We start from the raw sequence: 227,186 nt of genomic DNA on the forward strand, positions 1-227,186 counted from the left end.
TTCGGGACCGTCGACGACCGGATCACGGTGGCCGCCAAGGTTTCCGCCGACCCGATGCTCGACCGGCTGCCCGCCCTGGTCCGGGCGCTGCCGCCGGACGGGTCGATGCGCTTCGGCCACGGCACCCTCACGCTCACCGGCACGGCCCGCGACGAGACCACCCGTGCCGCGCTCACCACGGTCGCCCGCGACACCGGCGCGATCGTCCTGGACCGGCTCACCGTCGCCGACCCGCAGGACCGGCTCGACGTCCTGCCGGCACTCACCTTCCGCACCGGCGGCTCCGAACTGAGCGGCGGATCCCGGGCGGTGCTGAGCCGGGTGGCCACGGTGCTGGCGGCCAACCCGAGCGCCCGGCTGCGCATCGAGGGCCACACCGACGCGGCCGGCGCCCGGGACACCAACGTGGCCCTCAGCCTGGAACGGGCCGGCGTGGTCCGCGATGTTCTGTGCGGCTACGGGATCGCCGCCTTCCGGCTGAGTGTCGTCGGGTACGGCGAGGCCCGCCCCGCCGTACCCGACGACACCCCGGCCCACCGCGCCGAGAACCGGCGGGTGGAACTCAGAGTTGAATCGCCTTGGTCTGGGTGAACTCGAGGATCCCGTACGGGCCCAGCTCCCGGCCGTGGCCCGACTGCTTGTAGCCGCCGAACGGGGCGAGCGGGTTGAACGCCGCCCCGTTGATCTCGACCTGCCCGGTCCGCAGCCGCCGGGCCACCCGGACCGCCCGGTCCCGGTCGGCCGACCAGACGCCGCCGGCCAGGCCGTAGTCGCTGTCGTTGGCGATCCGCACGGCGTCGGCCTCGTCGTCGTACGGCACGATCGCGAGCACCGGACCGAAGATCTCCTCCCGGGCGATCGTCATGTCCGGGCGCACGTCGCTGAACACGGTCGGCCGGACGAAGAAGCCGTGCGGCCGGTCGTCCGGCTGCTCGGCGCCGCCGCACACCAGCTTCGCGCCCTCGGCGACGCCCCGCGCGATGTAGTCACGGACCCGGTCCCGCTGGGTGGCCGAGACCAGCGGCCCGAGCACGGTGCCGGGCGCGCCGGGATCACCGACGGTCACCTGGCCGGCCACGGTGGCGGCGATCTCCTCGGCCACCGGCAGCATCGCCCGGGGCACCAGCATGCGGGTCAGGGCCGTACAGGTCTGACCGGAATTGATATAGCACTTGCTGATCCCGTCGATGATCGCCTGCTTCAGGTCGGCGTCGTCGAGGATGACGTTCGCCGACTTGCCGCCCAGTTCCAGCGCGACCCGTTTCACCGTTCCGGCGGCCACCTCACCGACGCGCCGGCCGGCCCGGGTCGACCCGGTGAACGACACCATGTCCACGCCCGGATGCCCGGCCAGCGCCTCGCCGACAACCGGCCCGTAGCCGGTGACCAGGTTGAACACCCCGGCCGGCAGGCCCACGCGATCGAGGATCTCGGCGAGCACGAAGGCGCTCAGCGGCGCCACCTCGCTCGGCTTCACGACGATCGTGCAGCCGGCCACCAGCGCGGCCGCCACCTTCGCGGCGACCTGGTGCAGCGGGTAGTTCCACGGCGTGATGGCCGCGACCACACCGACCGGCTCGCGCACCACCATCGAGTTCCCGATCCGCTGCTGCCAGGGCAGATCCTCGGCGAGATGCCGCATCGACGTGAACGTGGCGATCGGCAGCCCGGTCTGCACCATGACCGAGAACGGCAGCGGCGATCCCATCTCCCGCGAGATCAGCGCGGCCAGCTCGTTCTGTCGCTCCTGCAACCGCAGCGACACCTCGTCACAGACGGCGATCCGGTCGGCGAGCGGTGTCTCGGCCCAGCCGTCGAAGGCCGCGCGCGCCGCGCTGACCGCGGCGTCGGCGTCTGCCGCGCCTGCGGCCGGGACGGTGGCGAAAACCTCCTCGGTGTACGGGTCGACGACCTCGATCGTCTCGCCGGTGCTCGGCGCGACCCACCGTCCGCCGATGTAGAACCTGTCGGTGTTCATCGCGCCACCTCCGCTGCGCTCCGGCGTCGCCATGAGTTCATGACTGAGCCTGATGATTCGCTCGCAAGCTCGCTCATTGCGCCACCTCCTCGATGTTGCCGGCGGTCCGCGAGGCCAGGGCCATGATGGTGATCATCGGGTTGGTGCCGGACGGGGTCGGGAAGGCCGACGCGTCGCCGATCCACACCCCCTTGGTGTCGTGCAGTTCGCCGCGCGGGTCGGCCACACTGGTCGCCGGGTCGGCGCCCATCCGGCAGCTGCCCATCTGGTGTGCGGAGAAGAGCGTCGCCCCGCCGGCCCGCAACGGCAGCCGCCGCGCCCGGTCGATGTAGGCCTCCAGGTCGTCGCCGAACCGCCAGCCCGGCATACCCCGGCCCAGCACCCGGATGCCGCGCGCCCCGGCCGCGTGGTGCAGCCGGATCTCCGCCTCCACCGCCCGCCGCATGTTGCGTACGTCGAGGTCGTCGGTGAGCGAGTACCAGGCCACCGTGTTCCCGGCCGGATCGAGGGTGACCCGGCCGTGCCCGCGGTCCCGGATCAGCCCGATGAACGACCCGTTGTTGCGGTAGTCGGCCATCGCCTGCTTGTGCTCGGCGGCCGTGGTGAACGGCAGCGCCGACGCCCCCAGCCCGGTGGTGTACTGCACGCTCTCCATCAGGAAGCCGTAGCCGTCCTCGACGTTCGCGAACTCGTTGACCAGCCCGGCCTGCGGCGCGCCCCACCACGCCTGCATGTCCGTGCCGTAGTCGCCCATGGTGACCGTGCACGGGTGCAGCCGCAGGTGGTCACCGGCCGCCGGGCCGCCGATCCCGGACCGCAGCAGCACACCGGGCGTCTCCAGGGCTCCGGCCGCCACCACGACGACCGGCGCGCGGACCGTGACGGTCGCCGTGCCGGTGCCGTCCTCACCGGTCCAGCGGCCGACCACGCCGGCCGCCCGGCCCTGCTCGACCAGCACCCGCTCGGCGCGGCAGCCGTCCACCACCCGGGCTCCGTGCTCGGTGACGGCCGGTTCCAGGTAGACCTTCACCGTGGACCGTTTGGCACCGGACGGGTCGCCGAAACCGAGGTGGCCGGCGATCGCGGCGTCGTGGCGCTTCTCGTCCCAGTTGCGGCGGATGGTGGCGAACGACCAGCCCAGCGCCTCGGCGCCGCGGTGCATGGCCTCGTGTACCCGGTTCAGTTCGGAGCACTGATCGGTGACCGAGAGCTCCCGCCACACCCGGTCCAGGTGCCGGTCGAAGGCGTCGGTCGCCACGTCGGTCAGGCCGTGCTCGTCGGCCCACTGACGCCGTACCCAATCCTTGGTCTTGAGGCAGTTGGTCCAGTTGATCACCGTGCCGCCACCCAGGCCGGCCCCGGCCATCAGGGTGACGTTGAGGTCGCCGGTCGGCTGCGGGCCGCCGCGCCAGTACGAGTTCTGGTAGGCGGCGAGTTCCAGCTGGTGGAAGTCGGCCTCGGTGCGGTAGCGGCCGGCCTCCAGCACGACCACGCGGCGCCCGGTGGCGGCGAGCCGGCCGGCGATCAGGCCGCCGCCCGCGCCGGAGCCGACCACCACGACATCGGCCTCGAGCTCCAGGTCGCCGCCGTCCGGCCGGACCGGGGTGATGGCCGGCCCGTCGGCCGGCGCCGCGGTGACCGGGCCGGGATAGCCGAGGCGGGTCCAGTTCGGATTGCGGCCGTCCGGGCCGACCGCGCCGTAGGTGATCAGCAGAATGAGGCTGGTCAGCGAGCCGATGCCGGCCGCCGCCGGGGCGGAGGCCAGCGAGAGTGTGGTGAGGATCTGCTCGCGGGACTCCGGTGAGGCGGTGCCGAAGCCCTGCAACGCGAGGATGCCGAGCAGGCCGCCGATCGCCGCCTGCTGCTCGTCGGGCATGGTCGCGAGCATCGCGAGCACGCCCTGGTCGGCGCCGACGTCGGTGGCGCTGCGCGCCCAGAACCCGTCGGTGTCGCCGGGATGCGGAAGGGAGGGGACGATGGTGTCGCAGAGCAGCCGCAACACCTGAGTCTGTGCGGATGAGAGCATGCCGGTCCTCCTTGACCTGAGCCCTCAATCTAGGTCAGTTGATGTCGACGTGTGATTTCCGGTTTACTTTCTGCCGTGCCTCGTCGCGTTTGCGACGAAGCGGGCGGTCACCACGACCGGCCGCGACCCCGGATCTCAGCGCCGTGCGACCATGAGGGCTCGTTAAGGTTCCGCACCGGGAGGCACGTGGTGAGCACCGATCTGTCCGTCACCGTCGACGACGGGATCGCCCTGATCGAGATGCGCCGCCCACCGGCCAACCACTTCGACGAGGCGCTCATCGGGCGGATCGTCGAGACGGCACTCGAACTCGACCACACCCCCGGCTGCCGGGTCATCGTGCTGGCCTCCGAGGGCCGCCACTTCTGCGCCGGAGCGGACTTCGGCGGCGGCGAGTTCGCCCGGGACCACGTGGACGCGGCGGAACGCCTCTACCGGCGTGCGGTGGAACTGTTCGACGTCCGTACCCCCATCGTCGCGGCCGTGCAGGGCACCGCGGTGGGCGGAGGTCTCGGCCTGGCGTGCGCCGCCGATTTCCGCGTAGCGGAAGCCGGCACCCGGTTCGTCGCCAACTTCGCCCGCCTCGGCTTCCACCAGGGCTTCGGCGTCAGCGTCACACTGCCCGAGCTGATCGGCCGGCAGGCCGCCACCGACATGCTGCTCACCGGCCGTCGCGTCGGCGGCGAGGAGGCCTTCCGCCTCGGGCTCGCCGACCGGCTCGCCGCACCCGGCCGGCTGCGCGAGACCGCGCACCGGCTCGCCGCCGAGATCGCCGCGTCGGCGCCCCTCGCGGTCCGCTCGATCCGCGCCACCCTCCGCGGCGACCTGGCCGAACGCGTCCGCAAGGCGCTCGACCACGAACTCGCCGAACAGAAGATCCACTGGGCGACCCGGGACAGCGCCGAGGGTATCCTGGCCAGCCTCCAGCGGCGGACCCCCGTCTTCACCGGCGAATGATCAGGAGTTTCCTCGTTGAACACGCCGTCGCTCGAAGATCTCGACCGGGAGATCGCCCGCCTCGCCACCCTGCTCACCGAACGTGACCAGCTCATGCCGCGGCGGACCACCCTCCAGGCCGCCATCACCAAGGCCGACGCCGAACTGGCGAGCCTGACCCGGCTGGCCGGCCGTGCCACCGCCACCGGTCCGGCCCGCCTGCTCGCGTCGCTGCGCGGCGGGCGGGCCGATGCCGCCGCCGCGGGCGTTCGGCTTCCGGCGGCCCGGGAGGAACTCGCCGCGTTGCGCGCGCAGCTCGACGACCTCGGCGCGCGCCTCGATGAGGCACGATCGACCCCTTCGGCGTACGCCGCCGCGCTCGCCGCCAAGGAGAAGCACCTGCGCGACACCGGCCACCCCACCGGTGAACGCCTCTCCGAACTGGCCGGGCTCCGCGGCGACCTGGTCGCCGAACTGGCCCGGCTCCAGCGCGCCGAGATCGCCGCGGGCAAGGCCGCCGAAGGCTTCCGGCGCGCCGACGAACTGCTCGGATCGGCCGGGAAGTGGTCGGCCTACGACACGTTCATGGGCGGCGGCGCGTTCAGCAGCCACGTCAAGCACCAGCGCGTCGAGAGCGCCGACGACTACGTGGCCGCCGCCCAGCACCAGGTCGACGTCATGCGCCACGAACTCGGCGACGACCGGGAGGCGGCGCCGATCTCGCTGGAGATCAACGGGACCACGAAGTTCCTCGACGTCATGTTCGACAACATCTTCACCGACCTGGCGGTCCGCAGCCGGATCAACCGTGGCCAGAAGGAGATCGTCGAGGCGTTCCTGCGGGTCCGGGAGGTCCGGGCCGCGCTGACCGCCCGTACCGCCGAGGTCCGCACCCGCCTCCGCGAGATCGAGACCGAGCGGGACGGCCTGCTGGTCAACCCCTCAGGCCCGTGACGGCGTGAAGAAGTGCCGCAGCACCTGGCCGCGGAACAGGTTGACCCCGATCCACCCGGTGCCGGCCAGGACTATCAGCAGCGGCACCCCGATGACCAGGCCCATCTGCCACAGGGACCAGACCGCCACCAGCACCAGCGCCTGCGCGAACAGCGCCAGCACCCAGCTGAACGCCCAGCCGCGGGCGAACATCTTCGCGGCGGTGGCCGACAGCAGCCCGCCGAAGAACAGCCCGCCCAGGGCCAGGTAGGCGAACAACCCGTCGTCGCTCTCCAGTGGCGGCTGGAGCACCACGATCAGAGCCACGAACAGCAGGATCCCGACCATGTTCAGCATCAGCTGGATCCACAGCAGGGCCCGCGTCTGATCGACGTATCGCGGCATCGGCGTGACGGACATGGATGGGAACTCTATAGAACCTCTGTGGTCAAGGTCCGCGTTTCGCTTCCGCTTCTTTTCCGGTACGCGCGACCCCGTCCCGCCTCATCAGGGCCGTCCCGTCCGGTCGGCGCTCGCTTGCTGCCCGCTCCGTCCTTTGCCGCGCCCGCCGGGCGTAGATCGGTTGGATGGTCCCGCATGTGCTGCCACTCGCTGCGGGTGGGCGGTTGCGGTGGTGTTTGCCAGACATGCGGTGTGCTGCTCCCGGCCGTTGCGCCGGTCACGCCAGGCGGGCGGTGGCGCTTGATACCGGTCGCGCCACGGGAACCCGACGGGAGTCACTCACCGTGACCGTGATGGTGAGCGCATGAAGGCGCGTGGTACATCGATGCTGTTCCGACGACCTCTATCTACCACAAGAGCCGGTGACCGGGGTCCCTCGCTCACACGGAGTTCCGGCCGGCGGGCAGCGAGATCGCGCCGACCGGACGGGACGGCCCTGACAAGGCGGGGACGAGGACACGCGTACCGGGCAAGGAGGCCGGAAGCGAAACGCGGACCTTGACCACGAATGCTTTCCGGCCTCCACCCATGGACGTCAGTCACGCCGGTAGTAGTGGCCGTTGCTGTCGTCGAAGCGCCCGCTCCGGCGGCAGCAGCGACGGAAACCGCCGCCCGGTGCCGCACGGGCAGGGGTCGTTGCCACCGAGCTTCTCGATCAGCTCGGTGTCCTCCCCGACGACTCGCAGCCCCCGTTTGACCTGCGACTCGCTAGAGGGAACCCCCGGCGGCGCTTGCTGGTCGGCTCAAAAGGAGAAGTCGGTCTCGTCGTCGCGGTACATGATGGCCTCCCTCGTCGGCGGATCAATCGGTCAGACCGTAGTGGGCGCCGAACGGGCCCGCGACGCATTTACCGCGGTGGCCAGTTGCTCGGCCTGACGGCGGATCTCCGGGATCGCGGTGGTCTCCCAGAGGTGCCCGCGGCTCAGCGGGCCGATCACCCACAGGCCGGGCCCGGCTCGGCCGTCCGGGTCGGTGTCGAGGCCGAGCCGGTGCGGGCCGGGACGCAGCAGCCCTTCGTCGAGCAGGGCGCCGAGCAGGGGCCCGGGCGTGACGGGCGCCGGGGCGGGGCCGGTGCAGGCGACCACCGTCGCGTACCACTGTGGGGTCTCGTCGTTGATCGTGACGGTGAGGCCGCCGCCGGGACGGGGTTCGACGGAGCTGATCCGGCCGGCGCGGACGCGCAGGTCGCCGTCGCGGCGCAGCCGGTCGACGCGGGCGGCGATCGCGGGCGCCATGCGATGCCGGTGGATCTCCCAGAGGCGCTGGCAGTGGCGCAGGAAGCGGTCCTGGGCGGCGTGGTCGAGGCCGGCCCAGAGGTCGTCGGCGCGGCAGCGGACGGCGTCGACGACGGCGGTCCAGTCGGCGCCCGCGGTGACGGCGGCGCGCACGGCGCGCAGCAGCGGGGCCAGGTCGCGCGAGGCGGGCAGGTCCAGGTCGATCGGCGCGGGCGGCCGGTCCGGGTGGGCGAGCGGCAGCAGGCCGCGGCGGGAGATCAGATCCAGCGGGGTACGCCGTCCGCGCTCGCGCTCGGATCCGCGCTCACGCTCGGTGAGTGTGAGGGTGAGTGCGACGTCGATCGCCGTGAGGCCAGCGCCGATCAGCAGAACGGGCTGGTCGCGGGGTACGGCGTCGAGCGCCCCGGGCGCCCAGGGGTCGCCGATGTAGGCGCCGCTGTCGTACGCGGCGTCGCTGATGCCGAAAGGCCGGTGCGGCGGCGGGTTGCCGAGGGCGAGCACGACGTGGTCGGCGTAGGTGGCGGTACCGGTGTCGTCGAGGACGAGGTGCCCGTCGCCGTAGGGGCGTACCGCGGTGGCGGTGGCTCGCCGGTGGTCGAGCCGGCCGCTGCCGAGGGCGTGGGTGAACCGGTCGGCGAGGTAGGCGCCGTAGTGGGCGCGGGGCAGGAAGTCCGCCGGGTCCAGCGGCAGGCCGCGGGCGTGGCTCCAGCGGAGCAGGTGCTGGGGGTCGCCGGGGTCGGCGCTCATCGCGGCGGCACGGGAGTTGAGCAGGTGCCAGGGCCGGGCGGTGCCGTAGGCGACGCCGGGCCCCGGCGTCGTCCCTGGCTCGATCAGGATGATGCGGTGGTCGGGACATCGAATCAGGGCGCAGGCGGCGAGTACGCCGCTGGCGCCGCCGCCGATGATCACGACGGTGCCGGCGTGGGTGGCCGGATCGTTCGCCGCGCCCGTTCGGCGGATGACGGTGCTGGTCATGTACACGTCCTCCCGGTGGGGTCTGACCTGCTCCCAGCTAACCACATCTCCCATTGACTTAGTAGGCTTTGCCCCGGCGCGCCGCCCGGCGATTATTGACAATTGAATCAACGCTTTGTCGTTCGTTAATAGATGAGTCGTTATGCAAATAGGTGTTAACCGATGAGGTCTTTTGCCGACGGTCCTACGTGGATATCGTGATCAACGCTTTGAATTACGGGGGGTAATCAAAACACGACACATCGAAGCCCCCCTGCCATCATTCTGGAAGGACACCAGACGTTGTCTGAGACCCCGTTGTGGCTGCAGGGCCGCACCGCCGTGATCGAGGCCGCCGACCAGGCCGAGTGGCGCCACGGCACCCCCGACTACCACCTGTCGCACACCGTGATGCCCGGCCAGCGGACCACCGAGCACGCCCCCGGTTCCCTGGAGGCGATCGTCGAGTCCATCGTGCAGGTCTTCGAGATGGAGGTCTCGCACAAGAAGGACCCGTCCACCTGGGTCTCGATGGTGACCGAGCACTTCCGCACCAACGTGAACGGCGGCCCGTGGGCGTCCGCGCAGGACATCGCCGACACCGGCAGCTACAACGTGCTGGTCGGTGACAGCCCGTTCTACAAGCCGGAGTCGTTCGACGGCCAGCACGACGTCTTCCACGGCGCGTTCCCGAACGGCTTCTACTGGGAGGTCCTCGAGGTCCTCAGCCCGCCGCCGGTGGTCACCTTCAAGTGGCGGCACTGGGGCTCGTTCGACGGCGAGTACCACGGCCACCAGCCCAACGGCAAGACCATCGAGATGTACGGCCTGAGCGTCGCCAAGGTCGACGACGACCTCAAGCTGCTGGAGGTCGAGCACTACTACGACCCCAACCAGTTCCTCAGCAAGCTGACCGGCGGTTGCCCGGTCGCCCACTGACCCGGCGGGCCGGTGCCGTTTGCCGGCGGCACCGGCTACGTCGCGTTCAGCACCTCGATCAGTGGCAGCGGATTGATGTAGTCCCGGTACGACTCGATCAGCCCGTCCCGCACCCGGAAGACGGCGATGACCGTCTGCCGGAACGGCGCCCCGCTCGCCACCACGGTCCCCTCGACGTCGTACTCGGCGATGACCACTTCGGGATCGGTGGTCTCGTGGATCACCACGTTCCGGTACTCGTCGAACCTGATCAGGCCGTTCGCCCCGGCCAGGAACTCCCTGATCCGCGCCCGCCCCGTCATCCGCGCGGGCGCGCCCGGCGGCCGGAACGGCCACTCGATCCACCCGTCCGGCGCCATCAGCGCGGCGAGCGCCTCCCCGTCCTGTTCGCGCCCCGCCCGCAGCGCCTTCTCGACGATCCCGGTAGCGTTCATTCGACAACCGTAGGCGGCCGGGCTCAGTGGAAGTAGTGGCCGGCGGTGAGATCGTCGAGCAGGGTGGGGTGGGTGGGCTTCCATCCGCGCAGGGTGCGGGTGGCCTCACTGGACGCCGGGGCGTCGGCGGCGAAGAAGCGGCCGATCCAGCCGAAGTGCTCGTCCAGGTCGGTGGCCGGAATCGGGGCGACCGGCAGGTTCAGGCCATTACCGATGGCCTCGGCGATGCGGCGGGCCGGGATGCCCTCCTCGGCGGCGGCGTGCAGGACCGAGCCGGCCGGGGCGTCCTCGACGGCCAGGCGGATCAGCGTGGCGGCGTCCCGCACGTGGACGGCCGGCCAGCGGTTGGCGCCGTCCCCGGCGTACCCGGAAAGGTTCTTGGTCTTGGCGACCTGGACCAGCGTCGAGATGAAGCCGTGGTCGCCGGCGCCGTGGACGGTCGGCGCGAAGCGCACGACGATCGGGCGCACACCGGTGTCGGCGAGGGACAGCGCGACGGTGGCGTTGGCCGTCCGCGGGTGCAGGGTGGCGTCCGGGATGTCGCTCTCGGTGATGACCCGGCCGAACGCGACCCCGAGGGTTCCGGCGGCGATGAGCAGCGGATGACCGGTTCCGGCCAGGCCGGCGCCGAGCGCCTCGATGGCGGCCCGGTCGGTCGCGGCGGCTTCCGCCATGCGGGAGAAGTCGTGGTTGTAGCCGAGGTGGACGACGCCTTCGGAGTCGGCGGCGGCAGCGCGCAGGCCGTCGGTGTCGTCGATGTCGCCGCGGCGGACGTCTGCGCCGAGCGCGGCGATGCGGGCGGCCGAGGCGTCCGAGCGGGCCAGACCGACGACCTGGTGGCCGGCGGCGAGCAGTTCGGTGACGGCGGCGGAGCCGATCCAGCCGCTGGCGCCGGTGACGAGGATACGCATGTCGATCTCCAGGGGGTGTGATGTCACTTGATGACATCACGATAGCGCATGTGATGTCACTTGGTGACATGACTAGGATCACCGGCGTGGCACGTTGGGAGCCGGGCGCCGGCGGCCGTCTCGCGGAGGCGGCCATGCAGCTGTACGTGGAACGCGGCTACGACGAGACCACGGTGGCCGATATCGCCCAGCGGGCCGGGGTCACCGCGCGCACCTTCTTCCGTCACTTCGCCGACAAGCGCGAGGTGCTGTTCGCCGGTTCCGAGCCGCTGCGGGACGCCCTCGTACGAGCGGTGGCCGACGCCCCGGCCGCAGCGGCGCCGTTGACCGCGGTCGCCGCCGCCCTGGACGCGTCCACCGCCTTCCTGGGCCGCGACCACGCCCATTCCCGGCGCCGCCAGTCGATCATCGACGCCCACCCCGAACTCCAGGAACGCGAGCTGATCAAGATGGCCCGGCTGGGCGCGGCCGTGGCCGGCGGGCTGCGCGACCGTGGCGTGACCGATCCGGAGGCCACGCTCGCCGCCGAGGCCGGGATGGTGGTGCTGCGGGTGGCGTTCGAGCGGTGGGTCGCCGACGTCGAGCCGGGCGACCTGCGGGCGCTGATGCGCGAGACGATGGCCGCGCTGCGGGCTACCGCCGGAACTGCTGCGGCGTAGAACCGCGCTCCCGCTTGAACGCGACGGTGAAAGCGAACGCGTTGGCGTACCCCACCTGCCGGGCGATCGAGGCGATCGTCGCGTCGGTGTCCCGCAGGGCCCCGGCCGCCAGATCCAGCCGCCACTGCGTCAGATAGGTCATCGGCGGCTGCCCGACCAGCGTGGTGAACCGCCGCGCGAACGCCGCCCGGGACGCGCCGGTGGCGGCCGCCAGCGACGCGACCGTCCATGACCGGGCCGGATCGTCGTGCATGATCCGCAGCGCCGCGCCGACCAGCGGGTCGCCGTGCGCGCGGTACCAGCCGGGCGGGTCGGCGGCCGGGCGCGCGAACCAGCCCCGCAGCGCGGCGACCAGCGCCAGGTCCAGCAGCCGGTCGAGCACCACCTGTTGACCCGGTTCGTCCCGTTCCACCTCGGCGGAGAGCAGATCCATGATCGACGACTGGACGTGCTCGCGCTCCACGTGCACGACCCGCGGGAGCGCGGCCAGCAGGCGGCCGCTGACCGAACCGGAGACCTGGTAGGTGCCGCTGGCCAGCAGCGTCGCGCCGTCGCCGGGGCCGCCGAGCCGGGCCGCCAAGGTACGCGTCTTGGTGTCTGCGGTGATGTCGAAGCCGTCGGCGGTCATCAGGCGATTTTCCGGGTGCACGAAGACATCCGGACACGTGCCGGGATCGTCGGCCACCGTGTAGGGCTGCGGGCCCTGCACGATCGCCACGTCCCCGGTGCGCAGGAGCGTCGGTTCACCCTCGTCGGGCACGACCCACGCCTGTCCGCGCAGCGGGGCGGCCAGGGCCAGCGGCGCCCGGTCGACGATCCGCAGCCCCCACGGCGGGTCGAGGGTGGCCTGACAGAAGGCGGCGGTGTGCGCGCGTACCCCGCCTAAAAGGTCTCCCAGCGGATCCATGAGGCCGAAGCGTAGACGCTCAGACATGCGAACGATCCCAGCGGACATGGATCGTCTCACCCCTCGCCGAAAGACTGTAATCACCAATCGAGGGAGGCACACATGTTCGCTGTCACCGGGATCACCGGCCGCGTCGGCGGCGCGGCCGCGCAGGCGCTTCTCGCCGCGGGCGCGCCGGTCCGGGCCGTCGTCCGCAACCCCGCGTCGGCCCACCCCGGCGGAGACGTCGCGGTTTCCGACCTTTCTGATCGTACGGGTCTGAGCACCGCGTTCTCCGGTTGCCGCGGCGCGTTCGTGATGCTGCCGTTCACCGGCGGAGCCGAGCCCACCATGATCGAGGCGATCGCCGGCGCGGTGGCCGACAGTGGCGTGCCGCACGTGGTGATGCTGTCGTCGATCGGCGCCGACCTGCCCGACGGCACCGGCCCGATCCGCTGGCTGCACCGCCTGGAGCAGGCGCTGCACGCGACCGGCGCCCGGGTCACCGCGATCCGGTCGCCGCACTTCCAGGAGAAGGCCCTGGAGACCGGGGCCGTCGAGTCCGGCGTCTACCCGGTCTTCGCCGACTCGGCCGACGTGCCGCTGCCGATGGCCGCGACCGTCGACGTGGGCGCGGCCGCCGCACGGGCGCTGCTCACCCCGCCCGCCGCGAGCGAGGCCGTCGACCTGGAGGCGCCCGCCTACACCGAGCGGCAGGTCGCCGAGATCCTGGGCAAACTGCTCGGCCGGGAGCTCGCCGTGGTCACCGTCCCGCAGCCCGCCTGGCTCGGCGCGCTGACCGGCGCCGGGCTGCCCCCGGAACTCGCCTCCGAGCTGGCCGCCCTGTACGACGCCGACAACCGGGGCATTCTGCGGCCGTGCGGCGATCGCCGGGTGCGCTGCGTCACCGAACTGGAACAGACACTGCGGGGTCTGCTCGCACGATGAGTTCCCCCACCCTCAACTCTCGCCGGTGCGCGCCGATCGTGCGAATACGTCGGACATGGCAGAGGTGAGGGGAGGTCATGTGGCTGGGCCGTGGTGGTTGACGAGGTTCGCCGTACTGATGGCCGTCGCCGAGGTCGTGCTCATCGTGGCCGGGACCCGGGCCGCGTACCCGGTGCTGCTGGTCTGGGTCCCGGCCGTGGCCGGGCTCGCGGCCGCGGTCACCGCTTTCCGTGGCGCCGCGGTCCGTACCGGCGGCGACCTGCGCGCCTTCTGGCGGCGGGTGGCCGTGGCCATGGGCTTCGTGCTGCTGGCCGGGATCAGCCAGGCCATCGACGTCCTCACTCTGCCCTGGTCCGGGATGCCGCCGATCGGCACGCGCACCCTCTGCCTGTACGTGGTGGGCACCGTCCTGGCGATCACGGCGCTGCTGCGGTTGCCGGACGGCGGGCGCACCTGGCGTCAACTGCTCACGGCGGTGCTCGACGTCGCCGTGGTCGCGGTGACCGGCGGCATCGCCACGTCGCAGTACATCGGCTGGTTCATGAACCGCTTCGGGGTCAGCGAGTCGGCCTGGTGGCTGAACATCGCGATGATCGCGATCGCGGTGGCCGGCGCCGTGGTCGTCGTCAAGATCATGACCCTGCGGCGCAGCCCGATCCCCCGGGCCTCGCTCTGGTGGCTGGCCCCGATCGGGCTCGCCGGACCGCTGTCCACCCTGCTGATGACCGCGCTGCGGCCCTGGCCGCACCTCAACGGCAGCGCCGCCGTACTGCCGTTCGTCGGTCTGTTCGGCGCGCTCGCCGCCCACGCGCAGCACCGCCGGCTGGCCGCCGGCGGTGGCGGTTCCCCCTGGATCGCACACCCGTCGGCCGGCCGGCGCGGCAGCGCCGTGCCACTGGTCGCCACCGGCCTGATCAGCCTCCTGGTCGCCGTCGTCTTCCTGCGCACCGGGCACCTGAGCACGGTCCAGGTGGCCGGCACCACCATGCTGCTGCTGCTCGTGGTGGCCCGGCAGGCGATCGCGCTCGCCGAGAACAACAGCCTGCTCGACACGGTCGCCCGGCAGGCCATGCAGGACGAGCTGACCGGCCTGTTCAGCCGCCGCTACTTCACCGAGGCCGTCGCGTCCACCACCGGACCGCACACCGTGGTGCTGATCGACCTCAAAGAATTCCGGGCGATCAACGACGGCCTCGGACCGGCCGCCGGCGACGCGCTGCTCACCGCGTACGCCGAACGTCTCACCACCCTGGCCGGCCGCCACGCCGTGGTCGCCCGGCTCGGCGGCGACGAGTTCGGCCTCCTGCTGACCGCCGCACCCGACACCGTGGACCGGCTGCTCACGTCCGGCGCCGAGCCGCTGTCCGCCGCCGGTCACGAACTGCTGGTCGAGGTCTCCATCGGCGTCACGGACGGCGACGCCACCGACGCGGCCGACTCGTACCGGCGCGCCGAACTCGCGCTGCGCGAGGCGATGGCCGGCGCCGGCGGCCAGGTCGTCCGCTACGACGCCACCCTGGAACGGCAGCTCAGCCGCCGGGCGACCGTCGCCGCCGACCTGCGCCGGGGCCTGGCCGCGGGCGAATTCCACCTGCTCTACCAGCCGATCGTGAACCTGCCCGACGGCCGCCTGGTCGGCGTGGAATCGCTGGTCCGGTGGGGGGACATCTCGCCGGCCGGATTCATCCCCGTCGCCGAGGACACCGGCCTCATCGTCGAACTCGGTGCCTGGATCCTGGACACCGCGTGCGCACAGGCCGCCGAATGGCGACACCGGCACGGACCGGACGCGCTGCGCTCGGTCGCCGTCAACGTGTCGGCCCGGCAGCTGCTCGACCCGGCACTGCCCGAGATCGTGGCCGCCGCCCTGGCCCGGCACGACCTGCCGGCGCGACAGCTCACCATCGAGATCACCGAGACCGCCGTATTCGGTGGCGGCCGCGCCCTGGCCAGCGTCACCGCGCTCTCCGAGCTGGGCGTCAACATCGCCCTGGACGACTTCGGCACCGGCCACTCGTCGCTGGGCCTGCTGCGCACCTGCCCGGTCGACGCCATCAAGGTCGACAAGTCGTTCGTCGACGGCCTGGGCGGCAGCCCCCAGCAGGAGGCGATCGCGATCGCGCTGACCGGCATCGCCGAGACGATGGGCCTGCGCACCGTGGCCGAGGGCGTCGAAACCGCCGAACAGGCCCAGCGGCTGTACGAGCTGGGCTACCGCCAGGCGCAGGGCTTCCACTTCGCCCGCCCGCTGCCCGCCGAGGCCATCGACGAGATGCTGGGCGCCCAGCAGAACCGGATAGCCGCCTGAGACTCGCACGGTGCTCGGCATCCAGCGGGACCGGGCGGCCGCCTGAGACTCTCACGATGCTCGGCACGAAGCCGGACCGGGCGGCCGCCTGAGACTTTCGCCGGTGTGATTGCGTGGGCGCATGCTGCTCGATGATCAGGCCCTGCACGTGTCGTCGGTGGTCGCGAACAACGCGATGAACCGGGAACGGCAACTGTCCGGGGTGAACAGTTACGCCAAGGTGCTCGGGTTCGATCCGGTGGAACTGCTGGCCGGAACAGACCGTTCCTGGCTGGACCTGTGCTGCGGCAGCGGCCGGGCGCTGATCCAGGCCGCTGCCCGCCTCGACGAGGCCACGATCGTCGGGGTCGACCTGGTCGACGCGTTCGCGCCCGGCACCGGACCGGAACTGATCGCCGCGCCGGTCGAAACGTGGACCCCGGACCGAACGTTCGACCTGATCACCTGCGTGCACGGGCTGCACTACGTCGGGGACAAGCTCGGGATGCTCGTACGAATCCTGAAATGGCTGAAACCCGGCGGAAGGTTCGTCGCGGACCTGGACCTGACGAGCATCCGGATGACCGGCGGCCGCCCCGCCGGCCGGCGCCTGACCACACTGCTACGGGCAGCCGGGATCGAGTACGACGCCCGCCGTCACCGCATCAGCCGCACCGGCCCGCGCGAACTCGCCCTGCCGTACGTCTATCTCGGCGCGGACGACCGCGCCGGACCGAACTACACCGGCCAGCCAGCCGTCCACTCCTACTACCGATGACCGATACAGATCATGCGGATCACCCGCGCGACCCGGCGGAGTCGTAGGCGGCCCGCGCCGCGTCCACCGCTGGCAAATTGTCGGAGGCCCACGTCGACAGGTGCGCGAAGAGCGGCCCCAGACTGCGGCCCAGGTCACTGATCTCGTACTCCACCCGGGGCGGCACCTCCGGATAGTACGTCCGGGTGATCAGGCCGTCGCGTTCCAGCTGCCGCAGCCGCTGGGTCAGCACCTTGGGCGTGATCGACGGGATGCGGCGTTCCAGCATGACGAAACGCTGACGGCCGAACTCCTGCAACGCCCACAGAATCGGCGTCGTCCAGCGACTGAACACGATGTCGACCACCGGAGCGATCGGGCAGGCCTGTTCGGGATCTGTCCCATGCATCCTCACAGGATAGCCACTCTCCTCTAGGTACCTACTATTACCAGGAATGTAGCGTTCGGTCCGGCGTTGATCCATCGACGACAGGGAGCCGAACATGTACGCCATCACCGGAGCCACCGGCAACGTCGGGCGGCCGCTCACCCAAACCCTCGCCGCTGCCGGAGCCAAGGTTCGCGCAATCTCCCGGCACGCCCCGGAAACACCATCCATCGGGCCAACCCCTCCTGGGCCGCTCGCCACCAGGCCACTCGCCCCCGATGCGCTCCCCACCGGGGCGCTCACCACCGATGCGCTCCCCGCCGGGACGCTCGCCACCGGGGCGCTCGCCACCCAGATCGAACATCATCGCGCCGACCTCGCGGATCCGGAGAGCCTGCGGGAGGCGGTGTCCGGAGCGGAGGCGTTCTTTCTGCTGGTCTCCGGTGCCGGCGCGCACCTCGACATCCCGGCGATCGTCGACGTGGTCCGGGCGGGAGGCGTCCGCCGGATCGTGGCCCTCTCCTCGCAGGCAGCCGGAACCAGGCCCAACTCGGCATCGCACGCCCCACTGCGCGCGCTCGAGGACACCGTTCGCGGCTCCGGTCTGGAGTGGGTGCTGCTGCGGCCGGGAGGCTTCGTCTCCAACACCTTCGCCTGGGCCGAACAGGTACGCACGTCACGCACCGTCTCATCGCCTTTCGGCGATGTCGGCCTGCCGCTGGTCCATCTGGGCGACATCGCCGAGGTAGCCGCTGCGGCACTCCAGGATCAAAGACACGACAAGCAGGTGTACGCCCTGACCGGCCCGAAACTGATCAGCCCCCGACAGCGGGCAGCAGATCTCGCGGCCGCTCTGGGCGAGCCGGTCCGGTTCATCGACCAGCCGGTCGAGGAAGCCCGCGAACAAATGCTGACCTTCATGCCCCCACCAGTGGTCGACGGCACCTTGGACATCATCGGCGCCCCCACCCCCGAGGAACAGCAGATCAGCCAGGCCGTGGAACAGGTGTTAGGCCGCCCACCCCGCACCTTCGCCGACTGGCTGTCCACCAACATCGACGCCTTCCGCTGAACGGCGCCTCTCTCCCCTCAACAACGCCTGCCTACCACCCGACGAGGCTCATCGACCAACCGAACCCCCTCCCGGCGAAACCCGTCCCCCTCCCGGCGAAACCCGTCCCCACCCGACCGAAACCACCACCCCCGACGAAACTCATCCCCCGCCCAAGCAATCCACCACCCACCCGACGACACCCGTCCTCACAGGGCGGCAGGCACCGCCCGCCCGCTGCGATTGACCGGTTACCCGGCCGGGTCGGCGAACTCCTGCACACCGACGACCATCAGCAGAGCGAGCCGCTCGCGGGTCTCGTCGTCGGCCGGCGTGAACACGAGCAGCATCTGCCCCTGGTCGGGAGTCATCAGCGTCTCGCAGTCCATCCGCATCCAGCCCATCCGTGGATGGAGCAGCGTCTTGCGATCCGCCCGGCGCACCGCCACCTCGTGCTCGGCCCACCGGTAACGGAACTCGTCGGAGGCCGCCATCAACCGCTCGATCAGCCCGGTCACCTCCTCGTCCCCGGACCGCCGCCCGGCCGTCGCACGCAGGTCGGCCACCAACTGCCGGGCCTGCTGATCGTGCTCCTCGGGCGGATGGGCAGCGCGCGTCGCGGGCTCGGTGAACCAGCGATAGACCAGATAGCGGCGGTCACCGGTGCGACCACGCTGGTCACCCGCGAACAGCAGAGCCGCCCGATTCTGCGCGAGCACCTCCCCCAGGTCGGACATCACCAGCGCCGGGGTGTCACCGAGCAGGTCGAGCACGCGCAGCAGCCCGGCCCGCGCCAGGCGGGCCACCCCGGTGGCCGGTGGTGGCTGGTGCCCGGCCAGGTGGAACAGGTGGTCGCGCTCGTCGTCGGACAGGCGCAGCGCCCGGGCCAGCGCGACCAGCAGTTGCGTCGACGGCTGGCTGCTGCGGCCCTGCTCCAGGCGCACCACGTAGTCGACGGACATCCCGGCGAGCATCGCCACCTCCTCGCGGCGCAGCCCGACGGTCCGGCGGATGCCGCTGTCGGACAGGCCCACCTCGGTGGGACGGATCGCCGCGCGGCGGCGGCGCAGGAAGTCGGCGAGTTGCTCACGTTGCATGACGTCCATGCTGCTCCCCGCCTTTGCACGTAGCCAGGGAGCGCTTATCCCAGGCTCAACGCTCCGCTTTTCGTACACCGACCCGCCCCGCACTGTGGAGAGCACACCGACGAGCGAGAGGCACCACGATGCGGAAACCGAAACTGGGGCTGGGCGCGATGGGCATGTCGGAGGTCTACGGGCCGGCCGACCGCGGCGAGTCCATCGCCACGGTGCACGCGGCGCTGGACGCCGGGGTGACCGTGATCGACACCGGCGACTTCTACGGCATGGGCCACAACGAGTTGCTGCTGGCCGAGGCGCTGCGCGGCCGTCCACGGGAGAGCTATCAGCTCAGCGTCAAGTTCGGTCATCTGCGCGGGCCGGGGCCGGTGTTCGGCGGGATGGACGGGCGACCGGAGGCGGTGCGCAACTTCCTGGCCTATTCGCTGACCCGGCTGGGCGTCGACCACATCGACATCTACCGTCCGGCCCGGCTCGACCCGGCGGTGCCGATCGAGGAGACGGTCGGCGCGATCAAGGAGATGGTCGACGCCGGCTACGTCCGCGAGATCGGGCTCTCCGAGGTGACCGCGGAGACAGTCCGGCGGGCGCACGCCGTGCACCCGATCGCCGACCTGCAGATCGAGTTCTCGCTGCTGTCCCGGGCCGTGGAGGCGGAGATCCTGCCGACGTTGCGGGAGCTGGGCATCGCGATGACGGCGTATGGAGTGCTCGGCCGCGGCCTGCTCTCCGGCCGCTGGCGTGCCGGGCAGCCGACGGCGCCCGACGACATGCGCGGCACGAGTCCCCGGTTCGCCGACGGCAACGTGCAGCACAACCTGGCTCTCGTCGAGGACCTGCGACGGGTCGCCGACGCCAAGGGCTGCACCGTGGCGCAGCTGGCCATCGCCTGGGTGGCCGGGCAGGGCGCCGACATCCTCCCGTTGGTCGGCGCCCGCAGCCGGGAGCGGTTGTCCGAGGCTCTGGCAGCACTGGAGGTGAGGCTGGACGCCACGGATCTCGCCGAGATCGAGAAGTCGGTGCCGGTGGGCGCGGCCCGCGGCGACCGCTACCCGACGGCGTTCATGTCCAACCTGGGCACCGACAGCTGACAGCCGTCAGTCCAGCAGATCGGAGAGGGTCAGATGGGCCACCTGACGGGCGTTCGGCAGGCCGCGTTCGGCGACCATCCGGCCGATGGACGTGATGGTGCCGCGGGCGGAGACGCCGCGGCTCACCTCCTCCAGTTCCTCTTTGAGCCGGGCGGCGACCCGTTTCTGGTCAGTGTGCGTGAGGTCGGCGCAGGTGTAGACGAGAGCGAGCAGCTCCCGGCGGAGGCGGTCCAGCCGTTCGGTCTCCCCACGGGCGGCCGCCTCCCTGGCCGCCTGGAACAGCTCGTCCAGCTGCGGGAAGATCCAGTCGTCCCGGTTCCGGGTCGCCTGGATCTCGATCAGCAGATAGTCGAGGCCGTCGAGCGGGGCGCCGTGGTGAGTCAGCCGCCCGTCGGCGTAGGCCAGGCCGTTGACGTCGAAGGCGGCGGCCGGCGTGTTGATCACGACGATGTGCCCGGGGCGGAGCGCGCCAGTCGCACTGTCGGCGGCGTAGTCCTTGTCGAGGACCAGCACCGGCCCGGAGCCGGCGTCCTCGATCGCCGCCTCGACCCGGTCGATGCCCTTGGCGAGTTGCTCGCCCAGACCCGCCACCGAGGCCAGCGCGGGCGCGGCTGCCGAGGTAAGGGCACCGATCACCTCCATCGCCAGGCGCAACGAGTCGTTCGCCTTGATCGCGTAGAGGCAGGCCTGCACCGACACGGTCCCGCCGGAATAGGGAAACCAGCCGGTCAGCGCACCGGAGCGGACGCCCTGCGCCTCCTGGCCGGGTTCCGCCTGCCACACCGTGGACCGAACACCCCGCAGCCCGTCCGGCCGCGTCATGGCAACCGAGGCGCGCAGCGCGGGCAGTACGTCGGCGCCCTGGCGGCGGGCCTCCGCGATGAACAGGTCGCCGATCCACAACCGAAGGTAGCTGTCCCGCGGCACCGGTTCGGCGCTGGCTGTCGGCAGAAAGTGGTAGACCATGTGCTCGGCATCGCGGCTCCACCAGTGCCGAACGCGGTCACGAAGGTTATCCAGTGCCGTCATCGGGTTCTCCTCTCAGAAATAGGACGACTTGTCCTCTGCTCGGTTCGGTGCTGTCCCGGGCGCTGTCGGCCAGCGCCATCAGGTCCATGGCGCGGGGGCGGCCGGGCCGGTCGTTCAAGTCGGCGGCCCGGTCGGCGATCCGGTCGGCGACCTCCGGCGACGGCTGGGGCAGCAGCAGCAGGTTGCGGACACCGGCGGCCATGCATCGCACGGCCAGGCGCAGCGCGTCGATGTCCCGCACGTTGGCCGGTTCCTCACCCACCGGCGTAGTGGTACGCAGCACGATGGCGCAGGCGTTCAGCCGGGCCATATCGGCGGGGGTCATGATCTGCCGAGTGACCTGGTCGACGAAGCGGACCTCAGAGTGGTTCCGCCCGACCCCACCTTCCAGAACCCGTACCGGCGGGCCATCGGGGCGGCCTTCGGACGGCGCCGCCGGGACGGCCGCCACGCCCAGCGGCCACGCCCGGTACCAGCGCGGCATCACGGCATCGTCGGGCAGGCCGAGCCGCTCGGTGATCTCGGCCTCCCAGAAGCGCACCTGGTCGCCGAGTTGCAGGACCAGCCGCCACAGCCGGGGCGGATTCTCCCCGGCCATGGCCCGCATCGAGGCCGACAGGTCCGGCACCGCGTCGCCGGCCCCCATCCGGACGGCCCCGAACGGGCCCATTCCGGCGGCGCCACGCCAGCGTTCCCGGCCGGTGCTGAGCACCAGCTTGCGGGGCCGCGGCAGCACCTGCACGGTCAGCCGTGGGATCCGGCGGAACCGGGCCTGCATGGCGACCAGCGACAGCCGCAGACGGTCCGAGCCGTCCAGCCGGGGCACGACGAACTTCGCGCCGCCCCGGTCCGCGACGGTCTCGGCCACGGCACCGAACCTGGTGGGGTACAGCTCGACCGACCGGACGGCGGGGGCGGTCGGTGGCCCGTGGCCGGAGCGCCCGGCCAGCGCGGTGATCGCCACCCGTAGCCGGATCAGCCACCCGAACCACGGATGGTCCGGGTCCGGCGGGGCGCCGGTCAGCGCCGCCCATTCCGGCAACTCGCCACCGAGATGCTCCCGCATCCGGGTGTAGGCGATGTTCAGCCCGAGTACCAGCGAGCGAGTGGTGAGGTCGCTGTGGTCGGCGCCCCCGTGCACGTGGGCCAGCGCCGCCAGGGTCGCGGCCTGGAAGGCGAGCACCGGGCTGCGCGACTCGCTGAGCCCGGCGGCCAGGTTGAGCAGCGGCTTCGCGCCCACCGGGTCGCGCAGGGCCCGCTGCTCGCCGAGTTCCAGCGCCGCGACGGCCACGAAGAGCGGCGGATGAGCCGGATTGGCCTCACGGAACCGGTCCAGCTTCGCCGGGGTGGCCACGGCCAGCTCCAGGTGCATGGCGTCCAGCGGGGCAGCCGCCACCGGATCATCCGGTTCGGCGGTGGGCAGCACCCGTACCCGCGCCAGCGTCTGCTCGGCGTCGGCGCCCGCACCGCCCGCGGCGGCCTCCCGCAGATCGGCGACGAGCAGTTCCCGCAGGCCGGGGCCGACAGGGCCGGGCTGCTCGGGCAGCGGTGGGAGGGTGACCGTCGCGGTCCGCGGGTCGACGCTGAGCGCCTGCCAATGGTGGTGCCAGCGAACGATCGATTCGCGCGCCGACCCGGGTGGCGGTGGCGTCCCGTCGGTCAGCGCCCGGGCCGCCCACTCCCTGCCGGCCAGGTCGGGTGCGGCCTGCTCGGGCAGGCCGGCCGGCAGGGTGCGGCGCATCCGGCGGCTCAGCCACAGCAGCCCGGCGGCGGCCGACCGGGTGGCCTCCTCGTCACCCTGTTCGTGCGCCCGTCCGAGGGCGCTGTCCAGCATCCGCTGCGCGCTGCCGATGTCGCCGAGCACCAGGTAGGCGTAGCCCAGGCTCTGGAACAGCGGCGGAATGAGCCGGTGCACCCGCAGCCGGGGAACGGCCCGATCGGTGGGGCCGGCCAGCGGACGCAGACGGTCGAGGTGGTCGCGGGCCACCGTCCCGTGACCGAGCCGCAGATGCAGGCAGACCGACAGCAGCCGGTCGCTGTCCACCGTCGCCGATCGAGCCTCAGCGTCGCGTTCCCACTGCTGCAAGGGCAGTTCCCGCAACGGCGCCCCGCTCAGGTAGGCACGTGCGGCCAGGTGCAGGTTGAGCCGGATCAGGACGCTCGGCGGGGCGATCCAGTCCGGCCACGGGTCGACACCCACCGGCGCCTCGCGTGCCGCCCGGTCCAGGTCGCGGACGTCCAGCGGATGCTCGGGCCCGCCCTGGGTGAGGCGGTACACGGCGAGCCGTGCGCAGATGGTGGTCACCGGGTCGGTGTCGACGGGCAGCCAGTCGTGCACGGCGGCGGCGATCGGCTCCAGACGGGGTCCGGCCTCCGTGACCTCGGCGATCGCTTCGATGACCGCGACCACCCCACCGGTCAGACGGCGCTCGTGCTCGAGGGTGTCGCGGATCAGCGTGGTGGTTTCCGCGACCGCGTCCGGGGCGGCCATGGCTTCCCGAGCGGTGGCCGCCAGGACGCCCAGCCGGGCACGCAGCCGCAGCCGTTCGGCGGCCCACCCGGTACGGTCGCCGACGAGACGCAGCACGGCCCGCCATTCCCCGGCCCGGTCGAATGCGGCGCCGGAGCGTGCCGCCACCGCGACGGCGGTGGCCCGGACGGCCGCGAGGAGCAGATCGTCGGGCGGCTCGGTGCCCTCCGGCTCGCCGTCCCGGCGCCGCCCCTCGGGGATCTTCGCCTCGGCCAGGGCGCCCAGCACCCGCGGACAGAGCCGGCTCATCCAGGCCCAGTCACCCGCTGTGCCCATCCGTGCCTCCAGTCGCTCCCACAGCCGGACGGCGACGACCGGTGCGGCGAGCCGGATCGCGGAGACCACGTTGGCGACGCTGAGCTGCTCCAGCGGCCGGGTCTCCAGTTGCGCGCCCAGCGCCACGGCGAGGTTGCGGCGGACCGTGGCGAGCTTCTCCTCGGCCAGCCCGTGCGCCCAGACCCGCAGCAGCGGCAGCATCGAGGCGTGCACCTCGAGGACCTGGCCCTCACCCGCCGGGTCGGGGCGCGCGTCGATCCAGTCCTGTCGGGCGAACTCCGCGATCACCGCCTCGACATCGCTCTGGTCGCGGATCACCGACTCCAGCGTCCGGCCATCGAAGGTCCCGAGCAGGGCGACCGCCGGCAGCGCGCCGACCGACCAGCGCTGGGTCAGCCGTCCCACGATGCGCTCCTGGACGTACGCCGACCGCCCCGACAACCGCAACTGCTCGTCGGTGATGTCCTTCTCGGAGGCCCACCACTGGCGGTAGAGGCGTACGTCGAACGGGCTGAACCGTCGGCCGGAGCGGTCCGGTGGCTCGGCGTGCTCGGGCGAGAGGGTCAGGATCGCCTCGACCAGCGACGCCGGCATGACCACCCCGTCGTCGGGGCGGGTCAGGTAGCGGGTCGCCTCTTCCTCGTTGAACCCGCGTGCCCGGACGGTACGCATGCTCACCCCGGAGCCGGGCTCCATCGGGCGGCGGCCGCACAGAAGCACCCGCACGCTGGGCAGCCCTCGGTGCACCGCTGCCAGCACCTCGAAGGTCGCCGCCACGGCCGCATCCGGGGCGCCGGCCGGGTCGGCGCGGGACAGTTCCTCACAGGTGTCGAGGATCAGCAGGACCCGGCCGGACAGCTCGGTCAGGAACCGGACGAAGGCCCGCAACGCGTCAGCGGTGGCCACGACACCGGCCGGTCCGGTCGCCTCATCGGCGACGTACGCCAGCCGGTAGAACTCGGCCCGGGCCTCCTCTGCGGCGCCGGTTCGCACCTCGGACGCCAGCTCGTGGGCGAACTCGGTCAGCAGGTGGGCCGGCCGCCGTGCCGGGTACTCCGGGCTGAGCAGGTCGAAGTCCACCCGCCCCACGGTGATCTGGGGCAGGCCGGTGTGCTCGGCGAAGTCACCGGACGCGACGTACCGGACGAACGAGGTCTTGCCGGTCCCGCCCGTACCGATCAGATGCATCGCCCACTCCCGGCCGTCGCCGTTGAGCAACGTGCGCAGCTCGGCGGTCCACGCGGAGCGTGGTTGATACTCGCGAAGCGAGTGCCGGTCGTGTGCCCGCCGGTTGGCCAGGCGCACCAGCCGCCGTGCCGCCTCCACCGCCTCACCGAAGGCGGGCCGCGCCACCGGTTCGAAGATCTCCGCAGCGGTGATGTGCGCTTGCGCCTCGGACACGTGGTAGGAACGGCACAGCTCACGGACCCGGTCGAGGAACCGCCGCTCCGGATGCCCGGCACCGTCCGTGATCGCCAGGTCGATCCAGTTGCGCATCACCGGATCCAGCGGGACGTCCAGGTCGAGGGCCTGGAGCCGGCCGGCGATCAGGCGTGCCTCGGCGGCCAGGGCCGGCCCGCCCAGCATGCTCACCGCCGCCTCCAGCACGGCCCGCCGCTGCGCCGTGGTGTGCCAGAACTCGGTGAGCCAGAGCTGGTCCGGCTTCAACGTCCCGTTGCGCTGCGCCACACCCCGCTGCTCCCAGTGGTGGACGAGTTCACCGAGTCGGTCGAAGTAGTCCTGCTCGTCGCCGGGGTCGGCCGCCGGGAAGCCGGTGGCCAGCGCCGACTCGCCGGTCCAGGACGGGGCCAGCGCCAGCCACAGTGCCGGGTCGTGGGCCGCGGCGGTCACACCGGGCTCCCCGACGCCGGATAGTGCTCCAGGACGGCGTCGTCGTTGTCTTCCTCGAGGACCTTCTGCGACATCCCGGCGCGGGTGATCGAGGCCATCAGCTTCGCCGAATAGATCTCGCTGGTTCCACTGGTCTGCTCCCGTACCAGCTCCGCCCACTCGCCCTCCCGGTCGGCAACCACCGTGAGCGGCCGGGTGTGCCGGCCGTCGAGGGTCGGCAGTCGATGCATGAGCAGCCATCGCCAGGCGGCCGCCACGAAGTCCGGGTGCCCCTCCGGGGTCATCTGCTGGAACAGCATGACCGCCGCGGTACGCGCCCAGGCCTGATCCCGCAACGCCCTTGTCAGGCGCGACTCCCCACCGGCCGACCGGGTCCGCGGGTCCTTGGTGAAGACGACCACCGGGATCTTGTCACGGGACTCGCGGTCGATGTTCTCGGCGGACACCCCGCGAGAGGACAGCAGGCTCCCCAGCTGCACGAACAGGTGCGGCACCTCCTGCGGGTCGTCGAGCAGCAGAATCGGTCGGCCGGACGCCGGGAACAGACCCGGGTACGCCTTCTGCGCCGCGGTCGCCATGGCCAGCAGGTCCTCCCGGATCCACGCGGCCAGCTCGTCGACGAAACCCTCCGGGTCCTCGGCCCCGAGCGCCGGGCGGAGCCGTTTCGCGCGCACCGCCGTGCACTGGCGGCGCGGCGGCAGCATCGCGTCGACCTTCTCCCGGCCGGCCTCGTCCTCGATGCCGGTCAGGATGGCGCTGGTGAAGTCGACGTCGAGGTCGAGCTCGGCCCGGGTGGCGCAGATCGCGCAGAGCACGTCGATGGCGAGCTGGGCGGCGTTGCGCGGTTCCCGTCCCGGGGAGAAGGTGACGTTGCACGGGATGTGGCCGGCCCGCAGCGAGGCTCCGGCCAGCTCCCGCAGCAGCCGGGTGCCACCCGGACGGGCGTCCGCGCCGGGCCCCTCGGCGACCAGCACGGCAAGCTGGTCACGCGGGTCGAGCAGATGGTCCAACAGGTCGAAGAACTCGTCGCGGGCGTGGAAGACGGGCGCGCACACCGGGCCCAGCCGAAGCAGGAACTCCCGCAGTTCCCGGGTCTCCCGGTCGTCGATGACCCGGAAGTCGGCCGGTACGTCGGTGGCCATGAAGACGGCCGGCAGCGCCCAGTCGATCTCGCCGCCGTGCAGCCGGGAGAAGGCCAGCCGCCGGGCCTCGGCCGTCGCGAGGTGGAGCGGCTTGCCCTTGACCACGGCGGCCGCGAACGCGCGGGCGAACGTACGGCACGCGGTGTTGGAGATCCGGCCGGTCATGGAGACGACGATCGGCACCCCGGCGTCGACCAGCTCGGCGGCGATCGCGGCGCTGCCCGGCCGGGTGCTGCCACTCTCGCAGGCGCTGAGGATCACCATGAGGGGCAGCGTGCCGGCCGCCCGCATCGCACCCGCGAGCGCCCGGGCATTGACGTGGTCGACGTCGTCGGTGTGCGCCGTGCCGGGTTCCGCCCGCAGCTGCACGGTGTTCTCGGCCAGTTCCGGGTGCCACGAGCCGTGCGCGATCAGGTGCAGGACGTGCGGCCGGACGTCACCGCAGGCACGTTCCAGCCCGTCCAGCGTGATCTGCGCCCGTACCCGGAAGTCGATCAGCGAGCAGGTCCGGTCGTACCCCCGGATGATGGTCATCACCTCGGTGCCGGCCCGCACCTGCGGATCGTGCAGCTCGCTGCCGACCGCGAAGAGCATTCGCGCGGTCCCGGTCACCGGGCGGACCTCCCGGTCCTCCTCGCCGGGACGGGTGGCGATCCCGCGGACGATCATGACGGGGTGCGACGGGTCCTGTGCGAGGAACTCGCCGTCGTCGTCCGGGTCGTGCAGCAGCTCCCAGGTCAGTCGATGCAGGTCGGCGTCGTCCGGCGGAAACCGCAGTTCCAGTTCCTCCGGGTGTGTTCCCGCGCCGGACAGCAGCTCCCATCCCTGCTGGCCGAGCAGGGTCTGGAACAGGAAGCGACCGTACGCCCGGGTGGTGGCCAGAGTGGGCGTGTCCTCGGCCAGGCTCCCGGTGAGCCGCAGCAGGATGTCCAGCTCGTCGTCGGTGGCGGACGGCCACCATCGGCCCGTCTCGTCCGGGCGCGCCGGCATCCTCCTGGTCAGCTCGGCGCCGTCCACCGCGGTCACACGCACCGGCCAGTGCGGGACGCCGGTGCCGGCCCGGCGTTCCACGGTCACGATCGCCCTCACCAGGCGTCGCTCCGCAGATCGTCCAGCACCTGCCTCGTCACCGCCGCGGCCTGCCGCTGCGGCCGGACGCCGACGTGACGGACGCTCTTCGGCCGGCTCTGCGGCAGGACCCGCAGCAGCCGCCGACGCAGCCGTTCGCGATCTTCGGCCCCGCCCGGCCCGGCCGTGGTGCGCCGCCATGCCATGGTGCCGCCCGCGACACAGAGCCGGGCCGACTCCGGCGCCGTCCCGGCCGCCGGCTCGGTCGCACCCAGCAGCGCATCACGCCACCGCCGGGCGGTCCGCTCCCAGTCACGGCTACGGACACCGATCTCGCGCAGCGTCGTGCCGCCGAACCGGATGCCGAGCAGCGCGCCGGCAATCGTCTCGGCGCGGGCCGCGTGCCCGGCGAACGGCGACCCGGCCAGCAGCGCCCGGTCGGCGGCCGGCACCACACCGGCCAGGCCGATCCCGGCGACCACCGCGTCGGCGACGCACCACCGCAACGCCGGCGGCGGGTAGCGGATGTCCGGCCTCAGCAGGGTGTCGGGCGTGCCCCGCTCCAGCTCCATCACCGACCACATGGGCGCGGTCCCCTTGGTGACCGCCGCGGTGGCGTCGGCGAACAGTTCCATCGCCCAGTTCCGCCACTCCCGCTGTTCGGCGTCGCCCGCGCCGGCCCGGGCCGCCGCCGCACCGAGGACCTCCGGCGGTGACCCGGAGCCGTCGTCGTCCTCGCCCACCTCGGCCGCGACCTGGTGCCCGCACTCGTGGGCGAGGACGACCAGCCACCATGGGCGGCGGGTGACGGTCGACGGCAGCGCGATCGTGGACAGCGGCATCATCGTCGTCCACCTGGCCAGCACCGGCTCGGCCGGGACGCACAGGTCCAGCGGTACCTCGTAACGGGCGGTGGACACGGCCGTGTCGATCGGGGCCACATGCGGCAGCGGGGTCGGCGGCCGGGTCGCGGCGTCCGGGAACAGGGCCTGCCAGGTGCTGTGGACGATCTCGTCCGCGGCGGCCAGCGTCGGCCGGTAGTCGTCGTGGTGCCGCTGGTCGAGGCGGTCGCCGTACCAGCGCCAGAACCGCCGCAGCAAGGCGGTCCGGTGGTCGGCGCGGCGGCACTGTTCGTAGAGCTCGCCGCCCGTCGCTCCGGTCGTCTGTTCGAGCAGATCGTGGCGCACCTGTGCGATCCCGGTTTCGGCTATCTCCGCCAGCAACGACATCTGGTCGAGATATTGACCCTGCGGGCCGAGCTGCCGGGCGGAAACCGCCCATTCGGCAACGTCGTCGCGGAACTCGTCGAGATCTGAAATCGATTCCTCAAGCCGGAACCGGATGGCTGCCTGCTGCACGCCGGCCACGATAAGGCCCTGTACGTGTGATGTTGACGGCCTGTTTGTCCGTCGTTCCGGGGCTTGCCGAACGTTCCCCTCTATGGGTTAGACATTCCGGCCGGAAAGGTTGTCCTGCAGGTCAGAAGCTGAGGTCGGAACCGGTCCAAGAATGATCATCCCAAACGGTGACATTGCAATGTGCCCGCCCGGGAGCGAACTATGGCCTGGTGCCACCCGTATACGTCATCATGAAATTCCGCGGGACCTTAGCCGTCGCTTCAGCTATGTCGGCCACGTGAGCTGGAGGAAATTCATGAGTCCAACGTGGCGCGAGAATTTCTCGCGAAATGCCGATCGGGTCGTCGCCGCCATTCTCCGGGCCCGGTGGGCCCCCCACATTCTTGCGGGCGGCGCGCTCCTGACAATTCTGGTCCGCGTCCGCGTCTCCCCCAGCCCGATCCATTGGTTCTCCTTCGGCATGCTGGTGGTCGCTGTCTCCCTGCTCGTCCTGCTGACCTGGCTCTACCGGCGACGGCCCCCGGCCCGCGACTATCTCGTACCGTCGGCGCTCGCCGCCATGCCCCCGGTCTTCGTCGGGCGCACCACCGAGATGAACCAACTCGACGCCTGCCTCAGCGACCCCCGCGGCCTCCGCGTCGCGGTGATAGCCGGCCCCAACGGCATCGGAAAGACCGCCCTCGCCGCGGTCGCCGCCACCCGGCTCGCCGCCCGCTACCCGGGCGGTACCCTCTTCGGCGACCTGAGCCGGGAGCCACACGTCGCCAGCGGCAGGCGCAACGACGACGACATCGTCCGCGACGTTCTCGGCGCCTTCGTGACCGGGCTCGGAAGACCGGATCTCCCCGTCCACACCGCCCTCGACGAACAGTTCAGGGACCTTGCGGCGCGATACCGCCCGGTCGTGGTCCTCGACGACGCCGACGACCCGGAACTCGTCCGGCGGCTGCTGCCGTCCGGCGCCGACTGTGCCGTGCTGGTCACCACCGCGAACGGCGCCGCGTTCGACGGCCACGGCTGGCCCGTCCTGGAGCTGCAGCCGCTCGCCGAGGAACAGTCCATGGACCTGATCCGGGCCATGGTGTCGGCGACCTGGGTCGATGACGACGAGACCTGCCGCCGCATCGTCCGGGCGATGCACGGGCACCCCAACGCCCTCCGCCTGACGGCCACCCAGCTGGCCAGCCGGAGCGGTTCGCACGCGGACGCCATCCGGCGCATCTACAGCGACCCGGTCACCACCCTGTCCGCCCTGCGCCACGGCGGCGCCGTCACCGTCGCGCTCCAGGTCAGCTACAACCTGCTCGGCGACGACGAACGACGGGGGCTGCGCCTGATCGGCTGCCTGGACCGCGTCTCCTTCCCGCTGTCAGCGCTGGCTCCCCTGATCGGCGCCGACGAGGCCGAGACGCTACGCGTGGTCGACCGGCTGCTGGTCGCCGGCTTCCTGTCCCGCAACAGCACCGACCCGCTCGGCGTGCCGGTCTACCGGGTCAGCGAGGACGTGCTGCTGTTCGCTCGGCAGAAGTTCCAGGAGGAGAGCAAACCGGCCGACCGCAGGCGGCTGGAGCGCCGCCGCGGCGAACCGGCCGCCGACATCGCCGGGCCGATCGCCGAGGCGCGGACCCTGCTGGAGGCCGGCCAGCTGCGGCGGGCGCTGGTCACCGCGCGGCGTGCCGTGGAACTGGCCCGCGCCACCGTCGGCCGGCCCGTCGACCTCGCCCTGGCCACCCTGGCAGAGGTGCGGGTGGAGTCCGGGGTGGCCGGCCCGTTGCGCGACTTCGTGCCGGCCGGCCTGATCGACCGCTCGCTGCCCCAGGTCGCCACGTACCGGGCTCGCCGATGCGCCGCCGTGCTGGCGATGCGCTGCCGTGACGAGGACGCCGCCCGGCGGCTCCTGGCGTCGATCGTCGACCAGTGCGACCCCTCCAAACCCGGCGAGGACGAGGAACTCGTCCTCGCGCTGCTCGAGACGGCCCGGCTGGAGAGCCGCCGCGACGTGGATCTGGGTCTCGCCTCCGTCGAACGGGCGGCACGGATCTGCGACGACCTTCCGGACGATGGCATCGACCTGCGGGCCCGCCTGCATCGCGCCTACGGGCGGGTGTACGGCCGGGCCGCCCAGCCCGTCAAGGCGCGCTGGGCGGTCCAGGAGGCCGAACGGTGGGCTCTGCGCCGCGGCCAGCACCTGCGGCTCGCATGGATCGCCTATGACCGTGCCAAACTGGCCCAACCGGACGCGACCTCCGAGGAGGCGTTCCGCTACGCCCGCGACGCGCTCTACGCGTTCTCCGACATGGAGCACCGGTACGGCCGTGGCCGCGCCGCCCTGCTGCTGGCCGAACTGCACCGGGCCGCCGCCGACCGGCAGGCCGCGCACGCCGACGGCCACCGCCGCCGGGCGCACATGCACTGGCAGGAGGCCCGCGACGAACTGTCCGAATGCGGCGATGACGCGGCCGAGCGCGCCCGGGAGCGGCTCGCCACACCCCCGTTCGCCGAAATGCGATGAAGAGAGCCTGGTCCCGGCGCCTGCGTCGCCGCTCGACGGCGGTGTTCCCCCTGCTCCTGGCGCTGGTCGCGGTCACCGGGGCGTGGCAGGGGACCTGGCGGTCGGTGCTGCTCGCGGGCATCCAGGTTCTGCTCGCCGCGGCCGTCACGACGGTCCTGCTCTGGCCGGACCGGCCGCCCCGACCGGCGCGGCGCCCCGCCGAGGACCGGCTCGTCGGCCGGGAGTCCGACCTGTTCCAGGTGGTCAGACTCCTCGACGAACCACGGGAGACCGGCGCGCCGGCGGCGCCCAAGGCGGTCCTGATCCACGGGATGCCGGGCGTCGGCAAGACCACCCTCGCCCGGCGGGCCGCCGAGGACGTGGCCCGGCACTACCCGGATGGGCTGGTACGGGTCAGCCTCACCGACGCCGGCGAGCCGGTGGCCAGCGGCGACCTGCTCACCATGGTGTTGCAGAAGTTGGCGTGGGCGTACGAGATCCCGGCGACCACCGGCGAGCGGGTCAGCCTGTTCCGGGCTCTGGTCTCCGGCCGCAGCATCCTGTTCGTCTTCGATGACGCCCGTGAACCGTCGCAGCTGACCGAGCTGCTGCCGAACGCGCCCGGCTCGCTGATCATCATCACCAGCCGCCGGAACCTGTCACCGCAGCTCAACGTGCATGGTTTCGCTCTCGAACCACTATCCCCGTGGGCGGCGCTCGACCTGCTGTGCACGGTCACCGACCTGGACGGGTTCACCGCGGTCGAGTCGAGCGTACGGCTCGTCGAGGCGTGCGGCCGACTACCCGCCGCGTTGCGGGCCCTCGGCGCGCGGGTCGTCGACGAGGACGCCGACCTGGCCACGCTGAGCCCGGAGTCGATCGCCGCCGACCTGGGTCGTGCCAGCCGGCCACGCTGGGCGACCGCGGCGGTGGCCGGCATCGCCGCCGAGTTCGGCCGTCTGAGCCGCCTGGAGCGCGACGCGCTCTGCCTGCTCACCCAGGTACGGTCGTCGTCATTCGCCTCCTGGGTACTGGGACCGCTGCTGCGGCTCAGCGCCGCCAAGAGCGATGTGATCGCCACGACGCTGGCCGGGGCGCGGCTGCTCGAACCGGCCGGGCGGGACGACCGGTTCGAGTTGGCCCGCTACCGGTTCCACCCGCTGGTCCGGACGTTCGCCGAGGCCCACCTCAATCAGGACGCGGATCTCGCGTCGACCTGCCGGGACGCCGTCGACCGGCTGCGCGCCGTCTACCTCGAACTGGCCCGGTCGGCGCTGGACGGCAGCGCCCAGCACCCGCTGCCCGGCCTGGAGACGGCCCACCACTGGATCCCGGAGACGTCGCCGCGGGCCGGGGACGCCGACTGTCTCAGCTGGATCCGCTTCGAGCAGGAGAGCCTGTGGGAGGAGGTGCCGGCGCTGCTCGACAAGGACCGCGATTTCGCGTTGCGGCTGGTGGCCGGCTTCACCCGTCCGCACCCGGCGGCCGAGGTGGTCGCCGCCCGCACCGGGTGGGCCGAGATCGCCCCGTCACCGGATCTCACGTTCGACTATCTGCTGGCCCACGTACGGATCGGCCTGATCGCCGGGCGCTACGAACAGTGCGAGACGGTGATCGAGAACGCCCGGACACGGAACCGTCCGGAGCCGCCGCAACGGCGGGCCCAGATGCACCTGGCAGCCGCTGAGGTCTACGGCGAGCTCGGCTGGGCACACCGGGCGAAACGGCACGTGGACGCATGCGAGACGCTGGCCGGGGCGGACGGCGATCCCGCTCTGCTGGCCCGGCTGGAGACCGCCCGGCAACTCGCCGACCTGTATTCGGACGGGCCGCTTCCGGACGATTCCTACTGGGCGGCGACCGTGTCGGCGGCCCGTCATCACGCTCATCAGCGGTACCGCAACGTCATCGACGACCTGGATCCGGAGGCCACCCGCGAGGACGCCCACGACACCGGCGACGATCACCGCCGGACGATGCTGCACAGGCGGCTCGCCCAGGCGAACTGGGAGCTGCACGACCAGCCCCGGGCCGACGTGCGCGCCGCCCTGCTCGCCGCGGCCCGGCACGCGATGCTGGCGGTGCTCGCCGCGGAGAGCACCGGCAACCGCTGGGAGCAGGCACGCGGCCGGCTGCTGCTGGCCCGGGCGCTGACCGCGCACGGCCGTGACGAGGACGCCTGCGCCCAGAAGCACCTGGCCGAGAAGCTGATCGCGGACGGAGGACGGCCACCGCCGTACCTGACGGTCGACGATCCGCTGTGGGCGGTGCCGGGGCTTGTCGGCTGACCTACGGCGCCTCGCGCAGCACGACACGCCCGGGACGGACCAGCAGGATGCGGCCGTCCTCGGCAACGGTGAGCAGCTCACGCTGCGGATCGCCGTCGTACCGGTCCATCGGCACGCTGTCGCAGGTCGCGCCGGTGCACCGCCACACGGTCTGCTGCCAGTGCCGGGCCGGCTCGCCGATGGTCAGGTGGAAGCCCCGGTCCGGCGGTCCGGGCAGGGCGGCGGCCACGTAGACCGACAGTCCGGCGACGGCCAGGCCGCCGGTGCCGTTCGCGCTGTCGGTGGCGACCTGCGTCAGATCCGTGCCGCGGAACAGCCGTTGGTCGAAGTAGGCCACGATCTGGTCGCCGGCGGTGGTCCAGATACCCCGGGGTGCGACGCCGTCGTTGGCGGTCTGGCGCGGATTCGCGCAGGTCACCGGGTCACAGCTGAACCGCAGGACGCTCATGCCGGTCCAGAACGCCGCGTCCGGGCGCCCGTCGGCGCCGATCGTCAGGCGGGCGCGTGTGCCGTTGCGGTAGCCGTCCTCCGGGCTCCGGTCGGTGACGCCGATCTCGTGCCGCTGCGGCTCGGCGCACTCCATGTCCGCGCACCGGATCAGTAGGAACCGGTAGCGTCCCAGCTCCCCGCCCTCGGCCGGCGCGGCCACGAAAAACCACAGCGAGCCGTCCGGCGCCGGCGCACCGGCGGCCTCCACCGACGCCATCGGGTCGAGCTTCTCCTTGGCGCTCGCCCTCACCGGCAGCCACGCTTCCCGACACCCCTCCGGTACGCAGCGCCCATAGTCCAGGAACGGCCCGCCCTTGTCCGGTCCCCCGGTGACGGCCGTCTTGACGACCGTCCCGTCGGCGCCGATCCCGACCGTGGCCCACCCGTCGATCGCCGGCGGGCCGCCGTTGACGTCGGTGAACTCCTCGCACAGGTCGTCGTCGCAGTACCAGACCCCGGCGTCGGTCACGATCACCGGATGCCGCCCGGCCGGCCAGGTCACCGCGACCGGCCCGCTCGGTCCCCCGTCGTTGGTGCGGACCGGCCCACCGAACCGCCCGGCCACCGCCGGGCCGCCCGCCACCAGCACGGCGACCGCGAACATGGCGACCCCCGGCCAGACCCGGACCCTCCGGCCCGCCACGGCCGCCGCTGCCGGATCCCCCTGATCGGCCGAAAGAGCCGCCTCCACCGCGTCGGCCGGGTTCCGCGGCATGTGCAGGCAAGCGCTCAGGCCCACCTGCGCGACCAGCAGGAGAGGCAGCAGAACGAAGTCCGCCACGAAATCCGGAAGGAGGTAGGCCGCAAGCGCCGGCACCACCACCCCACCCAGCAGGAACGTCCCCGCCTCACGCCAGGACGCCGGCCGGTCCCGCTCCCCGATCGCCCAGGCGACCCCGGCCAGCACCAGCCGGGAGGCGACCAGCCCGCCCGCCGCGAGCACGGCCGGCACCAACGGCACCGAGCCGCTGCCGGCGACCATCAGCAGGCCGAGGTGGACCGCCCCGCCGACGGCGACGAGCCCCACCGCGAAGACCGGCAGGAACGCAACCGCCCGCCGGACGGCGCCCACCACACCGTGGCCGCGTGCGACGGCGCCGACCCCGGCGAGCAGCCCGACGATCCAGGCCGCCACCAGCACGCCGGGCATCGCCAAGGCGACCGTCGGCCGGTCCCCTGCGAACCGGTCCAGCACCGCCGTCACCAGCAGCGCGACCGCCACCACCGGCAGCAGGACGGCCGCCAGCACTCGCCGGAACTCCCACGCGAGCCGGTAACCCTCGGTAAGCATCGCGCCAGGATAGGGCCCTGATGATCTCGACGCGAGCCGGTGTCAGGCGAGCATGCGCGCGAACTCCTCCGGCTCGATCACCGGGATGCCGAGCTGGGCCGCCTTCTTGGCCTTGGCGGTGGTGGTCTCGGCGGTGACCAGCGCGGTGGTCTTCGCCGAGACGCTGCTGCTGGCCGACCCGCCCAGCGCCTCGATCCGCTCGCTCACCGTCGTACGCGTGTAGCCGGGCACCGAGCCGGACACCACATACGTCTTTCCGGCCAGCGGCTTCGCCCCGCCGTCGTCGATCACCTCCATGGTCAGCCCGTACGCCGCCAGGCGGTCGATGACGTCGCTCATCGCCACCAGGCCGTCCACCACGTGCTGGGCCTTGATGAGGCCCATCTTGTCGATCTCGGCGATCTCCTCGACGGTGGCGGCCCGCAGCGCCGTCATCGATTTGAACCGCGCCGCCAGCCAGCGGCCGACGCTGCGGCCGGTCATCCGGATGCCGAGCCCGGTGACCACCCGGTTGAACGGCTGCGCCTTGCTGGCCGCCAGCCCCGCGACGACCCGCTCCGCGTTGGCCCGGCCGAGCATGACCGTCCCGCCGGCGACGGTTTTGCCGACCGGCAGTTCGGCGATGTCGTCGACGGAGAGTCCGTACAGGTCGGCGACGTCGCGGGCCAGCCCCGCCTCGATGACGGCGTCGCAGAACGAGTCGCCGGCCCCGTCGACGTCGAGGGCCTCCCGGCTGCACCAGTAGGCCAGCGCGTTCGCCGCCGCGCAGGAGGCGGTGTGGCAGCGCCAGAGCAGGCTGCTCTTGTCCCACGCCTCGCCGCACTGTGGGCACACCTCGGGCGCCACCCACGGGGTCAGGCCGTGCGGTTGCTCGCCGATCGGCGAGGTGACCCGGGGGATGACGTCACCGGCCCGCCAGACGGCGACGGTCTGCCCGAGGGCGAGGCCCTGCTCGGCGACCCACTGCGGGTTGTGCAGGGTGGCCTTGGTGACGGTGGTGCCGCCGACCTGCACCGGGTCGATGATCGCGCGCAGGCTGATCCGCCCGGTCCGGCCGACCCGCACCTCGATCTCCCGCAGCACGGTGGAGGCGGTGTCCGGTGGGTACTTGAACGCGGTCGCCCAGTACGGCGTACGGGAGGCGAGACCGAGCCGCCGCCGGGTGCTCTCGGCATCGGCCTTGATGACCGCGCCGTCGATCGGGAAGACCAGCTCGGATCGCCGGGCCCCGATCGCCTCGATGGCCCCGATCACCTCCTCGGCGGTGAACAGCTCGCCGCCGACCCCGTCGATGAGCCGGCAGGCGGCCGGGAAGCCGAGCTCCTCGGCCCGCGCCATCCGCCCGAGGTGGCTGCCGGAGGGGTCGACCCCCTCGCCGGTGATCTCGTAGGTCGCGAAGGTCATGGGGGCTTCGTAGGCCCGGTCGATGCTGCGGATCGCCCCGGCGACCGCGCCCCGCGAGTTGACGAAGGCCTTGCCGCCGGCGGCCACCCGGTTGGCGCCGGCCGCCTCGAAGTCGGCCACGGTCATGTAGACCTCGCCGCGCACCTCGCCGGTCCAGGGGGTGGCCAGCTCGGAGGGCAGCCCGGCCACGCCGCGCCGGACCTGGGCGGTGACCTCCTCGCCGGTGGCGCCGTCACCGCGCAGCGCGGCCAGCACGAGGCGACCCGCCACATACTCCGCGCGGAGGGCGAGGCCGTCGAGCTTGACCTCGACCAGGCACCCGTCGCCGCCGAGGGTGGCGACGAACGCGGCCACCTCCTCCGGCGTCTTGATCTTGTCGAGGGAGAGCATCGCGGTGGGGTGCCGGACGTCGCCGCCCGCCGAGGCCCCCGCGGCCACGGCGGTCGTGATGCCCTTGTCGTCCCAGTCCGGATGCCCGGCGAGGGCGGCGGCTATCCGGTCGGCGAGCACGTCGTACTCGGCGTCGGTCATCACCGCGTCGCCGGTGTCGTAATACGCCTGAGCCGCGTGCCGCGCCGACTCGACGGCCTGGTCGAACTCGGCTCGGGAGGCGAACGCGGCGATGCCGGGGGCAGGTGAACGATTGACCATGCCAGGAGGGTACGGCCGGGGTCCGACAAAATTTGTCAGCCGGGTTTCAACCCAGCAGTGACCGCACTCCGGACACGTAACCGGACGGGTCGGTCAGCGGGACGAGCAGGCGCTGGAGCACGTACCCCTGAAGGAGGCTGAGCATCGCCGCGCCGATCTGGTCCGGATCGGTGCCGGCCGGCAGGTTGCCGGCGGCCTGCCAGCGGCGGGCCACCTCGGCGCAGTGGCCACGCAGTCGCAGCACCACCCACTGGGCCCGGTCGTACACCTCGGGGTTGCGCAGCGCCTCGGCCCACACCTGTACGCCGAGCCGGGTGATGTCCACGCTCGGTAGCGGCCCGTCGACGAGCCGCTCGTGGATCGCCGTGATCATCGCGGCCACCGCGTCGGCCGGGGACGGCACGGCCCCGTCGGCGAGCAGCGCGCCGAAGACGTCGTCGGCGGTGGCGTGCGCGAGGTCGGCGACCGCCGCGATCAGCTCCTCCTTGCTGCGGAAATAGCTGTAGACGGCGCCGGCGGAGAGCCCTGACTCGGTGATCAGGTCGGCCATCGAGGCGCCGTGGAACCCCTTGACGGCGAAGACCCGGGCGGCCGCGGCGAGGATCTCGGCGCGGCGCCCGGCCCGGTGTTCGTCGGTGACGCGTGGCATACGTCCCACGCTAAAACGAACGACCGTTCTTGACAAACACCCGGCACTCGGCCCATCGTTTAAAACGAACAACCGTTCACTTTATCGAAGGAGCCACCATGAAGCAGGTCACCGCCACGGTCGGGCTGCTCACGGTCATCATCAGCGTGCTGCTCACCGCCTTCGCCTGGCCGGCGGTCCGGTCCTCGGTCCACGACGTCCCGATCGCCGTCGCCGGCCCGGCCCCCGCCGTCGCGCAGGTCACCGCCGCGCTGGAGCAGCGCCTGCCGGGAGCGTTCGACGTCACCGCCGTCACCGACACGGCCGCCGCCGAGCGGCTGATCAAGGACCGGGAGGCGTACGGCGCGATCGATCTCACCTCCGGCACGCCCCAGGTGATCACCGCCTCGGCCGCCAGCACCGCGGTCGCCCAGACGCTCCAGGCCCTCGGCACGGCGCTCGCCCAGCAGGGCCAGGCGCCCACCACCGCCGTACGCGATCTGGCCGCCCTGCCCGCCGACGACCCGCGCGGCGCCGGCCTGGCCGCCGGGGCCCTGCCGCTGGTGATGGGCGGCATCCTGGCCGCCGTCCTGCTCACCGCCCGGGTCCGCGGCACCGGCCGCCGGATGGCCGGCGCGCTCGCGTTCGCCGTGACCGGCGGCCTGGCGATGGCCGCGATCCTCCAGTTCTGGCTGGGTTCGCTGAGTGGCCACTACCTCGCCAACGCGGGCGCCGTCGGGCTCGCTGTCGCGGCCACCGCGCTCACCGTGCTCGGTCTGGAGTCCCTGCTCGGGATGGCCGGCGTCGGTATCGGGGCGGCGACCATGATGCTGATCGGCAACCCGCTGTCCGGCGCCGCGACCGCCCCGCAGATGCTGCCCGGCTGGTCCGGCGCGCTGGGCCAGCTGCTGCCGCCCGGCGCCGGCGGTTCGCTGCTGCGCTCGACCGCCTTCTTCGACGGCGCCGCCGCCACCCGGCCGGTCGTCGTCCTGCTCTCCTGGCTCGCCGTCGGCGCACTGCTCTGCACGGCCGGCGCGATGCGTGCCCGCCGCCGCCCGGCGACGGCACCCATCGAGCAGGCCCGGGAGGTCGCGACTACGGCGGCCTGAAAGTCCGGCCTGTCGCCTTCCGGCGTCCCGTCGGCTTATATTGGCGGGACGCCAATAAGGAAGGCCGGTCATGGACGCCGAAGCTGCCCGCCTCCGCCTCGCCGAGATCCGCGCGGCCGGCGGCGCGACCACCATCGACGAGCTCGACGACCTGTGGGCGGCCCTGCCACCGGTGCGCCCCGAGGACATCCTCGGCGCCTGGTGCGGGAGCGAGTTCGCCAGCGGCCACCGTTTCGAGGGCTACCTGCCGAAGATCCGCTGGCACGGCAAGCGGTTCGACTCCCTCACCGAGGTGGCGCCGCTGGTCTGCCGCACCGACGGCGGCGAGCTCTTCGACGACGTCGAACGGGCCAAGGGCGGCGCCAGCCTGTGGCCGGTCGAGTTCCGCGGCGAGACCACGGCCACCATGGTCTACGACGGCCAACCGGTGCTCGACCACTTCAAACAGGCCGGCGCGAGCACCCTGCTCGGCGTGATGAACGGCAAGGGCGTCCTGGACGAGGGCCGCCACTACTACTTCGTCCTCGAACGGGAGTGATCGGTGCGCATCCAGGCGGCCCTCGTCGAGCGGGCCGGAGCGGCCTTCACCATCCGTGACGTCGATCTGGAGCCACCCCGCGACGACGAGGTGCTGGTCCGGATGACCGCGGCCGGCATCTGCCACACCGACCTGGCGATGCGCGGCCGCTGGCCGGAAAAGATCTCCCCGATGGTCTTCGGCCACGAGGGCGCGGGCGTCGTGGAGGCGGTCGGCGCCGCGGTCGGCTCGGTCCGGGTGGGCGACACGGTGGCGCTCAGTTACCGCAGCTGCGGCGGCTGCGACCAGTGCACCGGCGGCCATCCGGCCTATTGCCTGCGCAGCGATCTCAACATGCGCGGCACGCGGGCCGACGGGAGCAGCCCGCTCAGCCTCGACGGCTCCGCCGTCTTCGGCAACTTCTTCGGCCAGTCCAGCTTCGCGACACACGCCCTGGCATACCAAACCAATGTGGTACGGGTACCCGCCGCGCTCTCCCCACTGATCGCCGCACCGCTGGGTTGCAGTGTGCAGACCGGCGCCGGCACCGTCCTCAATGTGCTGCGCCCCTCCCCCGGCGACACGGTGGCCGTCTTCGGCTGCGGCGGTGTGGGCCTGAGCGCCGTGATGGCGGCCGTCTCCCTGGGCTGCACGGTCGTCGCCGTCGACCCGAACCCGGCCCGCCTGGAGCTGGCGCTCTCGCTCGGCGCGACCGACGCGGACGTGACCGGCGCGCACCACGCGATCGACACCACCGGCCGCCCCGACGTGATCACCCGGGCGATCGGCGCGCTGCGGCGGCGCGGCACGCTGGCCCTGGTCGGCCTGGGTGGGAAGGCCGAGTTCGACATCATGACGGTGATGTACAACGGGATCCGGATCCGTGGCGTGATCGAGGGCGACGCCGCCCCGGCCACCTTCCTGCCGCAGCTCATCGACCTGCACCGGCTCGGCCGTCTGCCGGTGGAGCGGCTGGTCACCGAGTACCCGTTCACCGAGATCGAGGCCGCCGCACACGACGCCGCCACCGGCAAGGTGGTCAAACCGGTGCTCACTTTCGGGTAGACATGGGTCTATGACATATCCGCCTCCGAAATACCACGGTGAGACCGGGGAGAAGAGCGCGTGGCACCGGCCCGCCGACACGAAACCGGAGCTCGTCTACCCGAACGGCACACGCGTCCACTACCTCTCCACCGGAGAGTCCACGGGTGGCCTCTTCGGCCTCTACCGGTGGGAGTGCGGGCCCGAGGTGACCGGGCCGAATCCGCATTTCCACCGTTCGATCAGCGAGTCGTTCTACATCCTGTCCGGGGTCATGAGCATCTACAACGGGGACCGGTGGATCGAGGCGGAGCCGGGTGACTGGGTGCATGTGCCGATCGGCGGCGTGCACGGCTTCAAGAACCGGTCGGGCGCGCCGGTCTCGATGCTGCTGCACTTCTCACCGGGCGCGCCGCGGGAGGGCTACTTCGAGGGGCTGGCCCACCTGGACGAGATGACCGACGACGAGAAGGCCGCGTTCTACCGGGAACACGACAACGTCTGGATCGACCAGGGCTGATGCCGGAAGCGCCGCGGGGCCGGACCGGCTTGCCGGAGATGGCACGATGCGGCGCTTTCCGCGACCCCCGTGGGCAACCCATTTCGGATATCCTTCGGTTCGAACTCCATCCGCGCCTTCGGAAATGAGAAGCCGTGTCGGACCTGGCCTTTTCCCGTGAAAAGCTCCTCGAGACCCTTCTTCAAGTGCAAGGCCTGGCCGATCGCTCCGCGCGGGACGCACGCGTCGAGGAACTGAACGGCATGCTCGCTGCTCCCCTGCGCATTCGCCGCTCGGACGACGCGGCCGAGGATCTCGCCGCCATCGTGGAGGCGGCCTCCACCGCGCCCAACGGTCTGCGCCTGTTCGCCGAGACCGTGATCCGCTGGCATCCCGGTGACGCGTCCGCCCGGTTCGGGGCGCTCGCGGCGGGCAGCCGCCCGTCCCGGCCCCGGGTCTACCGGCCGGAGGAGCGGATCGTCGGCGACATCCCGATCCGGAACAGGAATTTCACCGGCCGGGTGGAGCTGCTGGAGCGGCTGGGCGCCACGCTGTCGAAGGAGTCGACCACCTCGGTCCTCCCGCCGACGCTCAAGGGCCTCGGCGGTGTCGGCAAGACCCAGCTCGTCATCGAGTACGTGCACAGGAATCTCGACCGCTACGACCTGATCTGGTGGATCCCGGCGGAGCAGTCGTCCACCGTGCTCGCCGCGCTGACCCAGCTGGCGCAGCGGATCGACCTGCCGATCGCCGACGACCAGCAGGAGACCGCCCGGACCGTGCTGAACTGGCTGGCCGCCGGTGGTGACGACCGGGACTGGCTGCTCGTCTACGACAACGCCGACGAGCCGTCCGACCTGACGCCGCTGCTCCCGTCGACCGGCGGTCACGTGATCGTGACGACCCGGATCGAGGAGTGGAGCCACATCGGCATCCCGATCGAGGTCGACGTGTTCCGGCGGGACGAGAGCGTGCAGATGCTCACCCGGCGTACCCAGGACTCCAGCTCGCTGGCGCCGATCTCGGACGACGAGGCGGACGAGCTGGCCGAGGCGCTCGGTGACCTGCCGCTGGCCCTGGAGCAGGCGGCGGCCTGGTATCTGGCGACCGGCATGCCGGTCCCGGAGTACATCGAGTTGCTCGGTGAGCGCAGCGAGCTGCTGAACGAGGGCAAGCCCGCCGACTACCCGCTGACCGTCGCCGCGTTCGTGTCGGTCGCACTGGAGAAACTGGACAACAACGACCGGGCCGCGGCCCAGTTCTTCGCCCTGTTCGCGTTCCTCGGCGGTGAGCCGGTCCGGCAGTCGCTGCTGGTGCGCGGCGCCAACGCGGCGCTCACCGCGGAGCTGCGGGCCGCGCTCAACGACTCGATCTCGACCGGCCGGATGGTTCGCGAGCTGCGTAAGTACGGTCTGGCCAAACAGGTCGGCCGGTCCACGTCGGCGATGGCGGCCGGCGACCGGACACCGCGGCTCCAGGTTCACCGGCTGGTGCAGCGGGTGCTGCGCGACACGCTCAACCCGGAGGTGCGCCAGGAGACCCTGCGCAACGTGCAGCGGCTGCTGGCGGTGGCCAAGCCGGGCGACCCGGACGAGGTCGGCGAGCTGGCCCTGCAGAGCGAGATGGGCCCGCACCTGACGCCTGCGGACATGGTGCACTCGGGCACCCCGGAGGGCCGGCAGACGGTCCTCGACCACGCCCGCTACCTCTACATCGTCGGCGACTACGAGAACAGCCGGGCCCTGGCGAGCCGGGCCTCCGAGGAGTGGTCGAAGGACGAGACGGATCCGCTGCTCGGGCCAGACGGGCAGTCCACCCTGCTGGCCCGGGCGCAGATCGCCAACGCGATCCGGGCGCTGGGTGACAGCAGCACGGCGTCCGAGCTGCTGCTGGACACGTACAACCGGTTCCTGGGCAGTCCGTTGCTGGGGCCCGAGCATCCGTACACATTGATCACCGGTAACCAGCGCGGGCACGACATGCGCATCGCCGGCCAGTACCGCGAGGCGATGGCGTTCGACGAGGACAGCTACCGGCTGCACCGGGAGGTCTTCGGCGACGAGGAGACGTACACGCTGCGGGTGAAGGGCAACCTGGCGGTCGACTACCGGCTGTTCGGTGACTTCGCGCAGGCGCTGAAACTGGACGAGGAGATCGTCTCGCACTGGGCCGACCAGGGCATCGTCGACGCCAACGTGATCCGCACGCACATGAACGTGGCCCGTGACTTCTACGGTCTCGGCCACTACAACGCCGCGCTGGAGCGGCTGCGGGAGTGGCTGCCGGAGCAGGAGCGGCTGCTCGGCGCCCGGCACGGCTTCGTGCTGATGTCCGAGCGGACCCACGCCATCACCCTGCGGAAACTGGGCCGGCTCGCCGAGGCGCTCGAAGTGATGCGGACCAACCACGAACGCACCGCCAACCGCTTCAACTCCCCGTTCAACCGCAGCCACGAGTTCTCGGTGGCGGCCACGGTGAGTCTGTCCAACGTGCTGCGGCAGGCCGGCGAGTTGCAGGAGGCGGCGGAGCTGGCCGACGACGCGCTGACCCGCTACCGCGACGACTTCGGCGACGACCACCCGCTGACCCTGGCCGCCGAGGTGAACCGGGCGATCATCCTGCGGGCCGCCGGGCTGTTCGAGGAGGCGTTCGGACTGGACCAGCACGCGTACCCGCGGTTGCAGGTGAAACTGGGTTCGGACCACCCGTACACGATCTGCGCCGGCACGTCCCTGGCCAACGACCACGCGCTGGCCGGCCGGCACCGGGCGGCGCTGGAGCTGTCCGAGGAGATGCTGCGCCTGAGCCGGGAGGCCGACGCCAAGGGCACGGAGGCACGCGGCGGTCAGGAACATCCGTACGTACTGATGCGGGCCCTCAACCTGTCCCAGGATCTGCGGGCCACCGGCGCCGAGACGCGTGGCGCGAAACTCTTCCGGGACTCGCTGGATCAGTTGACCGGCCTGCTGGGCGCCAACCATCCCGAGGTGGTGGCGGCCGCGGCCGGGCAGCGGCTCGAGGGCGACATCGAGGCGCCGCCGACCTGATCGGCCGGGCCGGGGGCTACCGGCCGTTGCGATCCTGCCAGGCGCCGTGGATCCGGGCGAGCGTGTCGTGCGCGTCGCGGGCCACGGCGTCCGGGACCGGTTCGGCCAGCAGCCGGTCGGCGGTGCGGCGCAGTTCGGCCGCGAAACGCAGACCGTCGGCGGTCAGCGACCCGGACTCCTCGACGGCGGTGAGCCCGCGGTCCACCTGCAACCGGGTCTCGGCGAAACGGGCCTCGGCCACCGCGACGGTGCCACGCAGCGCCCGCCACGTGTCGGCGACCCCGGCGAAGGCGTAGACGCCCTGCAAGAGTCCGGGCAGCGGCCGCGGGTCGGTACGCCACGGCGCGAAGTACCGCCGGTCGTCGGCCGGATCGGTCAACTGGACCAGGTCGAGGATCGCGCTCAGCTTGGAGTGCTGGAACTCGTGCACGAGGGTGACCGCGAAGTCGCCGGGCGTGCCGGGGCGGGTCAGGCCGAAGACGCCGAAGGCGTGCCGGATGGTGGCGCTGCGGGCCGATCGCGGGTCGGTCTGCAGCAGCGGGACCAGCGTCTCCAGGCCGGCGGCCAGTTCGGCGGCCCGTTCCGGCAGGCAGGTGGCGAGTATCGTCCACGCGTCGGTGAAGGTCTCCTGCCAGCGCGACACCTCCGCGTCGTCGAGCCGGTTCGCGGGCGGCACGTGGTGCCCGTGCCGGTACGGGTGCAGGTCGTCCAGGGCCAGGTCGATCGACTGTCCACAGGCGTCGGCGGTGAGCCGCCGCACCGGCAGCCAGCCGTGCCCGCCGGGAAGCGCGACCACGCCGTCCCCGCTGAGCCGGAACAGCCGCCCCCCGGTGGTGCTCACCTCGACCGTGGCGGCGTCCCCGGCCTCGATGGCGCCGACGCCGGGCAGCACGGCCAGCCCGTGGTGCACCGGGACGGCCACCGAGCCGTCGATGCCGGCGCGCGCGGCCGCGACCACGGCGATCGCCGACAGGTACCCGAGGTCCCCGGCCGACGCCTCGCCCGCCAGGACGGCCCGGCCGGCGATCGCCGCCCAGCCGCCGGTGAGCGGGTCCCCCACCACCCGGCGGAACGCGGCCGGGTCGGCCTGGCGGGCGCGTTCCAGAAGACCGGCCGGCCCGCCGTGGTCCAGCAGGTACCGGATGAGCAGCAGGTGCTTGCTGAGCTGGGTGCGGCGCAACTCGTGGATCGCCTCGGCGCCGCCGAGCCCGCCGGCCAGCGCGGTGAGGGCGTCCGGGGCCAGCTGGTGGACGGCGACGGTCATGATTTTCTCCCGAGGGAAACGGCGACACGGTCGTAGACGTGGCCGACGAGGGCCAGCAGGTCGGCACAGTAGACGGACGGCGACCGGAATCCGGTGCCGCGCCGGTAGCGGTGGGCGTAGTGGCCGCCGCCGCAGAAGGCGACGGCCGGACAGGACAGGCATTCGTCGGCGAGTGCCGCGCGGCCGATCTGCCGGGCCACGATGCCGGGGTGGTCGAGCGCCTCGTCGAGGTCGTGACGCAACACGTCCAGCCCGGTGGCGCAGGCCCCCTCGTAGGCGCTCTTCAGCGCGTCGACCTGCTCGATCGCGCCGTCCGACTCGACCACGACGACACCGGACGGGCTGAGGCCGAGCTGTTCGCCGCGACTCGCGCCGCCGAGGACCAGGTTGAGCGCGTCCTCGAAGATCCGGATCCGGGGCGGCGCCTCCTCGGCGTACCAGCGGTCGAAGACGGCGATCAGCCAGTCGGCGTACGGCGTGGCGCGCCCCTCGACCGGCGGTGGCGGGGACTCCCAGTTGGCGTGCGGCAGCAGCAGGTCGATGGCCGGCGGGTCGAACGCGCGCAGCTGCTCGTAGCAGGCCAGCGGGTTGGTTCCGGCGGCCACGGTACAGAGCAGTCCGGCGTACGCGGGCCGGTTGTCGGGTTTCTGGAGCAGGGTGAGGGCGCGCTCGACGGCGGCGAAGCTGCCCCGGCCGTCGGGTGTCCGCCGGTGCCGGTCGTGGTCGGCGGCCACCCCGTCGACGCTGACGCCGGCCTGGATGCCGTTCTCCAGCAGCATGGCGACGATCCGCTCGTCGAGCAGGACGCCGTTGGTCTGCATACCGATGTCGACCCGGCAGCCGTCCGGGAACGCGGCGCGCGCCGACCGCGCGAGTTCGGCGAGACGCTCCCGCCCGTACAGCAGAGGCTCTCCGCCGTGCAGGACGATCCGCACGCGGGTGAGTCCGTGTCGGCGCGCGTGCGCGGCGAAGCGCGTGAGCGCCGCGTCGCGCACCTCGTCGGGCATGGTTCTCGGCCGCTCACGCCAGGTCTGGTCCGGATGTTCGTACACATAGCAGTACGAACACGCCAGGTTGCACCTCTGGTGCACTTTCAGGACCATCTCGCGGAACGGGACCGGCCGGTGCCCGGCCGCGCGCACGGCGGCCACGTCCAGTTCGGCGTACGGCCAGGGAGCCGCGGCGTGCGGCGCCGGGGCCACGGCCGTCAGTCCTCGGCGACGAACGAACCGAACGCGCTGATCACGCCGTCGGTGTCGGCGAGACCGTCGAGCACCTGCCGCAGTGACCGGCCGAGCACTCCGGAGGTCTCGGCCGCCAGCGACGCGATCGGGAGGTCGGAAACATCGGCTAACGGGATCCACCGATCCTCGCTGGGCGCCTCCGCCGATGCAGCATTCATCGTGACCTGACCTCCTCCGGCGCTCCCGGCTCCGGCGCCGGAAGCCCCTGTCAAACCCTGTCAATATATGGTTGACCTGGCAATTCGCGGTTTATGTCGCCCCCACGGGGAAACGAGGGCGACCGTCCCAGGCTACGGTTTTCGCCGGTCCACAGATCGGATGTCGGACGCCTTCTGACAAGAGTTGACAGACGTTCTCAGGCTGAGGGCGGTTCGATGTGGGCGATCGCGCGGACGCCCCGCGCCACCTCCAGGACGGCCGGATGGTCCGGTCCGAGACTGCGCCGCAGACCGCCGAGCACCGCGTCCAGTGACGGGGAATCCCCGCCGTCGGCCGCGAAGTTGGCGGCCGCCAGCAGTGTGTCCGGGTGCGACTCGCCGTAGACGTCGCGGGCGCTGCGGTAGGCCTCCTCGGAGATGCCGCGCGCCGACGCCGGATCCTCCAGGGCCATCGCCGACGCCAGGTTGGTCACGGCCGCGACCGTGAACGGGTGCTCGGCGCCGAGACGGCCGCGCAACGCCACGTACGCCTCGGATCCGATCTGCCGGGCCTGCTCGGCGCGGCCCATCGCCAGCAGGGTCGCCACCACGTTGACCCGGGCGACCTGGGCCAGCGGATTGTCGGCTCCGAGCGCCTGCTCGTACTGCTGTTCGGCGCGTTCCGCGACGTCCAGCGCCTCGCGCAGCCGGCCGAACTCGCGCAGCGCACCGCTCCAGCTCATCGCCACCGCGAGGGTCAGCTCGCGGGCCACGCCGACCCGCACGAGGCAGGCCTGATGGCAGGCGGCCAGCTCCTCCGCCGCGCCGCCCGGATCACCGAGCCGCCGCGCCGCCACCCCGCTCATCCGGCGGGCCCGCAGCAGCTCCCGGCCGCTGCCGTGGGTGAGCACCGCGGTCAGCCGCCGTCCGATCTCCCGGTAGCGGCCCAACCCGTACAGGTCCTCGGCTATGGCATTCAAAAGACGATGAAAAGCCCCATCCGGTACGCCGACGCGCGCCTGCAACCGCACATAGGCGTCCTGGTCGTCCACGTACGCGTCGCTGAACCGGCCCAGCAGCCGCATGCTCACGCCGCGGTTGTACCGGCTGGCCGAGGTCCGGTAGTCGTCCTCCGGAAAGAACCGCAGATGCCCCCGCAGGGTCTCCTCGTCCAGCTCGAACGCCCGCTGGTAGTGGCCCGCGATCCGCAGATCGTGCCCCCGCCCCCGGGCCAGGTCCAGCGCCACCGGATGATCCGTGTACGCCGGATCGGCCGCGAGCCGGGCCGTCATCTCCGCGGTCAGGGCCTCCGCCTCGGTGTACCGCCCGGCCGCCCGCAGCGCGTTCGCGTGGTACCGCCGGATCTGGAGCACCGCCTCGTCGGTCCGGGCCGAGGCCGACCGCACCGACAGGGCCGTCTCCACCCGCTCGCCGAGCCGCCGCGCCCCGGCGATGTCGTCGTCCAGGAACCGGAACCGGATCTGGTGCCGCACCGTCCGGTACGCCGCCGGATGGTGCCAGTCGACCAGCTCGGCCGGCCCGACGTGCGCCGCGATGGCCCGGTGGGTCGGCCAGGTCCGCCGGTCCTCCGGATGCCCCGGATCGGCCGCCACCAGGATCTCCCGCACGTGGTCACGGATGCGCTCCCCGGCCGCCTCCGGCAGCAGGTCACGCACCGCGAGACGGATCAGCGCCGGGATCTCGACGCCGTCCTCCGGGCTACGCCGGGCCAGCCCCGCCTGCACCAGCTCGGCCAGCCGGCGGCGCAGCGCGATCTGGTCCTTGAGCAGCGCCCGCAGCTCGGCCGGCACCTCCCGGCGGGCGGCCGTCGCCAGCAGCGGCACCTGGACCGGGCCGGCCCCGAACCCGGCCAGCAGCGTCAACAGCCGCACCGTCCCCGGATCGCGGCCGAGCCGGGCCAGCGCCGACCGCACCTCGGCCAGCACCGGTGGGCCGGCCGACAGTGTGGACGGGTGCCGGCAGAACTCGGCGAGCGCCAGCGGCATCCGCCCGAACGCATCGGCCGCGGCCGCGTCCCGTCCACGTTTACGCAGGTACTGGGCGACCTCGCCGGGGTCGAAGTCGGGCACCTCGACATCGCGGTAGGCGCTGTCGCGCGCCCACGTCGCGTCCCGGGTCGTCACGATGACGCTGCCGCTGATGGTGCGGATCAGGGCCCGGATGTCGCTGCCGCGCAGCCCGTCGAAGATCAGCAGGTAGTTGCGGGCCCGGCCGAACGCGGCGAACAACCGGTCGAGAGTCTGCCGCCGGTCCGGCGACGGCGTGATGCCCAGCCGTTTCGCCAGCTCGACCAGCGAGGTGGTGGCCCGGTCGAGATCCCGCGCGTCCACCCACCAGACGATCGGGTACTCCGGGGAGTACAGCCGGGCGTACTCCGCGATCAGCTGCGTCTTGCCGACACCGAGCGGGCCGTGAACCACCACCGGCACGTGCGGATCCCGGGTCAGATGCTCGTGGATCAGGTCGAGCTGGGGTTCCCGCCCGGTGAAGAACGGGTCCCGCTCCGGAAGCCGGCCGTGCACGATGACCTCGGCCACCGGCTCGGGCGGCCGGATCTCCACCGGCGGGTGGGGCTCCGGTTCCGGTTCCGGCCCGGGTTCCGGCCGGGGCGCCGGGTTCCGGGAGGCCGATGAGCACAGTTCGACACCGACGGACAGTTCCTCGTCCACATCGACCGGCTGATCCGCCGCCCGGCACAACACGATGATGATCGACCGGATCTTGCTCCACGCGGGCAGCGGATCACCGCGGAACAGGGCGCTCACGGTCTCGTGCGACACCGGCTCCAGGCGCGGGTTCTTGCGGGTCATCTGGCTGATCGCCCGGGTGGCGGGCCGGCCCGCCACGTTGTACAGCCGGTGCAGCCGGATCAGGAGCCTGCGATGATTGCCTTCCGGCACTCGGTCGACGCCTGGCAGATCGATGGGCACTCCGCACGCTCCGAGGCACGTCGCATGGCTGTGGAGATGGCACGCCGGTTCAGCGGTGAGACCACCAAGAATGGCATGCCTGGTCGCCTGTCAACAACCCGGCCGCGCCAGGCTAGCGTGGGCGGGCATGACCTACTGGGACACCGTCGGCGCCACCAAGACCTTCACCCATCCGCTGCACCACCCGTGGCTGGCCGGCATCGACCCGGCGGCGCGAATTCTCGACTACGGCTGCGGCTACGGACGGACCATGGCCGAACTCGTCACCCTCGGCTTCCCGGACGTGTCCGGAGTGGACGTCTCCCCTGCCGTGATCGCCCGCGGCCGCCGGGAACACCCGGATCTCGACCTCGGCGTCATCGCGTCACCGCCGACCGTGGATCGTCCCGCGTCCGGCGCGGACGTCGTCGTGCTCTTCGCGGTCCTCACCTGCGTACCCGAGGACGAGGCCCAGACCGCGCTGGCCGCCGAAGTCACCCGGCTGCTGGCGCCGGGCGGCCTCCTCTACGTCAGCGACCTGCTGCTGCGACCCGGCCGCCCAGCGGTCTTCACCACCTCGGACGGTGCCGTGTGCCGCCATCACGAACGCGACCACCTGCTCCGCCTCTTCGCCGGCTTCGACCTGGTCGCCGAGCGCCACCTGGACGTGACCACGATGAACGGCAACCCGGCCAGCGGGATTCAACTACTGCTGCGGCGCGGCGAGGACGACGCCGGGGTCGTGGGCGGTGCGGATCCGCTGTAGGTGAAGTCCAGCTCCCGCTCCGCGCCGGGGCGACGGTCGGCGAGCGCGGCCGCCACCTCGTCAGCGGTCACGCACGGGCGCGTCACGGCAGGTCGGAAACCGGTTCACTGCAGAAGCGGGCTGCGCATGAGGATGTCCCGTCGCTCCGGGCCTGCCGGCCTTCTGCGGCACAGGAAGCACGCTGGCGCTCCGCTATGGCATTCTGCAATACTGCAAACTGCCATATGGGGGGGTGGGACGTGCGTAAGACCGACCGGGATCTGGCATCGCTGACGGTGCTCGCCCTGCTGATGACGGGGCCGCGGCACGCGTACGAAATGCATCTCTTGATCGAGAAGACCCACAAGACGTTCGTCACCGGGTTGCCGCGCAGCCTCTACCACGCGGTGAACCGGCTGGTCGGCGGCGGCGAGATCCGGGTCAGCGACGTGGTGCGCGAGCCCGGGCGGCCGGAGCGGACCGTCTACGCGCTCACCGATCAGGGACGGGCGCGCCTGCGGGAGTGGATCGGGGTGCTGCTGCGCGAGCCGGATCCGGACTCGTCGCTGCTCACCGCGGCCCTGAGCTTCGCCGGCTGCCTGCCACCGGAGACGGTCGCCGGTCTGCTGCGCGAGCGCCAGGCCGGGCTGGAGGACCGCCTGGCCGCCGCCGGCGCCGTGCCGGAACTGCCGCGCATCCTGCTGATCGAGACAGAGTACGAGGTGAGCAGGCTGACCGCCGAGCGCGACTGGGTGTCCGAGATCGCCGCGGACATCGAGACCGGCCGGCTCACCTGGCCCGCCGACATGGCCGAGGTGGCCGACGTGACGCCGCTCCTGCAGGAGGACGGCTGACGAGAAGCGTCCCGGGGAGACCGCGCCAACGATCCCCCCGGGCCGGAATCACAGGAAGCAGCGCCTCCACGGGACCCGGTTTCCAGCGCTCCGAGTCTAGTGGGGGCGGCTGCGCGACCCGGAGAGGATCAATATGACCAGAACTGGTACGGCAGTCGTGAAGCTTCTGTTCGAGGCTTCGGCGCCGGTCAGCGCGCGGATCGAGCGGGTGCGGGCGCTCATCGACGACGGCTGGGTACTGGACGCGTTCCTCGGCAGCGAGGAGGCCCGCTCCTACGTGGACGTCGACCATCGGCCGGGGATCGTCGGCTTCCAGGGCCACTGGTGGTACCGCGGCGAGATCAGCGCGGCCCCGTCCACCGACGGGACGACCGTGACGTACCGCGTCTACAACATCGCCGGCCGCACCGCATGGGCGGTCCCCCTGGCGAACCGCCTGTTCATCGGCTACCGCCGAACGGTCCGTGAGGGCGTCACCACCCTGGCCCAAAAGATCGAGTCCCACCTGGCCCCCTGATCCCCTCACCGCAGGCGGCACGGCCACCCTCGGCGACCGTGCCGCCCCAACCCCACACCACCCTTCTCCCGCCCCTCCCCGCTCCCCCTTTCTCCCGCTCCCCCCGTTCCCGCCCCCTCCCCGCTCCCCTTCTTCCGCTCCCCTCCCCGCTGCCTCCTTCCCCCGCTCCCCCGCTGCCCCCTTCTCCCGCTCTCGCTCCCCCTTCTCCAGCTCTCGCTCCCCCGCTGCCCCTTTCTCCCGCCCCCTCCCCGCTGCCTCCTTCTCCCGCTCCCGCTCCCGCTCCCGCTCCCGCTCCCGCTCCCGCTGCCCCCGCTCCCCCGCTCCCCCGCTCCCCCGCTCCCCCGCTCCCCCGCTGGCACGCTGCCCCTTCCCCTGCCCCGCGTCCCTTCCGCCCTCGCTTCCCCGAGCACTCGCCGATCTTGGACGTCCTCCCACCGCCACGGGTGACGGAAGACCCAAGATCCACAGCCCTGGGGCGACAGCGCGCGTGAGCAACCGAGCGAGCCGAAGGCCATCCGGAATCTTGGACGTTCGGCCACCCGTCGCGGTGGGCAAAGGTCCAAGATCCCCGAGCCTCGGGCAGCGCCGACGGCGCCGGCCGGGAGGTCAGGCCGAGAACGAGGGAGGCAAGCAGGCAAGCCACACAGCCAGAGATGGAGATCTTGGACGATCGGCCACCGGAAACGGTGGGGAAACGTCCAAGATCGCCGTGCCTCGGGCGGCGTCGGCAACGCCGGCCGGGACACCAGGGGCCACGAGGGAGGCGACTTAGCGAGCCACACGAACGAGGGTGGAGATCTTGGACGATCGGCCACCGAAAACGGTGGGAAAACGTCCAAGATCTCGGCGCGGATGGGCTGCGCGAGGCGCGGAGCGCGGATGGGCTGCGCGGCGCGGGGCGGATGGACGGCGCGGCGCGCGGATGGATGGGCGGCGCGGGGCGGAGGGACGGGGCGGGGCGGAGGGACGGGGCGGGGCGGGATGAGGTGGAGTCGCGGGTGGGTGCGGCTCTGGGCGTACGAGATTAGGGGGTTTTGTGGGGGTTTACCAGGATTTTTGCGTGCTTGTCGGCTTTGGCTAGCTGGTCGAAGGCTTCGGGGACGCCGTCCAGGTCGACGACCCCGGTGATCAGGGGGCGCGGGTTGATGCGGCGGCGGGCGACCATGTGCAGGGTCTCGCGGAACTCGGCCGGGTCGTAGCAGAACGAGAACCGCAGGTCGACCTCCTTGTTGCTGGCCATGGTGGGCCGGAAGGTGTCCGGTTGCATGCAGACGCCGACCACGACGACGCGGGACCGGAACGGCGCGTGGGTGACGATGTCCTCGATGACCCCGGGCACGCCGACGCACTCGAAGACGGCGGCGCCCCGCGGACCGGCGCCGAACCGCTGACCCAGCCGCATGACCGTCCACCACGGGACGCCGGGGATCCGCTGGAGGGCATCCATCGCGCCGATGCCCGCCCCGTAGAGGGCCGTCGCGTTGGTGACCAGGCGTTTGTCGTCGCCGAGCACGTCCCACGGTGACTGGACGGCCGGATCGACGACGATGTCGGCGCCGCAGGTGCGGGCCAGCTCGCGGCGCGGCCCGGAGAAGTCGCTGGCGACGACCCGGCGGACGCCGGCAGCCTTGAGCATGAGGATGACGGCGAGGCCGATCGGTCCGCATCCGATCACCACGGCGGTGTCGTCCTTGGCCACGTCGCCGCGGCGGACCGCGTGGTGGGCGACGGCGAGCGGTTCGGTGAGGGCGGCCAGACCGGGGTCGAGGCCGTTCGGGACCGGCATGGTGGCGGCCTCGGAGACCAGCAGGTATTCGGCGTAGCCGCCGGGCGCGTGTTGCGACATGCCGGTCATGTGGATGTCGTCGCCGTGCTTGATCAGCGGGAGGGAGACCACCGCCTGGCCGGGTTTCCAGCGGCGGCGGCAGCCGGGACCGTACTCGTCGACGATGCCGGTGAACTCGTGCCCCATCACCACGTGATGCGAAGAGCGGATGAAGTCGGGGTAGCCGACCTCGGCGGCCACGTCGGCACTGGGCTCGGCGTCGAGACGGACATGAAGATCAGAACCACAGATCCCGGTACGGGTGACCTTCAGGCGAATCTGACCGTGCCCCGGTTCCGGCAGGGGCACCTCACCGACCGACAGCTTCCCGTCGTGGAGGATGACCGCTCTCACGCGTCCACCTCCGCACGCACCCGGCCGAAAACCAGGCCCTCGTCGAGTTTGGCCCGGTTGGTGGCCCACGAGTCCAGCAGCACGTTCTGCCGGAACGCCCACGGGTAGCGGCGCGTCACCCGGGGCATCAGGTCAGCGGCGCGGGCCAGATAGCCGGACTGCATGTCCATGAACGGCCCGGTCGGCCCCAGGTCGGCGGGCGGGCTGGGCACCACGCTGTCGGCGCCGGTGTCGAGCAGTTTGCGCAGCAGCCGGGCCACGAACCGGGCGGTCAGGTCGGCACGGACGGTCCAGGACAGGTTGATGTAGCCGATGCAGACGGCCAGGTTGGGCAGCCCGCTGAGCAGCGTCCCGTGGTAGGCGTGCGACTGCGACAGGTCGGCGGCCACCCCGTCGACGCTGATCGCGATGCCGCCGAGCAACCGCAGCCGAAGCCCGGTGGCGGTGACGATGATGTCGGCTTCCACAGTCGAGCCGTTCTCCAGGCGGACACCGGAGGGCACGAACCGTTCGATGCGCCCGGTGACCACCGACGCGTCGCCGGAGCGGATGGCTTTGAACAGGTCGCCGTCGGGGGCGATGCACAGCCGCTGTTCCCACGGGTCGTACGGCGGCCGGAAGTGCTCGTCCACGATGTCCGCCGAGCCGACCTGCGCCACCGCCCCCTTGCGCAGCAGCGCCCGCATCCGGTCCGGCCAGCGGCGGCAGGCCTGGAACAGCGCCCACTGCATGACGGTGTTCTTGGCGCGGGTGATGCGGTGCGCGGCGCCGGCCGGCAGCACCTTGGCGAGCCCTCGCCCGATGATGTCGATGCTGGGCTGGGCCAGCACGTAGGTGGGTGTGCGCTGCACCATCGTGACGTGGGCGGCGTCGCGGGCCATCGCCGGGACGACGGTGACCGCGGTGGCGCCGGAGCCGATGACGACGACCCGTTTGCCGGTGTGGTCGAGATCCGGCGGCCAGAACTGCGGGTGGACGACCTGGCCCGCGAAGTCGCCGGTGAACTCGGGGTCGTACGGGTCCTCGTAGTCGTAGTAGCCGGTGCAGAAGGCCACGAACCGCACCACGTAGCCGAACCGTTCGCCACCCCGGGTGGCGGTCACCCGCCAGCGGGCGGCGGCGCTGTCCCAGTCGGCGGAGACGATCCGGGTGCCGTACTCGATGTGCTCGCCGACGCCGGTCGCCCGCGCCGTCTCCTCGATGTAGGTGAGCAGCGAACCGCCGTCGACGATGGATTTCTCGCCGGTCCACGGCCGGAACGGGAAGGACAGCGTGTAGACGTCGGAGTCGGACCGCACGCCCGGATAGCGGAACAGGTCCCAGGTGCCGCCGAGCCGGTCGCGGCCCTCGGCGATGGTGTAGGTCAGCTCCGGGCACCGCTCGCTGATCCGGTGGGCCATGTCGATCCCGGAGATCCCGGCCCCGATGATGAGCACGTCGACGTGCGAGTCCGTCATTCCGCGATCGTGCTCCCGTTACCCGCCGGAAACTTGACTCAGCCCGACAATACGGCTTCCGGGTGCGCGGACCCGGCGTGGCGGCACGCCCCACCAGCGGTGGCAGGCCCGGCTGAAGGTGGCCTGTTCGGCGAATCCGAGCCGGGCCGACACGTGGTGGAACGGCAGGCGCGTCCCGGTCAGGTAGAGCCGGGCCCGGTCGCGCCGCACGTCGTCGACGATCCCGGCATATGTGGTCCCGAGCTGGGCGAGGCGTCGCTGCAGCGTCCGGGGGTGCAGGGCGAGACGGTTCGACAGGATCTCGATGGGTACGGGGCCGAAGTCCAGTGACTCCCCCACGACCGCCCGGATCCGCCCGATCATGTCGTCCGCCCCGGGCAGGATGATCCGCAGGTAGGACTCGGCCCGGTCGCGCAGTTCCTCGCGGGCGCCGTCGACCGGCCGGGTGAGCAGTTCGTCGGGCACCCGCAGCAGTGACTCCGGCGCGCCGAACCGGACCGGCGCCCCGAAGAACCGCAGGTACGCGCCGGGGTCCGCGGTCGGCCGATAGTCCAGCCGGACGTCGATGAGCCCGTAGTCGCCGCCGAACAGCCGCCGCATCGCCCGGTGCAGGAACCCGATCCCCGCGTCGGTGGCCTGCACCGGCCGCAGCCCGGCCCGGGTCTGCCGGTAGCGCAGCGCGGTGACGCCGGGCCGCCCGTCCGGGTCGGGGATCCGGTCGACGCGCAGGGCGTCACTGTGCACGGCCAGGTAGCGCTCGGTGGCGGCGAGGGCGTCGGCGCCGGTGCGGCAGTTGGCCAGCAGGGCGGCGAGCGGCCCGAGGGTGTCGAGGTCGTGCCGGGCGGCCATCCGCAGGCCCAGGTCGGGGCAGTCGAGCCGTTCGGCCGAGTGTTGCAGGAGGGCGGCCAGCCGCCAGTCGGCGATCGGTACGTCGTCGTGGTCGAGGACGGCGGTGTCCAGGCCGGCGGCGCGCACCAGTGGCGCGGGGTCGGCGCCGAGACCGCGCACGACCCCGGCGAAGCCCCGGATCCCGGCTGCGCGGACGGTCGCCATGTGCAGCAGTCTCGGGACCCGGGCGAGGCCCGTCAACACTTTCCGGCCACCGTTAGGCTGCGTGCGTGCCGCCCGATGCACGCCGCCCCGCCGGCGCCCTGGAGTCCGAGATCCTGCGTGTCCTGGTCGCCGCGAGCGAGCCGTTGACGCCGCGGGACGTGCAGAAGCGGCTGGCCGCCCCGTTGTCGTACAGCACCGTGGTGACGATCCTGACCCGGATGCACGAGAAGGGCCGGGCGGCCCGCTACCGCGAGGGGCGGTCGTTCCGGTACGCGCCGCTCACCGACGAGGCGTCGGTCGCGGCGGAGCGGATGAGCGCGGCGCTGGGCGCCGGCACCGACCGGGCGACCGTGCTGCGCCGGTTCGTGGCCGGTCTGGCGCCGGGCGACGAGGAGCTGCTGCGCCGGTTGCTAGAGCCGGGCGGCGATCAGTAGCTCGCCCAGGTCGACGACGCACTCGACGGTCCAGGCCAGGGAGAAGACGGCTATCGCCGCCGGCACGGCGAGGGCCGGGAGCGGACGGTTGCGGCGCGGGGTGATCAGCGAGGCGACCCGCCGGGGTACGGCGCCCGCGCGGCTCAGGTCGGGTGAGGGCGGCGCCATCCGGAGACTGCCGACGCGATGGGTGCTGTCGCTGACCAGGGCGGCCGTGGCGATGGCCCGGGCCACCCCGCGGCGGTCGCCCAGTTCGGTGGCGGCGCGCTCGTCGGCGGCCCGTTCCACCAGGTGGTCGATGTGCCGGGTGAGCAGCCGGAACACCGGGTGGACGGCGGCCGACAGGTGGGCGAGCAGGACCAGCCGGTGGTGCCGGGAGCGCAGGTGGGCGCGTTCGTGGGCGAGCAGGGCGGCGTACTGGATGTCGTCGAGGGCGTCGCGCATGCCGGTGGTGACGACGATCCGGCCGTCGCCGCCGGGGACCGCGAACGCCTCGGCACGGTCGTCGTCGAGGACCACCACCTGGCCGTCCACGGTGGGCAGGCCGGTGTAGCGGCGGGCGTAGGCGGTGTCGCGGCGGTGGGTGCGCCAGACCCGGGCGACGCCGGTGAGCGCGGCCGCCAGCAGCGCCAGGGAGAGCCAGGACACCCAGGGTTCGCTGTCGGTGTCGGCACGGACGTACGCGTCGGAAACGTGCAGCAGGGACGCGGTGAGCGGAAGCTCGGCGACGGCCTTGAGGGCGAAGGCGCCCAGGGTGACCAGGCAGCCGGCCGCGGCCGCCGTCAGTGAGGTGACGAGCAGTAACGCGGCGGCCTCGGGGCGCAGCCGGTCGGCCAGGTAGCGGATCGCAACCACCACCAGAACCGGGCAGATCAGGATCTCCCAGACGAAATGATCGAACACCGCGACTCCCTCACCGATTCGATTCGGAGTGTCGCACGTGGTGGCGGTGACCCTGGACAGTGAGGGCAGGCAACCCTAATCTACAGTCTGTAGAACCAAGGTAAGGCAATCCTTATCGGAGAAGAGGAACATGCTCGCCACCTACCTCATCGGCCTGCGCGAAGGGCTCGAGGCCACCCTGGTGGTCAGCATCCTGATCGCGTTCCTGGTCAAGTCCGGCCGCACCGACCGGCTCCCCCAGGTGTGGGGCGGCGTCGCCGCCGCCGTGACGCTGTCCATCGGGTTCGGAGCGCTGCTCAGCTACACCTCCACCACCCTGCTGCGCGACTACGACCAGCGGGAGCTGTTCGAGGCGGTCACGTCGATCCTGGCGGTCTGCTTCGTCACCTGGATGATCTTCTGGATGCGCCGGGCCGCCCGGTCGATCAGCGGTGAGCTGCGCGGGAAACTCACCGACGCGCTCGCCCTCGGATCGATCGCGGTCGCCGTGATGGCGTTCCTCGCCGTGGTCCGCGAGGGCCTGGAGACGTCGCTGATCTTCTACTCCGCGGTGCAGGGCGCCGACCTCGACGGCAAGCCGCTCTACGCGCTCACCGCCGGCATCCTCACGGCCGTCGCGATCGGCTATCTGATGTACGCGACCGCCGTCCGGATCAACCTCACCGTCTTCTTCACCGTCACCGGGGTCCTGCTCATCCTGGTCGCCGCCGGCATCCTCAAGTACGGCGTCCACGACCTCCAGGAATCCGGCGTCCTCCCGGGACTGAACACCCTGGCGTACGACGTGAGCGCCGCCCTCGACCCGTCCGCGTGGTACACGGCCCTGCTCACCGGCATGTTCAACGTGACGCCCACGGCCAGTGTCGTGGAAGCCGTCGCCTGGATCGCGTACGCCGTACCCGTGCTCGTGCTCTTCCTCCGTCCCGCGACGACCGCGGTTCCCGCCCCCCAGCACTAGGAGATATCGTGCGCCACCTCCATAGCCCCCTCGCCTTCACGGCGGCCGTCGTCGTCCTGGCCGGATGCTCCTCCTCCGGCGGCGACACCGCCACCGCCGCCGCGGGCGGGCCGATCACGGTCAAGGCCACCGACAGCAGCTGCGAGGTCGCTCGCACCCAGGTCGACGCCGGGACCAGCGTCTTCGCCATCACCAACGGCGGGCAGAAGGTCACCGAGTTCTACGTGTACGCCGCGGGCGACCGGGTGATGGCCGAGGTCGAGAACATCGCCCCCGGGCTCTCCCGTGACCTGCACGTCGAACTGCCCGCCGGCAGCTACGAGACGGCCTGCAAGCCCGGCATGATCGGCAAGGGCATCCGCGGGCAGCTCACCGTCTCCGGCTCGGCCGCGCCGCTCACCGACGACGCCGCCCTGCTCGCCGCTACCGAGAGCTACTCGCGGTACGTGAAGTCGCAGACCGCCGCCCTGGAGGTGAAGACCACCGAGTTCGTGACGGCGGTCAAGAACGGCGACGCGGCCAAGGCCAAGGAGCTGTTCCCGGCGGCCCGCACGTACTGGGAGCGGATCGAGCCGGTGGCCGAGATCTTCGGCGACCTCGACCCGCGCATCGACGGTCGCGAGGAGGTCACCGAGGAGGGCATGAAGTTCGGCGGCTTCCACAAGATCGAGCAGGACCTGTGGCAGAAGAACGACATCTCCCAGTCCGGCCCGATCGCCGACCAGTTGCTCACCGACGTCAAGGAGATCGTGCAGAAGGCCAACGCCGAGAAGCTGTCCCCGCTCCAGCTCGCCAACGGCGCCAAGGCCCTGCTCGACGAGGTCGCCTCCGGCAAGATCACCGGCGAGGAGGACCGCTACTCGCACACCGACCTGTGGGACTTCAACGCCAACATCGACGGGTCCAAGGCGGCGATCGCCTCGCTGCGGCCGGTCCTCGAGGAGCGGGACGCGGCCCTGGTCAAGACGCTGGACGCGGAGTTCGCCAACGTGGACGCGACGCTCGCCAAGCACCGCTCCGGTGACGGCTGGAAGCTGCACAACGAGCTGTCGCAGGCCGACCTCAAGGAGCTGACGGACGCGATCAACGCGCTCGCCGAGCCGATCAGCCGGGTGGCGGCCGTGGTCGCCAAGCAGTCATGAGCAAGGTTTCCCGGCGGGCCCTGGTCATCGGCGGCCTGGGCGCCGCCGGTGCCGCCGGCACCGCGGCCGCTCTCCTCTCCGGTGGCGAACCGGCGAACTCGTTCTCCGACGCGGTCGCCTTCCACGGCCCGCACCAGGCCGGGATCGTCACCCCGGCCCAGGACCGGCTGCACTTCGTCGCCTTCGACGTCGTCACCAAGGACCGTGACCGGCTGATCCAGCTCCTGAAGGACTGGACGGTCGCGGCCACCCGGATGACCGCCGGAAAGGACGCCGGTGAGGTCGGTGCGGTGGCCGGCCTTCCGGAGGCGCCGCCGGACGACACCGGCGAGGCCATCGGGCTGCCGGCGGCCGCGCTGACGCTCACCATCGGGTTCGGGCCGACCCTGTTCCGGACCGCGGACGGGCGCGACCGCTTCGGGCTGGCGGGCAGGCAGCCCGGGGCGCTCGCCCCGCTCCCCAAGTTCACCGGGGACACCCTCGACGCGGCCCTGTCCGACGGCGACATCGGCGTCCAGGCGTGCGCCAACGACCCGCAGGTGGCGGTGCACGCCATCCGCAACCTGGCCCGCATCGGCATGGGCGTGGTCAGCGTGCGGTGGTCGCAGCTGGGCTTCGGGCGCACCTCGTCCACCTCCACCGGGCAGGCCACGCCCCGCAACCTGTTCGGCTTCAAGGACGGCACCCGCAACCTCAAGGCCGAGCAGAAGGACCTGCTGCGCGAGCACCTGTGGGTGCAGCCCGGGGACGGGCCGGCGTGGATGGACGGCGGGTCCTACCTGGTCACCCGCAAGATCCGGATGCTGGTCGAGACGTGGGACCGGTCGCCGCTGGTCGAGCAGGAGGCCATCGTCGGGCGGCACAAGGGCAACGGCGCGCCGATCGGGCTGGCCGGCGAGTTCGACGAGCCCGACCTCACCTCGGTCGGCGACGACGGCGAGCCGCTCATGCCGGCGGTCGCGCACGTACGGCTGGCCCACCCGGCCACCAACAACGGGGCCCGGATGCTGCGACGCGGCTACAACTTCGTCGACGGGTCGGACGGGCTGGGGCGGCTCAACGCGGGACTGTTCTTCATCTCGTACCAGCGGGATCCGGCGAAGGCGTTCATCCCGGTGCAGCGCAGCCTGGCCGCCCAGGACGAGATGAACGAGTACATCCGGCACGTGTCCAGCGGCCTGTTCGCCTGCCCACCGGGCATCAAGAACGCCGGCGACTTCTGGGGCAGCGGCCTGTTCACCTGAGTGGTAACGGCCACAACCCGGATTCGGCCCGTACTCGATAGATTCGGGGCGTGCCGCGCCGGAATGCCCTCGCCCTCGCCGTCTGTCTCGCCGCCGCGTTCACCACCCTGCTCGACCAGGCCAGTCTCAACACGACGGTGCCGGCGCTGCGGGAGTCGCTCGGGGCCGGTCCGGCCACCCTGCAATGGATCATCGCGGGGTATTCGCTGGCCTTCGGGCTGGCCATGGTCCCGGCCGGGCGGCTCGGCGACGCGCACGGGCGCAAGTGGTTCTTCGTCGCCGGGATCGCGCTGTACACGGTGGCGGGCGTCGTCGCCGCGACCGCGAACGAGGCGTGGGTGGTGGCCGTCGCGCGCCTCGCCCAGGGCGCCGGTGCGGGCATCATCAACCCCCAGGTGTACGGCATCATCCAGGACCTGTTCACCGGCCGGGACCGGGCCTGGGCGCTGGGGGCGTACTCGACCGTCGGCGGGATCGCGGCGGTCCTCGGGCCGCTCACCGGTGGGCTGGCGCTCGGCGCGTTCGGCGACGATCTCGGGTGGCGGGTCGTGCTGCTGATGGGTGTGCCGTTCGGGCTGCTCACCGTGCCGCTGGCGATCAGGTTCCTACCCGCCGGCCGTCCGGACCACGGCCGCCGCACCACGCTCGACCTGCCGGGGCTCGCGCTGCTCGGCGCGGTGACCCTGTGCCTGCTGCTGCCGTTCGTGCTGCCCGGCGACCAGGGGCTGCCGGTGGCGGTGTGGCCGCTGGCCGCGGTGACGGCGCTCGCGGCACTGGCCTGGTGGGAGCGCCGCTACGCACGCTCCGGCCGGACTCCGGTGCTGATGCCCGAGCTGGTGCGCTCACGCGGGTTCAGCCTGGGCACGCTGACGGCGATGTTCCAGTTCGGGGCGACCCTGTCGGCGAACCTGGTGCTGGTCCTCTACCTGCAGGAGGGCCTCGGCTGGCCGGCGCTCGAGGCGGCGCTGCCACTGATCCCGGGCGCGATCGGCTTCGCGGCGGCGTCCTCACAGAGCTGGCGGCTGGTGGCCCGCTTCGGCCGCTCCGCGGTGGTCGGCGCGCTGGCCGGTGCGGTGACGACCACCGCGACGACGATCGTCGTACTGCACACGGTCCCCGAGTCCGGCCTGGGCGTCGCACTGATGTGCACCCAGTTCGCGTCCGGAGTCTGCGGCGGTCTGGTCCTCTCCCCCAACCAGGCCCTCACCCTGGCCCACGCCCCGGCCGGAGCGGCCGGCCTGGCGGGCGCCTTCCTCCAGGTCTCCCAGCGGATCTCGGCGACCCTGGCGATGGCCGCGGTCACCGGGATCATGGTGACCGGCCAGAACGTCACCGCGGCCCTGGCCATCTGCCTCACCATGATGACCGCCTCAGCCGCGTGCGCGGCCCTCGACCTCCGCACCCGGCCGACGGCGCCCCGGCCCACCGTTCCCCCGGTCCCGGCCACCGAGACCCGCTGACCCATCTGCCCGCGTTGCGTGAGATGACCGGCCCCTACCAGGGGTGATGATCAGGACATGACCTCCACCTGGGCGCCGCTGCGGATCGGCGTGTTCCGGATGCTCTGGCTCGCCGTCCTCGGCAGTCAGATCGGCACCTGGATGCAGACCGTCGGCGCCCAGTGGCTGCTGCTCGGCGAACCGAACGCGGGCACCCTGGTCTCGCTCGTGCAGACCGCCGCCACCCTGCCCGTGCTGCTGCTGGCCCTGCCGTCCGGGGTGCTCGCCGACACGTTCGACCGGCGGCGTCTGCTGATCAACGTGCAGCTGGTCCAGCTCGCGACCGGGGTGATGCTGACCGGGCTCACCGTGGCCGGGCAGATGACCCCGCCACTGCTGCTGCTCCTCACGTTCGCGCTGGGCTGCGGCACGGCGATGACGAATCCGGCGTACCAGGCGGTGATCCCGGAACTGGTGCCCCGCACACTGATCCTGTCGGCCGCGGCGCTCGGCTCGATCAGCATCAACCTGGCCCGCGCCATCGGCCCCGCCATCGCCGGCGTCCTGGTCGCCTGGGCCGGGCCGGAAGTCGTCTTCGGGCTCAACGCGGTCTCGTTCCTGATCTTCGCGATCGCCCTGCTGGCCTGGCGGCGGGACCCGCAGGACAATGCCGCCGAGCCGTTCGTCGCCGCGCTGCGAGCCGGCGGCCGCTACGTGCGCTACGCGCCGATCATGCGCCGGCTGCTGTTGCGCAGCGTGATCTTCGTCGTCCCGGCGATGGCCCTCTGGGCGCTGCTTCCGCTGGTCGCCAGCCGCCGGCTCGGTCTCGACGCGAGCGGGTACGGCCTCCTGCTCACCGCCCTCGGCGTAGGCGCCGTGCTCGGGGCGCTGATCCTGCCCCGGCTGCGGGCCGCCCTCTCCGGTACCGGCATGCTGGCCGTAGCCAGCCTCACCTACGCCGCCGCCCTGGCCGTCCTGGCGGTCGCCCGGGAACCGGCGTTCGCCGTGATCGTCCTGGTCCCGGCCGGCGCCGCCTGGATGACCGTTCTCACCAACCTGAACGCCGAAGTGCAACTCCTGCTCCCCGCCTGGGTCCGCGCCCGGGGCCTGGCCGGCTACCAGACCGCGTTCTTCGGCGCCCAGGCCGTCGGCTCCCTGGTGTGGGGCGTGGCCGCCGACCGGATCGGCCTGGCGGAGACGTTCCTGATCGCCGCCGGCCTGACCGCCGCCGGCGCGGCCACCCTGCCGTGGGCGCCGCTCATCCCGTCCGGCCACCTGAACCGCGACCCGGCCACCCCATGGCCCGAACCCCGTCTCACCCACGAGCCGGACCCCGGCGCCGGGCCGGTGGTGGTCGAGGTCGCGTACTCGATCCCACCGGACCGGGAGGCCGACTTCCTGGAGGCGATGAGCGAGGTCCGCCGCTCCCGGCTGCGCACCGGCGCGGTCCAGTGGGGCGTCTTCCGCGCCGGCGAGACCTCCGGCCGGATGGTCGAGCTCTACGTCATCCCCACCTGGGACGAACACCTGCGCCAGCACGGCGGCCGCCTCACCGGCGCCGACGCCGAATTCGACGCGCGCGCCCGCGCCCTCTCGACCACCCCACCCGAGGTGGTGCACATGCTGCACGCTCCGGTCCGGCACGGCCCACGCTGAGGCCCCACCCATTTCTGGTACGGGTACGGCGTCGCTGGCGACCAAGGGTGTCCCAGGTGCAGACTCGTCGACGTGACGAGCGCCGCGGGGAAGCTGGTCGACGGTCGCTGATCCCGTCACGAGGAGGCAGCCGCGGTGCAGCCGAGGACGATCGCCGACGCGCTTCGTGAGTTCAAGGGTGGGATCATCGTCGGCCTGGCCCTGCTGATGTGCTGTTGTGGCGTCTCCTCCCTCGTCACTGTCCAGCTCGTCAAGGAGCGGCGGGACACACCCGGCGTGCGCGCAGCGAGCGAGGCGTACCTCACCGCTGTCGTCAACCGCGACTACCGCACCGCGTACGACCTGCTCTGCGAAGGTGATCGCCGGAACCAGCCGATGGCGACGTGGAGGCCCGTCCACGATGCCACCACCGGACCGACCGGTTTCCGCATCACCAAGGTCGACACGGAAGGCGATTCATGGACCGTCTACACGACGACCGCCGAGATCACCCGCCCAGGCTCCCCGACCGAGGAGGCCGTGTTCAACCTCGAGAACCAGGACGGCGCCTGGAAGGTGTGCAACCCGCCGAAGCTGTGAGGCAGGCGCTCCGGTCGCGGCAACCGAGTGTGCGTCGGCGCCTCGGGTGAGCCCCAGAGGTGGCCGCGCGAGCGCGGACGGGGTCGCGCTGCTGAACCAGCTGCCCGTTGCCTGCCGCCAACAACGCGGGCGCGATATCACCGTATCGGGAACTGGGTGATTTCCTGCTCCCAGTCGGTCACGGCTGCGGTGATGTCGGCCTGTGGGATCGTCAATCGAACTCGATGTCCAAGACCCTCATCATCGTCGTTCGAGCCGTTGGGCGGGCGCGACTCCGCTTCGAAGTAAACGCCCAATGTGGCTATACCCTGGGCCGCCCCGTTCAAGGCAAACATCAGATTCGGTTCGGTAAGCCAGAGCCGAAGCTCGCTGGGGTCAGCGGCTGTGACAGTCGCTGGACTCGCTTTGCTGAGTCCGCGGAGCCACGTCGCAAGTTCTCGCGCTTCCCAAGTGGTCATGCACGGATCGTGGAACTCCCACGACTGAGTGCCATCCCAGACCTTGCCGCGAATCATTAGCCAGTTGGCGTCCCAATCGACCTGCTCGGACCGCGATTGGCCGCTTGCGAACTGGTAGCCGGTCACCGCGATGTCCACAAATAGGCCGTTCAAGGACTCGAGTCTCACGCGTCAGATGCTAGCGAGAAGGACCTTCAGCGAGCCGCAGGGTGAGATGACTCGTCGTGGGCCGGCAGGCGCCGCACACGGTGACGCGGATCGGGGGTGGCCGGTTCCTCGGGGTGGGTCCGAAGCACGGGCCGCGGGGCGCGCCGTTGGTGCTCGACGACGCCGAGTTGCTGGTCGGCACCGGTGCCGGCAGGTGACCGCGGGCGGTACTCTCGGCGCGATGCAGCCGCGGACCGTACTCGCCGTGCTCGCCGAGTTGGCCCCGGCCGCCGCCGAGCGCATCCTGGACGTCACCCGGGGCTCGCAGCCGATGGTGTGGCTGGAGATCGCGGAGAAGGCGCCGCGGGAGAAGACGGTCGAGCGTCTCGCCGCCCTCGACGCGTTGCACCGCGAGGAGCGCATCCTCCACCGGGGCTGGGGCTTCCTCGCCGGCCGCGCCGAGATCGAGGGCAAGCCTCGCAAGGTCCGGTTGCCGTTGCTCAGCCAGCCGGTGCGCCTGGAACGGTCCATGCTCGGCTACCGGGTCGTTCCGGCCGGCGACGTCGAGGTGACCCCGCTGGTCGCCGACCCTGAGCTGGCCGCCGCGTTCGAGGCCGCGCCCGGCCTGGCCGCACCGGGCTGGCTGGAGGCGGTCGGCAGCGGCGCGTGGCTGAGATCGGTCGCCGACGCGACCGGCTTCACCGTCGGCGAGACGATCGGCCCGAAGCAGCGGATCCCGCGGGAGGGTCTGGTCCTGGTCGGGGCCGCGGCGCTCTTCGTGGTCCGGGACGTGTTCGGCGGCGGCCTCGCCGACAGCCTGCGCAGTTGGGCCGGGCGTGACCTCTCGGCGACCGCGCTCGCCGCGGTCTACGGCGAGTCCGGCAACGGCGAGTCCGGCGACGGTGCGACCGGCGACGGTGCGACCGGCGACGGTGCGACCGGAACCGACCACGAACCGGTCCTGTCGCCGCTGCCGCTGACCGGGCCACAGGAACGAGTGGTGATCCGGGCCCGATCAGAACCGGTCACAGTGGTCTCCGGACCGCCGGGCAGCGGCAAGAGCCACACGGTGGTCGCGGCCGCGTTGGAGGTGGTCGACCGGGGCGGATCGGTGCTGGTGGCGACCCAGTCCCCGCACGCCGCCGAGGTCCTCGCGGGCCTGCTGGCCCGCTATCCGGGCTCGCCGCCGGTCCTCTTCGGCGACGCGGGCGGCCGAGCCGGGCTGGAGGCCGAACTCGCGGCGGGCGCGGACCAGGGGGTCGAGGCGGGCGTCATCCGTTCCGGTCAGGCGCGAGTTAGGGCCGCTCATGCAGCGGTACGAATGAGACGTTCCGGGATCGTGTCCGCGTTGGACATCGAGCGGGTCGCCGCCACGCTCCCCGATCACCAGCCGCGCCTGCCCGAACTCTCCGCCGACGTGCCCGGCGCCTTCACCGAAGCTCTCGACCGGATCCGGGCGCTGCTGGCCGTCGAGCCGGGCGCCGGGTGGTGGTCCCGGCGCCGCGCCCGGTCGGCCCGGCGCAAGGCGTTCCGGCTGCTCGGCGCGGCCGGTTCGGTGCCGGAGGAGATCGTCTCCGAAGCACTCGCCGCGGCCGCCGCCCAGCGTGCCGCCGCCCACCTCGCCGCCACCGGCGGTACCGACCTCACCACCCGCTGGGCCGCCCTGCACGACGCCGAGCGCGAGCTGCGCGAAGTGGTCGGCCAGACGATGCGCGACCGCGCGCGTAGCGCGGAGCGCTGGAACCGCGACGCGCGCCGCGCGGCCGGCGCCCTGGCCGCGGCGTTGCGGGCCGGCCGTAACCGCCGCCGTGAGCTGCTCGCCCGGATGGAGGCCGCCCCGCTGGTCCGCGCGCTGCCGCTGTGGATCGGCACGGTCGCCGACGTGGAGGATCTGCTCCCGCCCGAGCCCGGCCTGTTCGACCTGGTGGTGATCGACGAGGCGTCGCACGTGGACCAGATCCGGGCCGCGCCGGTGCTGGCCCGCGCCCGCCGCGCGCTGATCGTCGGCGACCCGCGGCAGCTGCGGTTCGTCTCGTTCGTCAGCGACGTCGACGTGACCCAGGTGCTCGCGGCGCACGACTGCGACGAGCGGCTGGACGTCCGCCGGGTCAGCACCTACGACCTCGCCACCGCGGCCGCCCCGGTCACCTGGCTGGCCGAGCACCACCGCAGCGTCCCGCATCTGATCGACTTCCCGGCCCGGCGCTTCTACGGCGGCCGGGTCTCGGTGATGACCCGCACCCCGCTCGCCGACGCGACGGACGCCATCGACGTGCTCCACGTCCCGGGCGAGCCCCTGGTCAAGGGCGTCAACGAGGCCGAGGTGGCGGCCGCCCTGGCCACCGTCCAGCGGCTGGCGGCGGCCGGTCACCGGGGGATCGGGGTGATCAGCCCATTCCGCGTTCAGGCCGAGGCCCTGGAAGCGGCCCTGCTCAAGGCGTTGCCCGTGGAGCGAATCGAGGAGCTGCGGCTGCGGGTCGGCACGGTGCACGCGTTCCAGGGCAGCGAGGCGGACGCGGTGGTGGTCTCCCTGGCCCTGCTCGACGGGGACGCACCGAGCCGTCGCCGCTTCGTCACCGACCCGCCCCTGTTCAACGTCATGGTCACCCGGGCCCGCCGCAAGCTGGTCGTGCTCACGTCCCTGACCGGCCCGCCCGGTCTCCTCGGCGACTATCTACGGCACGCCGAAGGGCCGCGTGAGGTCGGCCCCGGCGCCGAGCCGTCGGGCTGGGCCGCGGATCTGGCCGCCGAGTTGAAGCGGCTCGACGTCGAGGTGCGACCGGGATACCCGGTCGGCCCGTGGACCATCGACCTCTGCGTGGGGGACGTCGGCGTCCTCTGCGCCGTGCACCCGGACGGACCCGGCACCCACCTGGAACGCCAGGGCGCCCTGCACCGGGCGGGCTGGCACCTGATCGACGCCTTCCCGAGCCGCTGGCACGGTGACGTCCGCCGCGCCGCCCTGGAAATCGCGGTCCTGGCCGGCGCCGGTCAGGCGGCCGGCGCCGGACGATGATCTTTTGCTCCCGTCTGCTCCCAGCGGCGGGAAATGCGGTGATGGCGCCTGGCCTGGCCTGCGGAAGCACCGATCTCCGCCCGGCGGGCGCGGCACGGGCCGGAGCGGGCAGCCGGATCGCGCGGCAGGGCGGGACTGCCCTGATAGGAACGGGTCGGCGTAGCGCGTACCGGAAATGGGTCTTCAGCGGTCGCGGATCAGGAACCAGGCGATCCAGCCGGCGCCGATGATGAAGCCGAAGCTGATCAGGCGGTAGAGGACGACGGCGGCGATCGCCGTGCCGGTGGCTACGCCGCCGGTGACCAGGCCGAGGATCAGGGCGCTGTCGATGACGCCCAGGCCGCCGGGGACGATCGTGATGGTGGCGGCAGCGTAGCCGGCGCAGAACGTCAGCAGCAGGTGGGCCACGCTGATCGGTGTGCCACCGCTGACCGCGTGGAGGCAGAGCCACAGCGCCGCGGCGTCGAGAAGCCAGTTGAGTACGGCGAACGCCGCGGCCGCGGCACCGTGAGCGGGCGTGAGGCGGGCGGCGCGGAGCTGGGCGGCGAAACCGGTGAGCCGGTCCAGGCCTCGGTCGGCGGGACGGTGCAGCAACCGGTTGACCGGGGCCAGTAGGCGGGCGACCGTCCCGGGGCGGCGGGTGGACCACCGGGCGCCGAGGGTGAGCAGCGCGGCGGCCAGGGCGAAGGCGGCGAGTGTCGCCCAGTCCGGGGTCCGGTCGGCGGCGAGGACACTCACCGCCGTCACCGAGGCGAGCGCCCCGGCGGAGAGGATGCCGGACAGGGCGATGCACCAGGACGCGACTGCCGGGGTGGCCCCGAACCGGCGCATCTGCTGATAGTTGAGCCGGGTGGAGAAGGCCGGGCCGCCGGGCAGGGTGACGCTGAGCGAGTGGGCGGCGTAGGCGAGGGCCACGTGCCGGTGCAGCGGCGCGTCGACCCCGGCGGAGCGCAGCAGCCGGCGCTGCATGCGGGCGTAACTGGCCATGGCGGCGAGTTCGGCGAGCAGCGCGAGGGCCACCCAGCCGGGATGCGGCGACTCCAGCCGGCTCAGCGCCGCGGTCAGCGACGGCCAGGCCACCACCAGTTCGACGCCGAACAGGACCACCAGCGCCCCGGCCGCGACCCGGCGTCGTTTCACGGACGCGGTAGCGACGGTCATCGCCGGCTCCTTAAAAGAACGGTCGTTCGCTTTATCGTCGACCGATCCGCCCGGCTACGTCAAGCGCGCCGGCGCCGGAGTCCGGACGCCGGCGCTTTCGGCGGGATCAGGGCCAGGAGACCTTCGGGCCGCAACCCTCGAGGATCAGCTTGCCGTCATTGGGGGTGTCGTCCTCGATGCGGAAGATCCCGTTCCCGAGGGAGTCCTGGTTCGCCCAGCCCTTGATGTCGGTGCCGGCGATGCGGCCGTACCACCAGTTGTTGTTGTAGGTGTTCGTGGTCATGCACCACAGGTAGAACTTGGTGCCCTTCTTGATCTTGCCGACGTGACCGCACTCGCCGTACGGGCCGTTCTTGACGTTGTAGTCCACGGCGGCCACCACGTAGCCCTGGCCGTTCACCACCTCCCAGCCCGGATTGCAGGTGACGCCGGCCCGCGCCGGACCGGTGACGCCCAGGACCCCCGCGGCGGTCATGGCCACGGTCATCGCCGCCGCGACGGCCCGCCGCCTGACTCGTTCCTCGATCGATTTCATGGGCCGCAGCATAGAGCGGTACGTCGATGTGATTCTCAGGCGCTCGTGAAGAATGTGCCGGTCGCCTCGCCGCCGACCGGACGGGCGATGCAGTGCAGCAGGGTGTCCTCGCCGACCTTGATCGGCCAGGCCTCGCGCACCCAGCCGCTGGTCCGGTCCGGACGGCGGCTGCGGGTCGCCATGAACTCCTCGCCGCAGGCCACGGCGATCTCCGACTTCTCGATCAGCGGATCGGCGTCGTCGATCACGACGCCACCGGCCGGGACGTCGACCGCGGCGTACGTCTCCCAGACGTGCTCCTCCGAGCAGTCCAGGCGCCGGGGCGACTCGGGCACCCCGGCGCTGACGTTCAGCCCGCCCCAGCACATCGGCTCCACCGGGCAGAAACCTCCGGCGCACGTGGTGAAACGCACCGGCAGCTGGTCCTGGGTGGTCCCCTCCTCGGCCGTGGTCGTGGTGACGGCCGGGTTCGAGTCCGGCCGGCTACCCCAGATGACCAGACCGGCGACGACCAGCGCCATCGCCGCGAAAGCCGCCAACATCAAAGGCAACATCGAGCGGCGTACGGCGGGGGCGGCCACCGGCGCCACACCGGTCACCGAGGCGCGGGCCGCGGATGCCAGCTCGGCCGCCGACTGCCAGCGCTCCTTCGGGTCGACGGCGAGCGCCCGCTCGACCACGGCCTGGACCGGAATCGGCAGTCGCACCTTCATCGTGCGGGGGCCGGACTGGAGCCGCTGGAGCGCCACGGCGTACGGGTTGTCGCCGACGAAGGGCTTCTCCCCCGCCAGGCACTCGTAGGCGACCAGGCCCAGCGAGTAGAGGTCGCTGCGCGGCCCGGCCGGCTCACCCCGGACCTGCTCCGGCGACAGGTACGTGGGGGTGCCGAGGATCGCCCCGGACACCGTCAGCCGGCCCGCGTCCTCGTGGCGCGCGATACCGAAGTCCGTGATGACGACGGTGCCGTCCGGGCGTACCAGAAGATTCGCGGGTTTGATGTCGCGATGCACCAGGCCCTGCGCGTGGACGGCCTGGAGCCCGTCAGCGACCTGCGCGATCAGGCCCATCGTCTCCTCCGGCCCGAGGCGGCCGCGCGTCAGCCGCTGGGCGAGCGACTCGCCGTCGACGAACTCCATCACCAGGAAAGCGACACCGAGACTGTGGCCGAAGTCGTGAACGGAGGCGACCGCCGGATGGTTGATCCGGGCCATCGAGGTGGCCTCGGTCGTGAAGCGCCGCCCGAAATCCGGGTCGGCGTCCAGGCCGGGCAGCATCGCCTTCACCGCCACGTAGCGCTGAAGCACCTCGTCGACGGCGAGCCACACCTCACCCATCCCGCCGGCGCCGAGCCGCCGATGCAGACGGTACCGATCGCTCAGCCGGATCCCAGCCTGCAACACGTCAGCCGACACGGCGGACAGCTTAGGGCTCCCGTCCCGGTCCCGGACATCGACCGGCTGGTCGGTTCCACTTCGTGGCGGGCCTCCATGACCGTTCTCATGGCCCCTCTACGCTGTAGCGATGCGTGGGGTGGCACTGGTTACCGGGTCGGTTTCGGGGATCGGGGAGGCGACCGCGCGGCGGCTCGCGGCGGACGGGTTCGTGGTGGCGGTGCACTCGCGGGCCAGCCGGGACGCCGGGATGGCGCTGGCCGCGGAGCTGGGCGGGACGTATCACCAGGCCGACCTCGGGGACGACGACGCGGCGGCCGGGCTGGTGCCGGCGGTCGCTGAGCGGCACGGGCGGCTCGACGTGCTGGTCAACAACGCCGGGATCTCCTGGCCGGTGCCGCACGGGGACCTGGCCGGGCTGACCCCCGCCGACTGGCGCAAGCTGCTGGACGTCAACCTGATCGCCCCGTGGGTGCTGTGCACCGCGGCGCTGCCGTACCTGCAAGCCGCCGAGGGCTGCATCGTCAACGTGACCAGCCACGCGGGAGTCCGGCCCAAGGGCAGTTCGATCGCGTACGCCGCGAGCAAGGCCGCCCTCAACCACGTGACGAAGCTGCTGGCCGCCGCCCTCGGCCCCCGGGTACGGGTGAACGCCGTAGCGCCGGGGCTGGTCGACACGCCGCTCACCGCCGACTGGACGGCCGCGCAGGAACTGTGGAAGTCGTCGAGCCCGATGGGCCGGGCCGCCCGGCCCGCCGACGTGGCGGATCTGATCGCCATGCTGGTCGGGCACCCGTACCTGACGGGCGAGGTGATTCTGCTCGACGGCGGCCTGAACCTCCGTTGAGCATGACGAAAGGGAGCGAACATGACCGAGGCTGAGCTGCTCGACGCGGAACGGCGCCTCCAGCAGGCGCAACGCGACGGCGACGTGGCGGTGCTGGAGGAACTGCTCGACGACCGGCTTGTCGCGATCGGGCCGGACGGCGCCCGCTACCGCAAGTCCGACGACCTGGACGCGTACCGTTCCGGCTCCTCGGTCGTCGACTCGCTGACCGAGGAGGACCTGGAGGTGCTGGTCGTCGACCGGACCGGCGCGACGTTCGCCCTGTGCGCGGTGGCGGGCACCTTCGGCGGCGCCCCGTTCACGGCCCGGCTGCGTTACGCGCGCACATGGGCGTACCAGGAGGGTCGTGGCTGGCGGATCGTGGCCGCCCAGATCTCGCCGGCGTAGGTCAGATGATCTCCCAGTTCAGTAGGCCGTGGCCGTCCACAGTCGGGCGGTAGCGGCCGTCGTAGGGGCGGCCGGTCTCCAGCGCGGTGGCGGTGTCCTCCAGCAGTTCGGTGACCGAGGCGGGCCAGCGGGCGAAGTCGGTGCCGTCCTCCGGGTAGAACTCGCCCACCCGCCCGTGGCCGCCCGGCCGCTGGTCGACGAGCAGGCAGCCGCCGTCGCCGGCCGACGCGAACGGCACGAACTGCCGGTGCCACCAGTCCTCGGCCGGCCAGGAATCGGCGACGCCGGCCAGGACGGTGCAGGTGGACCGCCAGTCGCCGAGGATCTCGTCGAGGGACTCCGGCGAGAAGAACGGCGGCAGGTCGAAACGGGCCTCCGGAGCTACCCCGTCGTGGCGGCGCAGCGAGGCGACCAGGTCGGCCGGGAACGCCACCGACATGCGGCGCTGCAACTCGTCGATCCGCTTCGCGCCGGCTGGTGGCCGCGGTCCGCGGGCGCTGGCCGGGGCGTTCGCGGCGAGCCACCTCTCGATGCGCTGCCAGGCTCTGTTCACCCGCTGGGTGGTGGCGGTGTCCGGGCGGGTGGGGGTGATCGCGCCGGCGTTCTCCGGGCAGACGGCGGTCGACGGCGGCCGGGGGCGCGACGGCGGGACGTAGGTCGACGGATGCGGAATGTACGGCCTGGCCGTCGTCTCGATCTGGTCGATCTGGTCGAGGTGCGCCGAGTAGATGGGCTGGCTGCTGCACCAGCCGAGGCCGCACGCCAGCAGGACCATGATCACGAAGACGCCGAGCAGGCCGAGGACGAATCGCTTGCCGTTGATCGGCTTGCCCCCGGTGGCGTCGAGCACCGGGGTGGCGGGCTGGGTCGCCACCCGCAGCATCGGCTCGAACCATTCGGCGGCCTTGGCGAAACGGCCGCCCTCGCTCGGCGTTTCGGCCGCATCCGAAGTCGGTTCGCGAGGCTGGTCCGGATCAGTGGCAACAGTCGAATCAGGAGTCCGGGACAGGACGGACGCCGAGTCCGAATCGCCGGGCGTGCCGGGATCGGGGGCGGCGGCCGGAGCTGGCGTGGGCTTCTCTTTCAGGGCGGTCGCCGGGATCCGGCCAGCCGGTGGGAGCGGCAGCGCGCTCTCATCGACATCACCGACGGTGACGACCGCCGCGGACAGGTTGCGCCCGTGCAACGCGTCGACGACGAGGCTGGTGTGGTGCGCCGCGTCCGGACCCGGCCCGGTCACCACCACGGCGGGCGCGCCCATCGCCAGGGCCAGGTCGGCGAGCGTCCACCCGCTCCCGCCCACCGGCAGCAGCAGGCCCACGTCGGCGGCGACCAGCACCAGTTCGTAGCATCGGCTCATCCCTTCGGCCAGGTCACGGACCCGCTCCAGGGGCAGCCGGGCGGTCTCGGCGACCTCCAGCACGCCGGCGAGGAACGGCCGTGCCGGATCGTCGTCCGGCATGGTAGTGCCGATCAGGACGGCCGCCACCGGCGCTTCGGTGGCCGCCGCCAGCCCGGCCAGCACGATCCGCCAGTCGGCGCCGGCCGAGGTGGCCGCGATCATCCACGGCCCACGGCCCGTCCACCCCCGGTTCACGCCGTCACTCTAGGTCCATCTGGCGGATCACCCAAGCGCGAGGCGAGGTCCAGGTGGTGGCCGCTGTCAGGCGTCACCAGGGCCAGACCCGCAGGTCACCGGATCGGCCAGGGGCGGCACCCGGCCGCTTCCACGTACGTCGATCGGTTCGGATAGGCTGGCGGCCGTGCCCGGGGACCTGCGTGACTTCGTCGCGTCTGCGGCGCCGATCTTCCTTCGACTGATTCCGGCCACGCCCGCCCGGCTGCTGGGCCGCGCCGCAGCGCCGGAGCACCTCGCCCCGGATCCCGCTCTCGGCCCGTCCCGGCCCTCGGAGCCGGGCGACAACGCCTGCCTGGTCGCGCTGCGTTCGGCCGGGAACCTTCCGGCCGAGCGGCTGCTGGGCGCCCTCGAACTCGCCATCGACGGCTTCGACTGGAGTGCCGCGCCGGACCTCACCGGCGATCTGCCCGGTCTTCCGCCGAACATGCTCTACGGGATGGTTTCCGGTTTCGGCCAGCAGAGCGAGGCGGTGTCCGCGGCGGCCATGCTCGATCGGATCAGACCCGGCGTCGTGGACCGCATCGTCGCCCTCTCCCGCGAGGTGGCGCCGACCGGAATGGCGGCACCGGACGAGAAGGCGGCGCCGGCCAGAAAGGCGGCGAGGGCCGGAATCGGGGTCACCGGGGACGAACCCGCCATCGCGGCGGCTCACGGCGCCGCCCACCTCGCGGTTGCCGTGGTGGTCGCCGGAGCGGTCGTCGCGCAGACCGCGCCGCCGCTGGTCGACCGGGCCGCGGCCACCGTCGGGCTCGCGCTGGGTGCGGCGGTTCTGCTGCTGCGGGACACACCCATGCCTTCGGGGTACGCGTCCGCGCTCCTCGACCGCATCCGGGCCGAATATCTGCTGCCCCGGGCAACGTACGGGACGGCGATCGTTTCCGGGCACCGGTTCGGCCTGGTGGAGCACGACTTCCCGGACGTCGCCGACTTCTCCGGCAACGGGCTGGTGGCGGTCGCGGACGGCGGTGTGGTGATCCGTACCGGGATCGCGGACGGCCAGGTGAACCTCCAGTTGGAGGTGCGCGCCGACGCCCCGGAGGAGGTCGACCTCGACTGGGACGAGGTCGTCGAGGTGAACTGGCACGCCGCCGAGGGCCGGGCGTCGGTTCTGTCACCGGACGGCCGCGGTGCTGACCGGATGCGCCGGGAGACACCGCCGTGGCCGGGCGACTACCGGATCCGGGTGCATGCCCGCGGGCGTGACGACCTCGACGCCGACCACGAGCGGTACCGGATCGTCGTGTGGAGCGCGGAACCGGCCGCTGTGGACGTACACAAAAGGATTGATCTTCTCGGGCACCGGCTGCGCGGCGAGCCCGCGCCGAAGCGCCCACCGCGACCCGAACTCGCCTATCGCTGGATCGACCGCAGCGTCCTGACCGTCGCGGCGACCGTCACCGTGGTCACCGGAGCGACCGTCGAGCAGGCGCTGCGGGCGTTCGGCGCCGACCCGGACCGGCCCGAACGCATCGGCAGCCTGCGCCGTTCCGGCCAGTGGGTGAGTGTGCTGGACGCGGGCGGCGCGGTGGTGCTCGTGGAGGAAAACGGCTACCGCGGCGCGAACGCCGGCGTGCTGCGGGCGGCGTCGGCGAACGGCCGGGCGGCCAGTTGGTACTGGAACGTCAACGCGGTCACCCGGCTGTCGTTCGCCGAGGGCGGTGAGCTGCTGGCCGCCTACGAGCCGTTCGGTGACGAGGACTGGCCGCCGGAGTTGGCGCCCGTCCTGGCCGGGCTGGACTTCTCGGCAAACGGCGACCGGGACGGCAAGGGCCTGGTGGCGGTGGAGCGGTTCACCGGCCGCGGCCTGACCGAGGACGACCTGGCCCGGATCGAGAAGGCCGGCGTCGCCTACCGCATCGACGTCTGAACCCGTCCCCAGCCCTCCTGGTCCATCAGGCGCCGTTCGAACCAGTAGTCGGCGCTGCGGTTCGGATCGGGCAGGGTTCGGGCGGTATACCAGCGGTCGATGCGGGCGAGGGGCGTACGCAGAAGTGCTCTCTCCCGGCGGGGAAGATCCGCCAGGAGCTTTGCCAGCATCCACCGCGCGCCGACCGGATCGCACCAATGGCAGGAACAGCTCGGCAGCGGAAGGCAGAGGGCGACAGACCGGAGATCCGTACGGGTGGCCGGGTGCTGACGAGCGGGGTTTCCACCGGACCGCCCCGGCCGGCGGCCTGGCGACGGCAGCGAGGCGCCTGACCCGGGCGCCCACCACTCCGAGCCGCCGTTCACTCCGAACCGCCCGCAACTCCGGGCGGCCATCAGTCCAGACCGCCGGTCACTCCGAGCTGTCGGAGGCGCGTCGGCTGGTGTACGGCAGGACAAACAGGTATAAGCCGGTAAAAAGCAGCAGTACGAGCGGTGGCAGTGGTGTGTAGGAGACCCAGACGAGCGGGTCCTCTTGGGCGAGCGCGATGAACGTGACGACAACCGTGGCCGTGAAGACAATCGACGTCCATCGATGAATTTGCCGGACTCGCTTCTGCATCGTGAACCTCCTGGGTGCGACTCGTTGCACCCACAACGCTAGGTTCCGGCATGCACCGGTGGCTTCTTGATTCCTGATCATCAGCGAATTCGCTGCCCAACTGGTGTCGCTCTCCTTCAACGAGTGCACCGACGCGGTCCTGCGGTGGGCGCGCGACGGTGACACCCTGCTGACCTTCGATCCGTCAGGCGGGGCCGGAACTGACGGCTGCGGGATCACCAGCGTCATCGCCCGGCTTATCGCCGGCGGCCACGTCGTCCGGAAGACCGATCCCGCCGACCGGCGGCGCGCCGTCATCCGGGCGGCGGACGCATTCACCCGCCTCGGCGGAGCACACGGTGGAGTCGTCGCCCGCGCCGATGAGAGCACGTCAAGAGAGGCGACAACCCGAGATGGCCTGATGCCCGAAAACCCGCCCTCTCATATTTCGGATGCCGCCGTCTGGACGGAATGTCACACTGCCGCGGTGGAGCGCTTTCGGTGTGCTCGGTGCGGAAACGCGCTGAGCGTCCCGGTCCGGTTGGTGGAACTGTCGGCGGGGCCGCATTGGTCGCTTCTGGACTGCCACCATGTGAATCCTCCGCTTCTCGACCCTGGCACCTATGCAATCGACAAGGTCGCGTATGGCCGTGATCAGGTTGTCGGCACCTTCGTGCTCTCGCCCGGCGATGTACGCGGTACCCGATTCGTCCATGAGCTTGTTCTCACCGGCTGCTGGTCCCTCGTTGGGTGGAGTCCGTGTGTGGCCTGCGAAAGCTGTGGCGCCCTGGTCGCTTCCCGGACAGACGATTGCAGTGTCCGGCGCGTTCGAGGTATTCCTCCTCGTCTTTCCACTGCCATTGCCGATCGGCTGGGTCTTCGCCGAGGTGGCGGGGACGGGCGCCGTACCGGTCGGTGAGGCGTCGTTCGGCTGCTTCGTGGCCGGGTTTCTGCTGGCGGATCTTTTGCATGGTGACGCCGTTGAGGTAAAGGCCATCGGGTAGCTGCCATTGGGTGCGGCGCCGGGAGGACAGAACCGGACATTTTATGTTAAATATTCATAATGCTGATTAAGAAGCTCATGCGACCCTTGCTCGACTACGGCTGCTAGTCCATGATGGACGCCGATCTAGGTACCTATTCACGGGGAGAGTAGATGTCCAGTCACATCGCCGCGCGGACGCTGTCCGTAGCTGCTTTTGTCGCCCTGAGTACCTTCGTGGCCCCGATGGCTGCCCACGCCACGGCCGATGAGTGTGCTAGCCAGCGTTGGTCTGGCGGAAGTGACCAAGAGGGGTGGCAAGTGAGGTGCACGCTGCACAGGCCCGGTACAGACGCGTATCGCGCGAAGGCAGTCTGTCAGAGAGACACCAATCCCAGCAGCAAGGTCACGGTGTATGGCCCGTGGTTGACCCTGGCAGGTTCCCAGTGGTCGGTTGCAAAGTGTGCAGTCAACTACTCCCTGTACAGCGGCACTAAAGAGGTCAAATAGTAGGTCGCCTCATCACGCCGTTCCATGTGACAGGCCGGCCTGCTGGCACAGGGTGGCGCAGCCGGTGTCCGAACGCGGCCACCGGGCTGGTGCTTGGACCTGCTGTTTCTCGGATTTCCTCGCCATGATTGTCCTTACCGAGGCGCGTACGGGCCGCCAGACCCCGCGAGGGTCGGCGGCCCGATGCATGCACGGTATCGACTCTCGGATTTCCGACTCTGCCAGTAGCCGGATAGCGGGTCTCGTTGCCGTCGCGTGTGATGCGGCGATCAATGCCGTCGGCACCGGCGACGTAGTGGCCGGGAACGATTCGCTGCCCGAGAAGGGCAAGAGCCCCCGTAGCCCTTATTGCTGCACATTTGCCGGACTATCCTGCAGCGGCGAACCCCTTGCACTGATCTGCCGCAGAGAACGCTCGCCGGCTGGCAATCAATCATCGAGGGTCATCGCGAAGGCTGGCCCCGCCGTGCGGACATCCAACCGGCCGTGATTGCCCTGCGAATTCCGGATGTAATGGTCGCGGGTGCCCCCGAGTAGCGGCCGCACCACCGAGCACGGCCGCGACTAGGAGTGCCGAAGATCAGCCGCTTCGACGGTTGCCGTACTGGCGAGGGCTCTGCACCGTGCCGGAACGGCCCTGGACGCGGCCTGCGGCACCCCCGGTGTGGTTGGCGGGCGCCTTGCCTTTGGACCTGCGTGCCGCCCGGTTCTCGAAGGGCTTCGGCTGATCCTCGGATCCCGCTTCGGCGTCAGCGGAGGGAGCGGCGTCGCCGGCAGCGTCGGTCATCGGTGTCTCCTCGTGCTGTTCAGGGTCGGACTAATCGCTGGGGACCTTCAAGCGCGGCCGCCGCGATAAGCAGACGGTAGCGTAGACCACCCCAGCCGGGCCGGCTGCTCGATAGCCGATCTGGTCATGGCCGAACCAGCGTTGACCAGATCGTCCGCGTTGCCCTTGGTGAAATGAGAGGTCGGAGGGTCGTCCCAGATGTGAAGGCCAGACAATTCCGGACGGCAGCACCGACGACCCCCAGGATAGTCGGGTTGCGCACTTCAGCCCCCGAAAGCTGAGCCCTTCGCCCGACGTATTCTCATGCCGCGTCAAGTGCGCGCCGGTCTGGCGGGTTCGGCACTCTCCGCGCCAGGCCTGATGCCCGTGATGCGGATGGGCGCTCGAACGTCATCGCTATCTCGGCATCCGGCGTTGCGGAACCGGAGAGGGTAGCGTCCATGTTGTGGAGGTGTTTTCCCGCAACGGCATGCGGTTCGACGTGTCGGACGAGGGACCGGTGGGCGCGGAGACGGTCGTGCTCCTGCACGGGTTCCCGCAGAGTGCGCAATCGTGGATCGGCGTTTCCCGGCCGCTGCTCGCGGCCGGTTACCGGGTCATCGCGCCGGACCAGCGCGGTTACACCCCGCAGGCCCGGCCTCGGTCCCGGCGGGCTTACCGGCTCAACGAGCTCGTGGCTGACGTCGTGGCTCTCGTCGATGCCGCCGGGGCCGAACGGGTTCACCTGGTAGGCCACGACTGGGGCGGCGGGGTTGCGTGGATGGTCGCCGCCACGAGACCGGATCGCCTGCATACCCTCACCGCCGTTTCCGCACCGCACCCACGTGCGGTGGTCAAAGCCATGCTGACCAGTCGGCAGTCCTTGCAGGCGTGGCACGTCGGGTTCTTCCAGGTGCCGTGGCTTCCCGAAGCTGCCATCCGGTCGCGGGGCGGCCGGTTCGCGGTGGCAATGCTCGAGCAATCCGGTCTCAGTGCTGACCTGGCGAGGGCGTACACCGACCGGTTCATCAACGACCCCGACGGCCTGGCCGCCGCGCTGCGCTGGTACCGCGCCATGCCGCTCGACACCTCCGTCGGACTCAGGACCGGCGCGGTCACCGTCCCGACGACCTACGTCTGGAGCACCGACGACATCGCCATCGGTCGCCGTGCCGCGGAGCTGACCAGCCGGTGGGTGACAGGCCCGTTCGACTTCAAAGTGCTCGAAGGCGTTTCGCACTGGATCCCCGAACAGGCGCCGGATGAACTGGCCACGTACATCCTGGAGCGGATCAGAAGCATTTCGCCGGCGACCTGAATGACGCGTCGTTGAGGTTGACCGGCTCGGCATGGGAACGTTTGCCGATCCTCCACGCCATCCGCCGGCGGACGCACGGATCTGCCACCTGGAGCGAGGGGCTCAGCCTCGCTCCCCAACCAGATCGTCGATGATCCAGCGGAGCGCGGAGACCGCGTTGGAGTACTTGAGCTACCGAGGATTCTGGTTCGACCTGGGATCGCACTCGTTGCGCATCCGGCGAAGCCGATCGACCACTCCTGGAGCTGCCGCTCCTCAACTGCCGCCGACAACGCGCGCCCGCGCTACGCCTGGATGGCTCCGGAAGTGCCCGGTCGGGAGACCGCGCGAGCACGGCGTGTGAGGCCGATCGCGAGTACGGCAGTAGTCAGGAGCGCGGTAGCCGTGAGATACCAGCCGATGCCGGGGCGGCTTGCCGCCACCGGATCAACAAGGTTCCCGACGCTGTCCATGCCGAGGGCGTGCACCCTCGTGCCGGCAATGTGGATGCCGTACCAACCGGCATTGCCCAACGCGGTCAGGGCACCCACGATCGCCGCCCACACGTACGCCCTTCGGGGGTACACCATGGCGGCCACGACACCGCCGAGCACCATCAGCAGCGCCCCGAGAAAGATCAAGGTGGGCAGCGCCGAGCGGTGGTCGAGCATCACGGACAGCCCGCTGCGCTCGCCGGTCAACGGGTTGCTCTCCCACGTCAGCCCGACCCCAGCGGCGGCGGTCACTACCGACGCGCACACCGGCAACCACGATCCCCAGCGCATGGTGTTCCGACGCGGTGCGGAATCGCTGGGTTCCCACTGCCGCCGCAGCAAAAAAGAACAGCCGGCCGATATGAGGGTACCTATTGTGCCGATATAAGAGGAACAACCCTTCCGTCTCGGCAATCCCTCAGAGGGGCGTTGGTCACCACTGTGCGAGCATTCCGCCTATGCCTGAGTTGGTTGTGCGCCCGATGGGGCAGTCAGAGTTCGACCAGTGGTACGAGGCGTCCACCCGAGTCCTCGCTGCGTCGCAAGTCGCCGCCGGCAACTGGTCTGCCGAGGAAGCTTTGACATTGGCACACGAGGCACGCCGCGCCCTGCTGCCGGATCGGTTGGCGACGGCGGGCATGCTATTCCTGGTGGGACTTCTACCCGATGGCACTCCCGTGGGTAGTGCCTGGCTGGGACTGACGCACCCTCGTGGCACTCCGAACTGCGCATTTCTGTACTTCATCGAGGTCGACGAACAGCACCGGGGAACCGGCTACGGGCGGGTATTGCTCACGGCATCCGAAGATGCCGCACGATCGCACGGGGTGAGATCTTTGGAACTCAACGTATTCGGCTCCAATACCCCCGCGATCCAGCTGTACGAGACATCGGGATATGGCGTCGTCACTCAGCAAATGAGAAAGTCCTTGGACGAGCAACAGTCCTGACACGCATTCGCATGCCGCGATCGGCGCGCTACCCGTGTGACGGGGTCGGCTCGCCCAGCAGGCGGATCGCCAGAAAGGGCTCTGGCGGAGCCGACAGAGATCACATCCGCTTGATGTCTGCTGGCGAGAGCCCGTCATCATCAACGCATGAAACGACGGTGGTCTCCTCTTGTCACGCTGACGCTCCTGGTCGGCTGCTCAGCTCCCGCGGCCCCCTCGGCTCCCGCGGCCCCCTCGGCTCCCGCGATTCCCTCGGCTCCCGCGGCCCCCTCGGAGGCCGCGCCGAAGCCGGTGTCGTGCACGTCGGGTCAGTTGACATTCGGGACGAGGTCTGCCGCTGCCCTGCTGACCGGCGTGACGCCGGTGCTTGAGGCGAACGCCAAGGGCATGACCTTCGACGAGCACTATGCGGAGATCAACACCCGGACGGCCGGTGTGCGGGCGGGTGCCGAGGTTCCGGCCGAGGACGTCTATCGGCAGCTGGCCGCCAAGTACGCGGACAAGCTGCGGCCGTTGGTCGAATACGGCACCGTGCACCACCTGCCCATCGGCGACTCGGTCACCTTCGGCGGGACGGGGCGTTTCGTAGGCTACGACTGGATCCGGACCGTCGACGTGCCGTTCAGCTATACCTGCGGTGGCACCACCAGTCGGGGTGTGGTGACCTCGTGGGAGGCGGGCGGCCAAGGTGGCCTTCTGAATTGCGGCGAGCCAGATGTTGACGCCAGCGATGACGCTGTCGCGATGATGCGCCAAGTGCGCACACTGCGCTGCGATGAAGGCTGACCCAGACTCGGGGTCGCAGGAGACAAGTCTGGCAAGGTCACGGGCACTGATCTGCCGCTGGGTGGACGTCGGGCGAACAGCCGGATTTCTCCATGGCGAGCTTCGGAGACGCGTCGGTGCGCAGCGCGTCGTCGATCTGCGGCGCCCAGACGGTTTCCAGCGACACCCGGTAGTCCTCACGGTCGGGGGTGACCGCGTAACCCTGCGGCGGCATCCCGGTTGAACGGGAACGGGTCCCGCGTGGCCGGTCGCTCAGCGTCGCAGAGGGCCGGCCGGACCGGGGCACCGGTATTGACGGGCATGCCGGTGGTGGCCCGGCCACAACAGCCGGGCCGGGCATCGGGAGTTGAGCGGTCGAAGGCGCCGACGCCGACCTACCTGAGCCGTTTCCCGTGGTCTGCGGAGTGGTCAGCGGGTCAGGCAGGCCACAGCGCCGGTATCGATGACCGGCCAAGCCGTGATACCCGGATCGAGGGGCCTGCCGACGCCTCGAATCAGACTCATCGCGTACGACGCGGCGCGCCGCGGGCGCTAACGGTCGGGTCGGTGGAGTTCAACCGACCGCGTCGAAAGTGTGTGAGATACCGCCAATAGCCATCCGGACAATCGGGCGGGTACGGTACAGACGCCGTGCCGGTGATCTTGTTCCGCCTCGGTGGGACAGAAGGCTGATTGGGGAGTAATCGATGCCCGGAGCAGGTCGCTGGCTGAGCTGGTCACGCCGGCGGCGGCCCGAGCAGAGCGAACCCCTCGTCGCGCCGGAAGCCGTACCGGAGAAGGAACCGGCGCCGGCGGAGAAGCCGGACCCGTGGCGTCCGATCGCCGGCGAGTTCGCGCTCCGCCTCCTCACCCTCACCTGGGAGGCCGTTCACCACATCGGCGAAGCCGAGTTCCGCGAGCAGGACGCCGAGCGGCGCCAGGTCCTGTTCCGGATCGATCATTCCGTCACCCGGGTCCGCCGCCTCGCCGAGAACCTGCGGGTGCTCACCGGCGAGCCGCTCGACGACCCGGATCAGCAGATCACCTCGCTGTACGACGTCACACACGCGGCCGGCGCGGCCGTCGAGCACTACGAGCGCCTGCACTTCGGCCCGATCGCCGACCTCGCGGTGGCGGCGGCCGCGGCCGACGACGTGATCCGGATCCTGACCGAGCTGATCGACAACGCCGACCGCTATTCTCCGCCGACCGAGCCGGTCACCATCTCCGCGCACCTGACCGGTGACGGCGACGTGGTGATCCGCGTCGAGGACGTCGGGATCGGACTCAACCCGGCGCATCTGCCGTGGATCGAGCGGCTGCTGTCGGACCCGTCCGAGCCCGCCGCCAGTGAGCTGCATCCGGGGCATCTGGGCCTCACCGTGGCCGCCGTGCTCACCCATCGCCACGGGTCGCTGCGGGTGCGCCTGGTGCCCCGGCAGCCGCGGGGCACGACCGCGATGCTGCTGATCGGCGCGGACCTGCTCTGCGAGGCGCCGCGGCATGACCCGGTGCCCGAGCCCGAGCCCGTGGCCGTGGCCGCGGCCAACCATCAGAACGACGTGACGATGGTTCTCCCGACGGTGCAGGGGCCGATGCCTCGCCGTATTCCGGCCAGTGTCCGCGGCACCGGCCCGCTGCCGCTCCCGGTTCCGGCCCAGCGGCACCAGACCACCTGGCACGACGACGCCGCCGACTTCAACGCCGGTGTGGACGCGGCCCGGGCCAGAGCCTCCCAGCAAAGTGCCGCCCCCCAAGGAAGAACCGAAGGACCGCAATGACTGACTACCGTTCCCCCGCCGGTGCCAGCGAAGGGGCCGACGGCGGCCAACCGGACGTCTCCTGGCTGATCGGCCAGCTCGTCCGCGAGGTGCCGACGATCACCGCGGTCGTCCTGGTCTCCGCCGACGGCCTGCAACTCGCCTCGTCCGGCCACCTGAGCCGTGAGCACACCGAGAGCGTCGCCGCGCTCGCCGCCGGATTCCTCGGGATCACCGGCCAACTCGGCGGCCTCCTGCAGCTCGGCGCCCCGGAGAACCTGAGCATCCGCTACCCGCACGGCCATCTGGCCTTCCTGCGCATCGATGACCCGTCCGGCGAGTTCGTGGCGGCGCTGCTGGTCTCCGCCCAGCCGCAGACCCAGATCGGCCAACTGGGATACGCCATGACCACATTCAGTCAGGCCGTCGGTCACGCGCTCACCCCGGAGACCCGTCACGCGCTGCACCAGAACACCCTGCCCGCGCCGGCTCGCTGATCGGAGGCACCGATGGCTCGAAGGCCGGGGCTGCACTGGAAGGTGCGCCCGTACATGACCGCCCGGGGTCGGACCAGCAGCCGCAACCCGCTGTTGATCCACACCCTGGTCTCCACCGGCGACCGGTACGACCCGGCTCTCGCCGCCAGCCTGGCCCCGGCCTCCCGGTCGCTCTACGAGCAGGCCCGCCGGATGTGTTCGGTCGCCGAGCTGTCGGCGACCTGCGGCCTGCCGCTCGGCCTGACCCGTCTGCTGATCAACGACCTGCTCAAACTCGGTCAGCTGGTCGTGCATGACACCCGTTCCTCGCAAGACCTAGCGCTCCTGGAGAGACTTCGTGCCGGCCTTCTCCGACTCACGTGAGGCGAACCTGAACCGGAAGCTGGCCTCGGCGAAGATCGTCATTGCCGGCGGCTTCGGCGTCGGCAAGACCACCGCTGTCGAGGCGATCTCGGAGATCCCGGCGATCCGCACCGAGTCCTGGATGACCGCGGCGGCGGCCCAGATCGACCGGCTCGACCCGGGCATCGACAAGGTCACCACCACGGTCGCGATGGATTTCGGCCGGGTGACCATCGACGACTCCCTCGTGCTGTACCTGTTCGGCACGCCGGGCCAGCCCCGGTTCTGGCCGATGTGGGACGACCTGGTCCGGGGTGCGGTCGGTGCTCTGGTCCTGGTCGACACCAACAATCTGGAGAACTCGTTCGCCGCGGTCAACTACTTCGAGAACGACGCGACGGTGCCCTGGATCGTCTGTGTCAACCCGTTCCACGGGGTTCTGACCCACGAGCTCTCCGCGGTACGGGAGGCGCTGACCCTGCCTCCGCACATCCCGCTGATCGCCGCCGACGTCCGCGATCCGCGCAACGTCGCGCGCGCGTTGCTGACCGTGGTGGACCACGCGACCGAACGTCAGTTAGCTCTACAGGAGACAACAACATGCGCAAGATCCTGATTGTCGGGGCCGGTCAGGCCGGACTCCAACTCGCTCTCGGGCTGCGGGCCGAGGGCTACGAGGTCACCCTCATGTCGGCGCGCACGCCGGAGGAGATCCGGACCGGCTGGCCCACCTCCACCCAGGCGATGTTCGACCTGTCGCTGAACACCGAGCGGGCGTACGGGCTGAACCACTGGGAGGACCGGACGCCGCCGATCCACGGCCTGCGCCCCCAGCTCTCCGTCGAGAAGGGTCAGTTGGCGCTGGCCTTCAACGCACCGCTGGAGCGCCCGGCCCAGTCCACCGACCAGCGGATCAAGATGGCCCGCTGGCTGGAGGACGCCGAGGAGCGCGGCGTCGAGGTGATCTACAACGCGGTCACCACCCAGGACCTCGACGCGATCACCCAGCTCGGCCGGTACGACCTGACCGTGGTCGCGGCGGGCAAGGGTGACCTGGTCGCGATGTTCGACCGGGACCCGGCCCGCTCGCCGTACACCGCGCCGCAGCGGGGCCTCGCCGTCGCGTACGTCCACGGTCTGGAGCCGGACCCGGAGTGGCCGGAGCCGCACGTCGGCTTCCACGCCCTGCCCGGCCTCGGCGAGCTGTTCGTGATCCCCGCCCTGACCCACACCGGTCCGTGCGACATCCTCTTCTGGGAGGCGATCCCGGGCGGCCCGCTGGACCGCTGGGCCGGTCACACCGGCCGGATGGTGCCCGAGGAGCACCTGGCGATCACCCTCGAGCTGATCCGCGAATACCTGCCCTGGGTCGCCGCGCGGGCCGCGAACGTGCGGCTCACCGACGACAAGGCCACCCTGCACGGCCGCTACACGCCGACCGTCCGCCATCCGGTCGGCCACCTGCCCGGCGGCGGCAAGGTGCTCGGCCTCGCCGACGTGGTCATCGCCAACGACCCGATCACCGGCCAGGGCAGCAACACGGCGGCCAAGGCCGCGAACCACTACCTGCGGGCCGTCCTGGCCCGTGGTGACCAGCCGTTCGACGAGCAGTGGATGACCGACACGTTCGAGGCGTTCTGGACCGCGCACGGCCAGGCGGTGACCGGCTGGACCAACGCCATGCTCCAGCCGCTCCCGCCGCACGTGCAGCAGTTGCTCGGCGCGTCCTCGCAGAACGAGGAGATCGCCCGCCGCTTCGCGGCCGGCTTCAACGACCCGAACGACCTGCTCAACTGGTTCGTCGACCCGGAAAAGGCCGCCGCCTATCTCGCCGAGGTCAACGGCGCCTGAAACCCGTCCACGGTACGACGGTGGGCCCGCACCTCAGGCGTGCCCACCGTCGTCATGCGGCTCGCCGGCGCCGACACGTGCGGGGAGGCGGCGCCGCCCGCCTGATCGGCGACATCGCAGCATCAGCCGCTTCACCAGATCAGCGCTGTTCCCACTGCTTTTTGGTGATCTCGTACCGCACACCCCCGTACTCGGCACCCTCGACCATCTGCATATCGGGAGGAGTGTCGAGGGTGCCCGTCATCGTCATCCCGACCTTCTCCATCACCTTGCGGGAACCATCGTTCAGGGACATCGTCGCGGCCCAGACCAGGTGCACGCCAAGCTCCGTGAACCCCTTGGCCAGCAATGCCCTTGAGCCCTCGGTGGCGTACCCCTTGCCCCACTCCGCCTGGCGCAGCCGGTAGCCGAGTTCGACCTCATCCAGCGGGCCTTCTTCCTCGGGACACAGAAGGAACCACCCGACGAAGGCACCGCGGTCCTTGTCGTACGCCGCGAACAGCCCGAAGTTGCCGTCCCACCTCTCGTAGCCGGCGAGAATGTTCCGCAGACCGCGCTCGCGGTAGTGCTCCGGTGCGGTCGGCTCGCCGCCGGTCAGATAGCGCATGACCGCCGGGTCGCTGTCCAGTTCGATCAACAGCTCCGCGTCGTCAGTGGTGAAGCGGCGCAAGGTCAGGCGCTCGGTGTCCAGGTAGGCATCCATGCGCGCATGTTGGTCTACACAGGCGGGAAAGGCCAACGCTTTCCGGCCCGGGGCCGCCCGGCGCAGCCGGGTTCATCGGAGGCGAAGAGGACCTCGACGTGGGAGAAGCCCTCCAGCCCCCTGCATGCAGGCGCCGCCGAAGCGCTCGTCGACGACGATGGCGCTACGGACGGCGCCCCAGTGGTCGGTGTGCTGAACGTCGGTCCGGTGGCTGTGGACCGTACCGATCGGGGTGATCTCGAGGTTTTCATCTCCTCACCCCAGGAGGAGCAGCAAGCTGATCGCCGCCATCACCGCGGCGGTGGCGGCGTGGACGCCGTAGGCGGTCGCCTTGGGCCCGCCGCTGCGCAGCACGATCAGGGTGTCGCCGACGGGTATGCCGGCGGCGGCCAGCAGGGACCAGCCGAGCAGGTGGGGCGCCGCCCCGGCCACCAGGATGAGGATGATGAGCCCCAGGCCGATGTCGCGGGCGGCCTTGACGGCCAGCCACGCCTGAAAGGTTCGGTCGTCGGTCGGCGTGCCGGGGATGCCGAACCCGGAAGCGGCCTGTGGCCTGAGAAGCCCGTTCACCCCCATGAGGACGACCAGGACTCCGATGATGGCGGTGAGCGTCTCGGCGACGGTGATGAGCATGGATACCTCCGGACAGAATCTAGCGGCGCTAGAACTTGTAGCGACGATATTCTGTCGATGCAAGGATGTCTAGCACTGCTAGGATTCGGCCATGTCTCCCGCCAGCGAGCGCCGTGAACGCGAACGCGCCCATCGCCATCAGATGATCATCAGATCCGCACGTGAACTGGCCGAGGCCGAAGGCTGGGAGGCCGTGACGACACGACGGCTGGCGGAGCGGGTGGAGTACAGCCAGCCGGTGCTCTACAGCCACTTCAACGGCAAGGACGCCATCGTGGCGGCCGTCGCCCTGGACGGCTTCGCCGAACTCGCCGCCGAGCTGCGCGGCGCACGGCAGGCCACCCCGGAAGCCGGGCGGGCGCTGCGGGCCGTCTGCGACGCCTACCTGCGGTTCGCGACCGAGCGGCCCGCCCTCTACCAGGCCATGTTCGTCCTGCCCACGAACCTGAAATTCGCGAGCGCCGAGACCCCGGCATCGCTACGGGCGTGCTTCGACGAGTTCGTCGCCTGCTTCGACCCGGGCAACAAGCGACGCGAACTGGTCGCCGAGGTCGTCTGGAGCGCGCTGCACGGCATCACGGTCCTCTCCGGCTCAGGCCGCATCCCCGCGGCCTGGCAGGAGGAACGCCTCGACTTCCTGGTCACTCAGCTCGCGCGGACACCATAGGAGCGGGTTCGGCGGCGGGGGCCGGGGGCTCGGCCGGGATGGCGGCGATGCCGGCCAGGATGAGGACACCGCCGGCCATCTGGAGCGTGGTGAGCTGTTCGCCGACGACGATCCAGGCGAGGATCGAGGCGAAGACCACCTCGAGGAGGCCGACGAACGAGGCCAGGCGGGAGCCGAGCCGGCTGGAGCCGAAGATCCCCGAAGCGTACGCGATGGCCGTGCCGAAGACGGCGACCACCGTGAGCGGCACCCACCACGGGACCGGCGACCCGAGCAGCGGCACGTCGCCGGTGGTGGCCGCCATCGGGACGAGTCCGGCGAGACCGGCCAGGGCCAGGGTGAGACCGCCCAGCAGGAGCCCGGTGCCGGCGAGCGCGACCGGTGGGAGGCCGTCGGCGGGCCGGGCGGCGACCACGAAGTAGACCGCGCATCCGACGGCGGCCGCGAACGCCAGCGCGACGCCGAGCGGGTCGACGGCTTCGAGCGCGCCGGGGCCGATGACCAGGACGAGGCCGCCGATCGCGAGCACCGAGCCGAGCAGCACGGCCGGGCGGGGCAGGCGGCGGGTGGTCAGCGCGACCCAGATGACCAGCAGCAGCGGCGCCAGGTATTCGATGAGCAGTGCCGCGGAGACCGGGATGCGGCGGATCGCCGCGAAGTAGGTGAGCTGGGTGAACGCGACGGCGATGACGCCCATGCCGAGCACCCGCCGGCGGCCCCGCCACAGCGCGTCCCAGCGCCCGCGCAGCGCGAACAGCACGAACGGCAGCAGCAGGAGACTCGCGGTGAGCGCCCGGGCGGTGACCGCGGCGGCCGGTGACCACCCGGCCTCCAGCAGCGGTTTGATGAACGCGCCGGAGGTGCCGAAGGTGGCGGCCGAGGTGACCGCGGCGGCCAGCCCGATGGTCTGCGACGGCAGCTTCACGGCGATCCCCTTGTCATGGGCTATGGTTGTTACGACCCTGACGCTAGGCGGCGCCTGATAAGGAGTCAAATTGCTTTTCGCCCCTGACACCGAGGAGGCGCTGGAGTTCGTGGTGGCGCTCGTCAACACCGCGCCCGGCGCCTCCCGCACCGGCGAGGACGAGCTCGCCACCGTCGACCAGCTGCGCGAGATGCTCCGGCACTACGTCTACTCCGGGCGCATCGACCACGATCAGGCCGAGCTGGAGGCGGTCCGGGCCGCGCGGGAGGCGCTGCGTTCGGTGTGGACGCTGGACCGGGACGCCGCGGTCGAGGCGGTGAACCGGATGCTCCGCGAGGCCCGGGCGCTGCCGTACCTGACCCGGCACGACGGCTCGGACTGGCACATCCACGCCACCGAGCCGGACGCCCCGCTGGCCGAGCGGATCCGGGTCGAGGCGGCCCTCGCCCTGATCGACGTGATCCGGATGAACGAGACCGGCCGCCTACGGGTCTGCGAGGCCCCCGACTGCACCGGCCTGTTCCTCGACCTGTCCCGCAACGGCTCCAAGCGGTTCTGCTCGGTGCGCTGCGGCAACCGGGTCAACATGATCGCCTTCCGGGCCCGCAAGGCCGGGAACGGCTAGGCCGTGTATCGAAGTCGGTGGTGGTGGGTGGAGAGGATCACGCGCGTCGTTGATCGATAGACAGTGAGGTCTCCGGTAGACGGTTTAGCGACCAAGCAGAACCGGAGACCACCGGAGACCTCGTGGACACCTTAGCGGTGACGCGGCGGTTCGACCTGACCGAGGCGCAGTGGGCGGCGTTGGAGCCGTTGCTGCCTGCCGGTCGCAGGCCGGGTCGGCCGTCGCAGTGGACGAAACGGCAGCTTATCGATGGGATCCGGTGGCGGATCCGGGTCGGTGCCCCGTGGCGGGACATACCCGGGGTGTATGGGTCCTGGTCGGCGGTGCATGCGCTGTTTCGCCGGTGGCAGCGTGACGGGACCTGGGCGCGGATCCTGACCGCGTTGCAGGCGGTCGCCGATGCTGCTGGCCGGATTGTTTGGGACGTGTCGGTGGACTCGACGGTCGCCCGGGCGCATCAGCACGCTGCTGGTGCGCGTAAAAGGGGGATCTTCAGACCGAGCCGCCCGGTGGTCGCCGGGCCGAGCCGGCCGATCATGCTCTGGGGCGTTCCCGGGGCGGGCTGACCACGAAGGTGCACCTGGGCTGTGAGCAGGGACAGAAGCCGTTGTCTATCGTGCTGACCGCCGGTCAGCGTGGGGACAACCCGCAGTTCATCGCGGTGATCGAGGGGATCCGGGTGCCCCGGCCCGGCGGTGGACGGCCCCGGACCCGCCCGGACCGGGTCCTGGCCGACAAGGCGTACACGAGCAAGGGCACCCGTCGTTACCTGCGCCGGCGCGGGATCAAGGCGACCATCCCGTCCAAGGCCGATCAGGACGCCAACCGGCGCAAGCTCGGGTCGAAGGGCGGCCGGCCACCGGCCTTCGACCCTGAGCGGTACAAGCAGCGGCATGCCGTGGAGATGAGCAAGCCGCGGTGCTGTCAAACCTGCGGCTGGGCATTGTCGTTTCGTCCTTCCTGAACTGGTGGTCGTTGGGTGGGGCCGGTGCGTCGGGGTCGGTGACGCAGGGCTCGGAGGCGGTCGATCTCTGCGGGGTCGGCGTGCACGATCCAGCGGTGGGGTGGGTCGGGGTGTTGGTGGGCGGTGACCCAGCCGCGGGTGATCCAGTTGTAGAGGGTGATGTCGGGCATGCCGAGGTGGCGGGCCAGATCGGCCCGCCACCACTGGTTCGGCGGCAGGTCGGGCTGGATCGCGGGGCGGGGACGCGATGGTCCGGGTGTGGCGATGCCGAGGTCGTGCATGAGGTCACGGACGCCTTGCGGGCCGAATCGGTCACGGCGTTTGGGTGGTCGTAGTCCCTCGGTGTTGAGCTGCTCGGCGATCTGGGCGGGGCTGTTGCCGGCCGCGGCCAGTTGCCTGATCCGGTCGGTCAGCCGCCGGTAGTAACTGAGTTGGGTCAGCCTGGCCACTGGACGGATCAACTCGGTGTCGCTGCGGTGTCCACCGGACCAGGTGACACGGGCATGCACGCGTTCGCTGTCGCCCTGCACGGTCAGCTCGACACGTTCGATCAGGCAGCGGACGAGCTGCTTGCGGTCGATGTCGGTGGTGCTGTCCGCGTGCCAGAGGCCCGGGATGTCCGCGGCGACCGCGCGGATGTGGGCGCGTTCGGCGTCGGTCAGTAGCCGGGGCCGAGTGGCGAGGAACCGGTCGTGTTCCTCGCCGAGGCGTTGCCGTTCGGCCATGGCCTGTTCCCAGTCGCGTTCCAGTTGGCGCACGACCAGACGGTTCTCCGGCTCGGCCAGCTGATACTGGCGCCGGGCCCGGTCGGCCGTGTAGTCGGCACGTTCCAGGCGTTGAATCCAGATGCGCTCAACCTCGGCACGACAAGCGGTGATCTGTTCGGCCGCGGCCAGGGACACCTCCAGCGCAGCCGGAGCGAGCGCGGCCAGCAGAAGATCCCGCACGTGGACATCGACGCACCCACCGGCCAGTTGCTGACATGCAGCACCGCCGTAGTCGGTCTTGTCCCGGGAACAGACGTAGCCCGGGTGCAGCCGGCCACCGGGGCCGCGCTGGTAGCGCACCGTCATCCGGGCGTGGCAGCGTCCGCAGAAGACCAGGCCGGCCAGCATCGCCGGCCCGTCACGAACGGCGCCCATGCTCTCGGCTCGTGCCCGGTTGTTCTCCATACGCTGCAGGTTCTGTTCGTAGCGATCCAAGCTCACATAGGCCGGTAGCCGGTCCGGGAGCCAGACCTGCCAGTCGGCGCGGCCCTGCCGAACCCGCCCGGTGTGTGGCCGGCCGGGCTGGCGACGGCGGGGGTCGAACCGGCTGCGGCCGTAGACGTAGACCCCAGCGTAGGCCGGATTCCGCAGCATGTTCTGCACGCACACAGGGCTGGGTCGCCGCCACGACAGCTCACCGCGGTCAGGTCCCTCTCGGAGCCGCACGCCGATCTGGATGCCGTTGTCCGCCAGATATCGCAGCACACCGTTGACCGTGCCCATGCGGTCGAACAGGTCGAACACCAGTCGCACCACGGCTCGGACCTGCTCATCGGGGTCGAACACCACCTCACCGCCCGGACGGCGCACATAGCCAACTGGCAGCGGAACCGCCAGCTCACCGCGCTGCGCCTTGGCGATCCGCCCAGACCACATCCGCTGCTTGATCAGCCACAACTCGGCTTCGCTGATCGTGCCTTTCAACCCCAGCAGCAGCCGGTCGTTGTGGTCCGTCGGGTCGTAAACCCCCTGTGGATCAGCCAGCAACGTCGAAGACAAAGCACACAGCTCCAGCAGCTGATGCCACTCCCGGCCGCTGCGCGCCAGCCGGGACATCTCGACCCCGAGGACCAAGCCCACATGGTCCAGCCCGACCTCGGAGACCAGCCGGGCGAACCCCGGCCGCGCGTCCAACCCAGACGCCGAATGCCCCAGATCCTCGTCGATGACCAGCACCCGCGACGGCGTCCACCCCAGCTCCACCGCCCGCGCAGTCAACCCGTATTGCAACCGCGTCGACTCGCCATGATCGATCACCTGCTGCGGCGTGGACTGGCGCACATACACCACCGCCAACCGATCACGATGCCGCGACGTCACCTTTCCCAACGGCCACGACGCCCCGATCGCCGTCGTCACCGGACACGCTCCCGGCCATCATTGCCGTCCGTTCCACCATCACGCACAGCGCCCGCACCACCGCCGACCGGCTGCCCACCGGAAACATCTCCCAGCCCGGAACCGGTGTTTCCGTCATCAGACCGGATTGGGGGGCACGACTGCTTCAAAACGTTCCACTGCGGCCCACCTCCCTGACCAGCGCATTCACCAGCATCACCCGCCCGTAGACGCCGCGCCGCCTCAACCAAAGCGAGCAGGCCATCGATGCCCAGTATCGGAGTCGCTGGAGAAGTTTGTACATGTACATCAGTCTTGCGGCTTACTCCTTGAATGCGGCATCAACAGGCTCAAACGCAACCGCGCCGTCGCTACTCGGTACGACAAACTCGCCGTCCGCTACGAAGCCACCGTGACCATCGCCGCGATCAACGAATGGCTGTAACCGACTTTGATACAGGTCCTAGGGGCTCAGGAAGGAGGCGAGCGCGTCGGCGGTGAAGGCGGCGCCCTTGTCGGTCATGTGCACCAGATCCTCGCAGTAGAGGCCGAGGCCGTTGTCGGCCGACGGCGCCGGCTGCCGGGCCGCCAGGTCGAAGTAGGCGACCGCGCTGCCCCCGCCCGGCCCGCCGTCGTCGTCGGCCGCGACGTCCTGCCAGGCCCGGCTCACCCTGGCGAAGTCCTGCACGGACCGGCCGGCGGAGACCCGCGGCGAGCCGTAGACCACGAACGACGGAGAGGTGTCGGTGTGCGACCGGACCGTCGCGATGATCGCCTTCAGATGCCGTCCGATGGTGGCGGCCGGCACCCGGGTCCGCCAGTCGTTGACCCCCAACTGGAGGATCACCAGGTGCGGCCGGATGGTTCGCAGCCGCGGCGCCCACCCGGCGGCACTCTCGGCGAAGTCGCCGCTGGTCAGCCCACCGTGGCCGCCGTTGTAGACGTGGACGCCCCGGTCCTCGTCGCCGTGGAAGACGGCGAAGCCGTGCACGTACACGTCCGGCGTGACGCACGTCACCACGATCGTGTGCCGGCCGGGTTCGAGGCGGGGTGAGCTCCAGGTGGCGTCGCGGTCCGTCGCCGGGCCGTGGGCGCCGACCGTCGCCAGGGTGACACCGTCGATCGCCACGGTGAACGTGCCGCCACCGGGGAAAACGGAGTGCCACACCCGGACACTCGTTCCGGTGAACGGGTACGTCACGGTCTGCCCCGCGGCTTTCAGGCCGGCGGACTTGAGTCCCCAGCCGGTGGTCGACGTGCTGGCGCCACCGGAAAGGGCCACCGGCCACTGCCCGGACGGCCGGCCCCACGCGGCCGTGTAGACGTCCCCACCGGCCGCGCCGGTGACCGGGAACCGGGTACGCAGATTGTCGGCGAGCATCGGCACGTAGCCCCGCCCGTACCTCGATGAACCGACGCCCTCCGAGCTGGACGATCCGATCACCGCGACCACCGCGGGTTCGTAGTGCCGGTTCGCCAGGGCGGCATGCCAGCCGAGCAGCGGAAGACCCGGATCGGGTGTGGAGGCCAGCACCGGTTCGGCCGCGACGCCCGCGACCGCGACACCGGTGGCGAAGAGCCCACCGGCCCGGATGAACCCACGACGATCCGCCATCGATTCCCCCCGCCGGAATCCCGGTCTCACTGACCGGAGTCGCACGCTAACACGGGATGCAAAATCGTCACTTCCTCCTGGAGGATTATGAATTCTGACGGTTGACCACCACCGGGGGTGATACCCCCGACACGCACCCGGAAGATCATTAATATGATCCGCGCATGGGATCACGGGCGAACGTGGCGATCCGCATGGACGGCGCGTGGACGCATTGCGGCAGCGACAGCATCGGCTACAGCCTCGACGCGTACCTTGCGCTGGGCCCGGAACCGGCGCTGGCCGTCTTCGGCGCCATGCCCGCATGGGACGACCCGGCGCAATGGCAGACCGAGAGCGTCTGCGAGGCCGGCGCCCTGATCGACCTGGACGCCCAGGAACTGCTGTTCTTCCTGGACGTCGACTACCACCAGCGGCTCGCGCTGCTGGACGGGTGCCGGCGGACGTGGCCGGGCTGGACGATCCGGTGGGCGTACAACGGGATCGCCGACGTGACCGACGCGCTCGGGCTGGACCGGGCGGTGCTCGGACGGCAGCCGTGGGACAACACGGCGCTGTTCAAGTGGCACAAGCCCGGTCCCGAGGAGGAACTGGTCCTGCACCACGTGATCACGGTCGGCACCACGGCGTACGGCCTGGACTACAACGCCGAGGCCCCGTGGTCGATCGGCCCGGCCCTGCTCGACCAGCTCTTCGAACTGCCCCGGGTGACCACCCTGCCCCGGGTGCCGCGCAGCGGTCTGCACCTCGACCCGGCGGCCCGGACGGCCGGGGTGTGGTCGACCGAACCGGTGTACGGGCTGACCGAACGGTTCGCCGACCGCTGGCCCGGCTGGACCCTGCGTTTCTGGGAGGACCGCTACCTGGAGCAGCAGCGCCGCTGCGGCAACGGGTTCACCTTCGCCGACCCGGCGGATCTCGCGGGCGCCTCGGCGCAGGCGCTGGTCGACCGGGTGCTGCGGCACTGGGTCCCGGCGACGACCGTGCCCGGCGGCGGCCCCCAGGACCCGTACCGGGGCCAGCGGGACGCCGGCCTCACGGTCGACGACCTGCAACCGCTCACCGACGCCCTGCTCGGCCCGTCCCGCGCCCCGGTCGACGTGGCCGCCTACGCGAAGGCCATGCTCGACTAGCGGGCGTAGCGGGGCACGTAGTCCTGACCGGACAGTTCCGCGATCGCCGCCATGACCATGTCGGTGGCGGCCCGCCGCTCCTGGGCGCTCTCCGGGTCGGAGGCGATCGCGGACAACTGGACCGGTTTGCCGAAGACCACCGACACCCGGGCCGGCCGCGGGACGACCCGGCCCGGCGGCAGCACCCGGTCGGTGCCGGACATCGCCACCGGCACCACCGGCGCACCCGACTTGAGTGCCAGCCACGCCACCCCGGTACGGCCGCGGTAGAGCCGCCCGTCCGGCGAACGCGTCCCCTCCGGGTAGATCCCGAACGCCTCACCGCGCAGCAGCACGCCGAGGCACGCGTCGAGCGACCGTACCGCCGCCCGGGTGTCGTCGCGGTCCACCGCGACCTGCCCGTCCCGGGACATGAACCAGGAGACCAGCCGCCCGCCCGGCCCCTGCCCGCTGAAGTACTCCGCCTTCGCCATGAAGATCACCTTGCGGGCCAGCGCCATCGGCAGGAACGTCGAGTCGGTGACCGACAGGTGATTCGACGCCAGCAGCAGCGGACCGCTCGGCGGCACGTGCTCGGCGCCCTCCACACGCAGACGGACGATCTTCGTGAGCAGCTCGTACACGGACAGCACGCCTCTCGATGAACCTGGTTCAGGATGGAGTCACGAACTCCCCGCACCACCGCTACCACCTCCGGCGGGGCCGTGCGCGGCGAACCGGCCCGGTAGGGCGGATGCGGGTCGTACTCGATGCCCAACTGCACCGCCTGGGCCACGGTTGCGCCCGCTACCCTCGCGGTCGCGCCTCATGGCCGCAACGACGCGGATCCCACCTTTCCTGCCATCGGCTAGACCCCGCCGATGGCCTCGCTGATCGCCTGGATCAGCCGGGTGGCGATCACCGGGCGGTCGGTCTCGACGGTGACGACCGGGCCGACGGCGAGCGGCGACGCCTCCACGGCCCACCGCGGCCAGTCGTCACGCAGCCGCTCGTCGTCCTCGTACAGGGCGTCGCGCCGCCGGCCGCGGTAGCGCTCCAGGGCCACCTCGGCGGGCACGTCGCACCAGACCTCCACGGTCGCACGAGCACCCGAACGGGCGATGCCCTCGGTGACGAAACCGATGTCGCGCGGGCGGAACCACCAGCTCTCCAGGATCACCACACCCGGCGTGGCGGCCGCCAGCTCCCACATCACCTGCGCGGCGACCCGGCCCACCGCCTTCGGCGGAACACCCGGCGCGGCTGCGGCCAGAGCCTCTTTCACCAGGTCTTTTCCGATCAGGGGTACGCGCAGCGCGGGCGCCAGGCGCCCGGCCAGGGTGCTCTTGCCCGAGCCGGGAAGCCCGTTGATCAGAATCAGCCGGTGCGCCACATCACAAAGCTTGTCATCCGTGCGCTCGCCACTTCTCAGACAGTCAGCGCTCCCGGGGTGCTGCCGTGGGCGGTCAGTGCGATGACGGCACGGCCCTCGACCCGGGTGTGCGGGGCCTTTCCGATCGGTCGCGGATCGTCCAGCGCGAAACTATCCCGGGCTACGCTTGTCGCATGACCGCGATGGCGCCCACCCGCACCGAGTCCGACCTGTCCTTCCTGCTCGACCACACCAGCCACGTGCTGCGTACCCGGATGGCGGCGGGGCTCGGCGAGATCGGTCTGACCGCGCGGATGCATTGTGTGCTGGTCCACGCGCTGGAGCAGGAGCGCACCCAGATCCAGTTGGCCGAGCTGGGTGACATGGACAAGACCACGATGGTGGCCACGGTCGACGCGCTGGAGAAGGCGGGGTACGCGGAACGGCGCCCGTCCAGCACCGACCGCCGGGCCCGGATCATCGCGGTCACCGCCGCCGGCGCGGAGATCGCCGAGCGCAGCCAGAGGATCGTCGACGGCGTGCACCGCGACGCGCTGGGTTCGCTGCCCGACGACGAGCGCGCGGTGCTGGTCCGCGCCCTGAACCGGCTGGCCACCGAGCATCTGGCCGCCCCCGCCGAGGGCGCCCAGTCGGCCCGCCGCCCGCGGGAGCGCGCAAATTAGAGCCGAAAGAGATAGTCCGTAACGGAACTATCTGCTAGCGTTCCTTCCGTCGACCTCGACGGGAGGAACCCCCCATGTCGTACCCGAAACGCTGGACCGCGCTCGCCGTTCTCTCCGCCACCGGCCTGATGACCGTCCTCGACGGCAGCATCGTCACCGTGGCGATGCCCGCGATCCAGGCGGACGTCGGCTTCACCGCCGCCGGGCTCAGCTGGATGGTCAACGCCTACCTGATCCCGTTCGGCGGGCTGCTGCTGCTCGCCGGCCGGCTCGGCGACCTGCTCGGCCGCCGCCGGATGTTCCTCGCCGGGAACGCCGTCTTCACCGGAGCGTCCCTCCTCGCCGGCCTCGCCACCGGGCCCGGCCTGCTGATCGCCGCCCGGTTCCTGCAGGGCGTCGGCAGCGCGCTGGCCTCGGCGGTGGTGCTCGGCATCCTGGTCACGCTCTTCACCGACCCGGCCGAACGCGGGAAGGCGATCGCGGTCTTCAGCTTCACCGGGGCGGCCGGCGCGTCCATCGGGCAGGTGCTCGGCGGGGTGCTCACCGACGCGCTGAGCTGGCCGTGGATCTTCTTCATCAACGTGCCGATCGGGGTCGCCGCCATCGCGCTGGCGCTGGTCGCCCTACCCGCCGACCGGGGTACGGGATGGTCGCCGAACACCGACGTCCTCGGCGCAGTGCTGGTCACCTCCGGGCTGATGCTGGGCATCTACACGATCGTCACGACCGGCCCGTACGCCTGGCTCACCGGAACCGTCGCGGTCGCCCTGCTCGCCGGGTTCGTCGGGCGGCAGGTCACCGCCCGCGAGCCGCTCATGCCACTGCGGATCTTCCGGTCCCGCGACGTCACCGGCGCCAACCTGGCCCAGATGCTGTCGCTGTCCGCGATGTTCGCCTTCCAGGTGCTGGTCGCGCTCCACATGCAGAAGGTGCTCGGGTACGGCGCCCTGGAAACCGGCCTCGCCATGCTCCCCGCCGCCGTCGGCATCGGGGTGGTCTCGCTGTTCGTCTCCGCCCCGCTCAGTGCCCGGTTCGGCGCCCGCACCGTGCTGCGCGCCGGGCTCCTGCTGCTGATCGCGGCCATGGCGCTGCTCACCCGCATCCCGGTCCAGGCGTCGTACGTCACCGACCTGCTGCCGGTGATGCTCCTGATCTCCGGTGGCGGCCTGGTCCTGCCGGCGCTGGCCACCCTGGGCATGTCCGGCGCCGAGGACGGCGACGCGGGCCTCGCCTCCGGCCTGTTCAACACCACCCAGCAGGTCGGCATGGCCCTCGGCGTGGCGGTGCTCTCCACACTGGCCGCCACCCGCACCGACCGCCTGCTGACCGCCGGCGCCGACCAGGCGGCCGCACTGACCGGCGGCTACCGGCTCGCCTTCGCCACCTCGGCGGGCCTACTGATCACGGCCTTCCTGGTTGCCCTGCTCGTCCTGCGCCGTCCCGCCGGCACCCCCGCACCCGACCGGGTGCCCGCCGCCTGACCATTCCCGTGGCGCCACCTCGGTGGCGACCCGGTCGATACTTCCGGCAGAGCCAGGGGTGCGTGCGGCAGAACCGCCCCTGGCTCAGACCACGTTGCGGCGGGCGGCCTCGCGGGCGCGGGTCACCGCCGACATCTGTGAGCGCAACAGCCAGGAGTCGGGGTCGCACGTCCGGCAGGCGCGGACCGAACCGGTTCGCAGGCGCACCGCCGAGCCATCGCGCTGCTGGATCTCGTGGTTCTCGGCCATCGGGGAGCCGCAGCGAGGGCACACGTCCTCGCTGACAGAGGTGGCGATGTGCGCGATGCGGCCGGTCGTGTACCGCACCGTCGAATAGCCCTGCTCGTCGCCGATACGCAGGTCGGGATCGCGGGGTGCCCCCGCGTACGGCCCGGTGTCGGCGTGCGAGACGGCGTCGGCGACGCCGCGGAGGATCGGCAGGCGGCGCAGCCGGCTCAGAAAGGTCATGGGTCCCTCCTCGGGAACAGTGCGTCGAGCACGCTCGCGGTGACGGCCGCCGCGTCGGTGCCGGGGTGGATCGCCTGCCGCAAGGCCAGCCCGGCACCCATGGCGCCCCACGCGACGACCAGGTGCGGCAGCGGCATCGCCGGGGTGAGGCCGAGGCGGGCGCAGTGCCGCTCCAGCAGCGCCGTGATCTCGGTGTCGAAGCGGTCCTGGAGCGCCGCCATGGTGGCCGCGTGCCGCGGGTTGCCGGACATCGCCGCCACCGCCTCGGCGGACACCAGCGCCCAGCGGGCCTGGTCACCGCCGCCCGGAGTGAGGACGGCGAGCAGGCCTTCCCGGCTGCCGGCCTGGTCGAGCGCCATGGCGAGCCCTCGCATCAACTCCTCGGCCCGCGTGTCGACGATGGCCTGCCAGAGCCCTTCCTTGCCGCCGAACTGCTTGTAGACGGCCCCGCGGGTGTATCCGCCCGCGGCGGCGATCTCCTCGACGGTCGCGGCGAGATAGCCCCGTTCCAGAAAGGCGGCGCCGGCCGCCTCCAGCAACCGCTGCCTGGTTACCCGCTGCTGTTCGGCGCGTGTCAGCCGCATGCCGCCCCTTCGGTAACACCGCGTTTCTGGATACACGACGTTACCACCGGATAGATGGCGCCGTAAATGGCGGCTAGGCTCGGCGGTGATGCGGAAGGTGTTCCTCGGGGTCTCGACCGTCCTGCTCAGTGACGGGCGGACGACCCTGCTCACCGACGGGTTCTTCTCGCGGCCGGGGCTGCTTCGGGTGCTGGCCGGGCGGGTGCGGCCGGATCGGGAGCGGATCGGGGCGGCGCTGCGGCGGTTCGGGATCGAGCGGGTGGACGGGCTGTTCGTGGTGCACTCGCACTACGATCACGCGCTGGACGCGCCCACGGTCGCGATGATGACCGGGGCCCGATTGTTCGGCTCGGCGTCGACCCGGAACATCGCCCTGGGGCACGGCTTCCCTTTAGACCGTTTTGCCCCGATAAGCCATCTTGAAATAGGGAATTTCCGGATCAGGGCAATGCTGGGGCGGCACAGTCCGGGTGACCTCGCCCCCGGCACCATCGACCGGCCGATCGGGCTCGACTCGCGGGCCCGCGACTACCGGACCGGCGACTGCTACACGCTGCACATCGAGCACGGCAGCGAGAAGCTGCTCATCCACGCCAGCGCCAACCACGCCGACCTCGACGCGCACCCCGCCGGCACCGTCTTCCTCGGTGTCGGCGGGCTCGGGAAGCAGTCCGCCGAGTTCCGGGCGGCCTACTGGGACCGGCTCGTCCGGCGTACCGGCGCCCGCCGCGTCATCCCGATCCACTGGGACGATTTCACCCGCCCTCTCGACCGGCCGCTGCGTCCTATGCCACGCTTCGCCGACGACTTCCGGACCACGATGCGGTTCCTCGGCGAGCAGGCCGCCATCGACGACGTGGAGTTGACGCTGCCGACCCTGGGAGAGCCGCTGTGAAGGTCCACCATCTCAACTGCGGGACCATGCGCCCGGCCCTCACCCCGAGCCTGGTCTGCCACGTGCTCGTGGTCGAGACCGCCGAGGGGCTGCTGCTGGTCGACTCGGGTTTCGGTCTGCGCGACGCCGCCGCGCCGGCGCACCGCATCGGCACCGCGCGCCATCTGATCAAACCGGTGCTCGATCCGGAGGAGTCCGCCTTCCGGCAGCTGCAACGCCTTGATCTGAACCCCGATGACGTACGGGACATCGTGCTCACCCACTACGACGCCGACCACTCCGGTGGCACCGCCGACTTCCCGCGGGCCCGGGTGCACCTGACCGCCGCCGAGTCGGGCGCCGCACAGCACCCGCGGACGTGGAACGAACGCTCCCGCTATCTGCCGGCCCAGCGTGAGCACGGCCCGCAGCTGGTGGAACACGATCCGGCGAAGGGTGACGGCTGGCGTGGTTTCGCCGCCGCCACCGAGATCGTCCCGGGTGTGGTCCTGATCGCGATGCCGGGCCACACCCGCGGCCACGCCGCCGTGGCGGTCGACACCGGCGACGGCTGGATCCTGCACGCCGGCGACGCCTTCTACCACCGCGCGCAGATCGACGGCGTGACCCGCGGCAATCGTGTGCTGGCCACCATGGAGGCGGCCATCGCTCACGATCGCCGCCTGGTCCGCGCCAACCATGCCCGTCTCACCGAGCTGTGGGCCGCCGCCGACCCGGCCCTGACGATCGTCAACGCGCACGACCCGGAGCTGCTGCGGGCGGCCGCCGCTCATCCGAGGCGCTTGGGCCCGAGGTAGCTGCCGCCGGTGGCGTCGATGACGTTGGCGGTGATCCAGCGGCCGGCGTCGCCCGCCAGGAAGTGGACGACGTCGGCGATGTCCTGCGGGGTGCCGAGCCGTTCGATCGCCTGACCGGCCGCGACCATCGCACCGACCTCGGGCAGGTCCATGAAGTGGGCGGTCCGGTCGGTACGGGTCGGGCCGGGCGCGACCGTGTTGATCGTGATGCCGCGTGACCCGACCTCGTTGGCCAGGTTGCGGGTGAGGATCTCCATCGCGCCCTTGGTCATGGCGTAGGCCAGCTCACCGGGCAGGGCGATGCGGGTGACTCCGGAGCCGATGTTGATGATCCGCCCGCCGTCGCCCATCAGCGGCAGCGCCTTCTGAATCAGGAAGTACGGCGCGCGGACGTTGACCGCGAAGATCCGGTCGAAGCCTTCCGGGGTCTCGTTGCCGATGCCGCCGCCGGAGTCGGCGAGGGCCGCGTTGTTGACCAGGATGTCCAGGCGGCCGGTTCCGCCGTAGGCCCGCAGGCCCTCCTCCAGCCGCCGGATCACCGTGTCGGCGTCGCCGTCGACGCCCAGCTCGGCCCTGATCGCGAAGGCCTGCCCGCCGGCCGCCTCGATGGCGGCCACCACCTGCCCGGCGGCCACGTCGTCGCTGCCGTAGTGCACCGCGACCAGGGCCCCGTCGGCGGCGAGCCGCTCGCAGACGCCCCGCCCGATGCCTCGGGAACCGCCGGTGACCAGTGCTGTCCTACCCGCCAGTGCGGTCATCCCGTCCTCCAACTGTTTATGCCGTAAGCGATTACGTTTATGTTATACACAGTTAGCGAGCGCACCGTCAACACCATGAGGAGAGTCGATGAAGGCGATGGACCTGCTGTGGGGGCGGAGCACCAAGCGCAGCCGCGGGCCCCGTCCGGTTCTCACCGTCGCCCAGATCGCCGAGGCGGGCGTCGAGATCGCCGACGCCGAGGGCCTGACCGCGGTGACGATGCAGCGCGTGGCCGACCGGTTCGGCTTCACCGCGATGTCGCTGTACCGGTACGTGCCCGGCCGCGCCGAACTGATCTGTCTCATGATCGACACCGCGATGGGGGCGGCCCCGGTTCTGAACCCCACGGCGGGCTGGCGGGCGGCGTTGCGTGAGTGGACGTACCGGCTGGCCGAGGTGTCCCGGCAGCACCCGTGGCTGGGACAGGCCACGTTGCAGGCCCGTCCGGTCGGGCCGCGCGAGCTCGGCTGGATGGAGCAGGCGGTCACGGCCCTGACCGGCGCCGGCCTGAGCGGCGCGCGGTGTGTGGACGCGGTGCTGCTGCTGAGCGGCCACGTCCGCAACCAGATCCAGGCCGAATCCGGCATCGCCGCCGACGGTGGGGGCGAGCTGGCCGCCGCCCTGGCCGAGACGCTACGCGAGCACGCCGCCGACTACCCGGCCCTGATCGGGGCGGCCGCCGACGGCGCCTTCGGCCCCGACGGGACCGGCTTCGACTTCGGCCTGACCTGCATCCTCAACGGCATCGCCGCCGCCATGCCCGGCGAGTGACACCGCCCGCCGGCCGTCGTCGATCCGGGTGGGCCGCGAAAGCGGCCGTCAACCCGCGCGGATGTCCGCGCGGGTTGACGGCCGGGTCAGGTCTAGCAGGCGCCGGCCTTCACCTTGGGCTCGCCGCGGGTGGTGGCCGGAACGGTCACGCAGGCGACGCTGGTGCCCGAGGTCACCTGGGCCACGCCCTTGCGGACGATCTGCACCTTGACGCCGGGGATGGCCATGTCCTTCGCGGCCTTCTTCAGGTAGTCGGCCGGCTTGCCCTGCTCGGTGAGAGCGAACAGGACGGCCCGCTGGCCGACCAGCTCGGCCCAGCTCTCCGCGGCACCGGCACCGGACGTGCCGCCACCGGACGCCGCGCCGGCGAGCGCCTCGAACAGCGGGGCCACGTCGAGCTTCTGGGCGCCGGACGGCGCGGTGATGTCGACGCTGTCGGCGACCTCGATGCGGACCGTGCCGCGGCCGGTGGCACCGTCGAAGAACTGGAGGTAGTTGATCTCGAAAGCGGTGAACTTGCCGTTGTCGACCCAGATGTCCAGGACGATCGGCTTGTCCGCCGGGGCCTTCTCGTCGATCTCCTTCTTGAAAGAGTCGGCCGCATCGGCGGGCCCATCCGGAGCAAGGATCTTGAAGGCGGCCTCGGCGATCCGCTTCGCCTCGGCGATGGCCTTGCCGGTGGAGGTGGTGACGATCAGGTGCTTCTTGTCCTGCTCGTCGCGCACCACGTCGGCGCTCTCCAGCAGGTTCTCCGCGCTGGTCCTGAACTCGGCGGCCAGCTTCTCGCTCTGCTCCTGCTGGTTCGCGGCGGCCGCGGTGGCCCCGCCGAGCTGCTCGCCCAGCTTCTTCAGGTCGGCGGCCGCGACCGAGACCCACTCACCGTCGAACAGCGGCGCCAGGGTGGGCACCTCGGTGGACAGCCCGGAGCGCATCTCGGCGATGTCGGTGCTGCTCGCGCCGGCCCGCTGGGCCAGTTCGGTGACCGGCACCCTGACATAGAGCACCTCGTCGACGGTCCGTACGTCGAGGCCGGTGATGCCGTCGAGGTTCGCCGTCATCTGGACGCGGTCGTCGGCGACGCTCTCGCCGGCCTTGTCCCAGGCCAGCGAGACGGACGAGTTGTAGATCTTGCGGACGATCTCGGCGTCCTCGTCGGTGAAGTCGGTCGACTCCTTCTTGGCGAGCGCGATCACATCGTCGACGTTGCCACCCGCCTTGATCGTGAAGCCGGCCTTGCCCTCCGCACCCAGGTTCTCCGCGGCCTTCTTCAGCTCCAGTTTCGGTTCGAGCTGCTGGAACTGGTTCGCGCACCCGACCGTGAGGGTCAGGGCCGTGACACCGGCGACAGCGCCGGCCAGGAAGCGCTTCATGCGCGTAAATCTCCATTCGAGGGGCAGCGGCACTCCCCCGTGCCGCGAACTGGCAGTGTAGGGGGACCCTTCAATCCCCTGCGTGCCAATTAACCCGATCGATATCAGGAGACGTACTCCGCGAGATGCTGCCCGGTCAGCGTCGAACCGTCCTTGACCAGCGCCTCCGGGGTGCCCTCGAAGACGACCCGGCCACCGTCGTGACCGGCGCCCGGGCCGAGGTCGATGATCCAGTCGGCGTGCGCCATGACGGCCTGGTGGTGCTCGATGACGATCACCGACTTACCCGCGTCGACCAGCCGGTCCAGCAGGCCCAGCAGCTGCTCGACGTCGGCCAGGTGCAGGCCGGTGGTCGGCTCGTCGAGGATGTAGACGCCGCCCTTGTCGCCCATCCGGGTGGCCAGTTTGATCCGCTGCCGCTCGCCGCCGGACAGCGTGGTCAGCGGCTGGCCGAGAGTGAGGTAGCCGAGCCCGACGTCGGCGAGCCGCTGCAGGATCGCGTGCGCGGCCGGAATCCTCCCGTCACCCGCGGCGAAGAACGCCTCCGCCTCGGTCACCGGCATCGCCAGGACCTCGGAGATGTCCTTGCCGCCCAGCTTGTACTCCAGCACCGAGGCCTCGAACCGCTTGCCCTCGCACTCCTCGCACGGCGTCGACACCCCGGCCATGATGCCCAGGTCCATGTAGATGACCCCGGCGCCCTTGCAGGTCGGGCAGGCGCCCTCGGAGTTGGCGCTGAACAGGGCCGGCTTCACTCCGTTGACCTTGGCGAACGCCTTGCGGATCGGGTCGAGCAGGCCGGTGTACGTGGCCGGATTCGATCGGCGGGACCCGCGGATCGCCGTCTGGTCGATCGCCACCACCCCGTCCCGCTTGGCCACCGAGCCGTGGATCAGCGAGCTCTTGCCGGACCCGGCCACCCCGGTCACCACGACCAGCACACCGAGCGGGATGTCGACGTCCACGTCCTGGAGGTTGTGGGTGGCCGCGCCACGGATCTCCAGGTTGCCCTTGCCCGGCCGCACCGACGGTTTGAAAGAGGAGCGGTCGTCCAGGTGACGGCCGGTGATGGTGCCGCTGGCGCGCAGGCCCTCGACCGTACCCTCGAAGCAGATCTCGCCGCCCGCGGTGCCGGCGCCCGGCCCGAGATCGACGACCCGGTCGGCGATCGCGATGGCCTCCGGCTTGTGCTCGACGACGAGGACCGTGTTGCCCTTGTCGCGCAGGCGCAGCAGCAGCTCGTTCATCCGCTGGATGTCGTGCGGGTGCAGGCCGATGGTGGGCTCGTCGAAGACGTAGGTGACGTCGGTGAGCGCCGAGCCGAGGTGCCGGATCATCTTGGTGCGCTGGGCCTCACCGCCGGACAGGGTGCCGGCCGGCCGGTCCAGCGACAGGTAGCCCAGGCCGATCTCGACGAACGATTCCAGCGTGTGCCGCAGCTTCTCCAGCAGCGGGGCGACCGACGGCTCGTCCAGACCGCGGATCCACTCGGCCAGGTCGCTGATCTGCATGGCGCACGCGTCGGCGATGCTGACACCCTTGATCTTGGACGACCGGGTCAGCTCGCTGAGCCGGGTGCCGTCGCACTCGGGGCAGACCGTGAAGGTGATCACCCGTTCCACGAAGGCGCGGATGTGCGGCTGCATCGCGTCGACGTCCTTGGTCAGGAACGACTTCTGGATCGCGGGGATGAGACCGGTATAGGTCAGGTTGATGCCATCCACCTTGATCTTGGTGGGTTCCTTGTGGAGCAGGTCGTTCAGCTCACGCTTGTTGTACTTGCCGATCGGCTTGTCCGGGTCGAAGAAGCCGCAGCCCCGGAAGATCCGCCCGTACCAGCCGTCCATGCTGTAGCCGGGGATCGAGATCGCGCCCTCGTTGATCGACTTCGTCGCGTCGTACAGCTCGGTGAGGTCGAAGTCGTTGACGTTGCCACGGCCCTCGCAGCGCGGGCACATGCCGCCGGTGATGCTGAAGCTGCGCCGCTCCTTGATCGTGGTGCCGGCCTTCTCGACGGTCACCGCGCCGGCGCCGGAGATCGAGGCGACGTTGAAGGAGTAGGCCTGCGGCGACCCGATGTGCGGATCCCCCAGCCTGCTGAACAGGATCCGCAACATCGCGTTGGCGTCGGTCGCGGTGCCCACCGTCGAGCGCGGGTCGGAGCCCATCCGCTCCTGGTCCACGATGATCGCCGTGGTCAGGCCCTCCAGCACGTCCACGTCCGGGCGGGCCAGCGTCGGCATGAACCCCTGCACGAAGGCGCTGTACGTCTCGTTGATCAGACGCTGCGACTCGGCGGCGATGGTGCCGAACACCAGCGAGCTCTTACCCGACCCGGAGACCCCGGTGAACACCGTGAGCTGGTGTTTCGGGATCTCGACACGGACGTCCTTCAGGTTGTTGACCCGGGCGCCGTGCACGCGGATCGAGCGGTGGACGCTCATTCTCTCCCCCTGTGAGTCTCAGCTGTCCTGCAGGATTCCGAGAACGTTACCGTCGGAATCGGTCACGCTGGCGACCCGGCGGCCCGGTCCGACCTCGTGCGCGGGCTCGGTCACCGTCGCGCCGGCCGCGCTCAGCTCGGCCAGCTTCGCATCGATGTCGGCCACGTGCCAGTAGGCCAGCGGCGCCTTCAGCCCCTGCGGTCCGCCGCCCGGGACCAGGCCGATGTGCTGGCCGGCCACGTCGTAGCCGACGTAGTAGGGACTGTCGGCCGTCGGCTCGGCGCCGAGCAGGGCGGTGTAGACGGGCTTGGCCTTCTCCAGGTCGGTGACGGGGTGCAGCACGGTCTTGATGCCTGTTGTGGTCATGCCAGTCACGCTAGGTCGTCCCCGGTCGGCGTGCTTCTCGATTCCTGATCAGGTGAGCTGGTTGATCCTGATCAGGTTGCCGGCCGGGTCCCGGAAGGCGCAGTCGCGCACCCCGAACGGCTGGTCGAACGGCTCCTGCACCACCTCGGCGCCGCTGGCCGCCAGCTTCTCGTACGTCTCCTGGAGGTCGGTGGCGCCCAGGATGATGCCGGCGTAGCAGCCCTTCGCCATCATCTCGGCGATGGTCTGCCGTTCCTGGTCGTTCAGGCCCGGGTCGACGCCGGGCGGGTGCAGGACGATCGAGGTCTGCGGCTGGCCGGGCGGGCCGACGGTGATCCAGCGCATGTCGCCGTACCCCACGTCGAGACGCACCTCGAAGCCGAGGCCGTCGCGGTAGAAGGCGAGTGATCGCTCCGGATCGTCCGCCGGCAGGAAGGCCGACTGAATGACGAGGCTCATGCTCCGATGATGCTATGAAACAGCCCGGATCGGCCGGGTCACCTGTCGGGTGACACACCCCGGCAATCCGGCGAGCTGATCGGCCGCCTGCTTGCGGTAGACGCTCGGCGACACCCCGACCAGCTCGGAGAACCGGGTGCTGAACGTGCCGAGCGACGAGCAGCCGACCGCGAAGCACACCTCGGTGACGCTCAGGTCGCCGCGCCGCAGCAGGGTCATCGCCCGCTCGATGCGCCGGGTCATCAGGTAGCTGTAGGGCGACTCGCCGAACGCCGACCGGAACCGCCGGCTCATGTGCCCGGCCGACATGTGCACGGACCGGGCCAGTTGCTCGACGTCGAGCGGCTCCGCGTAGTAGCGGTCGATCCGGTCCCGGACACGGCGCATCGACGCGAGTTCACGCAGCCGTTGATCCGTCACCATCCAAGCCTAACCCTGGGCCTTATATTGATGATCACCGATATAAGGAGAACTCGTGAGACGACTCGTCCCCGTCGTGACCGGCGCGCTGATCGCGGCCGGTCTCGCCACCCCGGCCCACGCCGCCCCGAGCCAGGCGGAGATCGCCCTGCGCTGGGCGCCCATCCATTACCAGGACGTCGACGCCACCGGCAGCCACGCGGTCAGCGGCAAGAGCGATTACATCACCCGATACGACTTCGACGGAAACCTTAACGGCCGGGACAACTGGGACAACACCGGGACGAACACTGACGCCGCGGTCTACTACTCGGTCCTGGAGACCAGCACCCACTACTACCTCACGTACCTCTTCTTCCACCCGCGCGACTGGATCGACCACCCGTTCTTCGAAACCGAACACGAGAACGACGGCGAAGGCGTGCTGGAGATCGTCGCCAAGGACGACTCCGACTACGGCAGCCTCAAAGCCGCCGTGACGGTCGCGCACACCGATTTCTACTCCTACAAGCCGACCGGCAGCGACTGGGCCAACGGCTCCGAGACGATCGACGGGACACTCCAGCTGCAGTCCTCACCGCACGACTCGTTCCAGCATCCGGTCACCGCCCAGGAACGCGGTGGGCACGGCCTCAAGGCCTACCCGCAGTACAACATCAACGGCGACGGCATCGTCTACTACCCGTCACTGTCCGTATCCGAGTCGCCGAGCAGCACCAACGACCGGGACGTCCGCTACCGGCTGATCGACATCTTCGCCGACGGCGGACTGTGGGCCCAGCGCAACACCACCAGCCTGTTCGCCTCCCTCGGCACCTTCGCCGGTGACACCTCCGGCGGCTGCGGCACCGGCACCTACGCCTGCGGCACCAACTCCGCCAACGCACCCTGGGGCTGGGACGACGGCAACGACGCGGTCGCCCGGGGCGAGATCGCCACCGACCCGGCCAAGCTCGCCGCCTCCTACTTCAGCGCGACCGGCACGCTTTCGCGCACCTACACCCACAACCCCTACTCGGTCGCCGCCGCCGCCCTCCGCGCCGCTCAAAATCAACCCCCGACGATCGACTGATTCGTACGGCCTACGCCGCCCCCGCCGAACCCACCCCGTCCCGCCGAGCCGCGCGGCCACCTGCCACTCCAGGCCGCCGCGCGGCCGCCGGGCCGACGCCCGTGCCCGGCCTGCTAGCCGGCGGTCACGCTCCCCGATCAGAGGTCGGGGAGCACCGCCAGGCCGGCACGGGCGACGATGTCCTGGAGGGCCGCGACGTGCCCGGCGAACGCGCCGTGCCCCTGCGGGGTGAGCCGCGCCGACGTCCGCGGCCGCTTGCCCACGAACGCCTTGCGGATCTCCACGTAGCCCGCCTCCTCGAGGGTGGTGAGCTGCTTGGACAGGGCCGAGTCGGACAGCCCCAGACTGTCACGGAGGAACCTGAACTCGGCCCACTCGGTCGCGGCGAGCAGGCTGACCAGCGACAGCCGGGTCGGCGCGTGGATCAGCTCGTCGAACCGCGGCTCGATGCTCACCGGGCGCCCGCCAGCGGCCGGGACATCATCAACTTCCGCAGGTGACCCATCAGCTTCGGCCCACCGAAGGCGAACCCGACGGCCACCGGCAGGATCGCGAGCGTCGCCGGGAACGGCACACCGAGCGCCTCCAGCGCGAACCCGAGGCCGATCCCGGCCGCGACCAGGACGATCGTGAAGGCGGCGATGGCCAGCCCACCGCGTACGCCGATCAGGTCCGGCCGCACCTGAACGCGGGCCTTGCGCACGACGGCGACGATCACAGCGCCCAATCCTAGGCCGTAGGCGACCGCACCGACCGCGATCACCCAGGTGATCCCGGTTTCCACGGCCGCCACGAACAGCACCATCAGCATCGCGACGGCCCGCCAGAACCAGCCCGGCACGAGATTGGTGTCGATGACCTGCTCCCGGCGGGCCCGCACCTCAGCCAGGGCGAGCTCGGCGTCGATCGGTGGAATATCCATGACTTCCTCCTCCGGCACATACTTGCCTACTAGGAAAGAAGCGCTTCACTTTCCTAGTAGGCAAGTACTTTCCGTGCCGGGTTCGTAAGCGATCTCCCGGCAGAAGATCGCGGCGGAACATCCGGCACATCCCGTCGGCCGGGTCCCGCGTCCGGGCGAACGTCTCCGCGACGGCACCGTGAGAACATGGCGGAGTGAGGACTGTGGACAGTTGATCGAGGTCGGCCTGCGGACGGTCGAGGTGGAGGACATCGAGGTCCTCTACCGGCAGGAGAGTGACCCCGAAGCGCTGCGGCGGGCCAACTTCCCCCGGCGGTCGCACGCCGCCTTCGTCGAGCACTGGAACCGGCGCGTCCTCGGCGACCCGTCCGTGCGGGCCCGCGCCATCACCGCCGACGGCGGGCTCGCCGGCAGCATCGTGGCCTGGTGGCAGGACGGCCGGCGGATGGTCGGGTTCTGGCTGGATCGCGAACTGTGGGGGCGCGGCATCGGCACGCGGGCGCTCACCCTCTTCCTCGAACAGGAGACGACCCGCCCGCTCTACGGGGAGGCCGACGTCCGCAACGCGGCCTCCATCCGCCTCCTCAAGCGGTGCGGTTTCGAAGAGCTCGAGGTGATCCGCGAAGGCGCGGACGAGTTCCTGGTCCTGGCCCTCGGCTGACCCTCGAGCCGGTCTAGCTAGCCGACCAGCAGCATTTCGGTCACACATGACGATCCCACCCGCGGTGTACGGTCTCCCCATGCGCGTCCCCACCGCGGCGGTCACCGCCGGTTCCCTGATCGCCGGCTGGCAGGTCGCCCGCCGGACCGGTGTCCGCCCGCTCGGCGGTGCGATCCTGGCGGCCGGTGGCCTGGTCGCCGGCCGCGAGTGGTCCCGCCGGACCGGCCCGGTCACCACGGGCGCCCTGGTCGCCACCTATCTGGGGGCCTTCGTCGTCTCACATCCGCTGGCCAGGCGAATCGGACCGTGGCCGTCAGTGCTGGCGGTCGCGGCCGTGACCGCCGCCGTGTCGTACGCGGCCGCGGACCGCCGCCCGTAGCCGCTATTTGATCTTGGAACGCTATGTGACCGAGCCATCGCGTGGCCTGAACCCCGAGACCCGGGAGGCACTGACCGGCGCGGGATGGTTCCCGGGCCGCGCGGTGGACACCACCGCCTGGGAGGCCGGGCTCACCGCCGACGGCTTCCCACCCCTGCACGCCGTGGCCCGCCGTTTCCTCACCGAATTCGGCGGCCTGCGCTTCCTTGACGGTGGCCCAGGGGTGACGCGTGCCCGGGAACATTTCACGCTCTTGCCGACCGATTGCCTGGGCGAGGCCGACACGTTCATCGAGTGGAGCGCCGACCTCGGCCGCGACATCGCCCCGCTCGGCGAACTCGCCGGCGGCACCTGCGCCTGGACGAGCCTCGGCATCGACGAGACGGGCGAGGTCTACGCGTTCTCCGGCCCGTCGACCTTCGGCCGCCTGCCCCTGGCCCTCGACCATCTCATCCTCGGCCACATGCCTCACGGCGTCGATTGACCCTTTCGGTACGCGAGCGCGCACCGCCCCGGACAGCCGGCGACCCCGCACCGGAGAATGACCGAGGCGGACCGCGGGCCGGACCGCGACGTGGGAACGGAGTACGGGGATGATCAAGGCGGGGCGGCTGCGGGACGGGGATCTGGTGGCGCTTGTCGCGCCGGCCGGGGCGGTGCCACCGGAGCAGGCGGCGAGCGCGGAGCGGATTCTCGCGGGCTGGGGGCTGCGGACGCGGGTGGGGCGGCATGCGCTCGGGCGGCACACCTATCTTTCCGGTACGGACGACGAGCGCCTCAGTGACCTCAACGACGCCCTGCGCGACCCGGAGGTGCGCGGTGTGCTGTGTCTGCGAGGCGGCTATGGCACTCAGCGGATCGTCGACCGGATCGATTTCGGGGCCGTGCGCGCCGATCCGAAGATGGTGATCGGGTTCTCCGACATCACCGCCCTGCACGTGGCGCTGTGGTGTGAGGCGGGGCTGGCCAGCGTGCACGGGCCGACCGGTGGGACGCTGCGGGAGGTCCCGGCGTGCCCTACCACGGCGGCGGCCCGGCAGGCCGTGATGACCACCGAACCGGTCGTCGTGCTGGCCGGAAGTGATCAGGTGGTGCGGGCCGGGCGGGCGGAGGGGGTGCTGCTCGGCGGCAATCTCACCCTGCTCGCCTCGACGGCCGGGACCCGGCACCGGCCGGACCTGTCCGGCGCGATCCTGCTGATCGAGGAGGTGAGCGAGGAGCCGTACCGAGTGGACCGGTCGATCACCCAGCTGAAACGGGCCGGCTGGTTCGATCGCCTGGCGGGGGTGGCGGTCGGCCAGTTCACCGACTGCGAGCCGAAGAAGTATCCCGAGTTCACGGTGGAGCAGGTCCTCGCCGGGCATCTGCTCGATCTGGGGATCCCGGTGCTCGGTGGGTTGCCGATCGGGCACGGCGATCAGCAGACGGCGGTCGGTCTGGGCGTGCCGGCGGTGCTCGACGCCGGCGCCGGCACCCTCGTCGTGGAGCCGGCCGGCCGCTGATCACAGCCCGTCGGTGGCCCTCCGGCAGAGGTCGGTGATCAGACGGTCGATCCGCGGGCCCGCCGTGCCGGTGTCGAAGCCGGTCAGACGGTGCATGATCAGGCCTTCGACCGCGGCCAGCAGGGTGTTCGCGGTGGCTTGCGGATCGTGCACGCCCAGGTCGGTCAGGATGCCCGCGGTCCAGTTCGTGATCAGGCGGCGGTCGGCGTTCAGGCGGTCCAGCAGGGCGGGCTCGACCACCCCCTGTACGAAGATCACATACCGGGCGGTGGTCCGCACCCGGGCGCGGCCGGTGGCGTCCTCGACGAAAGCGGTGAACGCGGCGATGAGCCCGGCCGGTGTGGCCGGCGGCCCGGCCGCCAGGAACGCCTGCCAGTCCGCGGCGTCCAGTTCGCGCAGACGGTCGACCGCCCCGGCGACCAGCGCGGCCCGGGTGCGGAAGTAGTTGGAGCTGGATCCGGGCGGCAGGCCCGCGGTGGCGTCGACCCGGGCGTGGCTCAGCGCGTGGAGGCCGCCGGTGCCGAGCACCTCCAGCGCCGCGTCGGTGGCACGGACGGCGGTGGTGGACGGCACCACGTCACTGTACCGGCAGCATTTCACGGCGGATCTCGGCGACGGCCGCGGCGATCCCGTCCTCGGCGGCGAGGCTCCGGGAGAGCGCCGCGGCGCCCGTACGATATGAATCGGCCACGGCGATGGCATCGCGGAGCTTGCGCGGAGTCGCCCGGCGCAACGGGATCGGCGCGGGGGCCGCGCCGAGCGCGGCGGCCCGGTGCGCCCAGAACGGCTGGTCGGCGGTGAACGGCACGATCACCGACGGCACGCCGGCACGCAAGGCCGCCGCGGTGGTTCCGGCGCCGCCGTGGTGGACGACCATTGCGGTACGGGGAAACAGCAGCTCGTGCGGCTCGTCCCCGACCACCAGCACGTTCCGGTGACCGGCCGTCAGCCCGGCGGCTCCGGTCTGCACGACCACCCGCCGGCCGAGCCGGGCCGCCGTCTCCTCGACGACGGCGCGCAGCCGGGGAGCGTCCAGGCTGCCGAACCCGATGAACACCGGCGGGTCGCCGTCGTCGAGGAATCGCCGCAGCCCCGGGGACAGTCCGCCGGTGACGCGCGGCCACCAGTAGCCGGTGATCGGCCGGTACGGCGGCCAGTCCGGTGGCGCCGGGACCACCGAGGGGCTGAAGCCGTAGAGCACGGGCCAATGTTCCTCGTCGGCCTGCCGGAACATCGCCGCCGAACCCAGCGGTGGCAGCCCGAGGCGGCGGCGGAAGGCGGCGTTCGCCCGCGCGAACGGCGCCTGGCCCAGCACCCGGAAGGCGTGGGCCGCTGCCCGGTTGCCCCACCCGCCGAGCGACCGGGTGGTGAGAAGCGGGGGCGGGAACGCGACGGTCGCCTCCAGCGGCTGGAGGAAGACGCCCATGCTCCGCGCCCCGGTCGCCTGTGCCACGTGGTAGCCGAGCCAGCCCATCGGCGAGAGCAGCAGCAGGTCGGCGTCCCGCGAGGCGGTGAGCACGGCCTCGCCGACATCCGGCCAGCGGGCGGCCAGTTGGCGGGCGAAACGGGCCGAGCTCAGTGGCCGCCCGGCGCCGAACTCCACCGGCAGGGCGGCGAACCCCAGTCCGGCCTCGTCGACATGTGCCCGCAGCGACGCGTGGGTCACGACGGTCACCCGGTCGCCGCCGGCGGCCAGGGCCGCGCCGAGTGCGGCGAGCGGGACGACGTCTCCCCTGGTCCCGATTCCGACGATCACGATGTGTGCCATGCCCCCGAGACTACTAGGATCGTAGTAGCGGCAGGATGGTCCGATGGGTGACATTCGATGGGTGGTCTGGCGGCAGGACGACAACGGGAACCGGTTCGTGGTGGCGCGGTTCACCGACCGGGCGGAGGCTGAGGAGCTGGCCGCCGAGATGGAGTCGCGCGGGCACAAGCAGCTCTATTGGGTAGCCGCAGCGGACTAAGCTATTTGTATGCGATTGTCCCGCCGTGCCCTACTCAGTGCCGGTCTGATCGGTATCGCCCCATCTACGTCCGGCCCGCCCATGGACGCCGACTGGAAGGCACTGGCCGCCGGACTGGACGGCGGACTGGACCGTCCGGGCACGGCCGCCTACGACAGCGGCCGGCAGCTCTACTCCCCCAGGTTCGACGGCATCCGCCCGGCCGCGGTGGTCCGCTGCGCCACCGCGGCCGACGTCTGCGAGGCGATCCGGTTCGCCGCCCGGATGAGGCTGCCGGTGGTGGCCCGCGGTGGCGGGCACTCCTACATCGGGGCGTCCACGATCAGTGACGGCCTGGTCCTGGACGTCCGGCCGATCGACCGGGTGAGGTACGACGCCGCGTCCCGGATCGCCACGATCGGCGGCGGCGCCACCGTGATCAAGGCCTACACGGCTCTCGGGTGGCACGGTGTCTCGATCCCGGCGGGCACCTGCGGCAGTGTCGGGATCAGCGGCCTGACCAGCGGCGGCGGGATCGGGCCGGCCGCCTCCGCGTACGGACTGGCCTGCGACAACGTGACCGCCGCGGACGTCGTGACGGCCGACGGCAGGCTCCGGACGGTGGACGCGGCCCGCGAACCGGACCTGTTCTGGGCGCTGCGCGGCGGCGGGGGCGGCCGGTTCGGGGTGGTGACGGGCTGGCGGATGCGGACCCATCCGGCGACGACGATCGGCACGTTCACGCTGACGTACCGGTGGGCGGACGCGGCCCGGGCGGCCACCGGCTGGCAGGCCCGCATCGCCGGGGCGCCGGACAACGTCTGGTCGTCGTGCCAGTTCACGGCGGAGGCGGGCGGTGCTCTGTCCGTACGAGTGAACGGTTTTGTCCTGGACGGTGACGCCCACGGCGAGGTGGCCGCGCTGACCAGGGCGATCGGCAGGGAGCCCGCGTCGGTGGCGGTGGGGCGCGAGCCGCACGTCAGGCTGATGAAGGACCGCGCGGGCGGCCCGGCCCGCAACACCCACCTGATCGGCAGCGAGATCTTCCGGGCCGCGCTGCCGGCGGAGGGGATCGCCGCGCTGGTGGCGGCGGTGCGGCGGCGGGCCGCGTCGAAACGGCCGGGGCTGGCGAAGCTGAAGCGGATGACCGGCGCGCCGGCCCGGATCGCGCCGGGGACGACCGCGTTCCCGTGGCACGGCGCGCTGACGATGCTCCAGTGGCTGGTCGTGCCGGGGAAGGTGGACACCGCGTCGGTGGCCGACGGCTACACGTGGATCGGCGCCGGGCACCGGGCGCTGGCCCGCTGGTCGGCCGGGCGGTACGTCAACTATCTGGAGCCGGGGCCGATCGATCCGGCCGACTATCACGGCCCGAATCTCGGCCGGCTCCGCCGCATCCACGCCTCGGTGGATCCGGGCCGCCTCTTCCGAACCGCCTACCGTCTGTGACCGCGGCCAGGACTCCGATCGTGCCGGTCCCGCCGAGCCTGGATCGGCTGGCCCGGCTCCGTTCCGCGAAATCTGCCCAATGGGGCGTACGGGTCCGCGTCATCGGCGCGGACCTGCCGGACGTCGTCTCCATCCCCGAAGCCCGTCCCCGCGGCCGGGCACCGGTCTCTCGCGGCGCAGTTATAGTGCGCGAGGCACATTCGTAACGATCAATATGGCTGTTCTCGGGGAGGAGAACCCATGCGACGTCGAGTGGGTGGAGCCGTGGCCGCGCTGGTCATCGGCCTGACAGGAGCCGGCGTGACGCCGGCCGCGAGAGCCGGTGAACCGGCGGCCAATCCCGTGATCATCTGGGACCGGAACGCACAGACCGCCATCTGGGATGTCGGCGGGCAACTGCCGTGGGAGCAGGGGCGCTCGTTCGCCATGGTGAGCGGCGCGGTCTACGACGCGGTGAACGCGATCACCGGCAAGCGGTACCAGCCGCTGCTGACGGCGCCACCGGCCACCGGACGGGAGTCGATCGACGCGGCCGTGGCCACCGCGGCCTACCGGGTGCTGGCGTCGGTGCTGCCGGCCCAGGCCGACCGGCTCCGCGACCAGTACGACCAGGCGCTCGCCGCGATACCGGACGGACAGGCGGAGACCACGGGCATCGCCCTCGGGGACCGGACGGCCGCCACCATGATCGCGTCCCGGGCGAACGACGGATCATCCGGGGACGCCGAGTGGGTGATCGGCACCGAACCGGGCGAGTGGCGGCCGACCCCACCGGCGTACGCCGCGGACGGGGCCTCGGTCGCCGACACTCGACCGTTCCTGATCACCGACCCGGCGCGGTACCGCAGCGACGGCCCGTACCCGGTGGTCAGCGCCGCCTACGCAGGGGACTTCAACGAGATCAAGTCGGTCGGGGCGGTGGACAGCACGACCCGTACCGCCGACCAGACCGAGGCGGCCATCTGGTGGCACGACCGCAACGTCACCGAGTGGCAGATCAAGCGGCAGCTCGCCGAGACGCAGCGACTGAGCGTGCTCCAGACGGCCCGGCTGTTCGCGATGGCCGACATCACCGTGGCCGACACCCAGATCTCCTGCTTCGACGACAAGCGGGCGTGGAGTTTCTGGCGGCCGGTCACCGCGATCCGGGCCGCCGACACCGACGGCAACCCGCGGACCACCGGTGACCCCGCGTGGACGCCTCTGCTGATCACTCCGCCGTTCCCGGACCACCCATCCGGCCACGCCTGCGCGACGGCGGCCCGGATGGCGACCTACCGCACCTACTTCGGCAAGGACCGGATCGCCTACAGCGCCTACAGCGAGGCCTCCGGCACGACCCGCTACTTCCGCAGCTTCTCCCAGGGGGTCGAGGAGGTGAACAACGCCCGGGTCTGGGGCGGCATCCACTTCCGCAACGCCGACCTCCAGGGCCAGAAACTGGGCGAGGCTGTCAGTGCCTACATCACCGGCCACTACTTCCGGAAACTACGCTCCTGACCCATGGACAGATCGGAATTCGTCGAAGAGCTGGGCCTGACGCCGCATCCGGAGGGTGGGTGGTACCGGGAGACCTGGCGGTCCCCGGTGACATTCCGGCCCGAGGGGTACGACGGCCCGCGTCACGCCGCCACCGCCATCTACTTCCTGCTGCACCCCGGCGAGGAATCGGCCTGGCACGTGGTGCGCTCCGACGAGTTGTGGTTGCACCATTCCGGCGGCCCGCTGCTGCTGCGTTTCGGCGGCAGCGGGGACCGCCCGTCCGAAACCGGTACGGAGATCCTCGACGGCACCCGGCCGCAGGTGCTGATCCCGGCCGGGGTGTGGCAGGCGGCGGAACCCGCCGGCGACGAGCCCGTCCTGGTCAGCTGCGTGGTGGCGCCCGGTTTCGACTTCGCCGACTTCCGCATGCTCTGATCAGCGCGCGCTTCCGCATGCTCTGATCAGCGCGCTTCCGCATGCTCTGATCAGCGCGCTTCCGCATGCTCTGATCAGCGCGCTTCCGCATGCTCTGATCAGCGCGCTTCCGGGTGCTCTGATCAGCGCGCGAGACGCAGATTTCCCGGCTGATAGGAGACCAGGCCGGTGCTGTCGATCTCGTACGTCGCGGCCGGCCCCTCCCCGGTGATCCGCAACCGGTTCGGGCTGACCATGTGGTAGGTCGCCGTGCCCGCGACCAGCTCCAGCGACGGCACCAGGACCCGTATCGACGGCACGCTCACCGGCCCCGGCTCGGCGGTCAGCCCGAGCCGCCGGATCGCCCAGGACACGAAGATCGGCGAGTCGGTGAGCCGCGGCACCGCCTCCGGGTCGATCTCCGGTGGGGCCGGATCGGACTCGTCGCCCCGGATCACCCATTCGCCGCCGGTGTGGTGCATCTGGAGGCCGCGGCTCCACCCGTCGCCCCGGCAGGAGACGCTCAGCTCACGGACCCTGGTCTCCTCGTCCAGCTCGGCATGCCAGCCCACCGAGAACGGCATGGCGCCGGTGACGACCGCGGTGCCCTGCGCGCAGAGCTCCCGGGCGAAGACCAGCTCGGTGCCGATGACGCTGGTGCGCTGCCAGGCCAGCGGTCCGGCAGGTAACGTCGCCGCCGTCACCGGGCTGGTGGTCCGCCCCGTCAGGGTTTCGGGCATGACGCCTCCTTTGCCGGGCTCATTCCCATCCTGACACCGCCGAAACCCGGCGGGGTGCGGTCCGCCAGTAACAGGTGTGATGGGTCTCGCGCTGGACGACACCGTTTTCGAGGTGCTGCTGGGCACCGAGCGGATCGGCCCGCGCCGTCCGCTGTCCGCCGACGACGAGGCGCTGCTCGTCGCCTTCGGCGACCGCTACCTACGCGCCGTCCAGTCGAACGCCACCGACGACGTCTTCCTCACCCTGGGCCGCGACCTGTGGTCATGGCTGGACGGCGACGCCCGCCAGCTGGCCACCCTGGTCGCCTCGGCGCCGTCCCCGTTCGTCTTCGAGATCCGCGGCCCGAAGAACCCGTCCGACCGCGCGTGGCCGCTGCTGCGCGCCCCCTTCGAGTTGCTGGCCCCACCGGACGGCGGTTTCCTGGCCGAGAACGCCCTGTCCCGATTCTGCGTGGTCCGCCGCCTCGGCGACGCGGTCACCCCACCGGCCCCGGACGGCTTCCGCCTGGGCCTGGCCTTCATGGCCTCCTCCCCCAGCCGCCAGCACGAACTGGACTTCGAGGCCGAGGAGGCTGCCATCCTGGAGGCGGTCGACGCCACCCGGGTCGACCTGATCGTCGAGGACACCGGCAACCCCGCCCAGCTCGGCCGCCGCCTCGCCGACCTGGGCGGGCTCCCCGCCGTCCACCTCTCCTGCCACGGCATCAACCGCTGGCGTCCCGACCCGGACACCCCACCGGCCCCGGCCCTGATGATGGAGGACGAGGTCGGCGACGACCTGCCCACCACCGCCGCCCACCTCGTCAACGCGATGACGAAGCCGCCCCGGTTCCTGTTCATCTCGGCGTGCCTGACCGCGACCCCCGCCAACGAGGAGAGCCACCTGCCACCCGGCGCCGGCCGCCGGACCACCACCATGTCCCCCGCCGAGCAGCAGGCGATGGTCGCCCACTCGATGGCCACCTCACTGATCTCCGCGGGCATCCCCGCCGTCCTGGGCTGGGACGGCTCGGTCGGCGACCGCGCCGCCACCGCCTTCGCCCGTGAGCTCTACAGCCAGCTGAGCACCCAGGCCGACGTCGCGGTAGCCGTCGGAAACGCCCGCCGCGCCCTGCTCAACTCGGCCGAACCACCCATCCGCGCCGACTGGCACCTGGCCCGCCTGTGGCTGGGCCCGGACGGCGGCGGCCCCCTGGTCTCCGGGAACCGGGCCCGCTCCCGGGTGACCGCGGTCCACGCCACGAAAATCTTCCTGGACCGCAAGAGCAGGGTCCCGGTGGCCGCCCCCAACATGTTCGTGGGCCGCCGCCCCGAACTCCAGCGGGCACTCCGGGCCCTGCGCTCCGACGGTCGCGCCGGCGTCCTCCTTCATGGTCAGGGCCGCCTCGGCAAGTCCAGCCTGGCCGCGCGGATCGCCGACCGCCGCCCCGATCTGACACCGGCTGTGGTCTTCGGCGACTACAGTCCCACCGCGATCCTCGACGCCATAGCCGAAGCGGTGAAGACGAACCCCGGGGCCCGCGACCTGATCGAGCACCGCCGCAATGAGGTCCGCGAGCGCCCCGAAGCCCTTGAGCCGCTGCTCACCGACCTCCTGGCCGGCCCGTGCGCCCAGTTGGACATCAACCAGCTCCCGCTCCTGCTGATCATCGACGACCTGGAACAGATCCTGGAGATCGAGCCGCAGGGCCTGCCGAAGGTCGTCGCCGCCTCCGCCCCGGTGCTGGCGGCGGTCCTGCGGGCCTTCGACCCGGCGATCACCGACAGCCGGTTGCTGCTGACCAGCCGTTTCCAGTTCACCCTCGACAACCTCCAGGACCGCCTGGAACAGATCCCGCTCCGCCCGCTGTCCACCATCGCCCAGCAGAAGCTCTTGAACCGCCAGCAGGAGAAGGTCACCCCCGAACGCCGGGCCGAACGCGCCGCCCTCGCGGCCCGAGCGGTTGCCGTGAGCCGAGGCAACCCCGGCCTACAGGACCTGATCGGCCAGCGCCTGGTCTTCAACGACCACGTCGACCTGCCCCGTGCCGAGGCCGCCGTAACCGAGATGGAGTCCTACCTCCACCAGGGCGAACTCCCCGCAGAGGCAGAAGTCCGCGCTTTCCTTGAGGGCCTGGCCCTGGACACCCTGCTGACCGAGGCGGGCCCGGAGCATGAGGCCCTCCTCCGAGACCTGACCCTCTTCGACATCCCCATCCCGGTCTCGGTGGCCGCCCTGCTAGCCGACCGCACCAGCGGCTCGACAGCCAGACTCCTCGCCCTCGGCCTCGTGGACACCTTCCCCGACGCCTACCGCCCCGAAACGACAGCTCTGATCGCGAATGCCCTGGCCGCCGGTCGGCTGACCCCACTCGCCGCTGACGAAATCCGATCCCTGGCTGCCACGGTCACCCGGCCCCTGTTCGTCGCCTGGGGCGCGAGAGGACGACACCACGACCGCCCGCAGCACCTGGATCTGCAATTGGTTCGGCTCGCCCTGATCGCGGGCGATACCGAGGTCGTGGCCTGTTGTGCGGCGGATGCGGTCCGAGTGCTGAACAGCGGATTGGCCGCCGTCGCGTGCGAATTCGGCGATGCCGCGATCGCGCTCCTCGACCACCACGGAACTGCCGTACCCATCGACCTGCTACGAGCAGTCGCCAATGCGGCTCGCGTCTGCGGTCATGGTAAATCCGTGGAGCGGCTCCTCGGTCGGGCAGCGCAGATCATCCAATCCGACGATGCCGGCGGGATCCCCCTGCTGGATCGCGCCCGCGTGGCTGCGGACCAGGCTTCCTTTCTTCTCCGGGGCGGCCAGTTGGAGCGGGCGGAACAACTACTCCACCAGGCTCACCAGTGGTTTGTCACCGCTGGGTCCGAGGCGGAGGCGGCAACCTGTCAAGGAATGCTTGCCGTGATCCACTACCAGCACGGCGAATACGACGAAGCACTCCGCATCATGCGAGAGATCGAGCTTCCCGTCTACGAACGACTCGGCGACAGCCGCCGTATCACCGGAACCTTGGGCAGGATCGCCGACATCTACCAAGCACGTGGTGATTTCCACGAGGCGCTCCGCACCCGGCAGGAAATTCAACTCCCCGTCTACGAACGACTCGGCGACACCTGGAACGTCGCCGTCGCATGGGGAAAGATCGCGGAGATTCATTACAACCGTGGCGAGTACGACGAGGCGCTCCGCATCCGGCGGGAAATTCAACTCCCCGTCTTCGAGCGGCTCGGCGATGCCCGCGAAACGGCCGTGGCCTGGGGTTACATCGCAGACATCATCCACGAACGTGGCGACTACGACGAAGCGCTCCGCATCCGGCAGGAGATCGAACTCCCCGCCTATGAACGAATCGGCGACCTCCGTTCCATCGCCGTGGCATGGGGGAACATCGCCGAAATCCACTTGCAGCGAGGCAACTACGAGGAGGCGGCCCGGCTGCAGGCCGATCGGCTGGCGACCAACGAACGGTTGGGAGACCTTGACGGAATCGCGTCCGCAAAGTGGTCGCTTGCCATGATCTACCTGCAACAGGAGGATTTCGAGACCGCGATCCCACTGGTGGCCGCGGCTTACCGTGGGGCCCTCAAGCTCCAACGGGCGGACGGACTTGCGATTGCTGGATCAACCTGGGGGGAGCTTCTCTTGGCCGTGGGCGAGTTGGAGGAAGCAAAATCGGTCCTCCGAGTGAGCCTTTCGGCAGCCGAGAAGATCGGGGCGGCCGGACTCATCGAAAGGATTCAAAGCACGCTCGAACAGGCAGAAGGGCCTGAGTAGGAGTCAGCGGGTGGGTTCGTTGTCGCCGTGGAACTCCGGGGGCGGGTTCAGCTCGCCGGCGTGATAGACGCGCGGAATACGATCACGACCGGGCCGGACACCCGCCCGGCCCACAGCCGGACCCTCCTCACCGGTCATCCGGCGAAGTTGAGCGTCCACTTCGGCTCGAAGAACGGCCATCGCGACGGCCAGCCCATGCCGGATCTGCTCGCACGTAGGACACGACGCGACCTCACAATGCTGATGCGCCGCAGCGATGTTCACAATCGACGCGTGCAACGCGCGGATCTCCCCCGGCTGGACCGGCCCGCCCGTCACCTCCAGCGCCTCCCGATAGGCCGCGATGGCCGAGTCCGGCACCTGGTAGTAGTCGGCGGCGCGGCGCGTGTACCAGAGGAAGTCGTCCTGCAGGCTCATCGGGACCAGAACCAGCGACGGCTCCCCCGCCGGCGCTTCCAGGTCATCTCGTCGGCGATCATGGAGCGCACGCTGGCGACCACGGCGGTCATGGCTTCCTGGAGGCCTTCACACGTACGGCAGCCCCCACCGTCGCATTCGGTGCGATGGTTGTACGCGATGTCGGTGATGACACGGCCCAGCGCGGCGGACGCGTACGTCCCCCGGTCGTTCGGATGCTGCCGGGCCAGGATCTCCCGGAATCCGGCGATGCTCTCCTCTCCGGCACCGTAAAGGCGGGCGGCACCCTCCACCTGGAGCAACGCGTCCTGAACCGTTCCCTCCACGTGCATGGCTCTCCCCCAAGGGCCGTTGACATGTGGACGGTGACCGTATCCCCACAAGCGCCCGTCGTCACATGGGCCGGTCAGCCGATCATCGGAGCCGAACAAACGAGTCCGGATACGAAGCACCCCGGACCTGTGCGGTCCGGGGTGCTTCGTGGAGCGTGGCCCTGTCGGCCGATGGCTCCTGGCGGAACCCCTGGTCCGGGGTCTCCGGGAGCGGTAGCGGTCCCGCCGGGTCCGAGGTCAGCGGGTGGTCTCTCCGGCGTCCGCGTCGAGGGAGCGCTGGCTTTCCTGGATGCTGACGGTGAGGGCGTCGACGTTCTGGCACACGGTCTGGAACTTCAGCATGGCGGTCCGCAGTTCGGCGAGGTGGGTGGCCTGCTCGAACTCGCCGGCGGAGGCCTCGGCCTGCCGAAGGGGCTGCTCGACGACGTTCGCGGCCGCGGTGATCAGCGTGCTCTTCGACTGCTTACTGAGCGTCAGGATCTGGGTGGCGGTGGCGATGTCGAAATCGTAGCCGTCCTGACCGAGAGTTGCCTGATTGGCCACGGTGCAGGCGGATGCGGTGGCGTTGTCCAGGCCGCTGATGGACACCGTCGGCTCCGCGGCCGCGGCCGATCCGACAGGTTCTCCGGGGGTGGCGCAGCCGGAAATCGCCAGCAGGGTAGAGGCAAAGACGGCTGCGGTGGTGGTTCCTCGCATGGACGGAAGGCTACCCGGCAGGGTCGCGCGCACGCTCGACGCAGGCCCGGGATGTGACGGGAATCCCTCACTCTCCGTACCGTTGCGCTCTGTAATCGAAATCTCAGCCAACGGCCTGGCGGCGCACCATCTCGCTGATCCATACGGGCGCGTACGGAGACGTGCAGTTCGGCGGGGTCGGATAGTCCTTGAGCACTTCGAGCCGCTCACCGATCTCGATGGCGCGGGCCCGATGCCCGGGATGGGAGATGCCGATCTGGGCGAGGCAGTGGTTCATGGCCCACTGGAGGCGATCCGGGGCGTCCTTCATCTCCGCCTCGATCGTGTCGAGCAGCCCGGCGAGGTCCAGCCCGTCCGGCTTCCGGGCCACCCGCTCGGTGGTCAGCGCCCACCCGCCGCTCGCGACCACCGGATCCGCATCCCGGAGCCAGGCGACACGCAGCTCCTCCGCGTGCGGGCTCTTCTTGACGACATAGTTGACAAGCCAGTCATGGACCTTCGGGGTACGGGACTCGCGCGCCATCACGTCCAGCTGCCCCGCCGCGAACTCCCGGGGACGACAGATCAGCAGCGCCAGCAGCCGTGCCGCGCTGTCCCCGGTGGCCCAGAGCCCGAGCGCGAGGTCCTGCTGGGTCTTGAGCCGCTTGGCGATCGCCCGCAGCTTGCCGAGGTTGACCCCGTGGTCGTCACCGTGCCGCTCGTTGACGGCCCGCGCCTTCGGGTCCTCGATCGCGGCCAGCTCGGCCATCACCTCGGTCACCGTCGTCCCGCTCACCCTGTGCCTCCCGTCCCGCGCACCCCCACCTTACGATCAACTCCTCTGCCGCCGCCCACATTCGACGGACACGCCCGGCCTGGCAAGATCAGCTGTGACAGGGTGATGGACGCTACGCGTGTGCGCGGACACGTTTCGGGGTCTTCGGTGCCGGAGGGTGCTGGAGTGGAGACGAGACGGCACTCTCGGCGAAGGCGGGCCGCGGTATGCAGCATGAGGATCTGGTCAGGGCGGTTATCGCCGCAGTGGCCTTCGGGGTGATGCTGGCCGGGCATTACATCGGGGATCACTGGGCCCAGACCAGCGGCCAGGCCTACGGCAAGGGGCTGGACGCGGCCGGCTGTGTCCGGTCGACGGCGGTGCGGCACTGCGCCGCCCATGTCGCGTCATGGACCCTGACCACCACCGTGTTCCTGCTGGTAGCGGCCTGGTGGCTGAAGCTTCCCCTGGAGCCGGGATGGCTCGCGGCCGGCGTGACGCTCAACGCGGTCACCCATTTCATCGCCGACCTCCGAACCCCACTGATCCGGCTCGGCCGCCTGCTCGGGCGCGGCGGCTACATCGACCAAGTCGGGGTGGTCCGACCAGCCGGCCACACCAACAGCGGCCCGGGCACCGGCCTGTTCGAACTCGACCAGGCCTGGCACATCGGCTGGCTGGCGGTGTCAGCCCTGGTCATCGCAGGCCCACCCATCTGATCCCGCCCCCGGGAAGCGGCCCGCCCCGGGATCCAGGACTTCCGCAATCAAGCCCCTTCCAACTTCCTTCTCCGGTACGAGTGCCCTCGTCCCGCCGTATCAGGGCCGTCCCGTCCGCTCGACGCGATCTCGCTGCCCACTCCAGCCTGTGCCGCCCCGCCGGGCGTAAATCGGCTGGACACCCCCGCATGTGCCACCACTCGCGCCAGGCGGGTGGTTGCGGTGGTCCTCACCAGGCAACCGCGGCGGCCACTCCCAGCCGTCACGCCACTCGCGCCAGGCGGGTGGTGACGCTCGATGCCGTCACGCCACTCGCGCCAGACGGGTGGTGACGCTCGATGCCGTCACGCCACTCGCGCCAGACGGGTGGTGACGCTCGATGCCGGTCGCGCCACGGAACACCCACCGGAAGCCACTCACCGTGATCGAAATCTTGGATACATGCGGATGCGTGGTACATCCGTGCTGTTCTGGCGACCTCTATCCCCCACAAGAACCGGTGAACCGGGTTCCTCGCTCACGCGGAGTGCCGGCCGTCTGGGCTTTCGGAGGTGAGCGCACACGAAAGCCGCCACGTGGGCTGCCGTCGCCGCGATAGGGCACGTAAGCGACCACGACACCACCACCGTGCGCGCCCACCCTCGGGTAAGCGCGACCACCCGCACCGGGCGACCGGCGCAACGGCCGCGAGCAGGCAACCCCCGTGCCTGGCCAGCAAACCGCAACCACCCGCCCAGCGCCACCGGCGCTACGGCAGAGGGCAGCCCGGGCGCCTGGCCGGTATCACCGCGACCGCCCGCCCAGGATGGCCGAAAACGGGCGGCCGTGACCGGCGGCAGGGTGAGGAAGTGACGGGCGGCCGTGACCGGCGGCAGGGTGAGGAAGTGACGGGCGGCCCGGCCTGCCCGGGCACCGATCTCCGCCCGGCGGGTGCGGCACAGGCCGGAGCGGGCAGCGAGATCGCGTCGAGCGGACGGAACGGCCCTGACAGGGCAGGACGAGGACACGCGTACCGAAAAGGATCGGAACGCGGACCTCGACCACGAAAGCTCTTGAGAACCCAGCCGCAGAAACGCGGTCAGGCGACCATGCGAATGACGGCCGTCAGGCCGACGGCGACGATCACCGTGCGGAGGACCTTGTCCGGCAGGCGGCGGCCGTAGCGGGCGCCGAGCATCCCGCCGGCCACCGATCCGACCGCGATCAGCAGGGCCGGCAGCCAGGCGACCACCCCGGCCGCGACGAAGACCAGGGCCGCGACCGTGTTGGCCAGCCCGGCGATGATGTTCTTGAGGCCGTTGACCTGTTGCAGGTTCGGGGAGACGAGGATGCCGAGCACGCCGAGCAGCAGGACTCCGAGCGCCGCGCCGAAGTAGCCGCCGTAGACGCCTGCCGCGAACACGGCGCCGATGAGGACCGGGCCGACAGGGCGGGGGCCGGCCGCCGTCCGGCGGCGCAGCGTGCGGACGAGCCAGGGCTGGAGGATGATCAGCACCAGTGCCAGGCTGATCAGGACCGGGACGACGGCGCCGAAGGTGGTCTCGGGCAGGACGAGCAGCAGCAGCGCCCCGCCGATCGCGCCGGCCACGGCCGCGGCGCCGAGGGGCAGCAGCAGGCGGCGGTGGGTGGCGACTTCGGCCCGGTATCCGTAGGCGGCCGCGAACGAGCCGGGCACGAGGCCGACCGTGTTCGAGGCGTTGGCGACGACCGGCGGGTAGCCGAGGGCCAGCAGTACCGGGAAGGTCACCAGGGTTCCGGAGCCGACCAGCGCGTTGATCGCGCCGGCCACCACTCCTGCCGCGAGGATCTGGGCGGCTTCGATGGCATGCATGGGCGTGCACCTCTCACACGGGACGGTCGCCGCCGACGAGGGTCGCCGCCGTCCATGGGTTCGTGATCAAGAGCGATCCTAGGAGCGATCCGGTGGATCACCCAAGGGGCCGGCCACATGCGACACCGATGGCGCTGCCCGGGCCGATCAGGCGTCGGGTGGGCGCCGCGTGGCCCGCGACCGAGTGATGAGGAGGACCGCCGCGACGATCGCGGTGACACTCAGCATGCAGAACAGCAGGCACAGAACATGCCACGGCTTCAGCCCACCCATGCGATCACCCTAGCCATCGAAAGCTCCCGTGGCAGCCCGGCCCGGAACGGGGCGCACCCGGATCGCCGCCTTCGTGAAAAGGGTTCGCGTAGCCGTACCGAAATGGGATTGAAGCGTGATCTCGGGCAGCGAGGGTGGCCATCGTGGACACTTCTCGGGGGAGATCGCTGGCCTGGCTCGGGCATCCGGTGTCGATGGCCGCGCTGGTGTTGCTGGTTGTCAATGATCATGTGTGGAAGGCCGTACACCCCGGGTGGGTGACCGGGAAGCTGAGCGATGTCGCCGGGATGGTGCTGGCGCCGCCGCTGCTCGCGGCCGTGACCGGCCTCATCGCGCCGCGGGCGAAATTCCGGTGGGTCGCGCCCGGCGCGATTCTGACGGTGGGCGTGGGTTTCGCCATGGTCAAGACGATGGGGTACGCCGCCGCGCTCGCCTCGGACGCATGGAGCCTCGTCACGCCGTCGCTGGTCCGGGTGGATCCGGCCGATCTTCTGGCGCTGCCGTTCCTGGGCGTGGCGTGGTGGGTGGCGCGGCGGGAACCGAGGCCGGCGCCGCAGTGGCTGAAAGCGCTCCGGCTGGCCGTGTTCCTGCCGTTGGCGCTGGCCGGAGTGGCGGCGACCAGCGCCGACCCGACGCCGAAGGCGGAGCACGTGGTGGTCGATCCGGACGGTGCCCTGTTCCTCGGCGCCGACACTCTCGGCGACGGGGAGCCGTGGGCGGTGAGCCGGGACGGCGGCCGGACGTTCGTGCCGAGCACCGGACCGCGTGCCGGGCGGTCACCGGAGTGCACCCGGACCGAGCCGGTCGTCTGCTACCAGACGGTGCACCGGCGGATCGCGGTGGAGAGCCGCGTCGAGGGCGGACCGTGGCAGTTGTCCTGGGAGATCAGCGAGAGGGACGTCGAGGCGTTGGGTAACGCCTACCCGAATCCGGAATCGCGCCGCAGCTTCTACTCGGTGGAGCTGGCGGTCCTGGACGTGCCGGGTGGCCACGTGGTGGCGGTGGCCAACGGACGGGACGGGTTCGCGGTAAGGGACGTGTCCGGATCCTGGCGGCGCATCGGCTTTCCGACAGCGACCAGGGACATCGCTCCGGTCCCGATCGAGGACGCGCGGGACCTGGGTGACTCCTCCGACGACGGGCCGTTCAGGTTTGCGTTCTCCCTGTTCCTGGGCGGGCTGGTGCTCACCCTCGTCGCCGTGCGGCGGGCCCGGGGTGCGGGCGCCGGCGCACGCCTCTACTGGCTGCTGGCCCCGCTGGCGGCCGCTTCGTGCGGCGCGGTGCCGATCGGGCTGATCGAGGCGACCGGTAACGGGACGCCTCAGGGCCTCGCCGCCGGCTTCGCCTGGGTTCCCCTCGCCGCGGTGGCGGTGATCTGTCCTTTGGTGGCGCTCGCGGTGGGGCGGCGACCGCTGTCGCAGGGGGTCGGGGCGACCTTGATCGTGGCGGGTGTGCTCATCGTCGCCCACATCGTCTGGGCGATGTTCGGGACCGGCCACCTGAGTCACCTCGTGCTGTACCTGAGCCTCGTCGCCGCCCTTGTGACCCCCGCCGCGGCCAAGGTTGTTTGAAGCTGAGTCCTCAGCCCGGATGCGTGGCGACGGCCCGGTGTTGCACCGGGCCGTCGCCTGCTGATTCGGGTTTCTCCCGTAGCCCGTACCGTCAAAGGTTTTTGATCATGTCTTCGAAGTTCTCGGTGAGCGCGAACGGATCGGTGACCGTGGCCGGTTCGCGGCGCTCGACCTCGCGGGCGAGTTCCGTGGCGGCACGTTCGATCCGGCCGCGCAGCGGGCCCTCGACCGAGTTGGCGCCCCAGTCGTCGCTGGCCGCGAAGACCGAGGTGGGGAGGATCGCGGCCCGCAGGTAGGCGAAGAGCGGGCGCAGCGCGTGCTCCAGCACCAGCGAGTGCCGGGCGGTTCCGGCGGTGGCGGCCATCATGACCGGTTTGTCGGTCAGGACGTCCTGCTCCAGGACGTCGAAGAACGACTTGAACAGACCGCTGTAGCCGGCGCTGAACACCGGGGTGACCACGATCAGCGCGTCCGCGGCGGCCACCGAGTCCTGGGCCTGCTTGAGCGCCGGCTTGGCGAACCCGGTCAGCATGTTGTCGGTGATCTCGTGGGCCAGGTCGCGCAGCTCGACGACCTGGACGTCGAGGGTGACGCCGAGCCGGGCGGCCGCGCCGACCGCGCTCGCGGACAGTTGGTCCGCGAGCAGGCGGGTCGACGACGGCTGGCTCAGGCCGGAGCTGATGACGACGAGCTTTCGCTGCTTCATGCCTGGACTTCTTCCTTGGCGTTCTTGGACGCGAGCAGAGAGGCGTGGGTCGGGGCGTCCGGCACGTGGGCCGGCTTGAGGGCGGCGAACTCCTTGCGCAGCACCGGGACGACCTCCTCGCCGAGGATGTCGAGCTGCTCGAGGACGGTCTTGAGCGGCAGGCCGGCGTGGTCCATGAGCCACAGCTGGCGCTGGTAGTCGCCGACGTACTCACGGAACCCGAGAGTCCGGTCGATGACCTGCTGCGGGCTGCCGACGGTCAGCGGCGTCTCGCGGGTGAAGTCCTCCAGCGACGGGCCGTGGCCGTAGACCGGCGCGTTGTCGAAGTACGGACGGAACTCCTTCACCGCGTCCTGGCTGTTCCTGCGCATGAACACCTGACCGCCGAGGCCGACGATCGCCTGGTCCGCCGAACCGTGGCCGTAGTGCTCGAACCGCTGCCGGTACAGCCCCACCATCCGCTCGGTGTGCGATGCCGGCCAGAAGATGTGGTTCGCGAAGAAGCCGTCGCCGTAATAGGCGGCCTGTTCTGCGATCTGTGGCGAGCGGATGGAACCGTGCCAGACGAACGGCGGGACGTCGTCGAGCGGGCGCGGGGTGGAGGTGAAGCTCTGCAGCGGGGTGCGGAACTTGCCCTCCCAGTCGACGACGTGCTCGCGCCACAGCTTGTGCAGCAGCCCGTAGTTCTCCAGGGCGAGCGGGATGCCGGCGCGGATGTCCTTGCCGAACCACGGGTAGACCGGGCCGGTGTTGCCGCGGCCGAGCATCAGGTCGACCCGGCCGTCCGCGAGGTGCTGGAGCATCGCGAAGTCCTCGGCGATCTTGACCGGGTCGTTCGTGGTGATCAGCGTGGTCGCGGTGGACAGCTGGAGCGTCGAGGTCTGCGCGGCGATGTAGGCCAGCGTGGTGGTCGGCGACGACGAGAAGAACGGCTCGTTGTGGTGCTCGCCGAGCGCGAAGACGTCGAGGCCGGCCTGCTCCGCGTGCTTGGCGATGGTGACGATGTCCTTGATGCGCTGCGCCTCGGTCGGGGTCCGGCCGGTGGTCGGGTCGGTGGTGATATCCGAGACGCTGAAGATTCCGAACTGCATGACCCGCTCCTGGACTGTCCTGCCGGGGCTCTGTCGTCCCGGACTGTCCCGCACAACGCGTTTGACTCGGCAACTATTTCAGATTCAAACAACCTTGGCTGCGGCGGGGGTCACAGCCGCCGCCGTGGCGAGCAGAATCAGTGCCGCGGTGTCGATGCGGACCGCGCCGGTCGCCTCCCAGAGGAGAAAGGCCCCGACGAAAGCGCCGACGACCAGCACGGTGAGGCCCGCTGCCCGGAGGAACGGCACCCGCGCGAGCACCATCGCGAGGATCCAGCTGACCACCACCAGCACCATCATCACCAGCGTGCCGGTGATGGCGAACCCGATCGAGAGGTCGTCTCCGGAGACGCCGACCACCGTCAGGAACAGCACCAGCCCGCCGAAGGCGAGCTGCGCGAACAGCAGCCACCACAGATTCGGGTTGACGCCGGTGCGGTGCGCCCGCCACACCGGCGCGGCGGTGACCACCAGGCCGCCCAGGAACCACGCCAGCACGAAGGCGAGGAACTTCGGGCCGGACTCGTCGGCCGCCTGGTGCCGGGCCATCAACTCGTCGAGCTCGATCGGGGCGGGATCGTCGGCCATGGTCGGGAGACCGATCCGCCGCCAGCTTCCCGACACGTCACGCACCGCGAAGCCGTCGCGCCCGTTCGCCACCGCCACCACGTGCCCGCCCGGCACGTCCAGCACCGCCAGTTGTTCCGACCAGAGCGGGGTGGAGTCCGAAGGCTCCGGGTAGGCCTCCTCCAGTTCGTCGACCTGCTCCGGGGCGAGCCCCCAGACCTCCCGCCAAGGGCCGGTCCCGGTGCGGTTCTCCACGGCCATCCGCCGGTCCACGACCCGATAACAGACGACCGGCTCGGTCCGGGTGCACTCCGGTGACCGCCCGGCACGCGGTCCGGCGCTCGGCACGAACGTCCGGCCGCCGTCCCGGCTCACCGCCCACGGCTCCCCGTCGCCGAGAGTGTCGGCGCCGAGGAACAGGGCGCCGTCCGGGTCGACGACCACACTGTGCGCGTCCGGCGTAGGGGTGGCGCTGGTCGCCGCCACTCCGGCCAGCGCCAGCGGCAGGAACACGGCCAGCCGGAGCGCTTTCAGCCACTGCGGCGCCGGCCTCGGTTCCCGCCGCGCCACCCACCACGCCACGCCCAGGAACGGCAGCGCCAGAAGATCGGCCGGATCCACCCGGACCAGCGACGGCGTGACGAGGCTCCATGCGTCCGAGGCGAGCGCGGCGGCGTACCCCATCGTCTTGACCATGGCGAAACCCACGCCCACCGTCAGAATCGCGCCGGGCGCGACCCACCGGAATTTCGCCCGCGGCGCGATGAGGCCGGTCACGGCCGCGAGCAGCGGCGGCGCCAGCACCATCCCGGCGACATCGCTCAGCTTCCCGGTCACCCACCCGGGGTGTACGGCCTTCCACACATGATCATTGACAACCAGCAACACCAGCGCGGCCATCGACACCGGATGCCCGAGCCAGGCCAGCGATCTCCCCCGAGAAGTGTCCACGATGGCCACCCTCGCCGCCCGAGATCACGCTTCAATCCCATTTCGGTACGGGTACACGAACCGTTCTTCCCGGGCTGCCGCGAAAGCGCTCGATGGCAAGGGCGACCGTGTCCGCGCCGAATCCGCCGGGCGCCCATGCGACGGCGCCGGCCTTCATACCCGCATCGAAGGCGATCTTCCCGGCGCGCTTCTGGCCGGCCCGTAGATCGGTGGCGTCCAGGCTTCGGTGGTCTTCTCCTACCGGCCGGACCCCGGTCGGCGGAACCCGGCCGCATCCGTCCAACCAGCGGCCGATCGCTGGTGCGATGGGCTGATTCGGTGGCAACGAAGGACGAACGGCCGAGCAATGCCCGCCACGGGTGATGAGCCCGGCCCTGAGATGCCGCATCGGCGCACACGGCTCGACAGCGTTTAACAAACGTTTTACGCTGGCGGCGTGGGATACGAGTGGCTGGCAGAGGCGCTGGCCGCCCTCCGCAACGTCGACCCGTACGAGGTCACCCAGGTTCTGTCGGCCGGACAGCGCCGACCGGTGGCAGCCGAAAGCGCCGGAGTCCGGTTCCTCACGATCAGCGCCCGCACCCACGCCGGACGGCCACTGGTCGTCGCCGTCCGGCTACTCGGTGACCACGAGCAACAAATCATCGGCGCCCGGGAGATGACCGCCGACGAACTCGCCCGGTTCCAGGCATGGGAGGCGCAATGAGCCAGTACAGCGACCAACAGATCACCGCAGCGGCCACGGCATTCGCCGCCGGCGACGTCCGCTACGACGAAACCGCCGCCGCCCCGCTGCCGCCGGCACCGGAGACGGAACCGATGGTGCCGCTCGGCCTGCGCGTCCCCGCGCCGCTGGCACAGCAGATCCGCGCCGCCGCCACTCAGGCCGGGGTGCCCTACTCGCAGCTCATCCGCGAATGGATCGAACTCGGTCTTGCGGAGATGGCCACCGACAAGACCGTTTCCCTGGCAGTGCTCCGGCGCGCCATCGCCCACGTCGCCGCGACCGGGCACGCCGCCTAGCGCGGCAACGGCACGGCCGGTGCCGTACCCGGGCTTTCGATCAACCGGGCTTTCGATCAACCGGCTGGTAGACCTGGGTGACCGTCCCGCGGGACAGGTCGTACCGGGCCGCGACGATGTCCACCGCCTGCAACGGGACCGCCGACCACAGCCGCAACTCCTCGACCGTGTAGACCGTGTGCCGGGCGGCGATCTCCTCGGCGGTGACGGCGCCCTCGTGCCGGGCCCGCCGCACGCTCAACGCGATCCGCTCGGCGATCCCGCGGATGTGCCCGGGCGGCGCCACCCCCTCGTCGACCAGCCGGATCGCCGCCGCCACCGCTCCGCACCGGTCGTGCCCGAGCACCACGATCAGCGACGTCTGCAGGTGCCCGACCGCGTACTCGACCGACCCGAGCACCGTGGTGTCCAGCGTGTGGCCGGCCGTACGGATCACGAACAGGTCGCCGATCCCCTGCCCGAACACGGTCTCCGCCGGCACCCGGGAGTCCGAGCAGCCCAGCACCACGGCAAGCGGGTGCTGGCCACCCACCGTCTCGGTCCGCCGCGCGGCGTCCCGGCCGTCGGTCGCCCACTGCTCGTTACCGTCCAGCAGTCGCTTCCAGATCTCGTGCACAGGGGTCTCCCGCGGGGTGAGGATGCGGTGGTCCCTTCAGTACCCCACTGATCATGCGCTGGGTGTGGTTGATCTTTTCAACCGGGGGCGGAAACGCCGCCACCAGGACGTCCGCGGCGCGGTCACGGGCACTGGCGCCGGTTCGGTCCGGTTCTCCCGCCAGCGGGCCACGACCTCCTCGGCGTCCACCCGGCGGGCGACCGGACCGTGGTCGGCCGGCCGCCGCCACGACTCCTCGACCCGCTGATTCAGCTCGCCCACCACCCGCCGGACCGCCGCCTCGTCGAGGAGCCGGCCCACGGTGTGGTCGATGTCGTCGGCCTCCCGGCGCAGCACCAGCGGAGCGGGCAGCGACAGGTCGGTGGACACGTCCTCGCGCCGCAGGTAGCCGCGCACCCACCAGTCCTCGTCGGCCTCCCCCTGCGGCAGTGGACGGCCGGTGCCGGGCAGCCCCTCGAAGTCGCCCCGGTCGACGGCCTCACCGATCCGCTGCTCGACCCACGACTCGTCACTCATGCCCGCTGGTTTGCGCTCACTCATCGCCGTACCAGATTAGGTCGTTCCTCCGCCGTCGTGACGCCACAGGCCGGGCATGGTCCGGACCAGCAGCGCGACCGTCAGCACGGTGAGCGTGCCACCGGCGACGATCGCCGTGCGGACGCCGGCCGCCGCGCCGCCGAGCCCGTGCAGCATGTTCGCCAGCTGGGGGCCGCCCATCAGGACGACGGTGAGCGAACCCTGGATCCGGCCGCGCAGGGCGTCATCGGTGTAGGCCTGGGAGATCGCGTTGCGGAACGTGCTGAGCACGAAGTTGACCGCCCCGCCGACGCCCAGTGCCACCACGGCGACGAACAGGTTCGGGGCGAGGCCGAGCAGGATCACGCAGCCGCCCCAGGCCATCGCGGCCGACGCCATCAGCGCGCCGTGCCGCCGGGCCCGGCCGAAGGTCCCCGACAGCAGTCCGGCGAGCAGCACACCGGCCGGGTACGCGGCGTACAGCGCTCCCAGCTCGGCACCGCCGCCCACCGCACCGCCGTAGGTGCGCTCGGCCAGCTCCGGCAACAGCGCGTGCGGCATCGCGAAGACCATCGCGGCCAGGTCCACGGCGAGGATCGCGACCAGCAGCCGGTGCCCGGCGAGATAGCGGAAGCCGTCACCGAGCCGCCGCAGCACACGCCCGGCGGCGACCGCCGGCGGAGGCATCGTCGGCAGCCGGGCCACCGCCCACAGCACGAGCCCGAGCGCCAGCGCGTCGAACAGGTAGAGCGTGCCGAGCCCGACCACCGGAATCAGCGCCCCGGCGAGCAACGGACCGGCGACCGCGCCGCTGTAGCGGGTCAGCGAGCTGAGACTGTTCGCCGCGACGAGCAGCTCGCGCGGCACCACCCGGGGCACTGCGGCGCCCGTCGTGGTCAGGGTGACCCCGAAGCTCAGACCCTGCACCGCAACGAGCACGAGCAGCACCGCCACCGCATCGAGCCGGAGAAGCGAGTTCAGCCACAGCCCGAGGTAGGACAGCCCGAGCCCGGTGTTCCCGGCGATCAGCAGCCGCCGCCGGTCCATCGCGTCGGCGAGCGCCCCCGACCACAGCGCGGACCCGGCGAGCGCACCCAACGAGACCGCCGCGGCCACCCCGACCGTTCCCGACGACCCGGTGAGCGTGAACAGCTGCGCAGGCACCGCGACGAGACTGAACGACCCCCCGACCGCGGTGACGACCGAAGCCACCCAGAGCCGCCGAAAGGCCGCCACCGCCAACGGCCGCCGATCGACCAGATACACACCCAACCGCACGACGCCCTCCCACCCGAACCCGGCAGGAGCGAGCCTCAACCCTCCCCCAGGGGCAAGGTCAAGATGTGCCGAGGCCGAGATCGCCCGGCATGCGGCGCGTGGGCGCGTATCAATATGATCTCTGCGCATGGGGTTCTGGGGGACGTTGGTGGCCTACCGTGACGTACGGCCGCTCGGTGAGCTGCTGGACCGGCTCGGTGTCCGGTGACCGACTGGATCGACCCGCGGCGGGACTGTTCCTGCCACATCTGCGAGCGCAACCGGGACGACGACGGCTGCCGCGGCTGGCGGGACGCGACCGCCAAGCTGGTGAAGAAGCACGACTGGAGTGTCGTCGGCAACGGCGGTCACGACGGGGTTCCGTCGTGGGTCTACACGGTCGGGCTGTGGCACCGGCTGGGCAGTCCGGAGATCGCCATGTTCGGGCTGGATCAGTCCAGCATGCAGCGGTGGCTGAACCGGCTCGGTGACCAGATCCTCAACGGTCGACCGCTGGGCCCGGACCGCCGGGTGCACGATGTGCTGGACGGTTTCCCGCTGGAGGTCCGCCCGGTGCATCCGGCCTGGTACCAGCGGCTGTTCGGGTCGGCGCTCAACTTCTACCGGCGGCCGCCGCTGCCGATCGTGCAGCTGGTGTGGCCGGACCGCAACGGCGTCTTCCCGTGGGAGGAGGGTTGCGGCGACAACTGCCGGGCCGACCAGCCGGTGCTGTGGCTGCCGCCGGAGGAGAACGGGCACGGCCTGTGGGCCGACCTGGACGAGGTCACGCCGTGGCCGTTCCCGGCGGACGGTGTCCGCGCGCAGGTCTTCACCCTGAAACGGATCGTCGAGGACGGCGCCCCGGTCCGCGGGGTGGTGCACGACACCGACGGGTCGTGGCAGTTCGTCGACGGCGGCGATGTCACCGCCGACGACATCCGGGTGGTGCACCTGCATCATCTGCTGGCCCGGCATCCACGGATCCGGGAGGTCGCCGGCCTGGCGCCGGGCGAGCGGGCGTGGCTGAACGACGACGGCGCCTGGGAACGCGACCGGGACGAGGCGGAATGACGATGCCCATCGAGCCGCGGTGAGTACGGTCAGTACCAGCGGTTCTGTGCCGCGGCGGCCCGGGCCTCCCGCCGCTGCGCCCGTGCGCTGATCACGACGGCGATCGTGCAGACCAGCGCCACCAACCCGACCGGGAACGGCGCCACCCACGTCGCGAGGGCCATGATCGAGTCCCGGTCGCGGTAACCGAGCAGCGCCGAGGGCAGCACGACCACGCCGACCAGCAGGTGCGGGACCAGCATCCACCACCAGTGGCCGCTGCCGCCGGCACGCTGGATGACCACCACGCCGGTCACGGTGATGATCAGGCCGGCGGCGAACATGCCGAACAGCGCCAGGATCCGGACATCGGCCGACGTCGACTCGGACTCGGCGGCGGCCAGCTCGGCGGGCGCCTCGTCCCACGGGGTGAGGCTCGGGAATCCGATCCGCTGCCACTGCCCGGACACGTCCCGGACGGCGAACCCGTCCCGGCCGTTCGCCGCCACCACCACGTGCCCGCCGTCGACGTCGAGGACCCCGACCGACACGGTCTGCAACTCGCCGACGCTGGTGTCCGCGTAGGTCTCGGCCAGCAGGTTCTGATCCTTGTCGGACAGTCGCCAGTCCACGGTCCAGGGGCCGCCGGCCGTGCCGCTCTGGACGCCGATCTCACCCGGCACCGCCTGGTAGCAGACCACCGGGGCGGCCGCCGAGCAGTCGGGAGTCCGGATCGGCCCCGGGCCCTCGGCCGAGTCCGCCCAGGTCAGGCCGCCGTCGGCGCTGACCGACCAGTCGGTGCCGTAGCCCTCCTCGTAGCCGAGGTAGAGGGCGCCGTCCGCGATCGCCACGGTCTGCGCCATCGGGTGCGGCGCCGGGCTCGTCGCGGCCACGCCGGCCAGTGCCAGCGGCAGGAACACGGCCAGCCGCAACGCCCGCAACCAGCGCGGAGCCGGACGGGGCGGCCGCCGCGCGACCCACCACGCCACCGCGAGGAACGGCAGCGCCAGCAGATCGGTGGGATCGGCCCGGATCAGCGTCGGCGTCACCGCGCTCCATGTTGAGGACGCGAGCTCAGCACCGTACGCCGTCGCTTTGACCAGGAGAAACCCGACGCCAACGGCGAGAATCGCACTCGGCGCGACCCACCGGAATCTCGCTCGCGGCGCGATGAGGCCGGTGACGGCCGCGAGCAGCGGCGGCGCCAGCACCATCCCGGCCGCGTCGCTGAGCTTCCCGGTCACCCAGCCCGGATAGGCGGCCTTCAAAATATGATCGTTAACGGCCATTAGCAGCAACGCGGCCAACGTGACCGGATGCCCCGACCAGGCGAGCGCCTTCCCCCGAACGGCATTCATGGTCGCCACTCTCATCGCCGGACATCACGCTGCGATCCCGGAAGAACACCATTCGGGGTACGCCTACCCGAACCCGATTCCGAAGGGGGAGCTGCCGTGCCCGGCCTCAAGGCTTCCGGGCGACCCCGCCGTAGAGGGCGACCTGCGCGTCGGTGAACCCGGTCGCCTCTTCCGGCCGCCAGGGCCACCGGCGACCATCACGTCATCGGTCCACAGAGGATACCGTCACCAGCTGACGCCGATGGTGGCGAAGAACCATAGGGCGGACGTCAGCCACAACCCGGCCACCGCCGTGAGCACCACCCCGCCGGCCACCGGCAACGCCCACCCGCTGCCCCGGCCCGGGCGGCTGAGCAGCAGCATCTTCGTCGCGAACGCGCCGTAGAACAGGCACCCGAACAGTGAGTGGGCCAGCACCCGGGGCGTGTCGAAGCGCAACCCGAACCGGTAGAGGCAGTGCACCGCGACCGGCACCGACAGCAGCAGGGCGAGCCGTCCGTTCCACCGGTGCAGACCGGCCACCCACCCGGGCGCCGGCCCGGTCCGGTAGATCACCGCGGCGCTGACCACCTGCACGAAAGCGAGAATCCCGACCGCGGTGGCCAGCCACACCTTCGCGGTCTGCAAACGCAGGAAACCTGTGACGTCGGTGGTGCCGACCGGCTCGTGCAGGCGGCCGTAGACACCCAGCACCACCGCGACGCCCACCCCGGCGACCAGCGGGAGCCACACCCGGGGCCGGAGCGGGGCCGCGGTCGGCACGGTCAGAAACCCTCTCCGGTCTCGGCGTCCACGCTGGTCCCGGTGACCGTCTCGCCGTCGATCGTGGTGGTACGGGTGGCGACGTCCAGCCGCGGCGCCGGGCCGGGCACCTCGGCACGGCTCAGCACGCCGACCTGGGTGCCGTCGGCCAGCACGATCCAGCCGCCGTTGACGTTGGCGCCGCCGACCCGGCCGGCCAGCCGGTACAGCCCGGACGGCTTGCGCACCACGCCGATCTCGAAGCGGTGGGTGGCGCCCTGGACCGTCAGCTCACCGGCCGCGCGGCGGGCGTCGAACAGGCCGGTGATCTTGCTTTCCTTCTTGCCCGTCAGGTTGAGCAGGCCGTTCTGGGCGGTGCCCTTGAGCCACACCTCCAGCCGGTCGCCGTCGCAGACGTAGGCGATCGCCACCCCGTCCCGGATCGAGATGGCCAGCGTGCCGGCGTCGTCCTCGACCTTGCCGGCCAGGGTGACCCGCAGCCGCTCGGCGCTCGGCGTGTTCAGCGGCGGCAGGGCCACCTCGGTGGTCGGCGGCAGGGTCGCGGCCGGCGCGGCCGACCCGGTGGCCTCCACCGGTGACACCTTCGGCGGCACGCTCACCTGGGTGACCAGTTGGCTGGAGCGTTCACCGGCGTTGGCGGTCATGTTGATACCGGCCAGGACCGCCGCGGCCACCACGGCGGCGGCCAGCGTGATCAGCGGACCCCGGCGCCACCGGGACCGCTCACGCGGCGGGGCGGGCGCCGGCGGGTACGGCCCGGTGCCGGGCAGCTGACCTGCCCAGCTGCCGATGGTGTCCCGCTGCCCCGGTGCTCCCGGCGTCACGAACGCGGCCCGCGGCGGCTGCCGGACACCGGCGTTCGGGTCCCCGAAACCAGCCGGCGGCGGCTGCCCGGCACCAGGACCCGGCCCTGGGTCGGCGAAGGCGGGACGCGGCGGCTGCGGCGGGGCGGGCGGCGGGAACTGCGGCTGCGGCAGCTGCGGCGGCGGGAACCCGAGCGGCAGCGTGGCCGGCTCAGGATCATGGTCGGTTACCGGCCCCGGCGCCGAGAACCCGGCAACCGGAGCAGGCGGCGCGAGCGTACCCGTACCCCCGAAAGACGCACCCACCGCGAACTGCCGCAGATAGGCCGCCACCCGCCGGGCCGGCGGCCGTCGCCGGGGATCGGCGGCCAGACAGTCCCGCGCCACCGGCCCGAGCGGCCCCGGCAGCGCCGACGGATCCCCGGTGGCCCGCCCGGTGGTCATCTCCAGCAGGAGCACGCCGAGCGACCACACGTCGGCCGCCGGTGTCGGCGCCGCGCCCTGGAAGATCTCCGGGGCGGTGTATCCGGGCGTCCCGCCGGCCGCGCCCCGATCGGCGTCGTTGAGCAGCACCGCCACCCCGAAGTCGGTGATCCGGATCTCCGGCGGCGTGGATCCGCGGCGGACCAGGATGTTCTCCGGTTTGAGGTCGAGGTGCACGACGCCGTGCTCGTGTGCGGCGGCCAGCGCGGCGGCGGCCTGGGCGGCGACCGTGACGACCTCGCCGGGGGTGAGCCGCCCGCCGCGCATCGACAGGTAGCGCCGCAGGTTGGGGCCGTCGACGAACTCCATCACGAGGGCGAGGGTGCCGCCCTCCACGATCAGGTCCCGCAGCCGCACGATCGACGGATGGTCGAGGGCGCGCAGGGCCGCCTCCTCACGGAGGAACAGTTCCCGGACGCGGCGGTCCCCGGCGAGTTCGGGGCGCAGGAGCTTCGCGGCCAGCGGCACGCCGCCGTGGCGGCTCGTCGCCCGCCGCACGACAGCCATCGCGCCGCGGCCGATCTCCTCGTGCAACAGGTATTCCCTGCCGAGTGGTTCCTGACCGGCCATCCCGTTACCCCTTGCCATTCAGATCGGCTATGCGCCACCGACTGTCATAACCACGTTGATCTTTTCCCGGTTCACGGCGTCGCCCATCAATTCATGACATTGTTCTAGTGGCCGTGCAGTCATCGCAATCTTCTTCACACATACACATGATGCCGATCAATGTGGACCACCATGATGTCGATAAACACCAAGCTCACGTACGCCGAGGTCGGCGCCACCCGGGAAGCGCTCCTGCCGTCGGGGTACAAACACGTGCGCCGCGACGTCGACATCGGCGCCGGACAGGAGACGTTCGACCGGGCCGCCGCCGCGCTGCTGCATTGGCGGATGCACCGGGCCGCCGGGATCGACGTCACGGCGTCCGGTCCGGCGACCCCCGGTCAGCCGGTTCTGCTGCGGTTCGGGGTGGCCGCGCCGGTCCAGGTGGTCTACCGCGTGGACCAGCCGGACCGGCAGGGATTCGCCTACGGCACGCTGCCCGGACATCCCGGGCGCGGCGAGGAGGCGTTTCTCGTACACCTGACCGGAAGTGGCCGGGTCCGTTTCCGGATCACCGCGTTCTCCCGGCCGGCCACGCCGCTCGCCCGGCTGGGCGGCCCGGTGACCCGCCTGATCCAGGCGTACGTCACCAACCGCTACGTCTCCGCCCTCCGCGACCTGTCCGGCCGGTGACCGCCGCCGCGAAGAGGCCCACGTCACGGCGCTAAGGTGCTGGTCGGAGCCGAACGACGGGGAGCAGGATGGACGACCACCGGTGGATGGGCCACGCGATCGAGCTGGCGCATCGCTGCCCCGCGTCGACATCCGCGTTCTCGGTCGGGGCGGTCATCGTCGATCCGGACGGCCGGGAGCTGGCCGGCGGCTGGTCCCGCGACTCCGACCCGCGGGTGCACGCCGAGGAGTCCGCGCTGGTCCGGGTCGGTGACCGGGCCCGGCTGCGGGGCGCGACCATGTACAGCACATTGGAACCCTGCTCGAAACGCGCCAGCCGCCCGCACGCCACCTGCGCCGGTCTGATCATCGCGTCCGGGATCCCCCGGGTGGTCATCGCCTGGCGTGAGCCCGACCTCTTCGTGACCTGCGAGGGCGTCGCGCTGCTGATCGCCGCCGGCATCGAGGTGGTCGAGCTGCCCGAGTTCGCCGCGGCGGCACGTGCGGCCAACGCGCATCTCGCCCTTTGACCCCTTCATCGGTACGGGCTACGAAGCGGTTCCGCCGATCGGCTACGGCCGGGCGGCCCGTCCCGGCCGTCGCCCGCTTCCGGGCGTAAGTTTTTCCGTCCGGCGCTGAACGCCGCACCCCGTCGACGCGTACTCACTGTTACCAGGCTCACGGCCGTTATCGGTGAGGAGAGACCCATGACAGTCCAGGAACTGCAGCATCGGGAGGCCCAGCACCACTCCGGAGCGATCGTGCGCAGCCGCCGTTTCGCGACGCAGTTCGAGGTGGACGGGCATGTGCTGACACTGGGCGTGGAACCAGGCGTGCGCGGCGGCCTCTACTACCTGCCAAGTACTCCCACCTGGGACGACGGCACGCCGGTGCCGCGCGACATCGTGGCCGGCATGCAGAACGTGATCGAGGAGGTCGAGCGGTTCTGGGGCCACTGGCCGGAGTTCCGCGCGGTCCTCTGACGACCGTTCCCCACCCCGCTCGCGGGGCGCATCGACGACGGTTACTGATCGTGATTTGTCAGAGGCGCCCGGTACCGTCCCGGGCATGACGGATCAGCTTCATGTCGGCGACGTGGCGGCCACCCCGCTGCCCGGTGGCGGCTACGGCGCCTGCCAGATCAGCGAGATCACCGGCGAGCACGTGACGCTCCACGCGCTGGACTGGTCCGGGCCACGGCCACCCGAGCCGGCGGACCTGCATGACGCCGGTCTCGTGCACCTCGACCACCACTCCTGGACCGGTCGGATCGCGCAGATCTCGGTCTTCCCGCAGAACCATCCGATGCCACCGGATCTCGAGTGGATCGGCAATCTGCCGGTGCCGGCCGGCGTCCCGGCGGGCGGCACCGGCTTCTCCGGGTGGCAGTCCCCGGTCGCCGACATGGTCCGTCAGCGACGCTGGGAGCGGCTTCCCGAGCCGGTGCGGGCGGCCTACCGGGCCTTGCGCCCGCCCGAGCCGGTCACCGCCGATCTGGGCGCCGGGCCGGTCACGCTGACGACCGCCCTCGGGCATCTCGACCTGCGCTCCGGTGACATCCCGGTGCCCGCGTCCGGCCCGGTGGACTGGAGCGTCCTCGACCGGCTGCCCCGATGCACGCAGATCACCTGGTCCGGGCCCGATCGCGGGCTCACCGCGGCGCTGGCCCGGCATCCGCTGGTCAGCGGGGTCAACTGGTTCGGCGCCCCGCCCCTGATCGACCTGAGCGAGACGTCGGTGCTGTCCCTGCGGGCCTCCGGTGACGATCTGCGGGAGATCCGGCTGCCCGCCGGCGCGCACCACCTGGATCTGGGGCCGACCGGGTCGCGGTGCACGGTCCGGGCCGCCGACCGGGGCCGCTGGCTGCGACTGGCGCTGTTCCTGGTCACCCCATCGACACCGGCGCCGTCCGGGCTCGACGGGGTGCGGCAGGTGTCGCTGACCGGCGCGGGCGTGCTGTCCGCCGCCACCGTGGCCGGCCTGCGCGAGACGCACACGTTGCGGCTGCACTGGTCCGGGCCACCGGGCCGCCTCGACGATCCCGCGGCGCTCGCCGGCCTGCCCGGCCTGCGGCTGCTGGAGATGGTCGACGCGTACGGCGTGGACGCCGGCCTGCTGACCCACCTGCCGGGTCTGCGGCACCTCGACATCCACGGTCTGCGCGGGTCGGTGGCCAAGGAACTGCGGGCGCGCCTCCGGCGTACGGATGTGGGGTTGTCGCTGGCCGGCGCCAAGACGGACCGCTGGCTGGCCGCCAACATGGACAACCCGTTCCGCGACTGGGCCGACGACGACCCGAAGGCCGGCGCGGCCGCCTGCACGGCGTTCGCCGTCGCGCTGCGGGCCGTCGACCGCCTGCCCGCCACCCGGACTCCCGCCGACGCCGAGCCGATCCTGCGCGCCCTGGTGGAGGCGATCAACCAGATCGACGAGAAGTGGGGAATCGTCGACACGCTGCGCCGCGAGGAGGCCGGAGACGCTTTTGCCACCCTGGCCACCCGGGCGGGCGTCCCCACTCCGACCACAGACGACTGGTTCGACACGTGGCGCGATTTCTGACCAGCCCAACCCCTCCAACGACCGAACGGCTCAACCGAAGCGCGACCGTCCAGCGGGGGGTCAGCGGGCCTGGGCCTGCGTCTGGAGCTGCGCCACCACGGCGGTGACGGTGTCGGCCGGGATGGCGAAGCCGAGGCCCACGCTGCCGGTGCTCTCACCGGAGGTGGCGATCGCGACGTTGATGCCGACCACCCGGCCGGACGTGTCGACCAGCGCACCGCCGGAGTTGCCCTGGTTGATCGCGGCATCGGTCTGCAGCAGGCCGGTGAGCTTCTCGCCGCCGGTGTCGACGCTGCGGTCGAGGGCCGAGACGATGCCCGACGTGACGGTTCCCTCCAGGCCGAGCGGGGCGCCGAAGGCCAGCACCGTGTCGCCGACCGCCACACTGTCGTCGGTGGCGAAGGTGACCGGGGTGAGACCGGACAGGCCGGTCGCCTGGACCAGGGCCAGGTCGTGGGTGGCGTCGGTGGCGATCACCCGCGCCGGAACGGTCTGCCCGGTGGACAGGCGCACGCTGACCGTGCCGTCCGCCGCGACCACGTGGTTGTTGGTCAGGATCAGGCCGTCCGCACTGAGTGCCACGCCCGAGCCCAGCGACGACGAGCGGGCGCTGTCGACGAGCACGGTCACGACGCTCGGCTGTACCTTCGCCACGATCGGCGCCAGATCCCCGGTCTCGGTGATCGTGGCGGCCGCGGCGGAGGCCGGCGTGCCGCCGTCGATCAGGTAGTGCCCGGCGAGGAACGCGCCGCCGCCACCCCCACCGGCGATCAGGGCCAGGATCGCCGCGCCGCCCGCGATCCGGCGCTTCCAGCGGGGGTCCTTGGGCGCGTTCCACATCACCGGCGGGAGACCCGTCGGCGGAAGGTCGTAGGCGACACGCTCGCCGGCGTCGCGGGTCCGGTCGTCCAGGGCGGGGCGGCTCAGCAGGTCGGTCATGCCCTCGAGGTTCCGCTCCGATCTTGTTTCGAGCCGGTGAGCCGTCTGTGACTTCGCTGTACGCCCGGTAGCCCTTCCGGGTAGCCCCGGCGCGGCGGCTCGCATGTGCGCCGCGGATGTCTAGGGTCGGCCGGATGCTGCTCCCCAACCTTCCCCCGAGCGCCCCACCCGCTCCGCCGACGGTGGCCCCGGCGCGCTCGGCCATCGCGGTCCGGCCCGGCGGATCGACCTCGGAGACGACGGCCGCACCGCCCGTCGCCGTCGCCGTACGCGTCCGGCCGGCCCCGGTGGCGCAGCTCAGCGACGTTCTTGCGGACCGGCCCGGCCGGCCGGAATCGTCGACCGCCGGCGTTGCGGTTTCGCACAGTTCCGAGGCTTCTTTCAAGAAGTTCACAGGCGGCCGGATCGGGCGCCCGCGGCCGTCGGTGGAGCGACGGCCTTTCGGGCCGACCATCAGCGAGCCCGCGGCGGCACTGCGCGGTCCCCGGCCGGCCGGCCTCCAGGAGGCCCGATGAGCAACCTCGCCGACAAGCCGGCCGGCCCACTGCGGCGACGGAGCGTAGTGGGACGCGGCGGGCTGGGCAGGGCCGGGCTCGTGGTCCTGGCGGTCGTGCCGTTCCTTTCGGGCTGTGTGGGCGCTTCACCCGTACCGGAATGGAAAGATCCGCAGCCGATCGGCGCGACACCCAGCGTGACCGGCCCGGTGGCCGCGGTGGGCAGCGCGGGGACCGGAATCGGCCCGACCGGCCCGGTGGCCGCGCCGGGCAGCCCGGGCGCTGTGACCGGCCTCGCGCCCGTGACTGACGGCGGGGCCCAGGCGGTGACCGGCGGCGAGTTCCTCGACGCGGTGCGCGGCGAACTGCCCGCCGTGGCGATAGACCGGCGCGCCGAGGAGATCACCGAATTGGGCGGCCAGGCGTGTTCCTCCCTGGCGGCCGGCAACGATCGCGCCGAGGTGGCCGCCGAACTGACCGAATTCGGTCTGGAAACAGCGGACGCCCGGCGTCTCGTGACGCTGGCCCGAAAGAATCTCTGCCAGTCCTAGGATCACCGGACGACCGAGTCCGGGCCAGGCTCGGACCGGCCGCGACCGCCGGGCCCGGATCGTGCGCTGATCGTCGCCCGCTTCCGATCAGCGCACGACGCGTTACCTCTCACGGGTGGATCGGCCGAAAGTCGTAGCCGCGCACAGCTTCTGGAGACGGCAGGCAGATGTTCGGCACAGGTCCCGCCGAGATGCTGGGTTCATCACGACGCATCGGGAGGTCACGATGTCAGCACGAGGAATGCTCAGCGTGGTCGGCAGCGCGGTCGGCGGTCTGATCGGCTGGAACGAGCCGGTCCCGCCGGCCGATCCGGAGGTGCTGCGTGCCCTCTTCGCCGACCTGGGTGTCCGGATCGCACCGGACGATGCCCAGTTGGCGGAAGCAGTCCGTTATTTCCAGATTCGGACCGGCCTTCCGGCCGACGGCGAGGCGGGCCCGCGGACGGTCCATCTCCTCAGCCGGTACGCCGCGGAGGCGCGCGAACTGTCCAGGATCCGGGCCGCCTGACCCGGCTGCGGGCCTCCAACGGGTGATGCCGGTGCGGTTCCGGCGTGGCTAGGGTGAGGCGCGATGAGCGATCAGTTGATCACCTACTACGACGACGCGACCGGCGAGCGTACCGGGCTGACCGCCGCCGAGCTGGGCGTCTGGGTCGCGGCGACGGCCGCGCTGCTCGGCGGGGAGTGCGGGCTGCGCCGCGGCAGCCGGGCCGGGGTGCTGCTGCCGCCGCACTGGCAGACCGCGGCCGTGCTGCTCGGGGCGTGGGCGGCCGGGATCGAGGTGTCGTTCCGCGGGTGGGGAGCGGCCGGGCTGGACCCGGACACCGGTCCGGCTCTGGACGTGACGTTCGTGGAGCGGCGCCGGGTCGGCAGCTGGCTGGAGGATGTGCCGCCCGCGCCGTACCAGTTCGTGCTCGGCCTGGCGCCCGGCGGCGCGCCGAGCCCGGATGTTCCGCTCGGCTATCGCGACTTCCCGCCCGCGGCGCGGGCCCATCTGGGCACGCCGCCACCCTCGGGCGGGGTCGCGGTGGGTGAGGCGGCGACGGTCGACGGCACGACCTTCGGGGAGTACGGTGCGGCCGCGGCCGCCGTGGCCGGAGCGCGCGGGATCGTGGCCGGGGATCGGGTGCTGGTCGACACGGCGGCCTGCGAGGAGCCGCTGATCTGGCTGATGGCGCCGCTGACCGCCGGGGCGTCGATCGTGCTGTGCAGCAACATGGACCGGTCCCGGTGGGACGACCGGATCACGTCCGAAGGAATCACCCGTTTCCTCTGATGGTCGGCTTCCACATTGGATGCGGCTGCCGTACGGTCCGCGCATGGAGGTTTTCGATCAACTCGCTGAGAAGTATCAGGGTGAGCACAGCCATAATCCCGTCCAGAACGCGCTCGTCCAGCGGCTCGGCGATCTACTGCCGGCCGGTGCCGCGGTGCTCGATCTGGGCTGCGGTACGGGTGTGCCCACCGCCAAACTGCTGACCGAATCCGATCACAAGGTGGTCGGTGTGGACATCTCCGAGGGCATGCTGCGGCTGGCCCGCGAGCAGGTGCCGGCCGCCGAGTTCGTGCACGCCGACTTCGCCGAACTGCCCGCCGACTTCGGCCGGTTCGAGGCGGCGACCGCGTTCTTCTCGCTGCTCATGCTCTCCAAGGAGCGGATCGAGAAGACCCTCGACCGCATCGCCGGCTGGCTGAAACCGGGCGGCTACCTGGCCATCGGCATGGTCAACTTCGACGGTGACAGTCTTCCGTTCGAGTTCCTGGGCGTGCAGGTCACCGTCTCCGGCTACCTGCAGGACGACCTGGCCGCGGTCGTCGAGGCGCACGGTTTCACCGTGGTCAGCATCGAGACGGTCGAGTTCGTCCCGCCCGGCGGTCCGGCGGAGAGCCAGATCTTCGTGCTCGCCCAGTTGCCGGCCTGAATCCGGTTCCGAGGTCGCGGGACGCTGCTGTTAGCGTCCCGCGCGTGGGACACGACATCACGGCGCTGGTGGTCGCCGAGCCGTTCGACGAGGCCGCGGCCCGGGAATGGGACGTCGAGGGGCTGCCTCTCGGTCACGGTCTGCGGCTGGTCCACATCAGTCCCGCCTACGCTTCCTACCAGCAGCGTCTTCGCCGGGTCGGGGCGCTCCTCGACGTACCCGATGATCTTCCGTCGATCTTCCCCCGGGAGGCCGTGCTGGCCGATCTGGCCGCATCGGTCACCGGCCGGGACCCGGCGTCGTTCGCCGTGATCATGACCGACTACTTCGGCGGCGTCGGCGATCAGTGGGCGTGCGCTTTCCTCGACGGCGCGCGGGTTCCGTCGGTCGAGAACATCAACGGCGCGCTTCGCGCTTTGGGCGTACGCCCGGACGCCGGCCTGGACGAGTTCGACACCGTCGGGTTGAGCCGTCATCACAGGACGCCCGATGCTTTGGACCGTTACGACCTACTCGACTAATCGCCGTTCACGGGTCCCGATGGTCGACACCTCATCATGCCGAGCCCGTATCGCCAGGAGCCGCGGTGCCCGGCCTTCCTCTCTCCAGGGCGCGGGCACGGCGAGCCACAAAGCCCGGCCTTCCCCTCACCAAGGGCGCGGGCACGGCGAGCCACAAAGCCCGGCCTTCCCCTCACCAAGGGCGCGGGCACGGCGAGCCACAAAGCCCGGCCTTCCCCTCACCAAGGGCGCGGCACGGCGAGCCGCAATGCCCGGCCTTCCCCTCACCAAGGCGCGGGCCCGCCGAACGCGCGGGCACGGCGAGCCGCAGCGCCGCGCTCAGCTGGTGAGGTCCCGGCGCATGCAGACGCGGGGCCAGCGGTCCAGGCCGATGGCCGCCTCGTGGTCGCGGACCGCGCGGAGGCCATCGGTGAGCGCGCCGCCGTCCAGGTCGACGAAACCGCAACGCCGGTAGTACGGCGCGTTCCACGGAACATCCACGAAGGTGGTCAGTGTCAGCGCCGGAATGCCGGCGCCCCGCGCGTAGTCGGCGGCGTGCTCGATCAGCCGCCGCCCGATGCCCTGCCGCGCGTGGGCGGGATCCACGGACACCTGCTCGATGTGCAGGTTGCCGTCGACCAGGTCGGCGATCAGGTAGGCGACCGGCACGTCATCGCCGCCGGTGAGGGCGGCCACCCAGGCGCGGTCGGCCTCGACATATTCCGCGAGCAGGTCGAGCGACGGCGGGTCGTCGTCGGCGATCTCCGTCATGCCGATGGCGCGGAACGGTTCCCCGGCCGCCCGCTCGATGTCCTGCAACCGGGTGAGATCGCCGGTCCGGGCCGCCCTGATTCGCATCCGGTGATTCTGCCCGGCCCGGTGCACCTGCCGAAATCGATTTCACTGATCGAAGTCGATCACCACCTTCGGTGACTCGGCGAGGCTCTGGCAGGTGAGCACAAACCCGTCCGCGACCTCCGTCTCCTCCAGCGCGAAGTTGCGCCGCATCGTCACCTCGCCGTCGGTGACCCGGGCCCGGCAGGTGCCGCACACCCCGCCCTTGCAGGCGAACGGCAGATCCGGCCGGGACGCCTGCGCCCCTTCGAGCAGCGTGACACCCTCGGGCACGGCGACCGTCGTGGACCGCCCGTCCAGAATCACGGTGACCTCGCGGCTCGGCCCCCGGGCCGTGTCCTCGGAGCGGACCGGTGCGGGTGGCGCCTCATCGACCCAGAACAGCTCCCGGTGGATCCGCGAGGAGGGCACCCCCGACTCGCTGAGCACCTCGATCGCGTCGGTGACCATGCCGAATGGCCCGCACAACCACCAGTGCCCGACCGCCGGCACGTCGATCAGCTCGGGCAGCAGTGCCCGGAGCCGGTCGGCGTCGAGGCGGCCGCTGAACAGCTCGGTCTCCCGTGGCTCCCGGGAGAGGACGTGTACGAGTTCCAGCCGGTCCGGATGGAGGTCCTTCAGGTCGGCGAGCTCTTCGGCGAACATCACCGTGTCCGCACGCCGGTTGCCGTAGAGCAGGCTGACCTCGGTGTCCGGTTGCCGCAGCAGCGACGCCGCGATCGACAGCAGCGGGGTGATGCCGGATCCGGCGCCGATCAGCACGTGCCGCCCGCCGGCCTCCAGATCCGGGGTGAAGGTGCCGGTCGGTGGCGCGACCTCGACCAGGTCGCCGGGCCGCAGCTGGTGGACGATCCACGCCGAGACGAGACCGCCGGGCACCTCACGCACCCCGATGCGCGGTGCGGCGCCCGCGGGTGCACAGATCGAGTACGTCCGCCGCTCACCCCCGTGATGAACGGTGAGGGACTGCCCCGGCCGGAACCGGAACCGCTCCCCCAGCCCGTCGGGCACGTCGAAGGTGACCGCGACCGCGTCGTCGCAGAGCCGGTCGACGGCCGCGACCCGCAGCGGGTGGAATCCGAGTGCGCCCATCTCAGATCTCCCGCATGTGCTCGAAGGGTTCCCGGCAGGCCGGGCATCGCCGCAGCTCACGGCAGGCGGTAGCGCCGAACGCGGCGAGCGTCTCGGTGTCGGTGTGCCCACAGCGTGGGCAGGCGACCGCGGTCGGCCGCGGGCTCAGGCTGATCGGAATCGGTCCAGTCGCTCGGACGGGTGCCGCCCCCGGCGGGGCGATGCCCGCCTCGGCGAGCTTGCGCCGCCCGGATTCGCTGATCCAGTCGGTGGTCCATGGAGGAGCGATCACGGTACGCACCTCCGCCCGCCCGAATCCGGCCCGCCGGAGTGCGGTCCGGATGTCCGCCCGAATGCTCTCCATGGCCGGGCATCCCGAATAGGTGGGCGTGATCGTCACCAGCACGCCACCCTCGCCCTGCCGCACCTCACGGATCACTCCCAGCTCGGCGAGCGTGATCATCGGCAGCTCCGGATCGGTGACGGCTCCGACCACCTCGGCCGCGGTGCCGGTCACCACACACCTCCGGGCACCGATCGCGCCACCCCTTGCATCTCATCCAGGATCTCGGCGAGCGCAGGCGTGTGCTCCCCGTCCCGCCCCCACGGCCGTGCACGCTCCTGCTCGATGCCCGCCGGCACACCGCTCACCTCAGCGGCCGGGTCGCATGCAAGAGACGGCGCGGCCCCGCCCCCAAGGGAGGCCGTGGGTGGGAGGAGGGTCGCGGTCTGGAGGACGTGGGTCCAGACCTGGGTGAACTCGGCTTCCAGGGTGGCCGGGTCCACGGCGACCCCCACCGAAGCGAGCCCGATCTCGGTGGGGTGTGAGCGGAACAGCTCGGCCAGCTGCGGGGTCAGGGTTTCGACCGCGGCCAGCATCCGGTCGTGGGAAAGCGGGGTGCCGTCGCCCAGCCGGACCACCCACTGGGCCGCGTAGTCGCGGTGGTAGGTGACCTCCTTGACCCCCTTGGCGGCGATCGCCGCGAGCATCGGGTCCCGGGAGGCGGTCAGCCGGTCGAGCAGCGCGAGCCGCCACGTGGACAGTGCGAACAGCCGGGCCACCAGGTGGGCGAAGTCGGCGTCGGCGCGTTCGGCGAGGCAGACGTTGCGGAAGCCGGAGGGGTCGCGCCGCATCGCCAGGTCGTCCTCGTCGCGGCCCCAGCCCTCGGCCACGCCGGCCCGGGTGAGCAGCAGCCGGGCCTGGCCGAGCAGGTCGAGGCCGATGTTGGCGAGCGCCAGTTCGTCCTCCAGTTCGGGAGAGCGGGTCACCCACTGCTGGAGACGGTGCGACAGGATGAGCGCGTCGTCGCCGAGCATCAGGCAGTACGCGGCGAGCTCGGTCCGGTCCACCCCGTCCGGCAGGTCGCCGGGCACCCCGGCGAGCGGGTCGGTGAAGCCGGTCCCGTACGCCCATCGGGCATCGTCGTCGTGGTCGGTGAGCGCGTGGTAAGCGTCGTCGAAGGCCATGTCCGGGCTCTCAGATGTGCGGAACGTTGTCGGGGATGGCGTAGTGGGTGGGATGCCGGTACACCTTGTCGGAGCTCGGCGTGAAGAACGCCTCCTTGTCGGCCGGGTCGCTGGCGGCGACCGCGTCCGACCGCACGACCCAGATGCTGACGCCCTCGTTGCGCCGGGTGTAGAGATCGCGGGCGTGGTGCAGCGCCATCTCGTGATCGGCCGCCCGCAGCGACCCCACGTGCACGTGGTTGAGCCCGCGCTTGGCCCGCACGAACACCTCGAACAGCGGCCACTCGTGCCTGGTCATCGCCCCTCCTCCAAGATCGAAGCCGCGGAAGAGGCCGCCGGCGAGGAAGCGGCCACGGAAGAAGCCGCCAGCGAGGAAGCGGCCACGGAAGAAGCCGCCGGCAAGGAAGCGGCCACGGAAGAGGCCGGCGAGGTAGCGGCCGCCAAGGAGGCAGCCGCGTGCGCGGTCGCCGCCTCACGGACCCATGCCCCGTCCTCGTCGGCCTCGCGCCGCCGCCGCAGCCGTTGCGCGTTCATGGGCCCGTCACCGGAGATGACGCGCCGCAACTCGTCCCAGTCCGGCTGGCCGAAGTCGTGGCGGCCGCGCTCGGCGTTCCACCGCAAGTCGGGGTCGGGCAGTGTGACGCCGAGCGCCTCAGCCTGCGGCACGGTCATGTCGACGAACCGTTGCCGCAGCTCGTCGTTGGTGTGCCGCTTGATCTTCCAGGCCATCGACTGGGCCGTGTTGGGTGAGTCGGCGTCCGGCGGGCCGAACATCATCAGCGACGGCCACCACCAGCGGTCGACGGCGTCCTGCACCATCTCCCGCTGGGCCGGTGTGCCCCGCATCATCGTCATGAGCAGCTCGTATCCCTGCCTCTGATGGAAGGACTCCTCCTTGCAGATGCGGATCATGGCGCGGGCGTAAGGCCCGTACGAGCTGCGGCAGAGCGGCACCTGGTTGCAGATGGCCGCCCCGTCGACGAGCCAGCCGATCACCCCGATGTCGGCGAACGACCGGGTCGGGTAGTTGAAGATCGACGAGTATTTCTGGCGGCCTTCGATGAGCCGCCGGGTCAGGTCTCCACGGTCGGCGCCCAGGGTCTCCGCCGCCGAGTAGAGGTAGAGCCCGTGGCCCGCCTCGTCCTGCACCTTGGCCAGCAGGATCGCCTTGCGCCGCAGGGTGGGCGCCCGGGTGATCCACTCCCCTTCGGGCTGCATGCCGATGATCTCGGAGTGCGCGTGCTGGGCGATCTGCCGCACCATCGTGCGCCGGTAGCCCTCCGGCATGTCGTCGGCCGGCTCGATCCGCTGATCGCGCGCGATGGCCTCGTCAAACCGGGCGGGAACCGAGTCGAAGGAGGTCACACCGGCCGCCGGGACTGGAGGGTGAAGAAGCGGCCGGCCACGAACCAGTCGTCGGTCAGCGAGGCGGTGGCCGCCGGGTTCGCCCCGGTGCCGTGCAGGTCGCTGAACGCGGCCGTCTGGTTGACGAACACGCCGCCGGTCAGGTTTTCCGAGAGGTGCACCCCGGCGTCGAGCGCGGCCTCCCGGGCCGACTCCAGCACGGCGGGCGAGGTGGAGTGCACGAGCGCGCTGAGGGCGCCGTGGGCCCGGACGGTCTCGGTGAAGATCCGCAGGCTGTGCTCGGTCGAGTCGGTGGTGATCAGGAACGAGACCGGCCCGAACCACTCCCGGGTGTAGGTCTTCTCGTCGGCCGCGTCGAGCCGGGACACCAGTGGCGTCCGGATGGTCGCGCCGGGGAACTGCTCGTCGGCGATCGCGGTGGACGGGTGCACGACGCCCGCGCCTGCGCCCGCCTCGGTGAGGCGGGCGAACACCCCGTCGTTGACGATGGCCCCGAGTGTGCCGGTGGCCCGGCGCGGGTCGCCGAGCAACTTGTCGAGGGCGGCGCCCAGGTCGGCGGCGAACTCCTCGACGTCGCGGTGGCCGGCGTCGGTGTCGATGCCGTCGCGGGAGATCAGCAGGTTCTGCGGGGTGGTGCACATCTGGCCGCTGTACAGAGAGAGGGAGAACGCCAGGTTGCGCAGCAGGCCCTGGTAGTCGGCGGTGGAGTCGAGGACGACGGTGTTGAGCCCGGCCTTCTCGGTGTAGACGACGGCCTGCCGGGCGTTCGCCTCCAGCCAGTCGCCGAACTCGCTGGAGCCGGTGAAGTCGACGATCCGCACGTCGGGGTGGGTGGCCAGGGTCGCGGCGACGCCGTCGCCCGGCTCCTCGGCGGCGAGTGTCACCACGTCGGGGTTGAGCCCGGCCTCGGCGAGGACCTCGCGGCAGACCTGGACGGTGATGGCGAGCGGCAGGACCGCGCCGGGGTGTGGTTTGACGATCACCGGGTTGCCGGTGACGAGGCTGGCGAAGAGGCCGGGGAACCCGTTCCACGTCGGGAAGGTGGTGCAGCCGATGACCAGGCCGACGCCGCGGCCGGTGACGGTGGCGGTCTTGGCCAGCTCGAGCTGACCCTTGGTCCAGCGGGACTCGGACGGCAGCCGGGTAGTGGCGGTGAGCGCGCACGCCACGGCCTCCAGCCCGCGGTCGAGGGCGTGGGTGCCGCCGGCCTGGAAGGCCATCACGAACGCCTGGCCGGTGGTGTGCTGCACGGCGTGGGCCAGCTCGAAGACGCGGGAGTGCAGGCGGCTGAGGATCTCGGCGGCGACACCGGCCCGGCCGGTGGGGCCGGCCGCGCGCCAGCCGGGGGTGGCGGCCCGGGCGGCGGCGATCAGGGCGAGCGGGTCGGCTTTGGGATAGCTGATCCCCAGCTCGATGCCATAGGGAGAGCGCTCGGTGGACACGCTGCCCACGGCGCCGGGCACGTCGAGGGGGAAGGGCTGGCCGAGCAGGCTGGTGAAGGCCCGGTCGCCGGTGGGCGCGGCCTCCTCGCCGTAGACCGACTTGCTGGGCGACTCGGGATAGGCCGACCAGTAGTCACGGGCCGCGGTCGCGGTGACCGCGCGGTCCAGCAGCTCGCGGTGGGTGGTGTAGAGCTCAGCGGGACTCGTCATGCCCTCCATTAACCGCCCGATCGGTCGGTAAATCAAGGGGCTAGATTCAACCCCGTGGAGAAGAGCCGGCGCCGCGGCCGTCCGGGGCATGATCAGGACGCGGTGCTGGCCGCCGCCGTGCGGCTGTTCAACACCCGTGGTTACGACGCCACCAGCATGTTCGACGTCGCCGAGTCGCTGGGCATCACCAAGTCGACGCTATACCACCACGTCAGCGGCAAGGAGCAGTTGCTCACGATGGCTGTCGACCGGGCGCTGGACGGGCTGTTCGAGGCGGCCGAGGCGGCTCTGCGAGAGGAGAGCGCGGCGACCGTACGCCTGAAGGATCTGATCCGGCGCAGCGTGCTGGTCCTGGCCGACCGCCTGGAGTTCGTCACCCTGTTGTTGCGGGTCCGGGGTAACACGGCGGCCGAGCAGCACGCCCTGTCGCGCCGCCGGGAGTTCGACCGGATCGTCACCGACCTGGTGAAACAGGCACAGGCCGAGGGTGGGGTGCGGGCCGATGTGGATCCGGCGACGGCGGCCCGCCTGCTGTTCGGCATGGTGAACTCGCTGATCGAGTGGTACAGACCGGACCGGGGCGCTCCGGAGTCCATTGCCGACACGGTCGCCGATCTGGCCTTCGACGGCCTGCGGCACCGCGCTTGACACTATTTGCCAACAACAGCGTCGCGCTGTGTCACCAATCTGTCTTCACTTCCGGGTGCCGCTGCCTATCGTGGCCGCTGAGAGACACCGGCCGATATAGACCGGTCGAGGCCGCGCCGGTCCACGTCGTCGCGCGGCCATTTTCGCCACCTCGGAAAAGAGGACCCACCATGCCGCGTCTCGGACACGGGCAACCCATCACCGACGGGGACATCGACCAGGCGAAGACCGAACTCGCCGAATTCGCCGCCAAGTCGCCGTTGGCGTTCGCGCTGGCGCCGCCGGTCAGCACCCAACCGTTCGACCTGCTCTTCCCGATGCTGCAGGAGGACGAGGCGAACCTGCTGCCACAGTCGCCGAGCACGAACGCCCAGCTGAAGCGGCTCGGCGCGACGATGCTGGACGACACCGAGGCGGAGAACCGGGACGACAACAGCCCGATCCCGGCCGCCTACACCTACCTCGGCCAGTTCATCGACCACGACATCACCCTGGAGATCGAGGACGAGAAGCGCGGTCTGGGTTCGGCCAAGATGGAGGTGCTCCTCGACGACGGCATGATGCCGCTCACCCTCGAGGAGATGCACCGGGTGCTGCGCAACCAGCGTTCGGCCACCCTGGACCTGGACAGTCTGTACAGCCCGCCGCAGCAGTTCGACCCGGACGACTCCGACAAGCTGCGGGTCGGCAAGGTGCACAAGATCCCGTTGCAGAACCCGCCGAACCCGAACCCGCCGCCGGCCGCCCGGCCCAAGGGCAAGGGCGACGACAACGACGTGCACCGGGAGGGGCGCAACCCCACGGACAAGAAGCACGACCGGGCGGCCCTGATCGGCGACCCGCGCAACGACGAGAACACCATCATCTCGCAGCTGCACGTGGCGTTCCTCAAGGCGCACAACGTGCTTGTCGACCAGGGTCTGTCCTATGGCGAGGCCCGTCGCACGCTGCGCCAGCACTACCAGTACATCGTGATCGAGGACTTCCTCAAGAAGGTCGCCGACAAGGAGATCGTGCAGGGCATCCTCACCCACGGCAACAGGTGGTACAACCCGTACGCCGCGCCGTTCTACATGCCGCTGGAGTTCGCGGTGGCCGCTTACCGGTTCGGGCACTCGATGGTCCGGGGCGTCTACAACTTCAACTCCAACTTCCGCGTCAACACCCAGCCGCCGGGCAGTCTGGACCTGTTGTTCGTCTTCACGGCGCTGAGCGGGCAGCTCGGTGAGGAGATCCGGCTCGGCCCGGCGGAGACGCTGCCGGAGAACTGGATCATCGAGTGGGAGAACATCATCGGCTCCGGCGACCAGGTGATGAAGACCCGCAAGATCGACACGAAGCTGGCCGCGTTCGGCCTGAACCGTGGCGGCGGCGCCCTGTTCAACCTGAAGAACATCGACGGCACACCGCAGGTGCCGGCCGACGCCAGCCGGCTCGCGGTCCGCAACCTGCTGCGCGGCTACCGGCTGCGGCTGCCCACCGGCCAGGCGATCGCCCACCTGATCGATGTGGAGGAGCTGACCAAGGACCAGATCCGGGCCGCCGCGGGCAGCGACGCCCAGCGGGCGGTGCTGGACGACAGCGAGTTCCTGACCCGTACGCCGCTCTGGTACTACGTCCTGGCCGAGGCGAAGGCCCTGCACGAGGGCGCCCACCTGGGCCCGGTCGGCAGCACCATCGTCGCCGAGGTGCTGATCGGCCTCGCGCTGCGCAGCGACGACTCGTACCTGCGGACGTCCGGCTGGCGGCCCACCCTGCCGTCGCAGAAGCCCGGCCACTTCGAGCTGGCCGACCTGCTGCGCCTGGCCGGCGTGCTGCCGGGTGGCGAGCAGCCGCGCACGTACCGGGTGCGGCCGGGCGACAGTCTCGCGAAGATCGCGCGGGAGCAGTTGGGCAACGAGGCCCGCTGGCCGGAGATCTTCGTGCTGAACCGGGCGACGATCCAGAACCCGAACCGGATCTTCCCCGGCCGGGTGCTGTTCCTGCCGCCGGCGCAGCCGACCGGCCCGATCCCGAAGCTCTACACGGTCAAGCCCGGCGACTCGCTGTCGAAGATCGCCCGCGAGAAGCTGCACAACGAGAACCGGTGGCGTGACATCTGGAACCTCAACCGCGACGTCGTCCCGGACCCGGACCGGATCTTCCCGGGCCAGGTGCTGGTCCTGCCCAACAGTTAGGAGGACGGCCACCGGCACCGGGCAGCATCAGGCACGTGCTGCCCGGTCCGGCCGCCGGCGGCGTGCTCCGCGCCGGATTTGCCGACGACCGCGGAGGACGCCGCCAGCAGGAGGGTCACGCCGGCCGTCGCAGCTGCTCGGCCAGCTCGGCGAGCTCGGCGCCCCCGGCCATCTCGGCGGTCAGCCGTTCCAGGGTGACCGTCCCGCGCCGCGCGTCCAGCACCATGGCACCCAGCTTCAGCACCACGAAGTGATCCCCGACCAGGTACGCGTGATGCGGGTTGTGGGTGATGAAGACGACGCCGATGCCCTGGTCCCGGGCCGCCGCCACATATCGCAGCACCACCCCGGACTGCCGCACCCCGAGCGCCGCGGTCGGCTCGTCCAGGATCAGCACGCGTGCACCGAAGTAGACGGCGCGGGCGATCGCCACGCACTGCCGCTGCCCGCCGGAGAGGGTGCCGATCGGCTGATCGATGTCGGCCACGGTGATGCCCATCTTGCGCAGTTCCTCGTCGGCGATCCGGCGCATGTCCCGGATCCGCAGCCCGGCGAGCGGGTACCGGCCGCCGGTCAGCTCGGAGCCGAGGAAGAAGTTGCGCCACACCTCCATCAGCGGGACCACGGCCAGGTCCTGGTAGACGGTGGCGATGCCGAGGTCGAGGGCCTGTCGTGGGGAGGTGAAGACGGTCTCCCGCCCGTCGACTTCCAGAACACCGGAGCTGTGCGGATGCAACCCCGACATGATCTTGATGAGGGTGGACTTGCCGGCGCCGTTGTCGCCGAGCACGCAGGTCACCTCGCCGGCGTTGACCCGCAGGTCGATGTCGCGCAGGGCACGGATCGGGCCGTAGGACTTCCCGACCCCGGTCATCTCGATCATGCGCGCGCCTCCCTCGTGGCCAGTTTGCGGACGTAGAGGTTGACCAGGACGGCGAGCAGCAGCATCACGCCGAGGAAGGCCCGGAACCAGTTCGGGTCCCAGCCCGCGTAGACGATGCCGAGGCTGGTCATGCCGAAGATGAACGCGCCGATCGCCACCCCGGCCGCGTTGCCGAACCCGCCGGTCAGCAGGGTGCCGCCGACCACCGCCGCGATGATGTAGAGGAACTCGTTGCCGACCCCGCCGCCGGCTTGCAACGTGTTGAACCGGTACAGGTTGTGCATCCCGACGAACCAGCCGAGAAACGACACGGCAAGAAATAGACCGATTTTGGTACGGACGACGGGCACCCCGACCGCACGGGCGCTGTCGGCCGCCCCACCGACCGCGTAGATCCAGTTCCCGCCACGGGTACGCCGCAGGATCCAGCTCGCGACCGCCACGAACAGGATCCACCACACCACCGTGCCCCAGACCACGACCGAACCGATCTCGAAACTGGACGCGAAGATCGCGCCGAGCGAGTCGTACCCGTCGATGCGGCTCACGTCGGTGCTGGACACCGAGCCGGTGACGAGCTTGGTGACGCCCAGGTTCGCGCCCTGCAACACGAAGAAGGTGCCCAGCGTGATGAGGAAGCTGGGGATCCCGGTACGCATCACCAGGTAGCCGTTGAGGAACCCGACGGCGAGGCAGAACACCAGCGACAGGATCGCGCCAACCCACAGGTTGATCCCGAAATACCAGCAGAACATCGAGTTGACCAGCCCGGCCGAGGTCACGATGACCCCGGCGGACAGGTCGAACTCGCCGCCGATCATCAACATCCCGACGGCCACCGCGACGATCCCGATCGTCGACGACTGGTAGAGCACCGTGACGAACGCGTCCGCCGACCGGAACGCCGGGGCCACGGCCAGGAAGAAGACGAAGATGACCGCGGCCGCCACCAGCGCGCCCACCTCGGGGCGCACCGCCCGCCTCACCGGGTGTTCTTCTGGGTGTACGGCAGGATCGTGTCGATGTTGGACTGGTCCACGAACGACGGGCCGGTCAGCACGGGCCGCCCGCCGCCGATGTCGTTGCCGTTCTTCAGGTAGAGGTAGAGCGACGTGACCGCCAGGTAGCCCTGCACGTAGGGCTGCTGGTCGATGGCGAACTCGATCTTCCCGTCCTTGATCAGCTGGGCGGTCTCCTGGTTCAGGTCGAAGGTGACCAGCTTCGCCGTACCCCCTGCTTTGATGGCGTCGAGCGCGATCGGCGCGCCCAGGGTGACCACGTAGTCGATGGTCTTGTCCTGGGCCAGCTTGGCCTGCAACGTCGACGTGACGGCCGCGTCGTCGGCACCGTTGACCTGGAGGTTCTCGGTCCCGGGGACGGCGGACTTGACGCCCGCGCAGCGTGCTTCGAGGGCCACCGACCCGGTCTGGTGGATGACGCAGAGCGGGTGCTTGGCGCCGGCCGCGGCGATCCGCTCGCCCAGGCTGGTTCCGGCGACCGTCTCGTCCGAGCCGAAGTACATCAGCGCGCCGAGTCGCTTGTACTGGTCGATGCCCGCGTTCAGGCCGACCACCGGGATCCCGGCCGCGGTCGCCGCCTTCACCGATCCGGCCAGCGCGTCCGGCGTGACCAGGGTGGTGGCGATGCCCTGCACCTTCGAGTCGACCGCCTGCTGGATCAGCACCGCCTGCCTGCCGGCGTCCGGGTCGTTGGAGTACTTGAGGTCGACCTTCTGGTCGGCGGCCGCCTGCTGGGCGCCGGAGCGCACCTTGTCCCAGAACGTGTCGCCCGGCGTCTCGTGGGTGATGAACGCGATCGTGTAGCCGGTCGCGGCATCCGCCTCGGGCTCCTCCCGGCCGCCGCCGCTGCACGCGCCGAGCAGGAGTATCGCCGCGGCGCCGGCGGCGAGGACACGTCTGGTCATATGAAGCCTCCGAGTGATGTCAGGTGATCGTGGGTGCGCCGCGCGAACGGCGACGGGACGTCGAGGGCCACGACGAACAGGTCGGTGCCGAGGCCGGTGAGGGCGGCCAGCAGGGTGGGAAGCTCCGGGACGCCGGCCGGCGGGGTGACGCTCAGGCCCATCGCGAGGGCCTGGCCGTAGGTCAGGTCCTCGGCGTCGGCGCGGGCCGCGAGCGCCGGGTCGACCTGCCGCAGGTGGACACAGCCGATGCGGTCCGGGTGGCGGGCGATGAGTTCCAGCACGTCGGCCCGGCGGTAGGTGAGGTGGCCGGTGTCCAGGCAGAGCGACACGTAACGCGGGTCGGTGCCGTCCAGCAGGCGGCGCACCTGCTTCTCGTTGGCGACCTGGTAGTCGGCGTGCGGCTGGAAGTGCAGGGTGAGCCCGTACTCGTCGGCGAGGACCCGGCCGAGCAGTCCGGTGTTGGCCAGCAGCGCCCGCCACTGGCCCTCGCCGAGTTCGTTGGCCTCCAGGTAGCCGCCGGTACGGTCGTCGCGGTACCCCGGCGACGGCACGAACACCACGTCGGAGGCGCCCAGGGCACGGGTCAGTTCGGCCACCCGGCGGGTTTCGGCGAGCACCGCCGTGAAGTCGCCGTGCGGGCCGCCGACGCCGGTCACCGTTCCGGCGCAGACGTGCAGGTCACGGGCGGCCAGTTCGTCGAGGAGCAGGTTCGGGTCGGGCGGGAGGTAGCCGTACGGGCCGAGTTCCAGCCAGTGGTAGCCGGCGGCGGCCAGTTCGTCGAGGAGGCGGCGCCAGGGGACCCGGGGACCACCGGGGCCGCTGCCGAGTCGCAGCACGCCGGTCACCGGGCGGTCGGGAAGTGCAGCGACGCCTCGGAGAACGCGCTGGTCGCGGGCCATCGCTGGGTGACGACCTTGGCGCGGGTGCAGAAGTCGACGCCGTCCGGGCCGTAGATGTGACTCTGCCCGAACAGCGAGTCCTTCCAGCCGCCGAACGAGTAGTAGGCCATCGGCACCGGGATCGGCACGTTGACGCCGATCATGCCGACGTGGACACCCCGCTGGAACCGGCGGGCGGCCTCGCCACTGTTGGTGAAGACCGCGGTGCCGTTGCCGTACGGATTGCTGTTGATCATGGAAATGGCCTGGTCGACGTCGGCTGACCGGACCACCGAGAGCACCGGGCCGAAGATCTCCTCGGTGTACACGTCCATCGCCGGGGTCACCCGGTCGATCACCGTGGGACCGACGAAGAAGCCGTCCTCGTACCCCGGAATCTTGAGGCCCCGCCCGTCGGCCGCGACCGTCGCGCCCTGCCGCTCCCCCACCGTGATCAGGTTTTCGATCCGTTCCTTGGCGGCGGCCGTGATGACCGGCCCCATCTCGCTGGCCGGATCCCGGCCCGGACCGACCTTGACCTCGGCGGCCCGGGCGGCGACGAGGTCGACCAGGCGGTCGGAGTCGCCGACCAGCACCGCCGCGGAGATCGCCATGCACCGCTCGCCGGCCGACCCGAAAGCCGACGCCACCAGGTGTTCCGCGGCGAAGTCGAGGTCGGCGTCGGGCAGGATGACGGCGTGGTTCTTGGCGCCGCCCAGGGCCTGCACCCGCTTGCCGGCAGCCGTCGCGCGCTGATGGATGTAGCGGGCGATCGGAGTGGATCCGACGAACGAGACGGCGGCGATGCCGGGATGGTCGAGGATCGCGTCCACCGCGGCCTTGTCGCCGTGCACCACGTTGAAGACGCCGTCGGGAAGGCCGGCACGCTGCCACAATCGCGCCACGAACCCGGCCGACGACGGGTCACGCTCGCTCGGTTTGAGAACGAACGTGTTGCCGCAGGCGATGGCGATCGGGTGCATCCACATCGGCACCATGGCCGGGAAGTTGAACGGGGTGATCCCGGCGACCACGCCGAGCGGCTCGCGGAAGCTGAACACGTCGACGCCGGCCGACGCCTGGTCGGAGTAGCCGCCCTTGAGCAGCTGCGGGATGCCGCAGGCGAACTCGATCACCTCGAGGCCGCGCTGCACCTCGCCGGCCGCGTCGGAGAGCACCTTGCCGTGCTCGTCCGAGACGATCTCGGCGATCTCCCGGCTGTGGGCGTTGACCAGCTCGCGGAAGGCGAACAGGACCTTGGTGCGCTGGCTGAGCGAGGCCTGGCCCCACTCGGCGAACGCCGTGGTCGCCGCCCGCACGGCGGCGTCCACGTCGGCCGGCTCGCCGAGCAGGACGGTGTGCTGTTGCCGGCCGGTGGCCGGCTGGAAGACCGGTGCGCTGCGGGTGGAGACGCCGCCGGTGTGGGCGCCGCCGATCCAGTGCTCGATGGTGGCCATCTCTACAGACCTCCCGGTCGCAGGTGGTGACGCTGGTCGCGTTTGCCGGCCAGATATTCGGTACGGGCGTGCCGGGTGCTGTGCAGGGTGGCCACCTCGGCGACCGGCACCTCCCACCACGACTCGGCCGACGGCGCCGACGGCTCCGGGTCGGTCTCGATGTGCAGCACGGTCAGCCGGTCCGCCTCGCGGGCCTGTTTGAGGCCCTCGACGAGGTCGGCGATGGTGCGGCAGCGGATCACCGCGGCGCCCAGGCTCTCCGCGTTGGCGGCCAGGTCGACCGGCAGGCGGGCGCCGTCGTAGTCGCCGCTGCGCGGGTTGCGGTAGCGGTAGGCGGTGCCGAACCGCTGTGAGCCGACCTGCTCGGAGAGGCCGCCGATGGACGCGAACCCGTGGTTCTGCACCAGGATGATGATCAGTTTGAGGTGCTCGGCGACCGCGGTGGCGATCTCCTGCGCCATCATCAGGTAGGAGCCGTCGCCGACCAGCGCATACACCTCACGGCCCGGTTCGGCCAGCTTGATCCCGAGTGCGCCGGCGATCTCGAAGCCCATGCAGGAGTAGCCGTACTCGACGTGGTACTGCTTCGGGTCGCGGGCCCGCCACAGCCGTTGCAGGTCGCCGGGAAGGCTGCCGGCCGCCTGCACCACGACGTCGCGTGCTCCGCACGCCTCGTTCACCACCCCGATCACCTCGGCCTGGGTGGGCAGGTCGCCCTGCGTTCCCCGGCCCCGGTACGCGTGATCGACGGCCGCCTGCCAAGCCGCCACGTCGTCGCGGAAGTCCCCGGTGAAGCGCCGTCCGTGCAGCGCCGGCAGCAGCGCGCTGAGCCCCGCCCGGGCGTCGCCGACCAGCGGCAGCGCGGACAGTTTCCCGGCGTCGAAACCGGTCACGTTGAGGTTCACGAACCGCACGTCGGGATGCTGGAACGCGCTGCGCGACGCGGTGGTGAAGTCGCTGTAGCGGGTGCCGACGCCGATCACCACGTCGGCGTTGCGGGCCAGCTTGTTCGCCACCGGGTTGCCGGTCGCCCCGATCCCGCCGACCGCGTTCGGATGGTCCCAGGGCAGCGCGCCCTTGCCGGCCTGGGTGTCGGCCACCGGGATGCCGGTCTCCCGGGCGAACCGGTCCAGCGCGGACGACGCCTCCGCGTAGATCACCCCGCCGCCGGCGACGATCAGCGGCCGGTGCGCGCCCCGGATGGTGGCCGCCGCCCGCTCCACGGCCAGCGGATCGGGGGCCTGCCGGGGCACGTGCCACACCCGCTTCGCGAACAGCTCGTCCGGGTAGTCGTACGCCTCGGTCTGCACGTCCTGGGGCAGACAGAGGGTGACCGCGCCGGTCTCGGCCGGGTCCGTCAGCACCCGCATCGCCGAGAGCAGCGCCTGCGGCAGCTGCTCGGGCCGCCAGATCCGGTCGAAGAACCGTGACAGCGGCCGGAAGGCGTCGTTGACCGACACGTCCCCGGCGGCCGGCACCTCCAGCTCCTGGAGCACCGGCGCGGCGGCCCGGGAGGCGAAGACGTCCGACGGCAGCAGCAGCACCGGCAGCCGGTTGACGGTGGCCAGGGCCGCGCCGGTCAGCATGTTGGTGGAGCCGGGCCCGATCGACGCGGTGCACGCCATCGTCGACAGGCGGTTGCGCATCCGGGCGTACCCGACCGCGGTGTGCACCATCGCCTGCTCGTTGCGGGCCAGCCGGTACGGCATGTCCGGCGCCCCGGTGCGCTGGGCCTGCAACAGCGCCTGCCCGATCCCGGCGACGTTGCCGTGCCCGAAGATGCCGAGGAAGCCGGCGACCGTCCGCTGCTCGACGCCGTCCCGCTCGGTCCACTGGTTCGCCAGGAAGCGCACGACGGCCTGCCCGACGGTGAGCCGCTGCTTCACGAACGCCTTCTCTCTCTGATCGAGGTCAGGGGCAGCCGGGTGTCCACCGGCTCGGCCACCCAGCGCCCGCGCACCCAGCCGTGCGCCGGATCGTCCCGGACCAGCCAGCGGCGCTCGCCGGGGCCGGCCATCACGTTGAGGTAGTAGAGGTCGTAGCCGGGGGCCGCCATCGACGGGCCGTGCCAGCCGTACGGGATCAGCACCACGTCCCCGCTGCGCACCTCGGCGCACACGTCGATCGGGCGGTCCGGGTGGCCGTAGACCCGCTGGTAGCCGCAGCCGTGCCCGCCGGCCGGGGACGCCGCCACCTCGAAGTAGTAGATCTCCTCGAGCGAGGACTCGCAGTCGCTCTGCTCGTCGTGCTTGTGCGGCGGGTACGACGACCAGTTGCCGCCCGGGGTGAGCACCTCGCAGGCGATCAGCCGGTCCGTCTCGAAGGACTCCGGGGTGCACAGGTTGTTGACCTGCCGGCTCGCCTGCCCCGCCCCGCGCAGTTCCACCGGCACGTCCTCGGCGGCGCCGTACCGGAACGGCAGGGTGCGCCCGGCCCGCGCAGCCGGCAGCGCGAACCGCCCGCCGTTGGGCGCCCGCAGCGTCACGACCGTGTCCCTGGGCAGGTAGGCGAAGTCGGTGACGCGGGAGAACACCGACCGTCGCCCGGTCAGGGTGAGCCGCTCGTCGTCGCAGGCCACGTCGCAGCCGCCGGCCAGCGGCACGACCAGCATCTCGTCGTCGCCGGTGACGAACCGGGCCCGCCCGCCGACCGGCAGGTGCACCACCCGCAGGCCGGAGTACTCCCAGCCGGCGTTCTCCGGCGTGATGTACACGTCGAACGGCCGCTCCGCGGAACTGCCCCGTGGGACCAGCGGGTTCACTCGAGCGTTGTCGGCCATGCGCACCCCTCCCACCAACGATGCTCCAGCGGCGGGGTGACCGGTCGGCAACGCTGCGTTGGACCTGGTTTCGATGTAATTACGGGAGTGCTGCCGCGTCAATACTCGAAGGGGCACGGACCGTACGGCCCGTGCCCCTTCAGACTGATCCTTTTCAGACAGCCCGCCACATGCGGTAGAACGGCGTACCATCCGGCAGGTAGATCTCGAACGGCGTCATCGGCGTGTAGCCGTGCCGCTGGTAGAGGCGCACGTTGTCGTCGTTGGTCGCCTCCAGGTAGGCGGCGAGGCCCTCGGCGACCAGCTGCTCGTGGGTGTGCCGCATCAGCTCCCCGCCGAGACCCCGGCCCTGCTCCGACGGGCGGACCGCCAGGAACGCCAGGTGCCAGTGCTCCTCGTGCGGGTGGTTCTTGTCGAACACCTCGTCCAGGGCGTTGAACCGCTCCAGATACTCACCGGCCAGCGCTTCGAGGCGCTCGGTGTACCGCGGGGGCTCCGGCATCTCGTTGGCGCGGTCGAACCAGACGGCGGTGGCCGCCAGCCCACCGTCCTCGTGGTCGATCACGTCCACCCGGCCGTACGAGTACGCGTGCTCGGTGTAGAGGGTGAAGAAGTCGGCCATCACCCGCTCCCGGTCGTCCAGCGGCGGCACCAGGTAGGCGTTGGCGGCCAGATCGTTGAACGAGTGCGAGACGAGCGCGCCGACCGCGGGGATCTCGTCCTCGCGGGCGGGTCGGACGACGGTCATCGGGTCTCCTCGTTCAGGGCGGCGGAGAAACCGCCGGAGTTGGCGGCACTGCGGGCTCCCAGGCCGATGCCGTTGTAAACCAGCGGCCGGGTGGTGCGCAGGTAGAGGGCCCACAGGATGCCGGCCACGAAGAGCACCGCGAAGGACAGCGGGATCACCAGCGCCGGGGTGCTGCCGGGCTCGACGCCGAGCAGCGTGGCGATGTTGTCGATCGCCAGGTACGACATGACCAGCAGCAGGATCGCGCCGATCACCGGGGCGATCACGCGGTGCAGGACGTCCTCGCCCTCCGGGTTACGGGCGAAGAAGCCGATCACCGCGAAGGCGGTGAGGGTGACCAGGAGCAGCACGCCGAGGCCGCCGCCGGTGCCGCCCCAGAAGAAGAGCTGGACGAGCGGGTCCCAGCCCATCACGGCGTAGACGACGATGACCGCGAGGCCGACCGCCGACTGGGCCAGCGAGCCGTTCTTCGGCGCGCCGGTGCCGGGCACGGTCTTACCGAAGACGCGCGGCAGCACGCCCTCACGGCCGAGCGAGAACATGTACCGCGAGATGATGTTGTGGAACGAGATCATCGCCGCGATCAGCGAGGTCAGGAACAGCGCGTGGCCCAGGTGGATGGCGACGTCACCGAGCGGCACGGCGGCCAGGTTGAAGAACAGCTCCGGGCCCTCGGCGACGGCCCGCTCGACGACCTTGTCGGCGCCGGCCGCGGAGATCATCGCCCAGGAGGCGAAGGCGTAGAGCACGGCGATCAGCGCGATCGCGATGTACGTGGCCCGGGAGACGGTACGCCGCGGGTCGCGCGACTCCTCGCTGAACACCACCGACTGCTCGAACCCGACGAAGCCGGTGATCGCCATGACCAGCAGGGCGCCGGCGCCCGCACCGGTCAGCGAGGACGGGTCGAGCGAGGCGGTCGAGGGGGTGAAGCCCTCCGTGGTGATCTCGGCGACCGCGTACACCACGGTCAGCAGGATCTCGGCGACCAGCAGGGTGGCCAGCACCCGGCCGTTGACGGCCACGTCACGTACACCGAGGACGGCGACCAGCGCCCAGGCGGCCAGGCCGAGCACCCACCACGGGGCGTTGACGCCGAACCAGTCGGCGAACAGGGGCTCGGCGATCGCGCCGAACCCGCCGTACGAGGCGACCTGGAACATGTTGTAGGCGAGCAGCGCCACCCAGGAGGCGCCGACGCCGAGCGGGCGGCCGAGGCCCTGCGAGACGTATGCGTAGAAGGCGCCGGCGTTGGAGATGTGCCGGGCCATCGCCACGTAGCCGACCGAGAAGATCGCCAGGACCACGGCGACCGCCAGGAAGGCGCCGGCGATGCCGGTCAGGCCGGTGACGGCGAGGCCGGTGGGAACGACGCCGGCGACGACGGTGAGCGGGGCGGCCGCCGACATGACGAAGAAGACGACCGAGGCGACGCCGAGGCGGTCGCGGGCCAGGGTATCGGAGACGCGACTTTCCGCGGGTTTTGTGCCGGAATATGACACGAGGGGCTCCACAGGTAAGGGGGGTTTGGAGTTAGGCACGACGGGCCATGACGGCGTCTCCCACCGCCGCCTCGGCCTGCGACACGAGTTGTTGCAACATCGCCGGGAACAGCCTGCGGAACTGCTCGAACAGCGCCGCCCTGTCCCGTGCGTCGAGGGTGGCCAGCACGTGCTGGTCCAGGCCGGTGGCCAGGATCAGGCCGGCCAACAGCAGGTCGGCCACGTCCAGCTGCTCGTCCCGGGTGACCTTGGTACGGATGCGGGTGGCCGGCCAGCCCGCGGTCATCGAGTCGGCCGGCACGTAGGAGACCTTGGTGCCGCCGAGCAGTCCGCGTTTCTCCACCCGTTTGATCAGGGCGGCCCGGGACAGGCGGCGCTCGACCAGATCGGTGGCGACACCGGTGGAGAGGTACGCGAGCCAGTTGCGTACGCCGTGCTGGCCGGCCTCCCGCAGGATCTGTTCGAGCACCGCGGTGCTGGCGGCGTCCCCGGTCGGCCGCTCGTCTATGACGACGAGCTCGGTCTCCACGAGGTCGATCCGCCGCCACAACATCAGCTCGCCGAGCAGGGCCGCGCCGAGACCGAGACCGAGAGTGGCCGGTGACAGCAGGGACTTGCCGCGAATCGTGTCGTGAGCGGTGAGGTAGAGATCGTCCGCGGGTGGTAGCTGCGGCGGCAACGCCACTCCCGATTCTCCTTTCGACGCCGTACAGGGAGGGTGCCCGCTCATGAGAGATGAGGGTGACCTTCACGAAGTCAATTACATTGCGCTCCCCCCGGCGCGACGCTGGAAGCCTGCCAGCTCCGGTCGATCGACGCAACTTCCAGAAGGGACAAATCGAGAGTCCACTTAGGGCCGTGTTGATCACAGCGTCTCTCAGGCAATTCAGTTAACGATCGAGAAACCTCCGACAATTTATGAACCACGTCTATATAGATGAATCTTCAAATGTCAATCGCTACTTTTAGTAACTAGTTGCGGGATCAACTAAGTCGGCGTACCGTTGCCGAAAAGGTTGAAGCTTCAACGGAGGTCATCGTGCGGATGCCCGCTCTCTTCCTCAGCCACGGCGCCCCGCCACTGGTCGACGACCCCACCTGGGTGGCGCAGCTGCGCGACGTCGCCGCCGGCCTCCCGAGGCCGAAAGCGATCCTGATGGCCTCGGCACACTGGGAGTCCGCGCCGCTCATGCTGGGCGCCACCGAGACCGTCCCGTTGGTGTATGACTTCGGCGGATTCGCCCCGCACTACTACCAGGGCCCCGGCAAAGTCGTGACGGTGTCCGACTTGGGGGATCTGGAGTAGAAGCGCCGCTGTTGGGTGTAGCAAGACGGGCATGACCGGTTCGAAAGATCATCAAGGTTCCTACGCCACGATGATCTATCCGAAGTGAGTCATGCCCGCACTGCCATCATCGCTGATCTCCTCTTTGTCCTGCGCACCGGCTCTGACCGTGCCCGAAACCGCTGGCGGCCTGGTGGCAGTGCTCGATTGCCTGCCTGATCCGCGGGCACGTCGTGGGGTCCGGCACCGGTTGACGGCGGTAGTGATCGCAGCAGTCTGTGCCGTGATCGCCGGCTGCCGTTCCTATACGGCGATCGCCGAATGGGTCGCCGACGTTCCGGCCTCGACAGCTCTCGCCCTGGGTATCGCCCCTGACCGGCGCCCCTCTGAAGCGATGATCCGCCGATTGCTGCAGGCCCTCGATGCGCAGCTGCTGACCACGGCGATCGCTGTCTGGCTCGTAGGCCGGGCCGAGACCTCGACAAGCCGGCAGGCCATCGCGGTCGACGGCAAGACACTGCGCGGATCCCGCACCGGCGACAGCACCGCCCGGCACCTGCTGGCCGCCTGCGATCAGAACGCCGGCATGGTCCTGGCCAGCACCGATATCGACAGCAAGACCAATGAGATCACCCGATTCGCGCCTCTGCTGGACCAGATCGGCGACCTACGAGACGCCGTGATCACCGCCGACGCGATGCACTGCCAGCGCGAACACGTCGACTACCTCGCCGAACGGGGCGCCCATTGGATCCTGACCGTCAAAGGCAACCAACCGCACCTGCACAAACAGCTCTCCCGTCTGCCCTGGCGGCAAGTCCCGCAAGCTGCCCGCCAGGATGACCGCGGCCACGGCCGCCGGGAGATCCGCACCCTGAGGATCGTGACCGTCGCCGCAGGCATCGACTTCCCGCATGCCGTCCAAGCCCTGCAGATCCGCCGTCGTAGACGCCGCCTCGACCAGCCACGGCGCTTCACCACCCAAACCGTCTACGCCATCACCGACCTACACGTCCACCAGGCAAAACCTGCCCAACTGGCAGCCTGGATCCGCGGGCACTGGACCATCGAAAACAAGATCCACTGGGTTCGCGACGTCACCTACGCAGAAGACCGCAGCCAAATCCGTACCGGCACCGGACCACACGTCATGGCCGCCCTCCGCGACGCTGCCATCAGCGCATTACGGGCAGCCGGAACCACCAACATCGCCGCCGCCACCCGCCATCACGCCCGCGACAGCAACCGCCCGTTGACACTCCTCGGCCTCATTTAGGACTTTGCCGGGGCCCTGGCACTACTACCAGGTTCAGTACCCGGCCCCCGGCGCGCCGGACCTCGCCGACAAGGTCGCCGCGCTGATGCCGGACACCGAGACCGTCGCCCGCACCGACCGCGGCCTCGATCACGGTGCGTATGTGCCGCTAACCGTCATGTATCCGGACGCCGACATCCCGGTGCTCCAGATGTCGCTGCCCACCCTCGAACCGGACCGCCTGCTCGAGATCGGCCGCCGCCTGGCCCCGCTGCGCGACGAGGGCGTGCTCATCGTCGGTTCCGGCTTCACCACCCACGGGCTGCCGTTCCTGCGCGACTGGAGCCCCGGGGCGGCCGCACCCGGCTGGTCCCGGGAATTCGACGCCTGGGCCGCCGAGACCCTGGCCCGCGGCGCCGTCGACGAACTCGCCGACTTCCGCGACCGCGCCCCCGGCATGCCCTACGCCCACCCCACCATCGAGCACTTCGCCCCGATGTTCCTCACCCTCGGCGCGTCCGGGGATCCGTCGCGGGCACCCGAACAACCGATCGACGGATTCTGGATGGGACTGGCGAAAAGATCATTCCAGGTCGCCTGATCCGATCGTTTCTCAGCGTGCTTGCAGGATCTTTCGAGATCCTGTGAAGCATGCTTGAGGTCTCCGCGCTCGGGTGGATCGTCACCATCGGTGTCATCGTCGCCCTGCTCGCCCTCGATTTGACGCTCGGGGTGCTCCGTCCACATGTCGTCGGCTTCCGTGAGGCCGCCGCCTGGTCAGTCTTCTACATCGCCGTCGCGATCGCGTTCGGTGTCGTCTTCGGAAGCATCGCCGGCTGGGATTTCGGCACCCAGTACTTCGCCGGGTACATCGTCGAGAAGAGCCTGTCCGTCGACAACCTCTTCGTCTTCGTGATCATCATGTCGACGTTCGCCGTACCCGAGCCCTACCAGCAGAAAGTGCTCACCTACGGGATCATCCTCGCGCTGATCCTCCGGGTCATCTTCATCGCGCTGGGCGCCGCCCTGCTCAGCATGTTCTCGTTCATGTTCCTGATCTTCGGCCTGATCCTGCTCTACACCGCCTTCCAGCTCTTCCGGCACCGCGACCAGGATCCCAGCATCGAGGACAACGTCCTGGTCCGCGCCGGCCGCCGCTTCCTCCCGGTGACCGACGACTACGTCGACGGCAAGATGATCACCCGCATCGACGGAAAGCGAATGTTCACCCCCCTCTTCCTGGTCCTGCTGGCCATCGGCGGCACCGACCTGCTGTTCGCCCTCGACTCCATCCCCGCCGTCTTCGGCGTGACCGAGGAGGCGTACATCGTCTTCGTCGCCAACGCCTTCGCCCTGCTCGGCCTGCGCGCCCTGTTCTTCCTGGTGATGGGCCTACTGGACCGCCTGGTCTACCTGTCGACGGGCCTGTCGCTGATCCTCGCCTTCATCGGCGTCAAGCTGATCCTGCACTGGGCCCACAAGGACATCAGCGAGTCCATCCCCGAGGTGAGCACCGCCGCCTCGCTAGCCGTGATCATCGGCATCCTGACCATCACCACCATCGCCAGCCTGATCAAATCCCGTCGCGACCCGTCCCTCAAGGCCCACGCCGGAAGCCTGCGCGCCCACCCGGCCCCCGACCAGCATCACGCCGAGCCCTAGCCGTCTCTCTCCCGCCAGGTGGAGGGTCGCCCTCAGCGACCCCCTCTCCGGTACGCGTGACGCCACCCCCAACCACACATACGGCAGTTCCCGTGGGTCCACGCGACCATCTGCCCGGTTAAGCCTGTGCCGCCCCCGCCGGGCTGAGATCGGTACTCCCTCAAGCCCGGCCAGGTGTCCCCTCACGCACCTGCCGCCGCTCCCGGCCGCCCACGCCGCCCCCGGTCCTGCCGCCGCTCCCGGCAGCTCGCCCTGTCCCGCTCCCGCCGCTGCCCCGGCAACCCCGCACTGGCCCCGCTCCCGCCGCTGCCCCGGCAACCCGCACTGGCCCCGCTCCCGCCGCTGCCCGGCAACCCGCACTGGCCCCACTCCCGCCGCTGCCCGGCAACCCGCACTGGCCCCACTCCCGCCGCTGCCCCGGCAACCCGCACTGGCCCCGCTCCCGGCCGCCGGTGACGCTCAGCCGCTGGCCATGGCTTTGTTTTCCCAGCACCGGCCCTGCCCACTCCCTGCCGTAACGCCGCCATGGTGAACACGGGTCACGCAGGCCGGAGCGCACAAGGTGACGAACCCGGTGCGCACTCGCCAGCCTTCGGCTTGCGGAGGTCTCCGGAACCGATCAGCGGTCGTCGTCGGCGCCCTCTACCGCCGGAGACTCGTCCGGGGTCTGTGGCCCGCGCGGCCGAGGGGCCTGGCGCTGTGTGCCGCGCGACCTCGAAGCCGAACCGCCCGCGGCCGGGGGTGTCCGGGCCGCCCGCGGCGCCCGGGCCGCAGGCTCCGGATCGGCCGCCCCGTTCCCCGAGGGTGGCTCGGCCGCGGGTCCCGGTTCGGCGGCTCCGGTGCCGCCCCCGCTCGCGGATGTCGTCGTCGGGCGTGGCGAAGATCGACGGGGCGGCGGCTTCGCCACTGTCGTCTCATCGGCTGCGGACCCGCTGGATCCGGCCACCGATCGTCTCTGTGGAGCCCTCTTCCGCGGGGCGGGCCGTGGCGTCACCGCCGAGGTAGCACCGTTCTCCCCCACCGCCTCCGGCTCAGCGGCGGACTCCACTCGCGGTTCCCCCACCTCGACGGGCTCCGCTCCCGTCTCCGCGTCAGCGGCCGGCTCCACCTCGACGGACTCCGCTCCCGTCTCCGACCCAGCGGCCGGCTCCACCACGACGGACTCCACTCCGGTCTCCGCGCCAGCGGCCGGCTCCACCACGTCGGGCCGCTCCGTCGAGGTCGTTCTGCCGGAGGGATCGGCGGCAGAGTCTTCCTCCACCTCACGGACGTCCACCGGCTCACCCTGGTGGGCCGGCTCATCGCCCAGCGGCTGTCCGCCGTCGGATTCGTCGACGGTCGACTCGGTTGCCCGTACCCCATCGGTTGGGGTTTCGTCGTCGGCCTGCTCGGCATCACGCGGGGCGTGAGGTGCCCGGGCGGCAGGTTCGCCGGTGCGCAGCTCGTGGGCGGTGGGGGCGGGCGGCACGGTCTCACCGGGAGGCAGGGGCGGCTGGCCGGTGCCGATCACCGCGTACACCTCGGGGTGGTTTTGGCGCAGTTTGCGACCCCAGACGATGCCGCCGAGCAAGGCGGCCAGGAACAGCAGCGTCGGTGACCAGATCTTGAGGATGTTGTCGCTGTCCAGGAGTTCGCTGAAGAAGGCGATGCTGACCAGCAGCACGATCGACAGGAACACCGCGGCGATCCACGGCGCCACCGCACGGCGCCAGGCGGTCTCGCCGTGCGGGTTGCGGCGGAAATAGCGGACCACCGCGATCGAGGCGATGGTCATCAGGATGAGCACGCCGAGACCGCCGGAGACGGTACCGAAGAGGAACAGGTCGATCGTCGGGTTCCAGACCCCCACCGCGAAGATCAGCAGGGCGGCGAGCGCCAGGACGGACTGCGCGAACGATGCGGCGACCGGCACCCCGTCGCGGGTACGTGCGAGGCCGCGCGGCAGGACGCCCTCGCGAGCGACGGTCAGGCCGTAGCGGGCGACCGTGTGGTGGAAGGCGAGCATCGCGGCGAACAGGCTGGTGGCGAAGAAGATCCGGGCGAGATCGACGAGCACCGTCGGCAGGTAGGGTTCGGGCAGGAAGAAGAACAGGTCGTTGAGGTGCGCGCCGGCGACCACGACGATCTGGTCGGGGCCGGCGGCGACCGACATGGCCCAGGCCGTGCCGCCGTAGAGCACCGCCGCGACCAGCAGGGTCAGGCCGATGGCGCGGGCCACGGTGCGGCGTGGGTCGCGTGCCTCCGCCGCGTACACCAGAGGGGCCTCGAAACCGACCATCCCGGCGACCGCCGCGACCAGCAGCGACACCCCTCCGGCACTGGCGATCAGGGCGGGGTTGAGGGTGTCGAAGGTGACCGTGCCGCCGGCCGGGTTGCCGATCATCACCGCGTCGAAGATCAGCACGACCAGCACCTCGGCGCAGACCAGAACGGTGAGGATCCGGGCGTTGAGGTCGATGTCGAGGCGGCCGAGGGCGGCGATCACGGCCCAGCCGAGCAGCGCCCAGACGATCCACGAGATCTCCAGCCCGAAGATCGCGAACGCGTTGTGCGCCGCCACGCCGAAAGCGCCGTAGAGACCGATCTGCATCGCGTTGTAGGCGAGCAGCGCCACGAAGGCGGTGCCCACGCCGGCCGGCCGGGAAAGACCGATCGACGCGTACGCGTAGAAGGCGCCGCTGTTGGGCACGTGTCTCGCCATCGCGGCCAGCCCGACCGTGAAGATCCCCAGCACCGCGGCGACCAGCATGTACGCCACCGGGATGCCCTTCTCCCCGACCGAGCCGTAACCCAGTGGCAGGGCACCGGCCACGACGGTGAGCGGTGTCATGGCGGAGACCGCGATGACGAAGATCGGCCACGTGCCGAGCTTGCGCTCCGGCTGGGACATGGCGCCTCCCGTGTCGAATCGATGGTGAATCGATGACCGCCCTCCATCATGTCCTCCACAACGGACGAGCGATATAGAAAAAATTCGATCTTGATGCCGATTTGCGGGCTCGTGTTTCCGCTTTCGCAAGGTTGGGTAGATTGCCGTGATGCCCATCGGAGCGCAACCCCGGGGCCGTCGCGGAACGGTCGAGGAGCCGTACAGTCCTCTCAATCTGAGGCTGGTTCTGGCTCTGTTCGGTCTGGTGGTGTGCACCGTTCTGTCGGTGCTGCTCTTCCGCGCCGGCTGGACGCTTCCGGGCTGGCTGCTGGCCGCCTGGGCGGTGTTCGCGGCCGGTGACATCGTGGTGATCCAGTTACGCCGTCGAGCACGTGCGCGCGCTGAGGGTGGCCGCAAGCACTCGCTTTTCGAGTGACTTCCACCTGAACCCGATCGAGTCGGGTCATCCGGTCGGGTCTGCCTCAGGCGAGACCGGCGTCGTGGACCAGCAGAGCCACCTGCACACGGTTGTTGAGGTCGAGTTTGGTGAGCACTCGTGAGACGTGTGCCTTCACCGTGGCCACCGACATGTACAGCGCGGCGGATATCTCGGCGTTGGAGCGGCCCTGAGCGACCGCCAGCGCCACCTCCCGTTCGCGTGGGCTCAACCGGTCCAGTAGTGCCGCGGCGCGACCGCGCTCGGGTGGCACACCGGCCGCGACGTGCGCGATCAGTTGCCGGGTGACGCTTGGAGACAGGGTCGCCTCTCCCTGGGCGACCCGTAACACCGCCTCCCGGATCTGCCCGGGCGGGGTGTCCTTGAGCAGGAAGCCGCTCGCTCCGGCCCGCAGCGCCCGCAACACGAACTCGTCGGCGTCGAACGTGGTCAGCACCAGCACCTCGGGAGCGCTGGGCCGGCGGCGCAGCGCCTCGGTGGCGGCCAGTCCGTCGACGCCGGGCATGCGGATGTCCATCAGGACGACGTCGGGCCGGTGCCGGGCGACGGCGGCCGGAACCTCCGCGCCGTCCGCGGCCTGGCCCACCACGGCGACCTCCTCGTCCCCGGAGAGGATCATCGTCAGTCCGGCCCGGACCAGCGGGTCGTCGTCGACGATGAGCACCCGTACCGCGCTCATGCCGTCACCTCCGCTGCGCTCCGGCGCCGCCACGAGTTCAAAACTGAGCCCCATGATTCACTCGCAAGCTCCCTCATGCCGCCACCTCCGCTGCACTCCGGCGCCGCCACGAGTTCAAAACTGAGCCCCATGATTCACTCGCAAGCTCCCTCATGCCGCCACCTCCGCTGCACTCCGGCGCCGCCACGAGTTCAAAACTGAGCCCGATGATTCACTCGCAAGCTCCCTCATGCCGGCCACGGCAGCCACGCGGTGAGCATGAAGTGGTCGTCGTCCCGGCCGTGGGTGAGCCGCCCACCGGCGAGGCGGGCGCGCTCGCCGAGGCCGATCAGGCCCACTCCGGTCCCGGGGATGGGCGCGGTGGGGACGGTGACCGGCATCGGGTTGCGGATCCCGATGGTCATGCCGTCGCCGGCTTCGCCGCCGACGACGACATGCACGCTGGCTCCGGGGGCATGCTTGCGCACGTTGGTGAGACCTTCCTGGATGATCCGGTACGCGTCCCGCCCGGCCGCCACCGGAACCGTCTCGGGGTCGATCGTCATCTCCAGCCGCACCCGGTTGCCCGCGGCCCGGGACTCGTCGGCCAGGGCGGGCAGCGCGCTGAGGGTGGGTTGTGGCCGCTCCGGGGCCTGCTGCTCGTCGGATTGGCCGGCCCGCAGCACGCCGATCACCGTCCGCAGGTCCTGCAACGCCTGATGCGCGTTGGCGCGAACCACGGCGGCGGCCCCGGCGATCTCCTCCGGTGGCGCGCCGGGCCGGAACTCGAGCGCCCCGGCGTGCAGGCTGAGCAGGGAGATCCGGTGTGCCAGGACATCGTGCATCTCGCGGGCGATCCGGGTGCGTTCCAGCACTCGTGCCTGGCTGACGCGCAGCTGCTGTTCGGCCTCGGCTCGTTCGGCCCGCTCCCGCCAGGTGAGCATCAGCAGCCGGCGTGACCGGACGAGCATCCCCCACAGCGCCGCGATCGTCGCCATCGCCACACCCCAGCCGAACGTCTCCCAGTGGGTGACGCCGAGCTCGGGCCGCATCAGGGCGAAGACCGCGTTCCCCACCACGGTGAGGCCCATGTAGGGGGCCAAGACCCCGAACCGGCGATGCACCGCGACGGTGAACACCATGATCAGCTGAGTCATCCAGCTGGCGATCGAGACGAACGACAACAGACCGACGAGGATCGCCAACGGCATCAGGAATCTGCGCCGCCACCACAGGCCGAACGCGGCGACGGCGCTGACCACACCGTCCGTCATCGATGACCACGTCGACATGCCCAGCCACTCGACCGCCGTCGAAGGATCGGGGCCGACCAGGTCGTTGGTGATCAGGATGGTGAAGCCGAGCGCGAGGACGAAGCAGTGCACGTCGACGATCCAGTCGCGCGTGGAACGGCGGGCGGGCAGCGGCCCGGACGGGTCCGCGGCCAGCGCCGACGGCCACAACCAGCGATACTCCGTCGGCGATCTCCCCACGTGGCCGACTCTACGGGCGGGCCGCCACCGGCCGATACCGACCAAAGTCGTAGTACCGATATCGACGAAGGTTCGCGGCCATCGACCGTCGGCCGAAGCGACCGGCACCGCCCGGCCCGCACGCTGAGTCACATGATTACGGTCGAGAACCTCACCAAGGCGTACGGGGCGCAGCGCGCGGTCGACGATGTGTCGTTCATCTGCGAGCCGGGGACGGTGACCGGCTTCCTCGGGCCCAACGGCGCCGGCAAGTCCACCACGATGCGCATGATCTGCGGTCTCACCCCGCCGACCTCCGGCCGGGCCACCGTGGCGGGGGTCCCCTATCGGCGGCTCGGCAACCCGGGACGTCACGTCGGCGTCCTGCTCGACGCCTCCGCCCAGCACGCCGGGCGGACCGGCCGCGAGGTGCTGGCGCTCGCGGCGCTCACCATGGGCCTGGACACCCGCCGGGTGTCCGCCCGGCTGGAGCGGGTCGGGCTCGGCGGAGCACCCGCGAAACGACGGATCCGGGCCTACTCCCTGGGCATGCGCCAGCGACTCGGTCTCGCCTACGCCATGCTCGGCGACCCGGCGGTGCTGATCCTCGACGAGCCGGCCAACGGCCTGGACCCCGAGGGCATCCACTGGATGCGGGGGTTGCTGCGCGACTTCGCCGATCGGGGCGGCACGGTCCTGCTCTCCTCCCATCTGCTGCGGGAGGTGGAGGTGATCGCCGACCGCCTGGTGGTGATCGGTAACGGTCGCATCCTCGTCGAGGGCGACAAGGAGGACCTGCTCGGCGCTGCGGGAACACTGGTCCGGGCGTCGGATCCGGCCGCACTCGAGGCGCTGCTCCAGCGGATGGGGCTGACCGGCACCCGAACGGCGGACGGCAGCGTCCTGGTCTCGTCCGACCCGCAGACCATCGGTCCGGCCGCCGCGGCCGCCGGCGTGGTGCTGCTGGAGCTGCGCCCGGCCGGTGCGGGCGGGCTGGAGGAGATGTTCCTGCGGCTCACCGCGGGCACCGAGACCGGAGCGGCAGCCCGGTGAGCGGCTCCACACCCGCCGTCCGCGGCCCTGCCCGAGCCGTCCCGCCCCACCCGCTCGCCCACGCCGCACCGACCGCCCGCTGGTTCGCCCACGCCATGCGGGCTGCCGGCCCGCTTGTTCACGTCGTCCCGGCCGCGGCTGTCGCGCCGGTGATCGCCCAGGCTCAGGAGGTTTCCCGATGACCGCGACCGTGCCCGTCTCCACCGCGCCGGCCGCCCCCGCGGCGGCCGCGACCGGACGCATCCCGCTGACCCGGCTCACCGTCGTGGAGCTGCGTAAACTCGCCGACACCCGGGCCGGGTCCTGGCTGTTGATCGTGATCGGCCTGGCCACCGTTGCCACCTCGGCGATCCTGCTGGGGTGGGCCTCCGACGAGGAACAGACGTTCAGCGCGCTGTACTCCTTCGGCCTGCTCCCGTCGTCGGTGCTGCTGCCGGTGCTCGGCATCCTCTCGGTGACCAGCGAGTGGTCGCAGCGCAGCGCGCTGGCCACCTTCACCCTGGTGCCGGCTCGTGGCCGGGTCTTGCTCGCGAAGATCGCCGCGGCCATCCTGATCGCGATCGCGGCCACGGCTGCGACCGCCGTTCTGGCAGCCGGGGCCAACGTGCTGGCCTCGGCCCTCGGCGGCGACGGGTCGTGGTCCCTGGATTCCTCGCTGATCTGGCAGAGCCTGCTCCTCCAGGTGATCTTCGTACTGATGGGTGTCGGGTTCGGCGCGCTGCTGCTGAACTCGCCGCTGGCGATCGTCATCTACTTCGCCCTTCCGACGGTCTGGACGATCCTGGGGGAAACCATCAAGGGCCTTGGTGAGGCGGCCGAGTGGCTGGATCTCAACGTCACCTCGCAGGCGCTGACGGAGCCGGACATGACTTCCGGAGAGTGGGCCCGGCTGGCTGTCTCGGTCGGGGTCTGGGTGGGGCTTCCGCTGGTCCTGGGCACCGTTCGTGTGCTCCGCCGGGAGGTTTCCTGATCCACAACGGCCGGTGTTGGCATCACGATCCGACGATCAGCGGTAGCGTGCCGAGACGTGACGCGTACCCTATTTGCCACCTTCGCAGCAATAGCGGCTTCTATCCCGTTATTCACAGGCCCGGCACCGGCCACGCCACCGACCGTCCCGCAACCCACCCCGTCCGGACTTCGCGATCCGTTCCAGGTGGAGACGCGGGAACCGGATCTGGACCGGCTCACCTTCGACGGTAAGCCGCTCCCGGCCGCCAGTTACGAGCCACGGCCCAGCGCGCGGATCGCCGTGCAGACCCCACCGGTCGGCACGGTCCGCAGCTGGGCCGGCCTCAACGAGATCGACGGCGACGTCTACCGCAAGGACTACACACTGCGCGGCGTCGGGGAGCACATCGAGGTCTGGGTCGCGAAGGACATCGCCTTCCCGGAGAACGACTGCCGCAAGGACTCCACCGAGATCACCGACGCCCAGGTCACCGGGCTGATTCGCGAATTCGACGAGGTCATCTACCCTCGCGAGACCAAGGCGTTCAGCACTCCGCCGGACCGGAGCGGCGCGAACCCCGGCCTGCCAGGCGATTTCACCGGCACGGGCAACCGGACCGTCACACTGGTCGACAACATCCGCGACGACAACTACTACGACTTCCCGGCGCATCAGACCTATGTCTCGGGCTTCTTCTCCGAGCAGCTCAATGAGCTCTTCGACCGCAACGTGATCACAATCGACGCCTACGACTGGGAGCATCGCACCGGCCCGGATCCGAAGCACGAGCCCAACGACGACGTGTGCATCAGCCGCCCGGCCCGGCCGCGGATGTACGAGTCGACCTTCGCCCACGAGTGGCAGCACCTGATCAGTTATTACACCGACCCGGACGAGGACGTGTGGATCAGTGAGGGTCTCGCCGACTACGCTCAGACGCTGACCGGTTATGTGGACGCGAGAATCGGCGTCCACCACCGCGGATTCGACAACCACGTCGTCTGCTACCAGGGTTTCGGCAACGTCAAGACCGACTTCAATCCGAACCCGCGCGACTGCGGCGGCCCGGCGAACTCGCTGAACCTCTGGGCCGAGGGCGCGCCGGACGAGTTGCTCGCCGACTACGGTCAGAGCTACCAGCTGATGCTCTACCTGAGCGACCGTTTCGGGGCGGATTTCCACTCCAAACTGCACCAGGACAAGGAGCACCACGGCCTGGACGCGATCGCTGCGGCCCTGCCCAGCGGGACGAAACTCTACGACGTCCTGCACGATTTCCAGGTCATGACGCTGGTCGACAAGGTGACCGACGAAGCGGGCAGCATCCTCCGGGGCGCGCCCCGCAACCGGGTGACCTCGGCGAGCGTGCACTCGACGGTGAACCTCGACAACCCCTCCGCCTACGGGTCGGCGGGCGCGCCGCCCAACGGCGCCGATTACGTCCGGCTGCCGCGCGGATGGCGGACGGTCGCCTTCGACGGCGCGAAAACCCTTCCACCGACCCCGCTGGCGTGGACGCTGGACGAGAAGATGCTCTTCTCCGGCAACGCCCCGGACACCGACGAGGCCGCGGTGCGCTCCGTCGACGTCCCGCAGACCGACGCCGTCCTGCGTTTCAAGACCACCTACGGCCTGGAGGACCGGTTCGACTACGGATACGTCATGGCCTCGGCCGACGGCGGCAAGACCTACCAGATGCTCGAAGGTGACCACACGGTCAAGGGGCCCCTCGGCCCGGCGATCACCGGCAAGGCCACGGACGTCACCCTGAGTTACGACCTCAAGAAGTACGCCGGGAAGCAGGTGCTCCTGGGCTTCCGTTATGTCAGCGACAGCGCCGTGAACATCGGTGGCTGGCACCTTTCCGAGGTCAAGGTCGGCGCCACCGAACTGGTCACCGACACGCTCGAGGGCTGGAAGTCGCCGACCCAGGTGCACCCCACGCCGGTCTTCGACTGGCACGTGTCCCTGGTCGGCCTCGACACCACCAAGGCCAAAGTGGTCCCGCTGGCACGTCAGGCCAGGGTTCGCCACTACCCGAAGGTCGTCGCGGTGATCTCCTACGACGAGCCCACCGGCACGGTGACTCATTACGCCCCCTACACCTTGAGGGTCGATGGCAAGCCCTATCAGCCCGCCACTGGGAATCAGGACGGCGGAAGCACCCCGTAGATCAGGGCGGTCGACCCGGAACCGGCCTTGTTGATCTGCCCGCCACAGAGCACCCAGGCGCCTGTGGTGGGCAGACTCGCAAGATTGGCGAGCACCTCGAGACTGATCCGTCTGCGCCGGTAGACCGCCCGGGAGACGGCGAAGCTCGTGTCGGTGCTGACATCGGGGCTGAACGCGTCCGTCCCCGTACCGCCCCTCTCTCCCAGCCGGCCGGTGTCGATCAGCCACTGCACGGTCTCCGGCGCGAACCCCGGATGCGGCAGGAACGCTTCGGTGCCGAACCGCTCCTGCCAGCCGGTCCAGAGCACCACGAACGAGTCGCCGGGGATGCGGCCGTGCCCCTGCTCCCACTCCGCCAGATCGGCGACGGTCACCGCATAGCCGGGATCGGCGGCGCACCGGCGCCGTACATCGATCTTGACCGCCGGCCGGAACAGATCCTCCGGGGTCAGCTCGTCGGCGAGCAGCCCACCCGGCGTGAAGTGGCCGGGCGCTCCCCAATGGGTGCCGGTGTGCTCGCCCATGAACACCGTCTGCAGATAGAACCCGTCCGGCTCCAGCCGGGCCACGGTCTCCAGACGGGGTGGTGGATCGCCCGGATAGACGCTCGCCCTCGCCGGGTCGTTGACGTGCGACAGGCTCACCAGCCGCAACCCGCCCAGCAGCGCGTCCCCGTTCATGGCGCTCCCTCCTCCGGCCGCCGGCCGTCTCGTCCTGCCCGCCATCATGCCATTGACACTGTCACGATGACAGTGTCATTCTCGGGGCATGTGGACGATGGAGCAGTTGGTCGAGCGGGTCAGCGCGGCGCTCGCCGCGGAGTACCCGGGCGCCCCCAACGGCCGCGTCCGGGAGCTGCCCGACCGCAGGTCGATCCGGTGGTATACGACCATCGGCCTGGTCGACCGGCCTCTCGGCACGCGGGGGCGCACCGTCCTCTACGGGCCCCGCCACCTCCTGCAACTGGTGGCGATCAAGCGACGGCAAGCCTCCGGGCGCACACTCGCCGAGATCCAGGCAGAGCTGTCCGGCGCCTCGGAGGAGACACTGGCCGAGGTGGCGCGCATCCCCGGGAGCCTGCTGGAGACTCCGGCCGTCGCGGCGCCTTCTCCGGCCCGTCCGAACTTCTGGAGGGCCGCTCCCGCCGATCCCGAGCCGGTTCCCGGTTCCACCCGCAGAGCGCTGGCCGAGACCGTCGCCGCTCTTGACCTGGAGTCGGCGCCGCCACCGGCGCACCGCCCACAGACCTTGGTGACCGGGGTGCCTCTCGGCGAAGGCGTGATCCTGCTGCTGCCCCACCATGTCGCCGAGGTCGACCGCGACGAGATCGCCGCGGCTGCCCGTCCCCTGCTCGACCTGCTCGCGACACGCGGGCTCACCGATGGGAGAAGCGAATGATCATTTCAGTGAACCCGATGGGACCGGCAGAGCTGGAGCACCACCGGACCATGCCGGACGCCGGCCTCGGCACATTGCGGACCGATCGCGGAAACCTTCCGCTCGACCGCCTCGACGTTCGGGCCTCGATCAGCGGGCTGCTCATGCGCACCGAGCTGACCACGGAGTTCGTCAACTCCCACGACACCGCGCTCGAGGCGACCTACGTCTTCCCCCTGCCCGACCGGGCCGCGGTGACCGGCATGACGATGACCGCCGCCGACCGCACCGTCACCGCCGAGCTGCGCGAGCGCGGTGCCGCACGCGAACAGTACGACCAGGCGATCGCGGCCGGCCAGCGGGCGTCGATCGCCGAAGAGGAGCGCCCGGACGTCTTCACCATGCGGGTCGGCAACATCCTGCCCGGCGAGCGGGTCACGGTGCGGCTGCGACTGGTCGGCCCCCTGCCGTATGAGGACGGCGCGGCGACCTTCCGCTTCCCGCTGGTCGTGGCACCGCGATACATCCCCGGCCACCCGCTGCCGGGGCCCTACACCGGCGACGGCCAGCAGGCCGACACCGGTGATGTGCCCGACGCGTCCCGCATCTCCCCACCGGTGCTCCTGCCGGGCTTCCCCAACCCGTTACGCCTGTCCCTCACGGTCGACATCGATGCGGCCGGGCTCGAGCTCGGCGAGGTCCGGTCCAGCCTCCACACCGTCACCGACCACGGCGGGACGCTGCGGATCGACCCCGGCGAGCGGGCCGACCGCGACTTCGTGCTTCGGCTCGCCTACGCCGCCGGCGGTGAGTCCGCGGTCGCCGTCCCCGACGAGGACGGCGATCAGGGCACCTACCAGCTCGTGGTTCTCCCGCCGGAGGCCAGCACGGCGCCCCGGCCGAAAGACGTGGTGCTCCTGCTCGACCGCTCCGGCAGCATGGGCGGCTGGAAGATGGTGGCCGCCCGGCGCGCCGCGGCCCGGGTCGTCGACACCCTGACCGCCGGCGACCGTTTCGCCGTCCTCACCTTCGACCACGAGGTCGACCAGCCAGCCGACCTCGGCCCCGGCCTCGCCGAAGCCACCGACCGTCATCGGTACCGGGCCGTCGAGCACCTCGCCCGTGCTCAGGCCCGTGGTGGCACCGAGCTTCTCAAGCCCCTCACCACCGCCCTCGCGATGCTCTCCGACAGCCCCGGCCGTGACCGTGTTCTGGTGCTGGTCACCGACGGCCAGGTCGGCAACGAGGACCAGATCGTCAAACAGGTGGCACCTCTCATCGGCACGATCCGGGTGCACACCATCGGCATCGACCGTGCGGTGAACGCCGGATTCCTCGGCCGGCTCGCCGCGCTCGGCGCGGGCCGGGCCGAGCTGGTGGAGAGCGAGGACCGGCTCGACGAGGCGATGGAGCAGATCCACCGCCGCATCGGCGCCCCGGTCGTCACCGGCCTCACGGTCACCGGTGACGGCTTCACGCCCGTCGACGGCACCCGCAGTCCCGCACGCTTGCCAGGTCTCTACCCCGGAGTCCCGCTGGTCATCACCGGCCGGTTCACCGGAGCCGTCGAGGGCTCGCTCACGGTCACCGGGCGGACTCGCGACGACCAGGAGTTCCGGACGGCGGTTCCGGTCCAGCCCAGTGCCGAGCCGGCGGTCACCTCCGTCTGGGCACGGGCCCGGCTTCGCGATCTCGAGGATGCGTATGCGGCCGGCAACCATTCCTTGGAGGCCGAGATCCTCGGCACGTCGCTGCGGTTCGGGGTTCTCTGCCGGTTCACCTCCTACATCGCGGTGGACGAGCGTGTGGTGAACGAGGGCGGTCACCACCGCAGGGTCACCCAGCCGGTCGAGATGCCGTCCGGCTGGGAGAGCCCGGCACCCGCGGCGCCGATGCCCCAGTACTTCGCCGTCGCCTCGTCGCCATTCCCCGACCAGGCGGCGCCCGCAGCACCGGGTGCCATGCCGCCGCTGCCGCCGCCTGTCGCGCCTGCCCCCGCTCGGCCCGCGTTCGCGCCACAGCGCGCGCAGGGCTCGCATGGCGGGGCACCTGGCAGCGCCGTCCCGACGTCCGGGGCACCGGTCGGGGGCGCCGCACCGACGTCCGGGACACCGTCCGGGGGCGCCGCGTCACCGTTCGCCGCACCGAAAGTAGCCGGAGGTGCCCCCGCCGGGGAGGCAGCCGACAGCATGGAACTGGCGCAGCCGGCGCGTGCCTTCGCCCGGCCGCGGCGTCCCTCCGGCCCATCAGCCGCGAGCGGGCATGGCGGGCGTGCCCGCTCGCTACGGTCCGCACAGGGCGCCGGCATGTCGGTAGGCGAACTTCGGGAACTGGCCGCGGTCGAGGTCGCACGGCTCCGCGAGGCGGCCCAGCAGCCAGCTCTTGACCGCCGCGACCTGCTCGACGACCTGGCCAGCCGTCTCGCCGTGCTGATCGAGCCGCTGGCCGATGCCGAGCTCACCGCCGTACGCGACCTGATCGGCGTCCTCCGCGGGGACTCGTCCCTCGAGGACAGGTGGGAGGCCGCGATCCGGGTCTTGGAGGCGTTCGCTGCGAGCAAGCCGGAGAAGAAGCGCCCATTCTGGAAAGCCTGAATTCCGGCGCCGCCCCGGGCTCCACGGCCCGGGGCACCCACATCCCGGAAACACCACGGGGCACCACGCCCGAGGGAAGCACGGCCCAAGGGCACCACGGCTCGGGGCCGAGGCCAGGACAGGGCCAGGCACGGGCGCCGGGCACCAGGCACGGGCACCAGGCACGGGCACCAGGCACGGGCACCAGGCACGGGCGCCGGGGCCCGGCACGGGCGGCGGGCGCCGGGGCCCGGCACGGGCCAGGGGCAGGACGGCGGCGGCTGGGGCCAAAGCCCGAGGCGGGGCGGGGACCGAGGGCGGGTCCGGAGGGCGGGGCGACGGTGGCCAGACACGACGCAGAGCAGCAGGACGCAGAGCAGCAGGACGCGGTCCGGGCTCACGCAGGTTGGGAAAGGCTGGGCCGACGTGGCAAATCGCCGTGGGGAGGCGAAACGCGCCTGAGTGGACGGCCCGGTGCGGTGCATGGCGGCTCGCATCGGCTGAACGTGCCCCCACAGCGGCGGCCGAATGGCGGTAAGTTGGGTCACCGGTGCTCGACCGGGGGGTGGCAACGCCAAGTGGGCGATGATCGGGGCAAGGATCGTGATCCGTTGTTGGTGCGTCCGTTCGTTCTGCCGGATGGGGACCACGACGAATCAGCGCCGTCAGTCGCGACCTGGCCGGCTCAGCGGCCTCCAGAGGAGCCACCTACGCAGTTGCTGCCGATCGTGTCGGCCGGGGAGGCCGACGACTCCGATGCCGGGGAGCAGCGGCGGGTCCGGCCGCTTCTGCTGATCGGCGCCGGGGTCGCCGCGGTCGCGACCGTCGCCGGTTATGCGCTGTTCCGGCCGGGTGAGGGGCAGGAGCGCTGGATGTCCATGCCCGATCAGTCGCTGCCGGCCGCGGTGGGGCCTGCCAACTCGGCGAGTGTCGCCACCGAGGAGAGCCCGGTGGAGAACTCGAATGCTGGTGAGGGTGGCGACGATGGCGGGGGCGCCGTTCCGACCGGCCCGCGGAGCCCGAGCCGATCGGCTACGGGGTCGGCGGTGAATGCCTCGGCCACGGCCTCGACAGCGCCCAGCGTCTCGAAATCGGCCGAGGCTCCGGCTCCGCCTATATCGCTTCTGCCCAGTTCGGTCGCGACCGGGAGCGGCCTCCTCGTCACTGGCAACGGACTCTGCCTCGACCTCCGAGGTGGTTCCGCCGAGGACAACCAGGAGGTCCACGTCGACGACTGCAACGGCACCAGCCCGCAACGGTGGCAGCTCAACGCGGATCGCACCCTCGAGGTGCTGGACATGTGCGCCTACCTGGTGGGTGACGGCACCGTGCATCTCACCCGCTGCGACACCCGGACCACGGCGCAGTGGCAACTGTTCGAGAACGGGGTGTTGCGCAACGTCTCGAACGGGCAGTGCCTCACCGATCCCTACTCGGGTGCCCAGCCGGCCCGCGCCGTTGTGGTGACCACGTGCGCCGGCGGCAACAACCAGAAGTGGACGTTCCGCTGACTCGTCGCAGGCCTGATTTCGTTCGCGAGAACGGGGTTCTGTCCCGTGAAGAGTTATTGATCTTCGAGTCGAGGGCTAGGTGGGGCGGCTGGGTGCCTCCATGTCATGCACGTAGAGCCGCAGCATTGCCGGCGTTCCGTCGGGGTGTTTGTCCGTGCCGGACGTGAAGTCGTGGACGTAGATGAAGCCGCTCTTCTCGGCGACGCGGACGGATGCGACGTTGTCGGGATCGACTCGGACGACGGCACGTATTCCGATTCGGTTATCGCGCATGTACTCGAGGATGAGACGTACAGCTTCACCCGCGACTCCGTGCCCGCGTGCCCACGGGTGGACGGCATAGCTGATGTTGACGTCGCCGGGTTCCAGGCCGTCCGTGACATCCGGGTCGCAGTCGACGTATCCGGCGAGGCGGTCATCGAGGCACACGCCGAAGCCTCGCTTGCCGCGCTCCGCGCGAGCGTTGTCGGCCAGGCTGTCGAAGTGGGCGGCCGTCGTCTCGGCGGTGCCGGGGGCGCCGTTCAGCCAGCGAACGGTGTGCTCGTCCTCACCGGCGTTGTGCGCCTCAATGTCCTCGTCTGTCAGAGCTCGCAGCGTGATCCTCATTCGAGGACCATAGGGAGCCGCTAGCAGTGCACGACAGAGATATTTGAAGCCCTTCGCGGCATCAGGCCAGTAGAACGGCTTGTTTCGATACAGCTCCAGTGGGTGCGGCATCTCTGCCACGACGCGCCGGGCAGGTTCGCCGCGATCGCGTCGACCAGGCCGGCATGAGCGTCCGAGGTGACCAGCAGGCGCGAGCGATGTCGCCGGCGCGGATGAGCCCATCAATAGCCTCGATCGTCGCGGTGATGCCGGGCCGCGGCGTGATGACGAGGTCCAGCTCGCAGTAGTAGCGACTTGCCGTGGCTTCGCCGGTCTGCGCCCACCGGCGTAGCACGGTGCCGATCGCGTCGAGGGTCATGAGGCTCAGGTAGTAGGTCGGGTCCCCGGCGACCGTGACGTATATGTCCTGGTCCTGAAGTTCTTCCAGGTCGTCGTTCAGGTCAGCCGGGAATCGGGCAACAGACCCGTCGCGCTCGATGATGAGGAAGGGTCCGTCTTGCGTGATTTCCATGGCGGGTCTCCGAGCGACCACCCTCGACGACAGCCCGTGACCTCGGGCCAACCGGCGACACCACGCTCGAACAGCCGAAGGGCGGGACGCCCCACGCGCTGGCCAGAGGCCACTGGCCACCGACGTCAACCCGGACGAAAACTGCGCCGGTGACAGCACGCCCGAGCGGTCGGCCGGTCGCCCCGACACGCCGCTTGGCGGGCGCGGCGAGCGGCGTGTCGGGGCGACCGGCGACGGCGGTGAGCAGCGCGACCAGCGAGCAGCGGGCGACGGGCGGCGAGCGGCGAGCGGCGAGCCACGGGCGCGGCTGGCGGCTGGCGGCGGTGGTGATGCCGGGTGGCTTGGGATGGTTCGGGGCGGCGGAGGCATGGGAATTTCGGGGGACGGTTCGGGTGGGCGTACCGGGGAGGGGTTGGGTTTGGTTTTGAAGATCGAATCCCCATGTCGGGAGGTTGGTGATCGCTCGTTAGGGTCATCGGGTGATCTCCCAGCCGCTTCGCATCGCCCTGCTTTCATATCGGAGCAAACCCCACAGTGGGGGTCAGGGGATCTATGTCCGGCACCTGTCCCGGGAACTCGTCGCGTTGGGTCATCACGTTGAGGTGATCTCGGGGCCGCCGCTGCCGGTGCTCGATGAAGGGGTGCGGCTCACCGAGCTGCCCAGCCTGGATCTCTACCGTGAGCCTGATCCGTTTCGGACGCCGGCGTGGTCCGAGTTCAAAGACAGTATCGATGTTCTCGAGTGGGCGGCGATGTGTACGGGGGCGTTCCCGGAGCCGTTGACGTTTTCGCTTCGGGCCTGGCGGCACCTGCGGGGGCGGGCCGGTGAGTTCGATGTCGTGCACGACAACCAGTGCCTCGGGTACGGGCTTCTGCCGCTGAGCCGGTCGGGCACGCCGGTGGTGGCGACGATCCACCATCCGATCACCGTCGACCGTGATCTCGAACTGGCCGCCGCGCCGGACTGGAAGAGGCGGACGTCGCTGCGGCGGTGGTATGCGTTCACCCGGATGCAGGGGCGGGTGGCCCGGCGTCTGCCCTGGCTGACCACGGTTTCCGGGGCGGCGCGGGACGAGATCGTCGATGCCTTCGGGGTGCGGGCCGAGCGGCTGCGGGTGATCGGCGTCGGCGTCGACACCGACACGTTCAGCCCAGCGCCCAGGACGAGGCCCGGCATCGGCACGCCCGGCACGGCATCCGAGGAGCCGGACACGTTCAGCGCGGCGCTCGGCGAGGGGCCCGGCTCGAAGGTGGGGCGGATCGTGGCCGTGGCCAGCGCGGACGTGCCGCTCAAGGGGCTCAGCGAGCTGATCGAGGCGGTGGCCAAGCTGCGCGCCGAGCGCGATGTCGAGTTGGTCGTCGTGGGGTCGGCGCGGCCGAAGGGGGCCGCTGCCCGGGCTGTCGCGCGGCTCGGGCTGGATCGGGTGGTGCGGTTCGTCTCCGGGATCAGTGATGACGAGCTTGCTGATCTTTTCCGGTCAGCGACGGTTGCGGCGGTGCCCTCCCGGTACGAGGGTTTCTCGCTGCCCGCCGTGGAGGCGATGGCGTGCGGGGTGCCGCTGGTGGTGACCACCGCGGGCGCACTGCCGGAGGTCGCCGGGCCGGACGGGCTGGCGTCGCTGCATGTGCCGCCGGGGGATGCCGGGGCGCTGGCCGCCGCGATCGGGCGACTGCTCGACGACGAGGACCTGCGCCGCAGGCTGGGCGCTGAAGGCCGCCGCCGTGCGGTCGAGAACTTCACGTGGCGGCACACGGCGGTACGGACCGCGCAGTGGTATGCCGACGCGATCGCCGCGAAGGGTAGGTAAGGGGAACAACATGTTGACCGTCGACTACGACCGGCTGGACGTGCGTCCGGGGATGCGGGTCCTGGATCTGGGTTGCGGCGAGGGCCGGCACACCTTCGAGGCGTACCGGCGCGGCGCGCACGTCGTCGCGCTGGACCTCAGTGAGAAGGATCTGGGCACCACCCGGCAGTGGTGCGCGGCCATGGACATGGCCGGGGAGGCGCCGGCCGCGGCGAGCGCCACCACCGTACGCGGAGATCTTCTGGCGTTGCCGTTTCCGGACGCCAGTTTCGACCGGGTGATCGCCTCCGAGGTGATGGAGCACATTCCGGACGACGTGACGGCGATCGCCGAGCTGACCCGGGTGCTGAAGCCGGGTGGGCTGGCCGCGGTGACGGTGCCGCGCTGGCTGCCGGAGCGGGTGTGCTGGGCGCTGTCCGACGAGTACCACGCGAACGAGGGTGGCCACGTCCGCATCTACAAGGAGGACGAGCTGTCCGGCCGGCTGCGTGACGCGGGGCTGACCGTGACCGGCAACGGGTTCGCGCACGCCCTGCACAGCCCGTACTGGTGGTTGAAGTGCGCGATCGGTGACGCCGCGCCCACCCGGGCGTACCACAAGCTTCTGGTCTGGGACATCGTCGACCGGCCGGCGCTGACCCGGGTGCTGGAGCAGGCGCTCAACCCGCTGATCGGAAAGAGCGTGGTGATATACCTCCGTAAGGAGGAGGTGGCCGCGGGTGTCGCTGCCTGACCTGGCGGGAGTGCTCAGCACCGACGATGTTCTCGCCACGGTCGCCAGCATCGCCGCCGAGCAGGAGCCGTCCGGGGCCATCCCGTGGTTCTCCGGCGGGCAGCTCGATCCGTGGGATCACGTCGAGGCCGCGATGGCACTGGACGTGGGCGGGGAGAACGCGAAGGCGGAGGCCGCCTACGACTGGCTGCGCCGCACGCAGCGGCCGGACGGCTCGTGGGCGGCACGTTACGAGGCGGGTGACGTGGTCGCGGACGCGACCGCGGAGACCAACCATGCGGCGTACGTGGCGGTCGGCGCCTGGCATCACTGGCTGTGCACCGGTGACGACGCCTTCCTGGAGCGGATGTGGCCGACGGTGCGCCGGGCCGTGGACTTCACGGTGGGCTGTCAGGCGCCGGGTGGCGAGATCTGGTGGGCGGTGGGCCCGGACGGACAACCGGACCGGGTGGCGCTGTTGACCGGGAACTCCAGCGTGCATCAGGCGCTGCGCTGCGCGGCGGCGATCGCCGGGCGGCTGGGTGAGCCGCAGCCGGACTGGGAGCTGGCCGCGGACCTGGTCGGGCACACGATCCGGCGGCATCCGGTGGCGTTCGCGGACAAGGACCGGTTCTCGATGGACTGGTACTACCCGGTGCTGGGCGGTGCGCTGCGCGGCGAACCGGCCCGGGAGCGGCTGCGCGACCGGTGGGACGAGTTCGTGGTGCCGGGGCGGGGTGCCCGCTGTGTGTCCGACCGGCCGTGGGTGACCGGGGCGGAGACGTGCGAGCTGGCTCTGGCGTTGCATGCGGTCGGTGACCGGAATGCCGCCGAGGAGATGGTTTCGGCCATGCAGCATCTGCGGGAGGCGGACGGGTCGTACTGGACCGGACTGGTTCTCACCGACGGGGTGCGGTGGCCGGTGGAGCGGACCACCTGGACGGCCGCGGCCGTGGTGCTGGCGGTGGACGCCCTGCACGGCGCCCACCCGCGGTCGGAGATCTTCAGTGGTCCCGTCGAAGCAGCCGCAGCGAGCCCTGGCCGGGAAGCTCCGAGTAGGAACCGGTAGCCAGCGCCTGCTGGTAGATGCGGTAGGGGGCCTGGCCGCCGTCGGCGGGGTCGGGGAAGACGTCGTGGATGGCCAGGACCCCGCCGACGGCCAGGTGCGGCGCCCAGTTCGCCAGGTCGCGCCGGGCGGACTCGTCGGTGTGGCTGCCGTCGAGGAAGAGCAGGGCGAGCGGGGTCGACCAGATCCGGGCGAAGTCCTCGGCGCGGGCCACCACGGCGGTCACCACGTCCTCGGCGCCGGCGGCCGCGATGGTCCGCCGGAAGCCGGGCAGGGTGTCGATCAGGCCGACGGCCGGGTCGACCAGGGTGGGGTCGTGGTACTCCCAGCCCACCTGGTGCTCCTCGGAGCCGCGGTGGTGGTCGACGGTGACGACGGTCGTGCCGCGCGGGCGGGCGGCCGCGGCCAGGTAGAGGGCGGACTTGCCCAGGTAGCTGCCGACCTCCAGCAGGGGGCCGTCGACGTCGACGGTCAGTGCCGCGGTGGCCAGGGCGGTGCCCTCGTCGTCGGGCATGAACCCGGGGGCGTCGGCGGCGGCCTTAAGAAGTTCGGGAGACAGCATCACGCGATCTTAGCGATCGCCTCCGCCACAGCGCGGCGACCGGCCAGAGCAGCAGGACGAGTACCGAGAGCAGCAGATATTCGGCCATCGGTACGCGCAGGACCTCGTGGATGTGGGTGAGGCCGCGTCCGGCGTACACATAGATCAGAAGCGCGAGATAGCCGCCGAGGATCAGCCACCGGGTGGTCGCGCCGAGGCCGAGACCGTGCATCTGGGTGATCACGAAGACGGCCAGGAAGCCGAACAGGAATTTGGGCCAGGCGCCGTCGGGTCCGGAATTCATCACGGCGACGAGGGTGCCGTGGACGGCCACCATGAGTTCCAGGCTGACCGTCCACCAGCGGTTGGTGTGTGCGGTGGTGAACATCAGGCTGCTCTGGACGAGCAGCAGGAACATGTAGAAGAAGCCGATCAGGTGGCCGCTGGTGGTGACCATCGGGTGGTACCAGAAAGTGTAGATAATGGCCCAACTGAACAAGTAACCATGATATTTCCGAACAAAATGCACTAACAGGGCCGGTATCGGGGCGGGCTTTCCGGCGATCAGGCCGCGCCGCCGGTTCTCCATGAGCAGGACGACGACCAGCAGGAGCACCACCGAGCCCTGCGAGCTGAAGATCGACACGTCCTGGGCCAGGCCGTCGTAGAACAGGTGGGTCTGCAGCTCGTGCAGGCCGATGAAGCCGAGGTTCGCGGCGAGCGCCACCACGTTCACCCGTTTCAGGCCAGGGGTGTAGCGGCGGGCGTGGGTCTGCGCCCACCAGATCAGGCCCCAGGAGACGATCTGGTGCGCGGCGTAGCCGAACCAGGCGGACAGCCGGGTCCACGCGGTCGGTTCGGGCAGCTTCCAGTAGTACCAGCTCGCGCCCTGGTCGGGCAGCAGCGTGACGTCGGTCAGGCTCTGCCCGAGCAGCCAGACGAGGCCGGTGAGCACCGCGACGGCGGGCACTCCGACGATCAGCGCCCGCTCACTGGGAAACGGCGTTTCATTGACCACGGCCCCGAGTATGGCCGATATTCGGCTGGCCAAACAATCTGCGGATGTCGATGGAGGCGGAGTTGAGCCGGTACCGGTTGCACGTCAACGGCAGGCGTCGCACGGTGGACGTGCCCGGGGAGACGCCGCTGCTCTGGGCGTTGCGGGAGGAGCTCGGGCTGACCGGGCCGCGGTACGGATGCGGCGTCGGCGCGTGCGGCGCGTGTGTGTCGCTGATCGACGGGGCGGCGGCGCGGCCGTGTGTGCGCAGTGTCGAGGATGCGGCGGGCGCCCGGATCACGACGATCGAAGGCCTGCACGACCATCCGGTGCAGCGGGCGTGGCTGGAGCTGGACGTGGCACAGTGCGGCTACTGCCAGCCGGGGCAGATCATGAGCACGGTGGCGCTGCTGGCGCGGATCCCGGATCCGGACGACGAGCAGATCGACCAGGCGCTGCGGGACAACGTGTGCCGTTGCGGGACGTATCCGCGGATCCGGGCGGCGGTCCGGCGGGCCGCCGAGATCGTCCGGGGTTCCCGATGACGATCACCCGGCGGGGCTTCCTCGGCGCGGCGCTGGTGGTCGCGGTCCCTACCCCGATCCAGGATCAACAGATCAAGACCGTCTTCGTACGCGTGGACGCGCGCGGCCGGATCACGGCGACCGTTCCGAAACCCGACACCGGCCAGGGGGTACGCACGATGGCCGCCGTCCTGGTGGCCGAGGAACTGGCGGTCGAGGTCGCCGACGTCACCCTGGAGCAGGCGCCCGGCGACCCGGCCACCTACGGCCCGCAGGCTGTCGCGAACTCGACGTCCAGCCGGCAGATGGCCGAACCCCTGCGCACCGCCGCGGCGACCGCCCGCTGTCTGCTGATCGCCGCGGCGGCCGCCCGCTGGCAGGTTCCGGTCGAGGAGTGCACGGCTCGCCAGGGCCGGGTGCGGCATCCCGCGCACGCCCCGCTCCTCTACCGCAGCCTGGTGCCGGCCGCCGCCGCTCTGGACCCGGCGTCCGTCGCGGTGACGCTCACCCCGCCGGAGAGGTGGCGGCTCATCGGCCGGACCCGGGCCGGGCGCTCGGACGCCCGCGACATCGTCACCGGCCGGGCCCGCTACGGCGCCGAGTCCGCCCCGGCCGGCAGCCTGGTCGCGGTGGTGGCCCGGCCGCCGTGGATCGGCGCGATCCCGGACACCGTCGACGATTCCGCCACACTGGCCGTGCCGGGGGTGGTCGCCGTGGTCCGGCTCGCCGCACCCGGCGCCGGGCAGGGCGGTGTCGCCGTGGTCGCGGACCGGACGGCCACCGCCCTGCGCGGTCGTGAGCTGCTTGATGTCACCTGGACCGGGGGCACGCCGGCCGCCGACAGCCGGGTCTGGCTCGATGCGCTGGAGGCCGCGCTGCCCGCGGCGCCGGGCGATCCGGCCGTCCAGCGGGTCTACCGGCTGCCGTTGCTCGCGCACGCGCCGATGGAGCCGATGAACGCGACCGCCCACGTCACCGCAACGGGGGTACGGGTGTGGGCGCCGATCCAGGATCCGGGCGGTGTGCGGACCCAGCTGGCCCGGGCGCTGGCCCTGCCGGAGGGGCAGATCGAGGTGCGGCCGACACTGGCCGGCGGTGGGTTCGGGCGGCGGATCGAGACCGACGCCGTGTTCGAGGCGGTCGCGTGCTCGCGGGCGGCCGGGCAGCCGGTCAGCGTGCGGTGGACCCGTGACGACGACACCCGGCACGACTCGTACCGGCCGATGTCGGTGCACCGGCTTTCCGCCACGCTCGGCGCCGACGGGCTGCCGGCGGGCCGGTCTCATCAGGTCGTGACGTGGCCGTTGTCGGTCAGTCCGCCGTTCGCCAGCCCGGTGGTGGTGAAGGCCAGCGGCGACCATTTCCCGTACGCGGTGCCCGGCGACGTGACGGTGACGCTGCGTCCCGCGCCGATCCGTACCGGTTTCTGGCGGGGTGTCTACGCGGGTCAGTTCGGGTATGCCGAGGAGTGTTTCCTCAGCGAGATCGCCCAGGCCGGCGGGCATGACCAGGTGGAGTTCCGGCGTCGTCTGCTGCCGGCCGGCTCGCGGCTGCGCGCGGTGCTGGACGCCGCGGCCCGGTCGCACCCGGATCCGGACGGCGTCGCCTGTCACCTGGACTACGGGTCGGCGGTCGCCGTGCTGGCCACCGTCGATGCGGCCGCCCGGCGGGTGCGGAAGGTGACCGCGGCGGTGGATGTAGGTGTCCCGGTTCACCCGTCCGGGGTCAGGGCGCAGGTGGAGGGGGCGGTCCTGGACGCGGTGTCGACGGTCCTCGGGGCGCAGATCACGGTTCGCGACGGTGCGGTGACGCAATCGTCGTTCCGAGACTACGCGTGGGCGCGGATCACCGACTGCCCGGAGATCGCGGTGGTGCTGGTGGGTTCGGATGCCCCGATCGGTGGGCTGGGCGAGCTCGCCTATCCCCCGGCGGCGGCCGCGATCGCGTCGGCTTTCGCGGCGTACGGCGGGCCGGTCACCGGCATGCCGTACGGCGTCACGGTCGGGTGAGCTCAGGCGAGGCGGAAGGCGGCGAGGCCCGCGGTGATCAGCAGGCCCAGGCCGTTGGTGGCCCAGTGCAGGGCGGCCGCCGCGAGGAGGCTGCCGCTGCGGCGGCGCAGTTCGCACAGCAGCAGGCCGGCTACGGCGGTGAAGGCGACGGCGCCGAGGATCGCGAGGATCTGGCCGGTGAGGTCGGTGCCGAGGACGGCGCCGATGCCGTGGTTGGCCTTGGTGAGGCGCAGCGACGGCAGGATGTGCCAGAGGCCGAACAGCACCGATGAGGTGATGCTCGCCCACATCGCGCCGCGGTGGCGGTTGATCAGGCCGTGCAGGACGCCGCGGAAGGCGACCTCCTCCAGCAGCACGGTGCCGAGTGGCACGACCACGAAGGCGGTGAGCAGCGCGGCGTGCAGGTGCAGTTGGTAGCGGACGTCGTCGAAGGCGCCGCGGGTGAACGGCAGGGCGGCGCCGATGGCGTAGACCACGGCCACGGCGAGAACCGCGCCGACCGCGTATTTCAGGCCGGGGAGCAGGGTACGCCGGGACAGTCCCATGTCGTGCCAGGTGAGCCCGGCACGGTGGCCGAGCAGGATGAGCCCCGCTGCCACGAGCGGCCCGGCGACGAGGCCGGTGTGCGGCGGCCCGTACTTCGAGGCGATGTTGACGGTGACCAGGAGCACGAGCACCGCGCCGAGGACGAGACCCAGCCTGCGGCGACTCGGGACGGCCGTTCGATCTTGGTTGATTTCCGGCATAGCCGCCAGAGCGTATCCGTCGGGCTGCGGGACAAATCCACCGGATGTCACCGTGTGTGACTCAGGACTCCGGTCGTCTACCGCCTGAAAAGGCGTTCGGGTTTCCGGCATGGCGACGGAGAGTGACGACAAGGTAGCACTGCCCTGCGTGTTCCCCACTGCGCCCGCCTTTCGATCGCCGCCCCGGTACAGGGAGTCGGATCGGCGGTGCGCGAGCGGACTTGAGGAACCGGCCGATAGTCACTTTCTTTACTATGCAATTCTTTGTATATTGGCGCCCGTGAGCAGCACTGACGCCGCGAGCCGGTACCCGCACCTGCTGAGTCCCCTGGACCTCGGCCACACCACGTTGCGCAACCGGGTGGTGATGGGGTCGATGCACACCAAACTCGAGGACCGCCATCAGGACCTGCCGAAACTGGCCGCGTTCTTCGCCGAGCGAGCCCGTGGCGGGGTCGGGCTCATGGTGACCGGCGGCTACGCGCCGACGTGGCGGGGGTGGCTGGCGCCGTTCGGCAGCCGGATGACCCGGGAGAGCCACGCGGTGGCGCACCGGGTGGTCACCGACGCGGTGCACGAGCACGGCGGCAAGATCCTGTTGCAGGTGCTGCACGCGGGCCGGTACGGCTACCACCCGTTCACTCTGGGCGCGTCGGCGAAGAAGTCACCGATCACCCCGTTCCAGCCCCGGGCCATGTCGACCCGGCAGGTGGACAGGACCGCTACCGCGTTCGCCCGGGCCGCGCTGCTGGCCCGCCGGGGCGGCTACGACGGCGTCGAGATCATGGGCTCCGAGGGCTACCTGATCAACCAGTTCCTGGCGGCGCGGACCAACGACCGGACCGACGCGTGGGGCGGCTCGGCGGCCAATCGAATGCGCTTCCCCCTCGAAGTCGTGCGCCGCTCCCGGGAGCTGGTCGGCGACGACTTCATCCTCCAGTACCGGATCAGCCTGCTCGACCTGGTCGACAACGCCCAGTCCTGGGAGGAGACCGTCGACCTCGCCAAGCAGCTGCAAGAGGCCGGGGTGTCGATCTTCAACACCGGGATCGGATGGCACGAGGCCCGGGTGCCGACCATCGTCACGTCGGTGCCGCGTGGCGCGTTCTCGTGGGTCACCGGGAAACTGCGCGCCGAGGTGTCGGTACCGGTGGTCGCGTCCAACCGGATCAACCGGCCGGAAGCCGCCGAGCAGGTGCTGGCCTCCGGTGACGCCGACCTCGTGTCGATGGCCCGGCCGCTCCTCGCCGACGCGGACTGGGTGGTCAAGACCGAGCAGCGGCGGGAACGCGAGATCATCACCTGCATCGCCTGCAACCAGGCGTGCCTGGACCACACGTTCAAGAACCAGCGGGCCACCTGCATGCTGAACCCGCGATCCGGTTACGAGACCGAACTGCGACTGCTTCCCACCCGTACCGTCAAGAAGGTTGCCGTGGTCGGCGCCGGACCGGCCGGGCTGGCGGCAGCGATCGAGCTGGCCGGGCGCGGGCACCGGGTCGAGCTGTTCGAGGCGGACGCCGAGATCGGCGGGCAGTTCCGGCTGGCCGCGCGGGTCCCCGGCAAGGAGGAGTTCGCGCACACGCTGGACTACTACCGGCACATGATCGAGGTCCGCGGGGTGACGCTGCGCCTCGGCAGCCGGGCGACCGTCGAGGACCTGGCCGGGTTCGACGAGGTGGTGATCGCGACCGGCGTCGAGCCACGGATTCCCGCCATCCCCGGCATCGAGCACCCGAAGGTCGTCACCTACCAGCAGGTGATCAGCGGGCAGGCCGAGGCCGGCGAGCGGGTGGCGATCATCGGGGCCGGCGGGATCGGCTTCGACGCGGCGGAATTCCTGCTGCACGACGCGAACGAGCCACTCGAGGAGTGGATGCGGCGGTGGGGCGTCACCGATCCGCAGACCGCGCGCGGCGGGCTCACCACCAAGGTCAAGATCACCCCGCGGCGTACGGTTCACCTGCTCCAGCGCAAGGAGACGGCGCTCGGCAAGGGGCTCGGCAAGACGACCGGCTGGGTGCACCGGGCTACGCTGCAGGACGCCGGGGTGGAGATGCTGCGCGGTGTCGAATACCAGCGCATCGACGACGAGGGTCTGCACATCACGGTCGGCGGTGCGGCACGTGTCCTGGAGGTGGACACCGTCCTGCTGTGTGCCGGGCAGACGTCCGTCCGGGATCTGGCCACGCCGCTGACCGAACGCGGGGTGAGCGTGCACGTCATCGGGGGCGCTGACGTGGCCGCCGAGCTGGACGCGAAGCGGGCGATCAAACAGGCGACCGAGCTGGCCGCGCGCCTCTAAGAAACGGACATATCAGTGAAATATGTAAGCGTAAGCGTCGAGAACGGCATCGCGCAGGTGCGCCTCGACCGCCCGGACAAGCTCAACGCCCTCGCCCTGGACACCCTCGACGAGTTGATCACCGTAGCGAAGAAGTTGCGCAAGGACCGCACGCTGCGGGCCGTCGTCATCGCCGGCGAGGGCGCCTCGTTCTGCTCCGGCCTGGACATCGCCGCCGCCATGCGCACCCCGAGTCGTATCGTCAAGGCGTTCATCCCGGCCCCGTGGCGCGGCACCAACCGCTTCCAGGAGGCCTGCTGGGCGTGGCGGCGCATCCCGGTGCCGGTGATCGCGGCGGTGCACGGCCATTGCTACGGCGGTGGTGTCCAGATCGCGTTGGCCGCCGACTTCCGGTACGCCACGCCCGACTCGAAGTGGTCGGTCCTCGAGGGCAAGTGGGGCATCATCCCCGACATGTCCGGCATCCGCAGCCTCACCGAGGTGACCGGCCCGGATGTCGCCAAGCGCCTCACCATGACCGCCGAGACGATCTCCGGGACCGAGGCGCAGCGGCTGGGCCTGGTCACCGAGCTGGCCGACGACCCGGTCAAGGCCGCGACCGCGTTCGCCGAGAGCCTGCTGACCCGGTCACCGGATGCGCTGGCCGCCGCGAAACGCCTGATCGACGGCGCTTTGACGAGCAGCGCACGGCGGACCTTCGCCCGCGAGCGCCGCGCGCAGATCAAGCTGCTGGCCCTGCCGAACACCAAGATCCTGCGCAAGGCCGTGATGTCCAAGAGCACGCCGGATTTCCAGCCGCGCAGCCGTCCGTAGGATTCCGGCGTGGCTTTGAGGAATGCGTTGCTGGCGGCGCTGGCCGATCGTGAGTCGTCCGGCTATGACCTGGCCAAGAAGTTCAGCAGCTCGGTCGCCAACTTCTGGACGGCCACGCCGCAGCAGCTCTACCGCGAACTGGAGAAGATGGAGGCCGAGGGACTGCTCTCGGCCCGTCTCGTCAAGCAGGACAAACGCCCGGACAAGCGGCTGTTCTCGGTCACCGGGGAGGGCCGGGCCGCGCTGCTCGCCTTCTCCCGCCGCTCCCCCAAGCCGACGACGGTCCGCGACGAGCTGCTCGTCCAGGTCGAGGCGCTGGCACACGGCGACGTGGCGAGCGTGCGCGCCTCGATCGTGGAACATCGCGAGGCCAGCCGCAGCCGGCTGAAAGGCTACGAGCAACGGCTTTCCGACATCCTCGGCGACCGCACCGACGACGAGTTCCTGGCCACCGGCAACCGGCTCGGCCCGTACCTCACCCTCCAGCGCGGCATCAGCTTCGAACGCGAGAACATCGCCTGGGCGGAACTCGCTCTAGGCGTCCTGACCCGGCGTTTCCCCCTTTGATCCGGTACGCGTGAGCCCGCCGGCAACCGCAACGGCGACCGCCCCGCCGATTCCCCGCGGCCACCGGCTTCTGGTCACGGCCGCAACGCGCCCGCCGGGCTGAGGCGCGCATCGCCGGAAAAAGCCGCGACGCCCCGGCCGTTCCCCCCACGGCCGGGGCGTCGCCTTGTCCTCGGTCAGCGGGCGCCGACCCGCTCCGTCACCGCCCGCAGGATGTCCTCGACCCGGTCCTTGGCGTCGCCGAAGAGCATCGCGGTGTTCTCCTTGAAGAACAGCGGGTTCTGGACACCGGCGTATCCGGAGGCCATCGACCGTTTGAACACGATCACGTCCTCGGCCTCCCACACCTTGAGCACCGGCATCCCGGCGATCGGGCTGGTGGGGTCCTCGGTCGCGGCCGGGTTGACCGTGTCGTTGGCGCCGATGACCAGAACCACCGACGTGCCCGAGAAGTCGTCGTTGACCTCATCCATCTCGAGCACGATGTCGTAGGGCACGCGCGCCTCGGCGAGCAGTACGTTCATGTGGCCGGGCAGGCGGCCGGCGACCGGGTGGATGCCGAACCGGACGTCCACGCCACGGTCGCGCAGCACCCGGGTGAGCTCGGCGACGCCGTACTGGGCCTGGGCCACGGCCATGCCGTACCCCGGGGTGATGACCACCGTGCTCGCCTCGGCGAGCAGGTCGGCCACGCCCTCGGCGGTGATCTCGCGGTGCTCGCCGTACTCCTTGTCGTCGGCGGGCCCGGCCTCGATGCCGAAGCCGCCCGCGATGACCGAGATGAACGACCGGTTCATCGCCTTGCACATGATGTACGACAGGTAGGCGCCGGACGAGCCGACCAGCGCGCCGGTGACGATGAGCAGGTCGTTCTCGAGCAGGAACCCGGCGGCCGCGGCGGCCCAGCCGGAGTAGCTGTTGAGCATCGACACGACCACCGGCATGTCGCCGCCGCCGATCGAGGCGACCAGGTGCCAGCCGAGCGCCAGCGCGATCACGGTGACCGCGACGAGCAGCCACAGCTGCGGGTCGATGACGAACCAGGTGGTGAGGACCGCGAAGACGGCCAGCGCGCTGAGGTTGAGGAAGTTCTTGCCGGGCAGCATCAGCGGGCTCGACTTGATCTTGGCGGAGAGCTTGAGGTACGCCACGATCGAGCCGGTGAAGGTGACCGCGCCGATGAAGACGCCGATGAACACCTCGGCGCTGTGGATGCCGAGCACGCCCAGCCCGTCCAGGGCCAGCGCCTCCTCGCCGGTCAGGTGCGCCTCGACGTGCAGGTAGCCGTTCCAGCCGACCAGCACGGCGGCGAGGCCGACGAAGCTGTGCAGCAGGGCGATCAGCTCCGGCATGCCGGTCATCTCGACCTTGGCGGCCCGGTAGAGGCCGATCGCCGCGCCGATCACGACGGCCGTGACGAGCAGGGCCAGGTCGACCGGGCGCAGCGTGCCGGCGACGGCCAGGCCGATGGTGGCCGCCAGGGCCAGGGTCATTCCGGCGATGCCGAACGTGTTGCCGGCCTTCGCGGTCTCGTGCTTGGACAGGCCGGCCAGCGCCAGGATGAAGAGCAGGGCGGCGACGATGTACGCGGCCTGCGCCGCGGCTTCGATGGTCATCGGGTCAGCTCCTGGTGAACATGGCGAGCATGCGGCGGGTGACCGCGAATCCGCCGAAGACGTTGATGCTGGCCAGCAGGATCGCGACGAACGACAGCGCGGTCACGAGGCTGCCGCCGTGGCCCAGTTGCAGCAGGGCGCCGACGACGATGATCCCGGAGATCGCGTTGGTCACCGACATGAGCGGGGTGTGCAGCGCGTGATGCACGTGCCCGATCACGTAGTAGCCGATCACGATGGCCAGCGCGAAGACCGTGAGGTGCCCGCGCAGGGCGGCCGGGGCCAGGGCGGTGAGCAGGAACAGGGCGCCCGCTCCGGCGCCGATCAGCGGCAGCCTCGGCAGCGGCTTCCGCGCCTTGACCGGCGCGGGTGCGGCGGCCGGGGCGGCGGCCGCCGGGGCCGCGGACACCGACACCGCCGGCGGCGGCCAGGTCAGCTCGCCGTCGCGGACCACGGTGATGGACCGCTGGACCACGTCGTCGAAGTCGAGGACCAGCTGGCCGTCCTTCTCCGGGGTCATCAGCTTCATGAGGTTGACCAGGTTGGTGCCGTACAGCTGGGAGGCCTGGGCGGGCAGCCGGCCGGCCAGGTCGGTGTAGCCGATGATGGTCACGCCGTTGGCGGTCACGACCACCTCGCCGGCGACCGTGCCCTCGACGTTGCCGCCGTTGGCCGCGGCCATGTCGACGATCACGCTGCCGGCCTTCATCGCGGCGACCATCCGCGCGGTGATCAGGCGCGGCGCGGGCCGGCCCGGGATCAGCGCGGTGGTGATGATGATGTCGACCTCGCTGGCCTGCTCGGCGTAGAGGCGGGCGGCCCGCTCGTTGTAGTCGTCGGACATCTCCTTGGCGTACCCGGTGGCGGAGACCTCGACGTCGGCGGCCTCGACCGACAGGTACTCGCCACCCAGCGAGCGGACCTGGTCGGCGACCTCGGGGCGGGGGTCGGTGGCCCGGACGACGGCGCCCAGGCTGCCGGCCGCGCCGATCGCCGCGAGCCCGGCCACGCCGGCGCCGGCCACCAGCACCTTCGCCGGCGGAACCTTGCCGGCCGCGGTGACCTGGCCGGTGAAGAAGCGGCCGAAGGCGTGCGCCGCCTCGACGACCGCCCGGTACCCGGCGATGTTGGCCATCGAGGACAGCACGTCCAGGGACTGGGCGCGGGAGATGCGCGGCACCGCGTCCATCGACAGGGCGGTGATCGGGCGGCGGGCCAGGTCCTCGACCAGGTCGGGGCTCAGCCGCGGGCTGAGCATCCCGATCAGGGTGGTGCCCGGCGCGAACTCGTCCAGCCGGGACGCGGCCGGTGGGTTGATGGTGAACACGATGTCGGCGGTCAGCGGGTCCCCGATCGTGGCGCCGGCCTCGGCGAACGCCTCGTCGGAGAACGACGCCGCGGCGCCCGCTCCCGGCTCCACCACCACCTGGTAGCCCAGTTTGACCAGTTGCGCCACGGTGGCTGGCGTGGCGGCAACGCGCCGCTCGCCCGGATCCGGGTCCCTGATTACACCGATGTCCACGTCGACTCCTCGGTAGATGTTGACCATGAAAACGTTCGACGGACGTCGTCAGTTCAAAACGCGGAGTGATTGTTACTCACCAGTACGTTGTTGGCCAGACTTCGGGCGCAGGTCCCAGACTTCGGGCACAGGTCATCGATCACGCCACTGCGGCCACGGCAGCCCCACAGCCTCCATCATGACGCCTGACGTACGCTCCCGAGCATGTCGATCTCGCAATGGGTGGTTGCGTCGGCGGTCTCCCGCTGGGGCGACGACCCCTGGGCGCGCGGCTCGTGGAGCCTGATCGGCCGGGGCGGCACCCCACGCCACCGCACCGACCTCGGCACCCCGATCGGCTCACGCCTGCGGATCGCCGGGGAGGCCACCCATGCCACTCGTGCGGCGATGACGCATGGGGCGTACGAGGAAGGGGTGTCCGCCGGAGCCTGGGCCGCCGGGCAGGGACATGCCCGGGTGGCGGTGATCGGCGCCGGCATCGCCGGCCTGGCCGCGGCCCGCACGCTGACCGACCGTGGCGTGTGGACACGGGTGCTCGAGGCCCGGGACCGCATCGGCGGCCGGACCGCGCCCGCACAGGTCGGCGGCTTCGGCTTCGACCTGGGCGCCAACTGGTTGCAGCAGTTCCACGACAACATCCTGGCCCGGCTCGCCGAGCGGCTGGAACTGCCGATGGTCCCGACCGACTTCACCGACCCGCTCGTGCTGGGCACCCCGTACGCGCTCCCGGACGGTCTGGAGGAGGATCTGCGGGCCCGGCTGGCCGCCGCCTCCGAGCAGGCCGGCATCGCCGAGGTCCTCGACGGCTGGCTGGCCGATCCCGGCAGGTGGACAGCGGACGACATCCGCCGGTTCGTCGACGCGGAGATCGTGATGGACTCCGGCGCCCCGCTGTCCTGGCTCAGCGCCCGGCACGGCTTCGAACCGGGCGTCGGCGAGGGCGACCGCTGGATCGTGGGCGGCTACCGGCTCCTGGTCGACCACCTGGCCGAAAGCCTCGACATCCACCTGAACCGGCCGGTCCACCACATCCGCACCGGCCCTGACGGCGTGGCCCTCGACGACGACCTGCGGGTGGACGCCGTGATCGTGACCGCGCCGGTCGGGGTGCTCGCCGGTGACGCGATCACGTTCGACCCACCGCTTCCCGCCACCCACCGCACCGCCCTGCAACGGCTCGGGATGGGCCGGGTGGAGAAGGTCATCCTGCGCTGCGACAGGCGGTTCTGGCCGGTGCATCCGGCCGGCTACTACCGGGTGCACGGTCCCGGCGAGAACTGTGTCAGCGAATGGCTGGACGCCACCGCCGCGGACGGGACACCGACGCTGGTCGGCCTCTTCGCCGGGCCCTGGCTGGACGACCTGTGGACCGGCCCGGACGAGCAGGTCGCCGCACGCGCCGCGGCCGTCTTCGCCGAGGCGGCCGGCGGGGACCCGGCCCGCTGACCGAGCGGGTCAGCGGGGCGCGGTGCTCGCCCGGATCACCAGGTCGGTGTGCACCGTCGACCGCTCCCGGGCCGTCGCGCCGCCGGCCAGCGAGAGGATCGCCTCGGCGGCGAGCCGGCCCATCTCGCGCAGCGGCTGCCGCACCGTGGTCAGCGGCGGCGACGCCCACCGGGCGCCCGGCAGATCGTCGAACCCGACCACGCTGAGCTGCCCGGGAACCGACACCCGGCGCCGCCGGGCCGCCTCGTAGACACCCATCGCCATGTGGTCGCTGCACGCGAAGACCGCGGTCGGCGGATCCGGGCGGTCCAGCAGCCGGCTCCCCGCGGCCAGCCCGGACGGAAAGTCGAAATCGCCCTGCTCGGCCAGCCCCGGGCCGGGCGCCACCCCGAACTCGTCGTGCGCCGCGAGATAGCCCTCCAGCCGGGCCCGGCTGCACAGCAGCTCGTCCGTCCCGGTGATCACCGCGATCCGCCGGTGCCCCAGCTCCAGCAGGTGCCGGGTCGCGGCCCGGGCGCCCGCCCAGTTCGCCGCGTCGACCATCGGCAGGTCGGACGGCGCCCGCCGGGCCGGTTCCAGCGCCACCACCGGCACCCTCAGCCGCCGCAGCGACGCCGCGAGCGGTCCGGCCGCCGCGCCTGCCGCGAGGATCACCCCATCGGTACGCCCGGCGCGCAGCCTCTGCACCAGCTGCCGCCCGGACGCGGCGCCCCGCTGCAACGACGACACCACGGTCCGCACGCCGGCGTCACGGACGGCCGCCTCGATACCGCGGATGTGCTCGCCCTCCCAGGCGCAGTCGATCTCCGGGAACACCACGTCGACGACCCCCGCCGACGCCGGGAGCCGTGCGGCGCGCGCCCGGTAGTCGTGGTCGCGCAGCAGCCCCTCGACCCGCGCCCGGGTGGCCGCGGACACGTCCGGCCGGCCGTTCCACACCTTCGACACGGTCGCGGGCGACACGTTCGCGGCCCGCGCGATCGCGGCGATCGTCGCCCGCCGCTCATCCGCCATCCCGCGAGCCTTCCAGCGAGCTTGCCCGCGCCACAAACCATTTTCTCGTACGCCGCAGGCCGGGTCAGGCGCGCAGCCAGCCGCCGCCCGGGACACGGACCTCGACCCCGGTGACCGGCCCGTCGCCGTCGCGCAGGAACCGGACGTCGGGGCAGCCCTCGACGACGTCCTGCCACCCGTGTTCCGGATCGTGCACGGCGTGCCGCCGACAGTGCTTCTCGTCCGCATAACCCCAGGCCATCAGCACATCGCGGCCCCCGTAGCGGTAGCGGCCGACGGACGCCACACGATCGCCGTCCACCTTGCGGAAATAGTCGGCGCGCAGCCCCGGCACCGCGGTGCCCTCGAACTCCGCGTCCGGCATCGACCGCTGTGGGGTGTAGGTGCTCAGATCCGGCAGGCTCATCGTCTCGTCTCCTCCTGAGTGCAACGGCGCACCACTCCGGCAGTCGCGATCTTGGGCCGGCGGGTTCCCGGCGCCCCTCGTTCGGGTGACGGCCGGTTTCGGGCAGTAGAGTCCACCGTTGAAGGGACGACCGGCGAGGGTGCGCCGGCCGCCGACATCGAACGCCTCGGACACGAACGTGGAATCAACCGCATGACCCTGACCGGCGACGGCGCGGTCTTCGACCATCCCGGCCTGCTCTACGACAGCCGCGCCCGGTACCTGTCCGGGGTCACCGGGTTCGTCCGGGAGGCGGTGGGTGCCGGCGACCCCGTCCTGGTCGCGGTGCCGCCACCGAACCTGGAGGCGCTGCGTGGGGCGCTCACCGACGTCGCCGGCCGGGTGACGTTCGCCGACATGACGGTGGCCGGGCGCAACCCGGGCCGGATCATCCCCGGGGTGCTGCTGGAGTTCGTGTCCGCGCATCCCGGCCGCCGGGTGTCGATCGTCGGCGAACCGGTCTGGCCGGACCGCACCGACCTGGAGTACCCGGCCTGCGCCGCGCACGAGGCGTTGATCAACGTGGTGTTCGCGGCCCGGGACGTGGCGATCCTCTGCCCGTACGACGTGGGTGGCCTGGATCCGGCCAGGGTCCGCGACGCGTGGCGCACCCACCCGGTGATGATCGTCGGCGGTGCGCGGCGGCCCAGCCCGTGGTACGACGACCCGTACGCCACGGCCGCCGCCTTCAACCAGCCGCTGCCGAAGGTGCCGGTCACCGCCGCGACCCTGACCTACCGGCACGCCGCCGACCTGGCCGCGGTCCGCCGGTTCGTCGCCGCCGAAGCCGGCCACCTGGACCCGGACCGTGGTGGCGACCTGCTGATCGCCGTCAACGAACTGGCCGAGAACACCATCGCCCACACCGGCGGCGACGGGACGGTCAGCATCTGGGCGGAGTCCGGCCGGCTGGTCTGCCAGATCGACGACCGAGGCTTCCTGTCGGATCCGCTGGCCGGGCGGATCCCGCCACCACCGGACGCCGAGGGCGGCCGCGGCCTGATCCTGGCGAACCGGCTGTGCGACCTGGTCCGCGTCCACACCGGCGCCGACGGCACCAACATCCGCCTGCACATGGAATTCTGAGCGGGTGCGGCTGCCCCGGGACGCCGCGGTCGCCGTGGCCGTCGCCGCGCTCACCACGGTCACGGCGCTGACCAGCACCGACGGCGCCCGGCCGCTGATGCCGGCCGGCGCGGCGCTGATCGCGGCCGCCTGTGCCGCGCTGCTGTGGCGGCAGCGTTTCCCGGCCACCGTCCTTGCCGTCACCGCGATGGCGACGCTGCTCTACTACCCGCTGGGCTTCCCGGACGCGCCGCTGATCCTGGCGCCGGTCGTCGCCCTCTACACCGCCGCCCGTGAACGCGGGCCGGTTCCGGCCGGCGCCGCCGCCATCGCGATGACGGCCGTATTCGCGGCGGCCGGCGGTGACCCGTTCCAGGTGCTCATCGGGATCGCGCCGCTCCTGCTGCTGCCGGTCGTGCTCGGCGAGGTGGCCCGCGGCCGGGCCCGGCAGGTGGCGCAGGCCGAGGAACGGGCCGCGCTGGCCGAGGCGAGCCGGGAGAACGAGGCGCTGCGCCGCGCCGCCGAGGAACGGCTGCGGATCGCCCGGGAACTGCACGACGTCCTCGCCCACCAACTGTCGATGATCACCGTGCAGGCCGGCGCCGCCCTGCACACCCGGGAACCGGACGGCGCGTTCGCGGCGCTGCGCACCATTCGCGCCGCCGGCAAGGAGGCGCTGCGGGAGGTCCGCACGGTGCTCGGCGTGCTCCGCGACGACGAGCCGTCGCTCGCCGGCCTGCCCGCCCTGATCGGCCGTACCGAGGCCGCCGGCCTGCCGGTGCATCTCACCGGGCCGCCGGCGGAGACGACGGTGCCGGCCGCAGTCCAGGCGGCCGCCTACCGGATCGTCCAGGAGGCGCTGACCAACACGATCCGGCACGCCGAAGCCGACCACGCCGAGGTGACCCTGCTCGTGGACGGCCCGGATCTGCTGGTCACGGTCACCGACGACGGATCCGCGACCACCGCCGTCACCGAGGGCAACGGCCTGCGCGGCATGACCGAACGCGCCACCGCCCTCGGCGGCGACCTACGGGCCGGACCACGGCCCGACGGCGGCTTCCAGGTCCGCGCCCGGATCCCCCTCACCCTTCCCGAGGACGGCACGCGATGATCTCCGTTGCCCTGGCCGACGATCAGGCACTGGTACGGGCGGGCTTCCGCGCCATCCTCAACAGCGAACCGGACATGACCGTCGCCGGTGAGGCCGCCGACGGCACACAGGCCGTGGATCTGGCCAGGTCCGCCCGTCCGGACGTGATGCTGATGGACATCCGCATGCCCGGCACCGACGGGCTCGCCGCCACCCGCCGGATCTGCGCCGACCCCGATCTGGCCGGTGTCCGGGTCGTCATCCTCACCACCTACGAGTCCGACGAGTACGTGTACGGGGCCATCCGCGCCGGCGCCAGCGGTTTCCTGCTCAAGGACCTGGAACCGGACGAGCTGATCCACGCCGTACGGGTGGTGGCCCGCGGCGACGCCCTGCTCGCCCCGTCGGTGACCCGCCGCCTGATCGCCGAGACCGCCGGCCGGCTCAACCCGCCGCCCGCCCCGCTGCTGGATGCCCTGACCGGCCGCGAAACCGAGATCCTCGACCTGGTCGCGGCCGGGCTGTCGAACGAGGAGATCGCCGCCCGGCTGGCGATCAGCTACGCCACCGCCAAGACCCACGTCAGCCGGATCCTCGCCAAACTCGGCCTGCGCGACCGCGCCCAACTGGTGGTGCTGGCCTACGAATCCGGCCGGATCCGGCCCGGCTGGCTGCCCTGAATACATCCCGGGATGTACGCGCATTTCCGGGACACCACCGATTTCACCGGCGTGAATGAAACGCCACGATAGATTTCGTGAAACGCAGAAGTCTTCTTTCCCTGGCCGTTCTCGGACCGCTGCTCAGCGGCTGCTCCAGCGCCGATGAACAGCCGCTGACCTTCGCCAACAGGCTGCACATCCCACCGCTGGCGCCGTCGGAAATCGACCCGGACGGGTTCCGTTCGTTCGCATTGAGTCTGCAACCCGGAAAGAACGGCACCTGGGGAATAAACGGCGACCATCTCGGGCCGACGGTCCGCGCGAAACGGGGTGAACGCGTGCGGATGGCGGTCACCAACCGGCTACCCGAGGCGACCACCCTGCACTGGCACGGCATGCGCCTGCCGGCCCGGATGGACGGCGGCCCGCACCAGAGCATCGAACCCGGCGCCACCTGGACCCCGCAGTGGACCGTCGACCAGCCGGCCGCCACCACCTGGTTCCACCCGCATCCGCACGGGAAGACGGCGATGCACGTCTACCGCGGGCTGGCCGGGCTGTTCCTCCTCGACGAACCGGGCGGGCCGGCCCTGCCGTCGGACTACGGCGCCGACGACATCCCGCTGATCGTCCAGGACAAGATCCTCGACGACGGGCGGCTGGTCACCGGCCCGGTCGGCAACGGCACCTTCGGCCTGCTCGGCGACACCATCATGATCAACGGCACGATCGATCCGTACGTCGAGGTGACCACCACACAGGTGCGGTTCCGGCTGCTCAACGCCTCCAACACCCGCGTCTACCGGATCGGGTTCGCCGACAACCGTACGTTCCAGGTCGTCGGCGGCGACGCCGGGCTGCTGCGCGAACCGGCCCCGGCCGACCGGGTGAAGATCAGCCCCGGGGAGCGGATCGAGATCGTGGCCGCCTTCTCCCCCGGCGAGACCGTGGTGCTCAACAGCATCGGCGAAAACCGCAGGGACGCCAACGACCCGGAGGAGGACGACTTCGAGCTGCTCAAGGTGGTCGCGGCCGCCGTGTTGAAACCCTCGAAGCCGCTGCCGCAGACGCTCGGCGGCCCGGCCCCCGTGATCCCGCCACCGGGCGCCCGGGTACGCCGGTTCACGCTGTCCGGCTCGGAGATCAACGGCCGGGACATGGACATGAACCGGATCGACGAGGTGGTTCCGGCCGGCGCCGTGGAGATCTGGGAGATCGACAACACGACCTACGCGCACAACTTCCACATCCACGAGGTGGCGTTCACCATCCTCGACATCAACGGCGAACGGCCACCGGCCTACCTGGCCGGCCCCAAGGACACCGTCTTCCTGAAGAAGCACGCCGACGTGCGCCTGGCCGTCCGGTTCGGCCGCCACACCGACCCGGTCACCCCGTACATGTACCACTGCCACCTGCTGCGCCACGAGGACAAGGGCATGATGGGCCAGTTCGTGATCGTCGACCCCGGCACCGAACACCTGGTCCCCCGCACCATCCCCACCGGCCACCATCACCACGGTTGAGCTTGCCGGCCAGACATTCGCACCGGCCCTGACCCGTCACTCGAGGCGGGTGAGCCAGTGGTGGTCGGGGAGAGTGGACCGCAGCACGTCGCGGATCCAGGTACGGCGCCGGCCGCTCAACAGCGGCAGGACCGCCTCGAAGTCCGCGTCGTCCTTCCGCCGTCTCAATCGGGCCTTGTAGGCAAGGACGATTTCCGGCAGAAGGTACCGGATGCCGTCGCCGGCGATCCACGTGACATTTTCGACCTCGTCGACGTGTTCGGGCAGAAGCTTGTTGGCCCACTTACCGTGGTCATCAGGGGTGAGGGGGATGTCAACGACCCAGGGAGATGTCGCGTTGGCTCGTAGCCACAACTGGCTGCCTGGTTCATCGACAGTGGCCCACCGGCCGCCCAACGGGTGAAGGACACCACCGACGTTGTTCCAGACGTGCCAGCGATCTTTCATGAACTCGACGAAGGCCGGCACGTCGCAGGCCAGGATAGACACGTCGGTGTCCTCGTGCTGTCGACGGTAACCGGTAGCGGCCTCGATCGCCCATCCCCCGACGACCCACCACGGGCGGTCGAAGCCCCGCATCTCCCGAGCGAACGCTTGAGGCTCCAGCGGTGCCCACGCGCCGTACAGCGCCAGGAAAGCATCCTCCTCGGCCTGCTCCTCCGGTGTTCGCTCGAGCGGCACGCGGCCCGGTTGAGTCTGCATCTTTACGAGAGCAGCCGGGCCGCGACCGCCTCGCCCATGCGGATGGCCCCGTCGACGTGCTGGAAGCCGAGACCGGCGATGTCGCTGCTGGCGAAAGCCAGCGGCCCGACGTCCGACCGCAGATGCCGGCCGTAACGGGTCAGCGAACCGATGTCGAAACTGGTGCCGAACGCGCCGACCGTCCACTCGTCGGCCATCCACGGGCTCTCGTAGTAGTGCACCGGCGACAGCGCCTCCGGCCCGTAGTAGGTGGCCAGCGACTCCAGCACCTTCGCCCGGCGTTCCGCAGCGTCCAGCGCCAGCAGCCCGTCCGCCTTCACGTCCGAGACGAAACCGACGAGCGTCCCCCGGGTCTCACCCTCGACGTCCTCGTTGGTGTTGTCGTACGCCTCGTGGACCAGCGCGTACGGGCTGAACGCCGTCCCCGACAACCCGAGTTCCCGCCAGAACGGCGTCGCATAGGTGATGTGCAACTTGATCACCAGGCCGAACGAGATGTGCTGGCGCATCTGGGCCTGCACCGGCGGCAGCGCCGGAACGTACTGCACCCGGCTGACCAGGGTCGGCGGCACCGCCATCACCACGTTGCGGCCACGGTAGCTGTCCTGCCCGGTGAACACGGTCGCACCGTCGGCGTCCCACTCCACCTTCGTGACCGCCTCACCGAGACGCACCGTCCCGGCCGGCAACCGGGAGGCGAGAGCCAGGGGCACCCGCTGCAATCCGCCGACCACCCGCCGGTCCAGGATGAAATCGGCGTCAACCAGGTGGCTGAATCCACCGGCCGACGCGGCCATCAGCACCGCCGACAGCGCCGAGAACGAGTGCGCCGGCTTGGTCAGCATGGCCGGCCCGATGTAGAGGCCGATGTTGTCACGCGCCTCGGCGTCGTCGGTCTGCTCAGCCAACCAGGCGGCGAACGAGATCCGGTCAAGGTAGTCGGCGTCCGGATGGTTCCACGGTTCGAGGGGATCCATCTCGGCGGCCAGCTTGTCGAGGATGACGGTGAGCCGGTCCATCTCGGTGGCGGTCCGCTCGGACACCGGGAACTTCTCGCCTTCGAAGGTGCACCGCACCCCGTCAAGCCCGATGTAGACCGACTCGCCTTCCCGATACCGGGAGTAGGTCTCCAGGCCCAGTTCGCCCAGCAGCGCCAGCAGACTGGTCTGGTCCGGCGACACCCACTGGCCGCCGACCTCGAGACGTACGCCGTCGAGCGTGTCGGTCAGCAGCCGGCCGCCGACGCGGTCGCGGGCCTCCAGCACGATCACACTGCGGCCGGCCGCGCGCAGCCGGTTGGCCGCGGTCAGCCCGGTGACGCCGGCGCCGACCACCACCACGTCGTAGTCGGGGTCGCTGGTCACGAGAGTCCTCCAGGTATCGCCGGTTCCTGCTGGGTGATGCAGTGGATGCCACCGCCCCGCGCGAAGATCGCCCGGGCGTCGACCCCGATCACCCGGCGGCCGGGGTAGGCGGCGGCCAGGATGTCCAGTGCGGCGGCGTCCCGGGGATCGTCGAACGTGCAGGCGATCACACCGGCGTTGCACACTAGGTGATTCACGTACGAGTGATCAACTGGGCCACCGTCGTCCTCCAGACCCTCCGGCGCGGGCAGGTCGACGATCGTCCAGTCGCCCGGGAACGCGCTTCTCAGAACAGACCCGAGCGCGTGGTCGGGGTGCCGCGGATCCGGCTGGACGTGCAGCAACACCGTCCCCGGGGCGGTCATCGTAGCCACGATGTCGACGTGCCCACGGGTACCGAACTCGCCGTAGTCCCGGGTCAGGCCGCGCGGCAGCCACACCACCCTCTCGACACCGAGGGTGCGGCGCAACTCACCCTCCACCCGCTGCCGCGTCCACCCAGCGTTACGGCCCGGATCCAACTGCACCGTCTCGGTGACCAGAACTGTTCCCCGGCCGTCGACATGGATCCCGCCACCCTCGTTGACCATGTCCGAGCCGATGATCGTGGCGCCCGCCCACTCGGCGACCTGCCGGGCGATCCGCGCGTCCCGCTCCCACGTCGCCCAGCTCTGCTGCCCCCAGCCGTTGAACACCCAGTCCACGGCGCCCAGCCCGTCCGGGCCGACCACGAACGTGGGGCCGAAGTCGCGCATCCACGCGTCGTCCAGCGGGGCCTCGAAATACTCGACGGCGCGACCCAGCCAGGTGCGCGCTTCCCGTACAGCCGACGGGTCGACGACCATGCGGACCGGCTCGAACTCGGCCACGGCCAGCGCCACCGACGCCCACGCCTGCCGCGCCTCGTCCGGGTCGTCGCCGAGGGTGTAACCCGACGACGGCCACGCCATCCACGTACAGGTGTGCGGCTCGGTCTCGGCCGGCATCCGCCAGCTCATGCCAGACCCCGGTACGTGTCCGGCCGCCGCGTACGCAGGAACGGGAACAGCGTCAGCCAGTCCCGGCGCTGGTCCAGGTCCAGATCGGCCACCAGCACCGCCTCCCGGCCACGCGGCGCCTGGGCGAGGATCCGCCCGTACGGGTCGGCGATGAACGACGAACCGTAGAAGCTGATCCGCCCCTCGTCACCGGTGCGGTTCGGCACCACCATGAACAGCCCGTTCGCGATGGCGTTCCCGACGATCACCTGCTGCCACAGCGGCTGCGTGTCGAAATCCGGGTGGTCGGGCTCGGAACCGATCGCCGTCGGATAGGCCAGCAGGTCGGCGCCGCCCAGCGCGTACAGCCGGGCCACCTCCGGGAACCACTCGTCCCAGCAGGTCGGCATCCCGATCCCGGCGCCGAGGAACCGGTGCACCGGATAGGCGTCGCCGGCCGGGCCCGGGCGAAAATACTTGTCCTCCACATAGCCCTCGGTCACCGGAATATGCGTCTTACGGGTTCTCGCCACGATCGCGCCGGACGGATCCACCAGGATCGCCGTGTTGTAGCCGAGCCCGTCACCGAGATCGGCGTCCTCATAGAGCGACGCGTGCACGAAGATGCCGTGCCCGGTGGCCATGGCGGCCGCGAACGCCGCGGTCGGCCCGGTCTCCAGATCCTCGGCCAGGTCGGCCGGCCGACCGGTGGGCTCCTCGAACGCCGGATACCGCGACAGCGTCAACTCCGGCAGGAACACCACCCGTGCCCCGGATCCGGCCGCCGTCGCGATCCCGTCGGCGAGAACCCGCCGCAGCTCGGCGCCGTCCTCCCGCCACCGGTGCTGAACCAGGCCGACCCGCAACGGCGGCCGGACCGGCTCGTCGACACGAGCGGGAGAATCGAACACGGCGGACCGGATCAGTTCCATGGATCACCCAGACCATTAACGAACGGCATTCGTTTTACTATGGTGGCCACCCTCACCACCACGCAAGGGGGTTCCCGTTGCCACGCCCCGCCACGCCGAAACTGTCCGTCGACAAGATCGCCCGGGCCGCCCTCGCCCTCGTCGACACCCGCGGCGAATTCACCCTCGGCGAGGTGGCCGCCGCCCTCTCCGTCCGCCCGTCCTCGCTCTACAACCACATCGCCGGCAAAACCGACATCATCGAGGCGATGCGCGCCCTCATCTTCGCCGAAACGCCACCCGCACCCACCCTGCCGACCTGGCACGAAACCCTGCGCGCCCTGCTGCGCCGCTACCGCGAGGCCTTCGCCCGCCACCCCCGCCTCATCCCCATGCTCACGGCGCACACCGTCTCCTCCCCCGACGTCGTCCACATGTACGACGACATCGCCACCGTCCTGCACACCGCCGGAATCCCGCCAACCCAGCTCCTCGACGTGATCACCGTCCTGGACAGCTTCGTCATCGGCTCCGCCCTCGACATCGCCGCACCCGACCAGGTCTGGGACCCCAACCAGGCACGCAACCCGATTCTGGTCACCGCCATCGAAGCCGCCGGCCAGGGCCGCCCACGAGCCGACCGCGCCTTCGAACTCGGCCTCGACCTCATCCTCAGCGCCGTCGCCGCGATCCCTCCACAATCAACCCCCTCACCGGTACGGGCCAAGACCAGTCCCGCCCCACCGGCGACCGTCTGCCGGGCCGAGCCTTTGCCGCCCGCGCCGGGCTGAGCTGCCCACTCACCCTCCGGAGGCACGCCGGTAAAGCAGGTAGGGGCGACGGCGCTTCTCGAACGCAGTGGTCTCCGACTGCCAGGCCCCGACCACGTCGGCAACCGTCGCACCGGCGTCGAGCATGGTCCGCAACCGGGAACCACCGGCCAGCAGATCCACGAAGAACGGCCGCGCACCACCGTCGTTGCGCCACGCGAACCCCGGATACCTCCGGGCCTCGTACAGCATCGCCACCGCCGTACGAATCGGGTCGAACACCGCCGGATCGCTGACCCGCACCTCGACGCCCGCACACAACTGCTTCTCGAACTTCCCCACCCGCGGCTCGAAATACGCCTCCCGGAACTCGGCGCCCGGCAGATCGTGCGCCGCCAGCCGGTCCCGCCACCGAAAGTCCAGCCCCGGGGCGCCGGCCAGCTCGAACGGCCGAGTCGTCCCCCGCCCCTCGGACAGCGACGTCACCCCCTCGAACAGGCACGTCCCCGGGTAGACCAGAGCCGTCTCCGGCGTCGGCATGTTCGGGCTCGGCATCACCCACGGCACATCGGTGTCCCTGGCGAAAAGACCACCGTGCCAGCCCTCGCACGCCACCACCTCCAGACGCACCCGCGGCAGCCACTCCCCCTGGAAGAACCGGGCCAGCTCCCCCACCGTCATCCCGTGCCGCAGCACGATCTCCTTGCGCCCGACACCCGACGCGAACGCCGGATCCAGCACCGGGCCGGAAACCCGCCCACCGATCGGATTCGGCCGGTCCAGCACCACATACCGCAGCCCACCCGCGGCGGCGCCGGCCATCGACTCGTACAGCGTCCAGATGTAGGTGTAGAACCGCGCGCCGACATCCTGCATGTCGAACACCACGGTCCGGACCCCCGCGTCGGCGAACAGCCGCGCCCAGTCCTCCGGGGTGGCCAGATAGCCGTCGAACACCGGCAGACCTGTCCGCGCATCGGTCGACCGGGCCGCCCCACCACCCGCCGGCGCCGCCCCGCGAAACCCGTGCTCCGGCCCGAAGATCCCACCGATCCGCACCCCGGCCGCATGCATCCGGTCGACGAGATGCCGATACTCACGGTCCACCGCGGTCAGATTCGACACCACCCCGACGGTCTCGCCACGGAGCCTCGCCCACTCCTCCGCGGCCAGAAGATCCATTCCGGTACGCACCCGCACCGCCCGTTTCCCGCCGGCCGCCGCCCCCGCCGGTGCACCGGCCGAACCCAGCACCGCCGCCCCGGCCGCCGCCAGCATGCCCCGTCGCCTCACCTAAAACCCCCGAAAACGGATGAACAATCCCGATTGAGGCTAAAGGCCGTGGACGCCGCTCACCGGCATATGCCGAGGTAAACCTCCAGGTCATGGAGCAGCCGAACCGGGTCACCATCAGCGACGCCGACGAAAACCGGCTCACCCGCCGGAGTCCGGCCGAGCCGCCACACCGCCTCGGCCGAACCCCGATCGGCACGGCCCGCCAGGTGCAAACTCCATGACCGGCGAGCGGTCCAGCGGTCACTGTCCCCCGGAACCTGCCTGCCGCATGCACTGGCCGAAGGCTCCGATCGCTGACGCCCGTGTCGCGGCCGGCACACGGCCTAGGCCATCCTAGGAGGCTAGTTCAAAGCTGGCTTCGCGATGAAAGCCCTCATCGGCCGGCCACCCGCTCGGCACCCAGCCATGAGCAGCACCCATCCGTCCGTTCGAGACCGTCCGGAAATCTCCGGCTGACCGTCAGCGCCGCCCCAAGCACTTTGAAACAGCTCCCACGGCCGGCCGGACAAGATCATCCACCGCTCGGCCGCCTGGAAACGGACGCGCCTGCGCTCAGCTGTGCACCGACGGCGCGACGCCGGGCGGAGCGGCAGGCAGGGCGGCGGGCGGAGCGGCAGGCGCGATGGCTGGAGGGGTGACGGGTGCGAGAGCTGGAGGGGTGACGGGTGCGAGAGCTGGAGGGGTGACGGGTGCGAGAGCTGGAGGGGTGACGGGTGCGAGAGCCTGCGCGGCCGCCGCCCTGGCTGGAAAGTCGCTGGCCACCGACGGTGTGGACCTGACCTTCACCGCGGCGGCGGGCGGGGCGGGACGTAGTTGCAGTGCGGCGGCCGAGGAGAGGACCAGGAGGCCGCCGAGCAGTTGGAGGGCCGTGAGGGACTCGCCGAGGGTGAGGGCGGCGAGGGCCGTCGTGACGACCGGCTCGAATGTGGACAGGATCGCGGCGGTGGACGGGCCGGTGCGGCGCAGGCCGGCGAAGAACGTCAGCATGGCCAGGATCGTGGAGACCACCACGATGCACGCCAGCCAGAACCAGCCCGCCGAGGTGAAGGCCAGGTCCACGCCGCCGGTGGCCAGCGACTTCCCGGCCAGGGCGGCGGCCGCGCCGGTCATCACCAGGGCGGACAGCGGTAGCGGGGGCAGGGCGTGCACGACCCGGTCGGACACCAGGATGTAGACGGTGTAGGTGAGCGCCGACCCGAACGCCAGCACCGCGCCGAGCGGGCGGAACGCCACACCGCCGGTGCCGAGCAGGACGAGCAGGGTGCCGCCGGAGGCGGCGAGCAGCGCCAGGACGCGGCCGGGAGTGAGGCGGTCCCGGCCGAGCAGGACGGCCACGACCGTCACCAGCAGCGGGTACGTGTAGAAGATCAGCGACAGCAGCGAGGCGTCCATCACCCGCAGCGCCTCGAAGTAGAGGGTCGCCTGTGTGGCGTACCCGATGGCGCCCAGGGCGAGCGCGGTGAGCAGGACCCGGACGCCCGGCCGGGGACCCGGGCGCGGCGTGGTGCGGCCGAGCGCGGTGAGCGGGACCCGAACACCCGGCCGGGGACCCGGGCGCGGCGTGGTGCGGCCGAGCGCGCTGAGCGGGACCCGGACGCGCTGCGCGGCACGGGCGGTGAGCAGGACCCGGAGGGGCGGCGCGGCAAGGGCGGTGAGCAGGACGGCGGCGAGGCTGAATCGCACGAGCAGCAGCGCGGACGGTGAGACGCCGGCCTGGTAGGCGAACTTGCCGAAGATCGCCATCGCGCCGAAGCAGGCGGCCGAGAGGAGGCAGAGCAGTGGTCCCATGCTTTCGAGCATCGGTGCCCACATCGTGAAGGTCCAGTGATGATTTCTGGAGCTGATTGATTAGAGTTCGTGCATGGTGGTGCTTGATCTGCGACGGCTGCGGTTCCTGCGCGAGTTCGCCGAGCGCGGCACGCTAGGTGCGGTCGCCACCGCTCTCGGCTACAGCCCGTCCGCCGTGTCGCAGCAGCTCACCGTCCTGGAGAAGGAGGTCGGCACGCGCCTGCTGGAGAAGGCCGGGCGCGGGGTTCGGCTCACCGACGCGGGGCGGCTGCTGGCCGGGCACGCCGGGGTGCTGCTGGCGGCGGCCGAGGCGGCCACCGCCGACCTGGCGGCGCTCGGCGGGGAGGTGCGCGGCACGGTCCGCGCCGGCGGTTTGCAGTCGGCCGCCCGGAAACTGCTCGTTCCGGCGGTCGCCCGGGTGATGGCGGACCATCCGCGGGCCCGGGTGGAGATCTCCGAACTGGAGCTGGAGGAGGCGCTGCCCGGGCTGCGGTTGGGCACTGTCGACCTGGTGATCAGCGACGAGTACGACGGTCATCCCCGGCCCCGGCCACCGGGCATGCGGTTCACGCCGCTGTTGTCCGAACCGGTGCGGCTGGTGCTGCCCGCCGCGCATCCGCTGGCCGTTTCCGGGCGCCCGGTGCCGCTGGCCCGGCTACGTGACGAGGCCTGGGTCTCGTCGCACGAGGGCACCGGCCATCACGCCATGGTCATCGGGACGTGCCGGTCGCTGGGCGGCTACGAACCCGATCTGCGGCACCACTCGAACGACGCCGACGTCCAGCTGGAGCTGATCCGCGTCGCCGGGGCGGTCGGGCTGCTGCCGGTACTGACGCTGCCGCCGCCGGAGCGGGCGCTCGCCTACCGGGAGGTGGCCGAGGCGGATCTGGGCCGGCGGCTGTTCACGGTGACCCGGGAGGGGCCACGGTCACCGGCGCTGTCGGCCTTCGCCGAGGCGGTGACCGCTCAGGCGGCCACACAGTAGACGTCGCGGCGGACGGCCACGATCAGCTCGCCGGTCGGGGCCCAGGTCAGGGCGGTGGCGGCGAAGGGGAACGTACGCCGGTCGCGCTCGCCCCCGGTGGGGACGTCCACGATCGCCACACTGCCGTCGGTGCGGGCGACCGCGATGACCGTGCCGAACGCGGCCAGCGCGGTGACCGGCTCGTCCTCCTTCGGCTGCAGTGGCGTGATCGTGCCGGTCCGCATGTCGTGGGCCAGCACCTCCCCTAGGCGCACGGTCACCACGGCGTCGCCGACCCAGGCCCGGGGCGATTCGCCGATCGCCACGTCCGCGGGAGCCGGGATCGGGGTGAGGGTGTCCAGGTCGTAGACGGTGAACGGCCCGAACATCCAGTTCACGGCGATCGCGCGGCGGTCGGCGAGCAGGCCGGCGGCGGCTCCGCGGGGCGGGTAAGGGTGTTCGATCGTACGGTCGCCGCCGAGCCGCACACCGCCCAGCGAGCCGTGGAAGGTCGCCACCAGTTCGCCGTCCAGCCGGACGCGAAGGGGCTGGTCCGCCGGAAAATCGCCACCCCCGGTCCCGGGTACGCCGTCCATGACCCGCCACCGCACCGGGCCGCCGTCGCCGACCACCCAGCCGTCCGTCGTCACCTCGATCCGGCGGATGTCGCCGGGGCTGCGTATCTCCTCGGGCGCCCGGTTCTCGCCGAGCCGCCACAGGGAGACGGTGTCGTCGTCCGCGGACGCGGCGATCAGGGTTCCGGGCCCGGCGGGGATCACCTGGGCGTTCAGCAGCGCTCCGTTCAGCGGCGCCCCGAACTCCCGGTCGGCGGCCACGTCCCACAGGTGGACCGCGCTGCCGCCGTCCAGGGTGAGCAGCCGGCGCCCGCCGGGTGTGGTCACCGCCCCGAGACGGCCGAACTCGTAGACCGGTGGTGTGGCGGGATGGTGGTGGGCACCGGTCGCGGTGTCCCAGAGCACGATGCCGCCGGCCCGGTCCTGTACGGCCACCGACGGCGAGCCGGGCCAGGTGGCGAGTGCGTACGCGTCGACGTCGAGGCGGCCGAGCGGGGCGCCGTCGGTGAGGTCCCACAGGGTGACGGCGTCGCGCCCGGTCACCACGGCGGCGCGCCGCCCGTTCACGTCCAGGATCGCCAGCGCGTTCGACCGTTCGCCGGTCTCGAAGGCCACGTTCCGGCCGGCGATCCGCAGGATGCCGTCCCATCCGGCGGTCACCACGTCCGTTCCGGCCAGGGCGAGCGCCTGCACGTCGGTGGCGTCCTGGTGGCCGGGCAGCACGCCGATCCGGTCGCCGGTGGCGAGGTCCAGCATCACGGGCGGTTCCTGCCAGAGACCGACGACCGCGACCGTACGTCCGTCGAACACGGCCGTGACCAGCATCGGATTGCCCGTGCCGCCGGGGTTGACGCCGGAGACGGCCCGCAGCGGCCGTCCGGAGATCTTGTCCCAGATCCGCAGGCCGGCCGGCGGGCAGCGCCGGTCGTGCAGGTCGCCGAGATGGCAGTCGAAGTCCTCGTGGTGCTCGGTCAGCGTGACGATCAGGTCACCGGCGTCGGCGACCGCGGACGGCTGGTCCGCGGGGAACGTCCGCACCAGCGCCGGATCCGGTCCGCTATCGGTTGACCAGGCGATACGCATCAGCCGATGTTAGGGGTCCGGCGGGCAGCAGTGGCAGCCGAACCGCCGCGGTGGGGATCCGGCCCTGGGCGTGCAGGACCGCCTTGATCACGGTCGGGTTGGGTTCGGCGAACAGTGCGCTCGACACCTCGGCGAGGCGCGCGCCGAGGGTGCGGGCGGCTTTGACGTCCCCGGCACGCCATGTCTCGAACAGCTCCACGAACGACGATGTGGCCACGTGCGCGGATGCCAGGATCCCGCCGTCCGCGCCCAGCGCCAGCATCGGCGAGATCAGCGCGTCGTCCCCGCCGAGCAGCGCGAACCCGGGCGGCGGGTCGGCGAGCAGGTTCACGGTGGTGGCGTCGACGGCGCCTGTCGCGTATTTGATGCCGAGCACGCCGGGGATCGCGGCCAGCCGCCGGATGGTCGCGGTGGACAGGTCCTGACCGGTCCGGTACGGCACGTGGTAGATCACCCTGGGCCCGGCGCCGGCCGCGAAGTGGGCGACCACGCCTTCCTCCCCCGGCCGGACGAACGGCGGCACGAGGCTCAGCGCGATCGCGCCGCCGGGCGGGGTCATTCCGGCTCCCACCAGCAGGGTCGTTCCGCGTTCACGGCTCACCCGGGCGGCGACGTCGACGACCGCCTGCCGTTCGCCGGGGTCCAGCGAGCCCGGTTCACCGGTCGTGCCGAGCGCGACCAGCCCGGCCGCGCCGTCGTCGAGAACCTGGTGGGCCAGGCGTTCCAGCGCGCTGAGCGCGACGGCACCGGCATCGTCGAAGGGAGTGATGAGGGGTACGAGGATTCCGTTCAGCATGCGGTCCAGCATTCCGGCGCTCGCAGCATAAGGTCCAGTTCACATTTCCACCGAGAACCGTAAGCTGAACTGATGCTCGATGTCCGCCGTCTGCGTCTGCTCAGTGATCTGCACCGGCTCGGCACCATCGCCGCGGTGGCCGAGGCCCGGGCGTACACCCCTTCGGCGGTCTCCCAGCAGTTGTCGGCGCTGGAACGCGAGGCCGGCGTGCCGCTGCTGGAGCGCACCGGCCGGCGGGTGGCGCTCACCGCGGCCGGGCAGGTCCTGGTGCGGCACGCCGAGGCGGTGCTCGCGGCGCTGGAGGAGGCGGATGCCGCGATCGCCGCGGTCCGGGCCGGGCCGGCCGGGCCGATCCGGATCGGCGCATTCCCGAGTGCCGTGCGCACGCTGCTGCCGCAGGCGCTGGTGGCTCTCGGCCGCGACCATCCGGCGCTGGAGCTGATGGTCACCGAGCTGGACCCGGTGGCGGTTCCGGCGGCGCTGCGCGAACGCAGCCTCGACGTCGGGCTGCTCCACGACTACGACATCGCGCCGGCCGAGGCGGATCCGGCGCTGGACTCGGTGCCGCTGTTGCAGGAGACCGTCTTCCTGGCCGAACCCGCGGGGACGGCGGCCGGTGCGCTGGCGGAGACGGCGTCCCTGCCGTGGATTCTCGCCACGCCCGGGACGCTGTGCCACGAGGTCACCCAGCGGGTCTGCCGGGCCGCCGGGTTCACTCCGCGGGCGCGCCATCACGCCGACGACTTCGCCACCGTCCTGGCGCTGGTCGCCGCGGGTCAGGGTGTCTCGCTCGTGCCCGAGCTGGCGGCCGTGACGCCACCGGCCGGGATCCGGCTGACCGCGCTGGCGACCCGGCGGCGTACCCGGGTCGCGTTCCGGCGCGGCGCCGCCACCCATCCGGCGGTCGCGGCGGTCGTCGCCGCTCTCGATATCGCTACCCGCCGTCCGTCCGGCGGGTGAGGGCGGGTCCGCATCGCGGCGGACGACAGCTTCCCGACATGTCCCTACCGTTCAATCCCGACCGGCCGGGACAGTTGTCCCTGGCGATCCGGGACGCTCGTCCACTGTGATGGGGGCCCGGTTTACTGAGATACCTCATGGGGGGAACGAGATGCAGGAACTGGTCGACCGCGCGCGTGCTCTGACGCCGTCGCTGCGGGCCCGGGCCGATCAGCTGGACGCGGAGCGGCGGCTGCCGTCGGACCTGGTCGAGGAGCTGAGGTCGGCGGGATTCTTCCGGATGTTCGTGCCACGGTCGCACGGCGGGCACGAGATCGGCCTGCGCGCCGGGATGGCGGTCCTGGAGGCGCTGGCCACCGCGGATCCGGCGGTCGGCTGGACGGTGATGATCGGCTCGGAGACCCCGCAGCTGATGGCGTTCCTGGGCCGGGAGACGTTCGACAAGATGTACGCGGCCGGGCCCGACGTGATCGTGGCCGGTGGCTTCAATCCGCAGGGCACGGCCGTTCCGGCCAATGACGGATTCCAGGTGGACGGTCGCTGGGCGTTCGGCAGCGGCAGCACCCACGCCGACTGGATCTTCGGCAACTGTGTGGTGCTGGGCGCCGACGGTGGCCCGCGGCCGGGGCCCGTCCCGGGGACGCCGCTGATGCGTTCGGTGCTGGTGCCGGCGTCGCAGGCGCGGGTGGTCGACACATGGCAGGTGCTGGGCCTGCGCGGCACCGGCTCGCACGACGTCGAGGTCCGCGGGGTGCAGGTGCCGAATGAGCACACCTTCGACCTGTTCGCCGGGACGCCGTCGGTCCCCGGCCCGGGGTTCACGTCGCCGCTCACCCATTTCATCCTGCATCTGGGTGCGGTCGCGGTCGGCATCGCGCAGGGCGCGCTGGACGCGACGGTCGAGCTCGCCACATCCGGAAAACAGCGACTGTACGCGCGGGCGCGGCTCGCCGACAGCCAACTGTTCCAGGCGAACCTGGGGCGGGCCGACCTCAGCCTGCGGGCCGCGCGGGCGCTGCTGGAATCGACCGCCGACGAGGTGTGGGCGCTGTGCTCGGCCGACCCGGCCGGGCTGGCGGCGATCGGCCCACGGGTTTCGGCCACGCTGACGTGGGTGACCGACGCCGCGCTGTCGGTAGTGGACACGTGCTACCGCTCCGGCGGCGGCCAGGTGGCCCGGGACGCGTCGCCGGTGCAGCGCCGGTTCCGGGACATGCACACGTTCAGCCAGCACGCCGCTGCGGCCGAGGGCTGGCTGAGCGGCCACGGCGCGGCGCTCGTCGGCGCTCCGGGCGGCCTGTCCTACTGATCTGGCCATCCGGCGGCGGTCACGGGGTCACCGCCGCCGGATCCGGCCATCAGGGTGAGTGGGCAGCTCAGCCCGGCGGGCGCGGCACGGGCGGGAGTGGGCAGACGGTCGCGCCGTCCGGCGGAACAGCCCTGGTTCCGCGGGACGGCGCAGCCCGTACCGGAAATAAACGACGTCAGCGGGAGGCGAGCACCCGGCCGGCGGCCGACGCGGCCTCGGCGGCGGTCTTGTGCATGAGCTCGGCCGTCTCGATGAAGGCGTCGAGGGCCGGGTTGACGCCGACCAGGGTGAACTCGCGCTCGATGAGGATGAGGTCGGCGCCCCAGATGTCGCCGACGACGCGCCGCAGGTAGTCGGTGTTGTGGTCCCAGCCGTCGCGGGGCGTGCCCGGGCCGTAGGCGCCACCACGGGTGGTGAGGACGACGGCCGTCTTGCCGTCGAGGAACTTCTCGCCCTGCTCGCCGCCGGCCATGGCCAGGTCGAACCACGTCTTGACGTGCTGCGAGACGCCGTAGTTGTAGAACGGCAGGGCGAGGATCGCGGCGTCGGCGGAGCGCAGTTCGCCGGCCAGCTCACCGGCGAGCGCGAGGGCGCTCCGGTGGGCGTCGGTCCGGTGCTCGGCCGGGGTGTAGGTGCCCTGGATGGCGTTCGTCCAGGCGTCCGCGGGGATCGGGTCGGTGGCGAGGTGGCGGCGGGCGATCGGGGCGCCGGCCAGTTCCTTCTCCACCAGGTCGGCGAGCGCGCTGCTGGCGGAGTTCGGGCCCTGGATGCTGGCGTCGATACGCAGGATTGCCATCGATTTCTCCCCAAATCAGAGTTGAATGTTCAACACGAAGGTTGCCACATCAACTATTGAAAGTTCAAGGGCAGGGATCGCGTATTCTGCTCAGTCGTGAGCGACCCCACATCCGCCCCCTGGCTCTCCGACGACGAGCAGCGCGCGTGGATGGCGCTCACCACGGTGCTCACCACACTTCCCGCCGCGATCGACGCGCAGCTCAAGCGGGACTCCGGGCTCAACTTCTTCGAGTACACGATCCTGTCCTCGCTGGCCCAGGCCCCCGGCCGGGCGCTGCGCATGAACAGCCTCGCCCACCTCGCCTGCGCCTCACCGTCCCGGCTCTCGCACGCGGTCTCCCGGCTGGAGAAACACGGCTGGGCGACGCGGCGCACCACCGACTCCCCGGAGGGCCGCTGG

The 227,186-nt window shown here is 71.2% G+C and carries 212 protein-coding genes and 4 pseudogenes (2 of these 216 cut by a window edge); 107 read left to right on the top strand and 109 right to left on the bottom strand.

Annotation, left to right across the window (positions count from 1 at the left end; genetic code table 11):
* A protein-coding gene (locus BJ964_RS49375; protein ID WP_188125414.1) for an OmpA family protein crosses the window boundary here: on the top strand, positions 1–591 show its 3' portion. The gene continues 429 nt to the left of window position 1, outside the view; the window shows 591 of its 1,020 coding nt (coding positions 430–1,020); its start codon lies beyond the left edge, outside the window; its stop codon occupies positions 589–591.
* On the opposite strand, the gene BJ964_RS39390 is transcribed toward BJ964_RS49375, so the two are convergent.
* The gene (locus BJ964_RS39390) at positions 563–1,978 is read right to left on the bottom strand and encodes an aldehyde dehydrogenase family protein (protein WP_188125415.1); all 1,416 of its coding nucleotides are present in this window, start codon (positions 1,976–1,978) and stop codon (positions 563–565) included. The genes BJ964_RS49375 and BJ964_RS39390 overlap by 29 nt on opposite strands.
* A gap of 73 nt (positions 1,979–2,051) precedes the next feature.
* Positions 2,052–4,004 (bottom strand): GMC family oxidoreductase N-terminal domain-containing protein, encoded by a 1,953-nt coding sequence (locus BJ964_RS39395; protein ID WP_188125416.1) that lies wholly within the window; start codon positions 4,002–4,004, stop codon positions 2,052–2,054.
* Between the two features lie 189 nt (positions 4,005–4,193).
* On the opposite strand from BJ964_RS39395, the gene BJ964_RS39400 reads away from it, so the two are divergent.
* Both BJ964_RS39400 and BJ964_RS39405 read left to right on the top strand, forming a co-directional pair.
* A complete protein-coding gene (locus BJ964_RS39400) occupies positions 4,194–4,961 on the top strand; it encodes an enoyl-CoA hydratase/isomerase family protein (protein ID WP_188125417.1) in 768 nt (255 codons plus the stop codon).
* Positions 4,962–4,976: 15 nt separating this feature from the next.
* Entirely contained in the window at positions 4,977–5,894 is a 918-nt protein-coding gene (locus BJ964_RS39405; protein WP_188125418.1) for a hypothetical protein, read from the top strand.
* On the opposite strand, the gene BJ964_RS39410 is transcribed toward BJ964_RS39405, so the two are convergent.
* On the bottom strand, positions 5,883–6,293 hold the full coding sequence (locus BJ964_RS39410) for a hypothetical protein (protein ID WP_188125419.1): 411 nt from the start codon (positions 6,291–6,293) through the stop codon (positions 5,883–5,885). The two genes, BJ964_RS39405 and BJ964_RS39410, sit on opposite strands and share 12 nt — an antisense overlap.
* Positions 6,294–7,144: 851 nt before the next feature.
* Complete coding sequence (locus BJ964_RS39420; RefSeq protein ID WP_188125420.1) at positions 7,145–8,545, bottom strand: FAD/NAD(P)-binding protein; 1,401 nt, start codon at positions 8,543–8,545, stop codon at positions 7,145–7,147.
* 282 nt (positions 8,546–8,827) lie between these two features.
* Between BJ964_RS39420 and BJ964_RS39425 the strand changes: the two genes are divergently transcribed.
* The gene (locus BJ964_RS39425) at positions 8,828–9,463 is read left to right on the top strand and encodes a nuclear transport factor 2 family protein (protein WP_188125421.1); all 636 of its coding nucleotides are present in this window, start codon (positions 8,828–8,830) and stop codon (positions 9,461–9,463) included.
* A gap of 35 nt (positions 9,464–9,498) precedes the next feature.
* Here BJ964_RS39425 and BJ964_RS39430 read toward each other — a convergent pair whose 3' ends face one another.
* Together BJ964_RS39430 and BJ964_RS39435 are read right to left on the bottom strand one after the other, a co-directional pair.
* A complete protein-coding gene (locus BJ964_RS39430; RefSeq protein WP_188125422.1) occupies positions 9,499–9,897 on the bottom strand; it encodes a nuclear transport factor 2 family protein in 399 nt (132 codons plus the stop codon).
* 23 nt (positions 9,898–9,920) lie between these two features.
* Complete coding sequence (locus BJ964_RS39435) at positions 9,921–10,808, bottom strand: SDR family oxidoreductase (protein ID WP_188125423.1); 888 nt, start codon at positions 10,806–10,808, stop codon at positions 9,921–9,923.
* An 86-nt stretch (positions 10,809–10,894) separates the two neighbouring features.
* Between BJ964_RS39435 and BJ964_RS39440 the strand changes: the two genes are divergently transcribed.
* On the top strand, positions 10,895–11,467 hold the full coding sequence (locus tag BJ964_RS39440; RefSeq protein ID WP_188125424.1) for a TetR/AcrR family transcriptional regulator: 573 nt from the start codon (positions 10,895–10,897) through the stop codon (positions 11,465–11,467).
* Here BJ964_RS39440 and BJ964_RS39445 read toward each other — a convergent pair.
* On the bottom strand, positions 11,442–12,374 hold the full coding sequence (locus BJ964_RS39445) for an AraC family transcriptional regulator (RefSeq protein WP_188125425.1): 933 nt from the start codon (positions 12,372–12,374) through the stop codon (positions 11,442–11,444). The genes BJ964_RS39440 and BJ964_RS39445 overlap by 26 nt on opposite strands.
* 102 nt (positions 12,375–12,476) lie before the next feature.
* Here BJ964_RS39445 and BJ964_RS39450 point away from each other — a divergent pair, with 102 nt between their 5' ends.
* From BJ964_RS39450 to BJ964_RS39460, 3 genes are all read left to right on the top strand, one after another.
* Positions 12,477–13,301, top strand: coding sequence for an NmrA family NAD(P)-binding protein (locus BJ964_RS39450; RefSeq protein WP_188125426.1), 825 nt, complete (start codon positions 12,477–12,479; stop codon positions 13,299–13,301).
* A 79-nt stretch (positions 13,302–13,380) separates the two neighbouring features.
* Positions 13,381–15,609, top strand: coding sequence for a putative bifunctional diguanylate cyclase/phosphodiesterase (locus BJ964_RS39455; RefSeq protein WP_229806951.1), 2,229 nt, complete (start codon positions 13,381–13,383; stop codon positions 15,607–15,609).
* Between the two features lie 121 nt (positions 15,610–15,730).
* Entirely contained in the window at positions 15,731–16,366 is a 636-nt protein-coding gene (locus BJ964_RS39460) for a class I SAM-dependent methyltransferase (protein WP_188125428.1), read from the top strand.
* 19 nt (positions 16,367–16,385) lie between these two features.
* On the opposite strand, the gene BJ964_RS39465 is transcribed toward BJ964_RS39460, so the two are convergent.
* The gene (locus BJ964_RS39465; protein WP_188125429.1) at positions 16,386–16,754 is read right to left on the bottom strand and encodes a winged helix-turn-helix transcriptional regulator; all 369 of its coding nucleotides are present in this window, start codon (positions 16,752–16,754) and stop codon (positions 16,386–16,388) included.
* Between the two features lie 94 nt (positions 16,755–16,848).
* Between BJ964_RS39465 and BJ964_RS39470 the strand changes: the two genes are divergently transcribed.
* On the top strand, positions 16,849–17,805 hold the full coding sequence (locus tag BJ964_RS39470) for an SDR family oxidoreductase (protein WP_188125430.1): 957 nt from the start codon (positions 16,849–16,851) through the stop codon (positions 17,803–17,805).
* Positions 17,806–18,035: 230 nt separating this feature from the next.
* Here BJ964_RS39470 and BJ964_RS39475 read toward each other — a convergent pair whose 3' ends face one another.
* Positions 18,036–18,881, bottom strand: a complete 846-nt coding sequence (locus BJ964_RS39475) for a helix-turn-helix transcriptional regulator (protein ID WP_188125431.1) — start codon at positions 18,879–18,881, stop codon at positions 18,036–18,038.
* A 128-nt stretch (positions 18,882–19,009) separates the two neighbouring features.
* On the opposite strand from BJ964_RS39475, the gene BJ964_RS39480 reads away from it, so the two are divergent.
* Positions 19,010–19,975 carry an aldo/keto reductase gene (locus tag BJ964_RS39480; RefSeq protein WP_188125432.1) on the top strand — a complete coding sequence of 322 codons (966 nt, stop codon included), beginning with the start codon at positions 19,010–19,012 and terminating at the stop codon, positions 19,973–19,975.
* Positions 19,976–19,981: 6 nt separating this feature from the next.
* On the opposite strand, the gene BJ964_RS39485 is transcribed toward BJ964_RS39480, so the two are convergent.
* The 4 genes from BJ964_RS39485 to BJ964_RS39500 are packed head-to-tail and all read right to left on the bottom strand — an operon-like array spanning position 19,982 to position 29,229.
* Positions 19,982–21,004 (bottom strand): hypothetical protein, encoded by a 1,023-nt coding sequence (locus BJ964_RS39485; protein WP_188125433.1) that lies wholly within the window; start codon positions 21,002–21,004, stop codon positions 19,982–19,984.
* The gene (locus BJ964_RS39490; protein WP_188125434.1) at positions 20,988–25,661 is read right to left on the bottom strand and encodes a hypothetical protein; all 4,674 of its coding nucleotides are present in this window, start codon (positions 25,659–25,661) and stop codon (positions 20,988–20,990) included. The genes BJ964_RS39485 and BJ964_RS39490 overlap by 17 nt, the downstream gene beginning before the upstream one ends.
* Positions 25,658–27,892 carry a CHAT domain-containing protein gene (locus BJ964_RS39495; protein ID WP_188125435.1) on the bottom strand — a complete coding sequence of 745 codons (2,235 nt, stop codon included), beginning with the start codon at positions 27,890–27,892 and terminating at the stop codon, positions 25,658–25,660. Before BJ964_RS39495 ends, BJ964_RS39490 begins: the two co-directional genes overlap by 4 nt.
* The gene (locus BJ964_RS39500; RefSeq protein ID WP_188125436.1) at positions 27,889–29,229 is read right to left on the bottom strand and encodes a hypothetical protein; all 1,341 of its coding nucleotides are present in this window, start codon (positions 29,227–29,229) and stop codon (positions 27,889–27,891) included. The genes BJ964_RS39495 and BJ964_RS39500 overlap by 4 nt, the downstream gene beginning before the upstream one ends.
* A gap of 460 nt (positions 29,230–29,689) precedes the next feature.
* On the opposite strand from BJ964_RS39500, the gene BJ964_RS39505 reads away from it, so the two are divergent.
* Together BJ964_RS39505 and BJ964_RS39510 are read left to right on the top strand one after the other, a co-directional pair.
* Positions 29,690–31,741 carry an AAA family ATPase gene (locus tag BJ964_RS39505; protein ID WP_188125437.1) on the top strand — a complete coding sequence of 684 codons (2,052 nt, stop codon included), beginning with the start codon at positions 29,690–29,692 and terminating at the stop codon, positions 31,739–31,741.
* Positions 31,738–34,008 carry an NB-ARC domain-containing protein gene (locus BJ964_RS39510; protein ID WP_188125438.1) on the top strand — a complete coding sequence of 757 codons (2,271 nt, stop codon included), beginning with the start codon at positions 31,738–31,740 and terminating at the stop codon, positions 34,006–34,008. Before BJ964_RS39505 ends, BJ964_RS39510 begins: the two co-directional genes overlap by 4 nt.
* A 1-nt stretch (position 34,009) precedes the next feature.
* Here BJ964_RS39510 and BJ964_RS39515 read toward each other — a convergent pair whose 3' ends face one another.
* Genes BJ964_RS39515 through BJ964_RS39525 form a run of 3 tightly spaced genes read right to left on the bottom strand, consistent with a single transcriptional unit; the run spans position 34,010 to position 38,492 of the window.
* Positions 34,010–35,788 carry a hypothetical protein gene (locus BJ964_RS39515; protein ID WP_188125439.1) on the bottom strand — a complete coding sequence of 593 codons (1,779 nt, stop codon included), beginning with the start codon at positions 35,786–35,788 and terminating at the stop codon, positions 34,010–34,012.
* Positions 35,789–35,830: 42 nt separating this feature from the next.
* Complete coding sequence (gene ligA, locus BJ964_RS39520; protein WP_188125440.1) at positions 35,831–37,843, bottom strand: NAD-dependent DNA ligase LigA; 2,013 nt, start codon at positions 37,841–37,843, stop codon at positions 35,831–35,833.
* Positions 37,844–37,889: 46 nt separating this feature from the next.
* Complete coding sequence (locus BJ964_RS39525) at positions 37,890–38,492, bottom strand: TetR/AcrR family transcriptional regulator (protein ID WP_188125441.1); 603 nt, start codon at positions 38,490–38,492, stop codon at positions 37,890–37,892.
* Between the two features lie 98 nt (positions 38,493–38,590).
* On the opposite strand from BJ964_RS39525, the gene BJ964_RS39530 reads away from it, so the two are divergent.
* The 5 genes from BJ964_RS39530 (at position 38,591) to fxsT (BJ964_RS39550) (ending at position 44,687) form a co-directional block, all read left to right on the top strand.
* A complete protein-coding gene (locus BJ964_RS39530; protein WP_188125442.1) occupies positions 38,591–39,580 on the top strand; it encodes a hypothetical protein in 990 nt (329 codons plus the stop codon).
* Between the two features lie 70 nt (positions 39,581–39,650).
* Positions 39,651–40,118: a DUF4334 domain-containing protein gene (locus BJ964_RS39535; RefSeq protein ID WP_188125443.1), complete on the top strand. Its 468-nt coding sequence runs from the start codon at positions 39,651–39,653 to the stop codon at positions 40,116–40,118.
* 3 nt (positions 40,119–40,121) lie between these two features.
* On the top strand, positions 40,122–41,162 hold the full coding sequence (locus BJ964_RS39540; protein ID WP_188125444.1) for an NAD(P)-dependent alcohol dehydrogenase: 1,041 nt from the start codon (positions 40,122–40,124) through the stop codon (positions 41,160–41,162).
* Between the two features lie 10 nt (positions 41,163–41,172).
* Positions 41,173–41,661, top strand: a complete 489-nt coding sequence (locus BJ964_RS39545) for a cupin domain-containing protein (protein ID WP_188125445.1) — start codon at positions 41,173–41,175, stop codon at positions 41,659–41,661.
* 134 nt (positions 41,662–41,795) lie between these two features.
* Entirely contained in the window at positions 41,796–44,687 is a 2,892-nt protein-coding gene (fxsT, locus tag BJ964_RS39550) for an FxSxx-COOH system tetratricopeptide repeat protein (protein WP_268248022.1), read from the top strand.
* 16 nt (positions 44,688–44,703) lie between these two features.
* On the opposite strand, the gene BJ964_RS39555 is transcribed toward fxsT (BJ964_RS39550), so the two are convergent.
* The 4 genes from BJ964_RS39555 to fxsT (BJ964_RS39570) all read right to left on the bottom strand — a co-directional run bounded on the left by BJ964_RS39555 (position 44,704) and on the right by fxsT (BJ964_RS39570) (position 50,283).
* A complete protein-coding gene (locus tag BJ964_RS39555; RefSeq protein WP_188125447.1) occupies positions 44,704–45,951 on the bottom strand; it encodes an HEXXH motif domain-containing protein in 1,248 nt (415 codons plus the stop codon).
* Positions 45,948–47,153 (bottom strand): FxsB family cyclophane-forming radical SAM/SPASM peptide maturase, encoded by a 1,206-nt coding sequence (locus BJ964_RS39560; protein ID WP_229806950.1) that lies wholly within the window; start codon positions 47,151–47,153, stop codon positions 45,948–45,950. The genes BJ964_RS39555 and BJ964_RS39560 overlap by 4 nt, the downstream gene beginning before the upstream one ends.
* Positions 47,154–47,158: 5 nt before the next feature.
* The gene (locus tag BJ964_RS39565; protein ID WP_188125448.1) at positions 47,159–47,353 is read right to left on the bottom strand and encodes a hypothetical protein; all 195 of its coding nucleotides are present in this window, start codon (positions 47,351–47,353) and stop codon (positions 47,159–47,161) included.
* Between the two features lie 197 nt (positions 47,354–47,550).
* The gene (gene fxsT / locus BJ964_RS39570; RefSeq protein ID WP_188125449.1) at positions 47,551–50,283 is read right to left on the bottom strand and encodes an FxSxx-COOH system tetratricopeptide repeat protein; all 2,733 of its coding nucleotides are present in this window, start codon (positions 50,281–50,283) and stop codon (positions 47,551–47,553) included.
* Between the two features lie 127 nt (positions 50,284–50,410).
* On the opposite strand from fxsT (BJ964_RS39570), the gene BJ964_RS39575 reads away from it, so the two are divergent.
* The 3 genes from BJ964_RS39575 (at position 50,411) to BJ964_RS39585 (ending at position 52,378) form a co-directional block, all read left to right on the top strand.
* Positions 50,411–51,028, top strand: coding sequence for a class I SAM-dependent methyltransferase (locus BJ964_RS39575; RefSeq protein WP_188125450.1), 618 nt, complete (start codon positions 50,411–50,413; stop codon positions 51,026–51,028).
* 239 nt (positions 51,029–51,267) lie between these two features.
* A complete protein-coding gene (locus tag BJ964_RS39580) occupies positions 51,268–51,861 on the top strand; it encodes a PadR family transcriptional regulator (RefSeq protein WP_203832649.1) in 594 nt (197 codons plus the stop codon).
* 157 nt (positions 51,862–52,018) lie between these two features.
* Positions 52,019–52,378: a hypothetical protein gene (locus BJ964_RS39585; RefSeq protein WP_188125452.1), complete on the top strand. Its 360-nt coding sequence runs from the start codon at positions 52,019–52,021 to the stop codon at positions 52,376–52,378.
* A 1,024-nt stretch (positions 52,379–53,402) separates the two neighbouring features.
* Here BJ964_RS39585 and BJ964_RS39590 read toward each other — a convergent pair.
* Genes BJ964_RS39590 through BJ964_RS39600 form a run of 3 tightly spaced genes read right to left on the bottom strand, consistent with a single transcriptional unit; the run spans position 53,403 to position 57,067 of the window.
* Positions 53,403–54,557, bottom strand: coding sequence for a zinc-binding dehydrogenase (locus BJ964_RS39590; RefSeq protein WP_188125453.1), 1,155 nt, complete (start codon positions 54,555–54,557; stop codon positions 53,403–53,405).
* Positions 54,554–56,014: a flavin-containing monooxygenase gene (locus BJ964_RS39595; protein ID WP_188125454.1), complete on the bottom strand. Its 1,461-nt coding sequence runs from the start codon at positions 56,012–56,014 to the stop codon at positions 54,554–54,556. Before BJ964_RS39595 ends, BJ964_RS39590 begins: the two co-directional genes overlap by 4 nt.
* An 18-nt stretch (positions 56,015–56,032) precedes the next feature.
* Positions 56,033–57,067 (bottom strand): AraC family transcriptional regulator, encoded by a 1,035-nt coding sequence (locus tag BJ964_RS39600; RefSeq protein WP_188125455.1) that lies wholly within the window; start codon positions 57,065–57,067, stop codon positions 56,033–56,035.
* Between the two features lie 65 nt (positions 57,068–57,132).
* Between BJ964_RS39600 and BJ964_RS39605 the strand changes: the two genes are divergently transcribed.
* Positions 57,133–57,501 carry a BlaI/MecI/CopY family transcriptional regulator gene (locus tag BJ964_RS39605; RefSeq protein WP_188125456.1) on the top strand — a complete coding sequence of 123 codons (369 nt, stop codon included), beginning with the start codon at positions 57,133–57,135 and terminating at the stop codon, positions 57,499–57,501.
* Here BJ964_RS39605 and BJ964_RS39610 read toward each other — a convergent pair.
* Positions 57,478–58,404 carry a M56 family metallopeptidase gene (locus BJ964_RS39610; protein ID WP_188125457.1) on the bottom strand — a complete coding sequence of 309 codons (927 nt, stop codon included), beginning with the start codon at positions 58,402–58,404 and terminating at the stop codon, positions 57,478–57,480. The two genes, BJ964_RS39605 and BJ964_RS39610, sit on opposite strands and share 24 nt — an antisense overlap.
* A 130-nt stretch (positions 58,405–58,534) precedes the next feature.
* Here BJ964_RS39610 and efeU point away from each other — a divergent pair, with 130 nt between their 5' ends.
* The 6 genes from efeU to BJ964_RS39640 all read left to right on the top strand — a co-directional run bounded on the left by efeU (position 58,535) and on the right by BJ964_RS39640 (position 65,422).
* Positions 58,535–59,362, top strand: a complete 828-nt coding sequence (gene efeU, locus BJ964_RS39615) for an iron uptake transporter permease EfeU (RefSeq protein WP_188125458.1) — start codon at positions 58,535–58,537, stop codon at positions 59,360–59,362.
* Positions 59,363–59,370: 8 nt separating this feature from the next.
* Entirely contained in the window at positions 59,371–60,504 is a 1,134-nt protein-coding gene (efeO, locus tag BJ964_RS39620) for an iron uptake system protein EfeO (protein WP_188125459.1), read from the top strand.
* A complete protein-coding gene (gene efeB / locus BJ964_RS39625) occupies positions 60,501–61,748 on the top strand; it encodes an iron uptake transporter deferrochelatase/peroxidase subunit (RefSeq protein WP_188125460.1) in 1,248 nt (415 codons plus the stop codon). Before efeO ends, efeB begins: the two co-directional genes overlap by 4 nt.
* Positions 61,749–61,798: 50 nt before the next feature.
* Complete coding sequence (locus tag BJ964_RS39630) at positions 61,799–63,208, top strand: MFS transporter (RefSeq protein ID WP_203832645.1); 1,410 nt, start codon at positions 61,799–61,801, stop codon at positions 63,206–63,208.
* 57 nt (positions 63,209–63,265) lie between these two features.
* Entirely contained in the window at positions 63,266–64,843 is a 1,578-nt protein-coding gene (locus BJ964_RS39635; RefSeq protein ID WP_188125461.1) for an MFS transporter, read from the top strand.
* A gap of 135 nt (positions 64,844–64,978) precedes the next feature.
* Positions 64,979–65,422, top strand: a complete 444-nt coding sequence (locus BJ964_RS39640; RefSeq protein WP_188125462.1) for an Rv0361 family membrane protein — start codon at positions 64,979–64,981, stop codon at positions 65,420–65,422.
* Positions 65,423–65,559: 137 nt separating this feature from the next.
* Here the strand turns inward: BJ964_RS39640 and BJ964_RS39645 are convergent, their stop codons facing one another.
* Positions 65,560–66,048, bottom strand: a complete 489-nt coding sequence (locus BJ964_RS39645; protein WP_188125463.1) for a WapI family immunity protein — start codon at positions 66,046–66,048, stop codon at positions 65,560–65,562.
* A 56-nt stretch (positions 66,049–66,104) separates the two neighbouring features.
* Between BJ964_RS39645 and BJ964_RS39650 the strand changes: the two genes are divergently transcribed.
* Complete coding sequence (locus tag BJ964_RS39650; RefSeq protein ID WP_188125464.1) at positions 66,105–66,245, top strand: hypothetical protein; 141 nt, start codon at positions 66,105–66,107, stop codon at positions 66,243–66,245.
* A gap of 23 nt (positions 66,246–66,268) precedes the next feature.
* Complete coding sequence (locus tag BJ964_RS39655; RefSeq protein WP_188125465.1) at positions 66,269–69,043, top strand: ATP-binding protein; 2,775 nt, start codon at positions 66,269–66,271, stop codon at positions 69,041–69,043.
* 183 nt (positions 69,044–69,226) lie between these two features.
* Here the strand turns inward: BJ964_RS39655 and BJ964_RS39660 are convergent, their stop codons facing one another.
* From BJ964_RS39660 to BJ964_RS39670, 3 genes are all read right to left on the bottom strand, one after another.
* Positions 69,227–70,204 carry a lysylphosphatidylglycerol synthase transmembrane domain-containing protein gene (locus BJ964_RS39660; protein WP_188125466.1) on the bottom strand — a complete coding sequence of 326 codons (978 nt, stop codon included), beginning with the start codon at positions 70,202–70,204 and terminating at the stop codon, positions 69,227–69,229.
* Positions 70,205–70,310: 106 nt separating this feature from the next.
* Positions 70,311–70,739: a hypothetical protein gene (locus BJ964_RS39665; protein ID WP_188125467.1), complete on the bottom strand. Its 429-nt coding sequence runs from the start codon at positions 70,737–70,739 to the stop codon at positions 70,311–70,313.
* 35 nt (positions 70,740–70,774) lie between these two features.
* Positions 70,775–72,151, bottom strand: coding sequence for a serine/threonine-protein kinase (locus BJ964_RS39670; RefSeq protein ID WP_188125468.1), 1,377 nt, complete (start codon positions 72,149–72,151; stop codon positions 70,775–70,777).
* A 109-nt stretch (positions 72,152–72,260) separates the two neighbouring features.
* On the opposite strand from BJ964_RS39670, the gene BJ964_RS39675 reads away from it, so the two are divergent.
* Together BJ964_RS39675 and BJ964_RS39680 are read left to right on the top strand one after the other, a co-directional pair.
* Positions 72,261–72,977, top strand: a complete 717-nt coding sequence (locus BJ964_RS39675) for an SDR family NAD(P)-dependent oxidoreductase (protein WP_188125469.1) — start codon at positions 72,261–72,263, stop codon at positions 72,975–72,977.
* Between the two features lie 21 nt (positions 72,978–72,998).
* A complete protein-coding gene (locus BJ964_RS39680) occupies positions 72,999–73,364 on the top strand; it encodes a nuclear transport factor 2 family protein (protein ID WP_188125470.1) in 366 nt (121 codons plus the stop codon).
* Between the two features lies 1 nt (position 73,365).
* On the opposite strand, the gene BJ964_RS49380 is transcribed toward BJ964_RS39680, so the two are convergent.
* Positions 73,366–74,961, bottom strand: coding sequence for an SMI1/KNR4 family protein (locus BJ964_RS49380; RefSeq protein ID WP_188125471.1), 1,596 nt, complete (start codon positions 74,959–74,961; stop codon positions 73,366–73,368).
* A gap of 166 nt (positions 74,962–75,127) precedes the next feature.
* Between BJ964_RS49380 and BJ964_RS49385 the strand changes: the two genes are divergently transcribed.
* Positions 75,128–76,870, top strand: a complete 1,743-nt coding sequence (locus BJ964_RS49385; RefSeq protein ID WP_188125472.1) for a DUF6461 domain-containing protein — start codon at positions 75,128–75,130, stop codon at positions 76,868–76,870.
* Here the strand turns inward: BJ964_RS49385 and BJ964_RS39695 are convergent.
* Positions 76,852–77,040: a hypothetical protein gene (locus BJ964_RS39695; RefSeq protein WP_188125473.1), complete on the bottom strand. Its 189-nt coding sequence runs from the start codon at positions 77,038–77,040 to the stop codon at positions 76,852–76,854. The two genes, BJ964_RS49385 and BJ964_RS39695, sit on opposite strands and share 19 nt — an antisense overlap.
* Positions 77,041–77,281: 241 nt before the next feature.
* Entirely contained in the window at positions 77,282–77,491 is a 210-nt protein-coding gene (locus BJ964_RS39700) for a hypothetical protein (protein WP_188125474.1), read from the bottom strand.
* Positions 77,492–78,285: 794 nt separating this feature from the next.
* Here BJ964_RS39700 and BJ964_RS39705 point away from each other — a divergent pair.
* Positions 78,286–78,474, top strand: a complete 189-nt coding sequence (locus BJ964_RS39705; protein ID WP_188125475.1) for a hypothetical protein — start codon at positions 78,286–78,288, stop codon at positions 78,472–78,474.
* Between the two features lie 1,068 nt (positions 78,475–79,542).
* Here the strand turns inward: BJ964_RS39705 and BJ964_RS39710 are convergent.
* A complete protein-coding gene (locus tag BJ964_RS39710; RefSeq protein ID WP_188125476.1) occupies positions 79,543–79,749 on the bottom strand; it encodes a hypothetical protein in 207 nt (68 codons plus the stop codon).
* Positions 79,750–80,218: 469 nt separating this feature from the next.
* Between BJ964_RS39710 and BJ964_RS39715 the strand changes: the two genes are divergently transcribed.
* Entirely contained in the window at positions 80,219–81,046 is an 828-nt protein-coding gene (locus BJ964_RS39715; protein ID WP_188125477.1) for an alpha/beta fold hydrolase, read from the top strand.
* A 284-nt stretch (positions 81,047–81,330) separates the two neighbouring features.
* Here BJ964_RS39715 and BJ964_RS39720 read toward each other — a convergent pair whose 3' ends face one another.
* Positions 81,331–81,726 carry a hypothetical protein gene (locus BJ964_RS39720; RefSeq protein WP_188125478.1) on the bottom strand — a complete coding sequence of 132 codons (396 nt, stop codon included), beginning with the start codon at positions 81,724–81,726 and terminating at the stop codon, positions 81,331–81,333.
* Between the two features lie 251 nt (positions 81,727–81,977).
* On the opposite strand from BJ964_RS39720, the gene BJ964_RS39725 reads away from it, so the two are divergent.
* Positions 81,978–82,469: a GNAT family N-acetyltransferase gene (locus tag BJ964_RS39725; RefSeq protein ID WP_188125479.1), complete on the top strand. Its 492-nt coding sequence runs from the start codon at positions 81,978–81,980 to the stop codon at positions 82,467–82,469.
* Between the two features lie 354 nt (positions 82,470–82,823).
* Positions 82,824–83,255 carry a hypothetical protein gene (locus tag BJ964_RS39730; protein WP_188125480.1) on the top strand — a complete coding sequence of 144 codons (432 nt, stop codon included), beginning with the start codon at positions 82,824–82,826 and terminating at the stop codon, positions 83,253–83,255.
* Positions 83,256–83,292: 37 nt separating this feature from the next.
* Here BJ964_RS39730 and BJ964_RS39735 read toward each other — a convergent pair whose 3' ends face one another.
* Positions 83,293–83,469, bottom strand: coding sequence for a hypothetical protein (locus tag BJ964_RS39735; RefSeq protein WP_188125481.1), 177 nt, complete (start codon positions 83,467–83,469; stop codon positions 83,293–83,295).
* 472 nt (positions 83,470–83,941) lie between these two features.
* Here BJ964_RS39735 and BJ964_RS39740 point away from each other — a divergent pair, with 472 nt between their 5' ends.
* From BJ964_RS39740 to BJ964_RS39760, 5 genes are read left to right on the top strand one after another with little or no spacing between them, the layout of a single operon-like run.
* Positions 83,942–85,015 (top strand): sensor histidine kinase, encoded by a 1,074-nt coding sequence (locus BJ964_RS39740; RefSeq protein WP_188125482.1) that lies wholly within the window; start codon positions 83,942–83,944, stop codon positions 85,013–85,015.
* Positions 85,012–85,491: a roadblock/LC7 domain-containing protein gene (locus tag BJ964_RS39745; RefSeq protein ID WP_188125483.1), complete on the top strand. Its 480-nt coding sequence runs from the start codon at positions 85,012–85,014 to the stop codon at positions 85,489–85,491. The genes BJ964_RS39740 and BJ964_RS39745 overlap by 4 nt, the downstream gene beginning before the upstream one ends.
* 54 nt (positions 85,492–85,545) lie before the next feature.
* Entirely contained in the window at positions 85,546–85,854 is a 309-nt protein-coding gene (locus tag BJ964_RS39750; protein ID WP_203832644.1) for a DUF742 domain-containing protein, read from the top strand.
* The gene (locus BJ964_RS39755; RefSeq protein WP_229806949.1) at positions 85,829–86,449 is read left to right on the top strand and encodes a GTP-binding protein; all 621 of its coding nucleotides are present in this window, start codon (positions 85,829–85,831) and stop codon (positions 86,447–86,449) included. The genes BJ964_RS39750 and BJ964_RS39755 overlap by 26 nt, the downstream gene beginning before the upstream one ends.
* Positions 86,434–87,684, top strand: a complete 1,251-nt coding sequence (locus BJ964_RS39760; protein WP_188125485.1) for a styrene monooxygenase/indole monooxygenase family protein — start codon at positions 86,434–86,436, stop codon at positions 87,682–87,684. Before BJ964_RS39755 ends, BJ964_RS39760 begins: the two co-directional genes overlap by 16 nt.
* Before the next feature lie 139 nt (positions 87,685–87,823).
* Here BJ964_RS39760 and BJ964_RS39765 read toward each other — a convergent pair whose 3' ends face one another.
* The gene (locus BJ964_RS39765; RefSeq protein ID WP_188125486.1) at positions 87,824–88,387 is read right to left on the bottom strand and encodes a GNAT family N-acetyltransferase; all 564 of its coding nucleotides are present in this window, start codon (positions 88,385–88,387) and stop codon (positions 87,824–87,826) included.
* 255 nt (positions 88,388–88,642) lie between these two features.
* Complete coding sequence (locus BJ964_RS39770) at positions 88,643–89,020, bottom strand: DUF4267 domain-containing protein (RefSeq protein WP_188125487.1); 378 nt, start codon at positions 89,018–89,020, stop codon at positions 88,643–88,645.
* 91 nt (positions 89,021–89,111) lie between these two features.
* Here BJ964_RS39770 and BJ964_RS39775 point away from each other — a divergent pair, with 91 nt between their 5' ends.
* Positions 89,112–89,687 (top strand): TetR/AcrR family transcriptional regulator, encoded by a 576-nt coding sequence (locus tag BJ964_RS39775; RefSeq protein WP_188125488.1) that lies wholly within the window; start codon positions 89,112–89,114, stop codon positions 89,685–89,687.
* On the opposite strand, the gene BJ964_RS39780 is transcribed toward BJ964_RS39775, so the two are convergent.
* Positions 89,662–90,612: an EamA family transporter gene (locus BJ964_RS39780; protein WP_188125489.1), complete on the bottom strand. Its 951-nt coding sequence runs from the start codon at positions 90,610–90,612 to the stop codon at positions 89,662–89,664. The genes BJ964_RS39775 and BJ964_RS39780 overlap by 26 nt on opposite strands.
* A gap of 70 nt (positions 90,613–90,682) precedes the next feature.
* On the opposite strand from BJ964_RS39780, the gene BJ964_RS39785 reads away from it, so the two are divergent.
* Both BJ964_RS39785 and BJ964_RS39790 read left to right on the top strand, forming a co-directional pair.
* Positions 90,683–91,237 (top strand): CGNR zinc finger domain-containing protein, encoded by a 555-nt coding sequence (locus tag BJ964_RS39785; RefSeq protein ID WP_188125490.1) that lies wholly within the window; start codon positions 90,683–90,685, stop codon positions 91,235–91,237.
* Between the two features lie 122 nt (positions 91,238–91,359).
* Positions 91,360–92,141 (top strand): annotated as a pseudogene (locus BJ964_RS39790) (IS5 family transposase); the annotation flags it as partial.
* Between the two features lie 20 nt (positions 92,142–92,161).
* On the opposite strand, the gene BJ964_RS39795 reads toward BJ964_RS39790, so the two are convergent.
* Complete coding sequence (locus tag BJ964_RS39795) at positions 92,162–94,258, bottom strand: recombinase family protein (RefSeq protein WP_229806959.1); 2,097 nt, start codon at positions 94,256–94,258, stop codon at positions 92,162–92,164.
* A 376-nt stretch (positions 94,259–94,634) separates the two neighbouring features.
* On the opposite strand from BJ964_RS39795, the pseudogene BJ964_RS48720 reads away from it, so the two are divergent.
* Positions 94,635–94,751, top strand: a pseudogene (locus tag BJ964_RS48720) (IS5 family transposase); the annotation flags it as partial.
* An 18-nt stretch (positions 94,752–94,769) separates the two neighbouring features.
* On the opposite strand, the gene BJ964_RS39800 reads toward BJ964_RS48720, so the two are convergent.
* Positions 94,770–95,921 (bottom strand): GDSL-type esterase/lipase family protein, encoded by a 1,152-nt coding sequence (locus BJ964_RS39800; RefSeq protein WP_188125492.1) that lies wholly within the window; start codon positions 95,919–95,921, stop codon positions 94,770–94,772.
* 164 nt (positions 95,922–96,085) lie between these two features.
* Here BJ964_RS39800 and BJ964_RS39805 point away from each other — a divergent pair, with 164 nt between their 5' ends.
* Positions 96,086–97,054, top strand: a complete 969-nt coding sequence (locus BJ964_RS39805; protein WP_188125493.1) for a hypothetical protein — start codon at positions 96,086–96,088, stop codon at positions 97,052–97,054.
* Here BJ964_RS39805 and BJ964_RS39810 read toward each other — a convergent pair.
* A complete protein-coding gene (locus BJ964_RS39810; protein WP_188125494.1) occupies positions 97,051–97,686 on the bottom strand; it encodes a lysophospholipid acyltransferase family protein in 636 nt (211 codons plus the stop codon). The two genes, BJ964_RS39805 and BJ964_RS39810, sit on opposite strands and share 4 nt — an antisense overlap.
* Positions 97,687–97,901: 215 nt before the next feature.
* On the bottom strand, positions 97,902–98,426 hold the full coding sequence (locus BJ964_RS39815; protein WP_188125495.1) for an AAA family ATPase: 525 nt from the start codon (positions 98,424–98,426) through the stop codon (positions 97,902–97,904).
* A 173-nt stretch (positions 98,427–98,599) separates the two neighbouring features.
* Between BJ964_RS39815 and BJ964_RS39820 the strand changes: the two genes are divergently transcribed.
* Positions 98,600–99,088, top strand: coding sequence for a MarR family winged helix-turn-helix transcriptional regulator (locus tag BJ964_RS39820; RefSeq protein ID WP_188125496.1), 489 nt, complete (start codon positions 98,600–98,602; stop codon positions 99,086–99,088).
* Between the two features lie 74 nt (positions 99,089–99,162).
* Entirely contained in the window at positions 99,163–100,569 is a 1,407-nt protein-coding gene (locus BJ964_RS39825; protein ID WP_188125497.1) for an MFS transporter, read from the top strand.
* Positions 100,570–100,653: 84 nt separating this feature from the next.
* On the opposite strand, the gene BJ964_RS39830 is transcribed toward BJ964_RS39825, so the two are convergent.
* Both BJ964_RS39830 and BJ964_RS39835 read right to left on the bottom strand, forming a co-directional pair.
* On the bottom strand, positions 100,654–101,037 hold the full coding sequence (locus BJ964_RS39830; RefSeq protein WP_188125498.1) for a hypothetical protein: 384 nt from the start codon (positions 101,035–101,037) through the stop codon (positions 100,654–100,656).
* Positions 101,034–101,621 (bottom strand): TetR/AcrR family transcriptional regulator, encoded by a 588-nt coding sequence (locus tag BJ964_RS39835; protein WP_188125499.1) that lies wholly within the window; start codon positions 101,619–101,621, stop codon positions 101,034–101,036. Before BJ964_RS39835 ends, BJ964_RS39830 begins: the two co-directional genes overlap by 4 nt.
* An 88-nt stretch (positions 101,622–101,709) precedes the next feature.
* Here BJ964_RS39835 and BJ964_RS39840 point away from each other — a divergent pair, with 88 nt between their 5' ends.
* A complete protein-coding gene (locus BJ964_RS39840) occupies positions 101,710–102,516 on the top strand; it encodes an MBL fold metallo-hydrolase (RefSeq protein ID WP_188125500.1) in 807 nt (268 codons plus the stop codon).
* Positions 102,513–103,313 (top strand): MBL fold metallo-hydrolase, encoded by an 801-nt coding sequence (locus BJ964_RS39845; RefSeq protein WP_188125501.1) that lies wholly within the window; start codon positions 102,513–102,515, stop codon positions 103,311–103,313. Before BJ964_RS39840 ends, BJ964_RS39845 begins: the two co-directional genes overlap by 4 nt.
* Here the strand turns inward: BJ964_RS39845 and BJ964_RS39850 are convergent.
* Complete coding sequence (locus BJ964_RS39850; protein WP_188125502.1) at positions 103,286–104,071, bottom strand: SDR family NAD(P)-dependent oxidoreductase; 786 nt, start codon at positions 104,069–104,071, stop codon at positions 103,286–103,288. The two genes, BJ964_RS39845 and BJ964_RS39850, sit on opposite strands and share 28 nt — an antisense overlap.
* 88 nt (positions 104,072–104,159) lie before the next feature.
* Between BJ964_RS39850 and BJ964_RS39855 the strand changes: the two genes are divergently transcribed.
* Positions 104,160–104,843, top strand: coding sequence for a TetR/AcrR family transcriptional regulator (locus BJ964_RS39855; RefSeq protein ID WP_188125503.1), 684 nt, complete (start codon positions 104,160–104,162; stop codon positions 104,841–104,843).
* Positions 104,844–104,935: 92 nt separating this feature from the next.
* Here BJ964_RS39855 and BJ964_RS39860 read toward each other — a convergent pair whose 3' ends face one another.
* The 5 genes from BJ964_RS39860 to BJ964_RS39880 all read right to left on the bottom strand — a co-directional run bounded on the left by BJ964_RS39860 (position 104,936) and on the right by BJ964_RS39880 (position 109,869).
* Positions 104,936–106,213 (bottom strand): hypothetical protein, encoded by a 1,278-nt coding sequence (locus tag BJ964_RS39860; protein ID WP_188125504.1) that lies wholly within the window; start codon positions 106,211–106,213, stop codon positions 104,936–104,938.
* A 104-nt stretch (positions 106,214–106,317) separates the two neighbouring features.
* Positions 106,318–108,657 (bottom strand): ATP-binding cassette domain-containing protein, encoded by a 2,340-nt coding sequence (locus tag BJ964_RS39865; protein WP_188125505.1) that lies wholly within the window; start codon positions 108,655–108,657, stop codon positions 106,318–106,320.
* A gap of 18 nt (positions 108,658–108,675) precedes the next feature.
* Positions 108,676–109,023: a VOC family protein gene (locus BJ964_RS39870; RefSeq protein ID WP_188125506.1), complete on the bottom strand. Its 348-nt coding sequence runs from the start codon at positions 109,021–109,023 to the stop codon at positions 108,676–108,678.
* Between the two features lie 48 nt (positions 109,024–109,071).
* The gene (locus tag BJ964_RS39875; protein WP_188125507.1) at positions 109,072–109,482 is read right to left on the bottom strand and encodes a VOC family protein; all 411 of its coding nucleotides are present in this window, start codon (positions 109,480–109,482) and stop codon (positions 109,072–109,074) included.
* Between the two features lie 12 nt (positions 109,483–109,494).
* Entirely contained in the window at positions 109,495–109,869 is a 375-nt protein-coding gene (locus BJ964_RS39880; protein WP_229806958.1) for a helix-turn-helix transcriptional regulator, read from the bottom strand.
* Between the two features lie 88 nt (positions 109,870–109,957).
* Here BJ964_RS39880 and BJ964_RS39885 point away from each other — a divergent pair, with 88 nt between their 5' ends.
* On the top strand, positions 109,958–110,974 hold the full coding sequence (locus tag BJ964_RS39885; protein ID WP_203832642.1) for a hypothetical protein: 1,017 nt from the start codon (positions 109,958–109,960) through the stop codon (positions 110,972–110,974).
* Positions 110,975–111,111: 137 nt separating this feature from the next.
* On the opposite strand, the gene BJ964_RS39890 is transcribed toward BJ964_RS39885, so the two are convergent.
* Positions 111,112–111,429 carry a winged helix-turn-helix domain-containing protein gene (locus BJ964_RS39890; RefSeq protein ID WP_229806948.1) on the bottom strand — a complete coding sequence of 106 codons (318 nt, stop codon included), beginning with the start codon at positions 111,427–111,429 and terminating at the stop codon, positions 111,112–111,114.
* Positions 111,426–111,896: a hypothetical protein gene (locus BJ964_RS39895; RefSeq protein WP_223149692.1), complete on the bottom strand. Its 471-nt coding sequence runs from the start codon at positions 111,894–111,896 to the stop codon at positions 111,426–111,428. The genes BJ964_RS39890 and BJ964_RS39895 overlap by 4 nt, the downstream gene beginning before the upstream one ends.
* Before the next feature lie 211 nt (positions 111,897–112,107).
* Here BJ964_RS39895 and BJ964_RS39900 point away from each other — a divergent pair, with 211 nt between their 5' ends.
* The 4 genes from BJ964_RS39900 (at position 112,108) to BJ964_RS39915 (ending at position 114,438) form a co-directional block, all read left to right on the top strand.
* Positions 112,108–112,557 (top strand): GNAT family N-acetyltransferase, encoded by a 450-nt coding sequence (locus tag BJ964_RS39900; RefSeq protein ID WP_188125510.1) that lies wholly within the window; start codon positions 112,108–112,110, stop codon positions 112,555–112,557.
* A gap of 79 nt (positions 112,558–112,636) precedes the next feature.
* Complete coding sequence (locus BJ964_RS39905) at positions 112,637–112,936, top strand: hypothetical protein (protein WP_188125511.1); 300 nt, start codon at positions 112,637–112,639, stop codon at positions 112,934–112,936.
* A 25-nt stretch (positions 112,937–112,961) separates the two neighbouring features.
* Positions 112,962–113,420 (top strand): SUKH-3 domain-containing protein, encoded by a 459-nt coding sequence (locus BJ964_RS39910; protein ID WP_229806947.1) that lies wholly within the window; start codon positions 112,962–112,964, stop codon positions 113,418–113,420.
* A gap of 109 nt (positions 113,421–113,529) precedes the next feature.
* On the top strand, positions 113,530–114,438 hold the full coding sequence (locus BJ964_RS39915) for a S66 peptidase family protein (protein ID WP_188125512.1): 909 nt from the start codon (positions 113,530–113,532) through the stop codon (positions 114,436–114,438).
* Here BJ964_RS39915 and BJ964_RS39920 read toward each other — a convergent pair whose 3' ends face one another.
* A complete protein-coding gene (locus BJ964_RS39920; protein ID WP_188125513.1) occupies positions 114,439–115,011 on the bottom strand; it encodes a TetR/AcrR family transcriptional regulator in 573 nt (190 codons plus the stop codon).
* 4 nt (positions 115,012–115,015) lie between these two features.
* Entirely contained in the window at positions 115,016–116,206 is a 1,191-nt protein-coding gene (locus tag BJ964_RS39925) for a glycosyltransferase (protein WP_188125514.1), read from the bottom strand.
* Positions 116,207–116,249: 43 nt separating this feature from the next.
* Between BJ964_RS39925 and BJ964_RS39930 the strand changes: the two genes are divergently transcribed.
* The 4 genes from BJ964_RS39930 to BJ964_RS39945 all read left to right on the top strand — a co-directional run bounded on the left by BJ964_RS39930 (position 116,250) and on the right by BJ964_RS39945 (position 119,750).
* Complete coding sequence (locus BJ964_RS39930) at positions 116,250–116,405, top strand: hypothetical protein (protein ID WP_188125515.1); 156 nt, start codon at positions 116,250–116,252, stop codon at positions 116,403–116,405.
* Positions 116,406–116,414: 9 nt separating this feature from the next.
* Positions 116,415–117,833, top strand: a complete 1,419-nt coding sequence (locus tag BJ964_RS39935) for an FAD-binding oxidoreductase (protein WP_188125516.1) — start codon at positions 116,415–116,417, stop codon at positions 117,831–117,833.
* 240 nt (positions 117,834–118,073) lie between these two features.
* Positions 118,074–119,333, top strand: a complete 1,260-nt coding sequence (locus BJ964_RS39940; RefSeq protein ID WP_188125517.1) for a vanadium-dependent haloperoxidase — start codon at positions 118,074–118,076, stop codon at positions 119,331–119,333.
* A gap of 3 nt (positions 119,334–119,336) precedes the next feature.
* Positions 119,337–119,750 carry a cupin domain-containing protein gene (locus BJ964_RS39945; protein WP_188125518.1) on the top strand — a complete coding sequence of 138 codons (414 nt, stop codon included), beginning with the start codon at positions 119,337–119,339 and terminating at the stop codon, positions 119,748–119,750.
* Positions 119,751–119,872: 122 nt separating this feature from the next.
* Here the strand turns inward: BJ964_RS39945 and BJ964_RS39950 are convergent, their stop codons facing one another.
* Positions 119,873–120,469 (bottom strand): putative glycolipid-binding domain-containing protein, encoded by a 597-nt coding sequence (locus tag BJ964_RS39950; RefSeq protein ID WP_188125519.1) that lies wholly within the window; start codon positions 120,467–120,469, stop codon positions 119,873–119,875.
* A 79-nt stretch (positions 120,470–120,548) separates the two neighbouring features.
* On the opposite strand from BJ964_RS39950, the gene BJ964_RS39955 reads away from it, so the two are divergent.
* Positions 120,549–124,235: a tetratricopeptide repeat protein gene (locus BJ964_RS39955; RefSeq protein WP_188125520.1), complete on the top strand. Its 3,687-nt coding sequence runs from the start codon at positions 120,549–120,551 to the stop codon at positions 124,233–124,235.
* Positions 124,236–124,238: 3 nt separating this feature from the next.
* Here BJ964_RS39955 and BJ964_RS39960 read toward each other — a convergent pair whose 3' ends face one another.
* The 4 genes from BJ964_RS39960 to BJ964_RS39975 form a co-directional block, all read right to left on the bottom strand.
* Positions 124,239–124,652, bottom strand: coding sequence for a hypothetical protein (locus tag BJ964_RS39960; protein WP_188125521.1), 414 nt, complete (start codon positions 124,650–124,652; stop codon positions 124,239–124,241).
* Positions 124,649–124,984 (bottom strand): hypothetical protein, encoded by a 336-nt coding sequence (locus BJ964_RS39965; protein WP_188125522.1) that lies wholly within the window; start codon positions 124,982–124,984, stop codon positions 124,649–124,651. Before BJ964_RS39965 ends, BJ964_RS39960 begins: the two co-directional genes overlap by 4 nt.
* 237 nt (positions 124,985–125,221) lie before the next feature.
* The gene (locus BJ964_RS39970) at positions 125,222–125,680 is read right to left on the bottom strand and encodes a hypothetical protein (RefSeq protein ID WP_188125523.1); all 459 of its coding nucleotides are present in this window, start codon (positions 125,678–125,680) and stop codon (positions 125,222–125,224) included.
* Between the two features lie 103 nt (positions 125,681–125,783).
* Positions 125,784–126,428, bottom strand: coding sequence for a DNA alkylation repair protein (locus BJ964_RS39975; RefSeq protein ID WP_203832640.1), 645 nt, complete (start codon positions 126,426–126,428; stop codon positions 125,784–125,786).
* Positions 126,429–126,661: 233 nt separating this feature from the next.
* On the opposite strand from BJ964_RS39975, the gene BJ964_RS39980 reads away from it, so the two are divergent.
* Positions 126,662–127,153 carry a transcriptional regulator gene (locus BJ964_RS39980; protein ID WP_188125525.1) on the top strand — a complete coding sequence of 164 codons (492 nt, stop codon included), beginning with the start codon at positions 126,662–126,664 and terminating at the stop codon, positions 127,151–127,153.
* A 1,078-nt stretch (positions 127,154–128,231) separates the two neighbouring features.
* On the opposite strand, the gene BJ964_RS39985 is transcribed toward BJ964_RS39980, so the two are convergent.
* Both BJ964_RS39985 and BJ964_RS48725 read right to left on the bottom strand, forming a co-directional pair.
* Positions 128,232–128,984: a sulfite exporter TauE/SafE family protein gene (locus BJ964_RS39985; RefSeq protein ID WP_188125526.1), complete on the bottom strand. Its 753-nt coding sequence runs from the start codon at positions 128,982–128,984 to the stop codon at positions 128,232–128,234.
* 147 nt (positions 128,985–129,131) lie between these two features.
* On the bottom strand, positions 129,132–129,257 hold the full coding sequence (locus BJ964_RS48725; protein ID WP_262479416.1) for a hypothetical protein: 126 nt from the start codon (positions 129,255–129,257) through the stop codon (positions 129,132–129,134).
* Between the two features lie 143 nt (positions 129,258–129,400).
* On the opposite strand from BJ964_RS48725, the gene BJ964_RS39990 reads away from it, so the two are divergent.
* The gene (locus BJ964_RS39990; RefSeq protein ID WP_188125527.1) at positions 129,401–130,828 is read left to right on the top strand and encodes a hypothetical protein; all 1,428 of its coding nucleotides are present in this window, start codon (positions 129,401–129,403) and stop codon (positions 130,826–130,828) included.
* Positions 130,829–130,919: 91 nt separating this feature from the next.
* Here BJ964_RS39990 and BJ964_RS39995 read toward each other — a convergent pair whose 3' ends face one another.
* From BJ964_RS39995 to BJ964_RS40005, 3 genes are all read right to left on the bottom strand, one after another.
* Entirely contained in the window at positions 130,920–131,534 is a 615-nt protein-coding gene (locus BJ964_RS39995; protein WP_188125528.1) for an FMN reductase, read from the bottom strand.
* On the bottom strand, positions 131,531–132,625 hold the full coding sequence (locus BJ964_RS40000; protein WP_188125529.1) for an LLM class flavin-dependent oxidoreductase: 1,095 nt from the start codon (positions 132,623–132,625) through the stop codon (positions 131,531–131,533). The genes BJ964_RS39995 and BJ964_RS40000 overlap by 4 nt, the downstream gene beginning before the upstream one ends.
* Positions 132,626–132,709: 84 nt before the next feature.
* Positions 132,710–134,143: a hypothetical protein gene (locus BJ964_RS40005; RefSeq protein WP_188125530.1), complete on the bottom strand. Its 1,434-nt coding sequence runs from the start codon at positions 134,141–134,143 to the stop codon at positions 132,710–132,712.
* A 436-nt stretch (positions 134,144–134,579) separates the two neighbouring features.
* Between BJ964_RS40005 and BJ964_RS40010 the strand changes: the two genes are divergently transcribed.
* Entirely contained in the window at positions 134,580–134,849 is a 270-nt protein-coding gene (locus BJ964_RS40010; RefSeq protein ID WP_188125531.1) for a hypothetical protein, read from the top strand.
* Complete coding sequence (locus BJ964_RS40015) at positions 134,846–135,166, top strand: hypothetical protein (RefSeq protein WP_188125532.1); 321 nt, start codon at positions 134,846–134,848, stop codon at positions 135,164–135,166. Before BJ964_RS40010 ends, BJ964_RS40015 begins: the two co-directional genes overlap by 4 nt.
* A 40-nt stretch (positions 135,167–135,206) precedes the next feature.
* Here BJ964_RS40015 and BJ964_RS40020 read toward each other — a convergent pair whose 3' ends face one another.
* Genes BJ964_RS40020 through BJ964_RS40030 form a run of 3 tightly spaced genes read right to left on the bottom strand, consistent with a single transcriptional unit; the run spans position 135,207 to position 137,576 of the window.
* The gene (locus BJ964_RS40020) at positions 135,207–135,782 is read right to left on the bottom strand and encodes a carbonic anhydrase (RefSeq protein ID WP_188125533.1); all 576 of its coding nucleotides are present in this window, start codon (positions 135,780–135,782) and stop codon (positions 135,207–135,209) included.
* 51 nt (positions 135,783–135,833) lie between these two features.
* Positions 135,834–136,298, bottom strand: coding sequence for a DnaJ family domain-containing protein (locus tag BJ964_RS40025; protein ID WP_203832881.1), 465 nt, complete (start codon positions 136,296–136,298; stop codon positions 135,834–135,836).
* A 36-nt stretch (positions 136,299–136,334) separates the two neighbouring features.
* On the bottom strand, positions 136,335–137,576 hold the full coding sequence (locus tag BJ964_RS40030) for an MFS transporter (RefSeq protein WP_188125535.1): 1,242 nt from the start codon (positions 137,574–137,576) through the stop codon (positions 136,335–136,337).
* A gap of 204 nt (positions 137,577–137,780) precedes the next feature.
* On the opposite strand from BJ964_RS40030, the gene BJ964_RS40035 reads away from it, so the two are divergent.
* On the top strand, positions 137,781–138,626 hold the full coding sequence (locus BJ964_RS40035) for a DUF4262 domain-containing protein (protein WP_188125536.1): 846 nt from the start codon (positions 137,781–137,783) through the stop codon (positions 138,624–138,626).
* Positions 138,627–138,655: 29 nt separating this feature from the next.
* Here BJ964_RS40035 and BJ964_RS40040 read toward each other — a convergent pair whose 3' ends face one another.
* From BJ964_RS40040 to BJ964_RS40050, 3 genes are all read right to left on the bottom strand, one after another.
* Entirely contained in the window at positions 138,656–139,963 is a 1,308-nt protein-coding gene (locus tag BJ964_RS40040; RefSeq protein ID WP_188125537.1) for a hypothetical protein, read from the bottom strand.
* Positions 139,964–140,188: 225 nt separating this feature from the next.
* Positions 140,189–140,725 carry a DUF6529 family protein gene (locus tag BJ964_RS40045; RefSeq protein ID WP_188125538.1) on the bottom strand — a complete coding sequence of 179 codons (537 nt, stop codon included), beginning with the start codon at positions 140,723–140,725 and terminating at the stop codon, positions 140,189–140,191.
* A gap of 2 nt (positions 140,726–140,727) precedes the next feature.
* Positions 140,728–142,581: a serine/threonine-protein kinase gene (locus BJ964_RS40050; protein WP_188125539.1), complete on the bottom strand. Its 1,854-nt coding sequence runs from the start codon at positions 142,579–142,581 to the stop codon at positions 140,728–140,730.
* Positions 142,582–142,740: 159 nt separating this feature from the next.
* On the opposite strand from BJ964_RS40050, the gene BJ964_RS40055 reads away from it, so the two are divergent.
* The 4 genes from BJ964_RS40055 (at position 142,741) to BJ964_RS40070 (ending at position 145,791) form a co-directional block, all read left to right on the top strand.
* A complete protein-coding gene (locus BJ964_RS40055) occupies positions 142,741–143,253 on the top strand; it encodes a DUF1990 family protein (RefSeq protein ID WP_223149693.1) in 513 nt (170 codons plus the stop codon).
* Between the two features lie 68 nt (positions 143,254–143,321).
* Positions 143,322–143,762: a deaminase gene (locus BJ964_RS40060; protein ID WP_188125540.1), complete on the top strand. Its 441-nt coding sequence runs from the start codon at positions 143,322–143,324 to the stop codon at positions 143,760–143,762.
* 177 nt (positions 143,763–143,939) lie between these two features.
* A complete protein-coding gene (locus tag BJ964_RS40065) occupies positions 143,940–144,215 on the top strand; it encodes a hypothetical protein (RefSeq protein ID WP_188125541.1) in 276 nt (91 codons plus the stop codon).
* Between the two features lie 85 nt (positions 144,216–144,300).
* Positions 144,301–145,791, top strand: coding sequence for a hypothetical protein (locus BJ964_RS40070; RefSeq protein ID WP_188125542.1), 1,491 nt, complete (start codon positions 144,301–144,303; stop codon positions 145,789–145,791).
* 60 nt (positions 145,792–145,851) lie between these two features.
* On the opposite strand, the gene BJ964_RS40075 is transcribed toward BJ964_RS40070, so the two are convergent.
* On the bottom strand, positions 145,852–146,730 hold the full coding sequence (locus BJ964_RS40075) for a S1C family serine protease (protein ID WP_188125543.1): 879 nt from the start codon (positions 146,728–146,730) through the stop codon (positions 145,852–145,854).
* A gap of 134 nt (positions 146,731–146,864) precedes the next feature.
* On the opposite strand from BJ964_RS40075, the gene BJ964_RS40080 reads away from it, so the two are divergent.
* The 6 genes from BJ964_RS40080 to BJ964_RS40105 all read left to right on the top strand — a co-directional run bounded on the left by BJ964_RS40080 (position 146,865) and on the right by BJ964_RS40105 (position 150,218).
* Positions 146,865–147,245: a hypothetical protein gene (locus BJ964_RS40080; RefSeq protein ID WP_188125544.1), complete on the top strand. Its 381-nt coding sequence runs from the start codon at positions 146,865–146,867 to the stop codon at positions 147,243–147,245.
* Positions 147,242–147,775, top strand: a complete 534-nt coding sequence (locus BJ964_RS40085; protein ID WP_188125545.1) for a DUF732 domain-containing protein — start codon at positions 147,242–147,244, stop codon at positions 147,773–147,775. Before BJ964_RS40080 ends, BJ964_RS40085 begins: the two co-directional genes overlap by 4 nt.
* A gap of 226 nt (positions 147,776–148,001) precedes the next feature.
* Positions 148,002–148,283, top strand: a complete 282-nt coding sequence (locus tag BJ964_RS40090; protein WP_188125546.1) for a peptidoglycan-binding protein — start codon at positions 148,002–148,004, stop codon at positions 148,281–148,283.
* A 63-nt stretch (positions 148,284–148,346) separates the two neighbouring features.
* On the top strand, positions 148,347–149,051 hold the full coding sequence (locus BJ964_RS40095) for a TIGR03089 family protein (protein ID WP_188125547.1): 705 nt from the start codon (positions 148,347–148,349) through the stop codon (positions 149,049–149,051).
* Positions 149,052–149,094: 43 nt separating this feature from the next.
* Positions 149,095–149,697, top strand: coding sequence for a class I SAM-dependent methyltransferase (locus BJ964_RS40100; RefSeq protein WP_188125548.1), 603 nt, complete (start codon positions 149,095–149,097; stop codon positions 149,695–149,697).
* Between the two features lie 44 nt (positions 149,698–149,741).
* On the top strand, positions 149,742–150,218 hold the full coding sequence (locus BJ964_RS40105) for a hypothetical protein (RefSeq protein WP_188125549.1): 477 nt from the start codon (positions 149,742–149,744) through the stop codon (positions 150,216–150,218).
* A gap of 318 nt (positions 150,219–150,536) precedes the next feature.
* Here the strand turns inward: BJ964_RS40105 and BJ964_RS40110 are convergent, their stop codons facing one another.
* From BJ964_RS40110 to paaN, 7 genes and pseudogenes are all read right to left on the bottom strand, one after another.
* The gene (locus BJ964_RS40110) at positions 150,537–151,055 is read right to left on the bottom strand and encodes a GNAT family N-acetyltransferase (protein ID WP_188125550.1); all 519 of its coding nucleotides are present in this window, start codon (positions 151,053–151,055) and stop codon (positions 150,537–150,539) included.
* A gap of 42 nt (positions 151,056–151,097) precedes the next feature.
* Complete coding sequence (gene paaE / locus BJ964_RS40115; RefSeq protein WP_188125551.1) at positions 151,098–152,144, bottom strand: 1,2-phenylacetyl-CoA epoxidase subunit PaaE; 1,047 nt, start codon at positions 152,142–152,144, stop codon at positions 151,098–151,100.
* A gap of 1 nt (position 152,145) precedes the next feature.
* Entirely contained in the window at positions 152,146–152,640 is a 495-nt protein-coding gene (paaD, locus tag BJ964_RS40120) for a 1,2-phenylacetyl-CoA epoxidase subunit PaaD (protein ID WP_268248047.1), read from the bottom strand.
* Positions 152,637–153,590: a 1,2-phenylacetyl-CoA epoxidase subunit PaaC gene (paaC, locus tag BJ964_RS40125; protein ID WP_188125552.1), complete on the bottom strand. Its 954-nt coding sequence runs from the start codon at positions 153,588–153,590 to the stop codon at positions 152,637–152,639. The genes paaD and paaC overlap by 4 nt, the downstream gene beginning before the upstream one ends.
* 10 nt (positions 153,591–153,600) lie before the next feature.
* Positions 153,601–153,888, bottom strand: a complete 288-nt coding sequence (gene paaB / locus BJ964_RS40130; RefSeq protein ID WP_183218505.1) for a 1,2-phenylacetyl-CoA epoxidase subunit PaaB — start codon at positions 153,886–153,888, stop codon at positions 153,601–153,603.
* A 152-nt stretch (positions 153,889–154,040) separates the two neighbouring features.
* A pseudogene (gene paaA, locus BJ964_RS40135) lies at positions 154,041–154,955 on the bottom strand (1,2-phenylacetyl-CoA epoxidase subunit PaaA); the annotation flags it as partial.
* Entirely contained in the window at positions 154,952–156,607 is a 1,656-nt protein-coding gene (gene paaN, locus BJ964_RS40140; RefSeq protein ID WP_188125554.1) for a phenylacetic acid degradation protein PaaN, read from the bottom strand. The gene paaN and the pseudogene paaA, both read right to left, overlap by 4 nt.
* Before the next feature lie 54 nt (positions 156,608–156,661).
* Between paaN and BJ964_RS40145 the strand changes: the two genes are divergently transcribed.
* Both BJ964_RS40145 and BJ964_RS40150 read left to right on the top strand, forming a co-directional pair.
* Positions 156,662–157,255 carry a TetR/AcrR family transcriptional regulator gene (locus BJ964_RS40145; protein ID WP_188125555.1) on the top strand — a complete coding sequence of 198 codons (594 nt, stop codon included), beginning with the start codon at positions 156,662–156,664 and terminating at the stop codon, positions 157,253–157,255.
* A gap of 170 nt (positions 157,256–157,425) precedes the next feature.
* Complete coding sequence (locus BJ964_RS40150; RefSeq protein ID WP_188125556.1) at positions 157,426–159,432, top strand: LysM peptidoglycan-binding domain-containing protein; 2,007 nt, start codon at positions 157,426–157,428, stop codon at positions 159,430–159,432.
* A 115-nt stretch (positions 159,433–159,547) separates the two neighbouring features.
* On the opposite strand, the gene BJ964_RS40155 is transcribed toward BJ964_RS40150, so the two are convergent.
* The 10 genes from BJ964_RS40155 to BJ964_RS40200 form a co-directional block, all read right to left on the bottom strand.
* On the bottom strand, positions 159,548–160,315 hold the full coding sequence (locus tag BJ964_RS40155) for an ATP-binding cassette domain-containing protein (protein ID WP_188125557.1): 768 nt from the start codon (positions 160,313–160,315) through the stop codon (positions 159,548–159,550).
* The gene (locus tag BJ964_RS40160) at positions 160,312–161,301 is read right to left on the bottom strand and encodes an ABC transporter permease (RefSeq protein ID WP_188125558.1); all 990 of its coding nucleotides are present in this window, start codon (positions 161,299–161,301) and stop codon (positions 160,312–160,314) included. Before BJ964_RS40160 ends, BJ964_RS40155 begins: the two co-directional genes overlap by 4 nt.
* On the bottom strand, positions 161,298–162,239 hold the full coding sequence (locus BJ964_RS40165) for a sugar ABC transporter substrate-binding protein (RefSeq protein ID WP_188125559.1): 942 nt from the start codon (positions 162,237–162,239) through the stop codon (positions 161,298–161,300). The genes BJ964_RS40160 and BJ964_RS40165 overlap by 4 nt, the downstream gene beginning before the upstream one ends.
* A complete protein-coding gene (locus BJ964_RS40170; RefSeq protein WP_229807431.1) occupies positions 162,236–163,075 on the bottom strand; it encodes a sugar phosphate isomerase/epimerase family protein in 840 nt (279 codons plus the stop codon). Before BJ964_RS40170 ends, BJ964_RS40165 begins: the two co-directional genes overlap by 4 nt.
* A 5-nt stretch (positions 163,076–163,080) precedes the next feature.
* A complete protein-coding gene (locus BJ964_RS40175) occupies positions 163,081–164,574 on the bottom strand; it encodes a CoA-acylating methylmalonate-semialdehyde dehydrogenase (RefSeq protein WP_188125561.1) in 1,494 nt (497 codons plus the stop codon).
* 2 nt (positions 164,575–164,576) lie between these two features.
* Entirely contained in the window at positions 164,577–166,460 is a 1,884-nt protein-coding gene (gene iolD, locus BJ964_RS40180; RefSeq protein WP_188125562.1) for a 3D-(3,5/4)-trihydroxycyclohexane-1,2-dione acylhydrolase (decyclizing), read from the bottom strand.
* On the bottom strand, positions 166,457–167,353 hold the full coding sequence (gene iolB / locus BJ964_RS40185) for a 5-deoxy-glucuronate isomerase (RefSeq protein ID WP_188125563.1): 897 nt from the start codon (positions 167,351–167,353) through the stop codon (positions 166,457–166,459). The genes iolD and iolB overlap by 4 nt, the downstream gene beginning before the upstream one ends.
* A 154-nt stretch (positions 167,354–167,507) precedes the next feature.
* A complete protein-coding gene (locus BJ964_RS40190) occupies positions 167,508–168,101 on the bottom strand; it encodes a GNAT family N-acetyltransferase (protein ID WP_188125564.1) in 594 nt (197 codons plus the stop codon).
* Positions 168,098–169,603, bottom strand: a complete 1,506-nt coding sequence (locus BJ964_RS40195) for an APC family permease (RefSeq protein WP_188125565.1) — start codon at positions 169,601–169,603, stop codon at positions 168,098–168,100. Before BJ964_RS40195 ends, BJ964_RS40190 begins: the two co-directional genes overlap by 4 nt.
* Positions 169,604–169,634: 31 nt before the next feature.
* Entirely contained in the window at positions 169,635–170,288 is a 654-nt protein-coding gene (locus BJ964_RS40200) for a GOLPH3/VPS74 family protein (RefSeq protein WP_188125566.1), read from the bottom strand.
* Positions 170,289–170,642: 354 nt separating this feature from the next.
* On the opposite strand from BJ964_RS40200, the gene BJ964_RS40205 reads away from it, so the two are divergent.
* The 4 genes from BJ964_RS40205 (at position 170,643) to BJ964_RS40220 (ending at position 173,805) form a co-directional block, all read left to right on the top strand.
* Positions 170,643–170,909: a dioxygenase family protein gene (locus BJ964_RS40205; RefSeq protein ID WP_229807432.1), complete on the top strand. Its 267-nt coding sequence runs from the start codon at positions 170,643–170,645 to the stop codon at positions 170,907–170,909.
* A 91-nt stretch (positions 170,910–171,000) separates the two neighbouring features.
* Positions 171,001–172,164, top strand: a complete 1,164-nt coding sequence (locus tag BJ964_RS40210; protein ID WP_239163898.1) for an ISAs1 family transposase — start codon at positions 171,001–171,003, stop codon at positions 172,162–172,164.
* 4 nt (positions 172,165–172,168) lie between these two features.
* A complete protein-coding gene (locus BJ964_RS40215) occupies positions 172,169–172,744 on the top strand; it encodes a dioxygenase family protein (protein ID WP_229807362.1) in 576 nt (191 codons plus the stop codon).
* 50 nt (positions 172,745–172,794) lie between these two features.
* Positions 172,795–173,805, top strand: coding sequence for a TerC family protein (locus BJ964_RS40220; RefSeq protein ID WP_188125567.1), 1,011 nt, complete (start codon positions 172,795–172,797; stop codon positions 173,803–173,805).
* A 619-nt stretch (positions 173,806–174,424) separates the two neighbouring features.
* Here the strand turns inward: BJ964_RS40220 and BJ964_RS40225 are convergent.
* Positions 174,425–176,695 (bottom strand): APC family permease, encoded by a 2,271-nt coding sequence (locus BJ964_RS40225; protein ID WP_203832750.1) that lies wholly within the window; start codon positions 176,693–176,695, stop codon positions 174,425–174,427.
* A 148-nt stretch (positions 176,696–176,843) separates the two neighbouring features.
* Between BJ964_RS40225 and BJ964_RS40230 the strand changes: the two genes are divergently transcribed.
* The gene (locus BJ964_RS40230; RefSeq protein ID WP_188125568.1) at positions 176,844–177,110 is read left to right on the top strand and encodes a hypothetical protein; all 267 of its coding nucleotides are present in this window, start codon (positions 176,844–176,846) and stop codon (positions 177,108–177,110) included.
* 46 nt (positions 177,111–177,156) lie between these two features.
* Here the strand turns inward: BJ964_RS40230 and BJ964_RS40235 are convergent, their stop codons facing one another.
* Both BJ964_RS40235 and BJ964_RS40240 read right to left on the bottom strand, forming a co-directional pair.
* Positions 177,157–177,810, bottom strand: coding sequence for a response regulator (locus BJ964_RS40235; RefSeq protein WP_188127433.1), 654 nt, complete (start codon positions 177,808–177,810; stop codon positions 177,157–177,159).
* Between the two features lie 227 nt (positions 177,811–178,037).
* Positions 178,038–179,282 (bottom strand): sensor histidine kinase, encoded by a 1,245-nt coding sequence (locus tag BJ964_RS40240; RefSeq protein ID WP_188125569.1) that lies wholly within the window; start codon positions 179,280–179,282, stop codon positions 178,038–178,040.
* A 132-nt stretch (positions 179,283–179,414) separates the two neighbouring features.
* On the opposite strand from BJ964_RS40240, the gene BJ964_RS40245 reads away from it, so the two are divergent.
* The 3 genes from BJ964_RS40245 (at position 179,415) to BJ964_RS40255 (ending at position 183,438) form a co-directional block, all read left to right on the top strand.
* Positions 179,415–180,314, top strand: coding sequence for an ABC transporter ATP-binding protein (locus BJ964_RS40245; RefSeq protein WP_188125570.1), 900 nt, complete (start codon positions 179,415–179,417; stop codon positions 180,312–180,314).
* A gap of 178 nt (positions 180,315–180,492) precedes the next feature.
* Positions 180,493–181,284, top strand: coding sequence for an ABC transporter permease (locus tag BJ964_RS40250; protein ID WP_188125571.1), 792 nt, complete (start codon positions 180,493–180,495; stop codon positions 181,282–181,284).
* Positions 181,285–181,470: 186 nt separating this feature from the next.
* Complete coding sequence (locus BJ964_RS40255; protein ID WP_229807361.1) at positions 181,471–183,438, top strand: M6 family metallopeptidase; 1,968 nt, start codon at positions 181,471–181,473, stop codon at positions 183,436–183,438.
* Here BJ964_RS40255 and BJ964_RS40260 read toward each other — a convergent pair.
* Positions 183,414–184,118: a cyclase family protein gene (locus BJ964_RS40260; protein WP_203832751.1), complete on the bottom strand. Its 705-nt coding sequence runs from the start codon at positions 184,116–184,118 to the stop codon at positions 183,414–183,416. The two genes, BJ964_RS40255 and BJ964_RS40260, sit on opposite strands and share 25 nt — an antisense overlap.
* 88 nt (positions 184,119–184,206) lie before the next feature.
* Between BJ964_RS40260 and BJ964_RS40265 the strand changes: the two genes are divergently transcribed.
* The 3 genes from BJ964_RS40265 to BJ964_RS40275 all read left to right on the top strand — a co-directional run bounded on the left by BJ964_RS40265 (position 184,207) and on the right by BJ964_RS40275 (position 188,899).
* Positions 184,207–184,836, top strand: coding sequence for a MerR family transcriptional regulator (locus tag BJ964_RS40265; protein WP_188125574.1), 630 nt, complete (start codon positions 184,207–184,209; stop codon positions 184,834–184,836).
* 17 nt (positions 184,837–184,853) lie between these two features.
* Complete coding sequence (locus BJ964_RS40270) at positions 184,854–187,409, top strand: VIT domain-containing protein (RefSeq protein ID WP_239163875.1); 2,556 nt, start codon at positions 184,854–184,856, stop codon at positions 187,407–187,409.
* Between the two features lie 695 nt (positions 187,410–188,104).
* A complete protein-coding gene (locus BJ964_RS40275) occupies positions 188,105–188,899 on the top strand; it encodes an RICIN domain-containing protein (RefSeq protein WP_188125576.1) in 795 nt (264 codons plus the stop codon).
* Positions 188,900–188,974: 75 nt separating this feature from the next.
* On the opposite strand, the gene BJ964_RS40280 is transcribed toward BJ964_RS40275, so the two are convergent.
* Both BJ964_RS40280 and BJ964_RS48730 read right to left on the bottom strand, forming a co-directional pair.
* Positions 188,975–189,505, bottom strand: coding sequence for a GNAT family N-acetyltransferase (locus BJ964_RS40280; RefSeq protein WP_188125577.1), 531 nt, complete (start codon positions 189,503–189,505; stop codon positions 188,975–188,977).
* Positions 189,506–189,597: 92 nt separating this feature from the next.
* Positions 189,598–189,690 (bottom strand): annotated as a pseudogene (locus BJ964_RS48730) (transposase); the annotation flags it as partial.
* Positions 189,691–190,495: 805 nt separating this feature from the next.
* Here BJ964_RS48730 and BJ964_RS40290 point away from each other — a divergent pair.
* From BJ964_RS40290 to BJ964_RS40300, 3 genes are read left to right on the top strand one after another with little or no spacing between them, the layout of a single operon-like run.
* Positions 190,496–191,824 (top strand): glycosyltransferase family 4 protein, encoded by a 1,329-nt coding sequence (locus tag BJ964_RS40290; RefSeq protein ID WP_188125578.1) that lies wholly within the window; start codon positions 190,496–190,498, stop codon positions 191,822–191,824.
* Between the two features lie 10 nt (positions 191,825–191,834).
* On the top strand, positions 191,835–192,557 hold the full coding sequence (locus tag BJ964_RS40295) for a class I SAM-dependent methyltransferase (protein ID WP_188125579.1): 723 nt from the start codon (positions 191,835–191,837) through the stop codon (positions 192,555–192,557).
* On the top strand, positions 192,544–193,605 hold the full coding sequence (locus tag BJ964_RS40300; RefSeq protein WP_188125580.1) for a glycoside hydrolase family 15 protein: 1,062 nt from the start codon (positions 192,544–192,546) through the stop codon (positions 193,603–193,605). Before BJ964_RS40295 ends, BJ964_RS40300 begins: the two co-directional genes overlap by 14 nt.
* On the opposite strand, the gene BJ964_RS40305 is transcribed toward BJ964_RS40300, so the two are convergent.
* Together BJ964_RS40305 and BJ964_RS40310 are read right to left on the bottom strand one after the other, a co-directional pair.
* Positions 193,541–194,164 (bottom strand): class I SAM-dependent methyltransferase, encoded by a 624-nt coding sequence (locus tag BJ964_RS40305; RefSeq protein ID WP_188125581.1) that lies wholly within the window; start codon positions 194,162–194,164, stop codon positions 193,541–193,543. The two genes, BJ964_RS40300 and BJ964_RS40305, sit on opposite strands and share 65 nt — an antisense overlap.
* On the bottom strand, positions 194,142–195,161 hold the full coding sequence (locus tag BJ964_RS40310) for a hypothetical protein (protein ID WP_203832752.1): 1,020 nt from the start codon (positions 195,159–195,161) through the stop codon (positions 194,142–194,144). The genes BJ964_RS40305 and BJ964_RS40310 overlap by 23 nt, the downstream gene beginning before the upstream one ends.
* A 44-nt stretch (positions 195,162–195,205) precedes the next feature.
* Between BJ964_RS40310 and BJ964_RS40315 the strand changes: the two genes are divergently transcribed.
* Positions 195,206–195,685: a (2Fe-2S)-binding protein gene (locus tag BJ964_RS40315; protein WP_229807360.1), complete on the top strand. Its 480-nt coding sequence runs from the start codon at positions 195,206–195,208 to the stop codon at positions 195,683–195,685.
* Entirely contained in the window at positions 195,682–197,673 is a 1,992-nt protein-coding gene (locus BJ964_RS40320) for a xanthine dehydrogenase family protein molybdopterin-binding subunit (RefSeq protein WP_188125582.1), read from the top strand. Before BJ964_RS40315 ends, BJ964_RS40320 begins: the two co-directional genes overlap by 4 nt.
* A gap of 2 nt (positions 197,674–197,675) precedes the next feature.
* Here BJ964_RS40320 and BJ964_RS40325 read toward each other — a convergent pair whose 3' ends face one another.
* Positions 197,676–198,419, bottom strand: a complete 744-nt coding sequence (locus BJ964_RS40325; protein ID WP_223149696.1) for a CPBP family intramembrane glutamic endopeptidase — start codon at positions 198,417–198,419, stop codon at positions 197,676–197,678.
* A 280-nt stretch (positions 198,420–198,699) separates the two neighbouring features.
* Here BJ964_RS40325 and BJ964_RS40330 point away from each other — a divergent pair, with 280 nt between their 5' ends.
* The 3 genes from BJ964_RS40330 to BJ964_RS40340 are packed head-to-tail and all read left to right on the top strand — an operon-like array spanning position 198,700 to position 202,104.
* Positions 198,700–200,724 carry an NADPH-dependent 2,4-dienoyl-CoA reductase gene (locus BJ964_RS40330; protein WP_188125583.1) on the top strand — a complete coding sequence of 675 codons (2,025 nt, stop codon included), beginning with the start codon at positions 198,700–198,702 and terminating at the stop codon, positions 200,722–200,724.
* Positions 200,725–200,739: 15 nt separating this feature from the next.
* Complete coding sequence (locus BJ964_RS40335) at positions 200,740–201,537, top strand: crotonase/enoyl-CoA hydratase family protein (RefSeq protein ID WP_188125584.1); 798 nt, start codon at positions 200,740–200,742, stop codon at positions 201,535–201,537.
* A gap of 9 nt (positions 201,538–201,546) precedes the next feature.
* Complete coding sequence (locus tag BJ964_RS40340; RefSeq protein WP_188125585.1) at positions 201,547–202,104, top strand: PadR family transcriptional regulator; 558 nt, start codon at positions 201,547–201,549, stop codon at positions 202,102–202,104.
* Between the two features lie 176 nt (positions 202,105–202,280).
* On the opposite strand, the gene pntB is transcribed toward BJ964_RS40340, so the two are convergent.
* Positions 202,281–203,720 carry a Re/Si-specific NAD(P)(+) transhydrogenase subunit beta gene (pntB, locus tag BJ964_RS40345; protein WP_188125586.1) on the bottom strand — a complete coding sequence of 480 codons (1,440 nt, stop codon included), beginning with the start codon at positions 203,718–203,720 and terminating at the stop codon, positions 202,281–202,283.
* Between the two features lie 4 nt (positions 203,721–203,724).
* Positions 203,725–205,242, bottom strand: coding sequence for a Re/Si-specific NAD(P)(+) transhydrogenase subunit alpha (locus tag BJ964_RS40350; RefSeq protein ID WP_188125587.1), 1,518 nt, complete (start codon positions 205,240–205,242; stop codon positions 203,725–203,727).
* 204 nt (positions 205,243–205,446) lie between these two features.
* Between BJ964_RS40350 and BJ964_RS40355 the strand changes: the two genes are divergently transcribed.
* Positions 205,447–206,688 carry a flavin monoamine oxidase family protein gene (locus BJ964_RS40355; RefSeq protein WP_188125588.1) on the top strand — a complete coding sequence of 414 codons (1,242 nt, stop codon included), beginning with the start codon at positions 205,447–205,449 and terminating at the stop codon, positions 206,686–206,688.
* Positions 206,689–206,697: 9 nt separating this feature from the next.
* On the opposite strand, the gene BJ964_RS40360 is transcribed toward BJ964_RS40355, so the two are convergent.
* The gene (locus BJ964_RS40360) at positions 206,698–207,702 is read right to left on the bottom strand and encodes a LacI family DNA-binding transcriptional regulator (protein ID WP_188125589.1); all 1,005 of its coding nucleotides are present in this window, start codon (positions 207,700–207,702) and stop codon (positions 206,698–206,700) included.
* Positions 207,703–207,766: 64 nt separating this feature from the next.
* Positions 207,767–208,108 (bottom strand): hypothetical protein, encoded by a 342-nt coding sequence (locus tag BJ964_RS40365; RefSeq protein WP_188125590.1) that lies wholly within the window; start codon positions 208,106–208,108, stop codon positions 207,767–207,769.
* A gap of 192 nt (positions 208,109–208,300) precedes the next feature.
* On the opposite strand from BJ964_RS40365, the gene BJ964_RS40370 reads away from it, so the two are divergent.
* The 4 genes from BJ964_RS40370 to BJ964_RS40385 all read left to right on the top strand — a co-directional run bounded on the left by BJ964_RS40370 (position 208,301) and on the right by BJ964_RS40385 (position 212,493).
* On the top strand, positions 208,301–209,233 hold the full coding sequence (locus tag BJ964_RS40370; RefSeq protein WP_188125591.1) for a sensor histidine kinase: 933 nt from the start codon (positions 208,301–208,303) through the stop codon (positions 209,231–209,233).
* A 4-nt stretch (positions 209,234–209,237) separates the two neighbouring features.
* On the top strand, positions 209,238–210,326 hold the full coding sequence (locus tag BJ964_RS40375; protein WP_203832753.1) for a sensor histidine kinase: 1,089 nt from the start codon (positions 209,238–209,240) through the stop codon (positions 210,324–210,326).
* Entirely contained in the window at positions 210,323–210,985 is a 663-nt protein-coding gene (locus BJ964_RS40380; RefSeq protein ID WP_188125592.1) for a response regulator, read from the top strand. The genes BJ964_RS40375 and BJ964_RS40380 overlap by 4 nt, the downstream gene beginning before the upstream one ends.
* Positions 210,986–211,062: 77 nt before the next feature.
* Positions 211,063–212,493 carry a multicopper oxidase family protein gene (locus BJ964_RS40385; RefSeq protein ID WP_188125593.1) on the top strand — a complete coding sequence of 477 codons (1,431 nt, stop codon included), beginning with the start codon at positions 211,063–211,065 and terminating at the stop codon, positions 212,491–212,493.
* Positions 212,494–212,529: 36 nt separating this feature from the next.
* Here the strand turns inward: BJ964_RS40385 and BJ964_RS40390 are convergent, their stop codons facing one another.
* From BJ964_RS40390 to BJ964_RS40405, 4 genes are read right to left on the bottom strand one after another with little or no spacing between them, the layout of a single operon-like run.
* On the bottom strand, positions 212,530–213,195 hold the full coding sequence (locus BJ964_RS40390) for a hypothetical protein (protein WP_188125594.1): 666 nt from the start codon (positions 213,193–213,195) through the stop codon (positions 212,530–212,532).
* A 2-nt stretch (positions 213,196–213,197) separates the two neighbouring features.
* Positions 213,198–214,559: a flavin monoamine oxidase family protein gene (locus BJ964_RS40395; RefSeq protein ID WP_188125595.1), complete on the bottom strand. Its 1,362-nt coding sequence runs from the start codon at positions 214,557–214,559 to the stop codon at positions 213,198–213,200.
* Positions 214,556–215,557 carry an agmatine deiminase family protein gene (locus BJ964_RS40400; protein ID WP_188125596.1) on the bottom strand — a complete coding sequence of 334 codons (1,002 nt, stop codon included), beginning with the start codon at positions 215,555–215,557 and terminating at the stop codon, positions 214,556–214,558. Before BJ964_RS40400 ends, BJ964_RS40395 begins: the two co-directional genes overlap by 4 nt.
* The gene (locus tag BJ964_RS40405) at positions 215,554–216,468 is read right to left on the bottom strand and encodes a nitrilase-related carbon-nitrogen hydrolase (protein ID WP_188125597.1); all 915 of its coding nucleotides are present in this window, start codon (positions 216,466–216,468) and stop codon (positions 215,554–215,556) included. Before BJ964_RS40405 ends, BJ964_RS40400 begins: the two co-directional genes overlap by 4 nt.
* A 77-nt stretch (positions 216,469–216,545) precedes the next feature.
* On the opposite strand from BJ964_RS40405, the gene BJ964_RS40410 reads away from it, so the two are divergent.
* On the top strand, positions 216,546–217,238 hold the full coding sequence (locus tag BJ964_RS40410) for a TetR/AcrR family transcriptional regulator (protein WP_188125598.1): 693 nt from the start codon (positions 216,546–216,548) through the stop codon (positions 217,236–217,238).
* A 9-nt stretch (positions 217,239–217,247) separates the two neighbouring features.
* Here the strand turns inward: BJ964_RS40410 and BJ964_RS40415 are convergent, their stop codons facing one another.
* Both BJ964_RS40415 and BJ964_RS40420 read right to left on the bottom strand, forming a co-directional pair.
* Positions 217,248–218,510: an exo-beta-N-acetylmuramidase NamZ family protein gene (locus BJ964_RS40415; RefSeq protein ID WP_229807359.1), complete on the bottom strand. Its 1,263-nt coding sequence runs from the start codon at positions 218,508–218,510 to the stop codon at positions 217,248–217,250.
* Between the two features lie 555 nt (positions 218,511–219,065).
* Positions 219,066–220,301, bottom strand: a complete 1,236-nt coding sequence (locus BJ964_RS40420; protein WP_229807358.1) for a DMT family transporter — start codon at positions 220,299–220,301, stop codon at positions 219,066–219,068.
* Between the two features lie 73 nt (positions 220,302–220,374).
* Between BJ964_RS40420 and BJ964_RS40425 the strand changes: the two genes are divergently transcribed.
* Entirely contained in the window at positions 220,375–221,286 is a 912-nt protein-coding gene (locus BJ964_RS40425) for a LysR family transcriptional regulator (protein WP_188125599.1), read from the top strand.
* On the opposite strand, the gene BJ964_RS40430 is transcribed toward BJ964_RS40425, so the two are convergent.
* Positions 221,268–222,923 carry a hypothetical protein gene (locus BJ964_RS40430; protein ID WP_188125600.1) on the bottom strand — a complete coding sequence of 552 codons (1,656 nt, stop codon included), beginning with the start codon at positions 222,921–222,923 and terminating at the stop codon, positions 221,268–221,270. The two genes, BJ964_RS40425 and BJ964_RS40430, sit on opposite strands and share 19 nt — an antisense overlap.
* Entirely contained in the window at positions 222,898–223,719 is an 822-nt protein-coding gene (locus BJ964_RS40435; RefSeq protein ID WP_188125601.1) for a dihydrodipicolinate synthase family protein, read from the bottom strand. The genes BJ964_RS40430 and BJ964_RS40435 overlap by 26 nt, the downstream gene beginning before the upstream one ends.
* 72 nt (positions 223,720–223,791) lie before the next feature.
* Here BJ964_RS40435 and BJ964_RS40440 point away from each other — a divergent pair, with 72 nt between their 5' ends.
* Both BJ964_RS40440 and BJ964_RS40445 read left to right on the top strand, forming a co-directional pair.
* Complete coding sequence (locus BJ964_RS40440; RefSeq protein WP_188125602.1) at positions 223,792–224,679, top strand: LysR family transcriptional regulator; 888 nt, start codon at positions 223,792–223,794, stop codon at positions 224,677–224,679.
* Between the two features lie 151 nt (positions 224,680–224,830).
* Positions 224,831–225,988 carry an acyl-CoA dehydrogenase family protein gene (locus tag BJ964_RS40445; RefSeq protein ID WP_188125603.1) on the top strand — a complete coding sequence of 386 codons (1,158 nt, stop codon included), beginning with the start codon at positions 224,831–224,833 and terminating at the stop codon, positions 225,986–225,988.
* A 175-nt stretch (positions 225,989–226,163) separates the two neighbouring features.
* Here the strand turns inward: BJ964_RS40445 and BJ964_RS40450 are convergent, their stop codons facing one another.
* Positions 226,164–226,784: an FMN-dependent NADH-azoreductase gene (locus BJ964_RS40450; protein WP_188125604.1), complete on the bottom strand. Its 621-nt coding sequence runs from the start codon at positions 226,782–226,784 to the stop codon at positions 226,164–226,166.
* Positions 226,785–226,880: 96 nt separating this feature from the next.
* Between BJ964_RS40450 and BJ964_RS40455 the strand changes: the two genes are divergently transcribed.
* On the top strand, positions 226,881–227,186 hold the 5' portion of the coding sequence (locus BJ964_RS40455) for a MarR family winged helix-turn-helix transcriptional regulator (protein WP_203832756.1). Its footprint extends 207 nt past the window's final position; only the first 306 of its 513 coding nucleotides appear in the window; the start codon lies at positions 226,881–226,883; the stop codon falls past the right edge of the window.

The organism is Actinoplanes lobatus, from assembly GCF_014205215.1.
Taxonomy (GTDB): domain Bacteria; phylum Actinomycetota; class Actinomycetes; order Mycobacteriales; family Micromonosporaceae; genus Actinoplanes; species Actinoplanes lobatus.

Excerpts from the sequence above, each read along its gene's own strand:
- BJ964_RS39945 (WP_188125518.1), top strand. The coding sequence starts at position 119,337 with ATGGACAGATCGGAATTCGTCGAAGAGCTGGGCCTGACGCCGCATCCG.
- BJ964_RS40295 (WP_188125579.1), top strand. The coding sequence starts at position 191,835 with ATGTTGACCGTCGACTACGACCGGCTGGACGTGCGTCCGGGGATGCGG.
- BJ964_RS40050 (WP_188125539.1), bottom strand. The coding sequence starts at position 142,581 with ATGGCCGGTCAGGAACCACTCGGCAGGGAATACCTGTTGCACGAGGAG.
- BJ964_RS39830 (WP_188125498.1), bottom strand. The coding sequence starts at position 101,037 with ATGACCTTTCTGAGCCGGCTGCGCCGCCTGCCGATCCTCCGCGGCGTC.
- BJ964_RS39535 (WP_188125443.1), top strand. The coding sequence starts at position 39,651 with ATGGACGCCGAAGCTGCCCGCCTCCGCCTCGCCGAGATCCGCGCGGCC.
- BJ964_RS39390 (WP_188125415.1), bottom strand. The coding sequence starts at position 1,978 with ATGAACACCGACAGGTTCTACATCGGCGGACGGTGGGTCGCGCCGAGC.
- BJ964_RS40400 (WP_188125596.1), bottom strand. The coding sequence starts at position 215,557 with ATGAGCTGGCGGATGCCGGCCGAGACCGAGCCGCACACCTGTACGTGG.
- BJ964_RS39975 (WP_203832640.1), bottom strand. The coding sequence starts at position 126,428 with ATGGCCGAGCTGGCCGCGATCGAGGACCCGAAGGCGCGGGCCGTCAAC.
- BJ964_RS39980 (WP_188125525.1), top strand. The coding sequence starts at position 126,662 with ATGCAGCATGAGGATCTGGTCAGGGCGGTTATCGCCGCAGTGGCCTTC.
- BJ964_RS39465 (WP_188125429.1), bottom strand. The coding sequence starts at position 16,754 with ATGCATGGGACAGATCCCGAACAGGCCTGCCCGATCGCTCCGGTGGTC.
- BJ964_RS40305 (WP_188125581.1), bottom strand. The coding sequence starts at position 194,164 with ATGCTGTCTCCCGAACTTCTTAAGGCCGCCGCCGACGCCCCCGGGTTC.
- BJ964_RS39935 (WP_188125516.1), top strand. The coding sequence starts at position 116,415 with ATGCGATTGTCCCGCCGTGCCCTACTCAGTGCCGGTCTGATCGGTATC.
- BJ964_RS39860 (WP_188125504.1), bottom strand. The coding sequence starts at position 106,213 with ATGAAGCGCTTCCTGGCCGGCGCTGTCGCCGGTGTCACGGCCCTGACC.
- BJ964_RS40370 (WP_188125591.1), top strand. The coding sequence starts at position 208,301 with ATGACCCTGACCGGCGACGGCGCGGTCTTCGACCATCCCGGCCTGCTC.
- ligA (WP_188125440.1), bottom strand. The coding sequence starts at position 37,843 with ATGGTCAATCGTTCACCTGCCCCCGGCATCGCCGCGTTCGCCTCCCGA.
- BJ964_RS39905 (WP_188125511.1), top strand. The coding sequence starts at position 112,637 with ATGCGCGTCCCCACCGCGGCGGTCACCGCCGGTTCCCTGATCGCCGGC.
- BJ964_RS40365 (WP_188125590.1), bottom strand. The coding sequence starts at position 208,108 with ATGAGCCTGCCGGATCTGAGCACCTACACCCCACAGCGGTCGATGCCG.
- BJ964_RS40220 (WP_188125567.1), top strand. The coding sequence starts at position 172,795 with ATGCTTGAGGTCTCCGCGCTCGGGTGGATCGTCACCATCGGTGTCATC.
- BJ964_RS40380 (WP_188125592.1), top strand. The coding sequence starts at position 210,323 with ATGATCTCCGTTGCCCTGGCCGACGATCAGGCACTGGTACGGGCGGGC.
- BJ964_RS40315 (WP_229807360.1), top strand. The coding sequence starts at position 195,206 with ATGTCGATGGAGGCGGAGTTGAGCCGGTACCGGTTGCACGTCAACGGC.
- BJ964_RS39700 (WP_188125474.1), bottom strand. The coding sequence starts at position 77,491 with ATGCAGAAGCGAGTCCGGCAAATTCATCGATGGACGTCGATTGTCTTC.
- BJ964_RS40190 (WP_188125564.1), bottom strand. The coding sequence starts at position 168,101 with ATGACCGTCGTCCGACCCGCCCGCGAGGACGAGATCCCCGCGGTCGGC.
- BJ964_RS40090 (WP_188125546.1), top strand. The coding sequence starts at position 148,002 with ATGTCAGCACGAGGAATGCTCAGCGTGGTCGGCAGCGCGGTCGGCGGT.
- BJ964_RS39665 (WP_188125467.1), bottom strand. The coding sequence starts at position 70,739 with ATGAAATCGATCGAGGAACGAGTCAGGCGGCGGGCCGTCGCGGCGGCG.
- BJ964_RS40225 (WP_203832750.1), bottom strand. The coding sequence starts at position 176,695 with ATGTCCCAGCCGGAGCGCAAGCTCGGCACGTGGCCGATCTTCGTCATC.
- BJ964_RS39950 (WP_188125519.1), bottom strand. The coding sequence starts at position 120,469 with ATGCCCGAAACCCTGACGGGGCGGACCACCAGCCCGGTGACGGCGGCG.
- BJ964_RS39925 (WP_188125514.1), bottom strand. The coding sequence starts at position 116,206 with ATGGCACACATCGTGATCGTCGGAATCGGGACCAGGGGAGACGTCGTC.
- BJ964_RS40230 (WP_188125568.1), top strand. The coding sequence starts at position 176,844 with ATGCCCATCGGAGCGCAACCCCGGGGCCGTCGCGGAACGGTCGAGGAG.
- BJ964_RS40015 (WP_188125532.1), top strand. The coding sequence starts at position 134,846 with ATGAGCCAGTACAGCGACCAACAGATCACCGCAGCGGCCACGGCATTC.
- iolB (WP_188125563.1), bottom strand. The coding sequence starts at position 167,353 with ATGGCCGACAACGCTCGAGTGAACCCGCTGGTCCCACGGGGCAGTTCC.
- BJ964_RS39770 (WP_188125487.1), bottom strand. The coding sequence starts at position 89,020 with ATGCTCATCACCGTCGCCGAGACGCTCACCGCCATCATCGGAGTCCTG.
- efeB (WP_188125460.1), top strand. The coding sequence starts at position 60,501 with ATGAGCAAGGTTTCCCGGCGGGCCCTGGTCATCGGCGGCCTGGGCGCC.
- BJ964_RS39835 (WP_188125499.1), bottom strand. The coding sequence starts at position 101,621 with ATGCGGCTGACACGCGCCGAACAGCAGCGGGTAACCAGGCAGCGGTTG.
- BJ964_RS39930 (WP_188125515.1), top strand. The coding sequence starts at position 116,250 with ATGGGTGACATTCGATGGGTGGTCTGGCGGCAGGACGACAACGGGAAC.
- BJ964_RS39595 (WP_188125454.1), bottom strand. The coding sequence starts at position 56,014 with ATGACGGACTCGCACGTCGACGTGCTCATCATCGGGGCCGGGATCTCC.
- BJ964_RS40325 (WP_223149696.1), bottom strand. The coding sequence starts at position 198,419 with ATGCCGGAAATCAACCAAGATCGAACGGCCGTCCCGAGTCGCCGCAGG.
- BJ964_RS39430 (WP_188125422.1), bottom strand. The coding sequence starts at position 9,897 with ATGAACGCTACCGGGATCGTCGAGAAGGCGCTGCGGGCGGGGCGCGAA.
- paaC (WP_188125552.1), bottom strand. The coding sequence starts at position 153,590 with ATGGCCTTCGACGACGCTTACCACGCGCTCACCGACCACGACGACGAT.
- BJ964_RS40320 (WP_188125582.1), top strand. The coding sequence starts at position 195,682 with ATGACGATCACCCGGCGGGGCTTCCTCGGCGCGGCGCTGGTGGTCGCG.
- BJ964_RS40155 (WP_188125557.1), bottom strand. The coding sequence starts at position 160,315 with ATGATCGAGATGACCGGGGTCGGGAAGTCCTACGGCCCGATCCGTGCC.
- BJ964_RS40250 (WP_188125571.1), top strand. The coding sequence starts at position 180,493 with ATGACCGCGACCGTGCCCGTCTCCACCGCGCCGGCCGCCCCCGCGGCG.
- BJ964_RS39825 (WP_188125497.1), top strand. The coding sequence starts at position 99,163 with ATGTCGTACCCGAAACGCTGGACCGCGCTCGCCGTTCTCTCCGCCACC.
- BJ964_RS39575 (WP_188125450.1), top strand. The coding sequence starts at position 50,411 with ATGACCTACTGGGACACCGTCGGCGCCACCAAGACCTTCACCCATCCG.
- BJ964_RS40265 (WP_188125574.1), top strand. The coding sequence starts at position 184,207 with ATGTGGACGATGGAGCAGTTGGTCGAGCGGGTCAGCGCGGCGCTCGCC.
- BJ964_RS40060 (WP_188125540.1), top strand. The coding sequence starts at position 143,322 with ATGGACGACCACCGGTGGATGGGCCACGCGATCGAGCTGGCGCATCGC.
- BJ964_RS39450 (WP_188125426.1), top strand. The coding sequence starts at position 12,477 with ATGTTCGCTGTCACCGGGATCACCGGCCGCGTCGGCGGCGCGGCCGCG.
- BJ964_RS39775 (WP_188125488.1), top strand. The coding sequence starts at position 89,112 with ATGTCTCCCGCCAGCGAGCGCCGTGAACGCGAACGCGCCCATCGCCAT.
- paaE (WP_188125551.1), bottom strand. The coding sequence starts at position 152,144 with ATGGGCGCACTCGGATTCCACCCGCTGCGGGTCGCGGCCGTCGACCGG.
- BJ964_RS39460 (WP_188125428.1), top strand. The coding sequence starts at position 15,731 with ATGCTGCTCGATGATCAGGCCCTGCACGTGTCGTCGGTGGTCGCGAAC.
- BJ964_RS40095 (WP_188125547.1), top strand. The coding sequence starts at position 148,347 with ATGAGCGATCAGTTGATCACCTACTACGACGACGCGACCGGCGAGCGT.
- BJ964_RS40450 (WP_188125604.1), bottom strand. The coding sequence starts at position 226,784 with ATGGCAATCCTGCGTATCGACGCCAGCATCCAGGGCCCGAACTCCGCC.
- BJ964_RS39530 (WP_188125442.1), top strand. The coding sequence starts at position 38,591 with ATGAAGCAGGTCACCGCCACGGTCGGGCTGCTCACGGTCATCATCAGC.
- BJ964_RS39735 (WP_188125481.1), bottom strand. The coding sequence starts at position 83,469 with ATGCCGCCGCAGGGTTACGCGGTCACCCCCGACCGTGAGGACTACCGG.
- BJ964_RS39740 (WP_188125482.1), top strand. The coding sequence starts at position 83,942 with ATGCCCGGAGCAGGTCGCTGGCTGAGCTGGTCACGCCGGCGGCGGCCC.
- BJ964_RS40435 (WP_188125601.1), bottom strand. The coding sequence starts at position 223,719 with ATGCTGAACGGAATCCTCGTACCCCTCATCACTCCCTTCGACGATGCC.
- BJ964_RS39850 (WP_188125502.1), bottom strand. The coding sequence starts at position 104,071 with ATGACCGCACTGGCGGGTAGGACAGCACTGGTCACCGGCGGTTCCCGA.
- BJ964_RS39820 (WP_188125496.1), top strand. The coding sequence starts at position 98,600 with ATGACCGCGATGGCGCCCACCCGCACCGAGTCCGACCTGTCCTTCCTG.
- BJ964_RS39435 (WP_188125423.1), bottom strand. The coding sequence starts at position 10,808 with ATGCGTATCCTCGTCACCGGCGCCAGCGGCTGGATCGGCTCCGCCGCC.
- BJ964_RS39965 (WP_188125522.1), bottom strand. The coding sequence starts at position 124,984 with ATGCACGTGGAGGGAACGGTTCAGGACGCGTTGCTCCAGGTGGAGGGT.
- BJ964_RS39410 (WP_188125419.1), bottom strand. The coding sequence starts at position 6,293 with ATGTCCGTCACGCCGATGCCGCGATACGTCGATCAGACGCGGGCCCTG.
- BJ964_RS39475 (WP_188125431.1), bottom strand. The coding sequence starts at position 18,881 with ATGCAACGTGAGCAACTCGCCGACTTCCTGCGCCGCCGCCGCGCGGCG.
- BJ964_RS39970 (WP_188125523.1), bottom strand. The coding sequence starts at position 125,680 with ATGCGAGGAACCACCACCGCAGCCGTCTTTGCCTCTACCCTGCTGGCG.
- BJ964_RS39675 (WP_188125469.1), top strand. The coding sequence starts at position 72,261 with ATGCGTGGGGTGGCACTGGTTACCGGGTCGGTTTCGGGGATCGGGGAG.
- BJ964_RS40150 (WP_188125556.1), top strand. The coding sequence starts at position 157,426 with ATGCCGCGTCTCGGACACGGGCAACCCATCACCGACGGGGACATCGAC.
- BJ964_RS39555 (WP_188125447.1), bottom strand. The coding sequence starts at position 45,951 with ATGACCGTCGCCGTCCACCAGCTGGCCCCGGACGCCCTCACCGCGCTG.
- BJ964_RS39715 (WP_188125477.1), top strand. The coding sequence starts at position 80,219 with ATGCGGTTCGACGTGTCGGACGAGGGACCGGTGGGCGCGGAGACGGTC.
- BJ964_RS40420 (WP_229807358.1), bottom strand. The coding sequence starts at position 220,301 with ATGGGACCACTGCTCTGCCTCCTCTCGGCCGCCTGCTTCGGCGCGATG.
- BJ964_RS40055 (WP_223149693.1), top strand. The coding sequence starts at position 142,741 with ATGTGGACCACCATGATGTCGATAAACACCAAGCTCACGTACGCCGAG.
- BJ964_RS39805 (WP_188125493.1), top strand. The coding sequence starts at position 96,086 with ATGGGATCACGGGCGAACGTGGCGATCCGCATGGACGGCGCGTGGACG.
- BJ964_RS39545 (WP_188125445.1), top strand. The coding sequence starts at position 41,173 with ATGACATATCCGCCTCCGAAATACCACGGTGAGACCGGGGAGAAGAGC.
- BJ964_RS40000 (WP_188125529.1), bottom strand. The coding sequence starts at position 132,625 with ATGCAGTTCGGAATCTTCAGCGTCTCGGATATCACCACCGACCCGACC.
- BJ964_RS39745 (WP_188125483.1), top strand. The coding sequence starts at position 85,012 with ATGACTGACTACCGTTCCCCCGCCGGTGCCAGCGAAGGGGCCGACGGC.
- BJ964_RS39695 (WP_188125473.1), bottom strand. The coding sequence starts at position 77,040 with ATGCTGGCAAAGCTCCTGGCGGATCTTCCCCGCCGGGAGAGAGCACTT.
- BJ964_RS40390 (WP_188125594.1), bottom strand. The coding sequence starts at position 213,195 with ATGCAGACTCAACCGGGCCGCGTGCCGCTCGAGCGAACACCGGAGGAG.
- BJ964_RS40110 (WP_188125550.1), bottom strand. The coding sequence starts at position 151,055 with ATGCGAATCAGGGCGGCCCGGACCGGCGATCTCACCCGGTTGCAGGAC.
- BJ964_RS39480 (WP_188125432.1), top strand. The coding sequence starts at position 19,010 with ATGCGGAAACCGAAACTGGGGCTGGGCGCGATGGGCATGTCGGAGGTC.
- BJ964_RS39840 (WP_188125500.1), top strand. The coding sequence starts at position 101,710 with ATGCGGAAGGTGTTCCTCGGGGTCTCGACCGTCCTGCTCAGTGACGGG.
- BJ964_RS40165 (WP_188125559.1), bottom strand. The coding sequence starts at position 162,239 with ATGACCAGACGTGTCCTCGCCGCCGGCGCCGCGGCGATACTCCTGCTC.
- BJ964_RS39515 (WP_188125439.1), bottom strand. The coding sequence starts at position 35,788 with ATGCTTACCGAGGGTTACCGGCTCGCGTGGGAGTTCCGGCGAGTGCTG.
- BJ964_RS39760 (WP_188125485.1), top strand. The coding sequence starts at position 86,434 with ATGCGCAAGATCCTGATTGTCGGGGCCGGTCAGGCCGGACTCCAACTC.
- BJ964_RS40100 (WP_188125548.1), top strand. The coding sequence starts at position 149,095 with ATGGAGGTTTTCGATCAACTCGCTGAGAAGTATCAGGGTGAGCACAGC.
- BJ964_RS39660 (WP_188125466.1), bottom strand. The coding sequence starts at position 70,204 with ATGACCGTCGCTACCGCGTCCGTGAAACGACGCCGGGTCGCGGCCGGG.
- BJ964_RS39870 (WP_188125506.1), bottom strand. The coding sequence starts at position 109,023 with ATGACCACAACAGGCATCAAGACCGTGCTGCACCCCGTCACCGACCTG.
- BJ964_RS40355 (WP_188125588.1), top strand. The coding sequence starts at position 205,447 with ATGTCGATCTCGCAATGGGTGGTTGCGTCGGCGGTCTCCCGCTGGGGC.
- BJ964_RS40440 (WP_188125602.1), top strand. The coding sequence starts at position 223,792 with ATGCTCGATGTCCGCCGTCTGCGTCTGCTCAGTGATCTGCACCGGCTC.
- BJ964_RS39395 (WP_188125416.1), bottom strand. The coding sequence starts at position 4,004 with ATGCTCTCATCCGCACAGACTCAGGTGTTGCGGCTGCTCTGCGACACC.
- BJ964_RS39995 (WP_188125528.1), bottom strand. The coding sequence starts at position 131,534 with ATGAAGCAGCGAAAGCTCGTCGTCATCAGCTCCGGCCTGAGCCAGCCG.
- BJ964_RS39510 (WP_188125438.1), top strand. The coding sequence starts at position 31,738 with ATGAAGAGAGCCTGGTCCCGGCGCCTGCGTCGCCGCTCGACGGCGGTG.
- BJ964_RS40430 (WP_188125600.1), bottom strand. The coding sequence starts at position 222,923 with ATGCGTATCGCCTGGTCAACCGATAGCGGACCGGATCCGGCGCTGGTG.
- BJ964_RS40175 (WP_188125561.1), bottom strand. The coding sequence starts at position 164,574 with ATGGCCACCATCGAGCACTGGATCGGCGGCGCCCACACCGGCGGCGTC.
- paaN (WP_188125554.1), bottom strand. The coding sequence starts at position 156,607 with ATGACGAGTCCCGCTGAGCTCTACACCACCCACCGCGAGCTGCTGGAC.
- BJ964_RS40210 (WP_239163898.1), top strand. The coding sequence starts at position 171,001 with ATGCCCGCACTGCCATCATCGCTGATCTCCTCTTTGTCCTGCGCACCG.
- BJ964_RS39725 (WP_188125479.1), top strand. The coding sequence starts at position 81,978 with ATGCCTGAGTTGGTTGTGCGCCCGATGGGGCAGTCAGAGTTCGACCAG.
- BJ964_RS40085 (WP_188125545.1), top strand. The coding sequence starts at position 147,242 with ATGAGCAACCTCGCCGACAAGCCGGCCGGCCCACTGCGGCGACGGAGC.
- BJ964_RS39750 (WP_203832644.1), top strand. The coding sequence starts at position 85,546 with ATGACCGCCCGGGGTCGGACCAGCAGCCGCAACCCGCTGTTGATCCAC.
- BJ964_RS39765 (WP_188125486.1), bottom strand. The coding sequence starts at position 88,387 with ATGGATGCCTACCTGGACACCGAGCGCCTGACCTTGCGCCGCTTCACC.
- BJ964_RS39960 (WP_188125521.1), bottom strand. The coding sequence starts at position 124,652 with ATGAGCCTGCAGGACGACTTCCTCTGGTACACGCGCCGCGCCGCCGAC.
- BJ964_RS39505 (WP_188125437.1), top strand. The coding sequence starts at position 29,690 with ATGCTGGTGGTCGCTGTCTCCCTGCTCGTCCTGCTGACCTGGCTCTAC.
- BJ964_RS40260 (WP_203832751.1), bottom strand. The coding sequence starts at position 184,118 with ATGAACGGGGACGCGCTGCTGGGCGGGTTGCGGCTGGTGAGCCTGTCG.
- BJ964_RS40360 (WP_188125589.1), bottom strand. The coding sequence starts at position 207,702 with ATGGCGGATGAGCGGCGGGCGACGATCGCCGCGATCGCGCGGGCCGCG.
- BJ964_RS40040 (WP_188125537.1), bottom strand. The coding sequence starts at position 139,963 with ATGAATGCCGTTCGGGGGAAGGCGCTCGCCTGGTCGGGGCATCCGGTC.
- BJ964_RS40245 (WP_188125570.1), top strand. The coding sequence starts at position 179,415 with ATGATTACGGTCGAGAACCTCACCAAGGCGTACGGGGCGCAGCGCGCG.
- BJ964_RS40405 (WP_188125597.1), bottom strand. The coding sequence starts at position 216,468 with ATGGAACTGATCCGGTCCGCCGTGTTCGATTCTCCCGCTCGTGTCGAC.
- BJ964_RS39635 (WP_188125461.1), top strand. The coding sequence starts at position 63,266 with ATGACCTCCACCTGGGCGCCGCTGCGGATCGGCGTGTTCCGGATGCTC.
- BJ964_RS40080 (WP_188125544.1), top strand. The coding sequence starts at position 146,865 with ATGCTGCTCCCCAACCTTCCCCCGAGCGCCCCACCCGCTCCGCCGACG.
- BJ964_RS39985 (WP_188125526.1), bottom strand. The coding sequence starts at position 128,984 with ATGCATGCCATCGAAGCCGCCCAGATCCTCGCGGCAGGAGTGGTGGCC.
- BJ964_RS39800 (WP_188125492.1), bottom strand. The coding sequence starts at position 95,921 with ATGGCGGATCGTCGTGGGTTCATCCGGGCCGGTGGGCTCTTCGCCACC.
- BJ964_RS39955 (WP_188125520.1), top strand. The coding sequence starts at position 120,549 with ATGGGTCTCGCGCTGGACGACACCGTTTTCGAGGTGCTGCTGGGCACC.
- BJ964_RS39940 (WP_188125517.1), top strand. The coding sequence starts at position 118,074 with ATGCGACGTCGAGTGGGTGGAGCCGTGGCCGCGCTGGTCATCGGCCTG.
- BJ964_RS39895 (WP_223149692.1), bottom strand. The coding sequence starts at position 111,896 with ATGGATATTCCACCGATCGACGCCGAGCTCGCCCTGGCTGAGGTGCGG.
- BJ964_RS39880 (WP_229806958.1), bottom strand. The coding sequence starts at position 109,869 with ATGCGCCGTGTCCGGGACCGGATCGACCGCTACTACGCGGAGCCGCTC.
- BJ964_RS40270 (WP_239163875.1), top strand. The coding sequence starts at position 184,854 with ATGGGACCGGCAGAGCTGGAGCACCACCGGACCATGCCGGACGCCGGC.
- BJ964_RS39710 (WP_188125476.1), bottom strand. The coding sequence starts at position 79,749 with ATGACCGACGCTGCCGGCGACGCCGCTCCCTCCGCTGACGCCGAAGCG.
- BJ964_RS39565 (WP_188125448.1), bottom strand. The coding sequence starts at position 47,353 with ATGAATGCTGCATCGGCGGAGGCGCCCAGCGAGGATCGGTGGATCCCG.
- BJ964_RS48725 (WP_262479416.1), bottom strand. The coding sequence starts at position 129,257 with ATGGGTGGGCTGAAGCCGTGGCATGTTCTGTGCCTGCTGTTCTGCATG.
- BJ964_RS39485 (WP_188125433.1), bottom strand. The coding sequence starts at position 21,004 with ATGACGGCACTGGATAACCTTCGTGACCGCGTTCGGCACTGGTGGAGC.
- BJ964_RS39655 (WP_188125465.1), top strand. The coding sequence starts at position 66,269 with ATGCAGCCGCGGACCGTACTCGCCGTGCTCGCCGAGTTGGCCCCGGCC.
- BJ964_RS40065 (WP_188125541.1), top strand. The coding sequence starts at position 143,940 with ATGACAGTCCAGGAACTGCAGCATCGGGAGGCCCAGCACCACTCCGGA.
- BJ964_RS40075 (WP_188125543.1), bottom strand. The coding sequence starts at position 146,730 with ATGACCGACCTGCTGAGCCGCCCCGCCCTGGACGACCGGACCCGCGAC.
- paaB (WP_183218505.1), bottom strand. The coding sequence starts at position 153,888 with ATGACCAGGCACGAGTGGCCGCTGTTCGAGGTGTTCGTGCGGGCCAAG.
- BJ964_RS40280 (WP_188125577.1), bottom strand. The coding sequence starts at position 189,505 with ATGAGGATCACGCTGCGAGCTCTGACAGACGAGGACATTGAGGCGCAC.
- pntB (WP_188125586.1), bottom strand. The coding sequence starts at position 203,720 with ATGACCATCGAAGCCGCGGCGCAGGCCGCGTACATCGTCGCCGCCCTG.
- BJ964_RS39470 (WP_188125430.1), top strand. The coding sequence starts at position 16,849 with ATGTACGCCATCACCGGAGCCACCGGCAACGTCGGGCGGCCGCTCACC.
- BJ964_RS39420 (WP_188125420.1), bottom strand. The coding sequence starts at position 8,545 with ATGACCAGCACCGTCATCCGCCGAACGGGCGCGGCGAACGATCCGGCC.
- BJ964_RS40235 (WP_188127433.1), bottom strand. The coding sequence starts at position 177,810 with ATGAGCGCGGTACGGGTGCTCATCGTCGACGACGACCCGCTGGTCCGG.
- BJ964_RS39915 (WP_188125512.1), top strand. The coding sequence starts at position 113,530 with ATGATCAAGGCGGGGCGGCTGCGGGACGGGGATCTGGTGGCGCTTGTC.
- BJ964_RS40445 (WP_188125603.1), top strand. The coding sequence starts at position 224,831 with ATGCAGGAACTGGTCGACCGCGCGCGTGCTCTGACGCCGTCGCTGCGG.
- BJ964_RS40425 (WP_188125599.1), top strand. The coding sequence starts at position 220,375 with ATGGTGGTGCTTGATCTGCGACGGCTGCGGTTCCTGCGCGAGTTCGCC.
- BJ964_RS39680 (WP_188125470.1), top strand. The coding sequence starts at position 72,999 with ATGACCGAGGCTGAGCTGCTCGACGCGGAACGGCGCCTCCAGCAGGCG.
- BJ964_RS40070 (WP_188125542.1), top strand. The coding sequence starts at position 144,301 with ATGACGGATCAGCTTCATGTCGGCGACGTGGCGGCCACCCCGCTGCCC.
- BJ964_RS39525 (WP_188125441.1), bottom strand. The coding sequence starts at position 38,492 with ATGCCACGCGTCACCGACGAACACCGGGCCGGGCGCCGCGCCGAGATC.
- BJ964_RS39875 (WP_188125507.1), bottom strand. The coding sequence starts at position 109,482 with ATGAGCCTCGTCATTCAGTCGGCCTTCCTGCCGGCGGACGATCCGGAG.
- efeU (WP_188125458.1), top strand. The coding sequence starts at position 58,535 with ATGCTCGCCACCTACCTCATCGGCCTGCGCGAAGGGCTCGAGGCCACC.
- BJ964_RS39445 (WP_188125425.1), bottom strand. The coding sequence starts at position 12,374 with ATGGATCCGCTGGGAGACCTTTTAGGCGGGGTACGCGCGCACACCGCC.
- BJ964_RS39600 (WP_188125455.1), bottom strand. The coding sequence starts at position 57,067 with ATGGCGACCGTCCGCGCAGCCGGGATCCGGGGCTTCGCCGGGGTCGTG.
- BJ964_RS39855 (WP_188125503.1), top strand. The coding sequence starts at position 104,160 with ATGAAGGCGATGGACCTGCTGTGGGGGCGGAGCACCAAGCGCAGCCGC.
- BJ964_RS40025 (WP_203832881.1), bottom strand. The coding sequence starts at position 136,298 with ATGAGTGACGAGTCGTGGGTCGAGCAGCGGATCGGTGAGGCCGTCGAC.
- BJ964_RS39865 (WP_188125505.1), bottom strand. The coding sequence starts at position 108,657 with ATGAGCGTCCACCGCTCGATCCGCGTGCACGGCGCCCGGGTCAACAAC.